We start from the raw sequence: 225,380 nt of genomic DNA on the forward strand, positions 1-225,380 counted from the left end.
GGACGCGTGGATCGAAGTCGGGGAACTGGTCGATGCGGTCCAGCACGTCGCCGACCAGCTTCTTGAGGAACAGACGGGGCGCGACGCCGACCTTGCCGCCGAGGGCGCCGCCGACCGCGCGGGCCAGATCGGCGACGTAGGCGTCGTCGGCCAGTTCCCTGACCCGGTCGGGGGCGTCGGCTCCGTCGGCGTACAGGTCGCGGATGGTGCCGCCGAGGCCGGTGAGGGATTCCAGGGTGAAGCCGGGCAGCCGGACCTGGACGGCGCGGGGGTTGTCGAAGCGCGGATCGGTGGTGAAGTCGGTGGCCAGGCGTTGGGCGAGCGGAGCGAGGCGCTGCACGCCCTGGCGCCCGTCGTAGAACGCGGGCGTCCCGGTGATCAGCAGGTAGAGGCCGGGGAAACGGCCTGAGTGGACCTCGTCGATGAGCTGGCGCAGGGCGTTGAGGGCCTTGTCGCGGGCGTCGGAGCGGACGCGTTGCAGCGTCTCGACCTCATCCAGCACCACCAGCAGGCCGGGGTGCCCGGAGTCGCGCAACACGGTCAACAACCCTTGGAGGAAGCCGAGCGCGCCGAAGTGGTCGAGGTCGCCGCGGACCCCGGCGGAACGGCGAGCTGCGGCGGCGACGTGCGGCTGGCCGCCGAGCCAGGCCAGCACGGCGGACGCGGTGGCCTCGTCACCGGTGGTGAGCGCGTTGCGGTAGCCGCGCAGCGCGGTCGCGAACGACGGGGCGTGCCGGGACACCTCCGCCAGTCGCGCGGTGAGTAGTTTGTCCACCTCGGCGGGAAGGTCGTCCTCGGACGCCCCGGCGGCGAGGGCGTCCTCCTCCAGCGCGTAGAACCACGCGTCCACGACCGGGCGCAGCGCGCTCGGCGGGAAGCTGGCGGTGGCCAGGCGTTCGGTGAGCCGCCGGTAGACGGTCTCCAGCCGGTGCAGTGGGGTCTCGGTCTCCGACACCTGGATCTCGGCGACCGCGAAGTTGCGGCGTTTGGCGCGCTCGCCGAGCCACCGGGTGAAGAACGTCTTGCCGGACCCGTACTCGCCGCGCACGGCCTTGAACACCGACCCGCCGGAGGCGACCGCGTCCAGCTCGGCGTCGAGGGCGGCCTCGAACCGGTCCAGCCCGGTCGCGAGCAGGTCAAGGCCGCTGTCGGGCACCGCGCCGCGCCGCAACGCGTCGATGACGGCGCGGCGGCGGGCGGCGCTGACCTGGGAGGAACGGATGGCGCTCACATGCATCAGTGTCCCATCCGCCCGGTCACAGCAGGCCGAACTGCTCGCGCAGCAACGTCACGTTCAGCCGCAGCGTGCGCCCGTCGGGCAGGGTTTCCAGGACCGGGACGCCCTCGTAGTTGAGGAGCTGTCCGAGGATGGCGGCGAAGCTGTTGGCCCGCAGGGTCGGATAGCTGACGCGCTGGGCGAGGGCGGTGACGGGCAGCGTGCCGGACTCCAGCAGCGCCAGCAGCGCGGCCTCGACCTTGTCCATGGGCGGCTTGCGGGCCAGCAGCCCCACCTGGCTCTGGAAGGTCTCCGACGAGAGCAGCACGGCGACGAGCGCGGCCTCGGCGGTCTGCGGCCGGGCGTCCTGCGAGACCTGCGGGGATTGCTGCGGCTGTGGTTCCAGGTCGAACAACGCTTCCGACGACGGGCTCTCCTTGACCGGCCGCGACGGTTTCCGAACCGTGGCCGGGACCGGCGTGTCCGTGGTGCGGGCGAGCGGCTGCGGCTCCTCCTCCAGACGCCACCAGGCGGGGCGCTGGTCGCCCAGTTCCCGCCAGCCCTTCGGTGGATGCTCGGCGTTGAACGGCAGGAACGCCAGCACCGGGATCGCGAACTCCGCCAGCGCCGCGCCGCCGTGATAACCCGCCTTCTGCGCCGTGTACCGGGCGTCCCGGTCCCACAGCGCCACGATCCGTCCGCCGGGCGCGTCGACGACCACACGCGGCCCCGACAGCTCGACCTCGGCGTCGGCGACAGGTCCACCCGGCAGCCGGTGTCGTGCTGACGCGACGTTCTCCCCAGCGGCCTTGACGCCGCGCCGGTCCACCACGTGTCCGTGGTCGCTGGTCAGCAGTACCGCCATGCTCCGGTTGGCGGCCTCCCGCAACAGCTCGCGGAGCTTGCCGACGTCGTCGAGCCGCCAGGTGGCGTCACCGAGCTTCTGCTCCTTGGCGAGCCGGTCATCGACGGTGTTCAGCACGACCGCGATGTGGGTGTCTCCGTCCTCCAGCGCGTCGGTCAATGCCTGTCCGAACGGTGAGCCGGGAGTCTCGCCGCGCAGGTCGTCCTTGTGGAAAACGGCGGCGGGCGCCCCGTTCCAGAACCGGTGCGCGGGGAACAGCCGCTTCTCGTCGGCCTGCGAGCCCTTCATCAGGGCAGCGGCCAGCAACGACGTGCGCGACACCGCGGTCAGGGTGGGTAGGGCTGCGGCCATGGCACGGCGGCGGGGCTGCGTGCTGGGGGAGCCGGGCACCGGGTCGTACTCGGCCCAGTCGCGGCGCAGCTCCTCGGCGAGTTCGGCGGCGATGGCCGCGCTCAGCCCGTCCAGCACCAGCAGCAGCACTCGCCGCCCGGTCTTGCCGGCCACGACCGGTTTGACGACGCGTGGCAGGAACGTCTCCACGGTCAGCATCGATCCGGGCTCGGTCCCCGCCGCCGTCCACCCGGCCAGGACCCGCGCGAACGAACGGTCGATCAGCCTGCGGCGCTCGCGGACCCGCCCGGCGATCGCGTCGTAGGCGCCGCGCAGGGCCGGGTCGGAGTCGCCGCCCGCCTCGATGTGGTCGAGGGCCTGGTCGACCCAGCCGGTCTCGGTGACGTGCCGGTCGATCGCGGCGGCGACGGTGGGAAGATCGGTGGCGGGCTCGGTGGCGAGCCAGCGGACCAGCCGCGCCGCCATCTCCACCCGCTTGATCCGGACACGGGCGTCGTGGTCGTCGCCCAGCTCGTGCTTCCGCAACGCCCGGAGCCGTTCCCGGATCGTCGCCAGGTCCCCCGTCGCCAGCGTCTCGCCCATGGCGGTGAAGCGTTCGGCCAGACCGGCGGGCAGCACCGCGCTGTGACGGGTCTGCTGCTCGACGCCGAACTGCCGGGCCAGCTCGCCGGCCCGGCCCAGCACCTTGTCGGTAACGCGCCGGGCTTCGCGCCCATGCTCGCCGTCGGGGTCGGTGCGGCCCACGGCCAGCAGCGCGGTCACGAACTCCTGGCAGTCCCGCCCGAACTTGCCGACGAACAGGTCCAGAGCTTCGCCGGTGACCGGCGGCGGGTCGCCCAGCCAGCGTTCGACCCGACCCCGCGCCTGATAGACCGCCATGTCGTCGGGGGAGTCCAGCCACAACGCCGCGCACAGCAACCCGAACGGGACCGCGTCGGCCCCGTGCTCGGCCTCCACGAGCGCGCACAGGACCCGTCCGGCAGCCCCCGCCCGCTCCTCCTCACCAAGGAAGTCGATCAGCCCTTCGCGTTCGGGGCCGCGCAGGCTCCGTAGCCGCTCCGGAGCACCCGAGACGAGTGTCCAACGCAGCAGCGCGTGCGTGTCGAGCCGGTCGTCGCCGGGCTCGGCCGTGGCGGATGTGGAGCGGTCGGTGTCGTAACGACCCAGCCGCAGCCGTCGCAGCGCCAACGACGACAACGCGGTGTCCCGCGACAGGACCTTCCCGGCGATCCTCGGCCAGCCGCCCGGCGGGGTCGCGTCGAGCAGCGCCTCGGCGGCCCAGCCCGCCGCACGCAGCCGCTGGTCGACCTGCTCGGCCCCGAACGCCTCGGCCACGACGCCCCAGCTGTCCACCGTCTTGATCCGCTTGCCGTGCACGCGGGCGAGGATCGCCGGGTCGAGCTCGCCCTCCTCCCGGTCGGTCAGCACCACCAGGAGCGGCGGATCGTCGGCGTTCGGGGCGAGGTGGTCGAGCACCAGCTCGTGGATCGCCAATGGGGACGGCGCGGCCACGACCCGGGCACGCTGTCCGGAGCCCCAGGGAAGTTCGGCCGGGCCGTCCCAGTCAGGAACCGAACGCAGCAGCACGACCCGCCGTTTCGGTGGTTCGGTCAGGTGCTTGCTGCGCGTCGTGAGGTACTGGGCGACGGTCGCGGCGGTCAGCCGCATCGCGCCGGTACCGGTGCTGGTGTCGGTGACGGTCATCGGTCCAGGACCCGCCAGGTGATCTCGATGGTGGCGTCAGGGGGGAGCTTCTCCAGCTCTTGGCCCAGCTCGGTCGCCGCGTTGGCTGCCTTAGTCTGACGCTTGCCCTGCTTGGGGGTGGGAGCCGGGCCGGTGCCGCTGTCTCCGCCGGACTGGCCGTCCGGAACGGGCGGGTGGACGGAGCCGCCCGTCAGGTCGATCCCGTCTGGGTTGTCGGGAGCGGGCTGAGGGGCGGGCGGAGTCGGGCTCGGGTCCGTCCGCTGGTTCTTTCTGATCAGTTCGGTGACCCCGCGCCGGGTCTCGTCCAGCGCCGCGATCAGGTCGGCGGTCCGCTGGTCGACGCGGGCGATGCCGCGCAGCGACTCCAGCAGCGCCGCACCCTCGGCCCCCTGCCCTTCGGCGAGGGCGATGACGTCCCAGGACGCGCCCGCGAGCGCCTGCGCGACGTCGTGAGCGCGCTTGATCGACGTTCCGTACCGGTCGGCGTTCATCTGGTCCAGGTCGAAACGCGCCAGCGCCTCGATGGTCCTCTTCGCCCCCGCGCCGCCGTCACCGGCGGACTCCAACGCCTTCAGCAACTCCACCGAGCGGCGCGCGATCTGGAGCCGTCCGGCCTCCTCGGTTTCATTCAAGCGGAGGAACGCGGCGTGCTGCTCCAACTGGCCGACCAGGTCCTCGGCCGCGCTCCGGTGGGACCGGGCGGCCTCGGTGATCTGCCGGGCGAACTGGTTCACCATCCGGCCGCGCCGCAGCGTCGGCGCGGGCTTGCCGAACAGCAGCTCGTACCGTTCCCTGGCGGTCTCCCAGTCCCGCTCGCTCGGCAACGGCTGGGTGCGTAGCGTGTCGCCGGGTTTGACCTGGTGCGGCTCGGGGGCGGGCGTCAGGGGAGTGCCGTGGCGCACCCAGATCCGGTCGTCCATCTCGGCGAACGACGCCACGATCAGGTCCGCCAGGAAGTCCGGCAGCCCACGCGGTTGCGGCCGGTCGATCCAGTCCCGCAGCCGGATGAGGCTGAGGCCGCCGGTGACGCCCTCGGTGCGGGCCATCAGCCGGAAGTGGTCGGCCCACTGGTGCGACAGCGTGAAGTACGCCTCCTTCTGCGTGCCGAGGCCCAGCGGCCCCACCAGCCGCGCCATGATCTTGCGGTCCTTGGCGGGGATCTCGGCCTGGTCCCGGGGCGACTCGGCCGCCGCGCGCACGTGCCCGAACACCGTCCTGGCCTCGGACGGCCTCACGGGCGCACCGGTGCGGTCGGGGTCCAGGTCGGGGTGCGCTGGGAACTGGAACTCCAGCAGTTGCCCCGCGACGTGCCGGATCGCGTCCCGCATCGACTGCCCGAACTCCACCTTCAGCGCGGGCAGGTCGGGCAGCGGCACGAGGTGCTGGTCGAAGCCGGTGTCGACGTGCGCGGGCTCCTTGGGCTTGAGCCCGTACGCCTGCTTGAACGCGTCCTTGACCTGCTTGAGCAGCGCTTCGCGCTGGCTCTCCAACAAGCCCTTGGCGCGCTCGCGCTTGTCGGCGTTCATCCCGGCGGCGTACTGGGTGGCGAACCGCTGCTCGTCGGCCAGGGCACGGTCGATGATGACGAGACGCTGGAAGTCCTCGTAGCGCTGCGCCGACAGGTGCGTGGGCAGCCACGCAACGGTGCGCGCGGGCTCGCCCTGCCGTTCCCGGAGACCCACCATCCGGTTGACGTCCTCGACGGGCCCGTAGTTGCCCTCGTCGAACGGCAGGTCCACCACGATCCGCCACCGTCCCTCGATCTGCGGGACCAGGTCGTGGTCGGGGAGCTCGTCCACCTCGGCCACGTTCCCGAAGACGACCTCGGCGGTGCGCTCGGTGCCCTTCCAGACGAAGTTCAGCTCGTCGCCGCCGAACCGCCCCTCGGTGTGGGTGACTCCCAGCTCCTCGATCAGCAGCCGGCGGGCCAGCGCGGCGCGGTTGCCGGGATTGTTGTTGACGCGGGCGTTCTCGATGATCGAGTCCACGTCCACGCCGGTCAGCTCCAGCCGAACGCCCGGGTTGGCGGCCGTGCCGGTCTTCTTGATCTCGGGGAACCGGGCCGCCCACTCGTCGATCTTGCCGGAGATGATCCCGACCTCGCTGCCGGGGATCGGCGCGACGACCGAGCCGTGGTTGAGCGCGGCCAGCCGCCGGATCGTCAGGTCGTTCAGCGCGGGGACGCTCGGCGCGAGCGCCGACAGCAGCAGCGTGCAGACCAGACGGTGGTCGCCGACGAACGACCTGCACCGTTCCCGCAGGCGCGGATCGGTGATCGAGGTGGGATCGTGCAGGTACCGCTGCACGTCGTCCTCGGTCAGCTCCTTGGAGTTCAGCAGGTAGGGGCGCAGCTTGGTGCGGTAGAGCTTGTCGGCGGCGGCGAACACCACCTTCATGTCGTCCACGAACGGCTTGTCGCCGCCCTTGGTGAGCACCGGGTACAGGTCGCCGAGCGCGATCAGCTCGCCCAGCCGCAGGTGGTCGCGGTTGTCGGCGAGCAGCTCGCCCATCAGCTTCAGGCCGGTACGGGACCGCTGGAGCGCCGAGGAGATGTGGACGAGGGTGTCCATGAACGCGGGGGAGAACGGGTAGCTGAGCCGGAACGACTCCTCGTCGGCCCCGGTGGTGCTCTTGTCGGAGCCCAGCAGCGTGTCCCAGACGTTGGGGCCGAGCCGCTTGGTCCGCTCGAACGCCTCGTCGACCAGCCGGGCCGCCTCGGCGTCCTTGGGCTTGAGCAGGCGGGCGTGGGCGATCTGCGGGAGGTTGCGGTCCTCCAGCGTGATCTTGTCGAAGCGGCCGGACGCCAGGTTCAGGGTGTCCTGGACGGCGGCCTCGGCCGCGCCTGCCGACGCGCCCTCGCCGACCAGCTCGCGCAGGTCGCGCTGGCGGGCGATGAACGACACCACCGGGATCGCGCGGCGCGCGTCCCCGCCCTCCACGAAGTTGGTGATCTTCCCGGCCTCGCGGGCCACGAGCTTCTGGTCGTGGATCATCGTGGCGAGCCACAGCACCAGCTCGTCCAGGAACAGGACCAGCCCGTCATAGCCGAGCGACTTGGCGTGCTCGGCGATGACCGACAGGCCCTTGTCGAGCGAGATGAACCCGTTCTCGTCCTCGGCCGCGTTCTGCGCGAACCCGGGCAGCAGGTGGGTGGAGGCGTCCTGGATCAGCTTGGCCCGCAACTCCCTGGGAGTGGTGGGGTTCACCAGGTTCAGCTTGTTGTGGTCTTCGTAAGCCTCTTCGGCGGCCAGGGCCCGGTCGAGCAGTTCGGACGTCCAGGGGAACGGCTCGCCCCACTCGTCGTCGTCGCTGCCGAGACCATTGATGACGGCCTCGTCGCCCATCTGCGCGCGCAGTCTGCGGATGTCGGCGAACAGCGCGTCACTGCGGTACACCTGCGGCGTCGGCGCGTCCGGGTGGAGCTGCCTGATGTACTCGACGTACCGGCCCAGCACCCGCTGCTCCAGCGACTTGGCGTCGAGCATGTGGTACGGCACCAGCAGGAACTTCTTGCCGTCGGTCTGCAACCACTCGTGCCGGGTCAGCACCGGGTCGAACTCGGGCCGCCCGGTCGCGGCCGGGTTGCCCGACAGCAGCGCGTACAGCACCGCCATGAAATGCGACTTACCGGAACCGAACGAGCCGTGCAGGTAGGCGGCCTTGGACGCGTGCCCGTCCACCGCCGACCTGATGAGGTCGAGGGCCTCGTTGAAGTTGTCCCGCAGTCGGTCGGTGACCACGTAGTGCTGGAGAGCGCGTTCGGCCCCCTCGGGCGTGGTCGCCTCGGCGAGGCGCAGCACGTAGTCCGAGGTGGAGATGCTCGCCTTGATGTCGATGACCTCGCGGAGCAGCGGCGGCTGCTGTGCCATCGGTCGTCCCCTGTCGTTGCGCTGTCCGGTGATTACTTGCTGGCGGCCTTCCGACCGCGCGCGGACGGCTTCGGCCGCCACTTGCGCAGGTCGTCGTCGGTCAGGCCGTGCTCGCCCTGGACCTGCTGCCGGTAGTTGCTGAAGAACGCGGCGGGTGAACCGCTGTAAAGCGGGTCGAACTCGTCATGCCACTGGTTCAGCCACGGCTGGAGCTCCAGGAGCCCAGCGAGGAATGGCGTGATCTCTTCAGTCGGCAGGGCCTGGTTGGTGAAGTAGGTCGCGAGCGCCTGCGCCTGCTCCCGGTGATCCCACCCGGCCCAGCCGAAGAGCTGCGGCTGCCCGGAGAGAGCCGTCGGGTAGGAAATGAAGCGTTCCTTGGGAACGTCGAGCTTGCCCCGAGCCCGCCAGTACGAGGGCTTGAGGAAGTCGGCCGAGGTGTACTTGGGCGGCGTCGGGATGGAGTCCCGGATTCGACGCTTGGCCATCTCGTCGGTCTCGGCGTCCTCCTGTCGCTGGAGGTCCCAGACGTGCTCCCAGTCGGCGCGCTTCCTGAGCCCGGAGGGTTTGTAACGGAGGGCCGGGAGGAACGGCACATGCTCGTCAGCCATCAGTTCGGCGACGACCTGGGGAAGCTCCTCGTGCGGCCGGTACAGCCTGGCCACGGAAACGAAGTCGTCGTCGCGGGAGAGCATGTCGATGAGCCGGGAGAGCGTGACGAGAACGGGCATGTCGTTCTCGTCGAACCAGTGCTCCCGCTTCTCGATGCGGTCAAGCAGCCAGGAACGCAAGGCTTTCTGCTGGAGGGAGTCCCACCCCTCGGTGGCCCAACGCCGCTTGTACTCAGGCCGCTCGATCATCCCGATGGCACGGGAGGACTCAATGGCGTCGATCCGCTTCTGCACGACCTGCTTGTAGGACTCAGACCAGTGCGAGGGAATCTCGGTGATGGGCGTGGACCCGTGCCGCTTGAACCACTCGTCGGAGGCTTCACCGTTAGCGACGCGACGCGCAAGCACGATCTCAAAGGCCCGCTCGCCAAGCGCCAGCTCGGGAACGTCCTCCTCAGGAGCACGCAGGTCCTCGGGGTGAAGCCCGTAGATGGAATAGACCTGCCAGTCCAGCTCTTCTTGGAGAGCGATCATTTGCTTTCGAAGGGAGATCCAGTTTGCCGCTGCCTCTCGAAGAGTCGTGGCTGTAGGAACAGTAGAAGCTGCGACTGCGGACGGGAGGATGTCAGAAAACTTCTGCGCGAGCTTATCCAGTGCTGCGGCCAGCGATGTAGGGAAAAATTTGGGAAGGGGGAAATTTTGGAGGTTTCCTCCGGTGAATTCGTATCGATCAGACCAGGGATGAGCGCTGACGCGTGCGCCTTCGCCACCCATAGGGTCGCCCCCCTTTGGATAGCTAACCATCTTGAGCCAGAAACAGGCCATGGAGCTGTTGAGGAGCCCAAGTAGCTGTACGTATTCTTCTTCGCCTACATCCTCGGGTAGTTTGATTACTGGTGCGGACTGCTTGAATACATTCCCCCCTCGATCGAGAGAAAATTGATTGTGTGTAGCTACAAAAGCAAACGTGATGGAAAGTGGGGTTTTGTATGCAGACGATGTGTACTGCATATAGTCCCACCAAGAAAGGCCCGCGTCTGCCATATTCCCTTTGAATGTTCGCCGTACTTCGAGGTTTCGTCGCAGCGGCCAGAGTTCGCGCTGGAGATCCTGAAATTTTATGCCTTCGACGTAAGGGAACCAGATATTATCCGCTGGGTTGGCGCTCCAGTCGCGAATGATTTCGCCCACGATCAGAGGGCGTAGTGCTTTCTTGTCGCAGAAGGTGCGATAGCTTTTTCGCCTGGGTCGTATGTATGCTTCGTCTGCCCCAGCTCGAATGGCTCGCCCTATCGGAGGGCTGATTTCATTGCTCATTTTTGCTGTGCTTTTTTCGCTGATTTTATCGAGCATTTCGATGCCACCGTCGGCAAGAACCCATGGCTGCTTGGCGAAATGTCGTTCGCGGCTGAGGTCCTCGCAAGAGACCCAGTTGCTTACTGAACCTGGGCGATCGATCTGATCGACGATGGCGCTCCAAACAAAGCCAACCTCATTGTTGGCGGGTGCGGCGGGTTCTCCCTGGATGCTCCGGATCGTCCGAATGGTCAAGGAGCGGGCGCTTTCTGAACGTCGAGTTCCAATTAGTATTACAGTCGGAGTCCCGTGTCCGGGTATGTAGGCGCCCGAGGTGTCAATAACTTCAGTAAGCTCGACTTTATGGGAGAAGTAATCTTCGACAAGCTTCGTGCCGAACTCGCGTTTCATGAAGGAATTGGACGTAATTTGCCCTGCCCTGCCATAATTTCCTTCATTGTCACCGTTCTTGGCCAACTCGAAGAAGCGCTGGGCGAACGGTACTGATAGTGCATACGTTCCTGCGCAGGCGTCGTAGAGCTCACGGTACAGCTCGTTAAGTTTTTTATCCTGCACCGTGATATAAGGAGGGTTCCCTACGACGGCGTGGTAGCGGCCTGGTTCCAGGATGCCAGGGAACTCGTGGATGTCCTCGGTGGCATAGGTGAATTCAGCGAGGGGGTCGCCGGTTTTATCTTCGATGAGGGTCAGTTCGAGTTGGCGGGCCTTGATGAGGGAGTCGCCGATGGCCAGGTTGATGGGCCACTCGTACTTGGACGCCTCGGCCAGGGTGCGGATGTTCGCGGCGGCCATCGCGGCGACCAGTAGGCGGAAGCGGGCGATGGCGATGGCGAACGGGTTGATGTCCACGCCGTGGACCGACTTGAGAGCCTCTCGGACCTGTTCGGCTCGGTCGCGGCCGAGAGGCTTGTCCTGCCAGCGGTGGAGGAGGCGGCGGAAGGCTCCCAGGACGAAGTGACCCGAGCCGCAGGTCGGGTCGATCATCTTGAAGTCTTCGTGACCGAACTCGCGGAGGGCCGGTTCCATGGTGCGGTCGAGGATGAACTCCTCGACGAACTCCGGCGTCTGGAGCAGTGCGTAGGTCGAGCGGGCCGCTTCGGAGAGATCCTGGTACAGGTCGCCGAGGAAACGGGTGTCCCAGCCTTCGGTGCCGTCCTCGTTCAGCGGGTCGGTGAAGTCGTGGACCAGGGAGCCTTCTTCGGTCCGGGTCTGCCAGAACGTGATGAGCGCGCCTGCGGCGTCGTGGCTGATCGGGATCTGGTACAGCGGGTTGTGGTCCCGGTTGAAGAGCAGCTTCCCGGCCTGGCCCGCGCCCAGTTCCGCGAAGGCGCGTTCGAGCCAGCCTCGGTAGGTCGGGTCGTCGTCCTCTTCGACGTACGCCTCGTAACGGGCGCGGGCCAGGCCGTGGCGCTCGGGATCGGGAGCGGCGAGGTAGGGCTCGGGGATGAGGCCGTTGTCCTCGGTGAAGCGGACGAAGACCGTACCGAGGACCCATGCCACGGCGACCTGCGTGATCCGTTCGTCCAGCCAGGAGTTCCACGTGGCCGCCGTCCGGCCGATCCTGCGGGCCTGGCCGTACTCGGCGCGAAGCCTTTCATTTATTTCGGGGAGTGCTTTGACCTGCTGTTTTAGGTCGCTGTCAAGGGCTAGGACCTGCTTCTTCAAGTCAGCGAGCAGAGCCTTGCGATCGATCACGCGAACCGTCCGATCACCTGTGGAATGGGGGGCTTCCACGTCATAGGTTAACGATTGGTGACGGATGCGGCAGTCGGCATCTGGGAACCTCAGCCAAATCGAGATGGAGGGCCTTCGGCCTGTTCCAGCTCGTTCCACAGCTCTTCGACCTTGCGGCGGGCCAGGTACAGAACCTCTTCCACAGTGCCCCTGAAGAAGCGCCCGTCGAGTGTTTCGCGAATGGTCTGCTCCACGATGCCGCTGCACACGTCGAGAGGGACCCAACGGGTTACCGGTTTGTCCATGATTGCCCCTGCTCATAGGTGATGAATGGCGCGCACTTGCTAATCGCTACCATCAAATCGTCGAGAGAATCGGACTCCAGTAGACGACCGCATTGGTTGGTGGGTACGTAGGCCCACCAGCGGTTCGTGGACCTCCCCCACCAGGCGTGGACGCCGGGGAAGCGTTCCTGGACGCGGGTGATGGCTGCCTCGCGTGCCCGTTCGAGGGGCGTGGCGATCGGGGGTGTGCGGTGGAGCGGCGCGGCCGGGACGCCCGGGGGGACGCTTCCCGGACGCGCCGCTCTCACCTCCCCCCAAGGGGCCGCAGACGGGGAAGCGGCCCCCTCCGGTGGGTGAGCGGGATCGTGTTGCGCCCGTTCTCTCACCGGAGCCCCCTGCGTGCGGCGGCCCGGCGCGCTTCCTTGATCAAGGTCTCGCGCAGCGTCGCGGCGTCCGAGCAGATGACCGTCGGGTCCACCCCGGCGTCCGGATCGTGGAGGCTCGCCACCCAGTCGCCGAATTGACCGTCCCACCGGATTGATCGCCAAATGCGATGCCCGGTGAATTCGCTTCTAAGAAGATCTAGCTGACGGTCCTCGGAGCGGCGACACGTGTCCATGATCGGCCTTCCATGTCTCTTGGTTCTCCGTACAAGCATGAACACGGTGGGTTACTTTCGCTACGTTCGCTCGCGAAATGCAACGAGGAGGAGTGCGCGATGAGTGCCCGAGACTCGCTCGACCCGTCCGAATCCCTGTGGGACCTCATCGCCGTTCAACTGCGAAGACATCGAGAGGAACGCAATCTCTCTGGGGCTGCGCTGGCGCGAATTCTCGATCTTGATAGATCAAGTGTTTCGCGCCTTGAATCCGGTGGGATGAGGCTTCAGCCGCGACACGCTAAGCTCCTCGACCAGGAGTGGAAGACCGACTGGCTGTTCACCTGCCTGGTCGGTTTCGCCCGGTCAGGCCATAACGCCGAATGGTTCAAGGCGAACCTTGAGGCTGAGGCGCGGGCCTCAGAGGTGCGGATCTGGGAGCTGGCCTGGATTCCAGGGTTGTTCCAGACCGAGGCGTACATGCGAGCCGTGTTCGAGTCAGCCGGATGGGAGAACGTCGACGAGCACATCGCGTACCGTACGAAGCGACAGGCGTTGCTGGGTCGCAAGCCTCGTCCCGCGATGCGTGTCATCCTCGACCAGGGGACTCTCGATCAACCGGTGGGCGGGCCGGAGGTCATGCGCGAGCAGTTGAGCGCGCTCCTGGAGCACGCGGAACATCCGAAGACCACCTTCCGGGTCGTTCCCCGGAGTGCGGGAGCGCACATCGGCCGGGACGGCTCGTTCAAGATCATGACCACCGGGAACAGCGAGGTGGTCTATACCGAGGCGACCGGAGGCGGGAGACTGGTAACGGACCCGGCAGAGGTACGTTTGTTCCGGCAGCGGTTCGATCGCATCAGCGATCACGCACTGCCCGTCGACGCCTCGACCGAGCTGATCAAGCGAATCATGGAGGCTTTCCATTGACTCCCGTTTGGCGCAAGTCCAGCCGCAGCGGAGGCACGTACGGAGGCCAAAGCGACTGTGTAGAAGTTGCGTGCCTCGTAGGAAACATCGGGGTGCGGGACTCCAAGAGTCCTGACGGGCCTCACCTGCTGCTCGGCCCCGATGGTTGGCGTTCGTTCGCTCGCCGTGTGAAGAGCGGTGAGCACGACCTCACCTGACGCCCCCGACGACGTCGCGCGAGCCCTCGGCCGGAGGTTGGCCGAGGGCTCGTGACGTTGGTGGGCTGGAGCCGCGACTGGTCAGGCCGCACGGTGCTGGTTCTCGACCCAGGAGTCCGGGATCCGAATCCACTCGCCCAGCGCTTCCTGATACGGGATGGCCTGGGTGGCGAGGCGGGGTTCGCGGAACGGGTCGTTCTGCGGGCACAGCAGCCACAGGCCCCGGCCGCCCAGGCGGGCCGTCTCCGCCAGGGACGTCAGCACGCCCATCGCCTGGTAGCGCGCGAAGACCGTGGCGTCGGTCAGCAGCAGTGGGCCGCCCGATGCCGTGCCCGCCGCAAGGCGTTCGCGAACGACCGGCTCCATGCGGCCCCACGCCGTGCGCACGTACTCGCTGAACTTCGCCGCCGCGCGGGTGCCCGGCTCGGCGATGTCGGCGCGCAGGATGGTCTCCCAGGTCGGCTTGCCGTTCGGTGGGATCAGGTCGTGCATGGTCGTCAGGAACAGGGCGGTCATCGACAGCGGTTCGGCGTCGAAGCGGGTCGCCAGTTCGATGACGGCGTTCTCGCTGCGGCCCGCACGGACCGTCAGGACGCGGAAACCGTCGCGGTGGGCCGAGGCATCCAAGCGCTCCTCCGCCTCTCCGGCGGCGGCCAGGTCCGGGTTCTCGGAGTAGCGGGTGGCGGCGCCCCGTCGGGTGGAGCGGCGGTCGGCTGACAGGCCGATGTAGTCGGAGACGTCGTCGCGTTTGGTCGGCAGGTACCGGTGGGTGCCGGTGTCCTCGCGCTTGGACAGGGTGAGGTCGAAGCCCGCCTCGCGCAGCGCCTTGGTCAGCGGTGCGCCGGTGGGCAGGCGGTCGCCGTCGTCGTTGAACTGGGGGAAACGCGTGAGGACGCGCTTGTGGACGTCCTCGGTGGGCAGGCCGGGCTGGTGCTTCTCGGCGAGTTCGGGGACCCATCGGACCAGGCCCGCCTGGGTCAGGCGCAGCGCCCGCACCAGCGGCAGGTCGCGGGGGTAGATCTCCAGCCGGGGAGTGGCGGCGGCGTTCTTGGCGGCGGCGACGGCGATCGCGACGAGACGGCGTTCGTCCCAGTCGATGGTGCCGGACGGGGGAGGGACCGCGCCGAGCTCGTTCAGCACGGTCGAGGCCGTAGGGAGGGCGTCGAGGCGGGCGAGCTTGTCGGCCTTCCTTCCCAGGCTCTGGGCGTAGTCGAGCAGGCCGGGGGCCGAGGGCGTGTCGGGGGCGTCGTCGTCGCCGACCTCCAGCGCCAGCAGGCCGCCGTTGGTGGCGTTGCCGTCGGCGTCGCGGTTGGGCTGGTGGGTGAAACGGCGGTTCTCCGGGTCGGCCTGTTCGGTTTCGACCACGACGCGCACGGCGGCCAGGCCGAGCGCGCCGCGCAGGGCGGGGTCGGGGTACCGGGTGCCCCGGCGCAGGACGAGCGCTTCGGCGATCTCGACGGCGGACGCGATCCGGCCGAGGTCGGCGAGCAGCTCCAGGACCTCTTCGCGCAGCGCCTTGACGGCGGGCAGCCTGCGCCAGCGCTTGCGCTGGTCGCCGAGGATCTTCGAGACGTGGCCCTGGGAGATGCCGAGGGGCTCGGCGACCTTCGTCTGCGTCGGCCACAGGGGGACGCCGGGCAGCGCGCCGCCGTCGTCGGGCAGCCGCAGCAGCAGCCGCGTGCTCTCGACCTCGTTGCGGTTGGAGTCGTCGGCCTTCAGCTTCGGCACGAACAGGGTGGCGAGGGCGTCGAGGCTGACGGTGCGCAGGGTCCGCGCCGCCAGGGCACCGGCGTGCTCGCCCGTTCCCGCCGAGTCGATCGCCGCCGCCTCGGGTTCGCGGAGGGTGTCCAGCTCCGTGGCGGCGGCCTTGCGGCCCTCGGGGGTGAGCGGCGACTTCGGGGCGCGGCCGAGGCGTTCGGCCCACTGGCGCTGGCGGCTCTGGATCTCACTGCGGGTCTTGGCACCCAAGCCGGGGGCGTTGACGAGGTTGCGCTGGCTGTAGTCCAGCAGCTCGCCGACCGTGGTGATGCCCAGGCCGTACAGGAACGACTCGGCGGCCGGGGTCAGGCCCGCCGCCGACAGGTGCGTGTCGCGGGTGGCGCGGGCGGCGAGTTTGTCGCGCTGCTGCTGGGCGCTCTCCGGCTCGGCGTCGGCGATGCCCGCGGCGGCCCCGGTGTCGGCTCCGCCGTCGGTTCCGGCGGGGTGGCGGCTGCCGTGCTTGCTGGGGTGGCCGGTGGAGGGGGCGGTCTCGGCCAGCTCCAGGAAGATTTTGCGCCAGGCGTCCCGCATCGGCTTGAGCTCGCGGAACCGCTTCGCGGCGTCCCGGTGCAGGGCCTTGCGGAAGAACGCGACCAGGGCGTCGCGGATCGCCGGGTCGAACGCGTCCGCCGCGATCGTGGGGTAGGGCCACTCGTCGGGATCGAGCTGGCGCGGCGAGACTTTGCCGTCGCCCCACTTGGGCAGCTCGCCCGAGGCCATCTGGTGCAGGGTGACGGCGACGGCGTACCGCTCGGCGTGCGCGTCGTACACCGAACGGGTCAGGCCGCCGATGAACGGGTCCAGGTAGCCCTCGGTGCCCGCCTCGGCCTGCTGCACGGGGAAGCCCGCCAGCGAGAAGTCGATGAGGACCAGCTCGCGGGTGCGGTTGGGACGGACGCGGATGGCGATGTTGTCGGGCTTGATGTCGCGGTGCCAGACGCCCTCGCCCTCCAGGAAGTCGACCGCGCCGAACAGGTAGTCGCCGTACGCTTCGAGCTGGTCGATCTGGAGGCGGCCCTGCTCGCGGAGCTGGCGGGCGACGGTCTCGTGGCGGTAGCGGGTGCCCTTGCCGGGCTGGTCGTCGGCGACGCGCTCGTCACCGACGTACTCCAGGGCCAGTGCGGTGCGGCCCCCGATGACCAGTGGTTCGGGCTCGACCAGGCGGATCATGCCGGAGTGGGCGCGCAGCCGCCGCATGATCTCCGCCTCGCGGGCCAGGATCGCGGCGCGGGCGTCCGACAGGGCGACCTTCAGCACCGCCAGGGAGCGGCCGTTCGGGTTCTGCTCGGCGGCCTTGCGGTCGCGGACCAGCAGGGCGCGGCTGGTGGAGCCGGTGCCCAGCCGCCGCCGCACCTCCCAGCGGCCCGCCAGCACGTCGCCGGGAACGGCGTCGAGGGGGTCCTTCTCCGGGGCGGGGGCCGGTTCGGGCTCGGGGACGGAGCTGGGAGTGGTCAGCCAGTCCTCGACGCATTCGAGCATGTCCAGGAATTCGTCCACCGTGGACAGGCGGCGGCCCGGGTCGTAGGCGGTGGCGGCCTGGACCAGCTCGTCGATGTCCTCCGACAGGCCGTCGACGATCGCGCTGGGACGCAGGCCCTGGCCCGCCTCCAGCCGGGCCAGCAGCTCGGCCTGGGAGGCGGCGGGCGGCTGCCCCGTGGCCAGCAGGTACGTCAGGACGCCCAGTCCGTACACGTCGAGGGCGACCGGGTCGGGGTTGACGGCGGTCAGCTCCGGGGCCAGGTAGGCGTCGGAGTCGTCGGACAGGTGGATCGCCGACAGGCTGGTCGGGGCGAACCGGGTCGAGCCCGCCGACCCGGCGCGCTGGGTCGCGATCTGCCAGTCGGAGATCTGGACGATCGGGGACAGCCAGCGGGCGTCCTCGTCGGCGGGGGTGTCGCCACGTCGGCGGGGCCGGGGGATCACGTGCACCGCGTTGGCGGCCAGGGCGCGGTGGTGAATGCGGCTGGCGTGGGCGGACCGGATCGTCTCGGCGAGCTGCCGGACCAGGGCCATCCGGCCGAGAACGTCGAGCCTGTCGCCGTAGCGGACCAGGTACTCGTCCAGCCGCAGGGTGTCGGGGTGGTAGTCGAAGATCAGGGCGGGGCCGGCGGAGTGGCCGGACGGGTCGTACTGCCGGAGCTGCACGACGCCGGGGTGGCGGAACCGTTGCAGGACCGCGGCCTCGCGGCGGGCGGCGTTCTCCACCGACTTGCGGATGGACGCGTCGGAGCCGCGCTCGCTCAGGTAGATGCGGACCCGCGCCATCTCGTGCAGCTCACTGTGGCGGGCCAGGTAGTCGGCCCACGTCGGGCCGGTCTCGAACGAGCGGCGTTCCAGCAGGTACGGCCCGACCTTGAACTCGGCGTCGCTGCGGCGGATACCGATCCGGTCCAGCGCCGCTTTGATCGCTCTGGCGCGGGGGCCGTCGATGCGGCGGCGGTCGTCGCGGGCGGGACGGTGGAGCATCCGCACCAGCTCGTCGGTGGTGTGGACACCGTGCTGGTCACCCACGGGCAGTTGCATCCGGAGGCCGGAGCTGGTGATGCAGACCTCGCCGCCGACCCAGACGCGTACGCCGTTCTGGGCGAGGAGACCGGCCAGCTCCTTGGCCTTCTGGTCGACCAGGTGAAGGGGGTTGCCGTGGGAGACGCGGCTACCACCGGGGGTGGTCTGCACCCAGGTTCCGCGTTCGGAGGTCAGGCGGCCGTGCCAGTGCTTCAGCTCGACCATGTGGACGCCGCCGGGTGTGATCACCAGCAGGTCCACCTGCCGCACGTGCCCGGTGGCGGCGGTGAAGGTGAAGTTGGCCCAGGCGTACCAGGGGTCGGCGTCCGGCAGCCGCTTGCGGATGGTCTCCAGACCGCGGCGTTCATGGTCGAACTCGGACTCCGTGACCGTCGTCCAGCGACCTTCGCGCATCCGCTCAACCCCGTGCTTCTTTTCGAGCCACACCGGCCTCGCGACCGGCTGCTGATGGACAGATGGTAATAGTGCGCACCGACGTGCACACCGGTTGAGAACGGGCCATCACGAGACCGGGCCGACGTTCAGGACACGGCGGATCACCGCGTCGTTCTCCTGGAACACCGCGTGGTCGGTGAGGCCGAGCGTGCGTTTGAGTTCGGGATCGAACTGCTGGCGGAGCGGTACCGAGCCGGGGGGCTCCGCCGCTTCGGCGACCGTCTCGGCGTCCATCGCGACCAGCTCCGCGCCGTACAGGTCGGCGACGGTGGCCGCGATCTGGAAGCCGTCGTGGTCGAGATCGCCCGCGTAGCGAAGGGTCACGCCCTGGTCGTGCGCCAGTTGGAGGAGGGCGTGGTCGACGGCGCGCAGATGGCCGCTGGTGCAGGCGAGCGCGACGTCGGCACCCCAGGACATGGCCGCCTCCAGCAAAGAAGGGTTCTCCACGACCGTCAGGATCTGTGGAGCCAGGGTCGGTGGTTCGCGGGTCAGATCCAGCAGGGTGAGCGCGACCGGGACCGGCGAGGCGCGGAGTCGCCGGTCGATGACGCCGTCGCCGGCGACCCTGACGCGGTGCAACAGGACGATGTTGGAGAGCCGGTCGGTCAGGATGCCGACCCCAGCCAGCAGGGCGGGGGCCTGGTGGGGGAACGTCGGGTCGGCGCGGCCGGTGAACTCGGTGACGGCGTCGACGAGCCGTGTCCTGTTGATGGTGCCCGGGTCGAAGTAGTGCGGGTCGCCGGCGCAGTCGTGGGCGAGTTTCGGCAGACTCACGGGAGGCGCGTAGGGGAGGCCGTCGGTCACCTGAGCCAGCGTGTCGATGAGGCGGCGGGCCTCGGGTTCGTCGGCTCCGATTCCGCTGGCTTTCAGGCGGGTGACCAGTCGTGGGAAGCGGGGGAGGGCGGCGGTGGCGTGGTCCCAGAGCGTGCGGCGTCGGTCGGTCTCGGCCTGCCGGACGGCGGCGCGGTTCTCTACGGGTTTACCGACTGCCCGTTCGGCGAGGGCGACGAGGTCCTGCGGGGCGGTACCGGTCCTCCTGAGCAGGGCACGAAGCGGCACCGTGGCGGCCGTCCCGTTGACCTTGACCGCCGGGCCGCGTCCGGTGGAGGCGTTCAGCAGCGCATTGAGCTGTGCCTTTGCGAACAGAGGTAGGTCGGGCACTCTCAGCGTGGCGAGCTGCTCCGGCGCGCCCCTCTCGCACAGCCGGTCGTGCAGGGCCCGCCAGAACGGCGCGAAGTCCGGGTCTTCCACGAGCGAGGCCAGATCGCCGGTCATGACGCGGGTTCCAGATCGTGGTCGATGGTGAGCAGCCGGGGTTCGCCATGCCCCTCCCACAGCCAGGGGACGGTGACGCGGTGACGGCCTTCCGCGACGACCTGGTGCACCATCGCCCGGCCCGCCTCCTCCTTGATCATGGGGGTGATGGACGGGGTGGTCGCCAGCACGTCGAAGTCCCAGGAGCGCAGCAGTGCCAGGACCTGCCGCAGGTTCGGCTCGTCGAAGGCGGCGTCGATCTCGTCGATCGACAGCAGCCGGGGACCCCGGTAGTCCGCGCCGGAGTACATCGACCAGGCGGCGGCCAGCAGCGGCAGCATGGTGGCGAGCCTGCGCTCGCCGGTGGACAGCGACTCCAGGGGGTTGGAGCGCGTGGTGATCTCCTTGAACGTCGCGTGCGAGGAGTCGCCGAACGAGGCGTGGGTCACGGAGATCTTCCAGTCGTGCCACTGCCGGTAGTCGAAGGCGTAGGCGACCCGCTCGACCCAGGGCTCTCCGGCCTTCTCGTCCATGCGCTGACGCAGGACGTCGTACATCTTCTCGAAGGTCTCCTCGGACGCGGTCCGGGTGACGAGATCGATCATCTGGACGGCGTGCTCGTCCTGCTCGCGGACGCCCCAGGCGACCTGGATGCCGACCTCGGCCACGCCGGTGCGCACGTCCTTCAGCGTCTTTCTGATCTGCCCTACCAGTTGGAGGGCGGCGTCCCGGCGGACCAGGATGTCCTTGCGGAGACGGGTGAACATCCCGGCGCGCATCGCGTGCTTCACATCGTCGCGCAGGTCGTCCTCAAGCTGGGCGATGCCCGCCTGTAGGGATTCCAGCGCGGCGGTCAGGTCCTCGCCGCGTGCGGAGTCGGGTTCGGCGACCAGGGCGCGTCGCCACGCGGCCTCCTCGACCGAGATGAGGACGACCTGCCGGTTGAAGCGGGCCAGCGCGGCGCTGGCGTCGCGGGCGCTCGTCTCCAGGGCCGCCAGGGATCGGTCGCGGAACTGGACGAGCTGGGTGCGGCGCTCGGCGTGCGCGGTCCGGTCGGCCAGCAGTTTTCGGGCCCAGGTGAGGCCCGCCGTCAGGTGGGCGGGACGGCCGGACGCGTCGGCCGGGATATCGTCGGGCATGACCGCCAGCCCCTCGTCGACCAGGCGGCCCAACGCGCGCAGGCAGCGGTCGCGTTCCTGCTCGGCGGCTTTGCGCCGGGGTTCGATGTTGTCGAGGGTGACTTGTGCGGTGTTGGCCCGAAGCTCTGCCTGGTGCTGCTCGCGCGTCAGGGCCGTGACTTGGAATGTGGCCTGGTCGAGCTGACCGGAGAGGTGGTCACGGGTCTCGCGTAGTTCTTCGTAGTCAGCGCCGTGCAGCTCGCGGAGCTTGCGGACCTCGGCGAGCGCGGTCGTCGCGGTGCGGCGGGCCTCGGCCGCCTTCTCGGCCTCCCGGACGGCGGTGGTCCGGGAGGCGGTGGCGGTGCCGTGGTCGCGGTGGGCGAGTTTCATCAGGTCGATGCAGCGGCGCGCGGCCGATGCGCCGTCGGTGACCAGCCGTTCGAGGGCGGTGACCGCTCGGGCGTGCTTGTCGAGCGCGTCGTGGGAGGTGGGCAGCAGTGAGCCGTCGGGCAGTGCCGCCGCGTCGTTGAGGACGCGCAGTGCCTTCTTGACCTGCTCGGTGGCCTTGCTGTGCTGTTCGGCGGCGGAGACGACGGCGGCATGGGCGCGGTCGAGTGCTTCTTCGGCGGCGTCCTCGGCCCGATGCGCGGAGATCAGCGCGACGAGCGCGGTTCGGGGGAACAGGGCATGTTCCTCATCCGTCTCCTCCTGGGCCCGGGCTGCTTCCTGGCGGGCGTTCTCGCTGGTCTCGGCGATTTCGCGGAGTTCGGTGGCGGCCTGCTCCGCTTCGGTGGCGGCGGCGTCGGCCGTCTCGGCCACCTGTTGCACATGGGTGAGGTTCTGCTGGAACCGGGCCAGGTGTGCCAAGCGTTCGGAGGCTCGCCGGTCGAGGCCCGCCATGACCTTCTGGAGATCGGCATCGGCTCGGGCAGTGCGTTGCTGGGCCTGTTGCTCGGTGGTGGCCAGTCGCCGTTCCATCTCCGCCAGGTGGCTGCGGGCGGAGATGAGCGTGCCCATGGGGGGAAGCCCGTCGCGTTCGGCGGCTGCGGCTTTGACGTCCTCCTCGCGCGTGTGGAGTTCTGCTTGGGCGGCGCTCAGGTCCCGTTCGCGTGCGGAGAGCCGTTCCTCCAGCAGTGCGACGCGTTGCTGGCGTGCGCGTTCACGGGCCGTACGGCCGATGAACGAAGCGCGGTAGCCGTCCGGACATGCGGCGGTGAGCACACCGGTTCGCACCGTGCCGTCGCCGAGCGCGGTGCCGGGCTGGTCGACGGGGATCGAAAACAGGAGCCGCAGGACCTCGTCGGTGGGCACGTCCGGATGGGGGTCGGGCTTGAGCACGGCGGCGAGCGTGCGGCCGCCGGGGAACGGGTCCGGGGTGACGACGACATCGCCCCGGACCGGTCGGCCATGCGGGCTGATCAGGGCGTCGAGGAGGCCGGACACCAGCAGTGCGCCCTCGATCCGATCGGCTTCCTCGGAAGCGAGGTGATCGGCGAAGTCGACCAGCGCCCACAGCGGTGTGCCGTCGCCGGGCTCCCGAGACCGCCAGGCGGGGGCGTCGGGGACGGGCGCCGCCTGCCGCGCCCGGTCCAGGTCGGCGCGCAGCCCGGTGATGTCCTCGGCGACGCGGTCGACGGCCTCGCGGGCGGCGGAGACGCGCTGGTGGAGGGTTCCGGCGGCGGACGCGTGGGCATCGTAGGCGGCCATCCGGACGGAGGCCGGCTCGACGGTGGTGTCGGCGGGGTCGGGGAGCGGGATGGCGCGGGCGTCCAGGTGGACCAGGGATGACCGCCAGTGGTAGGCGCTCGCCAACCAGTCGCGGGCGGCCCGACTCGCCTGCGCCTCGGCCTCGGACTTCCGTGCCTGGGCCGCGGACACCATGTCCCGAGCCCCGGTGATTTCTTGAGTGTGAGCGGATCTCGCCTGGGCGAGCGTCGTCGTGTCGGTCTCCGCTTCGGCGTCGGCCTCGTCCTGTGCGGTGTGGAGCTCCCGGGCCGCGGTGTCGATCTGTTCGAGGGAGCGGCGGTGGGCGGTGCGCGCGTTGTCGGCGGCCTGCTCTGCTGAGCGGGCCACGGCGTCGTCGGTGGCCGCCCGTTGCCGGTGACCGGGCAGGTCGATGCGGTCGCGCGTAGCGGCGACCTCGGTGGACAGCCACCTTTCCATCTGGCCGGTGGGATACCGGTCGTCTCCCTCAGGGGAGCAGAGCTCAGACGGGGGAGATTGGAGCCGGTGAAGGGAGCCCGCCCAGGCGGCGAGGGCGTCGAGGAACGCGGTCTCGGTCTGCCGGGTGGACTCGGCGGCGGCTTCGGCGGCGTTGTCCGCCTCGGTCTCGTCGTCTTCGGCCCTGCGGTGTGCCTGGGAGAGGGCGCGTTCGGTCGTCTGGGCTTCGCCGTGTTGCCGCAACGCTCCCTGGACGCGGCGGATCTGCTCGACGCGGGTCTCGACCCACGCCGACGGCGTGCCGGACAGCGTCTCCAGGTCGAGGGACGGTGGAGCGGCGTGCGGCGCGGCGTCGCAGAGGTCGCGGTAGGCGGCGAGCAGCCGGTCGGTGGCGGACTCGGCTCCCAGCCGCCCGCTCTGGCGGCGAAGGTCGTCGGTGAGTTTCCGTAGATGGCGCTGGCCCCGCTGCACGTCGGCCGCCGCGTCTGACGCCTGCTGCTCGGTCCCCTCGGCGGCCCGCGCCGCCTCTTGGGCTCTGCTCTCGGCCTCCTCGGCGGCGGTGTCCAGATTGGCGGCGAGCTCCTCGCGCAGCGGAAGCTCCGCTCCGGCGTGTTCGTTGAGCGCTCGGTCGGCGGCGGCGAACTCGCCCTCCAGCCGGGCCACCTCGCCGCGTGTCTCTGTCAGCCGTTCGTCGATCTCCTCAACGGTCTGCTCAGCGGCGGTCAGGGTCTCGTTCGCTTGGCGCGCGGCGCGGGTCTGGTCGTCGTAGGCGGTGTTGGCGGCGGCCAGCTCGGCCGCCTGGAGCTGGGCGATCGCGTTGCGGTAGCTGCGGTAGCGGCGCTCGACGGTGGCCAGCAGACCGGCCTCCGTGCGGGAGCGGTCGAGCTGCTTCTCCAGCTCGGAGATCCGTTCCAGCGTGTCGGCGACGACCTTGAGCTGGTCGGGTTCGAGCGCGGGCAGCGCGTCGGTGAGGACCTGGCGCATCCGCTCCGGAGAGATCGCCTCGGCGGTACGGACGCTGCGCAGGCTGCGGAGCACGCTGATGAGCGCGTCGAACTGGATCTCGTTCAGCGGATCGAACAGACGGGTCCGGACCGCGTGACGGAACTCGTGCTCGTCGCCGACGGACGGCAGCTCGGCGGCGGCCGGTGGGCGAAGCTTGCTGGAGGAGGTGAACAGCTCGCCCCGGTGGGCGGCGAGCTGCCCGGCCAGATCGTCGATGCGCACCGCCTCGTTCTCGCGTCTCAAAGCCAGGTCATGGCCGACACGGGCGGGCACGAGGAAGAAGGCCCGGTGCAGCTTGCCGTTGACGGCTCGCAGCCACATGCCCGTGGTGAGGTATTCGGTGCGCCCGGTGGTCTCGTCCCGCAGGCCGTACTCCAGCCACCACGCGCCGGTCCGATCCTCCTGTTCCCTGCGGTCGGTGTGCCTGCTGGCGAGGGTGCCGCTCGCCTTGCCGGACACCGACAGCGCCTTCTGCGAGGTCTCGGCGTCCAGCAGCACGGTGATCAGCATGGAGGCGGTGAGGGACTTGCCCGAGCCGTTGGGGCCGGCCAGCGCGAGCCAGCCGTCGGCGAACCACAGCGTCTCGTCCGCCCACGCCCAGGAGTTGACCGCTCCCGCCCGCGTGGGCTGCCAGCGTCCGGCGGAGCCGGGCTCGCCGAACGTCGCCGTCTCCGGCCACCGGAACGGTTTCTCCTCCTGCGTCACGGCGTGCTCCTCGGGTCCTCGTCGGTGAGCGGCAGCGTGTCCTGGGCCGCCGGGGTGGCCTCGGTCGAGGGTTTGGCGCCGGTGCCGGAGCGGACCTTGACCCGCCACAGGTGGATGCCGGGTGTGGGAAGCCACGCGTCCGCGTCACGGGGGTCGGGGCGCAGCAATCCGACGGCGACCAGCTCGGCGGCGGCGGCGCGGGCGAGCGCCGCCAGACGTCCGGTGTAGGCGGAGGCCCAGCGGGGACGGTCCTGCCTCGCCTGCTCCAGTACGTCGACCGCTTCGTCCATGCGGAGCGGGGACATGGGGTCGGAGCGCCGGGGGAATACGGCGAGGAGCGCCAGGGCCGCCTGGCGTTCGGTACGGCGTCCGTTGGGGAACGTGATGCCGCTGCCGTCGCCGCTGGGATCGGTCACCTCCCACCAGTCGCGACGGACCGTCGCGTTGTAGCCGAGGGAGGTCAGGAGATTGAGGGCACGGTCGCGTCCGGTGATGGTGTGGAGGTAGGGCGAGCCTTCCGTCAGGTCGTCCGTCGGATCAGTGGCCGGATCATCGGCGAGCCTGCGCAGCAGGCGCAGCCGGCGGTCCTCGATCGAGCGGGCGGTGTCGGGAACGGCCGATGGGGTGCGGTCGGGCAGCGTTCCCTGCGACAGCGCCGCGGCGTGCTGGTCGGGAGGCAACGACGCCAGATCGAGAAGCAGCGGTGACAGGGAGGAGAACTTGGCGGCCAGCCGTTCCCGGGAGGCGGTGACCACCAGGTCGGCGTCCTCGTCGTCCACCGCCTGGTCGAGGTCGGCGTCCACGGTGACCGTTCCCTCCGCCACCAGGAGTTTCAGCACGTCCACCAGGACCTGCCGGTTGCTCCGTGCGGTCTGCTTGCTGACGCCCTCGGCGGCGACGACCGGGAACTCCGGGAGCGTTCCGGCATCGGCCTCGGCGGCGCAGACCTGCGCGATGGCCTGGAGCAGGTCCCGAAGGCTCATGCGGGATCTGCGCCACAACTGTTCGCAGACCAGCGCGCAGCACACCAGGACCGTCCTTGGGGCGAGCGGACCGTCACCGCGCGTCCGCCGCAACCATGGGCCCCGGTCGGCGGGGGCGTCTGCCCTCCGCTTGTGCAGGCGGACCAGCTCGGCCGCTTCCAGCACCTCCAGCGTCCAACCGAGCTCCTCGTGGAAGAACGTGGCGAGAAGCTGGCGCTCTTTGAGCGCCGCCCGGTAAAGCTCGGGATCGATCTCGGCACGGAGACGACCGGTCGCGTTCAGGACACGGGCGGCGTCCCGCAGATCGGGGTCGAGGAGACGCTCGCTCATGCGATGCTCCGGGCGGTGTCCTCGGCCTGGCCTGACTCGGTGGAGACGACACGGATGCGCAGGTCGCGCGTGGTCAGTACGCCTTCGGCGAGGGCCGCCCGGGCGGTGCGGGGAGCGCCATGGCGGACCTCGACCAGCACGTCCGCGCCGTCGACCCGTCCGATGCCGACCCCGGTCGTCGGATCGATACGCGCCAGTGCGGTCTCGACGGCGCGGAACAAGGCTTCGGCGGCCTCGGCGTCCAAGCCGTCGAAGTGGCCGAGCGTGACCTCACCAGGGGTGATCAGCAACGCGGTCAGGCGGCGCCTGCGTTCGGCTTCGGCCCTGGCCTGGGCCAGCGCCGCATCGCGTTGGACGGTGGTGTCGGGGACGCGGCGGGGGCGACCGCTGGCGCGTCCCTGCCGTTCGTGCTCACGCAGCGTCACCTCGATCCGGTGACGGTCGGGCTTGGCCGCCGCCTCGGTGCCGTGCGCGACGTCCTCCTCGGCGAGCGGGACGACCGCGTGCCAGGCGGGCCAGTCCCCGAAGGCCGCGGCGTAGACGCGACGGGCGTCCTCGTCGTCGGCCTGCCGGTGCAGGCTCTGCGCCAGGGCATGGAAGTCGGCGCCCAGGTCGGAGCCGCGACGGCGGGCCGAGTAACGCCGGTCGATGGCGACCAGGAGTGTGTAGACGGCGCCGGAGGCGGAGGAGATCAACTGCTGGACGGTGCCGTCGGAAGTGAACCACGCCTCCAGATCAGACAGCCGCCGCACCCGCTCCTCGATCCAGTGCTGCTGGTCGCGGGCGTCGATGAGGCCGGCGTGTGCGACGGCGGTCTCGACGATGTGGCGGTGGCCCACCTTCCGCAGGTTCTCCAATTGGTGCTCGACCCGGGCCAGGCCGCGCTCGTACTCGCGCGGGAACTGGCGCAGCGCTTCGATGATGCGATCTCGATTCTCACCGAACAGGTTGTCGTCGGTGACGTCCGCCTGAACCAGCCGGGCGAGGGCGGTGTAGAAGTCAGCGGTCACGCGTTGCAGCTCGTCGATGCGCGTGCGGACGTCGTCGAGATTCATGGGCAGCAGGCCGTGGTCCTCCTCGGGCCCGAAGTGCGCGATGATCTCGCTGATCGTGGCGGCGACGCTGTCGAGCAGGCGGCTGGGGAGCTGGAGCGCCCGGCGGGCGTCGACCACGGCGGCGCGCACGGCCGCGACGACGTTGCGTCCCCTCTGAGTCAGCGCCCATGCCTCCTGACGGACGATCAGACCCTGGTAGTTACGGACGGGGGCGGTGTAGTCGCGGAACGGTTCGACGAGTCCGTCGTCCTTCAGTCTGTCCAACGCGTTCCGCAGCTCCTGCTCGGGCAGGGGGTCGTGGAACCCGACGTCGTGGAGCTGGGACGCGACCTCCTCGAGGTTGGCCATGGGGCCCCGGGTCGACAGTTCCTCGAGCGCGGCCAACAGGGCGGTGTAGCGCTCACGTGACAGATCGTCGGAAAGAGAGAAGACGGCCCAGTCCGATGGGTAGACCGACTGCCACCACAGTCTCGGCTGCTCCACGACGGCCTCCCCATGGCCTCGATGTCCGGCGCCGTTTCAAGGCGAGGCTGACATGAGTACCAAGAAAAGGCTTATGTAGGGACGCTTTCAACTGAAGTTGTCCATAATCAGTCAGTCGACAGTCATAAATTGTCTTTTTTGTCCCGAATTTATTTTCGATGTTTTCGTGGCTTGGGAGTTCCGGTGATGGTGTTGGCCGCTGTGTCCGAGGGTTGGGCGGCCGTTGGAGAGGCGTTCACTCGGCGTTCGGGATGGGGCGGGAGGGTTCGCGTGATCTCACGTCGTGTAAGGAGTCGCCATGTCCGTGTCCCGTCGCGGGGTGATGAAGGGTGGGGCTGCCGGGGCGGTGTCGATCGCGCTGGCCGGGAGCCTCGACACGATCTTCCAGACGTCCGCCGAGGCCGCCGGAGAGGCGTACGGGTACGGGCCGCTGGTGCCTGATCCCAAGGGCGTGCTCGACCTGCCCCGGGGGTTCTCCTACAAGGTCATCTCGGCGCAGGGGGACGCGCTGCCCGGCGGTGGGCAGGTGCCCGGCAAGCACGACGGGATGGCCACCTTTCCGGGGAGCCGGCCCGGGAACGTCCGGCTGGTCCGCAACCACGAGCAGACCAACAAGGGGATCAAGCCCGTCGCGCCGGAGGCGCTGGTCTACGACCCGGCCGCCTACGGGGGGACCACGACGGTCGAGCTGGGCCGTCACAACGAGGTCGTCGCCCAGACCGTGAGCATCGCCGGGACGTCCACCAACTGCGCGGGCGGGCGTACCCCCTGGGGGACCTGGCTCACCTGCGAGGAGACCGAGGGGTTCGCGGGGCAGACCAAGTCGCACGGGTGGGTGTTCGAGGTCGACCCGGTCGGGAGGCGGACCAGGCCGGTGCCGCTGACAGGGCTGGGCCGGTTCTCGCACGAGGCCGTGGCGGTGGACCCGCACACGCACACGGCGTACCTGACCGAGGACGCCAGCGGGCCGTTCGGGCTGTTCTACCGGTTCCGGCCGCGGGCGCACCGGGGGGACTACCACTGCTATCTGCAGGGCGGTCTGCTGGAGGCCATGCAGGTGCGGGGGCTGGAGGACCTGTCGCTGGTGGACGAGCCGGGCGCGCGGTTCCGGTGCCGGTGGGTGAAGGTGCCCGACCCGTCGGCGGCGACCGAGTCGACCCGCAGGCAGTTCGACACGATCACGCGCAGCCAGAAGCTGGAGGGCGCGTGGTGGGCGCGCGGCAAGGCGTACTTCGTCGCCTCCTTCGCGCGCACGGCGTCCGGGGCGGCCCGCGACCACGCCGGGCAGGTCTGGAAGTACGACCCGCGGACCGACACGATCGAGCTGGAGCTGATCTTCAAGGCGGGCGGCCGGTTCGACGGGCCCGACAACATCACCGTGTCGCCCTACGGCGGCGGGGTCATCCTCGCCGAGGACGGGGACGGCGAGCAGTACCTGGTCGGGGCGACGCGGAGGGGCGAGCCGTTCGCGTTCGCGCGCAACGCCTTCAACGACAGCGAGATGGCCGGGGTGACGTTCTCCCCGGACGGCCGGACCCTGTACGCCAACCGGCAGGAGCCGGGCGTCACGTTCGCGATCACCGGTCCGTGGGCGAGGCTGCGCGACTGACCCCGGCCCGGGGCCCGGAGGCCCGCCGTCCTCGCAGGAGCGGCGGGCCTCCGCCTTTTTCTCGGATATGCGCGGGGCGGGTGCGCTGGTGCGACGGCACGCTCCCGGTCGTGGCACGATCGAGGGAGGGAGGCACCGCGGGCTGGAGGCGCCGCGGTGGGGAGGTCCGATCGATCGGAGCATGATGGTTGTTGTGGCGCTCATCGTCGCCGCGCTGGCCGTGCTGGGCGCCGTCGTCGCCCTGGCGACGGGCCGGGGCGGGGAGCTGGCCGAGACGCATCCCGACAACCCCCCGCTGCCGATCCCGACGGCCCGCCCCATCACCGGGCCCGAGGTCGCGATGCTGAGCCTGCCGCGCGGGCTGTGGGGCTACCACGTGGGGTTCACCGACGAGGCCCTGCACCGGGTGGCCTACGCGCTGGCCGAACGCGACGCGCGGGTGGCGATGCTGGAGCAGCGGGTCGCCGAGTTGCGGCACCGGCTGGGCGAGGCCGGTGAGGAGGACGCCTGGACGGCTCCCGACGATCTTTACGGGCCCTCGTACGAGCCTTTGCGCGAGGACGGGGACGCACCCGGGGAGCCCGCCGGGGAGAACGGCCGCGCGGGGGCCGCCGATGCGCCGGCCGTCTCCAGGGACGCTCCGGCGGGCCGGGAGCGGGGCGACGGGTTCGAGACGGAGCCGTTCGAGGAGGACGACCCCGACCCCGAGCCGATCGCGCTGGTCAAGCGGCCCAAGGAGGAGGGGCGATGAGCACCGTCGCGGTGCACGCGGCCGTCACCGTGCGGGCCGCGCCGGAGCGGGTGTTCGCGGTGCTGACCGACTGGCCGCGGCACGCCGAGTGGATGCCGTTCACGTCGGCGCGCGGCGGGAGCGAGGTCGGCGCGCACCTGGAGGCGTGGACGGGGATCGGGCCCGTCGGGTTCCTCGACACCATGGTCATCACCGACTGGCGGCCGGGACGGCGCGTCGCGGTGCGGCACACCGGGAAGGTCGTGCGCGGCGAGGCGTGGTTCGAGGTCACGCCGGGGGCCGGGACCAACAGCCGGCTCGTGTGGGCCGAGAGGGTCGAGCTGCCGTTCGGGCCGGTGGGGCGGGCCGGATGGCTGGTCGCCGGGCCGGTCGTGCGGGCGTTCATGGGCCTGGGGCTGCGGCGGCTGGCACGGCTGGCGGAGCGTTCTGTCGTACCCGTGCGGTAGAACCGTGGGATGACCGCCGCCATCAAGGGTGAGGACGGGCTCCACCGGTGCCCGTGGGGACTGTCGGCCCCCGACTACGTGGCCTACCACGACGAGGAGTGGGGACGCCCGGTCCGCGACGACCAGGGGCTGTACGAACGGCTGTGCCTGGAGGCGTTCCAGTCCGGGCTGTCGTGGCTGACGATCCTGCGCAAGCGCGAGGGGTTCCGGGCGGCGTTCGCCGGGTTCGACCCCGAGAAGGTCGCGGGGTTCGGCGACGGCGACGTGGAGCGGCTGCTGCACGACGCGGCCATCGTCCGCAACCGCGCCAAGATCGAGGCCGCGATCGCCAACGCGCGGGCCGCGCTGGACCTGCCCGGCGGGCTGGCCGAGACGCTGTGGCGGTACGCCGACCCGGACGCGCCGGTGCCGGAGACGCTGGCGGACGTCCCCGCATCCACGCCCGGCTCGAAGGCGATGGCCAAGGAGCTGAAGCGGCACGGGTTCCGCTTCGTCGGGCCGACGACGGCGTACGCGCTGATGCAGGCGTGCGGCATGGTGGACGACCACCTCGCGGCCTGCCACCGGCGGGGCGCCTACCGCTGACGGGCGTCGCGCCCGGGTGCGCCCGCCGGTCACAGACGGCGGCGGGGTCGAACGCCGCGGCCGTGCCCCGTCCGGCGGGTCAGCCTGCGCGCCTTCGGGACCGGACGTCGCCGGGCGCTCCCGCGATGGCCGTGCGCCGGCGGGCGTGTTCCTGACCTTGCGGAACGCTCAGGCGACGACCGCGAGCAGGGTCGTGGCGGCCGCGGTGAGTTCCGCGTCGCCGCCCACCGTCGACCGCTGACGGGCCTGGTCCACGGTGATGCCCCTGGTCGCCAGCCGCCAGAAGGTGTCCTGGTCCATCGAGACGCGTGCGTCCGGCTCCCCCTGGGGCGGGGCCATCCGCCACCGTCCGTCCTGCCGGATCGCTGCCCACCGTCCGCCCGCCGGGCCGAGCACCTCCAGGTGGGTCGTGGTGCCCTCGGGCCGGTCGTGCGTCCGCAGGGCGTGCGGCAGGCCGCGCGCGAAGACGTCCAGCACCGGGGCCATGAGGTCGGGCTCGGTGGTGCCCGGAACGGAGACGGCGTCGCGCACCTGCTGCTGGTGGACCCAGAACTCGGTGTACTCGCGGCCGATGTCGAGCCAGGCGGGGCTGTCGACGTCGGTGGAGGCCCAGGAGACGTTCAGGTCGGCCGGGGCCTGGAGGTCCCGGGTCGCCCACAGGGCGTCGAGCCGCGGTCCCAGGTGCTCCAGGAGCTCGATCATCAGTTGCGGGCTGAGCTGCCGGGACGCCCGGACGAACTCCTCGTTGGTGCGCGCGAGGTAGGCGGGGAGCGTCTCGTCGTCGGCGAAGACCGCGCCGCCGTACCCGTCGCGGCTGCCCGACAGGCGCCGCATGTGGTCGTTGAGCACGTGGCCGACGACGTCGTGCACGTCCCAGCCGGGGCACACCGTCGGCCTGGCCCACTCGGCGGGGCCCAGGGCGGTGAGCAGGTCGAGCATGGCCCGCCGTTCGCGGGGGAACAGGGGGCGGACGTCGACGGCCGGACCGAAGATCATCATGACGTGACCCTACCGACGGCCGTCCCGCCGTCCCCAGGGGTTTTCCACGGCCCCCCCACGCTGCTCCGGCATGGATGTCGAGGTGCGGCGGGCGGTGCCGGACGATGCCGACGCGGTCGCGCGGGTGCATGTGACGGCGTGGCGGGAGGCGTACCGGGGCGTGTTCCCCGACGCGTACCTGGACGGGCTCGACCCGCGGGAACGCGCGGCGACGTGGTGGGGCGAGATGTCCGATCCCGCGAGGACGGTGCTGGTCGCGGTCGACGGGGCGCGGGTGGTCGGGTTCGCCTCCTTCGGGCCGCCGCGCGACGCCGACCCCGGTGGCGGGGACCGCGCCGAGCTCTACGCGATCTACCTGGAGCCGGGGCGCTGGGGCGGCGGGGGCGGCCGCGCGCTGATGCGGGAGGTGCTGGCCGGGCTCGCGCCGGGGACGCGCGGGCTCGTGCTCTGGGTGCTGGAGGGCAACGCGCGGGCGATCCGCTTCTACGAGCGGCACGGGTTCGTCCCGGACGGGGCGCGGGCGGTGGTCGAGCGCGGCGGGCGTTCGGCGGTCCAGGTGCGTTACGTGGCCTCGGTGGGCTGAGGATTTCGCTGCCGGAAACTACTTGCCATATTGGAAAGTAGTTGCCATGATTGCGGCATCGGTCGGCGATGCGGAGGATGTCATGGGTGAACGGAACGAACGGGACGCCGTGGCGGCCCTGGACAGGGCGCACGCGCTCGGCGCCGCCACGGACCGGCGCGGCCGGACGTGGCTGGTGCGGTTCCAGCTCGCCTACGGGGTGATGTCGCTGGTGGTGGTGCCGCTGGTCGGCCTGTTCCCGGGGCCGGTGGGGGCCGTGGGCAGCATGGCGTTCTGGGTGCCGTGCCTCACCCTGCTGCTCGTCTACGCGGCGCGCCAGCCCGTCTCCCACCGGGGCATGGCGAAGACCCACCTGTGGATGATGGCGGTCTGGACGGCGCTCTACCTGGGCGTGCTCGCACTGGGGATCACGGTGTTCCCCGGCGTGGCCGCCTGGTGGGCCGTGGGGGCCGTGGCGGTGGCGTCGCCCGCGTTCGTGGCGGCGTGGACGACGGCGAGGCGGCTCGCGTGACCGGGCACGGCCACCCCCGGCACGGGCTGGACGAGGTCGTCCACGCGCCCGTGCGGTTCTCGATCATGGCGGTGCTCGCGGCGGCGGAGAAGGCCGAGTTCGCCTACGTGCGCGACACCGTCGAGGTCAGCGACTCGGTGCTGTCCAAGCAGGCCGCGACGCTGGAGAAGGCGGGCTATGTGAAGGTCGTCAAGGGGTACGTCGGCAAGCGCCCCCGGACGTGGCTGTCGCTGACGGCGGAGGGGCGCGCGGCGTTCGACCGGCATGTGGCGGCCCTGCGCGCCATCGCCGACGCGGCCCCGGCCGACTGATCGGGAACGGGCGGCGTCCCGGGGTCGTTTCGCGCGGGAGGGAACGATCGCGGAAGGGGCGGGGCGATGACCGGACGGACGGTGCTGATCACCGGATCGACGGACGGGGTCGGACGGCGGGCGGCGGTGCGGCTCGGGGCCGCCGGGACGCGGGTGCTGCTGCACGGCCGGGACGCGGCGCGGGCCCGCGCGACGCGGGACGAGATCGTCGCGGCGGGCGGGCCGGAGCCGGAGGTCCTGCTGGCGGACCTGGCGTCGGTCGCCGGGGTGGACGGGCTCGCCGAGCGGGTGCGCGACCGGACCGACCGGCTGGACGTGCTGGTCAACAACGCCGGGGTCGGCTTCGGCGCGCCGGGGGCCGGGCGGCGGGTCGGCCCGGACGGGACCGAGCTGCGGTTCGCGGTCAACTACCTGGCCGGGTACCGGCTGACGCGGCTGCTGCTGCCGCTGCTCCTCCGGTCGGCCCCGGCGCGGATCGTGAACGTGGCCTCGGCCGGGCAGGAGGCGCTGGACCTCGACGACCTGCAACTGGAACGGTCCTACAGCGGCGTGTCGGCGTACCGGCGCAGCAAGCTCGCGCAGGTGATGTTCACGTTCGACCTGGCGGAGGAGCTGCGCGGCACGGGGGTGACGGTGAACGCCCTGCACCCGGCGTCGCTGATGGCGACCACGATGGTCCGGGAGAGCGGGCACGCGTCGCTCAGCACCGTGGAGGAGGGCACCGACGCCCTCCTGCGGCTGATCGACGATCCGGGGCTGGCGGACGTCACGGGCGCGTACTTCGACCGGACGCGGGCCGAACGCGCCCACCCGCAGGCGTACGACCCGGCGGTGCGGCGGCGGCTGCGGGAGGTCAGCGACCGCCTCGCGGGCCGCTGACCGGCCCTTTCGCGCGATCAATCAGCCGGGGTGGAGTCCGGGGGTAGACCTGGCCATACCCCGGGAACGGCGGCTGGGCCCAATGATCGGCGCGCCGTGGGCCGGTTCTCTGGTGGCGAGAGGAATCGCTGATCAGAGGCAGGTTGTTCATGGTCGTTCCACGGGTCGGGCCCGCCCCGGCGCTGTCGGTCCCCCCGGACGTCCCCCGGCGGTGGTGGGAGGGGCGGGCGGACGTCCTGCTGTACGCGGCGTTCGCCGCCTTCGCCGCCGGGACCGCCGTGGTCACGCATCTCCCGCCGCACCGCGTGTGGGGCTGGTGCGCCGCCGTCGCCTACGGGCTGGGCGCGGTGGCGGCGGCGTCGGGCCGCCCGCGGTGCGGACCGGTCGCCTGGGGCGTCACGGCGGGGGCCGCGCTCCTGCCGCTGGCGGTGCTGGCGGTGGGCGGGCTGGCGCAGCCCGAGGTCGGGGTCGTGCACCGGGCGGGCGCGCTGCTGCTGGAACGCGGCACCCCCTACCTGGACACCGGGGAGCTCGCCGCGTGGCGCGGCTACGAGGGCTACAACCCCTACCTGCCCGGCATGGCGCTGTTCGGGGTGCCGTGGGCGCTGGCCGGGATCGACGCGCGGCCGCTCTTCGGGGCGGTGCTCGCGGCGGCGCTGCTGTGGGGCGCGCGGCGCACGCCGCCGCTCCTGCTGGCCTCACCGCTGGTGGCGCTGCCGCTGGCGGTGGGCGGCGACGACCTTCCGGTGATCGGGCTGGTCTGCCTGGGGCTGGCCCTGGCGGCGCGGGACCGGCCGGGGGCGGCGGGCCTGGCGCTGGGGGTCGCGGCGACGCTCAAGGCGACCGCGCTGCCCGCGCTGGTGGTGTGCCTGGCCCTGGTCGTGGTGCGGCACCGCGCCGGGGCGGGCAGGTTCCTCGGGGGCGCGGGCGGCGTGGTCGCGGTGGGCGTGCTGCCCGTCGTGGCGGTCGACCCGCGGGGCTTCGTCGAGAACGTCGTGCGCTTCCCGCTGGGCCTGGCCGGGGTCGCCTCGCCCGCCGCCAGCCCGCTGCCGGGGCGGCTGCTGGCCGATCTGGGGGCGTACGGGCACGCGGCCGCGCTCGCGGCGCTGGGGGCGGCGGCCGCCGCGATGGCGCTGTCGCTGCTCGTCCGGCCGCCGGGGGACCTGCGGGCCGCCGCCGGGCGGCTCGCCCTCGGGCTGGCGCTGGCCACGGCCCTGATGCCCGCCACCCGCTGGGGCTACCTCGTCTACCCGGCCGTGCTGGTGGTGTGGGCGCGGGCCGCCGGACGGGACCGGCCGCGGGCCGTCGCGGACGCGGGGCGTCCCCGGGAGGAGGTGGCGGCGTGCGCTGCCTGATCGTCACCAACGACTTCCCGCCCCGGCGCGGCGGCATCGAGACCTTCGTGTACGAGATGGCCCGGCGCTTCCCCGCCGGTGAGGTCGTCGTCTACACCTCGCGGGAGGAGGGGGACGCGGCGTTCGACGCGGGGCTGGCGTTCCCGGTGGTGCGCGACCCGGCGCGGACGCTGCTGCCCACCCGGCGCGTCGTGCGGAACGTCCGCCGCCTCCTCGCCCGGTACGGCTGCGACCGGGTGTGGTTCGGGGCCGCCGCGCCGCTCGGGCTGATGGCCGGGCGGATCGGGGTCCCCTCGGTCGCCACCACCCACGGGCACGAGGTGTGGTGGGCGAGCGTCCCCGGCGCGCGGCAGGTGCTGCGGCGGATCGGGGAACGCGCCGACGTCGTCACCTACCTCACCGACGACACCCGGCGGCGCATGGCCCGCGCCTGGGGCCCCGGCGCCCGCCTGGAACGCCTCGTCCCCGGCGTCGACGCCGACCTGTTCCGCCCCGGGGACGGCTCCGGCGTGCGCGAGCACCTCGGCCTGGGCGACCGTCCCGTCATCCTCAGCGTCTCCCGCCTGGTGGCGCGCAAGGGCCAGGACCGGCTGGTCCGGGCCATGCCGCTGGTGCGCGCGGCCGTCCCGGACGCGACCCTGCTGATCGTGGGGGACGGGCCGCAGGAGTTCTGGCTGCGGGGCCTGGCCGGGAAGATCGCGCCCGGCGGCGTGGTGTTCGCGGGCGGGCGGCCGCACGCGGAGCTGCCGCCGTTCTACGCGGCGGCCGACGTGTTCGCGATGCCGTGCCGGGACCGGCGGCTGGGGCTGGAGACCGAGGGCCTCGGGATCGTGTTCCTGGAGGCGCAGGCGGCCGGGCTCCCGGTGCTGGCCGGGCGTTCCGGGGGCGCGCCGGAGGCCGTGCGGGACGGGGAGACCGGCTTCGTCGTGGACGACGACGTGCGCCGGATCGCCGACCGCCTGGTCACCCTGCTCACCGACCCCGGCGCGATGGGCGCGAAGGGCCGGGCGTGGGTCCGCGACGAGTGGAGCTGGGACCGTTCCCACGACCGGCTTCGCCACCTGCTCGGCACCTGCCCTACGGTCGCACCTTGACTTCCTCCTCCTGCCTAAAGTCGGGGGAGTCCAGCGGTCGCCCGCTGGGTTTCCTGCTTCATCGCCGACCGCCCCGCCCGGGAGGACTCCCGTTGAGGTCTTACACCGGCTCCACAGGCCGACACCGCCAGCCCGGCGGCCAGAATGTCGCGCGCCGCGTTCACATCGCGATCATGCGTGGTGCCACAGCCGCACGTCCACTCTCGGACGTTCAGCGGCAGCCTCTCGCGGAGCCTTCCGCAGGCCCCGCACAGCTTCGAGCTGGGGAACCAGCGGTCGATCACCACGAGTTCACGCCCGTACCAGGCGCACTTGTACTCCAGCATCGAGCGCAGGTCCGCCCAGGCCGCATCGGAGATGGCACGTGCGAGGCGGCCGTTCTTCAGCAGGTTGCGGACGGTGAGGTCCTCGATCACGACCGTTTGATTCTCACGGACGAGACGAGTGGTCAGCTTGTGCAGGAAATCCCGGCGCCGGTCGGTGGTCCGGGCGTGGATCCGGGACACCTTGCGGCGGGCCTTCTCCCGGTTCGCCGAACCCTTGGCCTTGCGCGACAGCTCCCGTTGGGCCTTGGCCAGGCGGGTGCGGTCGCGGCGTTCATGCCGAGGGTTGGTGATCTTCTCCCCGGTCGACAGGGTCACCAGGGCGGTGACCCCGGCGTCCAGGCCGACCGCCGTGCCGGTGGCGGGAGCCGGGGCGATGGTGTCCTGGACCAGCATCGAGACGAACCAGCGCCCGGCGCTGTCGCGGGACACCGTCACCGTCGACGGCTCGGTGCCCTGCGGCAGGGGGCGCGACCAGCGGATGTCCAACGGCTCCGCCATCTTCGCCAGAGTGAGCTTTCCGTCGCGCCAGGTGAAGGCGCTGCGAGTGTACTCGGCCGACGCGCGGGCCTTCTTCTTCGACTTGTAGCGCGGGTACTTGGCCCGCTTGGCGAAGAAGCTGGCGAACGCCGCCTGCAAGTGGCGCAGCGCCTGTTGGAGCAGAACCGAGGAGACCTCGTTGAGGAACGCCAGTTCCTCAGACTTCTTCCATTGCGTCAGCGCTGCGGACGACTGTGCGTAGGAGATTCGGCGCTGCTGGCCGTACCAGGCGCGCGTGCGCTCCTCCAGCGCCTTGTTGTAGACCAAGCGGACACAGCCGAACGTGCGCGACAGTTCGACTGCCTGCTCGTCTGTGGGGTAAAAGCGGTACTTGAACGCCCGCTTGACCTGCCGTGCCATGCCTCACATTCTGCCGGTTTCCTTGTGAGCAGGTGCTGGCTCGTGGTCGATAGACGTCGAATCGTCCTGACGGCGTTTCGGATTTTGCTGCTCTGCTTTGCGAAAGTCCGTTTCCTCCCCGGCATGAAAGCCGGGGCGCCTACGGAGAAATCCCGATGAACGGAGCGGCGACGGTCTGGCGGGCCATGGCGGGCAACCCCCTGCGGTTCGTGTTCTCGTCCTGGCCGTGGCGGTCGCTGGCCTACGTCGTCACCGGGCCGGTCGCCGCGGCCGTGTGGCTGGTGCTGGTCGAGGTGCTGCTCGCCGGCGGGGTCCTGCTGACGCCGCTGGTGATCGGGCTGGGGCTGCTGGCGGGCGTCCCGCTGTCGGCGGTCGGGTTCGCGGCGGTCGAGCGCCGCCGCCTGCGCCTGATGGACCGCCGCCCCGCCCCGTCCCCGCACCGCGACCCGCCGCGCCCGGGGCTGCGGCCGTGGATGTCGTGCCGGCTGCGGGAGGCGGCGACCTGGCGGGAGTTCGGGTACGCGCTGCTGGCGGTGGCGCTGGCGGCGGTGGACGTGGTGGTGCCGTTCGTGCTGGTCGTCGGCTCGACCGTCGCGGGCTCGTCCCCGTGGCTGATCGCCAAGGGCGACCAGATCCAGTTCGGGCCCGAGGCCACCGTCGACCAGCAGCGGGAGACGTGGCCGCTGATGCTCGGCGGGCTGCTCGGCCTCGTGCTCACCCTGTACGCGCTGGCGGCGCTGGCCGGGGCCCGCGCCGCGCTCGCCCGGACCCTGCTGGTGCGGCCGGTCGAGGAGGAGCTGGTCGAGGTGCGGGCCTCGCGGGCGCGGATGGCCGACGCGTTCGAGGCCGAGCGGCGGCGCATCGAGCGCGACCTGCACGACGGCGCGCAGCAGCGCCTCACCGGCCTGATCATGACGCTGGGCCTGGCCCGGCTGGACCGCTCCACCGAGCTGATCGACAAGGCGCGGGAGGAGGCCCGCGCCGCGCTGGAGGAGCTGCGCGACCTGGTGCGCGGCATCCACCCGTCGATCCTCACCGACCGGGGCCTGGCGGCGGCGGTGGAGGCGCTCGCCGAACGGTCGCCGGTCCCCGTCGAGGTCGACGTCGCCCTGCCGGAACGGCCCCCGGAGGGCATCGAGTCGGCCGCCTACTTCGTCGTCGCCGAGGCCCTCGCCAACGTCGCCAAGCACAGCCGGGCGCGGCACGCCAGGATCGTCATCCGCCCCGGCCTGTCCATCGAGGTCCACGACGACGGCCGGGGCGGCGCGCGCGTGGCCGACGGCACCGGCCTGCAGGGGCTCGCCGACCGCGTCGCCGTCCACGACGGGACCGTGCGGCTGTCCAGCCCGCCCGGCGGGCCTACCATCCTTCGGGTGGAGATCCCATGCGAGTCGTGATCGCCGAGGACTCGGCGCTGCTGCGCGAGGGCCTGCGGCAGATCCTGGAGCGGTTCGGCCACGAGGTCGTCGCCGTCGAGGACGCCGAGGCCCTGGTCGCGGCGGTCCGCGACCGGGTCGCCCGCGACCGCGGTCCCGACGCCGTGGTCACCGACGTGCGGATGCCGCCCGGCTTCCGCGACGAGGGGCTGCGCGCGGCGCTCGCGCTGCGCGGGGAGCGCCCCGGCCTGCCCGTCCTGGTGCTGTCGCAGTACGTCGAGCACTCCTACGCCGCCGACCTGCTGGAGACCGGCGGCGGAGTCGGCTACCTGCTCAAGGACCGGGTCGGGGAGGTCGCCGAGTTCGTGGACGCCCTGGAGCGGGTCGCCGGGGGCGGCACGGTCATCGACCCGGAGGTGGTGCGGGGGCTGCTGGCGCGGCGGCGGGACCGTTCGCCGCTGCACCGCCTCACCGCCCGCGAGCGCGAGGTCCTGGCGCTGATGGCCGAGGGCCGCTCCAACGGGGCCATCGCCCGCGCCCTGGTGGTCAGCGAGGCCGCCGTCGTCAAGCACGTCGGGTCGATCTTCACCAAGCTCGACCTGCACCAGACGCCCGACGACCACCGCCGCGTGCTGGCCGTCCTCACCCACCTGCGGGAGGCGCGGTGAGCGGCGCCGGGGCGGTCCGGCCGCAACCGCGCGCCGCGCCGTGACCGAACACCGGTAGGGGCCCGGGGGCTGTTCCGAAGCGGTCCCGACCAAGCGCGCGAGCGCCGTGGGCCAGGGCTTTTGGAATACGGCCTACCCTGTGAGGCCGGACCGGCAGGGGAGTCGGCGGAGGCGGGAGCGGTGAGCGAGGCGGAGATCGGCGGGCCGGGCCTGAGCGTGGGCGCGGCCGCGCGGCGCATCGGCGTCGCCGCCTCGACCCTGCGCACCTGGGAGCGCCGCTACGGCATCGCCCCGAGCCGCCACAGCGCGGGCGGCCACCGCCGCTACGACGAGCGGGACCTGGCCCGGCTGGTGCTGATGAACCGCCTCATCCAGGAGGGCGTGCCGCCCGAGGAGGCCGCCCGGGCGGCGCTGGCCGCCGGGCCCGGCGAGCTGCCCGCCCCCGCCGAGCCGTCCGGGCCCGTCCGGGGGAGCCGCGGCGGGCGGCTGGCGGTGCCGGGCGCGACGCCCGCCACCCGGGCGCTGGGGCGGGCCGCGATGGCGATGGACGCCGCCGAGATCCAGCGGATCGTCACCGGCGCGCTGCGCGAGCACGGCGTGGAGCGCGCCTGGCAGGAGCTGCTGGCCCCGGTGCTGATCGGCATCGGGGAACGGCACGCCGCCACCGGCGCGATCATCGAGGTCGAGCATCTGCTGTCGGGCTGCGTGCTGGGGGCGCTGGCCGGGGAGATCGCGCTCGCGCCGCCGCCGGTCACCCACCGTCCGGTGCTGCTGGCCTGCGCGCCCGAGGAGCAGCACTCGCTGCCGGTCCACGCGCTCGGGGCCGCGCTCGCCCGGGAGGGCGCGGCGGTGCGGGTGCTGGGCGCGCGGGTGCCCTACCCGTCGCTGGCCGAGGCGGTGCGCGGCCTCGGCCCGGCGGCGGTGTTCGTGTGGTCGTCGATGCCGGAGACCGGCGACGCCGCGCCGCTGGGCGACCTGCCGCGCACCCGCCCGGCGGCCCGCCTCCTGCTGGGCGGTCCCGGCTGGATCGGGGACCCGCCCGAGGGCGCGGTGCGCGTCCACAGCCTTCCCCGGGCGCTGGCCGAGATCCGCGCCGTCCTGGCGCTCTGACGCCCCTTCCTCGACCCCCTCACCGGACATCCGCCCGGAATCACAGCCGAAATTTGCCGGGAACGGGTTGTCCGCTGACCCGATTCTGGATATGAACAAGTTTTGAAGAAGTTTTCGCTTGGAGGGGCGCTCATGGAGCAAGCGACGACGGACCAGGGCTCGTCGGGTTGGAGGGGGCCCGGCGAGCCCGCCTACCTGGATCTGGCCGGACGGCTGGCGGCGGGCGACGAGACGGCGCTGGCGGGCTGCCACGCGGCGCTCGGCCCGGCGCTGCGCCGCTACCTGGGCGGACGGGTGCCCGCCGATTTGGTGGACGACGTGCTCCAGTCGGTGCTGATGGAGCTGTGGCGCTGCCGCGACCGGCTCGACCCCGCCCGCGGGCTGGAGGCGTGGGCGTTCACCATCGCCCGCCGCCGCGCGGTCGACCACCTGCGCGCCTGCCCGCCGCCGACCGTTCCGCTCGCCCACGCCGAACGCGCCTGCCACGGCGAGGACACCGCCGAACGCGTCGCCCGCGAGCAGGACGTCCGCCGCGCGCTGGCCGCCCTGCCCGCCCCGCAGCGCGAGGCGATCGGGCTGGCCTACTTCGGCGACCTGACGCAACGCGAGATCGCCGGCCGCCTGGGCGCGCCGCTCGGGACCGTCAAGGCCCGCACCGCCCGGGGCCTGCACCGGCTGAGCACCCTGCTCGACGCCTGAGACCAGCGAGATGAGGACCGTGACCGGACACCGCCGCACCAGGGACAAGCCCGCGCCGATCCCGCGTCCCGCCCAGGCCCGGCCGCGGGTCGCGGTGTCGGGCTGCCTGCTCGGCGAGCCCGTCCGCTACAACGGCGGCCACAGCCGCAACCGCTTCCTGGTGGACGTGCTGGACGCGTACGTGGACTGGGTGTCGGTGTGCCCGGAGATGGAGATCGGGCTCGGCGCACCCCGGCCGACGCTGCGGCTGGTCGAGCGCGACGGGGAGGTCCGGCTCACCACCAGGGACGGATCGGCCGACCACACCGACGCCATGGTCGCGCTGGCCGAGCGCCGCGCCGCCGAGCTCACCGGCCTGGACGGCTGGGTGCTCAAGTCGCGTTCGCCGAGCTGCGGCCCGCGCGGCGTCACCCGCTACAAGGGCGAGATGCCCGTCGACCGGCGCAGCCAGGGGATCTTCGCCGAGCGCCTGACACGGCTGCGGCCGACGCTGGCCGTCGAGGAGGACGGCCGCCTCAACGACGCGGTGCTGCGCGCCCACTTCGTCGAACGGATCTTCGCGCACGCCCGGCTGCGCGCCCTGCTGGACGGCGACTGGACGCCCCGCGACCTGGTCGCCTTCCACTCGGCGCACAAGCTCCAGTACCTGGCCCACGACCCGGACCGCTACCGCCACGCGGGACGGCTGGTCGCGCGGGCGGGCACCGGGGACCGCGACGGGCTGGCGGCCGAGTACGCCGCCCTGTTCGCCGAGGCGTTCGCGGTGCGGCCGGGCCGGGGCCGCCACGTCAACGCGCTGCTGCACCTCTACAGCCCGATGAGCCGCCGCCTGGACGACGCGCGCCGCCGCGACCTCACCGGCGTGATCGACTCCTACGGGCGCGGCGAGGTCCCGCTGGACGTCCCGATGACGCTGCTGCGCCACCACGCGCGCGGCGAGGACATCGCCTACCTGGACGCCCAGACCTACTTCGAGCCCTACCCGGCCGAGCTGGTCCCGCACCTGCGGTGACCGGTCACACCGGCTCCGGCTCGGGCTCCCCGTCGAGCGCGGACGGCGCGGCCGCGGCGGGCTCGGCGACGCGGCCCGTCCAGTCCAGGCACACGATCACCGCGTCGTCCGACAGCCGCGCCTCCGGGGTGTGGGCGAGCAGCTCCCGGACCAGGGTGCGGACGACCTCCGGCGGGTTCTGCATGCGGGTGCGGGCCAGCGCGCGCGGCAGGCTGAACGTGCCGTACGGCTCGCCGCTCGACGACAGCGAGTCGTGCATCCCGTCGCTGACGATCACCAGCCGGTCGTCCCGGAGCAGCGAGAACTCCTGCTCGACGTACTCGGTGTCGTTGAACATCCCCAGCGGGAGCTGCTGGTCCAGCGTGATCGGCGCGACCGCTCCGCCGCGCATCCGGTAGATCCGCGGCGACCCGGCGTCGATCGCGCGGACCTGGCCGCTCGCCAGGTCGAACCGCAGCAGCAACGTGCCGACGTGCTTGTTCCCGCCGTGCTGGGCGCAGATCGCCTCGTTGGCGAGCGCGGCCTGCTCGGGCAGGTCGGCGCCGGAACGGCGGGCGTTGCGCAGCGCCCCGATCGTCAGCTGGGTCAGCAGCGCCGCCTCGATGCCCTGCCCCATGCCGTTGGTGACGCTGACGACGAGGTGGTCGGAGGACGCCGACCAGTCGAAGTTGTCCCCCCACACCGTGTAGGCGGGCTCCAGCTGGCCCGCCAGCTCGAACTCGTCGGCCACGCAGGCGCGGCCGGGCAGCAGCTCCCACTGGATCTCGGCGGCCAGCGTCAGGCGGCTGCTCCGCCGCATGCGGCGGAACACGTCGGTGCGGGTGTCGGCGACCGCCAGCGCGCGCGCCAGGACCGTGGCGGCCGCCGTCAGCTCGCCGACCTCGTCCGGGCCCGGGGGCTGCTCGAACGTGACCGTCAGCACCCCCAGCCGGTCCCCGTAGATGCTGAGGGGCAGGTGCAGGTCGTGGCCGTCGGGACGCTCGTCGCGCACGGTCTGCTGCGACGCGAACGCCCGGCCGGGCAGGGTGTTCTCGATGGGGAACGGCTCGGCCTCCGGCGCGGCCGGGACCAGATGGGAGACCTGGTAGTCGACCAGGGAGACCGTGACGCCGCGGGCGTCGAAGGCGGTGATGAGGGCCGCGCGGGCGGCGTCGGCGACCGCATGCGGCCGGGCCTGCCACAACGCCAGGTCAAGGGTGGAGAGCCGGTCGGTCATCATGGGCGTCGCCTCGGAGGTCGGGCCGCCTGGGTCGGGCCGGGTGGCGGGCCGAGGCGAGCGTTGTGAAATCGAGTGTCTCGCGGAAGACGGAGATGTGTAACAGTGGGGCCATGGCCGCATCGCGACGAGTCCGCTCTCCCTCCGATGACCTTGAACGGTTGGCGGCCGTTCTGGACGGGCCGGCGGGAACGTTGGCGTCGGTGTGGTCGGGAGGCCATCTCAACGCGCCGGTTCCGGCCACCCAGCTGCGGGTTCTCTTCGTCGTGGAGCGCTACGGCAGTATCAACGTTACCGGGGTCGCCACCGAACTGGGGGCGCTGCTGTCGTCGGCCAGCAGGCTGTGCGGGCGGCTGGAGGCCACCGGGCTGCTGGAGCGCGTCCCCGGCCCCGACCGGCGCGCCATCACGCTGCGGCTCACCCCGCGCGGCGCCGATCTGCTGGCCGATCTCCGGCGCGTGCGCCGCGGAGCCCTGGCCGAGGTGCTGGCCGGGATGGACACCGACGACCGCGCCGCGCTGCGGCTGGGCCTGGAACGTTTCCACGAGGCCGTCGTGCGGCAGCGCGGGGAGGCACCCCTCGGGTTCTCCATGCCCGCCTGAGCGGCGATGACCCGCGCCGAGCGCCCTCACGCCGGGTCCGAGGCCAGGCGGAGGCCGTCGTCGCGCCCGTCGTCGTCGCGCCCCTCGCACCGCGCCGGGACCGCGCCGCACAGCAGCAGGCAGGTGTCGTCCTCCCGGACGCCGTCGCCCAGCATCTCCGCCAGCACCGCGTCGGCGACCTCCTCCAGCCCGCCGGTGGCGGCGGCGAACACCCGGCACAGCCGCCGCAGCCCCACCTTCAGGGTGCGCTCGCGGCGTTCGATCAGCCCGTCGGTGTACAGCAGCACGGTCGAGCCCGGCACCAGCTCGGCGGTCCGGGTCCGGTAGGCGAACGGGTCCACCGGCGCGCCCAGCAGCGGTTCGCTGCCGCGCAGGACCCGCACGCGCCCGTCGGGGCCGCGCAGCAGCGGCGGCGGGTGGCCCGCGTTGGCCCAGCGCAGCCGCCCGCCGGGGGCGACCTGCAACAGCAGCGCGGTGGCCAGGTCGTCGGGCTGGAACTGGACGAGCATCCGGTGCATCCGCGTCAGCACCTCGTCGGGGGCCGCGGCCTCCAGCGCGTAGGCGCGCAGCGCGGTCCGCAGCTGGCCCATCAGGGTGGCGGCGCGCAGCCCGTGCCCGGTGACGTCGCCGATCGCGGCGACCGCGTGCCCGTCGGACCGGTCGAACGCGTCGTACCAGTCGCCGCCGACGTTCAGCCCGGCCTCGGCGGGCAGGTAGCGGGCCGCGAACCGCAGCCGCCCCGCCGCCGGGAGATCGGTCAGCATCGCCTCCTGGAGGCGCTGCGCCACGCCGTGCTCGTACTCGTAGCGCATGGCGTTGTCGAGGGCGGCGGCGCTCACCCGCGTCAGCTCCCCGTAGACGGCCACGTCGTCGGCGGTGAACGGGGCCGCCACCGGGGCGTAGGCGGCCACGCCGAACACCCGGCCCCGCGAGATCAACGGGACCGCCAGCAGCTCGGTGTCGGCGGCGACGCCCGTCAGCTCCGGCACCTCCAGCGGCGGATGCGGGGTGGCGTGGTGCGCGCGGCCGGTCAGGTACGCCCGGCGCGCGGCCTCGGGGGGCCGCCGCGGCGGGGCGGGCACGCCGTCGGCGGCGAAGGGCACCAGGGGGCGGTCGCCGTCGTCCAGCCACACGTTCGGCCGGGCGACCTGCTGCGCCTCCAGCAGCGCGTGCAGCCGGCCGAGGATCTGGGCGTGGTCCAGCGACGCCGACAGGGTGGCCCCGGCGTGGGCCAGGAACGACAGGCGCGCGCGGGCGCTCTCGGCGGTGGCGCGGGCCTGCCGCTCGGCCTCCAGCAGGTGCGCCTGGACCTCGCCCGCCTGGCGGAGCCGTTCGGAGGCCTGGACCAGCTCGGCGTGCAGCTCCAGGGTGCCCCGGTCGGTGCGGTCGAGCTCCTGGTGGTACCAGTCCAGCCGGGAACGCTGCTCGGCGAGCAGGTCCAGCAGGCCGCGCGCGTCGGCGAGCGGCCCGTCCTCCCCGGGATCGGCCTCCGCCCCCTCGGGAGCGGCGGCCGTGCACACCGCCACGGGCGCGGCGTCGCCTGCCCCGTCGCGGACCTCGTCGTGGAACTCGGCGCGCAGCCGGCGGCCGGGGCCCCTACCGGTCAGGGTCACCAGGAGCGCCGCGGCGGGATGCCGTCCGGCCGCCTCCAGGACCGCCGGGACCAGGACCGCCTGCTCGGCGACCGGCACGCCGGCCCGCCGCGCCGCCGCCAGGACGGCCAGCGCCGCCCGCGCCGGCCGGTGCGCGCGGTCGGCGGGCCCCGGCGGGTCGAGCCGCAGCACCGGCCCGGCCTCGCTCACCAGGGTCTCCAGGGGGCGTGGGAGGCCACCACGGCGGTGGCGTCGTCGTGGGAGCGGCGGGCGTCGCGCCACAGCAGCGCGGCCAGCAGCGCCGGGTGGCGGTGCTGGGCCGCCGGGTAGCGGGCCAGGTCGTAGCGGCCGATGCCGTCGGTGGACATGACCAGGGGGTCCGGGCCGGACCACGGCGCCGGGTCCTGGCGCAGCGGCGGGACCCGGCGGCCCGCGCCCACCACGCCGGGCCGCGACAGGAGCGGGTGCGCGCCGAGCCACGCGCCGATGTTGCCGACTCCGGCGAACTCCACCATCTCGGAACGTTCCCGCGGGGCGATCCGCGCGACGGCGACGGCGGCGCCGCGGGTGGAGCGCAGCCGGGCGTCCAGCTCGGCCAGCCACTCCGCCGACGGCGTGCCGCGTTCGGCGGTCGCCGTCAGGGCGGGGGCGGCCGCCGCGGCCGCCGCCGGGCCGTGGCCCAGCCCGTCCACGAGCCCGATGACCAGGTCCTCGCCGGCGGGGGAGGGGCGGCGCGCCACGCACCAGCCGTCCCCGCTGACGGTCTCGGCGGGGTGCGGGACGAGCACGCCGCCGACCCGGACGGGCGGGATCGCGGCGGGCGGGCCGACCCGGACGAGCACGGCGGTGCCCCGGCCGGGCGGGCTGTAGACGTCGAAGTCGGCGGCGGCGCGGCGGCAGGTGCCCAGGCCCACGCCCAGCGACCCGGCGGTGGAGTGGCCGTCGGCCAGCGCGCCCGGGACGTCGGGGATGCCGGGGCCGTCGTCGACCGCGACCAGCTGCACCGACGCCGGGGACCGGGCGTCGGCGGGGGCCAGCACGTTGACCAGCAGGTGGCCGCCGCGGGCGTGCTTGATCAGGTTGGTGGCGAGTTCGGTGGCGGCCAGCTCGCACGCGGCGGTGTCGCGGTCGGACAGGCCGCCCTCGGCGGCCGCGCGCGTGGCGGCGCGGCGCACGGCGTGCAGGTGGCTGCGGTCCTCGACGGGCACGTGCCGGCCGGTCGTCATCATCGTCGCGGTCGTCGTCACGTCGGGTTCCGGCTCCAGGAGACGATCGTCACGGTCGTGCCCCGCCCGGGACGGCTGTCCACCCCGAACTCCTCCACCAGCCGGCGCGCCCCGCCCAGCCCCAGGCCCAGCCCGGTGCCGGTGGAGAAGCCGTCGGTCAGGGCCCGCGCGACGTCGGGGATGCCCGGCCCCTCGTCGGCGAACACCATGCGCACGCCGCGCCGCCCCGGCCGCGTCACGTCGCTGATCTCGACCCGGCCGCCGCCGCCGTGCACCAGGGTGTTGCGGGCCAGCTCGCTGGACGCGGTGATCACGCGGGTCTGCTCGGCCAGGCTCATCCCGGCGCGCACCGCCGCCTCGCGCGCCGCGCGCCGCACCCGGATCAGGTCGGCGTCGGACCCGATCGACAGCACCGTCGGCGCGCTCGCCGGCGCGCCGCCCACGGGTCCCCCTCCGCCGTCCCTCATCGCCTCGCCAGCATCTCCAGCGCGTGCGCCGGCGACCGCGCCGTCTCCACCCCGGGCAGGTCCAGCCCCATCTCCACCAGCGTGACCGCCACCGCGGGCCGCATCCCGGCCACCACGGTCCGCGCCGCCAGCATCCGCACCGCCAGGGTGATCTCGGTGAGCACCCGGGCCAGATAGGAGTCGATGACCTCCACGGCGGAGACGTCGATCACCACGCCGTCCGCGCCGGTCGCGGCGGCCCGGTCCAGCAGGTCCTCCTGGAGGGCCACGACCGTCGCGTCGGTCAGCTCGGTCTGGATGCTGGCCAGCAGGACGCCGTCCAGCTCCAGCACGGGAACCCGGTCCACCGCTCAGCCCCCCGCCGGTTCGCCGATGTGCCGCAGCGCCCACGCCAGCGCGTCGGCCAGCGTCGACCGGGTGCGGATCCCGCCCAGGTCGATGCCGAGCGCGGCGATGGTCTGGGCGATCTGCGGCCGGATGCCGCTCAGCACGCAGGTGGCGCCCATCAGCCGGACGGCGGTGGCCGTCCGCATCAGGTGCTGGGCGACCACGGTGTCCACCATCGGCACCCCGGTGATGTCGAGGATCGCGACCTCGGCGCGCTGCTCGACGATGCCCTCCAGCAGGGCCTCGGTCATCACCTGGCTGCGCGCGCTGTCCAGCGTGCCGATCAGCGGCACCGCCAGCACGCCGTCCCACAGCCTGAGCACCGGGGTGGCGATGTCGAGGATCTCCTGCCGCTGCCGGGCGATGATCCCGGCGTCCCGGTCCAGGACCGTCTCCATCGCCACCAGCCGCAGCGTGCCCACCAGCTCCATGGCGGCGACCACGGCGTCCCCGGCGTCCCCCGCGTCCCCGCCCTCGTGGGAGGCGTGGTCGCGCACCAGCGCCAGCAGCGCGTGCCGCAGCTCGGCGACCTCGGCGCCGAGCTGGACGGCGGTGGCGCCCGCCGCGCCCCGCTCGGCGAGCATCTCGGCGAGCTGCGGCCGCACCCGCCCGAACCCGGGGGCCGACGGGTCGGCGCAGCGGCCGGACCCGGCGACCTCCGCCAGGGCGTCCACGAGCCGGTGCGCCGCGCCGACCGCCGCGTCCCGGCCCGCCACGTACACGGCGCGGAACGGCGTCGCGTCGGCCCAGCGCTGCGCGAGCTGCTCGCGCCGGGAGCGCAGCGCCTCGGCGACCAGGGCCGCGCCGTCGTGCGGCCGGGCGCCGGAGCCGTTCGGCGCGGCCGCCCAGCGGGAGCCGTCTCCGGGGGAGACCGGCGTGTTCCAGGCACCGTCGTTCACCGCGCACCTTCCTGATAGTCGGGGTCCGCAGGCATCAACCCGTGCCCGCCGGGGACGAGAGCAGACAGTCGTGACCATCGAGACCGGACGTTAGGGACAGTCGGTGAACCAGCCCAGCGAACAGATCTCCCGGTCGGTCGACCATCAGGCCCTCGAACACGCGGGCAGGACGTTCATCGCCGTCTGGTGCCGCTCGCAGGACCGGGTGGCCGGCCACGTTCCGCCCACGCAGCTGCGGACGCTGGAGGTGATCGCGGCCCGGCCGCACCTCGGCATGCGCGACCTGGCCGCGCACCTGGGGATGATCCCCTCCTCGGCGAGCCGGTTGTGCGACCGCCTGGTGGCCGCCGGGCTGCTGGTCCGCGAGCCCAGCGACGTCGACCGGCGGCAGGTCGTGCTGCGGGCCACTCCGGAGGGCGAGGAACTGCTCCGCGACCTGGCGCGGCAGCGGCGGCGGGACCTGGAGGCGGTGCTGGACCGCATGCCTCCGGAGGACGGCGCCCGCCTGCTGGCGGGCCTGCTCTCCTTCGCCGAGCACGCCGAGCGCGCCGAGGACGACGGCTCCGGCTGACGGCGAATAGTTGTCATGGGGCAATAGTAGGGGGACGGGGCGTCCTCCGGGGGCCTTCCCGGCGAAGGCGGCCTGGCACCGACCGGGCCCGGAGCGGGAACGCGCAGGTGGCGGCGGTGAGAAGGGTCACCAGGCCGCCCCGGAAATCGATGCCGTATGACAATTGTCGCCGGGTCGCGGTCGTCGGGCGCGCCGGCGCCCCCGTCGCCGGGCCGGTGACGGGGGCCGGTGGGAGGGGTCCTCGCCGTCAGCGCGGGCGCAGGTTCTTCAGGGCCTCGTCGGTGGTGGAGCAGACCGTGATGTGCTCGCGCAGCCCCGCCAGGTCCAGCACCCGCGCGACGGTCGGCTGCAACGCGGCCAGGACCAGCCGGCCGTCCTTCGCGACGACGGACCGGCGGGCGTGCAGCACCGCGCGCAGCCCCATCGAGTCCATGAACCGCAGCCCGCCCAGGTCCAGGACCAGGTCCGGACGGTCGTGGCCCGCCGCCGCCCGCAGGACCGCCTCGGCGTCCTGGACCGTGTTGATGGTCAGCTCCCCGGCCAGTGACACCACCGTGGCCTGGCCGGCGGTGCGCGTCTCCGTCTCCAGCGTCGTCATGGACGTACGAGCCTCCTGCGATCAGGGTCATCCGGCGGCCTCGCCCCGTCCCCGCCCGGGTCGTCGCATGCGGACGGCGTCCCGGCGAGCTCGGACGGCGGGATGCGGTCGGTCGCGCGTTCAGCGGGAGAGGGGTGTTCCGGTCTGGAAGGCAGTGTAATGTCGCAGCGGCCGTTGCATGTCAGACGGCAAGTGATTGCGTAGCGCGTGTGTCGACGCCGCCGGAGTCGGGTTTCCCGTCGAGGCCCTGAAGTGGCCGGACCCGCGCGGTCTTCTGAGGAACAGGGTTGAACATGGGTGACGCTGGGGGGAAGAAGGCCGCGCCGATCACGCGCGGTGACCGGACGCGGAACGCGGACGGGGTGGGAGAGGCCGAGCTGCGGCGGTTGCTGGCCGGTTTGACGGCCGTCCGCGACGGTGATTTCGGCACCCGGCTGCCCGACGAGGCCGACGGCCTGCTCGGTGAGATCGCCGAGGTGTTCAACGGCATGGTGGACCAGCTCTCACTGTTCACCTCCGAGGTCACCCGCGTGGCGCGCGAGGTGGGCACCGAGGGCCGCCTCGGCGGCCAGGCCAAGGTGCCGGGCGTGTCGGGCACCTGGGAGGACCTGACCGACTCGGTGAACGCCATGGCGGGCAACCTCACCACCCAGGTCCGCGACATCGCCCAGGTCGCCACGGCCGTGGCCCAGGGCGACCTGTCACAGAAGATCGACGTTCCGGCGCGGGGCGAGATCCTGGAGCTGAAGAACACCGTCAACACGATGGTGGACCAGTTGTCGTCGTTCGCCGACGAGGTGACGCGGGTGGCCCGCGAGGTCGGCTCGGAGGGTCGTCTCGGCGGTCAGGCGGATGTGAAGGGCGTGTCGGGGACCTGGCGGGATCTGACCGACTCGGTGAACTTCATGGCCGGGAACCTGACCGACCAGGTCCGCAACATCGCCCAGGTCACCACGGCGGTGGCCAAGGGCGATCTGTCGCAGAAGATCACGGTTGACGCGCGTGGGGAGATCCTGGAGCTGAAGAACACCATCAACACGATGGTGGATCAGCTGTCGTCGTTCGCCGACGAGGTGACGCGGGTCGCGCGCGAGGTGGGCACCGAGGGTCGTCTCGGCGGTCAGGCGGATGTGAAGGGCGTGTCGGGGACCTGGCGGGATCTGACCGACTCGGTGAACTTCATGGCCGGGAACCTCACCGGCCAGGTCCGCTCCATCGCCCAGGTCGCGACCGCGGTGGCCAAGGGCGATCTGTCGCAGAAGATCACGGTTGACGCGCGTGGGGAGATCCTGGAGCTGAAGAACACCATCAACACGATGGTGGATCAGCTGTCGTCGTTCGCCGACGAGGTGACGCGGGTCGCGCGCGAGGTGGGCACCGAGGGTCGTCTCGGCGGTCAGGCGGACGTGAAGGGCGTGTCGGGGACGTGGAAGGCGCTCACCGAGTCGGTGAACGTCATGGCCGACAACCTGACCGCGCAGGTGCGCTCGATCGCCGAGGTGACCACGGCGGTCGCCAAGGGCGACCTGTCGCAGAAGATCCGGGTCGACGCCCGGGGCGAGATCCTGGAGCTGAAGGACACCATCAACACGATGGTGGACCAGCTTTCGGCGTTCGCCGACGAGGTCACCCGGGTCGCCCGCGAGGTGGGCACCGAGGGCAACCTGGGCGGCCAGGCCACCGTGCGCGGGGTCAGCGGCACCTGGAAGGACCTCACCGACAACGTCAACGTCATGGCCTCCAACCTCACCGGCCAGGTGCGCTCGATCGCCCAGGTCGCCACCGCCGTGGCGCGCGGCGACCTGTCCCAGAAGATCACCGTGGAGGCCAAGGGCGAGGTCGCCGCGCTCGCCCAGACCATCAACACGATGGTCGACACCCTCTCCGCCTTCGCCGACGAGGTGACCCGCGTGGCGCGGGAGGTGGGCACCGAGGGCAACCTGGGGGGCCAGGCCACCGTGCGGGGCGTGTCGGGGACCTGGAAGGACCTCACCGACAACGTCAACTCCATGGCCAACAACCTGACCAACCAGGTCCGCAACATCGCCCAGGTCACCACCGCCGTCGCGCAGGGCGACCTGACCAAGAAGATCGACGTGGACGCCCGGGGCGAGATCCTGGAGCTGAAGAACACGATCAACACGATGGTGGACCAGCTCTCGGCGTTCGCCGCCGAGGTGACGCGGGTGGCCCGCGAGGTCGGCTCGGAGGGGCGCCTCGGCGGCCAGGCCGAGGTCGAGGGCGTGTCGGGCACCTGGAAGCGGCTCACCGAGAACGTCAACGAGCTGGCGGGCAACCTGACCCGGCAGGTGCGCGCGATCGCCGAGGTGACCAGCGCGGTGACCACCGGGGACCTGACCCGGTCGATCACCGTGGACGCCTCGGGCGAGGTCGCCGAGCTCAAGGACAACATCAACCTGATGGTGCAGTCCCTGCGCGAGACCACCCGCGCCAACCAGGAACAGGACTGGCTCAAGACCAACCTGGCCCGCATCTCCGGCCTCATGCAGGGCCACCGCGACCTGTCGACCGTCGCCGCGCTCATCATGGACGAGCTCACCCCGCTGGTGTCGGCGCAGTTCGGCGCGTTCTACCTGGCCGAGCCCGAGGAGGAGGGCGAGTTCGAGCTGACGCTGATCGGCTCCTACGGCTACCCCGAGGACGACGACCCGGCGGCCCCGGTGCGGCCCGTCCGGTTCCGGCCCGGCCGGTCGCTGGTCGGGCAGGCCGCGCGCAACCGCCAGACCATCGTCGTCGAGGACGTCCCGCCCGGCTACGTCACCGTCTCCTCCGGGCTGGGCGCGGCGACCCCGGCCAGCCTGATCGACCTGCCGATCGTCGTCGAGGACCAGGTCCTCGGCGTGATCGAGCTGGCGTCGCTCAAGCCGTTCGGCCCGGTGCAGCGCGACTTCCTGGAGCAGCTCCGCGAGAGCATCGGCGTCAACGTCAACACCATCGTCGCCAACGCCCGCACCGACGAGCTGCTGGCCGAGTCGCAGCGCCTGGCCGCCGAGCTCCAGGCCCGCTCCGAGGAGCTCCAGATCCGGCAGGAGGAGCTCCAGCGCTCCAACGCCGAGCTGGAGGAGAAGGCCGCGCTGCTGGCCAGCCAGAACCGCGACATCGAGACCAAGAACCTGGAGATCGAGCAGGCCCGGCAGGAGCTGGAGGACCGCGCCCGGCAGCTGGCGCTGGCGTCCAAGTACAAGAGCGAGTTCCTGGCGAACATGAGCCACGAGCTGCGCACCCCGCTCAACTCCCTGCTCATCCTCGCCCAGCTCCTGGCGCAGAACCCGACCCGCAACCTCACCCCCAAGCAGGTCGAGTACGCGGGCATCATCCACTCCGCCGGGTCGGACCTGCTCCAGCTCATCAACGACATCCTCGACCTGTCCAAGGTCGAGGCGGGCAAGATGGACATCACGCCCGAGCAGGTGCCGCTGCGGGGCCTGCTGGAGTACGTCGAGGCGACGTTCCGGCCGCTGACCACGCAGAAGAGCCTGGACTTCCGGATCAGCTCCGCGCCGGGCCTGCCCGCCGAGGTCGTCACCGACGACGCGCGGCTCCGCCAGGTGCTGCGCAACCTGCTGTCCAACGCCGTGAAGTTCACCGAGGCCGGCGGCGTGGAGCTGCGCATCGAGCCCGCCGACCCGGGCGAGCTCCCGCCGCAGGTGGCGACGCACGGACCGGCGCTGGCGTTCCGGGTGACCGACACCGGCATCGGCATCGCCGAGCACCAGCTGGAGTCGATCTTCGGGGCGTTCCAGCAGGCCGACGGGACCACCAGCCGCAAGTACGGCGGCACCGGGCTGGGCCTGTCCATCAGCCGGGAGATCGCCTACCTGCTCGGCGGGTCCATCACCGCCGACAGCGCCCTCGGCCGGGGCAGCACGTTCACGCTGTACCTGCCCGTCGCCCGCCCCGACTTCCAGGACGCGCCGGCCGCCTCCTCCCCGCACCAGGTGGCGACCCCGCGGCGGCCCGAGCCGGCCGCCCTCCAGCCCGCCGAGCCGCCCCGGCCGCGCCGCCTGCTGGTGATCGAGGAACGGCAGGGCGGGCTGCTGTCGCTGGTCGCCGAGAGCGCCGCCGCCGACAGCCGCCACCTCGGCGACGCCCGCGACCCCGTGGAGATCACCACGGCCGTGGGCGCGGAGGAGGCCGCCGCGGCGCTGGCCGCCGAGCCGTTCCACTGCGTGGTGCTCCAGCTCGACATGGCCGACGGCGCGGGCCTGCGCATCCTGGAGGCGATGGACGGCGACCCGGCGCTGCGCGGCTTCCCGGTCCTGGCGCACAACAACCGCCGCCTGGACGCCGAACGGGAGCGCGCCCTGCGCGACCGCGCCGACGACCGCCCGCTGGAGCTGCTGAACAGCCTGGACGAGCTGCGCGAGCGCATCGCCCTGCACCTGTCGGCCGAGCAGCCCGGCGACGTGCTGCCGCTGGTGCGGCGGGAGGAACCCGAGGAGCGGGACCCGGTGCGGATCGACGCGTCCCTGGCCGGGCGGCTCGCGCTGATCGTGGACGACGACGCGCGCAACGTGTTCGCGCTGACCGGCATCCTGGAGATGCACGGGATGCGGGTGGCGCACGCCGACAACGGTCGCGAGGGCATCGAGGCGCTGAAGGCCCACCCCGACGTGGACGTGGTGCTGATGGACGTGATGATGCCGGAGATGGACGGTTACACCGCCACCGCCGCGATCCGCGCGATGCCCGAGTACGCCGACCTGCCGATCATCATGGTGACCGCCAAGGCGATGCCCGGCGACCAGGAGAAGTCCCTGGCCTCCGGCGCCAACGACTACGTCACCAAGCCGCTGGACGCCGGGGACCTGATCGCCTGCATCCAGCGCTGCCTCGACGGCGGTGCGGCCCGTGACGCCTGACCGCATGGCATCCGAGCCCGCGGCGCCCGCCGCCCCGGCGCCCGACCGTCCGACGACCACGGTCTCCGGCGTCAGCCGCCTGGCCGCGACCGTCGAGCGGCTGCGCCGCGAGGTGCGGCGGGCGCAGGCCGCCGCCGACGGCCGGGGCGTCATCGAGCTGGCCAAGGGCGTGCTGGTGGAACGGCTGCACTGCGGCCCCGCCGAGGCCGCCCGGCAACTGCACGAGCTGGCCGACGAGGCGGGCGTGACGCCGCTGGAGCTGGCCGCCGAGATCATCGACCAGGCGGCGCAGGACCGGATGGCCGAGGCGACCCGCGGGTTCCTCGACCAGGCGGTCCGCCGCGCCCAGGCCGAGCACGCCGCCGAGCAGGCCGCCGAGCAGGCCGCGCGGCTGCGGACCGCCGAGAGCGGCGCGCTGGCCGCGCCCGACGCCCAGGCCGTCGCCGAGTCGCTGCTGCGGCACGCCCTGGCCCCGCTGGGGGCCGCCGCCGTCGCGGTGTGGGCGGCCGACGGCGACGGCTCGCTGACCCTGGCGGGCTGGGCCGGGTTCACCGAGGAGGAGGCCACGCGGTGGCGGTACGTCCCGCCGGGCGTGGTGACCCCGGCCTGGCGGGCGCTGACCGAGCGGCGGCCGGTGTGGCTGGACTCCCTCGGCGGCAGCGGACCGCCGTCGATCGGGCTGCACGAGTGCGCCGGCGGCCGGGTGGCCGTCCCGGCGGGCACCGGCGGCCGCCTGATCGGCGTGCTGGAGGTCTGCTGGCCCGGCGCTCCCGAGGACCGTTCGCCGCGCGTGGAACGGCAACTGGAGGCGCTCGCCGAGCTGTGCGCCCACACCCTGGAGACCCGGCCCGCCGCCGGCCTGGCCTCCGCCGCCCTGCCGGCCACCGCCTACCGCGACCTGCCGGAACTGATCGACCTCGCCGACGGCCTGCACGACCCGGTCCTGGTGCTGCGCCCGCACATCGACGCCGGCGGCGCCCTGGCCGACTTCCGCATCCACCACGTCAACGGCCACTTCGCGGACCTGGCCGGACGGCCGCGCACCGCCGTCGTCGGCACGCTGCTGCTGGAGTGCTACCCGCTGGCGGCCGAGCAGGGCGGCCTCTTCGACAAGATCGAACGCGTCTACGCGACCGGCGAGCCGTTCCGCGCCGACCGGATGGTGCTGAACGCGCTGGTCGACGAGGTCCCGCTGTCGGCCACCGCCGCCGTCAGCATCAGCCGCCTGGGCGACAGCGTGCTGCTGACCTGGCGGATCGAGGACGAGGCCGCCCGCCTGGCCAACCTGCTCCAGCACGCCCAGCGCCTCGGGCGCGTCGGCGGGTTCGAGGAGAACCTCGTCACCGGCGAGACCCTCTGGAACGCCCAGCTCTTCCAGCTCCACGGGCTGCCCCCGACCGCGTCGCCGGTGCCCCTGGCCGAGCTGCCCGACCACGCCCACCCCGACGACGAGCCGGCCATCGGACGGTTCCTCCGCACGCTGCTGCACCACCACCGGCCGGCGTCGGCGGCGTTCCGGCTGCACCGCTCCGACGGCGTCGTCCGGCACCTGCGGATCGTCGCCGAACCCGTCCTGGACACCGCCGGGCACCTGCTCGCGGTGCGCGGCGCCTACCAGGACATCTCGGCCCAGCACTGGACCGAGGTGGCCCTGGCCGCCACCCGCGACCGGCTCGCCCACACCGAGCAGCAGGCGGTCGAACGCAACCGCCTCACCCTCCAGCTCCAACGCGCGATCATGCCCGCGACGCGCGGTCCGATCGACGCCGCCGGGCTGAGCGTGGCGGTGCGGTACCGGCCCGCCGAGGAGGAGTCGGCGGTCGGCGGCGACTGGTACGACGCGGTGGTGCTGCCGTCCGGGCGGGTCCTGCTCTGCGTGGGCGACGTCGCCGGGCACGGCATCGACGCGGCGACCGGCATGGTCGTGCTGCGCAACGCGCTGCGCGGCCTGGCCGCCACCGGCGCGGGCCCCGGCCAGATCCTGGGCTGGCTGAACCTGGTCGCCCACCACCTGACCGACTACGTCACCGCCACCGCCCTGTGCGGCCTGTACGACCCGGAGACCCGCGTGCTGCGCTGGGCCCGCGCGGGCCACCTGCCCCCGGTGCTGGTGCGCGCGGGGGAGTCGGCCACGCTGCCGCTGGTCGGCGGGCTGATGCTGGGCGCGCTGGACGAGGCCGAGTACGAGGAGGGCGAGTTCGTGCTGGAGCCCGACGACGTGCTGCTGATGTACACCGACGGCCTGGTCGAGCGCCGCGACGGCACCATGCAGGAGGCCCTGGAGCACCTGCTGGCCACGGCGAGGGGCCCGGCGGCGTCCCTGGAGACCCGCCTGGACCACCTCCTGACCCACAGCAACGCCGACACCGCCGACGACACCTGCATCGTCGGCGTCCACCTGCCCCCGGCCTGATCCCCGGTGGCGGGACTCAGCGGCCCTCGAACGTCGGCTTCTGCTTCTTCAGGAACGACTGGGTGGCGTTCTGGTGGTCGGCCGTGGCCGCCAGCTCGTCCTGGAGCTCCGCCTCCCGCTCCAGCGCCGAGGGCAGGTCACCGGTGGCGGCGTGGTCGAGGGCCCTCTTCACCGCCGCGTAGGCCAGGGTGGGGCCGTCGGCCAGCCGGCGGGCCAGCCCCGCCGCCTCGGCGGCCAGGCCCTCGGGTCCGACCACCTTGTGGATCATGCCGAGCCGCAGGGCGCGGTCGGCGGTGACCGTGCCGCCGAGCAGCAGCAGCTCGGTGGCCACCGCCCGGCCCACCAGGCGCTGCAACGTCCACGACAGGCCGCTGTCGGGGGCCAGCCCGATCCCGGTGAACGCCGTCGCGAACTTCGCGGTGTCGGCCGCCACCACCAGGTCGCAGGCCAGCGCCAGCGACATCCCGGCCCCGGCGGCGACGCCGTTGACGGCCGCGACCACCGGCTTGGGCATCTCCGTCAGCGCCCGCACGATCGGGTTGTAGTGGCGGTGGACGGTGTCGTCCAGGCCCTTCCCGGCGGCCAGGTTGTCGGCGTGCTCGCGCAGGTCCTGCCCGGCGCAGAACGCCCGGCCCGTGCCCGTCAGCAGCACCGCGCGCACCCCGGGGTCGCCCGCGGCGCGTTCCACGGCGGCCCGCAGCGCCTCCTTGGTCTCGACCGTCAGCGAGTTCATCGCGTCCGGCCGGTCAAGTGTGATTGTGGCCACACCATCGGTGGTGGCATAACGCACGGGGCCGTTCTGGGCGGCGTCGAACATCCTTGTCCTCGCAATCCTCGTGGGGCGCTCCCAGGTAACGATCGGTGAAGCGGGAGTCCGCGGGCAAGAGGCGTGACCGTGCGACATCGGGCAAAGAGAGGGCAAAGGGCCGTTGTCGCGTGCCTTTCGGCGCGGCTTCCACGGTGTTCGAGGGGTGCGGAATATGCGCGGACTTCCGATCTGCAGACTGATCGTTACCACTTCGCGCCCGGAAGACGAGATAATGGACCACTACTGATGACGCGGATGCGACAGGCGGCCACGCGGCCAACGGTGCCCGGAGGCCCCACGCGGCCCTAGGCAGGAAGGGGATGCACGCATGGCGGCGATGAAGCCGCGGACGGGAGACGGTCCGCTCGAAGTGACCAAGGAGGGGCGCGGGATCGTCATGCGGGTCCCTCTGGAAGGCGGCGGCCGCCTCGTGGTCGAACTCTCCGCCGACGAGGCGAAGGAGCTCGGTGAGGCCATCAAGGAGGTCGTGGGCTGAGACGGCGTTCCAAAGCCCTGGCCCGCGGCGCTCGCCTGGCGGCTCGCACCTCACCAGGTCTCGGTGAGGCCGGGGGCCGCTTTGGAACAGGCCCGCGCACTTGCGCGCCGAAGCACGACGGTGACGGTCCCGGCGACGCCGCCGGGGCCTTCGCCGTGCTCGGGACGGCACGCAGCACCATCCAGCATCGTCCGAGGTAGGGGGATCCGACCATGCCCATCGAGACCCGTGTCGAGCCCGTCGGCGGCCGGCTGTCGGAGCTGACGGCCGAACGGGACGCCGAGATCGCGGCGGTACCGGTCCGGTCCGGCCCGCAGGCCCCCGCGGCCGAGATCGCCGCGCTGCTGCCGTTCACGCTGGACGAGATCCTGGCGCTGCACCAGGCCAAGGGCGAGGCCGGAGAGATCGTCTCCACCCCGGTGCGGGTCGGGGACGGGGTCCGCGAGCTGCTGCTGTACGGCGTCGGCGACGCCACCCCCGCCGACCTGCGCCGGGCCGGGGCCGCGCTGGCCCGGCGGGGCAGGGGCAGGCGGACGCTGATCGCGGGGGTGCCGGGCGGCGACCTGGCGGCGTTCGTCGAGGGCGCGCTGCTGGCCTCCTACACGTTCCGGATCGGCGAGGCCCCGGCCAAGGGCCCGCTGGGGACCCTGGCCGTGCTCACCGAGGCCGGGCCCGACGCCTCCCGGGAGGCGATCGCCCGCGGCACCGCCCGCGCGCACGCCGCCGCGACCGCCCGCGACCTGGCCAACACCCCCTCCGGCGACAAGGACCCGTCCTGGCTGGCCGACCGCGCCGCCGAGATCGCCGAACGGTCCGGCCTGACGCTGCGGGTCCGCGACGAGAAGGCGCTGGCCGAGGGCGGCTTCGGCGGCCTGCTGGCCGTCGGCTCCGGCTCGGCCCGCCCGCCCCGGCTGATCGAGGTCGGCTACGCCCCCGAGGGCGCGGACCGGCACGTCGTGCTGGTCGGCAAGGGCATCACGTTCGACAGCGGCGGCCTGTCGCTGAAGCCGAACGAGAACATGAAGCTCATGAAGACCGACATGAGCGGCGGCGCCGTCGTCCTCGCCGTCATGGGGGCGCTGCGCGACCTGGGCGTGCGCGCCCGGGTCACCGGCCTGGTCGCGGCGGCCGAGAACATGCCGTCCGGGTCCTCGATGCGTCCCGGCGACGTGATCACCCACTACGGCGGGACCACCTCCGAGGTCCTCAACACCGACGCCGAGGGCCGCCTGGTGCTGGCCGACGCCCTCGCCTACGCCGACGCCGAGCTCGGCCCCGACGCGGTTGTGGACGTGGCGACGCTGACCGGCGCGGCCAAGCTCGCCCTCGGCGTGCGGCACGGCGCGCTGTTCGCCAACGACGACGCGCTCGCCGAGGCGCTCACCGCCGCCGGGACGGCCGCCGGGGAGCCGGTGTGGCGGCTGCCGCTGAGCGACGACCTGCGGCCCGCGATCGAGTCCGACGTGGCCGACCTCGCCAACGTGGGCAAGCCCGGCTTCGGCGGCGGCGCGATCACCGCCGCGCTGTTCCTGGAGGCGTTCGTCGGCGAGCGTCCCTGGGCGCACCTGGACATCGCCGGCCCGGGCCGCGCCACCGGCGACGACGCCGAGATCACCAAGGGCGCGACGGGCTTCGCCACCCGCCTGCTGCTGTCCTGGCTGACCGCCTGACCCCGTGACGGCGCGGGCTCACCGGTTGCGGCGGTCGATCACCGGGACCTCGCGGCGGCGCCGCGCCTCGCGGACGACCCGCGGGAGGGCCTCCCGGTCCACCGGCACGCACCACCGGGCCGCGGGCGCCGTGTGCGGGAGGTCGGTCAGCGTCAACGCGACGAGCTGCGGGCGTTCCGCCGTGCGGGCCAGCTCCGCCAGCTCGCCGGTCGGCAGGAACACCAGGTAGTCCTGCTCGCCCCGGCGGGTGCCGTGCACGCCCCGGCGCAGCGCCGCGATCGCCGTCACCTCCGCCCAGGGCAGCACCCGGTCGGCGCGGCGGGGGAGCGGCCAGCGCGCCGGGCGGCGCACCCCGCCGGCGGTCAGCTCCAGCACCGGGCGGCGGTTCAGCAGCGTCCCCAGCGACAGCAGCAGGCCCGCCCCGAACAGCACGATCCCGACCGCGCCCAGCACCCCGAACAGCGCGCTGCCGAGGCCCTGGCCCCGCGCGACCGCGCCGCCGACGAACCCGACCGACGCCACCACCAGGACCAGCATCGCCACGAACTGCCAGACCGCCCGCCACCCGGGGCGTTCGCGCACCAGGAACGGCTCGGCGGGCGTGTCGGTCGTACGGTCGGCGGACTCCATGACAGCGGACCCTACGGGAGGGTAACCCGCCCGGCCAGTCCGTACGCCCAGGGCCCGTTCCCAAGTGGGCCCCGGCCGCGCACGCCTAGGGCCTGTTTCAAAGTGGGCCTCAGCCGCGCACGCGAGCGCGTTACCTGACCTGCGGGCCCGACGCCGGAGGCGAGGGCCCGCGGGTCAGATCGCGAAGCGATGTCGCGCTCGCCAAGCCCTGGTGAGGTGCGAGCCGCCAGGCGAGCGCCGTGGGCCAGGGCTTTGAAACACGGCCTAGTCGCGTTTGACCGCGCACAGCAGGCCGTCGCCCACCGGCAGCAGCAGGGGGACCAGCCGTTCGTCCTCGCGGATCATCTGGTGCACCTCGCGGACCGCCTGCGTCTCGGGGTCGCGGCGGGCCTGGTCGGACCCCCGGCGGTGCCACAGCGCGTTGTCCAGCGCGACCACCCCGCCCGGCCGCAGCAGCCGCAGCGCCGCCGTCAGGTACTCGGGGTACTCGCGCCGGTCGGCGTCGCAGAAGACCATGTCGTAGGCCCCGTCGGTGAGCCGGGGCAGCACCTCCAGCGCCCGGCCGACGATCATGCGGGTGCGGGACGAGCCGAGCCCGGCCTCCCGGTAAGCCAGCTTCGCCAGCCGCTGGTTCTCGTGATCGACGTCCACGCTGGTCAGCACCGCGTCCTTGGCCATCCCCCGGAGCAGCCAGATCCCGGACACGCCGCAGCCGGAGCCGACCTCCACGACCGTGCGGGCGTTCAGCATGGTCGCGAGGAAGCGCAGCGCCGCGCCCCCGGCCGGGCCGATGGGCAGCGCGCCGGCCTCCTCCCCCCGCCGCCGGGCGTTGAGAAGTGGCTCGTCTTCGAGGTGGAATTCCTCCACGTAGGCCAGGGTGGCCTGAATGGCGTCGATGGCTGCCTCCTCGCGGGACCCCCGCCTGGCTCATGCTCGGTGAAGACCTTATCGCTGACCGGGAACCAACTGGAGTTTCAGCGCGTTCTAAGTGAACGATCGGCCGCTTCCGGCGTCCGGTCGCGACACCGCCCCAGCCCAGGCGCGACAGTGTTGGACATCCAGGAAGGAACAGCCCGACACCATGGGAGTGGCAGCACTTACCCTCAAGGGCGCTGTGGGGGTCGGCCCCAGGCAGGGGTTCGGTAACGCAGCGGCCGGACGAGCACGCGACAACGCACCCGAGGCTGAATGGGCGCCCCCGTCATGGGACGAGGTCGTCCGCGAGCACTCCGCGCGCGTGTACCGGCTCGCCTATCGCCTGACCGGCAACCAGCACGACGCCGAGGACCTCACGCAGGAGGTCTTCGTCCGGGTGTTCCGTTCGCTTTCGAACTACACGCCCGGAACGTTCGAAGGCTGGCTGCACCGCATCACCACGAACCTGTTCCTCGACGGGGCGCGCCGCAAGCAGCGCATCCGCTTCGAGGGGCTGGCCGACGACGCCGCCGAGCGGTTGCAGGGCCGCGAGCCCACGCCCGCGCAGGCGTTCGACGACCGCAACTTCGACGCCGACGTGCAGGCCGCGCTGGACGCCCTCGCCCCCGAGTACCGCGCGGCCGTGGTGCTGTGTGACATCGAGGGCCTGTCGTACGAGGAGATCTCGGCGACCCTGGGTGTCAAACTGGGGACCGTGCGCAGCCGCATCCACCGGGGGCGGGCGCAGCTGCGCGCCGCGCTGGAGCACCGGGCGCCGCGCCGGGCCGGCGCCATCGGACGTGACAGCGCGGCCGTGGACGCCTAGAAAGTACATCGGCGTTCCTCTGGATCGCCGGTGCGTGACGAACGGGACGAAGAGGGAGCCGCGTGAGCTGTCTGGGGGAGCGTCTGACCGCTCTGGTCGACGGTGAGCTGGGCCATGAGGAGCGCGAGCTCGCGCTCGCCCATCTCGCGTTCTGCGACCGGTGCAGGAAGGAGGCCGACGCGCTGCGGCGGCTGAAGTCCCGGCTGCGCGGACTGTCCGACCTCCCGGTGGCCGAGGGCGCCGACGACGCGCCCACCGGGGACTTCATGGCCAGGCTGATGGCGCTCGGCGAGCCCGGAGGGCCCGCCGCCCCCGCCGAACGCCCCGCGCCGCCCGCCCGTCCCGCCCGCCCGGTCCGCCCCCGCGCGAGCCGGCCCCACGACAACCGCCCCGCCGCCCGCGCCACCGCGCCCGCCGGACGCGCCGGCGCCGCCGCCCACGCCCTGTCCCCCGAACGCCGCCGCCGCGCCCTCGCCGTCGGCGCGGCCACCCTGGCCATCGGCCTCGGCGCCGTCTCCTACGCGGCCGGGGGACGCCCGGCCGGGCCGACCGTCAGCCCGGCGTTCGAGCAGTTCACCATCGAGCACGCCCTGGTCTCCGGGGACGCGCCGATGCCGGACCCGCTCACCGACACCACCAGCGTCCCGGTCGCGCCGGAGCCGTGAGACCGCCGATCCACGAGCTGCGCGGGGCCGCGCTCCCGGCCGCCGGAATGGCCGGGGCGCTGCTGCTGGCCGGCCTGCTGTCCGGGGACGCCTGCGCCGACAGCCGGGCCCGGCGCGGCGACCCCGAGGCGCTCCGGCTGCTGACCGCCGCCGTCGACGCCGCCCGGAACGTCGCCTACGAGGGCACCCGGACCCTCGCCACCTGGAGCCCCGACCAGGCCAGCACCGCGCAGGTGAAGGTCGTCCACACGCCGGGGGCGGGGACCTCGTTCACCGACGAGAAGGGCCCGCGCGGGCACCGGCCCGACACCGGGGCCGCCGACGCGGGCCTGACCGCCTCGGCGCTGGCGCTGCTGGCCCGCAACTACCGGCTGACCCGCGCCGCCGACGGAACGGTCTGCGGCCGCCGCGCCCGCGTCGTGGAGGCGCACCGGCCCGGCGGCGGCGTCGCCGGGCGCTTCTGGCTGGACGCCGACACCGGGCTGCTGCTGCGCCGCGAGCTGGTCGACGCGGCCGGCCGCCGGATCGCCGAGTCCGGCTTCATCGACCTGCGCGTCACCCGGCCCCCGGAGAACACGACGATGGCGCTGCGCTCCGGCCGCGCCCCCGCCACCGACGTCGGCACCGTCTCCGCCGCCCGTCCCTGGACCGACCACCTGGACGGCGGCGAGCTGGCCGCCCTGCGCGCGGCGGGCTGGCGGATCCCCGACACGCTGCCGGGGCGGCTGCGGCTGAACGACGCGCGGCGCTCCGACGGCCGGGACGTGCTGCACCTCACCTACACCGACGGGCTGGCGACGGTTTCGGTGTTCGTCCAGCGGGGAGTCCTGGACGATCGGCGGCTCGTCGGCTGGAAGCGGGGGCCCCGGGCGGTCTACAGCCGCGACGCCCTGCGCCAGTGGGCCCTGGCGTCCGACGGGGAGCACGTCTACACGGTCGTGACCGAGGCGCCCGAGAGCACCGCCGTCACGATCGCGCGGGCCCTGCCCCCGGACCGGTCGGCGGTGCGGTCCCGGCTGGCCCGCGGGGCCCGGCGGATCGCCTCCTGGGTGAACCCGTTCGACTGAGGAGCCCTTACGCTCATCACATGCCCCCGACGGCACGATGGGCGCCAAGACTTGAGGGAACCATGCTCGGTAGGAGAGATGGGGATGACGGAACAGAACCGCGGGCGGAACGCGGCGGAGCAGGACGACGCCGCTCCCGGGTTCGAGGCTGAGCCCGAGCGGTCGCCGACGGGTCCCCAGGCGACGCTGGTGGACCAGGAGGTGCCCGTGACCGGTGAGACCCCGGCCGACCCGGCGCCCGCCGGGGACGGACCCGCCGACGAACCGAGGACCGGGGGCGAGCGGCCGGAGGCCGACGGGCCCCGGGACGACCTTCCGGAGGACGACGTCCCGCGGGACGACGTCCCGGGCGACCGCCTGGTGGCGGGGTTCGCCCCGCCGGACGCCCCCGGCGAGCCGGTCCGGCTGGACAAGCCCGCCGAGGCCCCCGCCGTCGAGCACTGGACCCCCGCGCCGCAGCCCCCCGCCCCGCAGGCCCCCGGGCCGGGCGGGCCGGGCCCGGAGCGCCCGCAGCGGCCCGGATTCGTTCCACACCACCAGGACCCGCATGCCCCGCGGGGCGGCTGGCCGCACCAGCAGCCCCCGCCGCCCGGCGCCCCCCGCCCGATAGGCCCGCCGCCCGGCGCGCCGATGGGCCCGCCGCCGGGCGCCATGCCCCCCGGCATGAACCAGCAGCCCCCCGGCGCGGCGCAGCCTCCCGGCGGCTTCGGCCAGCCCCCGAACTGGGCGCCGGTGCCCCCGCCCCCCTCGGGGTCGCGGGGCGGCCCCGGCCTGGGGATGCTCGCCGTGATCGCGCTGATCGTCGCGCTGGTCGCGGGCGGTGTCGGCGCGGGCGTCGGGGTGACCGTCGCCGGGGACGACTCCGGCCCGGTCAACCTGGGCAGCCCCTCCAGCGGCGGCGGCGCGGTGAAGAACCGCCCGCCGGACTCGGTCGCGGGCGTCGCGCAGCGCGTGCTGCCCAGCGTCGTGATGATCCGGGTGAAGGGCGCGACCGGCGAGGGCGCGGGCACCGGCTTCATCGTCCAGGGCGGCTACATCGTCACCAACAACCACGTGGTGGCCCCGGCCGCGCAGGGCGGCGGCGAGATCGAGGTCGTCTTCAACGACAAGAAGACCCTGCCCGCCACGATCAAGGGCCGCGACCCCGGCTCCGACATCGCCGTGGTCAAGCCCGAGGGCAACCACTCGCTGCCCGCGCTGCCGCTGGGCGACTCCGACGAGCTGGCCGTCGGCGACCCGGTGATCGCGATCGGCTCCCCGCTGGGCCTGCAGGGCTCGGTGACCACGGGCATCGTCTCCTCCCTCAACCGCGCGGTCCCCACCCGCGGCGAGAGCGGCGGCGATGCCTCGGTCCTCAACGCCATCCAGACCGACGCCGCGATCAACCCCGGCAACTCCGGCGGCCCGCTGGTGGACGCCCGGGGCCGCGTGATCGGCATCAACACCGCCATCGCCACGCTGGGCGGCCAGGGCATGGACGGCGGCGAGACCCCCTCCGGCAGCATCGGCCTGGGCTTCGCCATCCCGATCAACCACGGCAAGCGCGTCGCCCAGGAGATCATCAACACCGGCCGGGCCCGCCGCGCCCAGATCGGCATCGGCATCAACACCACCTACCCGGGCCCCGGCGTGAAGATCTCCGACCGGGAGACCGGCGGCGTCCCGCCGATCGTCAAGGGCGGCCCGGCCGACAAGGCGGGCCTGAAGCCCGGCGACGTGATCACCAAGCTGGGCGACCGCCCGGTGGAGGACCCGGCCGACCTGTCGGCCCAGATCCGCAGCCGCGCCCCCGGCGACAAGCTGAAGGTCACCTACGTCCGCAACGGCAAGGAGACGACCGTCGAGGTCACGCTGGCCGCCGCCAACTGAAGGTTAAGAACCCGTTCATCGGAACGGGGGATACGCTAGGGGGGCCGCGCCCGGAAAGGGGCCGGCCCCCCGGCGCGTCATACGGAGGACAGGTTTTGTTTGACGTCGGAATCGGCGAGATGGCGGTGCTGGTCGTCCTGGCACTCGTCATCTTCGGCGAGCGGCTTCCCCAGGTGGCCCAGCAGGCGGGCCGCACCCTCCGCCAGATCCGCCAGATGGCCAACTCCGCCAAGGCCGACCTGCAGGAGGGCCTCGGCCCGGAGTTCAAGGATTTCGACGTCGCCGACCTGAACCCCAAGCGTTTCGTGCAGAAGCACCTGTTCGAGGACGACGACGACCAACGGGCGGCCGGCGTCAACGGTTCCGTCTTCGACGATGAGCCGGGCTATTCGGCCGTCGGCACCGACCTGGAATACGGCGAACGCCCCCCGTTCGACAACGAGGCCACCTGACCGACCTCGCGAAAAAGCCCCGCTCCGGTTTCGGGGCGGGGCTTTTCCCGTCGAATTCAGTGCTTCGCCGCGGTCTTCGTCAGAGCTTGTTGCGCGGGGTGATGCCCAGCGACATCCCGGACAGGCCGCGGGAGCGCCCGCCCAGCTTGTCGGCGATGCCGCGCAGTTCCTTGCCGGCCTCGGAGTCGGGGTCGGCCAGCACCAGCGGACGGCCCTCGTCGCCGCCCTCCCGCAGCCGGGGGTCGATCGGGACCTGGCCGAGCAGCGGGACGTTGGTGCCCAGCGTCCGGGTCAGCTCGTCCGCCACGGTCCGCCCGCCGCCCGAACCGAAGATCTCCTGGCGTTCGCCGCAGTGCGCGCAGGTCAGGTAGGACATGTTCTCGATCACACCGACGACCTGCTGGTGGGTCTGGGCGGCGATCGCCCCGGCGCGCTCGGCGACCTCGGCGGCGGCCTGCTGCGGGGTCGTCACCACCAGGATCTCCGCCGACGGCAGCAGCTGCGCGACCGAGATCGCGATGTCGCCGGTGCCGGGCGGCAGGTCCATCAGCAGGATGTCCAGGTCGCCCCAGTACACGTCGGCGAGGAACTGCTGGAGCGCGCGGTGCAGCATCGGGCCGCGCCACACCACCGGTTGGTTCCCGGCGGTGAACATGCCGACCGAGATCACCTTCACGTCGTGCGCGGTCGGCGGGAGGATCATGTCCTCGACCTTGGTCGGCGAGTGCTCGACGCCCAGCATCCGGGGCACCGAGTGGCCGTAGATGTCGGCGTCGACCACGCCCACCTTGCGGCCCTGCGCGGCCAGCGCGGCGGCCAGGTTGACCGTCACCGAGGACTTGCCGACGCCGCCCTTGCCGGAGGCGACCGCGTACACCTTGGTGAGCGAGTTGGGCCGGGCGAACGGGATCTCCCGGGCGGGCTCGCCGCCGCGCAGCTTCGTCTGCAGCGCCTTGCGCTGCTCGTCGCTCATCACGTCCAGCTCGACCTGGACGGAGGTGACGCCGTCGAGCCGGGAGACGGCCTCGCTGACGTTGCGGGTCAGGGTGTCCTTCATCGGACAGCCGGCCACGGTCAGGTAGATGCCGACGCGCACCGCGCCGTCCGGCGCGATGTCGACGCTCTTGACCATGTCGAGCTCGGTGATCGGCTTGCGGATCTCGGGGTCGTTCACCGTGGCGAGCGCCGCGGTCACCTGCTCGGTCGTCAACTGGGAGGCCATGCGTCCATGGTATGGACTGAACGCGGGTGCGCGCGCATGCGGGTCCCGGATACGGGGGGAGGGGTACCTCACAGGGGCCAGGGGACACCAGCCGGGCGGTGCATCGCGCCCGGTCGCCGCGCGCCGTACCATCGGGACGTGACAACGCCGTCCCACCCCGTCTCCGCCGCCGAACTGACGGTCTGGCGGACCATGTTGCGCGCCCAGGCGCAGATCTCGCGCCGCCTCCAGGCGGATCTGCTGGCCGACCACGACCTGGCGCTCGGGTCCTACGACGTGCTGATGCACCTCGGCGAGTCGCCCGACGGGCGGCTGCGGATGAACGACCTGGCCGACCGGGTGCTGCTGTCGCGCAGCGGCCTGACCCGCCTGGTCGACCGGCTGCAACGCGAGGGCCTGGTGGACCGCCAGTCGTGCACCAGCGACGCCCGCGGCCTGTACGCGGTGCTGACCCCGGCCGGGCGGGCGCGGCTGGCCGCGGCGACCCCCACCTACCAGCGCGGCGTGCGCGAGTACGTGCTGAGCCGCCTGGACGCCGACGACCTCCGCCAGTTCGGGACCATCCTGGAGAAGCTGGCCGACGAGCGCGAGCCCGCCCGGCTCTAGCGGGCCGTCCCTAGGACAGGCTCGGGGAGCGGTCCTTGTCGTCCAGCTCCTTCAGGACCTGCTGGAGCTCCGAACGCAGGAAGTCGCGCGTGGCGACCTCGCTGATCGCCAGGCGCAGGCCCGCGATCTCGCGGGTGAGGTACTCGGTGTCGGCCATCGCGCGCTCGTTGCGGGCCCGGTCCTGCTCGTACTGGACGCGGTCGCGGTCGTCCTGCCGGTTCTGCGCGAGCAGGATCAGCGGCGCGGCGTAGGACGCCTGGAGCGACAGCATCAGCGTCAGGAAGATGAACGGGTACGGGTCGAACCGCCACGACGCGGGCGCGAGGGCGTTCCATCCGATCCACAGCACCACGAACCCGGTCATGTAGACCAGGAAGCGGGCGGTGCCCAGGAAGCGGGCGATCCGCTCCGACAGCTGCCCGAACGACTCGGGGTCGTAGTGCGGGCGGGGCAGCAGGGTGCGGCGGACCTCGATGGGCTGGTCCAGACGCGGCGTCATCGGATCTCCTCGGCTCGGCGCAGGGCCTCTTCCTCAGGGTCGGCGCCCTCCTCGGCGGCGGCGTCCATCACGGTCTCGCGCCAGTCCTCGGGCAGCAGGTGGTCCAGGACGTCGTCGATGGTGACCGCGCCGAGCAGGTGCCCGTTCTCGTCGACGACGGCCCCGGCGACCAGGTTGTAGGTGGCCAGGAACGTCGCGACGGCCTCCAGCGACATGGTGGGCCGCAGCGGGTCCAGCTCGGTGTCCACGATGCCGCTGACCAGCGCGGGCGGGGGCTCGCGCAGCAGCCGCTGGAAGTGGACGGTGCCCAGGTAGCGGCCGGTGGGCGTGGCGGTCGGCGGGCGGCACACGTAGACCTGCGCGGCCAGCGCCGGGTTCAGGTCCGGGTTGCGGATGCGGGCCAGGGTCTCGGCGACGGTCGCGTCCGGCGGGACCACGACGGGATCGGTGGTCATCAGGCCGCCGGCGGTGTCGTCGGCGTAGGTCAGCAGCCGCCGCACCGGCGCGGCCTCCTGCGGCTCCATCAGCGTCAGCAGCCGCTCGCGCTGCTCGACGGGCAGCTCGCCGAGCAGGTCGGCGGCGTCGTCGGGGCCCATCGCCTCCAGGACGTCGGCGGCCCGGTCGGCCTCCAGCTTGGACAGGATCTCGATCTGGTCGTCCTCGGGCAGCTCCTCCAGGACGTCGGCGAGCCGCTCGTCGTCGAGCGCCACGGCGACCTCCGTGCGGCGCTTCTCCGGCAGCTCGTGGACGATCCCGGCCAGGTCGGCGGGTTTCATGTTCGCGAACGCCGCGATCACCCCGGCCGCGCCCTGCCCGTGCTCGACGGCCGAGAAGCCCTCCACCGCGTTCCAGTCCAGGACCACCAGCTCGCCCCGGCGGCGCAGCCCGTGCCGTCCGGCGCGCCCGCGCCGGACCGCGACCTTGGTGACGAGCCAGTCGCGGGTGCGGGTCGGCTCCATCGCGACGTCCACGACGGTCACCGGGTCGCCGGAGTCGCACAGTCGCACGGTGCGGTCCAGCAGCTCCCCGATCACCAGGGTCTCGGAGGCGCGCTGCTGGAAGCGGCGCACGTTGAGCCGCCCGTCGAACACGATCGCGTCGGCCTCGACCACCGTGACCCGGGTGATCGGCAGGAACACCGGGCGGCGCGGCGCCACCTCGACCACCAGGCCCAGCACGCGCGGCGGCAGCGACCCCAGGCGCAGCGCCACCACGACGTCGCGCACCCGTCCGACCTGGTCGCCGGCGGGATCGAACACGGCGATCCCGGCCAACCGGGCGGTGAACACACGTGTTGGAGGTCCGCTCATGGTGGGGACACTACCCGTGATCGTTATGGTCATCCGGAATCGGGTGCGTGTCACATTTCGGGAGCCGGACCCGTCCCAGGGGGCGACGGAACGGACCGAACCGAGGAGTGATCATGGCCCGGATCTCGCTGGACCCGCCCCGCACCCCGCTGTACCGGCTGTTCGCCTGGTTCAGCCGCAGGAAGTTCGGCAAGGAGCTCGACCCGGGGCGCGCGATGGGGCACCACCTGAAGGTGACGGCGGCCTACGGATTGTTCGAGTTGCAGGTGCTGCGCTGGAACGCGCTGCCGCACCGGCTCAAGGACCTGGCGGTGATGGCGTCGGCGGTGCGGATCGGCTGCTCGTGGTGCGTGGACTACGGCACCTGGGAGGCGGTCACGCACGACGTCCCGCTCGCCAAGATCGAGGCGGTGCCGCACTGGCGCGACAGCGACCTGTTCACCGAACAGGAGCGGCTGGTGATGGAGTACGCCGAGGCGATGACCATGGACCCGCCGCAGGTCACCGACGAGCTGACCGAGGCGCTGCGCGCGTTCCTGGACGAGCGGCAGATCGTGGAGCTCACCATGATCGTCGCGGTGGAGAACCTGCGCTCCCGCTTCAACGCCGCCGCCGGGCTCGTCGGGCAGGGGTTCAAGGAGAACTGCGAGATCCCGATGCGGCCGTGAGAGGTTCGGTGCCGTGAGCGACGTTGAACGGATCTTCGAGGAGCACCGGGGGCTGCTGTTCGCGGTGGCCTACCGGATGCTGGGCACGGCCGCCGACGCCGAGGACGTGGTGCAGGACGCGTGGCTGCGGTGGGCGGCCTCCGACCGGTCCGGCGTCGCCGACCCCAAGGGCTACCTGGTGCGGATCACCACCAACCTGGCGGTGGACCGGCTGCGCACGGCCCAGGGCAGGCGGGAGAGCTACGTGGGGCCGTGGCTGCCCGAGCCGATGCCGACCGCGCCGGACGCCTCCGAGCACGCCGAGCTCGCCGAGTCGGTGTCGATGGCGATGCTGGTGGTGCTGGAGACGCTGAGCCCGCTGGAACGCGCGGTGTTCGTGCTCAAGGAGGTCTTCGGGTTCCCCTACGCGGAGATCGCCGAGGCGCTGGGCCGTTCGGAGCCGTCGGTGCGGCAGCTCGGCACGCGGGCGCGCAAGCACGTGGAGGCGCGGCGGCCCCGGTTCCCCGCCGACCCGGCCACCAAGGAGGCCGCCGTCGACCGGTTCCTGGCCGCCGCGCTCGGCGGGGACATCAACGCGCTGCTGGAGGTGCTGGCCCCGGACGTGGCGCTGTGGACCGACGGCGGCGGCCGGGTCCGCGCGGCGCTGCGCGTCATCCACGGGGCCGACAAGGTCGCCCGCCTCCTGCTGAAGGTGGCCGTCCAGCCCTTCGCCGGGGTGGACCCGGGCGAGTGGCGGCTCCGCATGGTCCGGCTGAACGGGGAGCCCGGCGTCGTCATCGACGGTCCCGACGGGCCGCTGATGGCGATGACCGGCGCGCTGGACGGCGACGGCCGGGTCGCGGAGATCCACATGGTGGGCAACCCCGACAAGCTGCGGTCCGTGGCGGAGGGCCGCGGCCTCCCCCTGTGATCCGCCCGCCGAGGGGGCGGGGCTCAGCGGTCGGCGCGGCGCCGCTTGGCCCCGTACATCCTCGGCGGCGGGCCCGCCGTGGTCGCCGGGGTGGGGACGGTCGGCGCGGCGGCGTAGGACGCGTCGTAGGAGCCGGGGGACTCGGTGACCGCGCCGGTGGGGGTGAGGCGCAGGACGTAGGACTCCCGGGCCCAGCGTTCGAGCTGGCCGTCGTGGCCCCCGGCGTTCAGGCGCTCCTTGGCCAGCAGCGGGGCGACCTCGTCCCACAGCGCGGTGCCCGGCTCCACCGGCTCCACGGCCGCCTCGAACGTCAGCAGCCGCCCGCCCTTGTCCTTGCTGCGCAGGATCACCGGGACCGTCGTGGCCTCGGGGAGGCCGGGCAGCGGCTGCTCGCCCTCGCCGCCGGTCAGCACGTAGACGGACCCGTCGTGCCAGACGTGCCAGGCGGCGCGGGGCTGCGGCAGCCCGGGCAACGCCAGCCACAGCAGCCCCGACTTCCTGGCCGCCTCCTCGATCAGCGCCCCGTTCAGGTCACCCATGCATGCAGGGTCTCACGGCCGGGGCCCTCAGTCGCGCTCGACGGTGTCCTCCAGCACGACCCGGCCGATGATCTCGTAGCGGTCCGGGGCGCGGAACTTCAGGTACAGCGCCAGGCCCGCGCCCAGTACCGCCGTGCCGAGCACGATGTACGGGATGAGCTGGAAGAACAGCCCGGTGGAGGCGGCCCCGGCGGCGGTCCTCTGGTTCTGGAACAGCAGCACGATGACGTAGACCATCGCGATGCCGCCCACCAGCGGCGCCAGCAGCGTGCGCCACCAGCTCGCGGTCTCCGGGTGCCGCCCGCGCACGTGGAAGTAGCCGATCACCGCGAACGAGCACATCGCCTGCACGATGAGGATCGCCATCGTGCCCAGCACCGCCAGCAGCGTGTAGAGGTGGATGTAGGGGTCCTGGCCCGCCGCCCAGAACGCCACCACGATCGCGGTCGCGACCGCCGTCTGCACGAAGCCCGCGACGTGGGGCGACCCGTGCCTGGGGTGGGTGGCGCCCAGCGTGCGGCGGGTGCCGGGGACGACGTCCTCGCGGCCGATCGCGTACAGGTAGCGGGCCGCGCAGTTGTGGAACGCCATCCCGCACGCGTACGAGCCGGTCACCATCAGCACCTTGAACAGGTCCACCGCCCAGGAGCCGAGCAGCCGCTCGGTCGGCCCGAAGAAGATCTGGCCCGGGTCCTTGCCGGCGGCGACCGCCACGACCTCGTCCAGGCCGTTCCCGGCGACGACCATCCAGGACACGAACACGTAGAACAGCCCGATGCCGACCACCGCGACCAGCGTGGCGCGCGGGATGATCCGCTTGGGCTCGCGGGACTCCTCGCCGTACATCGCGGTCGACTCGAACCCGACCCACGACCAGAAGCACATGAACAGGCCGAGCCCGACCGATCCGGCGGCCAGGCCGTTGACGGAGAACGCGTTGGCCGGGTTGACCGGGGCCAGCGGGACGCCGTCGGGGCCGCCGCCGTTCAGCAGCACCGCCGCCGCCATCAGGCCCAGCATCAGGATCTCGGTGATCAGGAACAGGCCGAGGACCTTGGCGGTGAGGTTGACGTCGAAGTAGGTGAGCACGGCGTTCAGCGCGAGCATCGCCAGCGCCAGCAGGATCCAGGGGATCTCGACGCCGATCAGGTCGTTGACGGTGCCGTGCGCGAAGTAGGCGAACACGCCGACGATCGACGCCTCGAAGACCACGTAGGCGAGGGTGGCCAGCAGGCCCGCGACCATCCCGGCGACCTGGCCGAGACCGTGCGAGATGTAGCCGTAGAACGCCCCAGCGGCGGTGATGTGCTTGGCCATCGCCACGTAGCCGATGGAGAACACCGTCAGCACGACGGTGGCGACCAGGTACCCGGCGGGCGCGCCGGTGCCGCTGCCGAAGCCGACGGCGATCGGCACGTTGCCGACCATCGCGGTGATGGGGGCGGCGGTGGCGACCGCCATGAAGATGACGCCGACGAGGCCGACGGCGTCCCTGCGGAGGCGTTGGACCTGGGGAGGCGTCTCGGTGGAGCCGGGTTCCTTCTCGATGGTGCTCACGGGCAGTCCACCTTCCGGGGAATGAGCCGGGCGACCCGGGGGAAAAGGCCGCGTATTTCGCGGGGGGCGGGAGCGAGAGGCGTTGCGCGATCGTGGCAGCGCGGCGGGCGGACACTCAAGAGCGATCCTTTGCCGTTTCTTTACACGGTGTAATTTGGTTTCCCCGCCAAAGCCATTCGCTTTTCGGATGCGAATACCAATGCGGCGGAAAACCCCCGCCGGGGGCGGGCCGTTCCGGGCCCGGGACGGTGGATAGCATCCGGCCCATGCGATCGCGACGTACCACCCTTGCCGTGCCCGGCAGCAACCCCCGCTTCATCGAGAAGGCCCAGGGCCTCCCGGCCGACGAGATCTTCCTGGACCTGGAGGACGCGGTCGCGCCCGCCGCCAAGGAGGAGGCGCGAGGGCTCGTGGTCGCCGCGCTCAACGAGGGCGACTGGACCGGCAAGGTCCGCGTGGTGCGCGTCAACGACCTGGACACCCACTGGGCCTACCGCGACGTCATCGAGGTCGTGGAGGGCGCGGGCGCGAACCTCGACTGCGTCATGCTCCCCAAGGTCCAGGACCCCTCCCACGTCCAGTGGCTGGACCGGCTGCTCACCCAGATCGAGCGCGCCATGGGCTACGAGGCCGGCCGCATCGGCATCGAGGCGCAGATCGAGGACGCGCACGGCATGACCGCCATCGACGCGATCGCCGCCTCCTCGCCCCGCCTGGAGACGCTGGTGTTCGGGCCCGGCGACTTCATGGCGTCGATCAACATGCGGACCCTGGTGGTGGGGGAGCAGCCGCCCGGCTACACCGAGGGCGACGCCTACCACTACATCCTCATGCGCATCCTGCTGGCCGCCCGCGCCCACGGCCTCCAGGCGATCGACGGGCCGTACTTCAACGTCCGGGACGAGGCGGCGTTCCGGCGGGTCGCGCAGCGGTCGGCGGCGCTCGGCTTCGACGGCAAGTGGGTGCTGCACCCGTCGCAGGTCGAGGCGGGCAACGAGGTGTTCTCCCCGTCGCAGGAGGACTACGACCACGCCGAGCTGATCCTGGACGCCTACGAGTACTACACGACCGTCGAGCGGCGGGGCGCGGCGATGCTCGGCGACGAGATGATCGACGAGGCGTCGCGGAAGATGGCGCTGGTGATCGCCGCCAAGGGCCGGGCCGCCGGGCTGGAGCGCACCCGGACGTTCGACCCGCCCGCCTCGTGACGGTGCGGCGGTGTCCGGGCACGACACGTACCATTCGTTGCAGGTGCTGGAGCGGGACGGTAGGGGGTCCGTGTGACGGAACAGTCGGATTCGAGTAGCTGGACTCCGCCCGACTCCTCGTCATCCTCCTCCCCTTCTTCCTCCTCCTCGGACCCGTCCTCGGCGAGCGGCCGCGAGCCGGGCTGGGCGGGGGGCTACGGCAACGACCCCGGCCCCTACCAGGGCTCCTACGGCCAGCCCGCCTACGACCAGCCGCCGTACGGGCAGGCCCAGTACGGCCAACCCCAGTACGGGCAGGCCCCGTACGGGCCACCCCAGTACGGCCAACCCCAGTACGGGCCGCCTCAGTACGGGCCGCCTCAGTACGCGCAGCCCCCGTACGGGCCGCAGCCGGGGATGCCGGGGCCGCATCCGTACCACGGACCCCCGGCCGCGCGGGGGCCCTGGGTCGTGCCGGTGCGGCCGGGCGTGCCGTTCCACCAGATGGCGCGGACCGACGCGCACCGCTGGTGGCGCCCGCTGGTCGGGACGGTCGCCGTGCTGGGGGCCGCGTTCCTGGCGACCGCCGTGCTGATGATCCTCGGGATCATCGGCTACGTCGTGGTGAACGGCGAGCCGCCCGAGATGAAGAGCGACACCTCCCTGTTCGGGAACATCAACGCCGACCTGGGCTTCAACCTGGCCGCGCTGGCGCTGCTCATCCCGATCGTGTTCCTGGGCGCCTGGGGCGTCCAGCGCCGCCGCCCCGGAACGCTGTCGTCGGTGGTGGGGCGCCTGCGGTGGCGGTGGCTGCTGGCGTGCTGCGGGCTGGCGCTGGTGTTCCTGTTCGTGTCGTTCGGGGCCTCGGCGCTGGCCGGGATCTTCGGCGACGTCCCCGACGAGCCGGAGGGCCGCTGGGTCGGCTGGGCGGACTTCCTGCTCCCGGCGCTGATCGTCGTGGCGCTGGTGCCGTTCCAGGCGTCGGCCGAGGAGTACGTCTTCCGGGGCTGGATCCCGCAGGCGGTGGGCGCGTGCACGTTGCAGGACCGGCCCGGCGGGGGCGGCGTGCTGGGCCGGGCGCTGCGCACCCCGTGGCCGGGCATCCTGCTCGGCGCGGTGCTGTTCACGTCCCTGCACGGCTACACCGGCTGGGGCCTGCTGGACATCTTCATGTTCGGCGCGATCGCCGGATGGCTCACGGTGCGGACCGGCGGCCTGGAGGCGGCCATCGCGCTGCACGTGTTCAACAACCTGATGGCGTTCCTGCTCCCGGCGGCGTTCGGCCGCCTGACCCTGGAACAGGGCGCGGTGCCCTGGCAGTACGTGGTCGCCGACGTCGTGCCGATGCTGCTGTACGCGGCGGGCGCGTGGTGGCTGTCGCGCCGCCTGAGGGTGGAGACCGTCACACCCGGAGCCCCCGCGCCGCGCCCGGAGGAGCCCGCCGTGGCCGGGCGGCCGGCCGACCCCGGCCCCGCCCCCGCCTGATCTCACAGGGGGTCGGCGAAGTCCCAGCCGCGCGCCAGCAGCGCGTCGCACGCCGCCTCCGCCGCCGCCACGCGTTCCTCGTGCGGGCCGCCGACCACGACGTGCGGCATCCCGCGCCGTTCCAGCTCCTCGCGGAACCGGCCGTGCATCCACAGCCGGACCGGCTCGCCGTCGCGCCACCCGTCCTGCTCGAACGCCACCCCCTCCGGGTCGGTCAGCAGCCACAGGTGGTGCGGGGCGCGGGCGTGGAGGCGCTCGACGTCGGGTGAGGGGCCGCCGGTGTACCGCTCGTGCCACACCGTCGTCGCGAACGCGTCGGTGTCGCACACCAGCAGCGGCGACCCGGCGCGGGCGGCGGCGTCCTCCAGCGCGAGCTGCCGTTCGGCGATCACCGTGAACTCCGCCGAATCCCACGCCAGGTCGTCCAGCCACAGACCGGGGTCCCCGGCGGCGCGGCGGGCGGCGGCGAGCTTCTCCTCGCAGTAGGTGCGGCCGTACTCGGGGACCCAGCGCGTCGCGGCCCACACACCACCGCGCGCGGCGTAGCGGGCGGCCAGCGCGCGGGCCAGCGTCGTGGTGCCGGTGGACTCGGCCCCGACCACCACGACCCGGCGGGCCAGATGGGCGCGGACCGGCGGGGACAGCCACCGCCAGCAGGCCACCGGGTCCACCGGAACGTGCGCCGCCCCGAACCGCCGCGCCAGCTCCGGCCCGTACGCCTCGGAGCTGAACACCGCGTCCACGGGCGGGCCCCCGGCCAGCGCCAGCCCCTGCCGGAACGCCGCCACGTGCGCGTCCCACACGCCGTCGGAGCCGTAGTCGATCTCCACGTCGTCCACCACGGGGACGACCTCCACGTGCGGCTGCGGATGCGCCTCCCGCAGCCACGCGACGCGCAGCGCCAGCGGAACGCTCTCCACCGTCGACGCCGCCACCACGACGGTGACCCGGCGGCACGCGGCGGCGGCCGTGTCGATCAGATGGTGGTGACCGGCGTGCGGCGGATAGAACTTGCCGACCACCAGCCCGTGCCTGTGAGCGCCGTGCCCGTGGGTCACGCGGCCACCGCGACCGGCCCGCGCGCCGCCAGGTCCCGCCGCCACGCCAGCAGGCCGAACACGCACAGCGTCAGGAAGACGACGTACAACCCGCTGGTCAGGTGCAGGTCCTTGTGGAAGTACAGCGGGATGTAGACCAGGTCCGCGATGATCCACAACCACCACGACTCCAGCAGCTTGCGCGACTGCCCGTAGACGGCCATCAGCGACAACGCCGTGGTCAGCGCGTCCCAGAACGGCACGGTCGAGTCGGTGTGGACGTTCAGCAGCCAGGTCAGCGCCGCCGTCAGCGCCACGCCCGCCCCGGCCAGCAGCGCCCACTCGTTCCGGGTGGTGCGCCGCACCGGCAGCTCGTCCCGGCCGCGCCCGCCGTACCTCCAGCAGTACCAGCCGTACGCCTGGAGCCCCACGTAGACCACCTGGAGGCCCGCGTCGGCGTAGAGCCCGCCGTCCAGGAACACCAGGCCGAGCAGGACGACGTTGGCCGCGCCGACCGGCCAGTTCCAGATGTTCTGCCGGACCACCAGCCACACGTTGACGACCCCGGTGACGAACCCGACCAGCTCGGCCCAGCTCGTGGGCGTCCCGCCGAGACGGAACGCGGGCCGCAGCAGCGGCTCCAGCAGATCGTGCAAACCCATGATCCTGACGATAACGGCGGATCGGGAGCGGTCAGGCGGGCAGCAGGCCCCAGGTGGTGAGGGCGGTGACCAGGCCGGGGGCGGTGGGGAGGGAGCGGATCTCGGCCGGGGTGAACCAGGCGGCGTCGGCGGCGTCGTCGCCCGCGGCCAGGACGCCGCCGACCGCGGTGGCCTCGTAGTCGTGGATCTCGTAGACGACGCCGTTCGCGCCGGGGCGGTCGACGGTCCCGACCAGCGGGCCCACGGAGACCTCCAGGCCGGTCTCCTCGCGCATCTCGCGGACCACGGCGGCGGCGTCGGTCTCGCCGGGATCGACCCGGCCGCCCGGGACCGACCACAGCCCCGCCGAGGGGGCGTGCCCCCGCTTGATCAGCAACAGCCGTCCGGCCTCGTCCCGGACGATCCCACCCACGCATCGCACCCGCATGCGCCTATTTTGGCCGGACTTTCCGGACCGTCGACCGTGATGACCTTGACGAGCCGAATTCCGGCACGCACGCTAGGTAACCATGAGGGCGGAGCCCACCTGCCCACGCTGCACGGGTCGGTTGCGGCCCCCGAACGCGTGGTCGAGCGACTGGATCTGTGCCGTGCACGGCGCCGTGCTGCCCCGGCAACCCGCCAAACGCCCCGGGCCCGAGGGGCTGGCCGCCCTGCTGCACGACGTCCGCGTCCCGGTGTGGACCCCCTGGCCGTTGCCCCACGGCTGGCTGGTCACCGGCTTCGGGTCGGTCGGCGACGAGCGCACCGGCACCCGCGCCAGCGCGGTCGCGCTGTCGGGCCCCAACCTGGTGAGCGGGCCCGCCGACATGCTGCTGATCGCCGAGGAGCCCGGCATCGGGCTGGGCGCCTTCCACGCCGGGCTGCCCGGCCCCGACCCGGGCGCGGGCTTCGACACCGGCCCGCCGCACGTCAAGATCGAGATCTGCGGCCCCTCGGCGACGCCCGGCCACACGGTGCCGCTGTGGGCGGTGCCCGGCGAGGACCGCGCCGTGTTCGTCGGCGAGGCCCTCGGCAACTGGCTGTGGGCGGTGCTGTGGCCCGCCGGGGCCGGGGTGCTGATGGCCGCCCGGATGAGCCTGCTGGACCTGCGCGAGCCCGGCATGGAGGTGGACCTGCCCTACGGGGCCCCCAGCCCCCGCCTGGAGCAGTGATCCCCCTGGAGCGGTGACCCCGTCGGGTAGGACTGGGGCATGCGCATCGACCTGCACTGCCACAGCACCGTCTCGGACGGCCTGCGCACGCCCGCCGAGGTCGTCCGGCTGGCCGCCGACGCCGGGGTGGACGTGCTGGCCCTCACCGACCACGACACCACGGCCGGCTGGGACGCCGCCCGCGCCGCGCTTCCGGAGGGGATGGAGCTCGTCCCCGGCATGGAGCTGTCGTGCCGGTACGACGGCCACAGTCTGCACATGCTCGCCTACTGGTTCGACCCCGCCGACGCGGACCTGACCGCCGAGCTGGCCCGCGTCCGCGGCGGCCGGGTGGGCCGCGCGCGGGCGATGGTGGACCGGCTCCGGGAGCTCGGCGTCGAGATCACCTACGAGCAGGTCGGCCGGTACGCGCGCGGCGAGGCGGTCGGCCGCCCGCACATCGCCCGCGCCATGGTCGAGGCCGGGGTGATCGCGGAGGAGAAGGACGCGTTCACCGCCGAGTGGATCGCCGCCGGCGGGCGCGCCCACGCCCGGCGGTACGCGCTGGACCCGTTCCGCGCGGTCGAGCTGGTCCGCGCCGCCGGCGGCGTGACCGTCCTCGCCCATCCCCGGGCCGCCCGCGGCGGTCACGTGTTCCCGGACGGGCTGATCGAGGCGCTGGGCGCCGCCGGGCTGACCGGCGTCGAAGTCGATCACTACCTGCACGACGCCGCCGCCCGCGCCCGCCTGCGCGCCCTCGCCGGACGGCTCGGCCTGGTCCCCACCGGCTCCAGCGACTTCCACGGCCGCGACGGCGAGATCCCGGCCCGCGACACCACCGCCCCGGAGGCGTTCGAACGCCTCAGAGCCGCCACTCGCGAATCACGGTAGGGTGCGGGGCGTGGACGCGCGCATCGAACAGGTGGTGACGTCCGGGAAGGTAACCCTGGACGACACCGAGTACGACGTCGAGAACAACACCTACCTCATCGGCGACGACTCCGAGGTCATCGTGATCGACCCCGGCTTCGACGCCGAGGCCGTGCTCGACAAGGTCGGCGACCGTGAGGTCATGGCGGTGATCCTCACCGACGGCAACGACCACCATCTGGGCTCCGCCCTGGAGGTCTCGGCCGCCGGGGAGGAGGACGAGGAGTACTGGGCCCCGATCGCGCTGCACCGGGCCGACCGGCTGCTGTGGCGCGACTACTTCGGCCGCCTCGCCCGCGACGAGGACGACGAGGAGCAGGCCAAGGCGCTGCGCTCGCTGGAGCCGGACATCTGGCTGGAGGACGGCGGCGTGTTCGAGGTCGCCGGGGCCCAGCTGGAGGTCCAGCACACCCCGGGCCACACCCCGGGCAGCGTGAGCGTGCTCAGCGACCAGCTCGGCGTGCTGTTCTCCGGCGACACCCTGCACCGCGGCCGCCCCGGCTCGATCGGCGGCGTCTTCGAGGACCTGCGCAAGCAGCTCAACTCGATCGGCGCGCTGATCACGCCGCTGCCCCGCGACATGCGGGTGCTGCCCGGCCAGGGCGAGGAGACCACGGCCGGCGACGAGAACGCCCGCTGGGAGTCCTGGGGCGCGCTGGCCTCCGAGAACGACGAGTCCTGACCCGCCGCCGCGCACACGCGGAACGGGCGCGACGAGCGGAGGCGAGGCCGTGAGCGCCGAGCAGCTCGGCTTCGAGGGGATGCCGCGGCGGCTGTACACGTGCACGCCGTCGCGGCTGAACGCGTGGCTGGACTGCCCCCGCCGGTACCGGATGACCTATCTGGACCGGCCGATGCCGCCCAAGGGCCCGCCGTGGGCGCACAACAGCGTCGGGGCCAGCGTGCACAACGCGCTCGCCGGGTGGTGGAAGCTGCCGGTCGAGCAGCGCACCCCCGAGACGGCCGGACGGCTGCTGGTACGGGGCTGGCTCACCGACGGGTTCCGTGACGAGGAGCAGTCCGGCCGGCAGCGGGACCGCGCCCGCGCCATGGTCGAACGCTACGTCGCGGGCCTGGACCCCGAGGACGAGCCGGTCGGGGTGGAGCGCACCGTCGCCACCCGCACCGACCGGATCGCGGTGTCGGGCCGCGTCGACCGCCTCGACGACCGCGGCGCCGAGCTGGTCGTCGTCGACTACAAGACCGGGCGGCACGTGCTGACCGCCGACGACGCGCGCGGCTCCCTGGCGCTGGCGCTGTACGCCGTCGCCTCGTCGCGGATGCTGCGCCGCCCCTGCCACCGCGTCGAGCTGCACCACCTGCCGTCCGGCGAGGTCGCCGTCTGGGAGCACACCGACGCGTCGCTGGCGCGTCACCTGGGACGGGCCGAGCAGATCGCCGCCGAGGCGCAGGACGCCGACGAGGCGTACCGGGCGCTGCGGCCGGCCGAGCGGCCCCGGCCGGGGGAGGCGCTGGACCACGCCCCGTTCGACGAGGTGTTCCCGCCGAACCCGTCGGCGCTGTGCGCGTGGTGCGACTTCTCCCGCCACTGCCCCGAGGGGCAGCGGGCCGCGTCCCGCAAGGAGCCGTGGGCGGCGCTGCCCGCCGACTGACGGTCCGGCCCGCCAGACCCGGCATTCGCCGGGGCCACGACGGCCGCTCCACGCCGCCACTGTCCCGGCCGCCACCGGCCGCCCAACAATGGTGCGGTCACGTTCCGTCACCGGACGCGACCGACCTGCTCCGGGAGGCGGCGATGTCGCACACTGTCCTGTTCGCGATCGACGAGCCGCGCGACGCCGGATCGGTGTTCGCCGAGCACCTGCGCGGCGTGCACGGCGGCCTGGAGGGGGCGGGGCTGCGGGTGCGGTGGGCGCGCGACGGCCGGGACGCCCTGGCCGTGGTGCGCTCGGACGCCACGCTGGCGGCCGCGCTGGCGCAGTGGGACGCGCCGGAGGCCGAGCGGGTCCTGCGGGGCGTGGCCGACCGCCACCACGACCTGCCGGTGTTCCTGGTGATGGCCGACGGGGCCGCCCACGACCTGCCGCTGTGGGTGTACGAGGTGATCTGCGGGTTCGTGTTCCCGCTGGAGGACACCCCGGCGTTCATCGCCGGGCGCATCGCCCGCACCGCGCTGGACCACGCCGACCGGAGGATGCCGCCGTTCTTCTCGGCGCTGCGCGACTTCGAGGACCACCACCAGTACTCCTGGCACACCCCCGCGCACGCGGGCGGGGTGGCCTACCTCAAGACGCCGGTCGGGCGCGCGTTCTTCGACTACTACGGGGAACGCCTGCTGCGCACCGACCTGTCGATCTCGGTGGGGGAGCTGGGGTCGCCGCTGGAGCACACCGGGCCCATCGGCGACGCCGAGCGCAACGCCGCCCGCGTCTTCGGGGCCGAGCGCACCTACTTCGTGACCAACGGCAACTCCACCGCCAACCGCGTCGTCGGCCACCACGCCATCGCCCGCGACGAGCCCGCCCTGGTGGACCGCAACTGCCACAAGTCGGTGCAGCACGCGCTGACCATCAGCGGCGCCCGGCCGGTCTACCTGGTGCCCGAGCGCAACGGCCTGGGCCTGGCCGGGCCCATCCCGCCCGCCGCCCTGCGCGCCGGGGCGGTGCGGGCCCGCCTGGACGGCCATCCGCTGCTGGCCGGGACCGACCCGCACCCCTCCTACGCCGTCGTCACCAACTCCACCTACGACGGCCTGTGCTACGACGCCGTGCGGGTCGCCGAGCTGCTGAGCGACAGCACGCCCCGCGTGCACTTCGACGAGGCGTGGTTCGCCTACGCCCGCTTCCACCCCCTCTACCGCCGCCGCTACGGCATGGCCGTGGACGAGGGCACCCTGCCCGGCCCGCGGCGGCCCACGGTGTTCGCCACCCAGTCCACCCACAAGCTGCTGGCGGCGCTGTCCCAGTCGGCGATGCTGCACGTGCGCTCCTCGCCGCGCGCGCCGGTCGACCACGACCGGTTCAACGAGACCTACCTGATGCACGCCTGCACGTCCCCGCTCTACCCGATGATCGCCTCGCTGGACGTGGCGGCGGCGATGGTGGACGGGCCGGCGGGGCGCCATCTGACCGGCGAGGCGATCACCGAGGCGGTGCGGTTCCGGCAGACCATGGCGCGGCTGGGCCGCCGGATCGCCGCCGGGGAGGGGGAGTCCGGCTGGTTCTTCGGCGTCTGGCAGCCCCCGTCCGTCACCGACCCCGACTCCGGGGAGCGCGTGCCGTTCGACGAGGCCGACCCGGGCCTGCTGGCGGCCGACCCGCGCTGCTGGACCCTGGAGCCCGGCGCGGCCTGGCACGGGTTCGACGGCCTGGAGGACGGCTACTGCCTGCTCGACCCGGTCAAGGTGACGATCACCTGCCCCGGGATCGACGCGGCCGGGAACCCCGGCGACCGGGGCGTCCCGGCCCGGATCGTGGCCGCCCACCTGGAGCGGCGCGGCATCGTGGTGGAGAAGACCGGCGACTACACGCTGCTGGTGCTGTTCTCCATGGGCATCACCCGGGGCAAGTGGGGCACCCTGGTCGACGCCCTGATCGACTTCCGGAACGCCTACGACGCCGACCGGCCGCTGGCCGAGGCGGTCCCCGGGTTCGGCCCGCCCGGGGAGACCCTGCGCCGGTACTGCCTGCGGGTCCACCGGCGGCTCCGCGACTCCGGCGTCGCCGGACTGCTGGACCGGGTGTTCACCGACCCGCCCGCGCCCGTGCTCACCCCCGCCGACTGCTACCAGCGGCTCATCCGCCACGGCACCGAACGCGTCCCGCTGGACCGGCTGGCCGGACGCGTCGCCGCCGCCACCGTCGTGATCACCCCGCCCGGGATCCCGATGCTCATGCCCGGCGAGGCGACCGGCCCCGACGACGGCCCGCTGCTGACCTACCTGCGCGCCCTGCAGGAGTTCGACCGCGCCTTCCCCGAGCTGCCCGCCGACATCCACGGCGCGCACCGCGACGCCGAGGGACGCTACTGGATCGAGTGCGTCACCGAGTGACGGCGGGCGCCGCGGTGATCCGCAGGAAGGAGGCCGCCCGGCGCTGAATTCCTCCCGAAGTGGGATGCAGGGGGCATGCGGCCGTTGACAGGATGTGGCGATGATCCTCGTGGAGGAACTCGTCAAGCACTTCGGCGCGGTGCGCGCCGTGGACGGACTGTCGTTCGCCGCGCGGCCCGGTCAGGTCACCGGCTTCCTGGGGCCGAACGGCGCGGGCAAGACCACCACCCTGCGGATGCTGCTGGGGCTGGTGGAGCCCACCTCCGGGCGGGCGCTGATCGACGGGCGGCGGTACGCCGACCTGGGCAATCCCGTCGAGCGGGTCGGGGCGGCGCTGGAGGCGACCGGGTTCCACCCGGGCCGGACCGCCCGCGACCACCTGCGCGTGACGTGCCTGGCCGCCGGGCTGCCGACCGGCCGCGCCGACGAGGCGCTGGAGCTGGCGGGGCTGGCCGACGCCGCCGACCGCCGGGTGGTGGGGTTCTCGCTGGGGATGCGGCAGCGGCTGGCCCTCGCCGCCGCCGTGCTCGGGCAGCCGCCGGTGCTGATCCTGGACGAGCCCGCCAACGGACTGGACCCGGCGGGCATCCACTGGCTGCGCGGCTTCCTGCGGCACCTGGCCGGGCTGGGCTGCACGGTGCTGGTCTCCAGCCACGTGCTGGCCGAGGTGGAGCAGACCGCCGACCACGTGGTGATCGTCGCGCGCGGGAAGGTGGTGCGGGACGCTCCGCTGGCCGAGCTGGTCGGGGAGGACGGCGGCGGCCTGCTGGTGGGGACCGAGGGCCCGGACGACGCCGCCGGGCTGGCCGCCGCGCTGGAGCGCGCCGGGGCCACCGTGCGCGTCGAGGGCGAGCGGTTGCGGGTGAGCGGGGTGGCCGCCGCCGAGGTGGGGCGGGCGGCGCTGGCGGCCGGGGCGGTGCTGACGGAGCTGTCGGCGGGCCGCTCCGGACTGGAGAAGATCTTCCTGGAGCTGACCATGGCGGAGTTCGGCGGGACGGAACCGGCGGCGGGGGACCCGGCCGTCAGCGCGGAGGCGGCGTCGTGACCAGGCTGATCAGGGCGGAGCTGCTGAAGATCCGCTCGACCCGGATGTGGCTCGGGATGCTGGCGCTGTCGCTCGGCTTCGCGCTGCTGGGCCTCGGCTTCTACATCGCGCTGGCGGGCGCCGAGATGAACGGCGAGTCCGCGCTGCCGCCGGTCACCGATCCGGCCACGGTGCGCGGCATGTACGCCAGCGCCAGCGCCGGGACGCTGTTCATGATGATCCTCGGCATCATCGGGATCACCGGCGAGTACCGCTTCCAGACGATCACGCAGGCGTTCCTGGTGACGCCCCGCCGGTACCGGCTGCTGGCGGCCAAGCTGCTGTCGTACTTCCTGTTCGGGCTGGCGTTCGGCGTGGCGACGGTGCTGTTCACGGTGGCGGTCGCCTGGCCCGCGCTGGCGATCAAGGGCGGGTCCACCTCGCTGCTGGACCACGACATCCCGATGATCCTCGGCGGCACGGTCCTGGCGATGGGCCTGTACGCGCTGGTCGGGCTGGGGCTGGGCGCGCTGGTCCGCAACCAGGTCGCGGCGATCATCATCGCGGTGGGCTGGGTGCAGCTGGTCGAGGCGATCGTGACGGTGGCGCTGCCGGAGGTCGGGCAGTGGCTCCCGGCGGGCGCGGTCCGCGCGATCACCCGCACCACCGGCGGGTTCGGCGGCATGGGCGAGCTGGACACGCTGCCCGCCTGGGGCGGGATGCTGCTGTTGCTGGCCTACGGCCTGGCGTTCGCGGCGATCGCGGCGTTCACGACGACCCGCCGCGACATCACCTGAGGCGGCACCATCTGAGGCGGCACCATCTGAGGTGGCGTCTCCCGGGGCGGCGGGCCGGCGCGGACGTCAGGCGGGGGTCAGGGACCTGCGCTGGGACGGCCAGGTGCGGGGGTCGCGCAGGCCGATCAGCCCCTGGGACAGGTCGTAGCCCTCGGCGGCCAGGCGGCGCCGGGAGCGCTCCAGCATGTCGCGGGTCGGCTTCATGAACGCGAAGTCGTGCAGGCGTTCGGGAACGGCCGTCATCGCCAGCCGGAACGACCGCAGCGCGGCCGTCACGGCGGGCTGCGGCACCTCCGGCAGCACCCCGTACATCTTGCGCGCCCAGTCCGGCAGCGAGTAGTAGCACAGCGCGCCGAACGGGAGGTAGCCGGGCTTGCCGGGCGTGAGGAACCGCAGGTTCTCCGGCATGGTCGGCCACAGCAGGAACCGCACCGTCGCGGCGGCCTCCTCGGTGACACGCAGGGAGGACCGCATGTCGTTGATGTAGGTCTCCATCTCCGCGACGCTGCCGGGGACGTCCTCGGCGTGCAGGCCGACGTAGGTGGCGGTGTGGCGCTGCTCGTCGAGGTACTGGTCGGCCATCCTGTCGGTGAGGGGGAGACCGGAACGGCGTGCGACCTCCAGGTAGGAGTGGACCTCGGCGCAGTGGACCCAGAGCAGCAGCTCGGGCTGGTCGAGGCGTTCCCTCCTGCCCGTGTCGTGGTTGAGGATGCGCAGGCCGCGGTGGATGCCGCGGACCCTGGCCGCGAGCTCGGCGATCTCCTCGGGGCCGCCGAACGTCGCCATGCCGACGAAGTCGGCCGTGCGCTGGAGCCGCCCGAGGGGGTCCTCCTGGAAGTTGGAGTTCTGCCAGACGCCCCACATGGCCATGGGGTGGAGGGCCTGGAGCATGAGGCCGCGCACTCCGCCGACCCACATGGAACGGTCGATGTGCACGCGCCAGGTGACGCTCTCGGGGGGCTGGACCGTGGCCGCCATTCGCATCTCTCCAGAATCGGGTGAGACAAATCGAAGTAAGTGTGTCATTACCTGGTGGGGTGGCGGTACCCGGCCCCCTCTGTGAACGTCGTCACCGCGGGCGCCGTTGTTCCGGAGGAGAGGTGACCCCGGAGCGGGGTGGCGTCCGTACAGAGGATGGACGCAGGGTGCGCGGCGACGTCCGAGAGGTGTCGGCGCCGGTGAGAGAGGAAGTGGCACAGCATGCGCGGACGGTCCGGTGAGCTGGCGGAGGTCGCCGAGTCGGGTCTGGTCACGCGGCGCGGAACGTTCCGGGCGGTCGCCTTCCGGGACGAGCCCGGCGGCCCCGAGCATCTGGCGCTGGTGCGCGGGGACGTGCGGTCCGGGGAGGACGTGCTGGTGCGGGTGCACTCGGAGTGCCTGACCGGGGACGTGTTCGGCGCGCTGCGCTGCGAGTGCGGGGACCAGCTCGGCGGGGCCCTGGACGAGATCGCGCGGGCGGCCCGGGGCGTGCTGGTGTACCTGCGCGGCCACGAGGGGCGCGGCATCGGGCTCGTCGCGAAGGTCCGCACCCATGTGCTCCAGGACGAGCGGGGGCTCGACACGATCGACTCCGCCACCGCCCTCGGGCTGCCGGTGGACGTGCGGGACTACGGCCCGGCGGCGCGGGTGCTGCACCACCTGGGCGTCGGTTCGGTGCGCCTGATGTCCAACAACCCCGACAAGGTGGCGGCGCTGGAGGAGCACGGGATCCGCGTCGCGGCGCGCGTCCCGCTGCTGGCCCCCGCGCACGACGGCAACGTCCGCTACCTGACCGCCAAGCGGGACCGGATGGGGCACGACCTGCCGCAACTGGGGGCGGTGTCGAGGGCATGACGACGCGGGAGGCGACGGTGCGGGATGTGATGGTGCGGGATGTGATGGCGCGGGATGTGATGGCGCGGAGTCCGGTGGTGTGGGGTCCGGCGGCGTGGGGCGGGTGGGAGCTGGGGGCCGCCGCCGGGGCGCAGGCGGCGCTGTTCGGGCTGCTGTGGGCGGCGGCCGGGCTGGGCGCGGCGGCGTGGGCGGCCGGCGCCGGGTACGGCGCGGCGCTGCTGGCGCTGCTCGGGAACGCGGTGCGCCGTTCCGGGCGCGGCGCGCTCGGCCCCGCCGACCGGGTCACGCTGGGCCGGGCCGTGCTGGTCGGCGGCGTGACCGCGCTGGTCGTCCAGGGATGGGTGGGCGACGGCGCGGGCGGCGCCGGTCCGGCGGCGCTCGTCGGGATCGCCGCGGTGGCGCTGCTGCTGGACGGGGTGGACGGGGCCGTGGCGCGGCGGACCGGGACCTCCTCGGCGATGGGCGCGCGGTTCGACATGGAGGTCGACGCGTTCCTGATCCTCGTGCTGAGCGTCCAGGTGTCGCTGTCGCTGGGCGCCTGGGTCCTGCTGATCGGCGGGATGCGGTACGCGTTCGTCGTGGCGGGATGGGCGCTGCCGTGGCTGCGCGGGGGCCTGCCGCCGAGCACGGCGCGCAAGGCCGTCGCCGCGATGCAGGGCGTCGTGCTGGCGGCCGCGAGCGCGCGGGCGCTGCCCGAGCCGGTCGCCCACGGTCTGGTGCTGGGGGCGCTGGGGATGCTGGTGTGGTCGTTCGGACGCGACACGGTGTGGCTGTGGAACCACGGCCGGGCCGGGGAGACGGAGGTGGGGCATGGAACGGGCCGCGCTGGCCTTCTGGCTGAGAGAGCCTGGGACGGGGGAGATCCGGTCTGCCCGGCTGCCGGAGGCCCGGGACGGTGACGTCGTCGTCCGCACCCGGTACTCGGGCGTGAGCCGGGGGACCGAGACGCTGGTGTTCCGCGGCGGGGTCCCCGAGAGCCAGCGCGCGGTGATGCGGGCCCCGTTCCAGGAGGGCGACTTCCCCGGGCCGGTCAAGTACGGGTACCTCAACGTCGGCGTCGTCGAGCACGGCCCGCCCGACCTGGTGGGACGCGCCGTCTTCTGCCTCTACCCGCACCAGACGCGGTACGTGGTGCCCGCCGGGGCCGTCACGGTCGTCCCCGACGCGGTGCCGCCGGAGCGCGCGGTGCTCGCCGGGACGGTGGAGACCGCCGTGAACGCCCTGTGGGACGCCGCGCCCCGCGTCGGGGACCGGATCGCCGTCGTGGGCGGCGGGATGGTCGGCTGCGCCGTGGCGCGGCTGCTGGCCCGGATCCCCGGGGCGCGCGTGCAGCTCGTCGACCCCGTCGCCGCCCGCGCCGAAGTCGCCGCCGCCCTCGGGGTGGGGTACGCGCCGCCCGAGGCGGCGGACGGCGACTGCGACCTGGTCTTCCACACCAGCGCCACCGAGGCCGGGCTCGCCCGCTGCCTGGAGCTGCTCGCCCCCGAGGGCGAGGTGATCGAGATGAGCTGGTACGGGGACCGGCGGGTCGGCGTCCCGCTGGGGGAGTCCTTCCACTCGCGGCGGCTGGCCGTGCGCGCCAGCCAGGTCGGGACGGTCGCCCCCGCGCGGCGCGGCCGGGCCGCGGAGCGGATGGCGCTGGCGCTGGCGCTGCTGGCCGACCCGGCGTTCGACGCCCTGGTCACCGGGGAGAGCCGGTTCGCCGAACTGCCGGAGGTGATGCCCCGGCTGGCCGCCGGGGAGCCCGGCGTGCTGTGCCATCGGATCGTCTACGACCGGGAGGATTGAGATGTTCAGTGTCACCGTCCGCGACCACGTGATGGTCGCGCACAGTTTCCGGGGCGAGGTGTTCGGGCCCGCACAGAAGCTGCACGGGGCGACGTTCCTGGTGGACGCCACGTTCCGGCGCGCCGAGCTCGACGCCGACAACATCGTGGTCGACATCGGGCTGGCCACCCAGCGGCTGCGCGAGGCGCTGGCGGACCTGAACTACCGCAACCTCGACGAGCACCCGGAGTTCGCCGGGACCAACACCTCCACCGAGTTCCTGGCCAAGGTCGTCGCCGACCGGCTCGCCGAACGCGTCCACGCGGGCGATCTCGGCGAGGGCGCGCGCGGCCTGGACGGGATCGCGGTGACCCTGCACGAGTCCCACGTCGCGTGGGCGAGCTACGAGCGGCCGCTGTGACGGCGTTCGTGGCGGACGCGCCCGCGGTGCGGGGCCCGGTCACGGGCGAGGTGTGCTTCGTGCTGCCGGGCGACGTGGACGACGCCGCGCTGCCCAGCGGTGGCAACGTCTACGACCGGCGGATGTGCGACGAGCTGCCCGCGCGGGGCTGGCGGGTCCGCGAGATCGCCGTCCCGGGCGGCTGGCCGCGGCCGGACCGGGAGGCGCGGGAGGCGCTGGAGCGGGCGCTGGCCGCGCTGCCGGACGGGACGGCGGTGGTGCTGGACGGGCTGGTCGCGTGCGGGGTGCCGCAGATCGTGGTCCCGGCGGCGCGGCGGCTGCGGACGATGGTGCTGGTGCACCTGCCGCTCGGCGACGAGGTCGGCGCTCCCCCCGAGCTGGAGGCCGCCGAACGCGACACCCTGCGCTGGGCCGACGCGGTCGTGACCACCGGCGAGTGGGCGGCGGGCCGCCTGATACGGCGGCACCGGCTCGAACCCGCGCGGATCCACGTGGTGCCGCCGGGGACCGACCCCGCGCCGCTGGCGCTCGGCACCGACGGGGCCACGCAACTGCTGTGCGTGGGGTCGGTGACGCCGCGCAAGGGGCATGACCTGCTGATCGAGGCGCTGGCCGGGCTCGCCGGGCTGGACTGGGAGTGCGTGGTCGTCGGACCGCTCGGGCGCGACCCCGGATACGCGGGGCGGGTGCGCGAGCTGATCACCCGGCGGGGGCTGGACCGGCGCGTCCGGCTGGCGGGCGCGCTGGTCGGGGAGGCGCTGGCGAACGCCTACGACACCGCCGACCTGCTGGTCTTCCCGTCGCGGGCGGAGACCTACGGGATGGCGGCGGCCGAGGCGCTGGCGCGGGGCGTCCCGGTGGCGGCGGCGGAGGTGGGCGGCGTGCCCGAGGCGCTGGGGCGGGCCCCCGGCGGGGACGTCCCGGGGCTGCTGGTGCCGCCCGACAACGTCAGCGCGCTGGAGGACGCGCTGCGGCGCTGGCTCACCGACCGCGGGCTGCGGCTGCGGCTGCGTTCGGCGGCGCGGCTGCGCCGCGACGGGCTGCGCGACTGGACGGAGGCGGCGTCGCGGATGGCGGCGGCGCTGGAGCGATTGTGCGGGGAGGCCCGGTGAGCGCGGTCGCGGACTTCGCGCCCGAGTGGCTGGCGCTGCGGGAACCCGCCGACGCCGAGGCGCGCGCCGACGCGCTGCTGCCCCCGCTGCTGGACCGGCTCGCCGGGGTGGACCGGCCGGTCGTGCGCGACCTCGGCTGCGGCACCGGGTCGATGGTGCGGTGGCTGGCCGGGCGGCTGCCGGGGCCGGTGCGGTGGGTGCTGCACGACCGCGACCCCCGCCTGCTGGCGCTGGCCGCCGCCGACCTGGCCGCCGACCTCGGCGAGGTGGAGACGCGCGTGGGCGACCTGGCCGGGCTGGGCGCCGCCGAGCTGGAGGGCACCGCGCTGGTGGTCGCGTCGGCGCTGCTGGACCTGTTCACGTTCGAGGAGATGGACGCCCTGGCCGCCGCGTGCGTGGAGGCCGGCTGCCCGGCGCTGTTCGCGCTGTCGGTGACCGGGCGCGTGGAGCTGGATCCGGCCGACCCGCTGGACGGGGAGTACGAGGCGGCGTTCAACGCGCACCAGCGCCGGGACGGCCTGCTGGGGCCGGACGCCGTCGCGGCGGCGGAGGAGGCGTTCGCCCGGCGGGGCGCGCGGGTGCTGCGCGCGGCCAGCCCGTGGCGGCTCGACGGGCGTCCGGCGCTGACGGCCGAGTGGCTGCGCGGCTGGGTCGGCGCGGCCGTCGAGCAGCGCCCGGACCTCGCCGACCTCGGCTACCTGCGGCGGCGGCTCGACGCGTGCGCGGCCGGGGGGCTGCGCGCGGTCGTCCACCACGCCGACCTGCTCGCGCTGCCGGGGGAGGGCCGGTGAGGCTCGGGGCCTGGGCGCGCCTGGCGGTGGGGGCGGCGCTGGTGGCGGTGCCGATATGGAAGCTGGGGACCGGCGCGTTCCTGGACGGGCTGCGGGCGGTCGGCGCCGCGGAGGTCGCGGCGGCGCTCGGCGTCGGGCTGCTGACCACGGTGGCGAGCGCCTGGCGGTGGCGGCTGGTGGCGCGCGGCCTCGGCCTGCGGCTGCCGCTGCGCACGGCCGTCGCCGACTACTACGCGGCGCTGCTGCTGAACGCGGTCCTCCCGGCGGGCGTGCTCGGCGACGTGCGGCGCGCCGTCGGGCACGGCCGCGCCTCGGGCGACCTGGGGCGGGGCGTGCGGGCGGTGGTGCTCGAACGCGTCGCGGGCCAGGCCGTGCTGGTGGCGGTCGGGCTGCTGGTCCTGCTCGCGAGCGGCCCGGTGCCGCTCCCCGGCGCGAGCGTGAACGCCGCCTTCTTCGGCGGGGGAGCGGTGCTGGCCGCCGCCGGCGCGTTCCTGTGGGTCACGACGCTGCCGCGCGTCCAGCGGGCCTGCGCCACGCTGTGGCGGGACGTGCGCGGCGGGCTGCTCGCCCGCGGCGTCTGGCCGGGCGTGACGGGGCTGTCGGCGGTGGCGCTGGCCGGGTACGTGGCGCTGTTCCTGGTCGCGGCGCGCGCCGCGGGGGTGACGGCCCCGGCCGGCCGGCTGGTGCCGCTGGCGGTGCTGGCGCTGCTGGTGATGGCGCTGCCGGTGAACGTCGGCGGCTGGGGGCCGCGCGAGGCGGCGTCGGCGGCGGCGTTCGGCACCGCCGGGCTGGGCGCCGCCCAGGGCCTCACCGTCGCGGTGGTCTACGGGGTGCTGGCGCTGGTGGCGAGCCTGCCCGGCCTCGCCGTGCTGGTCGCCCGGCGGCTACCCGAGGACCGCCAGGTACTCCCCGAACGACGTGACCAGGCTCGCCAGCAGGTCCCGGCCCTTGGCGGCCGAGCCCAGTGACGGCCGCCCCACCACGCCCGAGTCGGTGTAGGGGGCCAGCCCCAGGGTGAGCAGGTGGGGGCGCTCGTCGGCGAGGTGGTCGGCGCTCTCGTAGCCGGGCCGCACCAGCTCGGGCTGGACGTGCAGCAGCACCGACGTCTCCAGCTCCCCGGCGTGCATGTCGCCGTCGGCCGGGGTCTCGATGCCCGCCGCGCGCCGGGCCGCCTCCCAGTCCCCGAGCCCCGGGAACAGCGCCATCGCGCCGTGCGACTCCTGGACGACGTTGCCGAGGACGTAGTTGCCGCCGTGGCCGTTGACCAGGACGAGCCGCTCGACGCCGGAGCGCCGCAGCGACCCGGCGACGTCCCGCACGACCGCGTGCAGGGTGCGCGCGGAGACGCTCACCGTCCCCGGCCAGGCCGCGTGCTCGTGCGAGCAGGAGATCGTCAACGGCGGCAGCGGCAGCACCGGGTACGCGTCGGCGATCTCCCGCGCGACCGCGCACGCGACCACGGTGTCGGTGATCAGCGGCAGGAACGGCCCGTGCTGCTCGAAGCTCCCGACCGGGAGGAGCGCGACCCGCGCGTTCCGGTCCCGCACGTCGGCCGTGGTCATGGTCGGCAGCAGCTGCATGCCCCCCAGTATCCGGCGTCCCGGCGCCCGGCGTCAGCAGGGACGGCCGCAGCGCTCGGTCTGGTTCCAGAAGTCGATCAGGGCGCTGGCGGTGGTCTCCGGGGCGTCCACGGCCGGGGAGTGGGCCGCGCCCGGGATGACGACCTTCGCGCTGTCCAGGCGCTCGGCCATCGCGGCCTGCTCGCGCGGGTCCCACACGTCGTCGTCCTCGCCGTACAGCACCAGCGTGCGCAGGCCCGTGTCACGGGCGTGCTTGGCCAGGTCGTCCACCCGGTCGTGGGCCGTCATCAGCTCGCGGGCCATCGTCATCAGGCCCACCGGGCAGTTGCCCAGGGTGCGGCGGCGCAGGAAGTCCAGGACCTCCGGGGACACGCCGCGCGCGACCGCGTCGGGACCGATGCTCAGCTCCCAGATCTGCTCCATCCCCAGCAGGGGGATGGAGTCCTTGAGCGCCCGCGCCTTGTCCGCCGCCTGGCCGGTGACCGCGCCCGGACCCGAGCTCATCAGCGTGTACGACGCGGGCGGCACCCGGTCGGACAGCACCGCCTCCCGCGTCACCAGCCCGCCGAACGAGTGCCCCACCAGGTGCGCGGGCTCCGGTCCCAGCGCCTCCAGCAGCGCCGACACGTCCGCGCCCAGCGCGGGCAGGGCGTAGGCGCCCGGGTCCTCGCCCGCGCCCGGCGTCTCGTGCTGGCCGCGCATGTCCACGGCCACCACCCGGCGCCCGGACGCGGCGAGCGTCTGGAGGATCGCGATGAAGTCCTCCTTGCTGCCGGTGTAGCCCGGGACCAGCAGGGCGGGAAGGCGTTCGGCCACACCCGACCCGGGCAGCGCCTCGAGCGCGGCGAAGGCGCCGCGCGAGGTCTCGACGAACGTCCGGCGGACGCCGGCGGGCAGGGTCAGGAACGGGGGCGTGCTCACGGGGTGCCACCATACTAAATATGCATCTGCGAACACCGGCGTCGCCGCTTCGGCGGTCGCCCGCCGGGGCGCGGTGGTAGCGTCGCGGACGTGCTGACGGCGATCTCCGCCCACCGCCGGGACGAGGCGGGCCTGACGGGCCTGCACGAGGCCGTCGACTCCGGAGCCGAGTACGTCGAGATCGACGTGCGCCGCACCGGCGACGGCGAGCTGGTCGTCCACCACGATCCCGCCGTGGCGGGCCTGCCCCTGAAACGGATCTCCCGGGACCGTCTCCAGCGGGCCGCCTCCCGGCCCGTCCCGCGTGTCGCGGACGCGCTACGGATCATCTCCGGGCGCGCCAGGGCCCATCTGGACCTCAAGGAGCGCGGCTGCGAGCACGAGGCGGTCGCGATGGCCCTGGCCGCGTTCGCGCCGGAGGACCTGGTGGTCACCACCCGCGACCCCGCCTCGGTCGCCCTGGTGAAGACGGCGTTCCCGCACGTCACCACGGCGCTGTCGGTGGGCCGGGGGCTCTGGGAGCGCGGCGCGTTCGGGGACTTCGCGCCGATCCGCGCGATCCGGGAGTCCGGGGCCGACATGGTCGCCCTCAACCACCGTCTCGCGCGGGTCGGCGTGCTCGCCCAGTGCGCCCGCGCCGGGTTCCCCGCGATGGTCTGGACGGTCAACGCCGAGCCGCTGATGCGGCGTTTCCTGGGCGACCCCCGGGTGGCCGTGCTGATCACCGACCACCCGGAGACCGCGCTGCGGCTGCGCTCGCCGTGAGGCCCCGTGGCGGGGGCCGTGGCGGGGCCGCGGCGGAGGTCAGCCCGACACGCTGGGGCGGCCGTTCTCCACGTGCCCCATCAGGCGGCGGCGGAACGCCCGGTCCTCCGCGACGGTGATCTCGACGTCGTACCAGCCGTCGTCGGTGCGCCATGACAGGGTGCGGCGCGCGCCCGCCCGCAGCGTCTCCCTGCGGACCCGCCTGCCGTAGGCCAGGGACCGCAGGGTGAAGCGCAGGTCGGTGTCGCCGTCGTTCTCCAGCACCACGACCAGGTCGCGGCCGCCCGGCTTGGGCGCGGAGGCGACGGTGGCGCGGTCGTCCCGCGTCCCGGCGAACTCGCGGCGGAACCCGTTCGGGCCGGTCAGCACCAGCCGGTAGGCGTCCCCGGCCAGGGCGATGTCGTCGTGGGCGGTCCGGCCGACGTCGTAGTGCCGGGGCGCGGGCAGCTCGCCCGCGTACGGGTAGAGCTGGAAGTGGACGCTGGCCGCGCCGCTGTTGGCCAGCGACAGCCGCAGCTTGCCGCCGCGCAGCCGGACGTGGGCCTCGGGCTGGTACGGCAGCGGGCGCGCCGGGCGGGCGCCGGGCTCCGGCACCGGCATCCTCTGGTTCGCGGGCGGCTGCGGCTTCCACCGGCCCGAGAACGGCGGCACCTCGCCGGGCCGCTCCACCCGCGGCGGGCGCCCGCTCCGCCGGAAGTCGAACGCCGAGGTCAGATCGCCCGCCACGGTCCGCCGCCACGCGCTGATCTCCGGCGCGGGCACGCCCAGCCACGTCTCCATGAACCGCGTGATCGACGAGTGGTCGAACACCTGCGAGCACACGAACCCGCCGACCGTCCACGGCGACACCACCGTCATCGGCACCCGGAAGCCCAGCCCGATCGGGTCGCCCTGGTGGAACTCGCCGGTCACGCGCGCGGGCGGCTGCGGCGGCGGGACGTGGTCGAACAGCCCGTCGTACTCGTCGTAGGTGATGAACAGCGCCGTGGTCGACCACACCTCCGGGTCCGAGGCGAGGGCGTCCAGCACGTCGTAGGTGACGCGGGCGCTCTGGATCGGCGACGAGGCGCTCGGGTGCTCGGAGTCGGCCGCCGACGGCACCAGGTACGACACCGCCGGGAGCCGCCCGGCCTCGATGTCGGCGCGCAGGTCGGCCACCAGCCCGCCGGGCCGCACGCGCCGCAGGCCCCGCTCGTACAGGCCGCGCTCGGCGGGGGTCAGCGTGGCGACGCCCTCCTCCAGCCGCCTGAGCATCCGCTCCCGCCCGGCGTCGTCGGCCTTGCCGAGCGCGCCGTAGAAGGAGTCCATGCTCTTGAAGTCGCCCTGGAGCGCCTTACGGGCGATCTGCTTGAACGCGACGAAGAACTCCAGGTTGTTGTCCTGGTAGTTGTCCCACTCCTGGTAGACCTTCCAGGAGACCCCCGCCTTCTCCAGCCGCTGCGGGTAGGTCGTCCACGTGTAGCCCGCGTGGGTGTCCTCGGCGTAGGCGGCGTTGTCGATGGCGCGCTTGACGCCGCCGGGCTCGTAGCCGGTGTGACCGGAGACAAGGTAGTTGCGGTTGGGGCTGGTGGAGCTCAGCACCGAGCAGTGGTAGGCGTCGCAGATGGTGAAGGTGTCGGCCAGCTCGTACTGGAGCGGCAGGTCCCGGCGTTCCAGGTAGGCCATGGTCGCGGGGGTCTTGGCCGGGATCCAGCCGTTGTTCCAGCCCTTGCCGCGCGCGGCCTGCCCGTCGGACCAGCCGTGCGGCAGCGACCCCATCCACTGCAGGTCCTTCTTGGCCAGCTCGGCCGCCTCGCGCAGCGGGAACGGCAGCACCGGCCCGTTCGGGCCCGGCTGCTCGAACACCGACCGGCCGTCCGGCAGCGTGATCGCGTTGCGGTCGCCGAAGCCCCGCACGCCGCGCAGGGCGCCGTAGTAGTGGTCGAAGCTGCGGTTCTCCTGCATCAGCAGGACCACGTGCTCGATCGCCCTGAGCCCGCCGGGCCGGACCGGCAGCGCCAGGGCGGCGTGGACCGAGGGCGGCAGCAGCGAGGCGGCGGCGGTCCCGGCGGCGACGGCGGTGCCGCCGGCCAGCACGGAACGGCGGCTGAGGTGGGGGTTCATGCGGCGGATCATGGCCGTTCGGGGTGACCGGGACCGATCCTGCGTTCGTCCGGCGGGTGACGTCCGCGCGACCGCCGCGCTCCGCGCCGACGACGGCTGCGAGACCACACCGGTGTGTGATCTCGCAGCGTGCGGGCGTCAGCCGCCCCGGGCGGCCTTGGCCTGCTCGGAGGCCGGCCGGTCACCGCGCGAACGGCGGCGGGCCGGGCCGCGCCGGCGCTCGGTGGCGACGGTCTCCACGACGCTCTCCCCGCCGGGCGGCGGGGGCGGCGGCTGGAACAGCACCTCGGGCACGCCCGCCGGGCTGATCTTCGCCGGGATCCGCGCCGGACCCCCGCGCTTCGGCTTCTCCGCCGCGACGTCGGCGCCGGCGTCCACCGGGGCCTCCACCTCGGCGTCGACGACGGCCTTGACGGCGGTCTTCCGCGCGCGCTTGGGCTTGGCCTCGGTCTCCTCCGCCTCGGCGGCGGGCTCGGCCACGACCGCCTCGGCGGCGGGCTCGGCCTCGACGATCTCGGCGGCCTTGCGCGTGCGGGTGCGCCTGGGCTTGGCCTCGACCTCGGCCTCCTCCGCCTCGACGACGGCCTCCGCCTCGACGACCTCGGCCGCCTTGCGGGTGCGCGTGCGCTTCGGCTTGGCCTCCGCCTCGGCGGTCACCTCGACCTCGACGATCTCGGCGGTCTTGCGCGTGCGGGTCCGCTTGGGCTTGGCCTCGGCCTCGTCCACCTCGGCGGCGGGCTCGACCACGACCGCCTCGGCGGTCTTGCGGGTGCGGGTGCGCTTCGGCTTGACCTCGGCGGTGGCCTCCGCCTCGGCGGTCACCTCGGTCTCCGTGGTCACCGTGACCTCGGCCTCGACGATCTCGGCGGCCCTGCGGGTGCGGGTGCGCCTGGGCTTGGCCTCCGCCTCGGCCGGGGCCTCGGCGGCGACCGCCGCGACCTCGGCGGTCTCGGCCTGCGCGGTCGCCTCGACCGGCCTGCCGTTCCGGGTGCGGGCCCGGGTGCGGCTGCGGCGCTGGCGGGGACGCTCCTCCTCGCGCTCGCGCTCGCGCTCGCGCTCGTGGTCGCGGTCACGGGTGCGGGAGCGGGTCTTGCCCGTCTCGCCGATGTCCTCCAGCTCCTCGGCGTCCAGCCCGGCGCGCTCGCCGCGCTGCTCCTTGGGCAGGCGGCCGGTGATGCCCTCGGGGATGTCGAGTTCCGCGTAGAGGTGCGGGGAGGTGGAGTAGGTCTCCTCCGGCTGGGCGAGGTCCTGCCCGAGCTGACCGTTGATCAGCTTCCAGCGGGGCAGGTCCGACCAGTCCACGAACGTGACGGAGGTGCCCTCGCGGCCCGCGCGGCCGGTGCGGCCGATGCGGTGGACGTAGGTGTCGGCGCTGTCGGGGCACTCGTAGTTGACCACGTGGGTGACGTCGTCGACGTCGAGGCCGCGCGCGGCGACGTCGGTGGCGACCAGCACGTCGATCTTGCCGTTGCGGAACGCGCGCAGCGCCCGCTCCCGCTGGCCCTGGCCGAGGTCGCCGTGGACGGCGGCGGCGGCGAAGCCGCGCTGCTCCAGGTCGGCGGCGACGCGGTCGCAGGCCCGCTTGGTCTGGCAGAACACCATGGACAGGCCCCGGCCCCGCGCCTGCAGGACGCGCGACAGCATCTCCGGCTTGTCCATCTGGTGGGCCTGGTAGACGAACTGCTTGACCTGCGGGGTCGTCTCGGACTCGGCGTGCGACTCGGCGCGCACGTTGGTCGGACGGGTCAGGTAGCGCCGCGACAGCGCGACGATCTCGCCGGGCATGGTCGCGGAGAACAGCATCGTCTGGCGTCGCACCGGGATGCGGTCGACGATCCGCTCGATGTCGGGCAGGAAGCCCAGGTCGAGCATGCGGTCGGCCTCGTCCAGGACCAGCACGGCGACCTCCGACAGGTCGAGGTGCTTCTGCTTGACGAGGTCCAGCAGGCGGCCGGGGGTGCCGACGACGACGTCGACGCCCTCGCGCAGCGCCGAGATCTGCGGCTCGTAGGCGCGCCCGCCGTACACGCTCAGTACGCGGGTGCCCAGCTTGCCGCCCGCCACCAGCAGGTCGTCGGTGACCTGCATGGCGAGTTCGCGGGTGGGGGCGAGCACGAGGGCCTGCGGCTTCTTGCCGCCGTGCCGGATGCGCTGGAGCAGCGCGATGCCGAACGCCAGCGTCTTGCCGGTCCCGGTGCGGGCCTGGCCGATGATGTCGTGGCCGCCCAGCGCGATGGGCAGGGCGAGCTCCTGGATGGGGAAGGCATCGACGATGCCCTCGGCTTTCAGGGCATCTGCTATCTCGGGTACGACCCCGAGTTCAGCGAAGGTAGACAGGGCTTTCAGCCTCCAAAGTGCGGGGTCCTCGCTCCCTGCGCGGCGCTGCGCAGTTTCCCGGCTCACATGCCGGGGGCGCGCCTGGCGTGCCGCGTCGGTTGCGGCGTCGCCGGTCGCGTCCGTTGGCCGCGCGCTCGCGCGAGAGGGACCAGCCGTCGATCAAAATTTCTTCGGCGACCGCAGTCAGGGGTTGAAAGCAGCCGCATGGAGTGGCTGCGTGCGGTCACACTCCGCGACGCAGTGTACCGACCTTGGAATGCCTGCACCAATAGTCGATCTCCTGTACCAACGATGACCCCCTTCGGGTTATTCCCCGCCGTCTCCGCAGGCCCCACCCGACAAGGGAATCCGCGATCTCCGGGACGGCCGCGGCCACAGTCGGCCAAGTCGCGAACGGGGCGTACGGGGCGCTCCGGCCACCCGGGGTGATCAACGGCACTGCCGGACATCCGCCACAATTGCTCGAACATCGGCGGACTGGGAGGACGGGACGAATGCGGGCGAGGTTCCAGGGTGCGTGGGCCGTTGCGGCCGCGGCCGTGCTGGCGGCGGGGCTGACCGGATGCTCCTCGGACGACGGCGGCAAGCAGGGCGGGGAGACCGGCCCGGGGCCGCGCGTGGTCGAGGAGAGCACCGTCCGCGCCGACAAGCAGGTCGAGCTCAAGGAGGCCGAGACCGTCAAGATCGGCGGTCTGGCGGACCGGAACGCCGAGCAGCAGGTCAACCAGGCGCTGCGCGCCCCGCTGGAGTGGGCGGTGAACTGGACGTCCTCCACCCTGGACGAGGAGCGCAAGAAGCAGTGCGCCGGCCGCAACAACGTCCTCCAGACCAAGGTCCTGCTCGGGCTGCGCGGTGAGATCGTCGCCGCGTCCAACTCCATCTCGCTGATCCCCTGCTACGAGGGCGAGGGGGCGCTGCCGACCGTCCCGGTGATCGTGGACGTGAAGAACGCCAAGGCGCTCACCGCCGCCGACGTGCTGACCGGCAAGACCCTGGAGAAGGAGGGGCTGAAGAAGCTCTGGGAGGCCCTCAGCGGGCCCAAGCAGGACTGGAAGGACTGCGACCTGGAGGACCTGCGGCGCCAGGACTTCTTCCCCGGCAAGCGCGACGGGGACCCGGTCGAGTCGCCCGCCCCCGCCGGGATCATGTTCCGGGCCGAGGGGATGCAGCTGATCTGGTCCACGACCGGGACCGACTGCAACAACTTCACCTTCACCGCGCCCTACGACAAGGTGAAGGACATGATCAACCCGGAGCTGTACCCGCGTCTGCTGGCCAGCGCCGGCGGCAAGTGACCCGAACGGGGCGAAGCCCCCGTATGCAGGGTACGGGGGCTTCGGCTCCGGCCGCTCGGGGCGGCTGGGGGCGGCGGTCGTCACCGTCGGGACGGCGGTGCCGGGTCAGTACGTGCCGCGGCCGGTGCGGCGCCAGCCGCGCCCGCCGCTGCCGCCCCGGGCCTGGAACGCCGTCAGCGCCGCCACGCCCAGCGCGGCGATGATCACCGCGAAGACGAGGGCGACCAGGGTTCCCGCCCCGAGCGCGTCGGCCACGACTCCACCGAGGAGCGCGCCGGCGATCCCGACCAGGACCGTCAGCAGGATGCCGATCGGGTTACGGCCGGGGACGATCAGCCGCGCCACGGCGCCGATCACGGCGCCGACGAGGATGAACCAGAGAATCGTCGCGAGCATTTCGGCCACCAATCCGTTCTCTGGACCGCGTCGCCGGGGACGCCGCGGTCCGTTCGGTCGGTGATGGATGTGCCCGCTCGACGGAAACTAAACAAAGTCCCGGTCAACCGGCTCCCAACCGATGGTGTCGGCCGGGCTCAGGTGTACTGGGTGCCGAACCCGACGGTGCGGTCGGCCTCCTCGCTGATCTCCAGGTAGCCGACGTGCGCGGCCGGGATCACCACCCGCCCGCCGCGCTGGTCCTCCAGCGTGAACACGCCGCGGTCCACGGCCAGGGCGTCGGCCAGCGCCCGCTGGACCTCCTCGGCGCTCTGCCGCGTCTCGACCACGAGTTCCTTGGGCACGAACTGGACGCCGATGCGAACCTGCACCTGATCTCCCTGTGGGTTCCGTCCGTCCCGCCACGGCCGGCGGGCCGTCTGTGCCTCCATGGTGACATGGAGATCACCGCGCCCGGCCGGACGTCGGCGGAACGGCGGGGCCGCCTCAGCCGCTGCGCGGGAAGCCGGAGATCCCGCGCCAGGCCAGCCGGGCGATGATCTTCTCGGCGGTGTCCTTGGGGATCGCGCGGCCCTGGGCCAGCCAGTAGCGGGCGCTGACCTCGGCCATGCCGACCAGGCCCATGCCCAGCAGGTGGGCCTCCTCACCGGGGGCGTCGGTGTCCTCGGCGATCACCTGGGCGATCATCTCGGCGCACTGCTGGTTGGCCCGCTCCACGCGGGCGCGGACCGGGGCCACGTTGCGCAGGTCGGACTCGAACACCAGCCGGTACGCCTCGCCGTCACCGGCCACGAAGTCGTAGAACGCCTGCATGCTGGCCTGCACGCGCAGCTTGTTGTCGGTGGTGGAGGCCAGCGCGTCGCGGACCTTCTTCACCAGGGCTTCGGCGTGCTCGTCGAGCAGCGCCAGGTACAGCTCCAGCTTGCCGGGGAAGTGCTGGTAGAGCACCGGCTTGCTGACGCCCGCGCGTTCGGCGATCTCGTCCATCGCCGCGGCGTGATAGCCCTGGGCGACGAAAACCTCCTGGGCAGCGCCGAGCAGCTGTCGGCGGCGCGCCAGTCGCGGCAGTCGCGTGCCACGAGGGCGGGCGTCCGGGGTCGCGGTCACCACACTCTCCGATCACCGATCAAGGCGGCGGACGGGGGGTACCGCCGCGAGTTCAATCTCATCATCCTACGCGTCGGTAACCTCGTGGGTCACCAACAACGGGCGACGCCGCCCGGCGCGTCGCCGGCCCGGCGCCTCGAAACGGCCCGGACGACGGGCGTCCGGGCCTTTCGAAAAAACCTATGTCAACCGTGGTTCAGCGATAGTCGTCCTCGTCGAGCTCGACCTCGCGGCCCTGTTCGGCCGCGTCGGCCTCGTCGGCGTCGAACGGCACCGTCCGGGGCCACTCGGCCCTCTCCTCGTCCTCGTCGTCCACCAGGGCGGCGCGCTGTTCGACCAGGTCGGCCTCCGGGGCGTCGTCGGGCAGGTCCTCGGTGTACTCGCTCATGCGCGTCCTCCCCTCACAGGCGCTCGGCCAGGGACCGCAGCGGGGCCTCGATCGACTCACCGTAGGTGGGGAACGCGTGCACCACGTCGGTGAGCAGCCCGATCGGGGTCTCCGCCCGGATGGCCAGCGCGATCTCGCTCATCCACTCCTCAGCGTAGAGGCCGACCGCCGCCGCTCCGATCAAGAGCCCTCGGTTGCGATCGGCGTACAGCTCGACACGGCCGCGTTCGTCGACCTCCACCGCGGCGCGGGCCGTCGCGGAGAGGTCGTACCCGGCGGTGAGCAGATCGATGCCGCGTTCCTCGGCGAGAACGGGGGACACCCCGACCGAGTACACCGTCGGGGTGGTGTAGACGACGCGGGGAACGGCCCGGTAGTCGGCCTCGCGGCGCTTGCCCAGCACGTTGGAGACCACCACGCGCGCCTGGTAGCGGGCCGCGTGCGCGGTGCGGGCGACGCCGGTGACGTCACCGGCCGCCCACACCCCGCCGGTGCCCGCCCCCGGCGCGACCACCTGGCAGGTCTCGTCGACGGGCAGCGGGTGGCCGGGCGGGACGGTGACGCCGAGGTTCTCCAGGCCGAGCCCGTCGGTGCGGGGACGGCGCCCGGCGGCGACCAGGATGCGGTCGGCGTCCAGGGCGCCGCCGTCGCTCAGCCACAGCCGCAGGCCGACGGTGCCGCGCTCGACGCGCGCCAGCTCCGCGCCGAGCCGCAGGTCCACGCCCATCCGGCGGAGCGCGTCGGCCAGGATCTCCCCGGTGAACGGGGCCTCGGCGGTCAGCAGCCGCCCCGACGACTCGATCACGGTCACCTGGGAGCCGAACGAGGCGTAGATCTGCGCCATCTCGCACCCGACCGGCCCGCCGCCCAGGATGACCAGGCGGCGCGGCAGGTCCGGCACCGTCAGGGCCTCGTCGCTGGTCCAGGTCGGGACCGACGCCAGCCCGTCCACGGCGGGCCGCAGCGGCGCGCTGCCGGTGGCGACGACCAGGTCGGTGAAGCGGTGCTCGGTCCCGTCCACGTCGATCACGCCGGGCGCGGTGACGCGGCCCCAGCCGCGCAGCACCGTGACCCCGCCCTCGGCCATCCGCGCCACGACCGGGTCGTCGTCGAGGTGGCCGGTGACCTCGTCGCGGCGCGCCACCGCCAGCTCCCAGGTCTCGCCGCGCCGCGCCGACAGCAGCAGGCTCTTGGACGGTACGCAGGCGAAGTACGGGGACTCGCCGCCGACCAGGCGGTTCTCCACGAGCGCGACACCGCGCCCGGCCTGGGCCAGCTCGCCGGCGGCCAGCTCCCCGGCGGTCCCCCCGCCCAGCACCACGACGTCATAGTGGTGGTTCCGCGTCAACTGTTCATCCCCTCCGCGCTGTGTCCCCGCGTCCCAATGGTGACGGAAAACGGTGCCGGAGAGTGGCGGTTCGGACACATACGGCAGGCACCCTGTCAGAAAAGGGAGTCAGGGCACCGCGTCAGGGGAGGGGCTGGCGCTCCTTCAGCAGCGGTTCCAGCAGGTCTCCGTGCTCGGCGACGCGGTCCAGGACGTCGGGCGCGGCGAACACCAGGTCCGAGGGGCGGCGGGCGTCCTCCAGCTCCTCCCAGGTGATGGGGGTGGAGACGCTGGGGCGCTCGGCGGCCCGCAGCGAGTAGGGCGCGACGGTGGTCTTGGCCGGGTTGTTCTGGCTCCAGTCGACGAACACGCGGTCGCGGCGGACCTGGCGTTCCATCTTGGCGACGACCAGGTCCTTGTGGTCGGTGGCCAGCTTGTAGGCGGCCTGCTTGGCGTACTCCTCGGCCCGGTCGGTCTCGGCGATCGGGACGTACAGGTGCAGGCCCTTCTTGCCGCTGGTCTTGGGATGGGCGGTCAGCCCGTCGGCGGCCAGCAGGTCGCGCAGCAGCAGCGCCACCTCGCACGCCTCCATGATCGACGCGGGGGCGCCGGGGTCCAGGTCGAACACCATCAGGTCGGGCTTGCGGCGTCCCCCGCGCGGCCCGACCGTCCACTGCGGGACGTGCAGTTCCAGCGCGGCCATCTGCGCGCACCACACCAGCGTCGGCAGGTCGTCCACCATGACGAAGTCCAGCGTGTCGCGGCCCCGGGAGCTGCCGGGCGTGGCGAGCGTGACGGTCCGGACCCAGTCGGGGGTGCCGGACGGCGCGTTCTTCTCCACGAACGACGTGCCGTGGATCCCGTCGGGGAACCGGATGCGCGTGGCGGGCCGGTCCTTCAGGTGCGGCAGCATCACCGGGGCGATCCGGGTGTAGTAGTCGACCACCTCGCCCTTGGTGAACTCGGGGTACAGGTCCTTGTCGAGGCTGGACAGGCTCAGCTCCCGTCCCTCGACCTTGACGGCCACTCGCTTAGAGCTCACGGGTCACCTCGTGGGGGTCCTTGTCGTCGCGCAGGCCGCGCCACACCGGGAACCGCAGCCGCCCGTCGCGGGTGCGGACGCCGTAGGCGACCTCCCCGACCAGCAGCGGCTCGACCCACTGGGCGTCGCGGGCGTGCTCGGGCGGGACGACCTCGTCGAACGGGTCGGTCGTCCGCCGCAGCGGCCACAGCGCCTCGTGCAGGTCGTCCAGCATCCGGTCGGTGAAGCCGGTGCCGACGTGCCCGGTGAAGCACAGCCTGCCCTTGTCGTCGTACTCGCCGAGCAGCAGGGAGCCGACCGTTCCCTGGCGGCGGCCCCGGCCCGGCCGCCACCCGCAGATGATCACCTCGCGGGTGGAGACGTTCTTGACCTTGCGCCAGAAGTCGACGCGCCGGCCGGGGCGGTAGGGGGAGTCCAGCCGCTTGGCCAGCAGGCCCTCCAGCCGTTGCTCGCGGGTGAACTCCAGCAGTTCGGTGACCTGCGCGGTGTCGCCCCCGTGCAGCGACGGCGGCACCTCGACGGGACCGGTGGCGGCCAGGTCGAGGTCGGCCAGCAGCGCGCGGCGGTCGGCGTAGGGGAGGTCGTAGAGGAGATGGCCGTCCAGGAACAGCAGGTCGAACACCACGTACCGGACGGGCACCTCGCGGATGAGGCGGGGGTCGGGGCGGTCCACGTGCATGCGGCGTTGCAGCCGGGCGAAGCTGGGGCGGCCCTCCTCGAACGCCACCACCTCCCCGTCCAGGACCACGTCGTGGTGGGGGAGCAGGTCGGCCAGCCCCGACAGCTCGGGGTAGCGTCCGGACAGGTCGCCGCCGCGCCCGCCGCGCCCGCTGGCGCGCACCCCGTCGGCGGAGACGTAGCTGATGACGCGGACCCCGTCCCACTTCAGTTCGAGGCCCCACTCGGCGGTGTTCTCGGGCAGGTCGCCGGTGACGGCGAGCATCGGCTCGATCGGCCACGGCATCGTCATAACCGCGTCCTACCCCTCGCGCGCTCCAAGAAAAAGGATCAAACGCGTCAGGTGGAGCAAATCGAACGTTTGGGCGACGCTAGGGACGGCGTCCGCGGGGTAGGGACCGCTACATGCGCAGCATTTGGAACGGCGCGATCTCGTTCGGCCTGGTGACCATCCCGATCAAGGTGTACGCGGCGACCGAGCAGCGGGACGTCACGTTCCACCAGGTGCACCGCGCCGACGGCGGACGCATCCGGTACCGGCGGGTCTGCTCGGTGGACGGCGAGGAGGTGCCCTACGGCGAGGTCGCCAAGGGCTACGAGCTGCCGGGCGGCGAGATGGTCGTGCTCACCGACGAGGACTTCGCCGACCTGCCGCTGCCGACCGGCCACCGGATCGAGGTGCTCCAGTTCGTGGAGCCCGAGGAGGTGGACCCGATCTACTTCGCCCGCTCCTACTACCTGGAGCCCGACGAGAGCGGCGACAAGCCGTACGTGCTGCTGCGCGACGCGGTGGAGCGGTCGGGCCTGGTCGGCGTGGCGAAGGTGGCGCTGCGGCAGCGCGAGTCCCTGGCGACCCTGCGGGTGCGCGACGGGGTCTTCGTGCTGGAGACGATGCTGTGGCCGGACGAGGTCCGCACGCCGGAGTTCCCGTTCCTGGAGGAGGAGATCGAGTTCCGCAAGCAGGAGCTGGCGATGGCGGGCTCGCTGGTCGACTCGATGCGCGGGGCGTTCGACCCCGCCGAGCACCACGACGCCTACCGGGAGGCGCTCCAGGCGGTGATCGACGCGAAGGCGGACGGCCACGACGTGGTCCCGCCGCCCGACGACGGGACCCGGCCCGCCGAGGACCTGCTCGACGCGCTGCGGGCCAGCGTGGAGGCGGCCAAGAAGCGGCGCGGCGAGACCCCGGACAAGCCCGCCCAGAAGCGTCGCCGACGCTCGGCCTGAGGAACGCCGACGGATCGCTCGGCGTGCGCCGCGTCACGCGACGAATGTGACAAAATCCCATGACCCGCGCGGAGGCGCTCCGATATAAAGACACGGCTGTCTATCAACGGAGCCCCCTCATGCTCAAGCGTGCCGTCCTCGGAACCGCCGCCCTCCTGCTCGCCGCCTCCGGCCTCGCCGCCTGCGGTCGTGCCGCCGCCGACGCCAAGCAGGGCGAATGCCTCGACGGGGGCGGCATGATGGCCGACCTCAACAAGATCAAGATCGTGGACTGCGCCTCGCCGGACGCCAAGTACCAGGTCTCGGCGGTCCTTCCGCCGAACCAGAAGGACAAGTGCCCGAAGGACGGCATGTTCACCTTCTCCTGGCAGGTGAACGACTCCACCATGTGCGTCAAGAGCGTCAAGCGCTGATCCGGCCCCGCCCGGCGCGCGTCACGGCAGGACGGCGCGCAGCACCGCCTCGAACTCCTCGGGCGTGGGCGGCTCGTCGGTGAGCAGCGCCTGCATGAGCAGCCCGTCGACCGCGCCGGCCAGCAGCCGCAGCCGCACCGGGTCGTCGGTGTAGCGGCGGCCGAGCTCGGTCACGGCCGCCAGCCAGTCGCTCGTCGGGCCGCGCAGCTCCGGGCGGCGCGCGGCCAGCAGGTACAGCTCGTACTCGGCGAGCAGGTGGTCGGGGTCGGCGACGACCGCGCACATCAGCTCGGCCAGGTCCCGCAGCCCCGCCGCCGAGCCGTCCGCCCGCGCCGCCAGCGCCCGCATCCGGGCGGCGTCCTGCTCCATGCAGCGGGTGAGCGCGGCGGTGAGCAGGTCGTCGATGCTCCGGAAGTGGTAGGCGGCGGCGGTCGGCGGCTGGCCCGCCTCGCGGGCCACCGCCCGGTGGCTGACCCCGGCCACCCCGTCGCGCGCGACGACCCGGACGGTCGCCTCGATCAGTTCCCGTCTGCTGCGTTCGCCCCTGACGCGGCGGCCGTCCCCGGTCGGGTCGCTCACCCCTGGCTCCTCGGCGTGTTCCGGTCCGTTCCAGGGGACCCTATCGCTGGTCAGACGGGGCAGTCGGTGGCCCGCGGCGCGGTCTGCGGGCCGGCGGGACGGCGGGTCAGCGTCCGCCGGGCCGCCAGGGCGAGCAGCAGGGCGGCGGCCCCCGCCCCGACGGCCACGGCGAAGCCGCCCCCGGGGCCGTACCGGTCCACCACGGCGCCCGACCCGGCCGCGCCCAGCGCCACCCCCGCGCTCAGCCCGGTGACGGCCCAGGTCATGCCCTCGGTGAGCGCGGCGGGCGGAACGCTCCGTTCGATCAGGCCCATCACCGTGATCATCGTCGGGGCGAAGAAGAGACCGGCGCAGAACACCGCGGCGGCGAGCGTCGCCACATCGCCCGCCAGCAGCAGCGGAAGCGTGGTCAGCGCCGTTCCGGCGGTGCCGAGCACCAGCAGCCGGGACGGCGGCGTCGCGAGCCGCAGCGCGCCGAACCCCAGTCCGGCCAGCGCGGAGCCGAGGGCGTAGGCGGCCAGCACGGCGCCCGCGCCCGCCGCGGATCCCCGCCTCTCGGCGAAGGCGACGCTCACCACGTCCACGGTCCCGACGATGACGCCCCCGGCGACCAGGACCAGGGCGAGGACGCGCACCGCCCCGACGCGGATGGCCGACCCGCCCGGCCCCCGCCCGGCGGGGACGACCGGCGGCTCGGTGCGCCGCTGCGGCACGAACGCCGCCACGCCCAGCGCCAGCAGCGCCGCGGCGGCCAGCGGACCGGCCTCCGGGAACAGCGCCGTGCACAGCGCGACCGACAGGGCGGGGCCGACGACGAAGGTGAGCTCGTCCAGCACCGACTCCAGCGAGAAGGCGGTGTGCAGCCGGGGCGACCCCCGGTACAGGTGCGTCCAGCGCGCCCGGGCCATGGCGGCCATGTTGGGCAGCGTCCCGGCCAGCGCGGCGCAGGCGAACAGCGTCCAGGCGGGCGCCCCGTGGCGGGCGCACAGCAGCAGCGCGGCCGTCGCCGCCACGCTCACCGCGGCGGCGGGCGGCAGCACCCGGCGCTGCCCCGCCCGGTCCACCAGCCGCGAGACCAGCGGGCCGAACACGGCCGTGGCGAGCGTGAACGTCGCCGAGACCGCCCCGGCGAGCCCGTAGGCGCCGCGCGTCTGCGCCAGCATCGTGATGATCCCGATCCCGGTCATGGCGATCGGCAGCCGCGCCACCAGGCCCGCGGCGGTGAAGGCCACCGCGCCCGGCGCGCGGAACAGGTCTCGGTACGGGTTGGCCATGGGCGGGCCTCCAGTCGTCCGTTCCGGAAAGAATTTGAACGACCGTAACATATTGAGCGAGCGTTAGAATTTCTCCGGTGCCGGACCGGTCACCGCAGGCGGGCGGCGAGCCGGCGCAGTCCGGCCCGGACGCGCCGCTCGCCGAGGTCCGGGAGCAGGGCGGCGACGTGCTCGGCCGCCAGCGCGGCGAGGAGGGCGTGCGCGGCGTGCTCGGGGTCGGGCGGCCCGTCCAGCAGGAGCGTCACGTGCCGGTGCCAGAACCGGTAGGCGCCGATCCGGTACCGGGCCCCGGGGGACGCGGTCTCCGACATCCGGACCAGGTCCAGGTGTTCCAGCAGGTAGTCGAGGTAGGCGTCGACGAACGCGGCGAGCCGGTCGGCGGCCGGGGCGCCGGGGCCGAGGGGCGGCGGGCCGGACAGGATCGCCTCCTGGAGCACCCGTTCCCGCGCGTCGAGCAGCGCCGAGGCCAGCCCCGCCTTGTCGCCGAACCGGCGGAACAGGGTGCCCTTGCCCACCCCGGCGGCGGCCGCGACCTGGTCCATGGAGACCGCCGCCACGCCGTGCTCGGCGAAGAGCCGGGCGGCGGCCTCCAGGACGGCGGCCCGGTTGCGGGCGGCGTCGGCGCGCTCCCGGGGTGGCGGGGTGCGGAGCAGCTCCAGCGGTGTTGCAGAAGCGGACTGCGGTCCGTTACTGTTCTCGGGCATAAGCGGACTATAGTCCGAATTCTGTGGAGGGAGTGACATGACCACGCTCATCACCCGCGACGAGCTCAAGGCGGCGATCGACGAGGGGACCGTCACCGTCGTCGACGCGCTGGGCGGCGAGTACCACGCCAAGCAGCACCTGCCCGGGGCCGTCGCCCTGGCCCCGGGCGAGGTCGACGCGCGGGCGGCGGAGGCGCTGCCGGACCGCGACGCCACGATCGTCACCTACTGCTCCAACCCGGCCTGCCCCAACAGCGGCCAGGTCGCCGACCGCCTCACCGCCCTCGGCTACGGCAACGTCCGCAAGTACCGGGAGGGCATCGAGGACTGGGTGGCCGCGGGCCTGCCCACCGAGTCCGCCTAGCGCGGGCGCCGGGCGGGGAGTCGGCACCGGAGCGCCGCCTCCCCGCATGCCGCGGGGTGGGGAAAACCTCAGCCGGAACGACGGTCGGCCGCATGGTCCGGGTCCCCGGCCCGCCCTAGCGTTCCAGCATGATCAGAAAACAGCGGAAACGGAACGTCGCACTGGTGTCGGGCGCGCTGGTGGCCGCCACGGCCGTGGTGCCGTGGGCCGTCCTGGGCACCGGCGACCGGACGGCGGACGGCCGACGTGTGGCGGCGACCGCCCCGCAGGACACCGCGCAGGCCAGGGCGGAGATCAAGGCGGCGCTGGAGGGCATGGTCCGGGACCGGGCCGCGACCGCGGCGATGATCAGGGTCGGCGGCGGGCGGAGCGGCTGGACGGCGGGCGCGGGCGTCGCCGACCTGGCCTCCCGGCGCCCGGCCGACCCCGCCGGGCACTTCCGGATCGGCAGCGTGACCAAGACGTTCGTGGCGACCGTGCTCCTGCAACTGCGCGACGAGGGCAGGCTGGGACTGGACGACCCCGTCGAACGCCACCTGCCCGGCGTCGTCCCCGGCGGCGCGCACGTCACGGTCCGGCAGATCCTCGACCACACCAGCGGCCTCCGGGACTACATGAGCGAACCCGGGTACTCCACCAACCGCTGGCGCGGCGAGGAACGGTTCCGCTCCTACTCGCCGGAGCAGCTCCTGAAGGTGGCGTTCGCCAAACCGCCGCACTTCGAGCCGGGCACGAGCTGGCGCTACTCCAACACCAACTACGTGGTCGCGGGCCTGCTGGTGGAGAAGCTGACCGGCCGGCCCTACGGCAGGGAGATCGAGCGCAGGATCCTGCGCCCGCTGCGGATGACGCAGACGGTCGTCCCCGGGAACCGGCCCGGCCTGCCCCGGCCGCACGCGCGCGGCTACGAGCCGCTGCCGACGGGCGAGATCGTGGACGCGACCCGGATGAACCCCTCGCTGGACTGGGCGGCGGGCGAGATGATCTCCACGACGCGCGACCTCGACCGGTTCCTCGACGGGCTGCTCACGCGCCGGCTCACCAGCGGGGACTCGCTGGCCGCCATGCGGGCGGCGCGCCGGACCGACGCGGGCTTCGCCTACGGGCTGGGACTGCAGAAGTACACGCTGCCCTGCGGGCGGGCGATCTGGGGGCACAGCGGCGAGCTGATCGGCTACCTGACGTTCGCGTTCCGCTCCGACGACGGCCGGCGGATGACCCTGTCGGTCAACCCCCACACCCGGAACCCCGGCCAGAACGAGGTGTACGGGATCGCCACGAAGGTCTTCTGCCCCTGACGACGGGGCGGAATCGAGTGGATCCGCGGCTACGGGCTGCGCCTGGTGACCGAGGGCCCCACCGGCCCCGGCAGGTGACGGTCACGACGCGCGGTGCGCGACCGATCCGCTCCGGGACGGCCCGGGAGGGGGGTCCGCCGGGAGCCGGACGACGAAGCGGGCGCCGCCCGGCGCGCCGCCGGCGAGGGTGAGGGAGCCGCCGTAGGTCTGGGCGATCTCGCGGGCGATGGACAGGCCGAGTCCGGTGCCGCCGGGATCGCGGGAACGGGAGTCCGGGCCGCGGGCGTAGCGTTCGAAGATCTTGTCCCGCAGGTCCTCGGGCACCCCGGCGCCGTCGTCGGCGACCTCCAGGACGGCGGTGCCGTCATCGGTCCGGACGGTGACCTCCACCGCCGTCCCGGCGTGCCGCAGGGCGTTGTTGACCAGGTTGCCCAGCAGGCGCGCCAGCCGGATCCGGTTGACGCGCACCGTCGCCCCGGGCTCCAGGCGGCAGGTGATCGGGACGCGGCCGTGCCGGTCTGACAGCTCCTGCCGGACCAGATCGGCCAGGTCCAGGCGCTCGACCGGGGCGGGCGCGCCGGAGGCCAGCCGGGACAGCTCCAGCAGGTCGGCGACGATCTCGTTCAGCCGTTCGGCCTGGCGCAGCGCCGCCTCCACGCCGGACCGGGCCTCGCCGTCGGGAAGGTCCTGGAGCGCCAGGTCGAGTTCGGCGATGACCGCGGCGATCGGCTGGCGCAGATCGTGGGAGGCGTCGGAGATGAACCGGCGCTGCCGGTCGTTGGCCTCGTCCAGCCGCTCCAGCGTGGCGTTCACGGTCTCGGCCAGCCGCTGGATCTCGCCGCCGCCGCTGTAGAGCACCGGGACGCGGCGGCCCGGATGGTCGGTGCTGAACCGCGCCATGTCCGCGCGGATGGCCTCCACCGGCCTCAGCGCCGTCCCGATGAGCCACCACACCCAGCGGCCGATCAGCGCGAGCGCCAGCACGTACAGGACGGCCATCGAGGCGAACACCGGCCAGTGGGACCTCAGGCCGGGCACCCGGGCGGCGGCGTACACCATCACGTCGGGACCGTAGGACGACTCGATGAGGTGCACGCCCCGGACGGTCACGCACGAGCCGAGGTCCGGCGGGCACCGGGTGTAGTCGTTCAGGATCAGGTCGGCGGGGCGCGTGACCAGCGGCGGCCTGCCCCGGGCGTCCCGGCTCGCGGCGAGCACCCGGCCCGAGGCGTCCACGACCTGGACCCACCGCACCCGGGGCCGGCGCACCGGGATCGGGTCGGGCAGCCGCCCGGCGTCCGCCTCGGCGGCCACCCGGCTGGCGGTCTCGGCGGTCTCCCGGTAGACCTGCTGGCGCACCAGCTGGGTGATCAGGATGGAGACCAGGGTCAGCGCCACGCCCAGCACCACCGCGGCGACCAGCAGCGTGAGCACGGTGGCCCGGCCGCGCACCGAGATCCACAGCCGGGCGTGCCAGCGGCGCAGGCGGCCCATGGTCCCCCTTCCCCCTGCGTGCGTGCCTGCCCGCTCCCTCGCCTGGCGATTGTCAAGGGGCGATCCACCACCGGCAAAATCACCGCGGCACCGCTCCGCGCGTCGGTGCGCGGGGGCCGGGCGGGACGCGTCCCGCCCGGCCCCCGCGTTCCGGCCGGATCCGGATCAGATCCTGCCGACGCCCGCGCCCGCGGTGACGGTGGCCTTCACCGCGCCGCCCGCCTCGGCGGTGTAGGGGTAGGGGACCGCCTTCACCGCGCCGGGGTTGCGCGTGACGGGCGTCCCGGAGTTGACGAGGTGGTTGCCCACGGCCCTGATGTTGCCGGGGTCGGACGAGCCCTCCTGGATCGAGGTGGGCTCCTCCACGTTCTCGAAGTAGTTGTTCTCGACGAGGACGCCCGCGTTCTCGGTGGACGCCGCGCCGTAGCCGCTGTTGTTGACGTAGTAGTTGTTGAACACGTGCACCGGGTTGGCGAAGCGCACCCGGGGGTGGCGCTGGGTGGTGCCGTCCAGCCAGTTGTGCACGTAGGTCACGCGCAGCTTGCCGGTGTCCTGGGAGGCGTTGCCGTCGGAGTGCCCGAGCAGCATCGACTTGTCCTGGTGGTGCAGGCGGTTCCACGACACCGTGACGAAGTCCGAGCCGCGCTTGATGTCGATCAGCCCGTCCCTGGCGTTCGACAGGTCGTTGTGGTCGATCCAGATGTTGGTGGAGCCGTCCTGGACGTTGATGGCGTCGTCGCCGGCCCCGGTGAAGGTCAGGTTGCGGATGACGACGTTGCGGACGGAGTCGAGGTCCAGCCCGCCGCCGGTGACGCGGCCGGAGGTGCCGACGCCGATGATGGTCTTGTTGGAGGCCACGTCCTGCATGCCCGACAGCGTGATCGTGCCGTTGACCCGGATGACGTAGGGACTGGCGGAGGTCGCGTACCTGACGAAGTCGGCCGCGTTGCCGACGGTCACCGTGGCGCCGCCCGCGCCTCCGGTGGTGCCGCCGTTCATGCTCGCGTAGCCGACGGGGGCGGACTCGGCGTTCGCCTGGACCATGGGAGCACGGATCTGCGCGGAGGCGCTCGGCAGGGCGGAGCCGGCCGCCGCGAGGGCGGCGAGGGCGAGCGTTCCGGCGGACAGAGAGGTCTTGATCACGGCGTTCTCCTTGTTTCCGCGCGTGGATCATGGGTGGGAGCGGCATGCCGTCGTGCGAGGAGGCCCGGAACCTCTTTGGAAAGCGCTTACCGAAACGCTAGACGGGATTCCCGGCGCGGCAAAGGGTTGTTTCAAGCAGTTTTCACGCGGCCGGGCGGCTCACGGCGTTCGTGGTCCATGTCGTAGGGCCACACCTGCGGGCGTCCTCGCCGGGCGCAACGCGCAGCCGCCACCGGTCGTCGGGCCAAGGTGTCCCCCGCCCGGCCGCCGGACCTAGCGGGCGAGCGGTTCGAGGGCGGGGCGCTTCGCCGTCACCGTGTCGCCGGAGGAGCGGCCCCGCAGGCGGCGGCCGACCCACGGGGCCAGGTACCCGCGCGCCCACCGCAGGTCGCGCAGCAGCTGCGCGCTGCGGCTCAGCTCGGGGAGCGGGCGCAGCCGCGGCTCGCGCCAGTCCTCGACGTCCGGGACCTTCAACGCCTCCAGCATCGCCAGCGCCACCCGCCGGTGCCCGGCCGGGGACATGTGGAGCCGGTCCTCGCCCCACATCCGCCAGTCGCGGAGGATGTCCATCGACCACTGGTCCACCACGTACGCGCCGTGGCGCGCGGCGATCTCCCGCAGGTGCCCGTTGAAGGCCATCACGCGGGAACGGGTGCGGCGGATGACCGCCGAGTCCGCCGGGTCCACGCCGGTGAACAGCACCACGTCGGCCCCGGTGGCGCGCACCTTCGCCACCGCCTCCTCCATGCGGGCCGCCAGCGCCTCCACGGTGACGCCGGGGCGCAGCAGGTCGTTGCCGCCGCCGGAGATCGACATCAGGTCGGGCTCCAGGGCGAGCGCGGCCGGAAGCTGGTCGTCGACGATCTGGTCGAGGAGCCTGCCGCGGATCGCCAGGTTGGCGTAGCCGAAGCCGGGGGCGCGCTCGGCGAGGAGCTCGGCGGCGCGGTCGGCCCATCCCCGGGGCGTGCCGTCGGGGTGGGTGTCACCGATGCCCTCGGTGAAGGAGTCTCCGATTGCCACATACCGCGTCCAAGCCATGTGTTCATGGTATTCAGGCTGGTCAGCAGTTTGTGACTTGGGGGTCAGTTGGGGACCGCGGCGGCACGGGCCCTCCGCACCGCGCCGCCGCGGAGTCTTCAGTCGCGCCGGACGGCCAGCACGCGGGCCAGCGCGGTCGCCGTGCGGTGCACCTCGGCGCAGGGCGCGATCCGCTCGCCCCAGCCGTAGAAGAACGACCAGGAGCGGTCGGTGTGGTCGAGCACGGCGATGACGGTCTCGTTCAGCCCGGTCAGCTCGGGGTTGGCGACGGTCGCCGACGGCCAGCGGTCGCCGAACGCGGCGATCTCGACGGCCCAGCCGCGCGCACGCAGCTCGTCGGTGAGCGATTCCAGGTGCCCGAGCGCCACCTCGGCCTCAGTGATCACCTGCGCGGACATGGGGTCCTCCAACGAGGGTGGGGTGGGAAAGACGTCCGCCGGGCGCGGCATCGTCGGCCGGTTCGGCCGTACGGCGCGGGTCCGGGGTACCGCCCCAGTGTTTCGGCGCGTGCTCCAGATCACAACCGGTTTGGAGGAGTTCGCAGGTCGGAGGGGGTGGGAAACGGCGAGGGCCCCGCGGGACGCGTCCCGCGGGGCCCTCGCCGTCCGGCGGATCAGTAGGAGGGCTGGCTCGGGTCGATCTGGTTGACCCAGGCCAGCACGCCGCCGCCGACGTGGACGGCGTCGGCGAACCCGGCGCTCTTCACCACGGCCAGGGCCTCGGCGGACCGCACGCCGGACTTGCAGTGCAGCACGATCTTCTTGTCCTGGGGCAGCCTCTCCAGCGCCGAGCCGTTGAGGAACTCGCCCTTGGGGATCAGCGTCGCGCCCGGGATCGAGACGATCTCGTACTCGTTGATCTCGCGGACGTCCACCAGGAAGATGTCGTCGCCCCGGTCCTGCATCGCCTTCAGGTCGTGCACGGAGATCGTGGAGTCCCGGACCGCCTCGGCGGCCTCGTCGGAGACCGCGCCGCAGAACGCGTCGTAGTCCTCCAGCAGCTCGGTCTGGGTCGGGTTCTTGCCGCACAGCGGGCACTCGGGGTCCTTGCGGACCTTGACCGACCGGTAGCTCATCTCCAGGGCGTCGTAGATCATCAGCCGGCCGACCAGCGGCTCCCCGATGCCGGTGATCAGCTTGATGGCCTCGTTCACCTGGATCGAGCCGATCGAGGCGCACAGCACGCCGAGCACGCCGCCCTCGGCGCACGAGGGCACCATGCCGGGCGGCGGGGGCTCGGGGTACAGGCAGCGGTAGCACGGCCCGTGCTCGGCCCAGAACACGCTGGCCTGGCCGTCGAACCGGTAGATCGACCCCCACACGTACGGCTTGCCGAGCAGCACCGCCGCGTCGTTGACCATGTAGCGGGTCGCGAAGTTGTCGGTGCCGTCGACGATCAGGTCGTACTGGGCGAAGATCTCCATCACGTTGTCGCGGTCGAGCGCGGTGTTGTGCACGACCACGTCGATCAACGGGTTGATCTCGCGCACGGTCGCGGCCGCCGACTCCGCCTTCGGCAGGCCCAGCGTGGCCTGCCGGTGGATGATCTGGCGCTGGAGGTTGGACTCGTCCACGACGTCGAAGTCGATGATGCCGAGGGTGCCCACACCGGCGGCGGCCAGGTACATCAGCGCCGGGGATCCGAGACCGCCCGCGCCCACGCACAGGACCTTGGCGTTCTTGAGGCGCTTCTGCCCGGCCATCCCGACGTCGGGGATGATCAGGTGCCGCGAGTAACGATTGACCTCGTCACGGGTGAGCTCCGCTGCGGGCTCGACCAGAGGTGGCAACGACACGGTGGGTGCTCCTGTGCTGACGCATCGGCGGGTACGGGGGCGGACGCCATCGTCCTTTCACGGCACAACCTTGCCATGCGCCTCCGCATTCCCCCAACGCGACCGCCCGCCGAACGCCCACGTCAGGCGGTGTGCGCGCATGAATCGCCGGGAACCGGGCATCGGGTGGCCGACCGAGGGAGGCGAGGGAGATGGGACTGCTGGACCGCTTCACGCGGGCGCGGGCCGGCCGCGGGGCCGCCCGCGGGGAACGCCGCCGCGTGCCGACGTTCTCGGAGATGCGGGCCCGGATGCGCACCGAGCGCGCCGAGGCGAAGCTGATGGAGACCGAGGCCCGCATCCACCGCGAGGCCGCCCGCATCCGCCATGACGTGCGCGCATCTCGTTGACGGCGGCCTGCATAGATCGGGATATGGCGGGCACGCCCAGGACTGTACGAACCTCGTACGAAGGAGGAGAGCATGAGCTTCCTCGACAAGATGAAGAACAAGCTCCAGATGGCCAAGGGCCGCGGCAAGGAGCAGGCCGGCCGGGACTCGCGCGACCCCTACATGGAGGCCGAGGGCCGCAAGGACCGCATGTCCGGCGGCGCCAAGCAGGTCGGCGAGCAGCTCAAGGACGCGGCCAAGGAAGCCCGGAGGACGATGAAGAAGTAGACCACAGCGTGTCCTCATGGTGACCCCGCGAAAAGGGCCCCTCTCCGGAGGGGCCCTTTTCGGTGTTCCGGACCGAACGGCCGGTGTCGGCCACGGCCGCGCCGCGCGGAAGGTGAGCACGCTCAAAGAATCGCGCCGCCCCGATCCGAGGTGGGATGAGGAGATCGTCCTCTCGCGAAAGGTGCCGCAGGTGGCGAACGTTCTGGAACAAGGCGGCGGACTCCGGTCGGCGGTGCGCACGCTCAACACCCGCTACCACAGGGCGGGGCTGGCCTTCTATCTGTTCATCGTCGTCGCGCACTGGGCCGAGCACGTTGCGCAGGCCGTCCAGATCTGGGTCCTCGGCTGGTCGCTGCCCGAGGCGCGCGGCGTGCTGGGGGTGCCGTTCCCGTGGCTGGTCACCTCGGAGTGGATGCACTACGGCTACGCGCTGATCATGCTGGTCGGGCTGGTCCTGCTGCTGCCCGGCTTCACCGGGCGGGCCCGCACCTGGTGGAAGATCTCCCTCGGCGTCCAGGTCTGGCACCACCTCGAACACCTGCTGCTGCTCCTGCAGGCGCTCTTCGGCGCCAACCTGGCGGGACGCGCCGCGCCGACCAGCATCATCCAGCTCCTGGTGCCGCGCGTGGAGCTGCACCTGTTCTACAACGCGCTCGTGTTCGCCCCCATGGTGGTGGCGATGTACCTGCACCGCAGGCCCAGCGCGGCCGAACGCGCCGCGATGAGGTGCGCGTGCGCCACCGTCCCCGAGCGCAGGCCCGTCGCCGAAGCGGCGTGATGACGCTCGACGGGGCGACGGCCGCGCGCGCGAAGGGCGTCTCGGCCTTCGGGATGCTGATGGCGGCGTTCGGGCTGCTGCTGGTGTACCTGGTGCTGCCCAACGCCGGGACCGTGCTGCGCGCGGCGCGGGCCGGGGAGGGAACGCCCGGCGTCTTCACCGCCCGCGAGCGGACCTGCATCCGCCATCCCGGGCACGAGGCGTGCACGCTGCGCGGGACGTTCCGGTCCGACGACGGGGCGGTGGTCCGCCCCGTCGTCGCCCTCCACGGCAGCGGCGACGGCCTGCGCGTGGGCGAGACGGCCCGGGCGCGCGACATCGGCCGTTCGAGCACGGTGTACCTGCCCGCCGGATCCCGAGAATGGATCATGAACCTGGCCCTGCTGTCCGTCGGCGGCCTGCTGGTCCTCGGCGGCGGCCTCCACCGCGTCCCCCGCCTCCTCCTGACCCGCCGCCGCTGAGACGCCTCCTCGGCTGCCTCGATCATTCAGGCGGCGTCCCACACGCCGGTGGGGGCGATCTCGGCCATAGCCAGCGAGGAACACAGCCGTGTGGCTCTCGGACCCGCTGATCCACCGGACACGGCCGGGGAGAAAAACGATCGCTTCGCCGATGCCGCCGTGAAACGGTTGTCACATGCCTCAACCGATCCTGCGCACCGAGCGTCTGCTGCTGGTGCCGCTGGCCGATCGGCACCTCGACCTGGAGGTTCACCTCGACTCCGACCCCGAGGTGCTGCGCTACCTCGACGCGAGGACGCCGACCAGGGACGAGGCGGTCGCAACGCATCGGCGGCGGATGGCCATGGCGGGCAAGGTGGACGGGCTGGGCTTCTGGATGGCGCACCTCTCCGCTGGAGGAGAGGAAGGCGAGTTCGTCGGGCTCATGATGCTGCCGCCCGCGCATGGTCCCGACCAGCCCGACGATCCCACCGTCTGCGATCTGGGGTACCGCCTCGTCCGCCGGCACTGGCGACAGGGCCTGGCCAGTGAAGCGTCCCGCGCCCTGCTGCGGCACGCCTTCGACACGGTCGGGCAGAGCCGTGTGATCGCGCAGACCATGGCCGCCAACGCCGGATCCAGAGGAGTGATGCGGGCCATCGGCATGCGGTACGTGCGCACGTACTACCCGCCGTTCGACGATCCGCTCCCGGACGCCCACCTCGGCGAGGTCGAGTACGAGATGACCCGCGCCATGTGGGAGCAGATGCGCTGAGACGGCGGCCCCCGACCCGCCCTGAAGGTTGTCCGGCAGGTCTTGCCCATGACGAGCGGCATGCCTGGACCTCCCGCAGAAGAACGAAGACCCATCGGACACGTCCTAGGAAGCCCCTTCGGCGACGATGCGGGCGACGAGATCGGCGACGCGGCCCAGGGGCGTCACTCCGTGGGCGGAGACGTAGAACCCGTCGGCCACGATCACACGGCACCGGGTGACCTCCGCGAACTGCCGCCGCTGCTCGGCGACTTTCAGCTGAGCGTCGCAGCCGCCGTGCACCCGCACGGCCCGGACCAGCGCCACCAGGGCGAGCCCCTCGACGACCTCGGGATCGATCACCGCGCCGCCCCGTTCAGGACGGCCCGGACGGCCTTGCCGCCGTTCGCCGCCGGACCCCATCCCAGGGAGACGCCGAGCGCCGTCAGCATCGCCAGACCGCGCCCGGACGTGCTGGTGAGATCGAACTCCCGGACGACGGGGAACGTCGGCGAGTCGTCCCACACCTCGATCACGGGACCGTCCTCCCCGAGGTAGGCCCAGACGCGCACCTCGGCGCTGTCGGTGTGCCGGATGACGTTGGTGACCAGCTCGGTGACGGCGAGCTCGGGAACGGTCGCCGCCACCCCCCCACGCCGCACACAGCTTCCCGAGCCAGACCCGAGCGTCCCGCAGACGTTCAGGATCGGCCGGAATCTTGAGCACGGCGCGCTCGCACATCTCGATCACCTCGAAATCCTGTGACTTACCGCACAGACTCCCGAACAGCGCGTAGCGTGACCAGGTGGAGCACCACCGCGCACCACAGACGCTCTTCGCTGGTTCAGCCGGTTCAAGTCCGCTTCCGCCCCCCCCGGAGAAGCGCATGGCAACGAGGCAACCGACGCCGCAGACCAAGGCGTTCGGCCAAGAGGTGTCCAGACTGCGCGAGGAGGCCGGGATCACCCGGTCGGAGCTGGCCTCCCGCGTTCCCATCAGCACGTCGTACGTGTCGCAGATCGAACGAGGGGTGACCCGGTGCCGCCGCGACATGGCCGAACGGCTCGACGCTGCCCTAGGGACCACGCCAGCCCTGGCGGAGGCGTGGAACCAGACGTTGAAGCGGGCCGCCTACCCCAAGTTCTTCCAGGACTACCCGGAGGCCGAGGCAACCGCGTCACTGCTGCGCGCATGGGTGGAGAACTTTGTGCTCGGCCTGTTCCAGACCGAGGCGTACATCCGGGCGCAAGGTGTCAGCGAGGATGTGTTTGACGGACGCCTGCGTCGCCAGCGCACCGTGCTGGAGCGAGAGAACCCTCCAACGATTGCGGTGGTGCTGTCTGAGACAGTTCTACTCCGGTCAGTCGGTGGGCCGCAGGTGATGAAAGCTCAATGTGAACGCCTGATGGAGGTGTCCGGCCTGCCCAACGTCATCCTTCAGGTGGCTCCGATCGCGTACTACCGCGGTGTGTCCGGGTCGTTCGTTCTCGCAACGCAGCAGGACGGACGGGACTTGCTGTACCTGGAAACCACTCCGGGGGGTGTCATCTCTAACGATCCTGCTGAGATTCTTCATGTGCAGAAGGTGTTTCCCACTCTTTCGGCTCGGGCCCTCGACCCGGAATCGAGCCGTAGGCACATCGAGAAGGTGATCAGCGAGCGATGGACATGAGGAACGCCACGTGGCGGAAGTCGTCCCGGTCGAACGACACGGGCGGTGAATGTGTGGAAGTGGCCGACCTCGGCGCGGCCGTCGGTGTGCGGGACAGCAAGGCTCCGGCCGCTGGTCACCTGTGCGTGGACCGGGCGTCCTTGCGCGTGCTGGTGTCGCGCATCAAGGCGTAGTCCCATGGCGGGTAGGACCCGTTCGAACGCTGTGTCTCCGGAAGGTGGTCAGCGAGCGATGGACATGAGGAACGCCACTTGGCGGAAGTCGAGCCACAGCGACGATCTGGGCGGCAACTGCGTCGAACTGGCGAATCTCGGCGACGCTGTCGGTGTGCGGGACAGCAAGGCTCCGGACGCCGGTCATCTGTCTGTGGATCGGGCGTCTCTACTCGCCCTGGTGTCGCGCATCAAGGCGTAGTCGTACGGCGGGAAGGCGCGGTGGCCGGGATGCCTCCATGCTCCCGGCCATCCGCGTACGCCGTCCCCCCGGAGCGGCGCCTCCGTGAAGGAGCAGGCCGTCACGCTACCGGTCCTGGGGGTGGCGGCAGGGGCGGTCGGTGACACTTCCGGGTACGTCCGGCTGTGTGGTGGATCGTGATGACCTGGTCGATACCGGTGACGGTCAGCGCCGATCGCACCTGTCCGGTGGGGTTGAGCAGCACCAGGCGGCCGCCGCCCCGGGTCATCCGCCGCCACCACGCCACCAGCAGCCCCAGCCCGGCCAGGCTGGCGAAGGTCAGGTGCGCCAGTTCCAGCGCCACCGATGCGCCCAGTACCCCTGCCACCGCACTGGACAGTTCGGCGTCCAGCAGACCGGTGGTGGCGTGGTCCAGCTCCCCGGCCAGGCCCACCACCAGCCATCCCTGCCGACGCTCCACCCGTACCGCCAGTCCTGGCGACTGGTTCCCCGCCACCCTGTCACCGCCTCCCGCCGCCGCCTTGTGCCGCGCACCTTGCCCACTTAACGCCCGATGGAACTAGGTCTCGTGACGCATTGGTGACCGAGCGCATTCCTGCCGCCGGACGCGACTTCTCGCGGCCGACCAACGCGCGCAGGTGGCCGCCGTGGCGGATCTCAAGGAGGGGACCGCGCCCAGGGACCTGCGGGCGATGGGCACCGACCCGTCGGCGCTCGCCCACGCCGCCCGGCAGGAGATCCACGGCGGCTGACCGGCACACGCCCCGCAGAGTCACGGTCGGGGCCGCGACTCTGCGGTGCGTCCAACACGGCCGGGGCGACACCTCCAGCGGGTCGTGGGCATGCCGCACGAACCCGTGCCGCCGGGCGCCTGGATGCGGAACGGTTGTCCTCGCGCGTTCCGACAGCGACCCTGTGGGAGTGGATGGAGTCTGGCGGAAGCCGTCTCGGTCGAGTGGCACCGGCGGCGAAAGCGTGGGGCGCGCATCAAGGCGTGGTCGTAGGGCGTGCAGGTCGTCGTGGCCACAGTCATGAGGGAACCCGGGCGGGTTCTGGTCGCTGGAGACTGGCACGGCAACACCGGTTGGGCGTGCAGTGTCATCCGGCGACTGCCCGAGTTGCTGCCCCGGGAGTCCCCCCGGATCGTGCTGCACTGTGGTGACTTCGGGATCTGGCCCGGTGCGGAGGGCGCGCGCTACCTGCGTGAGGTCGACCGCGCGCTCGCCGAGCACGACGCCGTGCTGTGGTTCGTCGACGGCAACCATGAGGACCACCCCCGGCTTGGGCGCGTGCCCCGCGTGGAGGGGCGGGGCCGGGTCGCCGAACGGGTCTGGCACCTGCCGCGCGGCCACCGCTGGAGGTGGCACGGCCGTACCTGGCTGGCGTTGGGCGGTGCGGTGTCGGTGGACCGGGCCCTGCGCCGGGAGGGCCTCGACTGGTGGCCCGGCGAGCAGATCACCGAACGGCAGGCCCTTCGGGTCGCCGCCGACGGTCCCGCCGACGTCATGCTCACCCACGACTGCCCGGCCCTGGTGGACCACGAGTTCGGCACGCCGCCCTCGTTCTGGGCCCGTGAGGACCTGGAGGCCGGCGATGTTCACCGGCGACGCCTCCAACGGGTCGTGGACGCCGTGCGGCCGGGTCACCTGATCCACGGCCACCTCCACCGCGCCTACCTGCGGACCGTGGACATGCCGCACGGGCCCGTGCGGGTCGCCGGGCTGGACTGCGACGGCCTGCCGGTGGGGAACTGGGCGGTGCTGGACGTGCCGACGATGGCCTGGCTCAAGATCCCGCTCGGGCCGAAGGGGCCCCACGAGGAGTGAGCGGACGCCCCCCGGGAGGACGGCACCATGCGGCGAAAGGGCGCAAATCCGATTAACCTTGGCGGTTGTGGCGTTCCTGCCCCCCGAACCCCGTCCCCCGGTCCCGCTCGCCGGTCCTCCCTACGGACCGCCCGCCGGGCCGGTGTCCGGCCCGCCCGCGCGCGGAACCGTCCTCGGCCTGCACTCCCGCCAGTGGATGGTCGTGGCGCTCGTGCTGGGCTGCTGCTACCTGGCGTTCAGCGCGGTCGGGATCGGCGGCGCGTGGGTGACGCTGAACCGCGAGCCGACCAACGCCGAGCTGCAGCGCGCCGCCAACGCCGAGGCCGCGCGCCGCTGGCAGGCCTGGCCCGCGGGACGGATCTTCCCCGAGCGGCTGGCGTACGAGGTGGACGGCGGGCGCAGCGAGTTCGCGTCGCGGCTGGGGATCTCCGGGGACTCCCGGTGCGAGAGCGGCGTGGACGTCGAGCTGGGGGCGGTGCTGCGCAGGCACGGGTGCCGGGCGGTGCTGCGGGCCACCTACGCCGACGCGTTGCAGGGCGTGGTGGTGACGGTCGGGGTGGCGGCGTTCCCCGATCCGTGGAAGGCGGACGCGGCGTTCCGGGAGATCCCGGCGTCGACGCGGTCCAAGGGCGGGCAGGGGGTGCGGCCCGCGCTGCGGGCGCTCGCGTTCCCCGGGACCGCGGCGGCGCGGTTCACCGACCTGGCGCGGCAGGACCGGACGTCGGACCGCGGCGGCCCGTACGTGGTGCTGACGGTGTCGGGCCAGGCCGACGGCCGCCCGGCGGCGGCGGTGCCGGAGGACCGGCCGGACGAGCCCTTCCTGCCGGCGCCGCAGCTGGCGCGGGCGGTCGCGAAGCCGCTGTCGGTGACGGCGCTGCCGGACTGTTCGAAACGTGAGTGGCGGTGCTGATGCGGGGCGCCTCGTTGGTGGGGGCGGTGGCGTTGGGCGCCGCCGCCGTGCTGGTGCCGGTGGGGTCCGCGGGCGCCGACGAGGTGCGGGACCGGCAGCGGCCGATGCTGCGGACGCTGGAGCTGGAGAACGCCTGGAAGACCACCAGGGGCGAGGGCGTGACCGTCGCCGTGGTGGACTCGGGGGTGGACGCGCGCCAGGCGGACCTGAAGGGCGTGGTCACCACCGGGCCGAACATGCTGTCGGCGATCGACGGCTCCGCGACGCCCACCCGGCAGCACGGCACGGGGATGGCGTCGCTGATCGCCGGGCGGGGGCACGGGCCCGGCGGCCGGAACGGCGTGATCGGTGTCGCGCCGGGGTCGCGGGTGCTGTCCATCCGGGCGATCGCCGAGCCCGAGGACGCCTCCTACCGGCTGTACCGGTCGTCCGGCCGCGCCGAGAACGCCGTGGCGCGCGGCATCCGGTACGCCGTGGACCACGGCGCGGACGTCATCAACCTGTCGCTCGGCAAGTACCGGGCGAACCCCGAGGAGCGCGAGGCGATCGCCTACGCCATCGGCAAGGGCGTGGTGGTCGTGGCCGCGGCGGGCAACGACGGCGACAACGAGCGCCGCCGCGACGACAAGGGGTTCACGCCGTTCTCCTATCCGGCCGGGTACCCGGGGGTCGTGGCGGTCGCGGCGACGCGGCCGTCGCACGGGCACGCGCCGTTCTCCAACCGCAACTACTCGGTGCTGGTGGCCGCGCCCGGCGACCGGGTGGTGACGGCGGGGCCGGGCGGGCAGTACTTCCTCGGCTCGGGGACCAGCCAGGCCAGCGCGGTCGTGGCGGGTGTGGCGGCGCTGATCCGGGCCAGGCACCGCAGGCTGCCGCCACCGCTGGTCGCGCAGGCGCTGATCGCCGGGTCGAGGTACGGGCCGAGCGGGGGCTACGACCCGGAGGTCGGGTTCGGCGAGGTGAACGCGGTGCGGGCGCTGGCCGCCGCCGACTCGCTGACCGCGCCGGGCCGGAGGGCCGCCGGGAAGGCCACCGGGCAGCGGTTCGGGACCGCCGCGCCCGAGCCGGTCGAGGTGATCGACCATCCGTTCTGGGTGCGGCCGGTGATCGGGGTCGTCGTGGTCGGCGGGGTCGCCGGGACGGCCGGGGCGGTGCTGGTCACGGTGCTGCTGGCGCGGCGCAACCCGCGCTCCCCGGAACCGCCGCGCCGGGAGACGCCCGTCGGGCCGCACCCCTGGTGACCCGCGGGTCGGCTACGCTCCGCAGCGTGCCGCGCGACGATCATCCTGCTTCCTCCCGGACCCGCACGGTCGTCGCCGCCGTGACCGCCGCGGGGTGCCTGGCGGTGCTGGGTGTCGCGGGGTGGCGGCTGACCGGGGAACTGGTCCGCGACCCGACGCCGGGGGAACGCGCCGCCGCGTCCGCCGCCGAGATCGCCGCCCGGTACCGGTCGTGGCCCGCGGGGCGGATCTTCCCCGAGCGGCTGCCGTACACGCTGGTCGGGGGCGCGGCCGAGACCGCGGCGCGGGTGGGGATCGATCCGGGGACCGGCTGCCCGGCGGCGGTGGATCCGCAGCTGAGCGGGACGTTGACGGTGCGGGGGTGCCGGGCGGCGCTGCGCGCCACGTACCTGGACCAGATGCAGGGGCTGGCGGCGACGGTCGGGGTCATGGCGTTCCCCGACGCGAACGCCGCCCGGGACGCCGCGCGGTGGTTCCCCGCCGGACGGCGCGGGCCGGGGCTGCGGGCGCTCCCGTTCCCGGGGTCGGTGGTGGCGCGGTTCGGGGACGCGGCGCGGCAGGCCTCGGCGGTCCGGCACGGCGGGCCGTACGTGGTGGCGGCGACGGTGGGGTACACCGACGGGCGCCCGGCGATCGGGGCGCGGCAGCAGCAGCGGGACCCGGCGGCGCTGGGGCCGCAACTGGCGGAGGGGGTCCTGCGGCGGCTCACCGCGCCGAAGGCCGTGCGCTGCGGTACGGCGGAGTGGGCGTGTTGAGGCGCTGGGGGATCCTGGCGGCGCTGGCGGTCGTGGTGCCGTTCGCGCCGCCCGCGCGCGCCGACACCGTGCGGGACGCGACGATGCCGGTGCTGGAGTCGCTGAACGTCCCGCGGGCGTGGACGCTCAGCCGGGGACGCGGGGTCACCGTGGCGGTGCTGGACTCCGGCGTCGACCCGACGCAGGCCGACCTGGTGGGCTCGGTGACGGTGGGACCCGACTACACGCGCGGCGCGAACCCGCCCGGTGTCGCGCCGAAACGGCTGCACGGCACGAACATGGCGTCCATCATCGCCGGTCACGGGCACGGGCCGGGCAACGCCGACGGGATGATGGGGGTGGCCCCGGAGGCGCGGCTGCTGGCGCTGCGGGTGATCCTGGACCGGGACGAGCCGGGGTTCGCGTCGTTCGGCGGGGACTCGCGGTACGAGGGCACGATCGCCCAGGGGATCCGGTACGCGGTGGACCACGGCGCCGACGTGATCAACCTGTCGCTCGGGCGGACCTACCCCACGCGCGCCGAACGCGAGGCCGTCGCCCACGCGATCCGGCGGGGCGTGGTGGTCGTGGCGGCGGCGGGCAACGGCGGCGCCGCGGGGAGGGCGCGGCGCGGCGGGCACGCGGTGTTCACGTACCCGGCGTCGTTCCCCGGGGTGATCTCGGTGGCGGCCGTGGACGCGCGGGGCGGGCACGCGGGGTTCTCGAACCGGAACTCGGCGGTGGTGGTGTCGGCCCCCGGCGTGCGGATCGTCGGGGCCGGACCGGGGGACCGGTACTGGGTGGGGGACGGGACGAGCCCGGCGACGGCGTTCGTGTCGGGGGTGGCGGCGCTGATCCGCTCCCGGCATCCCGGGCTGCCGCCCGCGCTGGTCACCCAGGCCGTCACGGCGAGCGCGCAGCGGCGCCCGCCCGGCGGCTACGACCTGGGCGTGGGCTTCGGCCGGGTGGACGCGTACGCGGCGCTGCGGGAGGCCGCCCGCCTGGCCGGGGCGCGCGCCGAGGGCCTCGGCCTGCCGGGGGAACGTCGCTTCACCGGCGAGGAGCCCGAGCCGGTCCGGGTCGTGCGCCGCGACCGGGGCCTGATCACCGCCTACGCCGTCGCCTGCCTGATCGCCGGGACGGGCCTGGCGACCGCCCTGACGATCCTGGCCAGGGCACGCCGATCCGGCAGGTGACCCCGACCGGACCGGCGCGGGCGGGGTTCCGCCGTCCCCCGGCCGAGACCCGGGGTCCGGAGGACGGCGGAGGCCGGGAGGGTCAGGACGCCGTTCCGGCCGGGCGGGTCGGCGCCTCCACCGGATGCGGCGCCCCGGCGTCGGCGACCACGACCGGGCGGCGGCGCAGGTGGTGGAAGACCAGGTTCAGCACGAGGGCGGTGACGCTGCCCGCGCTGATGCCCGAGTGCAGCACCACCACCGCCCAGTCGGGGAAGCGGTCGTAGAACGTCGGCACGCACACCGGGATCAGGCCGATGCCGAGGGACGCCGCGACGATGACGGTGTTGGCGTTGTCGGCGAAGTCGACCTGCGTCAGGGTGCGGACGCCGCCCGCCGCGACCGTCCCGAACATCACGATCGCCGCGCCGCCCAGCACCGGGGCCGGGATCGCCGCGACCACCGCGCCCGCCACCGGGAACAGGCCCAGCACGACCAGGATGCCGCCCGAGCACGCCACCACCCAGCGGCTCTTGACGCCGGTCAGCCCGACCAGGCCGACGTTCTGCGCGAACGCCGTCTGCGGGAACGCGTTGCACACCCCGGCCAGCGCGGTCGAGGCGGCGTCGGCGCGCAGGCCGTCGGTGAGGCGGCGGGAGTCGACGGGACGTTCGGTGATCTCGGCGACGGCCAGGATGTCGCCGGTCGTCTCGGTCATCGCGACCAGCATCACCACGACCATCGCCACGATCGCCGCCAGCTCGAACGTCGGCGCCCCGAAGTGCAGTGGGGCGGCCGCCCCGGACCATCCGGCGTCGGCCACCCCCGAGAAGTCCGCCCGGCCCAGCGGGACCGCGACCAGCGTCCCGGCCACGATGCCGAGCAGCACGCTCGCGCGGCACAGGAAGCCGCTGGAGATCCGTTGCAGCGCCAGCACCGCGACGGTGACGCCGCCCGCCAGCGCGATGTCGACCGGGTCGCCGAAGCCGGGGGAGCCCGCGCCGCCCGCGGCCCACCGCACCGCGACCGGCATCAGCGACACCCCGATCAGCAGGATGATCGTCCCGGTGACGACCGGTGGGAAGAACCGCAGCAGCCGTCCGAACAGCGGCGCGACCGCCACCGCCGCCAGCCCCGCGACGATCACCGCGCCGTAGACGGCGGGCAGGCCGCCCCCGGCGGTGGCGATGGCGACCATCGGGGAGGCCGCCGCGAACGTCACCCCCTGCATCAGCGGCAGCCGCACCCCGAACCGCCACACGCCCACGCACTGGACCAGCGTGGCGATCCCGGAGACCAGCAGTCCGGCGTTGATGAGCAGCGCCATGTCGCGGGGCGGCAGGCGGACGGCCTGCCCGAGGATCAGCGGGACGGCGATCGCCCCGGCGTACATGGCGACGACGTGCTGCAGGCCGAAGGCGAGGAGCTGCCGCGTCGGCGGGACCTCGTCGACGGGATGGCGGGGTGGGCGGGGAACGGGTGTGCGGGCCGTGCGGGCCATGCGGCCACCTCCATGCCGTTGCCGGTTTGGAGTATGGAAACCCGCCGTCCGTGCGTTCGTCAGCGGAGGAAGCTCCGGAAACGAGCGCATGACCGGGGCGTAACTCCGTACTTCCGTACAAGAAGTTCGTTTCGTACCGTGGGGCCGTGGTCATCAACGATCTGCTCCAGGACCCCGAACTGGGGCTGCGCCCGCTCGCCTGGGCGGAACGGCTGGACCGGCGGCTCTCCGGCGTGTTCGTCACCGACCTGCCCGATCCCACGCCCTATCTGACCGGCGGCGAACTGGTGCTGACCGGTCTGATGTGGAGGCGCGGCCCCTACGACTCCGACCCGTTCGTGTCCGGGCTGGCCGGGCGCGGCGTGACCGCGCTGGCCGCCGGGGAGGCCGTCGTCCCGGTGCCGGACGACCTGGTGGAGGCGTGCGAGCGGCACGAGCTGCCGCTGGTCGCGGTGCCCCGCCACACCCCGCTGTCGGCGCTCATGCAGATCGTGCTGCGCCGGCTCGACCTGGAGCGGAACGGCGCCGCCCCGCCGCTCGGCACGCACCGGGGACTGCTGGGACGGCTGCCGGAGGACGTGCGGCGGACGTTCCGCCACCAGGTCCTCGGGCAGATCGCCGAGTACGACCGGCGCTCCCACAGCGACCTGCTGGGGACACTCCAGGTGTTCCTGGAGTGCTCGGGGTCGTGGACGGTGTGCGCGCGGCGGCTGCACATGCACGTCAACACGCTGCGGTACCGCATCAACCGGATCGAGGAGCTGACCGGACGGGACCTGTCGTCGCTGGAGGACCGGGTGGACCTGCTGCTGGCGCTGCGGTCCTGAGCGAGAATCGGCGGCGTGGAACCAGAGGAGATGGGACCCGAGGAGTACGTCGAGGCCGTCCTGGACGCGGTCGAGGGCATCCCGCCCGGCCGCGTCCTGTCCTACGGCGACGTGGCGGAGCTGGTCGGCGCGGGCGGGCCGCGCCAGGTGGGCCGGGTGATGTCGCTGCACGGCGGCGCCGTCCCGTGGTGGCGGGTGATCCGCGCCGACGGGAGCCCCCCGCCCGGCCACGAGATCCGGGCGCTGGAGGAGTACCGCGTGGAGGGGACCCCGCTGCGCCCGGACGGCCGCCGCGTGGACATGCGCCGCGCCCGCTGGGACGGCCGCTGACCCGCGACGCCGGAGACGCGTGTCACCCGGGTGTCACGCGGCGCGCACGGGCGCGGGACATCCCGTCCTCACCGCGAGGGCCCCGTGAGGACCGCCGGACTGCTGGACGGCGTGCGCCCGTCGGCTGAACCCGCACGTCAACACGTTGCGTTACCGGACGCGACGGGATGGACGCGTTCCTCGCCCTCCGCGCCTGATCCTTACTTCCCGTAGGATTCGCAGGTCACCGGCGTCTCTTATGCGACATGCGAGAGATGTGGTCCGAGCAGCCCCGATGATCTGCTGAAATCGTCTCTTGTGCCGCCAGCCTCGTATCGTCTCGTCCGTCGCGCCGGTGCCGCGCGCGTGGACGCGCCGCGGCTCGACGAGCAGCAGCAGCGCGTCGTCGACCACCGGGGCGGGCCGCTGCTGGTGCTGGCGGGACCCGGCACCGGGAAGACGACCACGGTCGTCGAGGCCGTCGTCGACCGCATCGAGAACCGGGGGATCGACCCCGAACGCGTGCTGGTCCTGACGTTCAGCCGCAAGGCCGCCGAGGAGCTGCGGCACCGGATCACCGGGCGGCTGCGGCGGACCACGCGGTCGCCGCTGGCGATGACGTTCCACAGCTACGCCTACGCGCTGCTGCGGCGGGACTCCGTCCTGAACGGGGACCTCCCGCCCCGGCTGCTGTCGGCCCCCGAACAGCTGCTGGAGGTGCGGCGGCTGCTGGACGGCGAGCGGATCGACGGGTCCCACGGCTGGCCCCACCGGCTGCACGAGGCGATGGGCACGCGCGGGTTCGCCGAGGAGGTGCGCGACTTCGCGATGCGCGCCGCCGAACGCGGCTACGAGCCCGACGACCTGGTGTCGCTCGGGCGGATCAGGGGGCGCGACGACTGGGCCGCGGTCGGCGGCTTCATGCAGCGCTACATCGACCGGTTCGCGCTGGACCCGATGCCCACCTACGACTACGGCGAGCTCATCCGGGTCGCGGCCCTGCTGCTGGCCGAGCAGGACGAGACGCGGACCCTGGAGCGCGACGCCTACGACGTCGTCTTCGTCGACGAGTACCAGGACACCGACCCCGCGCAGGAGGAGGTGCTGCGGCAGCTCGCGGGGGACGGGCGCGAGCTGGTCGTGGTGGGCGACCCCGACCAGTCGATCTACGGGTTCCGGGGCGCCGACGTGCGGGGCATCATGGAGTTCCCGGCCCGGTTCCGGACCCTGGACGGCGACCCCGCGCCGATCGTGGCGCTGCGGACCTGCCGCCGGATGGGACCGGAGATCCTCACCGCGTCGCGGCGGGTCGCGCGGCGGCTGCCCGCCGGGACCGCCGTGTCGGCCGAGCACCGGGCGCTGGAGCCGCTGCCCGAGGCCGAGGAGGGCGAGGTCCGCACGATCCTGGCCGACTCCGAGAGCCAGCAGGCCGCGCTGGTCGCCGACGAGCTGCGGCGGGCGCACCTGCTGGACGGGGTGCCCTGGTCGCGGATGGCGGTGCTGGTGCGCAGCTCGGTGCAGCAGGTGCCGCCGCTGCGGCGCGCCCTGGCGCAGGCCGGGGTGCCCCTGGTGGTCGCCGGCGACGAGGTCCCGCTGATGGGCGAGCCCGCCGTGCGGCCCGTCCTGCTGCTGCTGCGGGCCGCGCTGAAGAAGGACCACCTGGACGCCGAGATCGCCGACGAGCTGCTGACCGGCCCGCTCGGCGGCGCCGACGCCCTCGGGATGCGGCGGCTCAAGCGGGCGCTGCGCGACCTGGAGACCCTGTCGGGCGGGGACCGGCCGCTCAACGAGCTGCTGATCTCGGCCCTCCAGGACCCGCGGGAGCTCGCGCTCGTCCACGAGAAGGTCCGCGCCCCGGCCGAACGGATCGCGCGGCTCATCGAGGTCGCCCGGGAGCAGGCGTCGCTCGGCGGGACCGCCGAGGACGTGCTGTGGGCCGTGTGGCAGGAGAGCGGCCTCGGCGACACGCTGCTGGAGCAGAGCGTCCGGGGCGGGACGCGCGGGGCCTCCGCCGACCGGGACCTCGACGCCGTCGTCGCGCTGTTCGACCACGCGGCCCGGTTCGTCGACCGGCTGCCGCAGGCCGGGCCCGAGCTGTTCGTGGACGACATCGCGGCCCAGGAGATCGCCGCCACGACCCTGGCCGAGCACGCCCCCGAGGGCGAGGCCGTGAAGATCCTCACCGCGCACCGGTCCAAGGGCCTGGAGTGGGACGTGGTGATCGTCGCGGGCGTGCAGGAGGGCGTCTGGCCCGACCTGCGGCTGCGCGGCTCGCTGCTGGGCGTCGAGGAGCTGATCGAGCACCACGCCGGCAACGACCTGCCCGGCGACGAGGGCGAGGGCGCGGCCGGCTGGTCGATGGCCGCCAAGATGCTCGACGAGGAACGCCGCCTGTTCTACGTCGCCATCACCCGCGCCCGCAAGCGCCTGATCATCACCGCGGTCGGCGGCGACGACACCGAGGAACGCCCCTCCCGCTTCCTCAACGAGCTGCTGCCCGGCGCGCTGGAGCAGTCCCAGCTCGACGAGAAGACCCGGTGGCTGTCGCTGTCGTCGCTGGTGGCGGACCTGCGTTCGGTGGTGACCGACCCGGCGCGCCCCGAGCCGCTGCGGCGCGCCGCCGCCGGGCACCTGGCGCGGCTCGCGCGGGCGGGCGTGCGCGGGGCCCGCCCCGAGAACTGGTACGCCATCACCGCCCTGTCCGACACCGGCCCCGTCATCGGGGAGGACGATCAGATCACCATCTCGCCGTCGCAGGTCGAGACGTTCACCACCTGCGGGCTGCGCTGGCTGCTGACCTCGGCGGTCGGCGCGCAGGAGGGCGGGCCCAACGAGTTCTCCACCATGGGCAAGGTCGTCCACGCCGTCGCCGAGCTGGCCGGGGCCACCGACGACCTGAACGACGTGGACGTGGGGCGGCGGCTGGACGAGATCTGGTCGGAGCTGGACTTCCGGTCCTCCTGGTACTCCGACAAGCAGCGCGAGCAGGCGTCGCGGATGGTCGACAAGTTCCTGTCCTGGCACCGCGCCAACCCCAACGAGATCGTCGCGCTGGAGGAGCCGTTCCGGGTCGACCTCGGCCGCATCGTGATCAAGGGGCGGATCGACCGGGCCGAGCGCGACGCCGAGGGCCGCGCCGTCATCATCGACATCAAGACGTCGAACACGCCGGTCCCCAAGGACGACCTGGCGCGCAACCCGCAGCTCGGCGTCTACCAGCTCGCCGTCATGATGGGCGCGTTCGAGCGGCACGGCCTGGTCGAGCCCGGCGGCGCCAAGCTCATCCAGGTCGGCAAGGCCGCGTTCGCCGCCAAGGTGCGCGAGCAGGAGCAGCCGCCGCCGACCGGCGACCCCGACCCCGAGTGGCCGCGGAAGCTGGTCGAGATCGTCGCGGCGGGCATGGCGTCGGAGGTGTTCCAGGCCCGCGTCAACGACAAGTGTCGGTCCTGCCCCGTACGGTCCTGCTGTCCGGTCCAGGAGGAAGGGGGGCAGGTCGGTCCATGATCACACCAGCCGGGCTGGCGCGGCTGCTGGAGATCCCCGAACCGACCGACGAGCAGGCCCGGGTGATCGAGGCCCCGCTGGCGCCGATGGCGGTGATCGCGGGGGCCGGTTCGGGCAAGTCCGAGACCATGGCGGCGCGCGTGGTGTGGCTGGTCGCCAACGGGTTCGTGCGGCCCGAACGCGTCCTCGGCCTCACCTTCACCCGCAAGGCCGCCGCCGAGCTCGGGGCGCGGGTCCGCAAGCGCCTGGACACGCTGCGCGAGAAGCTGCCGCCCGACGAGGTGGAGCGGCTCGGCGGCGAGCAGATCTTCGACGGCGAGCCGACCGTGTCCACCTACCACTCCTACGCCGCCCGGCTGTTCGGCGACCACGCGCTGCGCGAGGCGCTGGAGCCGACCATGCGGCTGATCTCCCCGGCGGTCGCCTGGCAGATCTGCTCGCGGACCGTGGACGCCTACGACGGGCCCATGGACCATGTGGACTGGTCGCCCGACACCGTCACCAAGGCCGTGATGGAGCTGGCCGGGGACCTGGCCGAGCACCTGCGCCAGCCCACCGACCTGTACAAGGTCGGCGGGTGGCTGGAGGAGCGCTTCGCCGCCCTGCCCAAACCCCTCAAGGCGCAGCGCGACGTGCTGGCCAAGCAGGCGGTCCGCGAGCAGCTCCTGCCGCTGATCGAGGCGTTCCGGCAGGCCAAGGCCGACCGCGAGGTCGTCGACCACGGCGACCAGATGGCCCACGCGGCGCGGATCGCGTTCAAGCACCCCGAGGTCGGGATGATCGAACGGTCCCGCTACTCGGTGGTGCTGCTGGACGAGTACCAGGACACCAGCCAGGCGCAGCTGGTGCTGCTGCGGTCGCTGTTCGGCGGCGGGCACCCGGTCACCGCGGTCGGCGACCCCTGCCAGTCCATCTACGGGTGGCGCGGCGCGAGCGCGGGCGGGCTGCTGCGGTTCGCCCACGACTTCCCGTTGCAGACCCCGGTCCTGAACCGCCCGCCGAGCCCCGCCCCCGTCCGGCAGCTCTCGCGCAGCTTCCGCAACGGCGAGCACGTGCTGCGCGCCGCCGCCCGCGTCCAGGAGGAGCTGCGCCAGGAGACCCCGCAGGTGCCGGTGCTGACGCCGGGCGCGGGCCGCGAGGGGCGCGGCCGGGTGGAGTGCGCGCTGTTCGAGCACGTCGAGCAGGAGGCCGAAATGATCGCCGCGCGGGTCGCGCGGCTCATGGCGGGCGACCCGGAGATCGCGCCGGACGGCGGGCCGCAGGGCGAGCCGCTGAAGTACTCCGACATCGCCGTGCTGGCCCGCAAGCGGTCGCAGTTCCCGCTGATCCGGCGGGCGCTGGAGGCCCGCGGCATCCCCGTCGAGGTCGTCGGGCTGGGCGGGCTGCTGACCGTGCCGGAGGTGCAGGACGTCGTCGCGACGCTGCGGGTCATGCACGACCCGACCGCCGGGGCGTCGCTGGCGCGGCTGCTGACCGGGCCCCGCTGGCGCCTCGGCCCCCGCGACCTGGTCGCGCTCGGCCGCCGGGCGCGCCGCCTGGCCGAGGAGACCTCCCGCGACGTCACCCGCCCCGGCGACGCCGCCGACCCCGAGGGCGAGGACGCCCCGGCGCAGGGCAAGGACCCGCTCCGCGAGCTGGTCTCCGAACTGAACCGCGAGACCGGCAGCCTCGTGGACGCCCTGGACGACCTCGGCGACCCGGGCGCGTACTCGCCCGAGGGCTACGGCCGGCTGCGGCGGCTGCGCGACGAGCTGCGGTCCCTGCGCACCCAGGTCGGGCTGTCGCTGCCCGACCTGGTCAACGAGGTCGAGCGCGCCCTCGGCCTCGACATCGAGGTCGCCGCCCGCTCCGGCCTCGACCCCGTCACCGCGCGGGCCGACCTGGACGCGTTCATCGACGCCGCCGCGCAGTTCGCCGGGGACGCCGAGGACGCGACGCTGGGGGCGTTCCTGGCGTACCTGAAGGCCGCCGAGACCGAGGAGTTCGGGCTGGCGGCGGGCCGGGTCGGGGAGACCGACAGCGTCAAGCTGCTCACCGTGCACGCCTCCAAGGGCCTGGAGTGGCCGGTGGTGATCGTGCCGGGGCTGTCCTACCGGCCCAGGAAGGACGGGGGCCCCGCCACCGGGTCGATCTTCCCCTCGCCGCCGCAGAACACCACCCGCTGGACCGACAACGCCCGCGTGCTGCCCTGGCCGCTGCGCGGCGACCGCCGCGACCTGCCCGAGCTGCGCGGCCTGGACACCGACGACCTGGTGGCGTTCAACGAGGCCGCCGCCGCCCGCGACCTGATGGAGGAGCGCCGCCTGGCGTACGTGGCGGTCACCCGGTCGGCGAGCCTGCTGATCTGCACCGGCTACTGGTGGGGGCAGTCGGGGCGCCCCCTCGGGCCCTCGCCCTTCCTGGAGGAGGTCCGCGAGGTGTGCCTGGCCGGGGCCGGGTCGGTGGCGGTGTGGACCGAGCCGCCCGCCGAGGACGCCGCCAACCCGCTGCTGGCCGAGGACGAGGAGGCCGCCTGGCCGGTCCAGCCCGGCGACCGGGGGCGCTCCGACGCGACCGCGCGGGCCCGCTACGAGGCGACCGTCGAGGCCGCCCGCATGGTCGAGGACGCCATGCAGGGACGCAACGTCCGCTGGGTCGGCACCGACGGCCTCACCGCCGCCGACAAGGGCCGCATGCAGGCGTGGGCGCGCGACGTGGAACTGCTGCTCGCCGAGCGCGACCGGGGCCGCGGCGGCGACGGCCTGCTGGTCGAGCTGCCCCCCAACCTCACCGTCTCCTCGCTGGTCACCCTGGCCCGCGACCCGCAGGCGCTGGCCCGCCAGATCCGGCGGCCGATGCCGCGCCCGCCCGCGCCGTTCGCGCGCCGGGGCACCGCGTTCCACACCTGGCTGGAGAGCCGCTGGGGCCAGCAGCGCCTGGTGGACGAGGAGGAGCTGCCCGGCGCCGCCGACGAGGACGCCGCCGACGAGGTCCACCTGGCCATGCTCCAGGAGCGGTTCGAGGCGTCCGAGTGGGGGTCGCGCGAGCCGGTCGACATCGAGGTGCCGTTCGAGACGATGATCGGCGACCGGCTGGTGCGGGGCCGCATGGACGCGGTGTTCCAGCACGAGGACGGCCGCTACGAGGTCGTGGACTGGAAGACCGGCGCGCCGCCCGGCGAGGAGGAGATGCGGCACGTGGCGGTGCAGCTGGCCGCCTACCGGCTGGCGTGGGCGGACCTGAGGGGCGTGCCGCTGGACCGGGTGGGGGCGGCGTTCCACTACGTGCGCGCCAACCACACCGTCCGGCCCGTGGACCTGCTCGACGCCGCGGGCCTGGCGAGACTGCTGGAGAAGATCCCCGCCATCTGACGCGGGAGTGACGGTCGTCACTCCCCACTGTTCACCTCCCCCGGATTCGGGGATGATCCCGGCAACACCCTGGAGGAGGCGGCGTGACGGTGATGCGTGAAGTCGACGGCCAGCAGGCGGCGCGGGAGCTCCCCACCGGGGTGGCCGACCTGGGCCGGCTGGTCCGGTTCATGGACGCGGAGCTGGACCTGGAGGACGTCGTCCTGGAGGTCGGCGCCGGGACCGGACCGGTCGCGCGGGCCGTCGCGCGCCGCGTCCGCCACGCCACCGCCCTCGACCCGGCGCCCGCGGCCCTCGCCGAGGGCAAGCGGGCGGCCGACCGGGACGGCATCACCAACGTGACGTTCATGCGCGGGGACGCCGCCGCGCTGCCCTGGCTGGACCGGACGTTCACGCTGGTCGTCGTCTGGAACGCGCTGCACCGTGCCGCCGACCCGGCGGCGGTGGTGCGGGAGGCGGCGCGGGTGTGCCGCCCCGGCGCGGCGCTGGTCGTCGCCGACCCGGTACGGCCCGCCGGGCCCGACGGCGACCCCGACCGGATCGAACGGCTGCGCGACCCCGCGCACGGCGCCCTCCTCACCGAGGAGCGCCTCACCGCGCTGGTCACCGGGGCCGGGGCCGAGGTGAAGCGCGCCGACCCGTTCGACGAGCGGGTGCCGCTGGCGTCCTGGTCGGCGCGGACCGGCGCCGACGCCACCGCGCGCGTCCGCGAGGAGGTGCTCGCGGAACTCGCGGGCGGACCCGCCACGGGGCTGCGCCCCCATATGATCGACGGCGAACCGCACGTCACCCGCACGAACCTCTGGCTGCTGGCGATTGCCGGGTGAAACGGATGCGTTTTTCGTCCAAACGTTCGACGGCCTTCGTTCGTGTGTTCTATGTTGTCGAACATGGGTTCTAGCACCGTGGATCGTGAGCCGGCCGCCCTGGCCATGCGCATCGGGATCGTGGCGGCCGAGGCGGCGCTGGCGACCTTCGCCCGCAACCTCGACCTCGACGACCTGGAGAGCGGCCTGGACTTCGAGGGCGCGATCGGGCCGGCCGAGTGGCCGCTGTTCTCCCTGGTGATCGACACCCTGGCCGAGGCCGCGCCCGGCGACACCCGCTCCCTGGACGAGCGCCGCGCCGACGCCCTCAACGACCTGGCCCGCATCTGCATGGCCGCCCGCAACGAGGACCGCCCCGTCCGCGTCGCCTGACGCCCCACCTCCACGCAGCGAGCCAGGCGAGGAACGCGCCCAGGCTCGTCCCCCGGAAACCCCGGCTCGCCGGGCGGCGCGTCAGCTCCGGAGCGCCTTCCGCCGGACCTTGCCGGTGCTGGTGCGGGGCAGCTCGTCGACGAAGTGGACGTCGCGGGGCACCTTGTACCGGGCCAGGTTGCGCTTCACATACGCCCTGACGTCGTCCTCGGTCAGCCGGTGGCCCTCCTTGAGGACCACGTGGGCCGCCAGGCGCTGGCCGAACCGCTCGTCCTCCACGCCCGTGACCGTGACCTCCGCGATCGCCTCGTGCTCGCCGAGCAGGTCCTCGACCTCGCCGGGGAACACGTTCTCCCCGCCCGACACGATCATGTCGTCGGCGCGGCCGTCGACGAACAGCCGGCCCTGCTCGTCGAAGTGCCCGAGGTCGCCGGTGCCGGTCAGGCCGTCGCGGACCTTCTTGGACCCGCCGCCGGTGTAGCCCGCGAACTTCAGCCCGCCGCCGGTGTAGATCTCCCCGGTCTCGCCGGGCGGCAGCTCGTCGCCGTCCTCGTCCAGGATCCTGATGGTGAGGCGGAACGACGGCCTGCCGACCGTTCCGGGGGCCGCGCGCAGGTCCTCGGGCGTGGAGATCGTCGCCCAGCCCGTCTCGGTCGCGCCGTAGACGTTGTGGAGGACGTCGCCGAACTCGTCCATGAACCTCTCCGACAGGTGCGGGTGCAGCGCCGACCCGCCGCAGACCACCACGCGCAGCGCCGAGGGGCGCGGCCCGTCCGGCACGTCCAGCATCCGCTGGAGCATCACCGGAACGGCGATCAGCGTCTCGGCCCGGTGCTCCTCGATCGCCTTCAGGGCCCCGGCCGGGTCGAAGCGGCGCGCCAGCACCAGCGGCATGCCGAGGCCGATCCCGACCGCGAGGTAGGCGAACCCCAGCACGTGGAACAGCGGCGGCGCGATGACGACCGGCGCCCCGGACCGCACCGGCACCCGCATCAGGTGGCTGACCGCCGCCGGGAGCAGCGCGCCGAGCCCGATGTCGTGCTGCGCGCCCTTGGGCGTCCCGGTCGTGCCGGACGTCATGATGATGGTCCGCCCCGCGCGCGCCGGCCTCCGCGGCTCCGGCGTGACGCCCTCGACCAGCTCGTCGGCGGACGGGTGCTTGCCCTCGTCCCGGTCCCGCCACATGTGGACGCGCTGCCCGCCGAACGACGCGTCGTCCACCACCTCGTCGAACTCCTGGTCGTGCAGGAGCAGCCCGACGTTCTCGCGCCCGGCGACCTCGCCGAGCTGCGCGCCGGAGAAGTCGGTGTTCAGCAGGACGACGTCGTGGCCGAGGCGGGAGGCGGCGAGCACGGCCTCCACGAACCCCCGGTGGTTGCGGCACAGCACCCCGACGCGCCCGCCGTCGCCGACGCGTCCGGCCAGCACCGTGGCCAGGGCGGCGGCGCGCCGCTCCAGCTCGGCGTAGGTGAGGTGCCCCTTCTCGTCGTACAGCGCGATCCGGTCGGGGAACCGCAGCGCCGCCATCGCCCCGACCGTCGCCGGGACCGGCCCGAACCGCAGGTACTGGAGCGGCAGCCGCGCCAGCCGGTCCGGCCGCACCGGGCGCAGCACCCCGACGTCGAGAACCGCGCGGGTCGCCCGCGCCCCTTGACTCGCCAACGTTCGGACCCGGTCGAGCAGCACTGGACCTTCTCCTTGCCGTGGGGGAGGGCCGCGGGTGACGGCCACGGGGGAGTCAGGGCCATACCCGGCTTTCAGTTAGATATGTAGTCGAATACCTCTCCCGGCGACACCCCGAGACGGGTATGTGACCCGAACCACACCGTTCGCCGCCTCCGGGCGACGCGGGCGGTCACCGGGCCGACGGGGCGCGGAGGTAGTTGGGGCCCATCGGGCCGTAGTGCTTGTTGATGTCGGCGCAGCCGAGGCGGGACCGGTCGACCAGGGTCCCGGCGGTCACCATCGCCTTGGCGGGCAGCGCGGGCGCGTCCAGGGTGCGGGCGCGCAGCAGGCGGTCGCCGGGGCCCAGCAGCGCGTCGAGCCGTTCGGCGATCATCCCCAGGCCGGTGCGCAGCGGCAGCAGGCCCTGCTCGGCCAGCGCGAACGCCGGGGCCGCCGCGCACAGGTGCAGCGTGATCGTGACGAACACGCGGGCCAGCGCCTCGGGGTCGTCGGTGGTCATGCGCGGATCGTGGAAGCGGCCCGGCTCGCTGTCGCGGCCGAACACGCCCATGAACCGCAGGTTGTCCACCATCATCCCGTCGTTGTCCTTCAGCAGCAGCCGCAGCCGCCCGTCGCCGAGGACCAGGGACAGGTTCTGCTGGTGGGCCTCCAGCGCGATGCCGTAGCGGAACAGCTTGACGTTCCACGTCAGCAGCGCGTCCAGGTAGGCCCCGAACAGCCACGGCACGTTCCACTGCGCGATGACCGGTCCGCCCTCGGGCGACTCGGCGGTCAGCGCCGCCACCGGGATGATGTGCGCGCGGGCCGTCTCCGGCGGGAACCGCCGCACCAGGTAGCCCAGGTACGGCGACCCGGCGTGCCCCCAGGTCTGCTCGTCGGCCAGCAGGATCGGCAGGTTCGGCTCGCGGAGCAGGACGCGGCGCAGGATGCGTTCGGCGCGGGCCCCGTCCGGCAGGCTCTCCGGAACGATCGTGCGGCGGTTCCGTACCCCCAGGGTGCTGGTCGGCAGCGGCACCTTCAGATGCGTCAGCGGGTCGGTGGTGACCGTCCGCATCGACAGGGTGGGCATGACCTGGAGATACGGCCGCGACCCGAGCCGCGCGTCCCGGTCGTCGCGCAGGAACGGCACCGTCAGCGGATGGACCGGCAGCAGGTCGTGCGTGGTGTTGAGGCTCGCCGACATGCCGACGTCGGCGGGCTCGGGCCACCAGTTGGGGCGCTCGCCCGCCCGCGTCACCCGCGATTTCGGCACCGCCGCCCAGCGCAGCGTCACCGCCGGGTCGAACTCCGGCGCGTACTTGCGCAGGTCCGACGGGGACAGCCCGAACCGCGTCCGGCCCGTCGGGTACACCGGGTGGTCCTGGAACGCCGCCAGCGTCTCGTAGAACGTGCCCGGCCCCCGCCGCAGCCCGTCCGGCACGTCCGCCAGGCGCCCCAGCAGGTCGGGCAGGGCCTCCTGGTGCATCCGCAGGGTGACCAGGGACTCGCGGCACTCGCGTTCGAACGCCGACAGGTCGTCGCGCGGATGCCCGACCCGCCGCGCGATCAGCAGGACCTCCTCCAGCCGCAGCCCCTGGTCGGGGTCCACGGCCAGCTCCGACAGGAACCCCGGGTGCATCCCGCCGACCGGCGCCTCGTCCGGCCCGCGCAGCCGGATGCGGACGCAGCCCGGCGGCGTCAGGACGCGGTGGACGTGGTCGACGTACTTGCTCAGGCCCCCGTAGTCCTCGCGCAGCAGGGAGTCCAGGATGCGCGCGGCCAGCCGGGACTCGGCTCGGCGCGCGTTCACGCGACGCCTCCCACGTACCTCCAGGACGCCTCCGGGCACCGTCTTCCCTCGTCACTCCGGTCGCTTCGCCCGCGTCGTTCCTCAGCCCGGACGGCCCCGCGCCCCTCCGGCCCGCTCGCGGCGCCTCCCGCGTGCCCGCGGGGGGCCTCCGGGCACCGGCCTTCCCGTTCCCCGGGCCCGTTCATGCGATCTTCCAGGTGTGCGCGGCGCGGAACGCGGCGACGGCGGCCTCCACCGCCGCGCGGGACGGGCCGGTCGCGCGGACCGTGCCGAGCCGGTCCCGGTCGGCGCGGCCGGTGCCGACCCGGTCGCCGACCACGCGCCGCGGCCGGTAGGAGATCCGCACGCCGCTGGTCTCCTGCTCGGTGCGGTCCGGCGCGGCGACCAGCACGCCGCTGCGCTCGGTCAGCACCGCGTCGGCGACCGCGTGCCGGTCGGTGCGCGGCGGCGGGGCCGGCAGCCGCTCGCCCAGATGGACCCGCACGACCTGCTCGAACAGCGGGACGCCGAGCAGGTCGGCCAGCAGGAGCCCGTCGCGGTCGCCGATCAGCCGGTGGGCGATCCGGACGATCCGGGCGCGGCCCTCGTGGACGACGAACTCGGTGTGGCACGCGCCCAGCCCGACGCCCAGCGCCTCCAGCTGCGCCAGCACCTGGTCGGCGCCCTCCGGCGGCGGCGTCCAGTCCAGGCGTTCGACGACGAAGCGCGGCGGGGCGACCCGGGCGTGGAACGCGCCGAGCACCCGCAGCTCGCGGCCGTCGCCCAGAGTCTCCAGCGTGTAGGTCTCGCCGGGCAGGTGTTCCTCGACGACCAGCGCGCCGCCGCGCCGCGAGTTCAGTTCCTCGCGGCGCGCCGCCAGCTCCCCGGCGTCGCGGACCCGGAACGCGTCCCCGCCACCCTCGCGGGGCCGCAGGACCAGCGGGTAGGGCGCGTCCGGCGGGACCCGCCAGGCGTCGGCGCAGAAGACCGGGTCCAGGCCCGCCAGATGGCGGCGCAGCAGCGCCCGGTTCCGGGTGCGGGTCGCCGCGCGCCAGTCCTTGGCGGGCAGGCCGAGATAGGCGGCGGCCAGCGCCACCGGGGCCTGGAGCCGGTCGCTGTCGGTGAGGACCGCCGCGGGCCGGGACCCGGCCGCGGCGATGATCTCGCGGTAGTCGGTGACGTCGCAGGCGACCACGCGGCCGTCCCACACCTTGGCGTGCTCGGCGGGCCGGTCGGTGAGCAGCACCGTCTCCAGGCCCCGCTCCCGGCCGAGCACGGCGGCGGCGGGAAGGAGTCCGTGGGTGACCGAGTCGGTGGTTCTGCCGGCGACGATGTAGAGCGAGGCGGCCACGGCCACCCTTTCCAGTCGGCTTGGTGAAGGTAGGGCTTGCCTGACTCGCGAAGTCACCCTAGTGATCCGGGTGCGCTCCGCGCGCTAGAACGATGGCACCGCGTGCCCCCCGCTGACGGCGGTTTTGTCGAGTCGTGGTGTGCGCATCGCAAGGCCGCCCCGGAATTGGCCGGTTCGCCGCGCGTGGACGAGGATGACCCCATGGATCTGGAGGAACGCTGGGTGGAGCTGGCCGGAGCGCCGACCCGGCACATCGGGACCGAGCTGGACGCCCGGTACGGGGAGCCGCACCGTCGCTACCACACGCGCGACCATCTGGCCGCCGTCCTGGACCTGGTGGACGAGCTGGCCGGATGGGCCGACGACGCCGACGCGGTCCGGCTGGCGGCCTGGTTCCACGACGCGGTCTACGATCCCGAACGCGCCGACAACGAGGAGCGCAGCGCCCGCCTGGCGGGCCGGATGCTCGCCGACACCGACCTGTCGGAGGGCACGGTCGCCGAGGTGGTGCGGCTGGTGGAGCTGACCGCCACGCACGCCCCGGACGCCGGCGACCGCAACGGGCAGGTGCTGTGCGACGCGGACCTGGCGATCCTGGGCTCCGACCCGGAGCGGTACGCCGCCTACGCCGCCGCCGTGCGGGAGGAGTACGCGTTCGTCCCCGACGAGTTCTTCCGGGCGGGCCGCGCCGAGGTCCTGAACGGCCTGCTCGCGCTGCCCGCGCTGTTCCACACGCCGACGGCGCGGGAGCGCTTCGAGGAGCGCGCCCGCCACAACCTCGGGACCGAGCTGATGCTCCTCAACGCCTGACCGCGCCGCGCCGCCCGGCCGCCTTGCGGCGGCGCAGCCCCGCCTTCGTCAGCCTGAGCAGCAGCTCCTGGCAGCCCACCTCGTGCGCGCCGAGCGCGACGGCCTTCGCGTAGAGCTCCGCGGGGACGTCGTAGTGGTCGCGGTCGAACGCGCGCGGCGGCAGCCCCACGCGTTCGGCGAACGCGTGCAGCTCCGCGAACGACTCGTCGCTCACCATGTGCGACCACACGCGGCCCCGTGCGGGCCACAGTGGCGGGTCTATCAGGATCAACGCCCCTCCCGGGCTGTCGCGGTCCATCCCCTAAGGTGCCAGATGAACGCCATGCAAAGGAGCATGTCAATGGACGTATCCGCCTACATCCAGGCGAACCGGGAGCAGTTCTTCGCCGACCTCAAGGAGTGGCTGGCGATCCCGTCGATCTCCGGTAACCCCGCGCACCACGCGGACGTCGGGCGCTCGGCCGAGTGGCTGGCCGCCCACCTGCGGGGGCTCGGCTGGCCGACCGTCGAGGTCTGGCCGACCGGGACGCCGGACGGTCCCGGGCTGCCCGCCGTGTTCGCCGAGTGGCCCGCCGAGGACCCGGACGCGCCGTCGGTCGTCGTCTACGGGCACCACGACGTGCAGCCGGTCGAGCCGCTGGAGGAGTGGGACACCGACCCGTTCACCCCCACCGAGAGGGGCGACAGCCTCTACGCGCGCGGCGCCTCCGACGACAAGGGGCAGGTGTTCTTCCACACCCTCGGGGTGCGGGCGGGCATGGCGGCGGCGGGATCGGGAGCCCCGCCGGTGACGATCAAGCTGCTGGTGGAGGGCGAGGAGGAGTCCGGCTCGGTCCACTTCGCCGACCTGCTGCGGGAGCGCCGCGACCGGCTCGCCTGCGACGCGATCGTGATCAGCGACACCACCATGTGGTCGGCCGACGTCCCGTCGATGTGCACCGGCATGCGCGGCCTGACCGAGGCCGAGGTGTCGCTGTACGGGCCGTCCACCGACCTGCACTCGGGGTCGTTCGGCGGCGCGGTGCCGAACCCGCTGCACGCCATGGCCGAGCTGCTGGCGCGCCTGCACGACGAGCGGGGCCGCGTCACGCTGCCGGGCTTCTACGACGACGTGGTGCCGCTGACCGACGAGGAGCGGGAGCTGTTCGCCCGGCTGCCGTTCGACGAGGCGGCCTGGCTGCGGACCGCCGGGGACAGCCGCGCCGCCTACGGCGAGGCCGGGTACTCCACCCTGGAGCGGGTCTGGGCGCGGCCGACCGCCGAGGTCAACGGCATGTGGGGCGGGCACACCGGCCCCGGCGGCAAGACGATCGTGCCGCGCGAGGCGCACGCGAAGCTGTCGTTCCGGCTGGTGGCGGGGCAGGAGCCGGTGAAGGTGCAGGAGGCGTTCCGGCAGTGGGTCGCCGCCCACACCCCCGAGGGGATCCGGGCCGAGGTCCGCGTCCCCGGCGGCGGCGTGCGGCCGTGCTTCTCGCCGATCGACTCGGCCGGGGTGAAGGCCGCGCGGCGCGCGATGGAGCGGGCGTTCGGCAAGGAGATCCTGTTCACCCGCGAGGGCGGCAGCGGTCCCGAGGCGGACCTGGCCGACATCCTGGAGGCCCCGCTGATCTTCGTGGCGGTCGGCCTCGACGAGGACCGCATCCACGCCCCGAACGAGAAGGTGGAGATGCCGCTGCTGCTCAAGGCCGCGGAGGCCGCCGCCCACCTGTGGGACGAGCTCGCCACCGCCCTTCGCTGACGAGCGCCCCACCGAGGAGAGCACCGAGGAGAACCGTGTCCGAAACCCCTCTCGAATGGCTGGCCCTGGCGCGCGGCACCCACGACCGGGTCGCCGACCGCCGCCGCGACGACGCCTGGGTGGCGCGCCGCTGGGCGGACCAGCGTTCCCGGGTGCTGGTCGTCGAGGGGGGACGGGTGCCGGTGGCGTTCGACCCGACGCCGCGCCTGGCGTTCGTCCCTCCCGCGCGGGCGCCCGAGGGCGAGCGTTACCTGCTGGGCGTGGACGAACGCGGCGTCGCCCACTTCGCGGTGGCCGCGCCGCCGCCGGCCGTCGAGGGCGCCGAGCCCGCCGACCTGCGCCGGGTCGGCGCGCTGCTCGACGACCTCGACTCGGGGCTGATGGCGCACGCGGTCGCGTTGCGGAACTGGCACGACACCCACCGCTTCTGCCCCCGGTGCGGCGCGCCGACGGAGATCGCGTCGGCCGGGCACGTGCGGGTGTGCACGCGCGACGACAGCCAGCACTTCCCGCGCGTCGACCCCGCCGTGATCATGCTGGTGCGGGACGACGACGACCGCGTCCTGCTGGCGCGGGGCCCGCAGTGGCCCGAGGACCGGCGGTCGATCCTGGCCGGGTTCGTCGAGCCGGGGGAGTCGCTGGAGCAGGCCGTGGAGCGCGAGGTGTTCGAGGAGGTCGGCGTCCGCGTCCACGACATCCGGTACGTGGGCAGCCAGCCGTGGCCGCTGCCGCAGAGCCTGATGGTCGGGTACTTCGCGCGGGCCGCGTCCGGGCAGGAGCTGCGGCCCGACCCCGAGGAGATCCGCGACGCCGCCTGGTACTCGCGCGACGAGCTGCGGGAGGCGGTGGAGCGCGGGGACCTGGTGTCGCCCGGCCCGCTGTCGATCGCCGCCCAGATGATCACGCGCTGGTACGGCGGCCCGCTGCCGCGGCAGGCGGAGTTCCGGTGAGAACGCGACGAGGGCCCGCGCGCGGCGGGCCCTCGTCGCGGTCGCGGGGTCAGACGCCGAGCAGGCGCTTGACCTCCTTGGCGCTGGGGTTGGTCAGCACGACCTGCCCGGCGTCCGGGGTCTCGACGATCACGGTCGGCACGGTCTGGTTGCCGCCGTTGACGCTCATCACGTAGGTCGCGGCGGCGGGGTCGCGCTCGATGTCGACCTCGTTCATCTGGATGCCGTCGCGCGCCAGCTGGCTCTTGAGCCGGCGGCAGAAACCGCACCAGGTGGTGGTGTACATCGTCAGCCGGCCGGTGTGGCCGGGCGCCTGGCCGGTGGTCGGCGTCGCCATCGGTGCGTCGTCTCCCTCATACGGATACGGGGTAAGCAGCGAACAGGAGAACACTCGGGGCTCCGTCCGCATTCCGAGGTTATCCACAACCTGGAGTGGATGGCCGATTCGGTCGGCCGGGACTGCCAGGATGGGGGGATGGACGCTGAGGGGGTGCTGGCGGGGCTCGATCCGGAACAGCGGGCCGTCGCCGAGGCGGTGCGGGGCCCGGTCTGCGTGCTGGCCGGGGCCGGGACGGGCAAGACGCGCGCGATCACGCACCGGATCGCCTACGCGACGCTGACCGGGATCGTCGCGCCGCAGCAGGTGCTGGCCGTGACGTTCACCACCCGCGCCGCCGGGGAGCTGCGCGGGCGGCTGCGGCAGCTCGGCGCGCCCGGGGTGCAGGCGCGGACGTTCCACGCCGCCGCGCTGCGCCAGCTCTCCTACTTCTGGCCGAAGGTGGTCGGCGGCGACCCCCCGAAGATCATCGAGTCGAAGCTGCCGGTGGTGGCGGACGCGGCCCGCTCGGTCGGGCTGTCGCTCGGCCGCACCGAGCTGCGCGACGTCGCGAGCGAGATCGAGTGGGCGAAGGTCACCCAGCGCCGCCCCGAGGACTACGCCGCCGCGGTGAAGACCACCGGCCGCAAGCCGCCCGCCGACGTGACCGACATCGCCCACGTCTACGCGGTCTACGAGCAGCTCCGCCGCGAACGCAACCTGCTCGACTTCGAGGGGATGCTGGAGCTGACGGTCGCGGTCCTGCTGGAGCACCCCGAGGTGGCGCGGCAGGTCCACGACCAGTACCGGTACTTCGTGGTCGACGAGTTCCAGGACGTCAACCCGCTCCAGCGGCTGCTGCTGGACACCTGGCTGGGCGGCCGCAAGGAGCTGTGCGTCGTCGGCGACCCCAACCAGACCATCTACTCGTTCACCGGGGCGACCCCGTCCTACCTGCTGGACTTCCCGCAGGCGTTCCCGGACGCCAAGGTGATCAAGCTGGTGCGGGACTACCGCTCGACGCCGCAGGTGGTGCGCCTGGCCAACACCGTCATCGGGCTGGGGCGGGGCCCGGGGACAGGCGGCGAGACGGCCCGCCGCCACCGGCTCGAACTCACCGCCCAGCGCGAGGACGGCCCCGAGCCGGTCTACAACGAGTACGACGACGAGGTGGCCGAGGCCGACGACGTGGCCCGCCGCTGCCGCAAGCTGATCGACGAGGGCGTCCCGGCCCGCGAGATCGCGGTCCTGTTCCGCATCAACGCCCAGTCCGAGACCTACGAGCAGGCCCTGTCCGCCGCCGGGGTCCCCTACGTCCTGCGCGGCGCCGAGCGCTTCTTCGAGCGCCCCGAGGTCCGCGAGGCGGTGATCCGCCTCCGCGCCGCGACCCGGGGCACCGACGCCGAGACCGAGGGCATGGGCCTGATCCAGAAGGTCCGCCACGTCCTGCTGGGCGCGGGCTTCACCAACGACCCGCCCGAGGGCGCGGGCGCCGCCCGCGCCCGCTGGGAGTCGCTGGCCGCCCTGGCCCAGCTCGCCGAGGACATGGCCGCGGACAACCCGGCCGCCGACCTCCCCGACTTCGTCACCGAGCTGGAGGAACGCGCCGCCGCCCAGCACGCCCCGCCCCTGGAGGGCGTGACCCTGGCCTCCCTGCACGCCGCCAAGGGCCTGGAGTGGGACGCGGTGTTCCTCGTCGGCCTGGTCGAGGGCACCCTTCCGATCATCTACGCCGAGACGCCCGACCAGGCCGAGGAGGAGCGCCGCCTGTTCTACGTGGGCATCACCCGCGCCCGCGAGCACCTGGGCCTGTCCTGGGCGCTCGCGCGCTCCCCGGGCGGGCCGCGCTTCCGCCGCCCCTCCCGCTTCCTGGAGGGCGTGACGACCAAGGTCACCACCCACACCCCGGCCCGCGCCGACCGCACCAAGCGTCGCACCGCCAAGAGCGGCCCCCAGCCCTGCCGGGTCTGCGGCCGCCCCCTCACCGCCCCGGTGGAACGCAAGCTGGGCCGCTGCGAGGACTGCCCCGCCGCGTTCAACGAGGACCTCCTGCTCCGCCTGAAGGAGTGGCGCACCGAGACGGCCGCCGACCAGAAGATCCCGGCCTACGTGGTCTTCACCGACGCGACCCTCCAGGCCATCGCCGAACGCGACCCCGCCACCCTGGAGGAGCTGGCCCAGATCCCCGGCGTCGGCAAGGTCAAGCTCGACAAGTACGGCGAGGCGGTGCTGTCCCTCTGCGGCGGGGGGTGAGACACCGGCCACACCCCGCGATTTGGGAGACTGATCGGCGTGAAGGAGTCACTGAAAGCACTGCTGGACATCCTCGACCTGGAACAGATCGAGAACGACATCTTCCGGGGCCGCAGCCCCGAGGACCGCCAACAGCGGGTCTTCGGCGGCCAGGTCGCGGGCCAGGCCCTCGTCGCCGCGGGCCGCACCGTCCCGGTGGACCGCTCCGTCCACTCGCTCCACGCCTACTTCATCCGCCCCGGCGACCCGTCGGTCCCGATCGTCTACACGGTCGACCGCGTCCGCGACGGCCGCTCCTTCACCACCCGCCGCGTCCTGGCGATCCAGCACGGCAAGGCCATCTTCAGCCTGTCGGCGTCGTTCCAGATCACCGAGGACGGCCCGGCCCACCACGCCCCGATGCCCGAGGCCCCGGCCCCGGAGACCCTGCCCCCGGCCCTGGACCGCCTGACCCCGCTGTTCGGCGAGCGCTTCGCCACCGAGTTCGTCAACCGCCGCCCCTTCGACGTCCGCCACGCGACCCCCCTGACCTGGGAGGCGGCCAAGGACCCGAAGCTGACGACCCCCGAGTCCAAGGTCTGGCTGAAGGTCGACGGCGAACTCCCCGACGACCCCCTGCTGCACGTCTGCCTGATGACGTACGCCTCGGACATGACCCTGCTGGACACCGTCCTCCTGAACCACGGCCTGGCCTGGGGCGACAACCGGACGATGGGCGCCAGCCTGGACCACGCGATGTGGTTCCACAAGCCGTTCCGGGCAGACGAGTGGCTCCTGTACTACCAGGACACCCCCTTCGCCGGAGGAGCCCGAGGCCTGGCCAGAGGCCAGGTCTTCACCCAGGACGGCGACCTGGTCGTCTCGGTCATGCAGGAGGGCCTGATCCGAGTCACCGACTCCTGACCGCCCCGAACGCGGCCCCAGGACCACCTGGGGCCGCGTTCGCGTTCAGGGCGTTGATCACAAGAGTGGTCGCCATGGCGGGCTCGGCGCTGCCCGACCGCCGTCTCGGTGGCTCCCACTCCAGGGCACCGGTGGTCGCCGCGGACCAGCGCCTCCGGGCCAGGCACGAGCCGACCCGCGGCAACGGCCTGGCCCACGCGCAGCCCGCAGGAGGACCCTCCCCGCTCGTGTTCGTCCGTGACATGCGGTCCCGGCCTCCGGCGGGGCGGCTGACCTGCGCTCCTTCCACTTTCCAACCGGATTCCAACCGCCCTCCGCGACCCTTGTGACCACTCGGTCGGGGCGGCGGGCGCGGCGACCGCGAGGGGGCCGGTCGCCCGGCCAAGCTCACCACGCCTCGTCGACCAGGGGACGGGCCCTACGCGGTCGGCGTCGGTCCGAAGCGCTGGGACGCGACCGGACGCGGACATCGGCCGGAACACATCGGAAAGGGACACCATGCGCATCAAGAGGTCGGTTCAGCGGTCACTTCTCGTCGGCGCGCTCGCGGGCGGCGCGATGGCGGTGCCTGCTGCCGCCGAGGCGTACACCTGCAAGTGGACGTATGTGAAGACCATCGGCAAGGGCACGGGCGCCGCCGCCAACATCTACGCCAAGGACTGCAAGAACGGCCACTACGTGAAGGGGAAGATCTACGACACCAAGGCGGACGGGCGCAACGCCGTGGTCACCATCGGCTACAACGCCTGGGGGACGTGGAACGGCAAGGGCGACACCGCCGACTACTCCTACAAGGTCAGCACCTCCAAGAAGTCGATCAAGATCCACGTCAAGGCGTGCAAGTACGAAGCCGGTTGGGGGCCGCTCTGCAGCACCAAGGAGAACCGGATCGTTTACTTCAACTAGCGAGAGCCGCGCGGAGGTGATGGAGGAGCGGGACCCCGCTCCTCCATCACGCTTCTCGCCCCCGGGCGCGGCAGGACACGAGCGCCGCCGGTGAGGCGCCGTTCCCCGAGCCGCCTCTTCCTTCGGACCGCTGCCGGTCGGCGGGGAACCGGTGTGAGTCAGAGCGAGGCCGTGAACAGGAAGTTCATGGGCAAGCCCCCCGGGGGAGGGGCGGCCAGGGCCACCGGGCGCGCCGCGTCCCTCGGGCAGGCCCGCGTTCAGCCGGATGCGCTGGGACGGGATGCGCCGGAACGACCGGCGTTCGGCAACCGGCACGCCGTGCCGACGATCGCCATACGAGAACCCACATGAACCCCCAGGAAGCGGCGGCGGACCCTTCACGCGCCGTTCCGCACCTGAATCCAGGCATGCCGAAACAGGCGGCGGAGAATGTTCGGGCAAGGGGAATGAGTGAAGTGGCGCCCGGCCGTTCCGGAGGTCGTCGCCGGGCCTCCTCCGGAACAAGGGCCTTCTAAGTCGCTCGCCTTCGGGCATCGCCTTCGGGCACTCAAGCGATCGTTGAGGGACATTTTCCGACCCTTTCCCCGTCATGGTCGGCATGGCCGTTCCCGCGGTGTCTCCCTGCGGCACGGTGCGCCCCGTTTCCCCGTACGTGTCCGGACGACCGTTGTGGCCACCGGTTTCACGCGAGTCGCAGACCATGCCAGTGAAAGCTGGCAAGGAAATGCATTTTATATCGCTTTTGTGGCCGGATTCGAGCGCATCGTGAACGGGAACGGATTCGGCAACACCATCGGAGCGGGGATTCTCCGCAGTTCGTGAAAGCCATTACCCATTCCCCGCTGACGCGTTGCAGCCCTCACCTCGGTGACCCCTTTTCTCCGGTGGACCTCGAACGCCGATGGCCGGTTTCCCCGCCGGCCGTTCCGGAAGGCCCGCCTTGCCCCGTCGCGCCGCCCCCGCCGTATGGCCGGGGGTCCTCGTCCCGCTCCTGCTGCTCCTCGTCCTGTTCCCGGCCGGTGCGCCCGCGCGCGCCGACGAGGCCAGGGTCGTCGCGGAGAAGACGGTCGCGCCCCGCACCGTCGACCTGACGATCCGGTCGCCCGCCATGGACGGCCGGAAGAACGTCCGCCTCCTGCTCCCCGAGGGCTGGTCGCGCACCGCCGACCGCACCTGGCCGACGTTCTGGCTGCTGCACGGCGGCGTCGACGACTACACCGCCTGGACGCGCGACACCGACGTCGCGCGGCTCACCGCGGGCTCCGGCGTCATCGTCGTCATGCCCGAGGGCGGCCGCTGCGGCAACTACTCCGACTGGTGGAACCACGGCGACGGCGGCCCGCCCCGCTGGGAGACGTTCCACCTGACCGAACTCCGGCGGATCCTCGAACGCTCCTACCGCGCCGGAACGGCCCGCGTGGTCGCGGGCAACTCCATGGGCGGGCTGGGCGCCATGCTGTACTCCGCCCGGCACCCCGGCACGTTCCGCGCCGCGGCGGCGTTCAGCGGCTACCTGCACACCCGGTACGGCCACACGCCCGGCGACGACTCGATCGGCTGGGGGCCGTCCCTCTCCTGCCCGGGCACCGACTGGCGGCGCGTCTGGGGCGACCCCGACGACCAGGCCGCGATCTGGCACGCCCACAACCCCTACGACCTGGCCGGGCGGCTGGCGGGCACGCGGCTGTTCGTGGCCAGCGGCAACGGCAGGCCCGGCTCCCTCGGAGGGCTGCCGTTCACCGACCCGGTGGAGGCCGCCGCGAACGACCACGCCCGCGCGTTCGTCGGCCGCCTGCGCGATCTCGGCATCCCGGTGACCACCGACCTCCACGACGGGCAGCACAGCTGGCCGTACTGGCAGCGCGACCTGCACGCGGCCTATCCGATGCTGATGGACGCCCTCGGCCGGTGATCCGTCCGGGATTTCGGACACCCCTGAGCGGCCGACCGGAAACCGGGAGCCCCGCGGTGTCATGCGGGTCGTTGTCAGCCCGCTGCCAAAACCGGGCCGGGCGAAGGGGACGCCGTCCCGGAGGGTGCGAGCACCCCTGAGCAACGCAACCGGGTCAACCCCTCACCCATGGACACCATCGGCCATCCGCGCCCCTCCACAACCGGTCGTCACCGCCCCTACCGTCGCAGGACACGGCTCCCAGGAAGGGCGACGTCGATGAACGATTCCCCGTCCCGTGTCTCCCCCGCCCCCTCCGACCCCGCCGCCGGTTCCGGCCCCGCGCCGGACCCGGTCCCGCTGGACCGGCGCGCCCTGCTGGGCGCGGCCGGGCTGCTGGCCGCCGTCCCGCTGCTCCCGGCCCCGCCCGCCGCGGCCGCCCCCGACCCCGCCGCCGACGCGCGCGCCGTGCGGCGGGCCCTGGACGCGGTGACCGCCGACACCATGGGCGGGCTGGCGGTGTTCGTGGCGCCCGGCCCCGACCCCTACTCGCGCGCCCAGGGCACCCCGCGCCGCGAACCCGGCGCGATCGAGGCGAAGGTCCCGGCGTTCCTGGTGGACGCGCTGGACCGGTTCCTGCCCTTTCCCGACCAGATCGCCGTCCCGCTGGTCCGGGCCCTGGCGCAGGGCGCCGGACCGCTGCGGCTGCCGGGCGCGGCGGGCGGCGACGCCCCCGGCGCGGCGGTGGGACGCGTGGACGCCGGGCTGCGCCGCCTGCTCGACAACGACGCCACCATCCCGCTGTCGGGCGTGGTGGCGTTGCTGCTGAACGTCCAGGCGGTGCGGGTGCACCCGGCGTCGGTGGCCGGGCCGTTCACCGCGCCGTTCGCGCGGCTGCCCTACGCCCGCAAGGCGCGGGTGTTCCACCTGCTGGAGGGGCCCGACCCGGCGCTGGTGGGCACGCTGGACCGGCGGCTGCCCGAGCCGCTGCGCGGGTCGGTGTCGGGACTGCTGCGGTTCCTGGCCGGGACGCTGCTGGAGGTGACCGCGCTGGGTGCCTACAGCGAGTGGGCGGTCTTCGACCCCGCCACCCGGCGGCTCACCGGCCGCCCGGTCGGCTGGCAGGTGTCGGGCTACACCCCCTCGATCGACGGATGGGACGAGTACCGGGGCTACTACCAGGGACGACGGAAGGTGACCGGCTGATGCGCGACGTCATCGTGGTGGGCGCGGGCGGCGGCGGCCCGGTGGTGGCCAAGGAGCTGGCGGCGCGCGGCCTGGACGTGCTGCTGCTGGAGGGCGGCCCCCACCACACCGACCCGCGGGCGTCCTGGACGCACTACGAGAACGACGCCAACAACCCGCTGACCGGCTTCCTGCGGTTCGGCCCGGCCGACCGGCGCAAGCCCGCCTGGCTGCGCGAGGAGCCGCAGAACTCCTTCATCCTCCAGGTGGCGGGCGTCGGCGGCACCACCCAGCACTACTACGGCAACTCCCCGCGCGCCTACCGGGGCGCGTTCGCCGGGTACGAGGGGCCCGACCGCGACGCCTACGACACCGCGCACGCCTTCCCGTTCCCCTACGCCGAGCTGGTGCCCTACTACGAGTGGGTGGAGGCGACGCTGCCGGTGCAGACCGCCGCGATGGGCACCAAGGAGACGGTGTTCTTCCGCGGCGCCGAGAAACTGGGCATCCCCGTGCAGACCACCAAGGACACCCTGCGCGCCTCCTACCGGCCGCAGGAGAACGCCATCCTGCAGCCCGGCGGCACCGCCGGGCGCACCACCGACCCCGCGCGCCTGGTGTACCCGCGGGCGACCGGCTGCACCTACTGCGGGTTCTGCCTCCAGGGCTGCATGGAACCGGTCCGCGCGCCGCGCAACCAGTTCGCCAAGCGCTCCACCGACAACAGCTACGTGCCCATGGCGCTGACCGCCTCGGCGTGGGCGCGCGGCGGACGCGACGTGACGCTGGTACCCGACGCGTTCGTGGTCAGGGTGCACACCCGGCGGCGCGGCGGCCGCACCGAGGCCGCCGGCGTCACCTGGCGGGTCGGCGCGACCGGCGAACGCCACCGCGAGGAGGCCCGCGTGGTGGTGCTGGCGGGCGGCGCCACCGAGACGCCCCGGCTGTGGCTCAACAGCGACCTGCCCGATCCCAACGGCTGGGTGGGGCGCGGCTACACCGACCACTTCCTGGACGGGGTGACCGGGCTGTTCGACGAGGAGACCGGCTCCTCCAAGGGCCCCAGCTCGGCGGCGCGCTGCGACTTCCCCGGCCGCGGCGCGCTGGAGCAGCTGGGGCTGGGACCGGCGAACCAGGCGTTCGCCATGGCGCTGTCGGGCAGCGGCATCCGCGGCCAGTACGGCAACGGGCGCGGCATGACCGGCCCGTGGGACGGCCGCGCCGGGCGGGTGCTGGGGCCGGAGCTGAAGGAGGCGCTGCTGCACGGCGTCAACCGGCTGGTGAACATCCTGGTGCTGACCGACGACGACGTCGAGCGCGACAACCGGGTGCTGCTGTCGGCGTTCCCGGCCGACGAGCACGGCGCGGCCCCCAAGGTCGCCCTGGACGGACACGCGCGCAGCCGCCGCACCAGCGCCAACCGCGAGTTCCTGGCCCGCAGGGCCGCCGAGCTGCTGCGCGAGGCCGGGGCGCGCCGCGTCTACCGCTTCGACTGGGCGCCGCTGCTGCTGCACGTCCACTCCTCCATGCGCATGGGCCTGTCGGAGCGCGACTCGGTGCTGACCTCCGACGCCGAGAGCCGCTGGGTGCGGCGCCTGTACGTCGCCGACAACTCGGCGCTGGCCAACGCCCTGGGCGGCCCCAACCCGACCCTCACCACCCAGGCCCTGGCCACCCGCACCGCCGAGAGGATCTTCACGCGGCACTTCGGCGGCCGTCCCTGGGTGCGCGCCGAGGCGCCGGTGCCCTCCACCGACCCGCGGATCTCGGCCGCGCTGTGACCTCACGCCGGCAGCCCCCCGCGGCCGGACCCGGGAACGCGCCCGGCCGCGGGGCTCCCGGTCAGCGCGACACGGACGCGAGGTGCGGGCGCGCCGTGTCCCCGACGGCGGCCAGCAGCTCCGCGCGGGTGGGGCCCGGCTCGGAGTAGCGGGGCAGGCCCGCGGCCAGGCCCATGATCTTCTCGACGAGGCCGGGCGCGGCCAGGGCCTCCTGCGCGGACGTCAGCATCGAGCCGACGTCGGCGGCGGCGCGCAGGACGTCGGGGTCCCGCAGCTTGGCCACGTCCACGGCCTTGGTGACCAGCCAGTTCTCGTCGCCGTCCGGGCGCGGTTCCCCGGCGATGTCGGCGCGGATCTCGGCCAGGCGGTTGCGGTCCCAGTCGACGACCTGCCGGTAGACCGGCGTCAGGGCGGTCTCGGTGACCTCGTCGAAGCGCCGCACCAGCTCCTCGGGCTCCCCGGCGCCGCGCAGCACGTCGCGCAGCGCCATCGCGTGCAGCAGGCCCATCGAGACGCCCTGGCCGAGCGCGGGGTTGGTGCACGCCCACGCGTCGCCGACCGCGACCAGCCCGGTCGCCACCGGGCGCCCGTCCACGACGAACCGGCGGTACCGGTCCTGGAGGCTGGCCATCGCCCGCACCCCGCCCAGCGGCTCGCCGCGCGTCCACGGCTCCAGGTGCGGGAACAGCCGCACGGCCCGGTCCCACACGGCGGGGTCGTGCAGGGCGCGCAGCCGCCGGTCGCCGTCGGAGACCACGAACGTCACCGAGACGGTGCCCGCGTCACCGGGCAGCTTGATCGTCGAGAGGCCGTCGTAGTGGTCCAGCAGCCATCCGTGGAACGGCGGGACCCGCCCGTCGGGCGTCCGGAAGTGGCGGCAGTAGTAGACGAACCCGGCCTCCTCCCTCTCCTCGGCGGGCGGGCGCGCGCCGAGGTCGCGCAGCATCGCCGGGACCGCCGAGCCGCGTCCCGAGACGTCCACGACCAGGTCGGCGCCGAACACCCGGCCGTCGGCGGCGCGCACCCCGGTGACGTGCGGGACGTCCCCGCCGGTGGCCGTCAGGCCCACGACCCGCACCCCGTGGTGGACGGTCACCCCGGCGGTGCGCGCGGCGACGCGGGCGACGGCGGCCTCGATCACCGGGCGGCGCGCGGCCAGGGTGAGGAACCGCTCGTCGCCGGGCCGGTGGGCGTTGACGCCGCCGGGCCAGGCGCCGATCCCGAGCAGGTTCACCTCCCGCGCGCCGAGCGCCCGCAGCTCGGCGACGACCCCGGGCAGCTCCCGCTGCGCCTCCTGCCGCCAGCGCGGCAGCAGCAGGTGCGGCAGCCGGAACTGGTTGACGCCCGGCCGGACCCAGTCCCGCCATGCGGCCGCGCCGTCCGCCGGGACGGACGCGGCGTCGCGTTCCAGGACGGTCACCCGGTGCCCGTCCCCGGCCAGCAGCATCGCCGCCGACAGTCCCGTGACGCCGGCCCCCAGAATGACGATCGAGGACATCGTGATCTCCCCCCGTGTGGGTGGTGTTTCCGTTGGACGCCCTCACCGTCGCGGGGACGGATGACCGGTTCCCAGACCGTTCGCCGCCCGCTTTCTGTCCACCGCCGTCCGCCGCGCCCCTGACCGCGCCGGGCGCGGTCACGTCCCGTGGATCTCCCGGTGCCACAGGTCCTCGCCGACGCGCTCGACGCCCGACGCCAGGTGGCGCCGGTAGGTCGTGAACGGCAGCCCGAGGCGCTCGGCGGCGGCCTCCTGGGTCGGGGCGCCCGCCAGGTAGGTCGCCTTCAGCGCCCGGTGGAACTTCACCGCGCGCGGGTCGCGCCCCACCCGTTCGACGGCCTCCTCCAGGATCCGCCGCAGCGCCTTCGCCGGGTCCCCGCCGGAGGCCCCGGCGACCAGGCGGGTGCCCGCCAGCGGGTTGGCGGCCAGCTCGGCGGGGCGCGACAGGTGCCGCAGGCCCCGGCGGACGGCGTCGGCGAACTCCTCGCGCGTCAGCACCGTCAGGCCCGCCGCGGGCGGGCCGGGCGCGTCCACCGGGTCGCCCAGCAGCAGCCGGTCCAGGCGCTCCAGCCACGCGTCGGCCGGGACCGCCCGCCAGTCGTGGGCGAACAGCGCGTACTCGGCGCCGCCCACCCGGGCGTGCCCGCCCACGTCGTGGAAGTCGAAGGCGGCCAGGTAGTCGCGCATCGGGGTGTCGTGGCGCATCGCCATGAACGACCACGCCATGCGGTCGGCGCGCAGGCAGTACCCGATCGCCCGCCACTGGACCAGGTCCGACACCGGCGACAGGGCGCTCTCCTCGGCCCGCACCCACGTCCGCCCGACGGCCAGGTGCTCGCCGGGCCGCAACGGGCCGAGCGCGCGGGCGTTCTCCCACGCCGTCGCGGTGACCGGGTCGGCCGCCGCCTCCTCCGCCGAGGGCCGCGACAGCCGCAGCCAGGAGCAGAACCCCACCAGCTCGCCGGTCCGCGTCCGCCGGTAGAGCCGGAACGCCTCGGGCTGGCGGGCCGTCCAGAACGCCACGGCCGCCGCCGACGCGGCGTTCTCCACCTCGGCGGCCATCCGCACCAGCGCCGGGACGTCGGCGGGCCGGAACAGGTCCTCGTACACCTCGCCGTCGCCGCGCCAGCTGATCTGCTCGGCGGTGCCGCCGACGCTCCGGTGCAGGTGGAACAGCGACCCGACCGCCTCCAGCACGTCGGGGTCGGCGGCGGTGCGGATGCGTTCGGCCAGGTACGCGCCGATCCCGCGGTGCATGTCGGCGTAGCCGCGCGGGTCGCGCCAGCGCAGGTCGGCCTCCAGCACCTCCCGCACCACGTCGTGCGGGAACAGGCCCCGCCGGCTGGACTCCACGAACGGCAGGCGCCGCAGCCAGGTGAACAGCGCGGCGGCGTCGTCGGGCAGCACGTGCCGCAGCAGGTCCTCGGTCGTCACGTAGGTGTGCGCGCACACCTCCAGCGCGTGCCGGTGCGCGGGGCTGGGGACCTCGCCGACGAGCTGGTCCAGCAGCGTGGCGATGACGTCCTGGGCGGGCGTCCACCGCGCGCTGGCCTCGCTGTCCTTGCCCGCCACCGCCGCGCCCAGCGACAGCGCCAGCGGATGGCCCCCGGCGAACGCCAGCAGCGGCCCGCGCAGCCCCTCGGCGACGCCGCGCGCGTCCAGGAACGCCTCGGCGTCCCGCGCGTCCAGGTCGCGCAGCGGCAGCGGCCGCAGCGTCTGCGCCCATCCCGGATCGACGGTCCACATGACGTCCGGCGGGGTCCGCCCGGCCACCACGACCAGCGCGCCGTCGGGCAGCCGCGGCAGGAACCGCTCCCGGAGCCACCCCTCCAGGCCCTGCACGCGTTCGAAGGCGTCCACCAGCAGCACCCCGTCGCCGCCCCCGGTGAGCAGCGGCGCGGTGGCGGCCTCGAACGCGGCGGGCGTCGGGTCCAGGGTGCGGCCGTCCAGCGGGGTGACCGGCCGCCCCGCGGCGGCGGCCTCCTGCGCGAAGCGTTGCAGCAGCGTCGACTTGCCGACCCCGCCCGGCCCGTGCACCCACAGCACGCCGCCGCTCCGCAGCGCCGTGCCGAAGGCGGCCAGCTCCTCGCCCCGCCCGACGAAGGCCCGTTCCCGCGCCGCCTGGAGCCGGTGCCCCAGCGTCGCGAAGCCCCGGTCGTCCCCCGCTGCCATCCCCAGCTCCCCTCCCGGCCGCCGTTCCGCCCCGATCGTCCCCGGCGCCCCGAAGCGTGCCCCGCCCCGCGAGCGCGGGTCAAACGGCGGGACCGGGGCCGTGACACGCGACCGTGTCCCGTGGAGTTCCTGACGCGCGCGCGGCGCGGACCTACGCTGGGGGCAGGCGTCGTAGCGAAGGAGCGCAGCGGTGACGGCTGAGGCCATCGACCAGTACACCGACGATCCGAACGACCCCGAACGCATCCTCGCCCGGCTGCCCGAGCGCGAACGCGCCCGTTTCCTGGAGGAGTACCGCGCCACCGCCGAGGCCGCCGCGAACGAGGTGTGGCGCTACCGCCAGCTCCGCCGGTTCCTGCACGAGTGGAGCCTGCGGGCGGTCGCCTACAGCGCCCCCGACTTCTACGACCGGCGCGAGGCCGCCCGCCGCGGCGAGGGCGACTACATCACCCTGGACGAACTGGTCGCCCGGCGGGAACCGTGAACGAGTACCACGTCATCCTCGGCGAGCAGGCGCAGCAGGAGGCGCTGGGCCTGCCGCCGGCGGCGTTCAAGGAGCTCACCGACCGGCTGACCACCCTGTCCCACGCCCCGTGGTCCAACACCCGCCCCGACGAGAGCGGGCACGACCCGGCGATGCGGTGGGCCCTGTTCGGCGACTGGGGCATGATCCACTGCTACGTCGACGACCGGATGCGCGTCGTGCGCGTCCACCGCGTCACCTGGGCGGGCTGAACGCGTCCGTCACCCGGGGCGGGCGAGGACCCGGTGCCAGTGGTCGGCCGCCTGGAGCATGTCCTGGTGCAGGAAGTGGAAGAACCGGCCCATCGTGTCGAGGCGGGCCCCGGCGCGGGTGTCCGGGTCCAGGAGGGCCGTCCCCTGCCGGGCGAGGTCCGCCCACATCGCCGTCGACCGGATGCTGGCCTGGCACGTCTGGTACCAGATGTGGTCGTCGACGAGGTAGCGGTCGCGGCGGTCGTGGCGTTCGCGGCGGATCAGGCCGAGCCGCTCCAGCCAGTTGACGGCCTTGGAGACGGAGGCGGGGCTGACCCGCAGGCGGGCCGCCAGTTCCGCGGCGGTCAGGCCGTCGTCGCCGGTGAGCAGGCAGACCAGGACGCGGGCGGGCATGGGGGGCAGGCCCGTCCGGACCGCCATCTCCACGAAGCGTTCCTCGAAGTCGTGGAGCTCCGCCGGGGGCGGGGTGCGGCCCGGCCGCGACGGCCGCTTCGGGCGGCGGCGGGCCCGCCAGGCCGTCGCCCGCTGGGCGTGGTGGGCCCGGTAGTGGCGGGGGCCGCCGTTGCGGGCGACCTCGCGGCTGATCGTGGAGCGGGGGCGGCCCAGGCGGCGGGCGATCTCGGCGTAGGGGAGCCCCGCCGTCAGGCCCTCGGCGATGCGCCGGCGTTCCTCGTAGGTCAGTCGGGAGCCCGGCGTCGGCTCCGCCGGTGCGTTCAGCTTCAAGGTCGTTGCACCACTCTCACGGCTGTCGCCTGCGGATACGTTTTTCCGGCGTTGCCGGTACGCGAAATCCATTCTTAACGTCGCCCTCGTCGTGGACGAGACGAGGAGGGGACGCCATGGTCGCGTCGTTGCCGACCGAGAGGCGGGCCGGAAGGCCGTTCGACCCGCCCGTGGGGCTGGCCGAGCTGCGGGAGCGGCGGCCGCTGAGCCGGCTGGGCTATCCCGACGGGCATGAGGGCTGGCTGGTGACCGGCCACGCGCTGGTGCGCGAGGTGCTGGCCGACCGGCGGTTCAGCGCCCGGGCGGAGCTCCAGCACCTGCCGGTGCCCGGCATGCCGGAGCCGCGGCCCGCCGAGCCCGGCATGTTCGGGAGCATGGACCCGCCGGAGCACACACGGTACCGGCGGCTGCTCGCGGGGCGGTTCACCGTCCGGCGGATGCGGCTGCTCACCGAACGGATCGAGGAGGCCACCGCCGAACGCCTCGCCGCCATGGAACGCCAGGGGCCGCCGGTGGACCTGGTCGGGGCGCTGGCGCAGCCCGTCCCCGCGCGGTTGATCTGCGAGCTGCTCGGGGTGCCCTACGGCGACCGGGACCGGTTCCAGCGGCACACGCTGGACCTGTTCCGGCTGGGCGCGTCGCCGGAGGAGGCGGCCGCCGCCTACACGACGGTCCACGAGTACGTGCGGGGGCCGGTGGCGGCCAAGCGCGCCGCGCCCACCGACGATCTGCTGAGCGACCTGCTCGGGAGCGACCTGACCGACGAGGAGCTCGTCAACATCGGCTTCCTGCTGCTGGGCGCCGGGCTCGACACCACGGCCAACATGCTGGCGCTCGGGGCGTTCGCGCTGCTGGAGCACCCCGGGCAGGCGGCCGCGCTGCGGGACGGGGACGGGGACCTCGCCGACGGCGCCGTCGAGGAGCTGCTGCGCTACCTGAGCATCATCCCGTTCACGGTGCGCACGGCGCTGGAGGACGTCGAGCTGCACGGCGAGAGGATCCGCGCCGGGGAGACGGTCACCGTCTCGATCCCCGCGGCCAACCGCGACCCCGCGCGTTTCGCCGACCCCGACCTGCTCGACCTGACCCGTGCGCCCGGCGGGCACGTGGCGTTCGGGCACGGCGTCCACCAGTGCCTCGGGCAGCAGCTCGCCCGGGTGGAGCTGGGGGTGGCGCTGCCCGCGCTGTTCCGCCGGTTCCCCACGCTGCGCCTGGCGGCGCCCGCCGGGCGGGTCCCGCTGCGGACCGACATGATCATCTACGGGGTGCACCGGCTGCCGGTCGCCTGGGGGGACTGATGAAGGTCGGCGTGGACACCGGGGCCTGCGTCGGCTCGGGGCAGTGCGCGTTCCTCGCGCCCGAGGTGTTCGACCAGCGCGAGGAGGACGGCGTCGTCGAGCTGCTGCGGGAGGAGCCGCCGGAGGACCGGCGTCAGGCGGTCCTCCGGGCCGCGCGGTCGTGCCCCACCCACGCGATCCGCGTGACGGGGCCCTAGCCGGCGGGCTCGTCGCGCCAGCCGCGTGTGAAGATCTTCGCCGCCTTGGCCCCGACGGCCTCGTCCAGGTCGATGTCCAGGACGGCGGCGGTCACGTAGGCGGTGATGACGACGTCGGCCAGCTCGTCGCGGACCTCGTCGAACGAGCCGGTGCGGCGGGCGTTGCCCGACCAGCGGCGGTAGGCGCCGACGAACTCGCCGACCTCCTCGGCCAGCGCCATCACCTGGCGGTCGCGCTCGTTGTCGGGGGGAAAGTGGGCGCGGAGGCGTTCGGCGATCACGGCGCCGAGGGCGGACGGTTCGGTGGGGAGCGGGTCGGACGGCATGGTCGCCCATTCTGCCGACCGGCGGCGAGAACCCGATCGGCGGGATCGGGAGAGGAGCGGGTGACCCGTCCCCCCACAGAGAGGCGAACGATGTCCCCAGCAGAGGGAACGGCATGAACGCGGCGGCGGTGCGGGTGGAGGAGGCCGACGCCGCCGACGCCCGCCTGATCGAGGCCTCGGTGACCGACCCGGAGCGGTTCTCCGGGGTCTTCGAACGGCACCACGCCGAGATCCACCGGTATGTGGCCCGGCGGGTCGGCGTGCAGGCGGCCGACGACGTGGTGGCCGAGACGTTCCTGGCCGCGTTCCGGCGGCGGCGGAGCTACGACCCGGGGTGGCCGGACGCGCGGCCCTGGCTGTACGGGATCGCCACGACGCTCGTCGCGCGGCACCGGCGGACCGAGGTGCGCTACCTGCGGGCGGTGGCGCGGACCGGGGTGGACCCGCTGCCCGAGCCCCTGGCCGAACGGGTCGTCAGCCGGGTCGCCGCCCAGGGCGAGGAACGCGCGCTCGCCCGCGGGCTGGCCGGGCTCAACCGGGGAGACCGGGACGTGCTGCTGCTCATCGCCTGGGCCGACCTCACCTACGAGGAGACCTCGCGGGCCCTGGGCATCCCGGTCGGCACCGTGCGGTCCCGGCTCAGCCGGGCCCGCCGCAGGCTCCGTGCGACGTTGGAGGAGGACGGACGTGGATGAGATGAGGACGCTGGCCGGGTTCCGCGACGGGGTGCCCGCGATGGAGCCCGACGCCGTCCGGGACGCGCGGCGGCGGCTGCACGAGGAGTTCCGCGCGCCGGAACGCCGGGCGCGCGCCGTCTGGGCGCGGCGCGGCGCGGCCGTGGCGGGGCTGACGGCGGCGCTGGTCGCCGGGGTCGTCGCCGTGCCGGACGGCCGCGAGGACGGGACCGGGCGGATCGTCGCGCCGCCCGGCATGCCCGTCGCCGACGCCGAGGTCGCGCGGACCGCGCAACGGGCGCGGACGGTCGCCGAGGCCACGCCGAACGTGGTGATCGCCCCCAAGACCTGGACGTACGTCCGGGAGGTGGTCGCCGAGAGCGACGGCAGGCCGATCGGGAGGCGGCCCCGGATGACCAAGGCCGAGAACTGGTACACGGCCGACGGCACGCGGCGGGCGGACGTGGGGAAGGACGGAAGGGTCCGCGAGCACCGGCCCCGCGCCGACGTTCCCCTTCCCGACCCGCTCGGCCCGTGGGCGTTGCCCAAGCCCGCGTTCCTGATCGGCGCGCCGGGCGACCCGGCGGGGATGCGCGACCGGGTCTACGCCGAGGTGGACCGGATGGTCGCCATGGCCGGGCGGGGCGAGGCGCGGTCGGTCACCGGGATCGATCTGCGGGGGAGGCGGGACCGGGTCGCGTTCGAACTGATCGCCCAGGTGCTGCGGCAGTACCACGTGGCGCCGCGCCAGCAGGCCGCGCTGTACGGGGTGCTGGCCTACCTGGAGGGCGTGCGGGTCGTCCCCGAGTCGGTGGACGCGCTGGGCCGGCGGGGGCGCGCCTTCGGCGTGGTGGACGGGCAGGGCATCCGGCAGGAGATCATTTTCGACCCGGCCTCGTACCGGTATCTGGGCGGACGGCACATCTTCGTCCGGGACCAGGGGGCGATGAGGGCGGGAGCGGTCATCGGCTGGAACGCCAAGGTGGACTCCGGCGTCGTGCCCCGGCCGGGCGTGCGCCCCTGATCCGGCCGTAGTACCCCTCTCGGGTACGACGCGGCGACGGCGGCGGGGGTTCGGCCGGAGTTGCGTGAAATCTTCCACAAAATCGCAGGTCAAAAAATCGCTTGCCGATCTTGCATGGTCCGCCGTACGCTCGATGCGAGCATTCAGACGGCGGCGCTGTCGGGATCATGAACCCGATGCAGCCTGCCCCAAGAGCCAGAGAGGTGGTGTCCGGTCCGGTGATCAACATGATGACGAAATCGTGGTCGTCGCTGACCGCCGCCTGCCCTGGCACCGCCTTGGGGCAGGGCTTCGCCGTGGCCTCCGCCGGGATCGCGTTCCCCGGCGGCATGCCCGCGCATCTCGGCGGCGGTGTGCCCGCGCGCCTTGGCGGCGGCATGCGGCGGATCGACCGGGTCCGGAACGAGGGCGTTGACGTCCTCGGACTGCGCCTGCGCGGTCTGCGCGACGAACAGCGATTCCAGGACCAGCAGGGGACGAGTGTCTTCGCCTACCAGAGCGAAGGTACCGCCGTCCCGGCCACGGCCGACGAGTACGTCCCGTCCATCAAGGGCGGCGTGTCGGGTCCGTACCCCTGGAGGCAACCGGTCTAGAAGAGCACCGGCAAGCCCCAGGGCCGCGGATCCAGCACACGGATCCGCGGCCCTTCTTATTTGTCCGGACGACCCACGACACACCCGTTGAGACCCAACGAGAGGAACAAGGGTGACTGAGATGCAGGGGGCTCTCGCGATGAGCGAGGAGGACCTCACCCTTCCCTGCCGGACCGACCCGGAGCTCTTCTTCGCCGAGGCGCCCGCCGACGTCGAACTCGCCAAGGCCCTGTGCCTGGAGTGCCCGGTGCGCACGCAGTGCCTCGCCGGCGCGCTGGAGCGCAAGGAGCCCTGGGGCGTCTGGGGCGGGGAGCTGTTCGTCCGCGGCGTGATCGTCGCGCGCAAGCGGCCCCGCGGCCGTCCGCGCAAGCACCCGCTGCCGGACGAAGTGACCGTCTGAGGTCCCGACCGACGATGCCCGCCGTTTCGACCCTCGACCGTGCCGACCAGGTGAGCACGGTCCCCACCGTGGGGCCGTGCCCCTGGTCCGCCAGGGAGACCACGATGACGTTGCTCAGCCAGGACCTGTCCCGGGAGCGAATACCCGACGCGGTACTGGCCGCGAGGGTACGGGCGATGCGGCGGGCCCGCCGTGACGCCCGCACCCGCGCGGCCCGCGTCTCCCGGGTGCTGCTCGCCCCGGTCGCGGTCCCCGAGCCGCGCTACGACGAGCGCCACTGATCCACCCCGCCGGCCCGCGGCGCGCTGCCCACGCCGCGGGCCGGCACCCCGCGGGCCGACATCCCGCGGGCCGACATTCCGCAGACCCGCCGCCCAACGGTCGCAGGCGCGCGTTCGTTCTTTCTTGGATGGTTTGACGGACGCCGCGCCTCCCCGCGGGCGGTCCCGGGCGCGTCCACCGGACTCCCCTCCGGCCGGACGCGCCGACGGAACGGGGCCCGCGCACCCCCGAGGTGCGCGGGCCCCGTCGCGTCGTCGCGGAGATCAGCTCCCGACCAGCTCCGCGTCGGACTCGTCGGCGAAGCCGGGCACCCACCGCAGGGACTCGGCCCGCGCCGGGATCTCGCACTCCAGCTGGCACAGCACGCCGGTGCCCGCCGACAGCACCCGGTGCACGATCACGTACTCCGGCGGCAGGTTGAGCTGCCGGACCACGTTGGTGGGGCGCAGGTCGGTGACCCGGGCGGCCATGTCGCGCAGCCACTCGCGGGAGAACCGGAAGGTGTCCTCGACGAACGGCTCGGTGATCGGCGCCAGGAACGCCTGGAGCTCCTCGGCCTCGACCCGCACGCCCTCGCGGATGAAGTCCTCGTCGCGCAGCGCCTTCTCGATCGTGTCGATGCCCTCCAGCGTGCCGATGCGCAGCAGGCGGCCCATGCGGTACTGGAAGTCCGGCGTGATGCGGTCGACCGCGCCGAAGTCGAGCACGCCGAGACGGCCGTCCTCCAGCAGGCGGAAGTTGCCCGGGTGCGGGTCGCCGTGCAGCAGGCCCGACCGCTTCGGCCCCGACAGCAGGAACCGGCAGTACAGCAGGGCGGCACGGTTGCGGGTCTCCGCGTCCCCCTCGGTGATGATCTTCGACAGCGGGATGCCGTCGATCCACTCGGTGACCAGCACGTTCCCCGCCTGGGCGACGACCTCGGGGATGTAGAAGTCGGGGTCGTCGGCCGGGTACGCCTCGCGGACGCGCCGCTGGGACTCGGCCTCGATGGTGTAGTCGAGCTCCTCGACCACGCGCTCCTTCAGCTCGGCCAGCATCGACTTGACGTCGAGGCCGGGCATCAGGACGCCGAACAGCTTGCCGATCCGGGCGAGCTGGTTGAAGTCGCTGATCAGCGCCTTGCCCGCGCCCGGGTACTGGACCTTGACGGCGACCTGGCGGCCGTCCTTCCACACGGCCCGGTGGACCTGCCCGATCGACGCGGCGGCGGCCGGCCGGTCGTCGAACTCCGCGAAGTCGTCCCGCCAGTCCTCGCCCAGCCCCTCGGCCAGCACCTTGTGCACGGCGGTGGCGGGCAGCGGAGGGGCCGCCTCCTGGAGCCTGGTCAGGGTGGCGCGGTAGGGCCCGGCGATCTCCGGCGGCAGCGCCGCCTCGAAGATCGAGAGCATCTGGCCGAGCTTCATCGCGCCGCCCTTGAGCTCGCCGAGCACCTTGAACAGCTGCTCGGCGGTGCGCTGCTGGATCTCCAGCGCGACCATCTCGGCGGGCTTGCCCAACGTTCGTTTCCCGACGCCCAGTGCGGTTCGCCCGGCGAAACCGAGCGGGAGGGACGCCAGCTTTGCGGACCGCGTCACCGCGCGGCGGGGGAGATCGCTCACGTCGACCATTGTCGGGGATGGGGATCGTTCCCGCCACAACGATCCCGGCCCGGCGGTGCGCCCAACCTGGCCAAACAACCCACCACCTGCGCCAAGAGGGTAAGTGTGCGCTTTCTCACCCTCGGTGCCGGCGGCCGTGGGGGCGCACGGTACGGTGCCGCCCATGTCCGAAGCGCGAAGTGACGTCCTGCTGGTGGACCGCCGTCCCGACGGCGTGGCCGTCCTGACCCTCAACGACCCCGACCGCCGCAACGCGATGTCGGACGCCATGACCGAGGCGTGGACGGCGGCGCTCGCCGGCCTGCGCGCCGACGCCGGACTGCGCTGCGTGGTGGTGACCGGCGCGGGCAGCGCGTTCACCTCCGGCGGCGACCTGTCGTGGCTGGCGGAGAAGAACGCCGTGGCCGTGCCCGCGCTGCGCGACCGGATGCTGGCGTTCTACCGCGCCTGGCTGGCGATCCGCGACCTGGAGGTGCCGACGATCGCGGCCGTGAACGGCCATGCCGTCGGCGCCGGTCTCGCCCTCGCGCTGGCCTGCGACCTGCGGTACGCGGCCGACGACGCCAAGCTGCTGGTGCCGTTCACCGCCCTCGGCCTGCACCCGGGCATGGCGACCACCTGGCTGCTGCCCGAGGTCGCCGGACTGCCGCTGGCCCGCGAACTGCTGTTCACCGGCCGCGCCGTCACCGGGACCGAGGCCGAACGCCACGGCCTGGTCAACCGGGCCGTACCGCGCGACCGGGTCCTCGCCGAGGCTCTGTCGGTCGCCGGGACGATCGCCACACGGGCCCCGATCGCGACCCGCCTCACCAAGGTCGCGCTCGCGAACGGCGGCCACCCCGACATGGAGACGGCCCTGCGCTGGGAGTCCCTCGCCCAGCCGGTGACCATGGCCTCCAGGGACATGCTGGTGGGGATCCGGGCACAGCAGGAGAAGCGCCCCCCGGAATTCACCGGCGAGTGACCCCTGGACAGGCGCCCTGCTCCGGACGCGCGTGTGGGTGATCACCCGGGGCCGGTGAGCCCCGGGCCCGGTTCGTGCGGGCGGGCGGGTGACCGTTCGCGGCCGCGGGGGATGCCCCGGTCCGGACGTGCGCTTGCGCATGTGAGCGTGGCCGCGCTCGGACGCCCGTAGGGGCGCTTGCCAGCGGTCGGGTGAAGGCCCCTGATCAGGCGGGTGTCATCGGGTGCGGCTGTGGTGGTAGGGAAGGCCGCCCTCGATCGGGATCGGGCCGGGGGGCTCGGGGGCGGCCTGGGCGCGGTTCCTCCGCCTGGCCCAGCGGGCGGCCGCCGCCGACAGCACCACCGGTGCGGCCACCTCGATGATCCGCATCACCGCCGTGGCGGGCAGTCCCGTCCGCCGGGCGATCCGGCCCGCCGGACCGCGCAGCGCGCGGGACGCCATCCGGCCCGCCGCCGCCCCGGCCAGGCCGCCGCCCAGCGTGGCCGCCCGTGGACGCCGCCCGGCCTCGTTGTCCGACCTCTTCTTGCGGTTCAGCACTGTTCCCTCCGTGGCTCTGCTGTCACTATGAGTACCCATGTGACTACGGAGAGAAGCGCCAGGCTCGTTCATGCCGGGACGGACCGGGGCGACCACATACGGTGAACTTTGTGGGAATCCTTGAGATTTTGCCGAAAACATCGGCGTTGACCTGGGCGGATGGCAATCGCCCTCTGTGGAGTCCGCAAATTTTTAGGTACGGTTTCAGTCGTGCCCCCCAACGTAGAGGTCCGCCGCAGCACCCGACGTCGGCGGACGGTGTCCGCCTACCGGGACGGGGACAAGGTCGTGGTCATGCTCCCGTCACGCCTCAGTAAGGCCGAGGAGGAGCAGTGGATCGCGACCCTCCTCGAACGCCTGGAGGAGCGGGAGCGCCGCCGCCGCCCCAGCGACGCCGACCTGGAGCTGCGGGCCCATGAGCTGTCCCGCCGCTACCTGGGCGGGAACGCCGTCCCCGCCAGCGTCCGGTGGGTGGACAACCAGCGCACCCGGTGGGGATCCTGCACCCCCGACGACGCCACCATCCGGCTGTCGACGCGGCTGCGCGGGATGCCCGGCTGGGTCGTGGACTACGTGCTGGTCCACGAGCTGGCCCACCTGCTGGTCCCCGGGCACGGCCCCGACTTCTGGGACCTGGTCGGCAACTACCCCAAGGCCGAACGCGCCCGCGGCTACCTGGAAGGCGTCGCCGCCGCCGCGAACCTGCCGCTGGAGGACGCCGCCGACGACCTGCGCCACGAGGCCGCCGGGTGACCCTGCCCGATCCGGCCGGGCCCGCCCGGCGTTTCGCGGCCGTGGTGGCGTCCGCCCCCGAGCAGGCCCCGCCCGGGATCGACGCGGGGGAGTTCGCGCTGGCCCTGCTGGAGGACACCTACGAGGTCGTCGCGGGACTGGAGGCGGTGCACCCGGCGCTGGTGCTGGGCCCGGCGGCCCCGCCGGACGCCGAGACGATCACCTGGCCGGGCACGCCGGTGGTCCACGCGTCCACGCCGGCCGGCGCGTTCGCCGCCCTGCACGCCCTCGGCGCGACCGCGGCGGCGCTGGTGGCCCCCGACGCGCCCGACCTGCCCCCGCTGATGATCGGCAAGCTGTTCCGGGCCCTGGGGAGCGCCCCGGCGGCGGCCTGCCAGGCGACGAACGCGGGACGTTCCGGCCGCACCGGCCCCGACGCGGGCACCGGCCTGGTCGCGCTGGCCGCCCGCCTGCCCCTCGACGGCTGGCTCGCGACGGCCCTCGACCGGGTCACCCTGGACACCCCCGACGCCCTGGCCCGCCTGCGCGCGGCGGCCCCGCGCCCCGGCCTGGTCCCGCAGGGCCCCGGCTGGCACCGGCTGCGCGCCCCGGAGGACGTGCGCCTGCTGGACCCCGGCCTGGAGGGCTGGGAGACGACCCGCGCCCTGCTGGCGGGGCGCCCCCTGCGCTGAGACCCGGGTCAGCGGGAGGTCGCGGCGGCCACCAGGTTCCGGACCGCCTCGTCGGTCGGCTCCGGGAGCGCGTCGGCCGGGAACCAGCGCAGGTCGTCCGACTCGTCGCTGATCCGGTGGACGGCGCCCGGCGGGGCCACCGCCACGTACTGGACGTCCAGGTGCCAGGACCCCCCGGGGTGGCAGTGCACCCGGTGGCGGTCGAGCCTGGCCGGTTCCGGCCGCAACGTCAGGTCCGCGACGCCCGACTCCTCGGTGGCCTCGCGCAGCGCGGCGGCGGCCAGCGACGCGTCGCCCGGCTCGCAGTGCCCGCCCAGCTGCAACCACGCCTTGATCTTGCGGTGCAGGGTGAGCAGGACCCGCGTGCCGGTGGCGTCCAGCACCAGGGCGCTGGCCGTGATGTGACCGGGGGCGCACGCGCGGTAGACGCCGTCCGGATGCGCGGCCAGATGCGCCAGGAACTCGCGGCGGAGCGCGTCCTGGGCGGCGTCGGGCGCGTCCCAGGCCGTCAGGACCCGCACGGCGTCGGCGTGCAGGGTCCCGGCGGCGGTGAGGCCGGCGGTCACGTGCGGCCGACGCGCGGGTAGCGGGAGCTGGCCCGCTGGCGGCGGCGGCGCTCCTGGTCCTGCGGGCGCTGCCAGCACAGGTCGGACCGCTGGGTCCGGCGGCGTGCCGCGACGAGCGCCGACGCGCGGTCCAGCAGACAGTTGTTCACATGCGGGCGAACGCGACGAAACCTCACGAGCGTTTCTCCGGCCCCTCGTCTCCCTCGCCGTCCTGCGGCTTGTCGTTCGGCCTGTCGTTCGGCTCGTCCTCGCGCGCCTTGTCGGTGAACGCCGAGATGTCCAGGTCGGACAGCCCCTCGATCTCCTCGCGGCCGTGCACGAACCCGTCCGGGTCGTCCAGGTCCTCGGCGGTCGGCAGCAGGTCCGGGTGCTCCCAGACCGCGTCGCGGCCCTCCGTGCCGCGCACCGACGACAGCGTCCGCCACAGCGTGGCGGCCTCGCGCAGCCGGCGCGGGCGCAGCTCCAGGCCGACCAGCGTCGCGAACGTCCGCTCGGCGGGCCCGCCGGTGGCGCGGCGCCGCCGCACCGCCTCGGCCAGCTTCACCGAGTTCGGCAGCCGGTCCGCGGCGACCTCGTTGACGACGGTGTCCACCCAGCCCTCGACCAGCGCGAGGGCGGTCTCCAGCCGGGCCAGCGCCGCCCTCTGCTGCGGCGTCTCCTCCGGCTGCAACGACAGCTCGCCGCCCAGCGCCTCCTGGATGGCCTCGGGGTTGGACAGGTCCAGGCCCGCGACGGCCTGCTCGATGCCCGACAGGTCCACGGTGATCCCGCGCGCGTAGTCCTCGACCGCGCCGAGGATGTGCGAGCGCAGCCACGGCACGTGCGCGAACAGCCGCTGGTGGGCGGCCTCCCGCAGCGCCAGGTACAGCCGGACCTCGTCCTCGGACACCTCCAGGCCCTTGCCGAACGCCTCCACGCCCGACGGCAGCAGCGCGCCCACCCCGTCCGGCGCCAGCGGCAGCCCCACGTCGGTGGAGCAGGTGACCTCCTGGGCCAGCGCGCCGATCGCCTGCCCGGCCTGGCCGGCGACCATCGCCCCGGCCATCTGCCGGACCATGCCGATCAGCGGCCCGGCCATCGCCTGCATCTCGGCGGGGATCTCCCCGCCGCCCAGCGCGCCGCCCATCGAGTCGACCATGCGGGCGGCGATCGGGTCGCAGACCTTGGTCCAGACCGGCAGCGTCTGCTCGATCCACTCCGACCGCGACCACGCCTGCGGCTTGGTGATCCCGGCCGGCAGCGTCGTGCCCTCGTCCAGCCACAGGTCGGCCAGCCGCAGCGCCTCGGCGACCTGCCGGCGCTCCACGTCCACGATCGAGGGGTCGCCGGAGGAGGACACGGTGTGGCGGGCGATGTTCTTGGCCATGTCCCAGTTCACCGGGCCGTCGCCGGGCCCGCCGGGGGCCTGCGCCTGGCCGATCATGTCGGCGAACCGGTGCAGCATGTCGGCGAACTGCCGCATGTCGCCGCCCATGGCGGAGAACGGGTCGCCACCCTGGAACGGGTCCCGGGACTTGTCGTCGTCATCCCCGGGACGGTTGAAGCCGAACGGAGTGTCACTCATCGGTTTGCCCCCGGGATGCATGATGGGCTCATATCCGCAACGTTAGCCGGTCCCGGCGAGGTCGCGTACACAAGGAAGGGGGCACCTCCGTGGCAACGGGCAAGGTTCGCCCTCGGCGTAGCAAGGGTCCGGTCGTCGCCGTCACGGGGGCGGCCGCCGGAGCGGGGCGGCTGCTGGCCGCCCGGCTCGCCGAGCGCGAGGACATCCGCAAGGTCGTGGCCATCGACGGTCACCGCGGCGACGTGCCGGGGGTCACCTGGCGTGTCGTGGACATCCGCGACCCGCTGCTGTCGAACCGGCTGTCGGACGTGGACGTGATCGTCCACCTCGACCTGGAGCGGTCGCCGGAGCTGGACCCCAGGGAGCGCCGCACCCACAACGTGCGGGGCGCGCAGACCGTCGTGACGGCCGCGGCGGCGGCCCGGGTGCGGCGTGTGGTCCTGGTCACCAGCGCGATGGTCTACGGCGCCGCGCCCGACAACGAGGTCCCGCTGCCCGAGGACGCGCCGCTGCGCGCCGAGGCCAACGAGTCGATCGCCGGGGACTACCTGGAGATCGAGGAGCTGGCCGCCAGCGCCGCCACCGTCCACCCGGGTCTCGACGTCACGGTGGTGCGCCCGGCCGCGCTGGTCGGCCCCGGCATCGACACCGTGGTCACCCGGCACTTCGAGGCCCCGCGGCTGCTGTCGGTGAAGGGCTCCACGCCCGGCTGGCAGTTCTGCCACGTCGAGGACCTGGCGTCGGCGCTGGAGCTGGTCGTCGCCGAGGAGCTGACCGGGCCGATCGGCGTGGGCTGCGACGGCTGGCTGGGGACCGAGGAGGTCACCGAGATCAGCGGCAAGCGGGGCTTCGAGCTCCCGGCGGCGCTGACGTTCGGGATGGCGCAGCGCCTGCACCGGCTCGGCATGACGCCCGCCCCGGCCACCGACCTGCACTACGTCGCCTACCCGTGGGTCGTGGACTGCGCGCGGCTGCGGGAGGCGGGCTGGAAACCGCTGTACGACAACGCCACGGCGCTGCGGGTGCTGCTGGAGGAGAGCTCCGGGCGGCACGCGGTCGTCGGGCGGCGCGTCGGCGGCAAGGAGGCCACGATGGCGACCGCGGCGGGCGCGACCGTCGCCGCGATCGGCGCGGCGGCGGCGATCCGGCGGGCCCGGCGGCGCCGCCGCTGAACGGCCGCCGCGGGACGGGAACGGCCGCGCACCCCGCCGGGGTGCGCGGCCGTCCGCGTCCGGGTGGTCAGCTGGCCGAGGCCGTGGGCGAGGGGGTCGCGTTCGGCGAGGCCGTCGGCGACGGCGAGGGGGACCGCGCCGGCTGCTGGGCGGCGGCCTGCTGGGCGTCGCTCAGCGCCTTGCGCGCCTCCTCGATCCGCTTCCACGCCTGGTCCATCCCGGCGAAGTCGCCCTTGCCCTTGGCGTCGCGGAAGTCGGCGAGCGCCTTGTCCAGCGCGGCGATGGCGTCGCGGACCTGCGGGGTGAGCGCCCCGCCCTGCTGACCCTGCCCCTGGTCCCGGCCCCGGTCGCCGCCGGGGGCGGGGGCGGGCACCGACGCCGCGCCGCCGAACAGCTGCTTCATCGCCTCGTCCAGCGTCTGCCCGGAGGCGATCCGGTCGCCGAACCGCACCAGCACCCGGCCCAGGATCGGGAACGGCTGCTGCTCGGCCCCGCCCCCGGCCTTGGCGTACATCGGCTCGACGTACAGCAGGCCCCCGGCGAACGGGATCGTCAGCAGGTTGCCCGCCACCGTCTGGGTGTTGCCGAGGCGCAGCTTGTTCAGCTCCTCCTTGACCCGCGAGTCGGTCTCGAACGAGTTCTGCACCTGCCCGGGGCCCTGCGGCTGGGCGTTGCGCGGCGTCTGGAGGACCTGGATCTTGCCGTAGTCCGGGCCCGGCGTGGAGTTCACCGCCATGAACGCCGCCAGGTTCGGGTTGCCGCGCGGGTTGAACACCGTGGTCAGCGCGAACGACCGTTCGCTCCACCCCGGCATCTGGAGGCTCTGGTAGTACGGCGGCTGCCGCTTGCCCTTGACGCTGGGGTCCTCGGGCACCTCCCAGAAGCCCTCGCCGTTGTAGAACGCCGTCGGGTCGGTGACGTGGTACTGCGCCAGGATGTTGCGCTGCACCTTGAACAGGTCCTGCGGGTAGCGGAAGTGCTCCTTCAGCCCCGGCACCTTGTCGATCTCGCCCTTGGGCAGCACGGTGCCCTTGAAGACCTTCATCCAGGTCTTGGCGACCGGGTCCTGCTCGTCCCACTGGTACAGCTTCACGCTGCCGTCGTAGGCGTCCACGGTCGCCTTGACGGAGTTGCGCATGTAGTTGATGCGGTCGTTGGTCTGCCGCGCCACCGCCGACCGGGTGTCGGTGATGGTGTCGCGGGTGGCGTCGCCCAGGCTCCGCTGCTCGGAGTAGGGGTAGCTGGACGAGGTGGTGTAGCCGTCGAGGACCCACAGGATGCGGCCGTTCACCACCGCCGGGTACGGGTCGCCGTCCAGCGTCAGCCACGGGGCGGCGCGCTGCACCATCTCGCGCGGCGTCCGGTTGTACAGGATCTTCGCGCCGGGCTTGATCGCGCCGGACAGCAGCAGGTTCTTCTCCTGGAACTTGGTCGCGAACAGCAGCTTGTTCAGGAAGGAGTCGACCGCCACGCCGCCGGTGCCCTGGTAGGTGGTGTTCTTCTGCCCGGCCGGGCTGTTGTCGGGGTAGTCCAGCTCCTGCTGCCCCTGCCCGCCGACCACCGAGTACATCGGGGACCGCTCGCCGAAGTAGATCTGCGGCCGGTCCACCCGGATCGTGCCGGCCGGATCGACCGGCATGTCCTTGGTGACCCAGTCGGGGGTGCCGCCGTTGCCGAACTTGTCGCCGTAGGCCGACACGAACCCGTAGCCGTGGGTGTAGACCATGCGGTCCTTCACCCAGGAACGCTGCCCCGACGGCGCGCCCGACAGCTCGCGCAGCGCCACGACCGTGTCGACCGTCCGGTCGCCGATCTTGTAGCGGTCGACGTCCAGCGGGTCGGGGAACCGGTAGAACGGCCGGACCTGCTGGAGCTGCTGGAACGTCTCGCCGACCACGGCCGGGTCCAGCAGCCGGACGCCCTGCGCCAGCTTCCCGCTCTCCTGGCGCAGCTTCCCGGCGTCGCTCTCGACCTTCGCGCCGTAGTCCACGGCGATCTCGGCCTTGTCGACGCCGTAGGCGCGCCGGGTGAACTCGATGTTCCGCTGGATGTACTGCCGTTCCTTGGCCAGCTCGTCCGGCTTCACCTGGAACTGCTGGATCAGCAGCGGGTACACGCCGCCGACCAGGATCGCCGACAGCACCAGCAGCGTGAAGCCGACGCCGGGCAGCATCATGCCGCGCCGCACGATGTTGCCGACGAACATCACCGCGCAGATCACCGCGATGACCGCGAGGATCGTCTTGGCGGGCAGCAGGGCGTTGACGTCGGTGTAGGAGGCGCCGGTGGTCACGCCGCGTTCGGAGTGGACCAGGCCGTAGCGGTCGAACCAGTAGGCGAACGCCTTCAGCGCCACGAACAGCCCCACCAGCACCGACAGGTGCGCCCGCGCGGGCGGCGACATCTTGTCGCCGGGCCCCTGGAGCCGCAGCCCGCCGTACAGGTAGTGGACGATCACCGCCGCGACGATCGACAGGATCACCGTCGCGAACACCACGCCCAGCACCAGCCGCAGGAACGGGTAGGTGAAGACGTAGAACGACACGTCCTTGCCGAACTGGGGGTCCTTCACGCCGAACGGCGTGCGGTTGAGGAACGCCAGCCACACCGGCCACTGGCCCGCCACCGACGAGCCGGTCAGCAGCGCCAGCAGGCCCAGGCCGCCGACCGCGATGAGCTTGCGGCGCGGGTCGATGATGGCCCGGTAGCGCTCCAGTCCCTGCTGTTCCAGCGACATCGGCCGGTGGGAGGGTCGCAGCCGGTAGGCGACGACGACGTTGGCGCCGACGACCAGGGCCATCAGCGCGCCGCCGCCGACGAACAACACGACACGGGCCCACAGCCCGGTGGTGTAGACAGAGGAGAAACCGACGGATCGGTACCAGAGCAGGTCGGTCCAGATCGCCGTGAACACCATGAAGGCGATCAGCAGCACCGCCACGGTGACGAGGACCGGCAGCACCAGCCTGCTCCGGCCGGTCCCGAGCCGGCGCCCGAATCCGGGAGTCCGGAAGGTCAAGAGGCCCCTCCGTTCAGGGTCGCGCCGCACCGGATCCGCGCCGGTGCCGTGTAAGCAACTTACCGAGCCGGGCGGGTTTTTCCGCATGTCCCCGCCCCGAATATGGGAAAGATGGCCCCGTGAGTCTTCTCGAAGAAGTCGTGCTGGATCTGGAACGTCATGCCGCCCAGGAGGGCTGGGACGCGCCGCCGAGGCTGTATGCCCTGGTCAGCAGCTCCGAGCTGCGTGCGGCGGAGCCGGAGCTGGCCGAGCAGCTGGGCCTGCCCGACGACGGTGACTCCCTGGCCGCCCTGGAGCAGGAGGATCTGGACGGGAACCGGACCGTCGAGGACTTCCTCGCCACGATCGCCTGGCCGGACGCCGTCGCCGGGTGCGCGCTGGTCGTGGAGCGGGTCGTGCTGCCGCCGGAGGTCGAGGAGGAGATCCCCGAGGACGAGGGCGAGGCCGCCAGGTGGGCGGCCGAGCACCCGAAGCGCGAGGACGTGCGGATGATCGTGGGGGTGCTGCGCGACGGGTCGCGGTACTCGGCGCTGCGGCTGCGCCGCCACGACGCCGAGGACGAGGTGCTGGCCGGCCCCGAGCTCGTCCCGGCCCTCGCCGAGGCCCTGGCCGCCACCCTGGAGCCCGACGAGCCCGGGCAGACGGGCTGAAAGGCCGCCGGGGGCGCACCGTGCCGCGTCCGGCCGGGTAGCCTGCGGGCTGTGAGCGACGTCATCAGGCTGATCGGGATCCGCGACACCCCCCTGTCGGTGGACGAGGTCTTCAACGCCGTCGGCGACCCGGCCGCCGGCGGCACCACCGTCTTCGTGGGCACCGTCCGCGACCACGACCACGCCCAGGCCGTGAGGGCCCTGTCCTACAGCGCCCACCCCACCGTGGAGCGCGAGCTGCGGCGCGTGATGGAGAAGGTCGCCGCCGACTTCCCGGTGCGGGCCCTGGCCGCCGTGCACCGGGTCGGCGACCTGGAGATCGGCGACCTGGCGGTGGTGGTCGCGGCGTCCTGCCCGCACCGGGGCGAGGCGTTCGAGGCGTGCCGCCGCCTGATCGACGACCTGAAGGCGCAGGTGCCCATCTGGAAGCACCAGACCTTCGCCGACGGCGGCGAGGAGTGGGTCGGAGCCTGCTGAGGGTTCCGGTCCGCATAGAGTTCCTGGCATGTCACGTCGCGCCGCCACCCTCACCGTCGCCAGCGTGCTCGTTCTGGTACTGGGCATGGTGGGTGCGCTGTTGCCCGTCCCCTACGTCGCGCTGATGCCCGGCCCCACGAGCGACACCCTGGGCACCGACGACAAGGGCGTCCCGCTCGTGAGGATCGACGGGCAGCGGACGTACCCGACCGACGGGCACCTGAACTTCACCACCGTCACCTACCGGGGCGGACCGGGCGGGCGGATCGACCTGCTCACGGCGTTGCGCGGGTGGGTCGAGGGCGACGTGGCGATCGTCCCGGAGGAGACGGTCTTCCCCAAGGGCGAGAGCCAGCAGAAGGTCGACGAGGAGAACACCCGCCAGATGCGGGACTCCCAGGAGAGCGCCGAGGCCGCCGCCCTCAACGAACTCAAGATCCCCATCCGGAACCAGGTCCAGGTGGACTCGGTCCAGAAGGGCAAGCCCGCCGAGGGCAGGCTGAAGCCCGGCGACGAGATCGTCTCGGTGGACGGCGCCCCCGCCACGTCGGTCTCCGACGTCACCGGCCGGGTGACCCGCCGCAAGCCGGGCGACCCGGTGACCATCGGCTACCGGCGCGACGGCAAGGACGGGAAGGTGACGCTGACCACCGTCCCGGCGCCCACCGACGCCAAGCGGCCGGTCGTCGGCATCGTGCTCGCCGACCGCTTCAAGTTCCCCTTCAAGATCGACATCAGCGTCGGCGACGTCGGCGGCCCCAGCGCGGGCCTGATGTTCGCGCTGGCGATCTACGACAAGCTCACCCCGGAGAACCTGACCGGCGGCAAGTTCATCGCGGGCACCGGCACCATCACCCCCAAGGGCGAGGTCGGCCCGATCGGCGGCATCCAGCAGAAGATGATCGCGGCCCGCCGCGCCGGGGCCGCGGTCTTCCTGACCCCCGCCGGCAACTGCAAGGACGCCCTGGCCGCCCGCCCCGACGGCCTCCGCCTGGTCCGCGCCGACACCCTGAAGAGCGCGATCGAGTCCATCAACGTCCTCAACGGCGCCAAGGGCACGATCCCGAGCTGCGAGAACCGCTGACCAAACCGATTCGACACCTCCCACCGGATGCCATACAGTTAAGACATCGCCGCGAGGGAGACCCCGCAGGGCGACGGCGCGGGGTGGAGCAGTTCGGTAGCTCGCTGGGCTCATAACCCAGAGGTCGCAGGTTCAAATCCTGCCCCCGCTACCAAGACGAAAAGGGCCCGGAGAAATCCGGGCCCTTTCGCTTTTTCAGGAATTCCGCTCAACCCGTAGATAAGGGAGCAGTCTCCGCAGCGCGACAGCCGCGTGCCAGGACGCGAGCCGATGGTGGTCGTCGTTCTTGTCGGCCCCCGCCAGGTCGGAGATCCCGCGGACGACCGCCCAGCCGTGCGACCGCCCGGTCCCGGCCGAGCGTTCGTGGCAGATCTGGCCGAGCCCGCCGGCCTCCATGTCGATCGCGAGGATCTTGTCGTTGAACCCGGCCAGATAGGCGAGGGTCTCGGCGGCCGAGTCGGCGATCACCGCCTCCCCGGACCCGATCGGGCCGTGCAGCATCCGCATGGTCCGGGTGGTGCCCGCCGGGTCCGCGACCGGGAACTCCGCGGGGTGGTGGTCGCTGAAGAACGCGTTGACCGCGTGCCCGACCCCCGCGGGCGACTCGCGTTCCTCCCCGCGGTGCCGGACCCCGTCGGGTGTGTACTTGCGCAGGTCGTAGTAGACGACGCGGGTGGCGACCACGACGTCGCCCTCGTGGACGTCGCGGTGGATGCCGCCGCCGATGCCGGTCAGGACCACCACCTCCGGGTCGTGGTGGCGCCGCAGGTTCTCGTAGGCCGCGATGGCGGAACGCTGCCCCTGGGCGAGGGCGCGGATCGCGGCGACCGACGTCGGGCCGTCCGGCCCGGACACCTGCCCGGTGTAGAAGCGCAGGCCGTCGGCCGGTTCCTCGTTCAGGCCGAGAGCCAGCCGTACCGCCTGCGTCTCGACGTCGAGGATCGTGATGACACCGACCTGGACGCGTTCGCGGCTCCGGCCCCCGTCGGTGCTCCGCTCGGCGTGGGGCGCGGTGATGTTGACGACGGGACGGTGGCCGACGGCGGAGGAGTTGACGTTGGTCGTGCCGCCGTGCGTGACGATTCCGCTGACGTGCGGTTCGCGGGTCATGCGTGGGCTCCCTGGACGGTGGCGTCATGGCCGCCGTGCGGAACGGCGGTTCCGAGGTTGACCTGGGCGCTGTCGCCGACCGCCGAGTTGGTGATGTCGACGCGGCCGCCCATGTTGAGCACGTTGGCGCTGATGATGGTCTCGGCGCGCCTCTCGAACGCGGAGGTGTCGACGCCGCGCGACCGGAGGAAGTCCTTGACCGCCGTCAGCAGCCGCAACTCGATGATCTTCATCTGGTCGAGGATCACCGGCTTGTCGAAGTCGGCCGACCGCCAGTCGGCGGCGACCTCCTCCCGCACGCACACCTCGGGGCTGCGTCCCCAGCCGCCGCCTCCCCGGCGGACGCGCAGGCTCCGGGCGAGCACCCACGGCGCGACGACCAGCCGCCACGAGTCCAGCACTTCGAGGGGGAGCCGCCGCAACGCCGCCAGGCCCGCCAGCGCGGGGGCGCGGTGGGGGACGGGCCGTCCGTGGAGCCGGTAGCGGGACGGCGTCCGGGTGAGCGCGCAGGCGGCGAAGTCCAGGCTGAGCGACCGCCCCTTCACCGTGACCCGGAGGAAGACCGTGGTCACGAGTTCTCCCGAGGAGGTCGTGCGGATCTCCAGGAAGTACTGGGCGGGACCGTACGGCTCGTTGATGATCCGGCGCAGGGTCTCGGGGGCGCAGCGTTCCGTCAGGGCCTTGCGGACGTCCGGCGCGTCGCCCTCGGCGAAGTAGATCCGGTTGGCGACCTGGTACCCCGGCATGCGGGTCAGGTCGGAGGGCCTGCCGATCGCCTTCATCCTGGACCGCAGGTGCTCCACCAGTTCGTGGGCCTGGAACGGGGGCGTGACGAACTCGCGGCCCCCGTCGACGGGGAGCACCGGGTGGCCGGCGCCGTTCGCCAGGGCCGTGCCGCGCCGGTCCCGCAGCAACTGGACGGTCAGCGGGGGTAGCCAGCGGTGCACGAGCTCGCCGCTTCCGACGAAGAAGTTCGGATCGTCGTCCGGTTCGAGCCGGAGCAGGGGGACGCCGTCGTCCTTCTTCGGCTCGGGCCTGCGGTAGACGGCCACGGGATGGCGTTGCTGCCGGTCGATCACCTCCTGGCGGCGGCTGAGCCGTGGCGGCCCCAGCGGACCAGGGTGCCGGGTGCTGTTCAACGCCCGCTGCCAGGCCGCCGTGAGCATCGCCGTGACCACCGCGATCAGCGTGAGGAGGACCGCGGACCAGGCGAGCACCCACAGGAGGGGGACGCCCGCGCTCCACGCCGACACCGCGGGGGTGACCATCATCACCCCGCAGCAGGCGGTCCCGAGCTTGAGCCGGCGGGTCCGTTCCTTCAGCCGGTTGGCGTCGTCGAGCTCACCCCGCGTCTTGTACCGGTGGAACCACTCGGCACGGGCGGTCCGCAGGCGGATCCTGAGGACCTCCGGGGTGAGCCGGAGGAGAGGCCGGGCCAGCCCCCACAGGCCGAGCGCGCACACGACGGTCAGCGCGGTCGGCAGGCTGGACCAGGCGGCGATGAGCAGCAGCGCCACGGTGCACCCGTGCCGGGTCGTCTCCAGCACCCAGCAGCGCCAGGCGTGGTCGACGACGGGAACGAGGTCGAAGCCGTAGGAGGGGGCGACCCGGTGGACGGTGTCGTGGCGGATCCGCCGGAGGACGAGGTCACGGAACTCGCGGTCCAGGTAGACGCCCGCGCACAGGTGGCGGGTCGTCTCGTCGCCGCGCTCGCTGCGCTCGGCGGGGGGTTTGGTGAGGGAGACCGGTGGTGCGTGCGACATGCGACCCCCACAGGGTCCGATTTCAGGTCGATGTGACCTTAAAAAGGGATCGGGTTAAAGTCAATACGACCTTTAAGGGGTGCGGGTGTCCGAGAACTCTGGTGGGCGGCGGCCGGCGGATCCGGCCGCCGTCACGGTGGACCTGGTGATCTTCACGATCCGGGGGGACGAGCTACGCGTGCTGCTGGTCGAGCGGGGCAACGCGCCGTACCGGGGGCGGCTCGCGCTGCCGGGCGGATACGTGCGGCCGGGGGAGGGCCTCGACGAGGCCGCCCGGCGGGAACTGGCCGAGGAGACCGGGCTGGACGGGCGGCTGCACCTGGAGCAGTTGCGCGCCTACGGTGATCCCGATCGGGACCCGCGCGGGCGGGTGGTCACGGTGGCCTATCTCGCGTTCGGGCCCGACCTGCCCGTGCCGGTGGCGGGGAGCGACGCCCGCGCGGCGCGGTGGGAGGCGGTGGAACCGCTGGTGTCGGGGACGACGCCGCTGGCGTTCGACCACGCCGACATCCTGCGTGACGCGCTGGAACGGGCACGGGCGCGCCTGGAGTACACGACCGTGGCGGCGGCGTTCTGCGCGGAGCCGTTCACCGTCGCCGACCTGCGGAAGGTGTACGAGGTCGTCTGGGGCGCCCCGCTGGACCCCAGTAACTTCCGCCGGAAGGTGACCCGCGCCGAGGGGTTCCTCGAACCGACGGGCGGACGGCGGGTGCCCGAGGCCGGACGGCCCGCCGCGCTGTACCGGCGGGGACCGGCGAAGGCGCTGTCACCACCGCTGTTGCGTTCCGGGGACCAGGTCAGCCGCTGAGCCCGACCGCGGGGAGGGAGATCCAGCCTCGGGTGAACGGGGAGGAGATCCGTTGCGCCGTTGCCAGGTCCACGGTGATCTTCGGGTGGGCTCCCAGCAGCTCCTCCAGGGCGATGCGGGCCTGGAGTTTGGCCAGGTGGGAGCCGATGCAGAAGTGCGGGCCCGTGCCGAAGCCCAGATGGCGGGGGATCTGCCGGGTGATGTCGAGGGTGTCGGCGGACGGGCCGAACTCGCGATCGTCGCGGTTGGCCGCGCCGTAGAGCATCATCACCTTCGCGCCCTCGGGGATCCGCACGCCGTGCAGCTCCACCGGACGGGTCGTGGTGCGGGCCAGCGCCTGGACCGAGCCCTCCAGGCGCAGGAACTCCAGGAGGGCGCCGGGGATCAGGGCCGGGTCGGCGGCCAGGGCCGCCTGCTGGCCGGGGTGGGCGTGCAGCAGGGCCAGCGCGTGGGAGACCAGGTTGCCCGTGGTGTCGTTGCCGCCGGCGACCATCACGAAGCAGAAACCGAGGACGTCCCAGTCGGTGAGGCGGTCGCCGTCCAGCTCGGCGGTGGTGAGGGCGCTGATCAGGTCGTCGGACGGGCGCGTGCGGCGGGCCCTGATCACCTCGGAGAAGTAGGCGAACATCTCCGCCACCGCCCCCGCCGCGCCGCCCGAGGCCAGCGCGGCGGTGTCGAAGCCGTCGTCCTGGAACGTCGTCAGCGCCGCCACCCACGGGTCGAAGCGGGCGCGGTCCGCCTCCGGGACGCCGAGCAGGTGCGCCAGGGTGAACGTGGGGAGCGGCGAGGCGAGGTCGCGGTGCAGGTCCACCGGCTCCCCGGCCGCCGCCCGGCGTTCCATCCCGGCGACGCGCGCGCGGACGTGGTCGCGGACCAGATCCTCCAGGGCGGCCACCCGGCGCGGGGTGAAGGCGGAGCTGACCAGGCGGCGCAGCGCGGTGTGCCGGGGCGGGTCCAGCATCACGATCGTGGGGGCCAGGCCCAGCGCGCCGATCTCGTCGGGGTGGAAGGTCAGGCCCTGGGCCGAGGAGAACGTCCCGGTGTCCCGCACCGCGTTCCAGACGTCCTCGAACCGCGACAGCGCCCAGAACGGCGGGTCGTCGTGGCGGTGCACCGGGTCCTCGTCGCGCAGCAGCCGGTAGGCGGGGTAGGGATCAGCCTGGAACGCGGGGTCGAACGGGTCGTACACGCGGCCTCCGTCCTCGGTTTGCCTAAGGTTCCCCGTACCCATAGAGTTAAGACATCGCCGCGAGGGAAACCCCGCAGGGCGACGGCGCGGGGTGGAGCAGTTCGGTAGCTCGCTGGGCTCATAACCCAGAGGTCGCAGGTTCAAATCCTGCCCCCGCTACCAAGACGAAAAGGGCCCGGAGAAATCCGGGCCCTTTTCGCTTTCCCGGTGGAAAGACCCCGGGGCGGGCGGTTCGGGGGACGTGGATACCCTGGGCGAATGCGGAAGAGTGCGGCGGCGGCCCTGGACGTGTGCGGGGTGCTCGTGTTCGTGGCGATCGGACGGGCCTCGCACCAGGAGGCCGCGAGCCTGGCGGGGTTCGCCACCACGGCCTGGCCGTTTCTGGTCGCGCTCGCGGTCGGCTGGCTGGTGACGCGGGCCTGGCGGGGCCGGGCCGAGGCGCTCGTGCCGGTCGGCGCCGGCGTGTGGGCGTCCACGGTCGCGCTCGGGATGGCGCTGCGGGTGGTGTCCGGGCAGGGGACGGCGACCGCGTTCATCGTCGTGACGTGCCTGTTCCTGGCGCTGACGCTGCTCGGCTGGCGCGCGGTGGCCCTGCTGGTCGCCCGCCGCCGGACGCCCGCCGCGCGCTAGGCGCGGAGGGCCTTCATCATCAGGGGCCAGGAGCGGTGCAGCTCGTACTGCCAGTAGGCCCAGCTGTGCGTCCCCTTCGCGTACAGGTGCGTGGTGACGGGGATGCGCAGCTTCCTGAGGCGGTTCAGGAACGGCACGGTCGTGTAGTGGCAGAACTCCTCGGCCGGGTCGACGGCCTGCGCGTCCGGCCGGTCGAGCGGGCCCTTGAGCCCCTTCCTCGCGACCGACACGTACAGCCGGGTGCCGCGTAGCCGGGAGGCCTGGGTGACGGGGTCGTGCGCGGCCCACACGTTCCGCTGGAAGATCGGGTGCCCCCACATCGCGTTCTTGTCCACGAACGGCCCCAGCCCCGACAGCCCGGTCATCAGCACCTCCGGAACGCCCGGCGACAGCGTCGAGCAGAACCCGCTGTAGGAGGCCGCGAACCGGAACATCCCGGGGTGGCGCGCGGCGTAGATCAGCGCGCCGTATCCGCCGGAGGACTGCCCGATGACCGCGCGGCGCCCGCCCGCCCGGTACCGGGCCTCCAGCAGCCCGCGCAGCTCGGTGAGGTGGAACGTCTCCCACGCGGGGGAGCCGCCCCGCCCGTAGTTCCACCAGTCGGTGTAGCCGCCCGCGTAGCCGCCCTCCGGCATCACGACGATGACCTGGTGGCGGGCGGCGAGCCGTTCGATGTCGGTGCGGCGGTACCAGGCGTCGTAGCGGTCGTTGCCGCCGTGCAGCGCCCACACCGCCGGCCAGGTCCGCCGCGCCTTCCGCGACCACCCCCTGGGCAGCAGCAGCCGGACCTTGACGTTGCGGCGCATGGCCCTGGACGCGACGGTGAGGTCGAGGGTGCGGGCGTTGATCCTCTTCTCGGCGACGACCCGCGCGCCCGCGGCGTCCGCGGTGCCGGTGAGCAGGCCGCCGCCGAGGGCGGCGCCGGTGGACAGGATCGCGGTCCGGCAGAACGTGCGGCGGGTCTCCATGCGGGCCTCGTTCCGGGAGCGGGTGGGGTGGCGTGAAGGTAACAACGGAGTGAACCGGTCGGTAACCCATGGAGGTGCGAAATTCCAGCGCCCCGGTTGTCACGTACGTCACAAGGGCCCATCCGGAAAGCGCTGGTTGACGGAAACGTCGCCGCGCTGGTGAAGTTACTCCTCAGTCACGTGCGTGACGGTGAGCACCTCGAAGGGGACTCGGATGGCATCTGCGCTGCGGGACTGGCTGGACAAGCCGAACTCCGGACGCGGCGTCCACTTGGCGACCGACGACGGCGGCTGGGAGTACCGCGACTACGCGAGCCTCGCGTCCGCCGCGCGCCGCACCGGCGCTGCGCTGATCGAGGCCGGCGTGCGCCCCGGGGACGTGGTGTGCGTGGTGCTGCCCACCGACTTCACCTGCGTCGAGACCTACTTCGCCGTGTGGGCGGCGGGCGGCACCGTCTGCCTGATCACCCCGCCGCTGTTCCAGGACGGCGACGACTACGTCGCGCACGTCGCGGCGATCCTGCGGCAGGCCCGGCCCCGGCTCACCATCGCCTCCGCCGACCTCGCCGACCTGGCCGGACGCGCGATGGCCGAGGCCGGGATCGACGGCGGACCGTGGCGGCCGCGCCAGGCCGACCGCGAGTGCGAGATCCAGGAGGCCGGGGAGCTGGCGCTGCTCCAGTTCACCTCCGGCTCCTCCGGCGCGCCGCGCGGCGTCATGGTCACCTGGGCGAACCTGGAGGCCAACACCGAGCTCATCGCGCGCTGCGCGGGCTACGACGACGAGGACGAGGTCGCCTCCTGGCTGCCGCTGTACCACGACATGGGGCTGATCGGCACGTTCCTCACCCCGATCACGCGGCAGGGCAGGCTGCGGCTGATGCGGCCCGACCACTTCATCCGCGACCCCGCGCGCTGGATCCGCTGCTTCGCCGAGGCCCGCCACACGGCCGCGCCGCCGTTCGCCTACGCCTACGTCGCGCGCCGCGTGAAGCCCGAGCAGCTGGAGGGCCTGGACCTGTCGGGGTGGAAGACCGCGCTGGTCGGGGCCGAGCCGATCGACCCGCACTCGCTGGAGGTCTTCGCGGAGCTGCTGGAGCCGCTGGGGTTCCGGCGGTCGGCGTTCAAGCCCGCCTACGGGATGGCCGAGACGACGCTGCTGGTCACGGTGGACCACCTGCCGCGCGACCCGCTGGCCGTGCGGCCCGACAACGAGGCGCTGGCGTTCGGCGAGCCGGTGGTGATCCTGGAGCAGCACACCCTGGGCGCGGAGTCGCGGGGCGCGAAGGCGGGCTGGGTCGTCGGGTGCGGGACGCCCGAGGACGACGCCCCCGTCACCATCGTCGACGACGAGGGCCGCGAGCTCCCGCCGGGACGGCTCGGCGAGATCGTGGTCGGCGGGGAGTCGGCGTGCCCCGGCTACTACGCCGGGGCCGAGGGGAAGTCCACGCGCTTCAAGGGCGGCCGGGTCCACACCGGCGACGCCGGGTTCCTCTTCGCCGGGCAGCTGTTCGTGCTCGGGCGGATGGGCGACAGCATCAAGGTCCGGGGGCGTTCGGTGTACGTCGAGGACCTGGAGTCGAAGATCGCCGAGGTGACGCGGCTCGGCAAGGGCCGGATCACGGTGACCGCCGTTCCCGGGGCCGGGACGAAGGGGCTGGTGCTGTTCGCCGAGACGCGGGACGACGGGTGGGCGGACGACGTGCGCGAGACGCTGCGGCGGCGCCTCGGCGAGGACGTCGAGCTGACCATCGTCGTCGGGTCGGGGCTGATCCAGCGGACGTCCAGCGGCAAGCCGCGGCGGCGCTACATGTGGGAGCAGTTCCAGGCGGGCCGCATGCCGGACGCGCGGGTCGTGTCAGGCCCCTGAGCTCGGTAAGTCAGCAGTGGCGTCAGCCACACGGGGGCGGGTTTGTCAGTGATCGCATTGATAAAAGCCCCGATACTGGACACGATGTCGTTGACTCTGTGAGAGGTCGACGATGCCCCCTGTTGCCAGAACACTTCTCCGGTTCGGCTCCCGGCTGGGAGCCACCGCCCAGAACGCGCTGGAGGTCGCCCGCTTCGGCGGTCTGGACACCGCCGACGAGGACGCCTCGCCGTGCGAGGTGGTGACCGAGCAGCGGATCTACCGGCTGCGGCACTACTTCCCCGGCGCGGCCGGGGACGGCGACAAGCGCCCGGTCATGCTGCTGGTCCCGCCGCTGATGATCAGCTCGGAGGTGTACGACATCTCCTCGCGGGTCAGCGCGGTCGCCGAGCTGCACCGGCGCGGCGTCGATCCGTGGGTGGTGGACTTCGGCGCGCCCGAACGCGAGCCGGGCGGGCTGGAGCGGACCGTCACCGACCACGTCCTGGCGGTCAGCGACGCCATCGACCGCGTCCGCGAGGCCACCGGGCGGGACGTGCACCTGGCGGGCTACTCGCAGGGCGGCATGTTCGTCTACCAGGCCGCCGCCTACCGGCGCAGCAGGGGCATCGAGTCGCTGGTGACGTTCGGCAGCCCGGCCGACACCAGCGTGGGGCTGCCGTTCGGGCTGCCGAGCTGGCTGGCGGCCGAGGGCGCCGAGCGCATCCCCGACGCGCTGCTGCGCAGCCTGGACATCCCCGGCTGGGTGACGCGGACCGGGTTCCAGCTCCTCAGCCCGGTCAAGTCGGTCCGCAGCCGGATCGACTTCCTGATGCAGCTGCACGACCGGGAACGCCTGGCCCCGCGCGAGCGCCAGCGCCGCTTCCTGGAACGCGAGGGCTGGGTCGCCTGGCCGGGGCCCGCGCTGGCGGAGTTCATCCGGCAGTTCATCCAGCACAACCGGATGCTGACCGGCGGGTTCGTCATCGGGGACCGGCTGGTGACGCTGGCCGACATCACCTGCCCGGTGCTGACGTTCGTCGGGGAGGTCGACGAGATCGCGCCGCCGCCGATGGTGCGCGGCATCCGCCGGGCCGCGCCGCGCGCCCAGATCCACGAGGTGTCGCTGCGGGCCGGGCACTTCGGGCTGGTCGTCGGGTCGGTGGCGATGGCGCAGACCTGGCCGGTCGTCGCCGACTGGGCCCGGTGGCGGGCCGGGGCGGCGGACCTGCCCGAGCCGGTCACGACGGTCACCGGCGACGAGGAGGCCGCGGCCCCGGCGCTGCCCGGCGGGGCCGCCGGGTACGGGCTGCAACTGGTCGCGGGCATCGGCGGCAACGCGGTGCGGTCGGCGGCGACCACGGCGGTGCGGGCGGTGCGCGGCTCCCGGCAGCTGTTCGGCGAGGCCGCGCAGAACCTGCCCCGGCTGGCCCGCCTGGAACGCATCCAGTCCGACACCCGCATCTCCCTCGGCCTGCTGCTGGACGAGCAGGCCCGCCGCGTCCCGCAGGACGTGTTCTTCCTCTACCACGGCCGCGCCCACACCCACGACGCCGCCAGGCGCCGCGTCGACGCGGTGGTCCGCGGGCTGATCCACATCGGGGTGCGGCAGGGCGACGCGGTCGGCGTCCTGATGAGCACGCGCCCGTCGGCGCTGGCGCTGGTGGCGGCGCTCAGCCGGATCGGCGCGGTCGCGGTGCTGCTGCGCCCCGACGGCGACCCCGAACGCGAGGCCGCCCTGTCCGGCGTCACCCGCGTGATCGCCGACCCCGAGCACGCCGAACGCGCCGCGCGCCTGCCGCGGGTGCGCGGATACGTGCTGGGCGGGGGCGGCGGCCCGGACCGCGACCTCGCCCTGCCGCTCGCGAAGCTGGGGCTGGAGGACATGGAGCGCATCGACCCCGAGGCCGTCGCCCTCCCCGGCTGGTACCGGCCGAACCCGGGGCGCGCCGGGGACGTGGCGTACGTGCTGTTCACCGGGGACGGCGAGCACCTGAAGGCCAGCCGGGTCACCAACCGGCGGTGGGCGCTGTCGGCGTTCGGCACCGCCTCGTCGGCGTCGCTGTCCCCGGCCGACACCGTCTTCTCCATCACCCCGCTCCAGCACCCGTCGGCGATCCTGATGAGCCTCGGCGGGGCCGTGGTGAGCGGCGCGCGGCTGGCGCTGGCCAGCGCCTACGACCCCGAGACGTTCTGGGACGAGGCCCGCCGGTACGGCGCGACCGTCGCCTCCTACACCTGGTCGCTGCTCAACGACCTGGTCAACGCGCCCCCGCACCCCGGCGAGCGGCACCACCCGGTGCGGCTGTTCATCGGGTCGGGCATGCCGCGCGGCCTGTGGCGGCGGGTCGAGGAACGGTTCGCGCCCGCGCGGGTGCTGGAGTTCTACGCCTCCACGACCGGCGAGGCGATCCTCGTGAACCTGTCGGGCAAGAAGCCCGGCTCGCTGGGCCGCCCGCTGCCGGGCAGCGCCGAGGTGCGCCTGGCCCGCTACGACCTGGAGAACGGGCGGCTGGCCCAGGGACCCGACGGGTTCGCCGTCGAGTGCGATCCCGAGGAGATCGGGATGCTGCTGTCGCGGGTGCGCCCGGCCGCGATCGCCGCCGCGCCGCGCCCGGTGCGCGGGGTGTTCGCGCCCGGGGACGCCTGGACGATCACCGGTGACCTGTTCCGGCGCGACGCCGACGGCGACTTCTGGCTGGTCGGCCGGGAGGCGGAGCTGATCCGCGCCGCCGAGGGGATCGTCCCGCCGGGCCCGATCCGCGACGCGCTGGGCGACCTGCCCTACATCGACGCGGTCGCGGTCTACGGCGTCGATGTCAACGGCACCGAGCTGGCCGCCGCCGCCGTGAGCCTGTGCGGCGACGAGCGGCTGAAGCCCCTCGACCTGTCGGAGGCGCTGCTGCGGGTGGAGCCGGAGCTGCGCCCGGCGGTGGTGCGGGTGGTGGACCGGATCCCCCTGACCGTCGGCCACCGCCTGGACACGCGGCCGCTGCGCGCCGAGGGCATCCCCGGGGCGGACGGCCGCACGTACTTCCGCGACCGGACCGGGGCGTACCGTCCGTTGACGGAGACGGCCCGCCGCCGCCTGCTGAAGACGGCCCCGCCGAGAACGGCGTCCCGCTGACGGCCTGGACGGTGTTCCCGGCCCTGGCCCACGGCGCCCGTCCGGGGTGTTCGCGCAGCTGTGAAACGGGCTCCTAGTACCCGGGGCCGAACGCGCGCAGGAACGTCTCCACGGCGGCGTCCGCGAGGGCGTCCAGGATCGCCCGGTGCTGGGGCCGGTCGGGCTGGCGACGTTCGCGAGCCTGTTCGCGCTGCCGCTGGCGGGACGCCTGTCGGACCGGATGGGATCGCGGGCGCTCACGCAGATCGGGTCGCGGACCGGCGAGGCGGGGGCGGCGCTGGTGGCGCTCGCGCTGGGGCTGGGCTGCGTCGGCGCGCCGACGATGGGGGCGCTGTACCGGACGCCGCCCCCGGCGGGGGTCCCGCAGGGCGGCTCGGTGCTGTACATGCTCGACCAGCTCGGCGCGTCGGTGGGGACCGCCATGGTCGCGTGGTTCGCCTGCGGCGCGGTCGCGGCGGTCCTGGCGGTGAGTTTCCTGTTGCCCGGCCGTCCGCGGGAGGCGCCGGGCTCGTTGGTCCCTCAGGAAGCCGAAGTGGAGGCGGGAACGCGATGACGACGTGGACGGCGGCCTACCGGTCGGCCATGGTGAGCCCCTTCGAGTCGATGACGCTGGTGCACGGGCCGCGCGGGTTCGCCGACCAGACGGTGCGGCAGGTCGTGCGGGTGCGGGGCGAGGGCGAACGGCTCCGCGTGCGGTTCAGCAACCTCTACGGCGCGCGCCCCCTGGTCGTCGGGCGGGTGGTCGCCGGCGGCGCGGCGGTGACGTTCGGGGGCGGGGCCCGCGTGACGGTGGGCGTGGGGGAGGAGGCGGTGAGCGATCCGTTCGCCTTCCCGCTGAAGGGCGAGGCGGACCTGACGGTGAGCGCCTACCTCCCGGAGGAGACCGGGCCCGCGACCTACCACCCGTTCGCGTTGCGGACCACGTGGATCGCGCCCGGGGACGGGGACGCCCCGGGCGGGGAGGAGAGCGAGTCGGGGTTCTTCCTCAGCGGCGTCGACGTGGCGGCGGAGGCGGGGCGGCCGGTGGTGGCCGCGTTCGGGGACTCGCTGACCGACGGGGTCGGCACGACGCCGGGAGCGGACCGGCGGTACCCGGACGTGCTGGCCCGGCTGGTGCCCGCGGCGTCGGTGGTCAACCTGGGCATCGCCGGGAACCGCCTGGTCAGCGACGAGTTCGGGGAACGCGGTGTGGCCCGTTTCGCGCGGGAGGTCCCGGCGGTCCCCGGCGTCACGCACGCGGTCGTGCAGGTGGGTCTCAACGACATCGGCATGCCCGTGGTGTTCGACGTGCCGCCGGTGACGTTCGACGAGCTCACCGCCGGTTACCGCGCCATCGCCGGGACCGCCGCGCGGCACGGGATCACGGCCGTCGTGGCGACCGTGACGCCGTTCGGCGGCGCGCAGCCGCCGGGGGTGGACCTCGCCGCGGAGGAGGCGCTGCGGCGGCGGCTCAACGCCTGGCTGCGCGCGAACGAGGCGGGCTTCGCGGCGGTCGCCGACCTGGACGCGGCGCTGCGCGACCCCGCCGACCCGTCGGCGCTGCGGCCGGACCACGACAGCGGCGACCACCTGCACCCCGACGACGCCGGGGCCGAGGCAATGGCGGAGACGGTGGCGCGGGCGCTCGGCATCTAGCGGCGGATGTGGACGTGGGTCCCGTTCGGGACGAGCCGGGCCAGCCGGTCGGCCGTGTGGAGCGGGACCCGTACGCAGCCGTGGGAGGCCGGGCGGCGGGGAACGTTCATCGACCCGTGCATCGCGAAGCCGCCGTGGAAGTACAGCGGCCGGTACATGTAGCCCAGCCGGGCGCGGTGCCAGCCCTTCACGCGGCGGAAGACGCGGAAGTCGCCGGTCGGGGTGCGCGCGACGCCGCAGGCGCCCCTCTCGCAGTAGTGGCGGCCGGTGCCCGAGGAGACGTGGCTGATCAGGACCGGGCGGCCCCGCCGGTAGACGGTGAGCAACTGGCGGCGCAGGCTGATCTCGACCCGGCGGCGCGGGCCGCGTTCGAGGCGGCGGGGCTGGCGGGGACGCTCCAGCGCGCGCCGGACCGGGGCGTCCACGATCCCGTCGGGCCTCATCCGGTGGACCTTCTGGAACGCCCACACCGCCGCCTCGGTCTCCTTCCCGTAGCGGCCGTTGCGGTCACCGGGGTCGTAGCGCAGGGCGTGCAGGCGTTTCTGGAGTTTCAGGACGGCGGCCCCGGAGTCGCCCGGGCGGACGGTCGCGGGCGCGGGGCCGGGAGCGAACGGTCCCAGGGTCAGCACGCCCGTGAGGACGATGGCGACGATCATGAGCGGAGGCTAGGGCCGGGCGGCGGCGGCACCCGGGGGACGACACGGACATCCGGTCGCCCTTTACCCAAATGACCGGGCAGTCATTATCTGGCCGCCGCCTCTGGACTTCCGGGTGTCGGGTGCGTTACAACAAAGCTACAGATTTCGCCCTTTTGTTCCACCCCCCCTGGCGGTGCGCGTCGCGCGTTCCGGACGTTCGGAGGGCCCATGGCCAGCATCCTCGCCCGTCCCCCCGAGGGCAGCGGTCTCAAGCCGGTGATCGGCGAGCCCGGACCCCCCTACATCGGCAACACGCTGCGGACGATGCGGCGGCCGTTCCAGGTGGCGCGGGAACGCTACGCCCAGTTCGGCCCGGTGACGTGGAGCTGGCTGCTCGGGCAGCGGACCGTCACCGTGCAGGGGCCCGAGGCGGCCGAGCAGGTGCTGGTCAACCGGGACAAGGCGTTCGCCAACGGGCCCGCCTGGAGCTACTTCATCGGCCCGTTCTTCCACCGCGGCATCATGCTGCTGGACTTCGACGAGCACCTGCACCACCGGCGGATCATGCAGCAGGCGTTCACCCGGCCGCGGCTGCACGCCTACATGGACATGATGGCCCCGAGCATCGGCGAGAGCCTGGACGCCTGGCGGCCCGGCCCCGGCTTCAAGGTCTACGACCACGTCAAGCAGCTGACGCTGGACCTGGCGACCGACGTGTTCATGGGGGTGTCGCTGGACCGGGCGGAGGCCGACCGGATCAACGGCGCGTTCATCGACGCGGTGCGGGCCGGGACCGCGTACGTGCGGTTCCCGGTCCCGGGGCTGCGGTGGCACCGGGGCGTGCGGGCCCGGAAGGTGCTGGAGGGGTTCTTCCGCGCGCACCTGCCCGCCAAGCGGCGCGACGGGGGCGACGACCTGTTCGCGGCGCTGTGCCAGGCCGAGACCGACGACGGGCACCGCTTCACCGACGACGACGTCGTCAACCACATGATCTTCGCGTTGATGGCGGCGCACGACACCACCACCATCACGCTCACCACCATGGCCTACCACCTGGCCCGGCACCCCGAGTGGCAGGAGCGGCTGCGCGAGGAGTCCCGCGCGCTCGGCAGGCCGGTCCTGGAGTTCGCCGACCTGGACGCCATGACCGGCATCGACATGGTGATGAAGGAGGCGACGCGGCTGGTCGCGCCGGTGCCCGCGCTGCCGCGCCGGACCGTCAAGGACACCGCGATCCTCGGCCACCACGTCCCGGCCGGGGTCACCGTCGTCGTGCCGACGCTGACCAACCACCACATGCCCGAGTGGTGGCCCGACCCCGAACGCTTCGACCCCGAACGGTTCTCGCCCGAACGCCGCGAGGACAAGGTCCACCGGTACGCCTGGGAGCCGTTCGGCGGCGGCGCGCACAAGTGCATCGGGCTGCACTTCGCCGGTATGCAGGTCAAGAGCATCCTGCACCAGTGGCTGCTGCGGTACCGGTGGAGCGTGCCCGCCGGTTACGAGTGGCCGCTGGACACCACCTCCCTGCCCTCACCGAAGGACGGCCTGCCCGTCCGCCTCGAACGACTGGAGACCACCGGATGAGCAAGGTCATCGCGATCACCGGCGCCGCCCGCGGCATCGGCCTGGCCACCGCCCGCGCCCTGCGGGACCGGGGCGCGACCGTCGTCATCGGCGACATCGACGAGACGGCGGCCAAGGAGGCGGGAGCGGCGCTGGGCGTGACCGCGCTGACGGTGGACGTCACCGACCGCGCGTCGTTCACGGCGTTCCTGGACCGGGCCGAGGAGGCGCACGGACCGCTGTACGCGCTGGTCAACAACGCGGGCATCATGCCGATCGGCCCGGTGACCGGCGAGTCCGACGCCGACGCGCGCCGCTGCATCGACATCAACGTCCACGGCGTCATGCTCGGCACCAAGCTCGCCATCGAGCGCATGCGCCCGCGCGGCCGGGGCCACGTCATCAACATCGCCTCGGTCGCGGGGCTGCTGCCGACACCGGGCCTCGCCCTCTACAACGCCAGCAAGGCCGCGGTGGTGGCGTTCACCGAGTCCACGCGGCTGGAGATGCTGGGCACGGGCGTCCACGTCAGCCAGGTGCTGCCGTCGTTCACCAACACCGAGCTGATCGCGGGCACCCGCAGCCCGAAGGGGCAGAAGAACATCGAGCCGGAGGACGTGGCCGCCGCCGTGGTCGCGCTGATCGGCCGTCCGCGCGCCGAGGCGGTCGTCCCGGAGCGGTACGGCCGCCAGGTGCGTCTGGGCGCGCTGTTCCCGGAGAGGGTCCGCGAGTTCGTGATGCGGCGCTACGAACTCGACAGGGTCTTCCTGGAGTACGACGCCCAGACGCGCAAGGTCTACGACGACCGCATCCGCGGCTAGCGGGCGGCGAGGAACGCGGCGTTCTCGGGGTTGTCGGCGGGGTCGTTCGAACGGATCCCCGTGCCGACGCCGAGCAGCGTCGCGGTGCCGGGGACGTGCGCGATGCCCTCCACCTGGACGCGCGTCCCGGGCAGGGAGGGCAGCCCCGCGTTCTTCCAGCGGCCCGCCCGCAGGTTGACGAGCGTGTCGGCCTGCTGTCCCGGGCCGCCGGTCAGCCACAGGCCGCCGCGCCCGTCCGGCACCGGGCGGGAGAGCGCGAAGCGGTAGGCGGGCGTGGCGACCCGGCTCCAGCGGCTGCCGTTCCAGCGCCACACGAGCGGCGTGTACTCGTCGTCGCCGTCGGGGTCGGGACGGCTCACGCTGCCGCCGACCGCCCACGCCTCCTTGGCCGACACCTGCCGGACGCCGTTGACCACCGACGTGCCGAGCCCGGTGCGGGGGATCCCGGCGGACTTCCACGCCCGTCCGTCCCAGCGCCACACCTGCGCCCGGGAACGGTCGTCCACCCCGGCGGCCCAGCCGTGCTTGGCGGAGGTGAGGTGCAGGGCGCTGAGGTGGCGGGCGCCGGGGACGGAGACGGCGCGCCAGGTGCGGCCGTTCCAGCGCAGCAGGCCGCCGGCGGTGGCCACCCACACGTCCTTCGGCGACACCGCGTCCACGGCGTCGACGCCGCCGCCGCCGACGGAGCCGGCGGCCCGCCAGGAGCGGCCGTTCCAGTGGTAGGCGGTGACGTTCCGCGCGGCCGAGCCGTCCTCCCCGAACGCCCACACGTCCCGGTCGGAGGTGGCGTCGACGCGGTGCAGGCCGACGCCTCCGGTGGCGGGGACCTTGGCGGGGGCCCACTTGGCGCCGTTCCAGCGGTACACCAGCGGGGCCATGCCTCCGGTCTTGGGGTCCGACGCCTCACCGACCGCCCAGGCGCTCTTCTTCCCGACGGCGGCGAGGTCGTTCATGGAGTCGTACACCGGCAGGCGGCCGACCGAGGTGACCTTCCATTTCTGCACCGGCGCCGGCGCGGCCGCGGCGACCCCCGCCGTGAGCGGGACGGGTAGCAGGGCCGCCACGACGACGACCGTTCCTCGTGTTCTGACGCGCATGTGTCCTCCCCGTGTTGATCTTTTCTCTAAGACGTCGCGGGGGGGACACCGGTTGTCAACGCGGACGACTCTCGCGCACGAAAGCGCGGCGCGCCTGCGGAAGGTAGCGGACCGCCTCCGGCAGCAGCGGCCACGCCCGGCCCAGCCCGCGGACGGCCGCCGCGAACCGCCGGTAGCGGCGCTCGTCGGCCTCGCTCCACGGCAGCTCCAGCAGCTCGCGCTGGCGCGGCGGCATCCCGCCGACGGTGAGCAGGCGCGCGACGGCGTTCAGCGGCGGGGAGACCCTCCTCCAGACCGCCTTCGGGACCCGCGGCGGCGCGGGCAGTCCCTTGGTCACGTAGCCGACGCCGTACCGGGCCGTCCGGTGCGGGACGACGACCTCCTCCAGCATCCGCTTCCAGTACGCCTGGAACGCCTCCCAGTCCTCCGGCATCGCCCGGTCGCTGACCCCGTACATCCGGAACCAGGTCCTGGACTCCTCGTAGATCCGCCGCTTCTCCGCCTCCGACAGCGGGCGCACGAACGTCTCGATCCCGTACAGCATGTGGTCCAGGAACGTCGCGTGCGCCCAGTAGTAGGTCTCCGGGTCCAGCGCGTGGTAGCGGGAGCCGTCGGGCAGCGTGCCCTTGATGCCGTGGTGGTAGTCGCGGACCTTCCGGCCGGTGGCCGCCGCGTCCGCGCCGCCGTAGACGGTGTCGAGGATCGGCCCGGCCGAACGGCGCAGCCGCGCGAACGTCTCCTTGAAGAACACCGAGTGGTCCAGCACGCCCTGGCCGAGCGCCGGGAGCATGTTCTGCAGCACGGCGGCGCGCGGGCCGACCAGCAGCATCCGGGTGTCGCCGAAGTATCGCCAGGTCAGGGAGGTCGGGCCGAGGGGGGCCGGATCGGCCTTGCTCGTCATGTGCACCGCCGGGGACGCGAGGGAAGAACAAAGTAACGGATATTGTAGCTTTGCGCCTCCAGGACGTTCCAGGGCGGCGGACACCCCGGTTAGGGTGCGGATATGACCACGGACGCGACCCCGCTGGCCGGACTGCTGGCCAGCGCCCCCGACCTCGACGACCTGGACGCCCGCATCCTGGACGCGGCGCTGGCCGAGTTCGAGACCTACGGGCTGCGCCGGGTCAGCGTCGAGGACGTCGCCCGGCGGGCGGGCGTCGCGCGCACCACCATCTACCGCCGCTTCACCAACAAGGAGCAGCTCCTCCAGGCGGTCATCCTGCGCGAGGTGCGGCGCTTCCTGACCGCGATCGCCGAGGCCACCGAGGACCTGCCCACCCCCGAGGACGCCGTCGTGGAGGGGTTCGTCGCCGGGCTGCGGGGGGCGCGCACGCACCCGCTGATGACGCGGGTGCTCCAGAGCGAGCCGGAGGCGTTCCTGCCGCAGCTCACCATGAACGGCGGCGCGGTGATGCTGGCCGCCCGCGACATCCTCGCCGACCAGCTGCGCCGCTTCGGGAACGCCGACGACGCCGACACCGTGGCGGAGGTGCTGCTGCGGCTGGCGGTGTCGTTCCTGCTGCTGCCGGGCGGCGGCCTGCCGCTGGAGGACGAGGCGTCCATCCGCGCGTTCGCCCGCGACCACCTGACCCGGATGCTGATCCCGAAAAAATGAATGGAGCGGCGGGGCCGGAGCCCCCTACCGTCGAAGGCAGCGGAGTGGGGGAGCTCGGAACCCCGCCGGCCTCATAAGCCGGAGATCGCAGGTTCGAATCCTGCCTCCGCCATCGTCCGGAACGCCCGGACCGCCCGACCGGCGGTCCGGGCGTTCGCGCGTGCGGGAGGGGGCGGACGCCGGCGGTGGCGGGCCCTGGATGGGGGCCGGGCGGTCCCGTACCCTCAGGTTGTCGAATCTTGTTCTAGAACCGGAGGGGCGCATATGGAGGCGGCGGTCGTTCAGACGGCGTACGGGAAGGTCCGGGGGAAGACCGACCGCGGGGTCGCCGCCTACCTGGGGATCCCCTACGCCGCGCCGCCGTTCGGGGCCGACCGCTTCCGGCCGCCGCGGCCGCCCGAGCCCTGGGACGGCGTGCGCGACGCGACCGAGTACGGGCCGACCGCGCCGAAGCCGCCCTACCCCCGGCCGATGGACCGGCTCATCCCCGATCCCGACCGGCCCGGCGAGGACTGCCTCAACCTGAACGTGTGGACGCCCGGCCCCGGCGCGTCCGGCCTGCCCGTCATGGTGTGGATCCACGGCGGGGCCTTCCGCAACGGCTCCGGATCCGTCCCGGTCTACAACGGCGCGAACTTCGCCCGCGACGGCGTCGTGTGCGTGACCATCAACTACCGGCTCGGCGTCGAGGGCTTCGCGCACCTGCCCGGCGCGCCCGACAACCGGGGCCTGCGCGACCAGATCGCCGCGCTGGAGTGGGTGCGCGACAACATCGCGGCGTTCGGCGGCGACCCCGGCAACGTCACGATCTTCGGCGAGTCGGCGGGCGGGATGAGCGTGACCACGCTGCTGTCGCTCGGCCTGGCCGAGGAGGGGTTGTTCCGCCGGGTCATCGCGCAGAGCGGCGCGGGCGCGGTCCACCAGACCCCCGAGGACGCGATGCTGGTCACCCGGGAGGTCGCGGCCCGGCTCGGCGTCGCGCCGACCGCCGAGGCGTTCGCCGCCCTCGACCCCGCGACGATCATCCCGGTGCAGGCCGCCGTCGCCGCCGAGGTCGCCGCGCTGCCCGACCCCGGACGGTGGGGCGTGACGACCGCCGCGTGCTCGATGGCGATGGTGCCGGTGCTGGACGACCTGTTCACCCGGCCCGCGCAGCGGGCGATCGCGGACGGGGCGGGGGCGGGCGCCGACCTGCTGATCGGGTACACGGCCGAGGAGTTCCGACTGTTCCTGATGCCGACCGGGCTCGCCGGGCTGCTCACCTTCGACCTGGTCGGGCCGATCGCGGCCGGGATGGGCGTCCCCGCCGGGGTGCTGGAGACCTACCGGGAACGCCATGCCGACCTCACCGCCGGGGAACTGCTGGCCCTGCTGGTCACCGACCACATGTTCCGCGTCCCCGCCCACCGCGCCGCCGCCGCGCACGCCGGGAACACCTGGATGTACGAGTTCGCCTGGCGTTCCCCCAACCACGACCTCGGCGCCTGCCACGCCCTGGAGCTCGGCTTCACCTTCGACAACCTCGGCTCCCCGGACACCGCCGAGCTGGCCGGGCCGAACCCGCCGCGGGAACTCGCCGGCGCCATGCACGGCGCGTGGGTGGCGTTCGCCCGCGACGGCGACCCCGGCTGGGAGCGCTACGACACGGCGACCCGGACCGTTCAGGTGTTCGACGGCGAGAAGAACCCCCTGGTCGACGATCCGCGCGGCGAGGACCGCGCGCTGTGGGAGGTCCCGGTCTAGCGGTCCGCCAGCTGGTCCACCACGTACTCGGCGATGGCCAGGGACGAGGTGGCCGCCGGGGACGGCGCGTTGCGGACCGTCACGACCGGGCCCAGCCGGCCGATCCGGAAGTCGTCGACCAGCGTGCCGTCCGGGTCGACCGCCTGGGCCCGCACCCCCGCCGGCGCGGGCACCAGGTCGGCCGTGCGCAGCTCCGGGACGAACGACCGCGCCTCGGCCGCGAACGCCGCCTTCACCGCCGACCCGTACATCTCCCTCACCCCGGTCCGCCAGTGCCGGCGCGCCAGGGCGCGGAAGCCGGGCTGCCGCAGGATGTCCCACACGTCGCGCGGCCGCACGTCACGCCGCCGGTAGCCCTCGCGCGCCAGCGCCGGCACCGCGTTCGGGCCCACGTCCACGCCGCCGTCCACCCGCCGCGTGAAGTGCACGCCGAGGAAGGGGTAGCGCGGGTCGGGCACCGGATAGATCAGCCCCCGCACCAGATGGGAACGTTCCGCCCGCAGCCGCCAGTACTCGCCCCGGAACGGCACGATCGCGGGCGCGGGCGCGTCCCCGGCCAGCCGCGCCACCCGGTCCGACTGCAACCCCGCGCACACCACCAGCCGGTCGAACACCAGTTCCTCGCGCGGCGAGGCGGCCACCACGCGCTCCCCGGCCCGCCGCAGCGCCGTCACCTCGAAGCCCAGCCGCACCTCGCCCCCGGCCGCCCGCACGTCCTCGGCGTAGGAGGCGGCGACCGCCGGGAAGTCCACGATCGCCGTGGTGGGGGAGTGCAGCGCCGCCACGCCCTCGGCGTGCGGCTCGATCTCCGCCAGCTCCGCGCCGCGCAGCCGCCGCAGGCCGGGGACGCCGTTGGCGGTGGCGCGGCGTTCGATCTCCAGCAGCGGTTCGAGCTCGGCGAGGCTCCGCGCGACCACGACCTTGCCGCACTCCACGTAGGGCAGGCCCCGGTCCTGGCAGTACTCCTTCAGCAGCCCGATCCCGCGGCGGCACAGCCGCGCCTTCAGCGAACCGGGCGTGTAGTACAGGCCCGCGTGGGCGACGCCGCTGTTGTGACCGGTCTGGTGCGCGGCGATCCGGTCCTCCTTGTCGAGGACGGTGATCCGCGCGTCCGGCCGCCGTTCGGCCAGCCGCCGCGCCACCGCGAGCCCGACGATCCCCGCTCCGACGACCCCGATCCGCTCCTGCGCCACGGCCGAACCCTAGCGGCCCCCGCCGGGGCCGGGCCGCCCCGGGGTCAGTGGCCGCTGCCGAGGCGCTTGCGTCCCTGGGCGCGCACCCGCCTGCGCTGCGACGGGTCCAGTGCCAGGTAGGCGGCGACCGGCAGGCCCACGACCCCGAGGATGATCAGCGCGGTGATCCACCACGGGAAGATCCACAGTGTCAGCAGCCCGACGGCGACACCACCGATGACGATCTTGGTCTGGGTCGACATCTCCACCTCCGAGAACGGAGCCGCCCAACCGGACAACGAGCCGACGTCGTCCGCCGTTCCACGATATGTCGCGAGTTGGCGATCGGCCAGAGGCGGGGCTCAGACCCGCAGGGACAGCGGTCCCCCGCCGAGGGCCCGCAGGGCCTCGGCGTGCAGGCGGCCGTTGGTGCACAGCACGCTGCCGCCGTCGGGGCTCGGCACCCCCGACAGGTCGGTGAACATGCCGCCCGCCTCCTCCACGACGACCTGGCAGGCGGCCAGTTCCCACAGCGACGCCGACGGCTCGGCGGAGATGTCCACCGCGCCCTCGGCGACCAGCATGTGCGACCAGAAGTCCCCGAACGACCGCGTCCGCCACACCGACCGCGTCAGGTTCACGAAGTGGTCCAGGCGGTCGTGGCGCTCCCATCCGGCGGGGTCGGAGGAGGACAGGGACGCGTCCGCCAGCTTGGCGACCTGGGAGACCCGGATGCGCTGGGCGCGGTTGATGTTGCGGCCGGTCCACGCGCCGCCGTCACGGGCCGCCCACCAGCGGCGGTTCAGCGCGGGGGCCGACACGACGCCGACGACGACCTCGTCGTGCTCCAGCAGCGCCACCATCGTCGCCCACACCGGGACGCCGCGCACGAAGTTCTCCGGGCAGTCGATCGGGTCGACGATCCAGACGCGCTGCCCGTACCCGGTGCGGCCGTACTCCTCGCCGAGCACCCCGTCGCGGGGCCGGGCCCGGCTCAGGGTGCCGCGCACCTGCTCCTCCACGCTGCGGTCGGTCTCGGCGGCCGGCGACAGGTCGGGGCGGCCCAGCGCCGGCGCGTCGAGCGCGCGGAAGGCCCGGGTCGTGATGTCGTCCGCTCCGTCGGCGAGGATGTGCGCCAGACGCAGATCATCGGAATAGCCCGCCACGGCCGCCACGGTACCGTGATCACGCCTTTCGCCGACAGCGTTACCGGGAGCGGACGCTTTCCGTGACCGCGCCCGGTGCGTTGCGCCGGTCCCGGCGGCGCGGCGGTGACACCATGGGGGGCATGGCGCACGACCTTCCCGGGTGGGTGGCCGAGCTGACCGACCCCCGCCGGGCGCAGACGCTCGACGAGCTCGCCGACCGGCTCGTCCCGCTGGCCGAGCACTCCATCGACGTGTCCCGCCGGTTGCAGTCGCTGCTCAGCGACCTCAACGACCCGTTCCGGCGGGAGGCCCTGTACGGGCGGGTGGAGCGGCTCAAGGCACGGGCCCGCGAGGCCCTCGACGAGATCACCGCGGAGATCACCGCGTCCGGCAACGAACGCATCGAACGCATCTGGTCGGCCTGGAGCGAGTCCGGCGAGACCCGGGTCACCGGCGCCGAGCTGCGCCGCCGCCTGGAGGCCGAGGTGGTGCCGGAGCTCGGCCGCCGCCAGCGCGAGGTCGCCGACCGGGTCGCCGCGCGCACGTCGGCGGCGCTGGAGTGGGCCACCGCGACGCTGCTGACCCGCGTGGAGGAGCTGGCCAAGGCCGTCACCGACCTGATCCACGACGTGCTGCCGCTGGCCCGCGAGGGGCTGGAGCTGGCGAGCCGGATCTCGGCGCTGTCGCTGCGGGCGCGGCAGTCGGGGCGCGGGCCGATCCCGGAGGACCTCCAGCGGGAGGGCGCCGAGGTCGCGCGGACGTTCGACGAGGCCGTGGCCCGCCTGGAGCTGGAGTGGGCGACGCTGGGAGCGCGCTCGGCGAGCGTGCGGGCGGCGCTGCGGGGCGCGGAGGAGTCGGCGTTCAGCCACGTCACCCACGAGATGACCCGCTGCGTGGAGGAGCTGGCCCCCGAGCACGTCAAGGCCCTGAAGGACGCCGAGGCCCACGCCCGGGCCCTCCTGGAGGACCTGACCAGCAACTAGAGGGCCTGGGGGAAGCGCAGCAGGCGGTTCGGGTCGTAGGTGGCGCGGATCCTGGCCAGGCGGTCGAGGTTCGCGCCGTAGTAGGCGCGCCGCCAGTCGGCCAGCTCCGGGTCGATGTAGTTGACGTAGGCGCCCGCGCCGGGCAGGCGGCGGCCGACCGCGTCGTGGGTGCCGCGCAGCCAGTCCCGGTCGCCGGTGTCGGCGAGGTACTGGACGCAGAACAGCGCCTCGCGGTGGGGGAACGCGGTGTCGCCCGGCCGCGTCCGCCGCATCGCGCCGCCGAACGCGTCCATCAGCACCGAACGGCCCGGCCGGCCCCCTCCGGAGAAGCGGTCCACCAGCGCGTCGATCGCGTCGGGCGGCAGCGGCCGGTGGGCGACGTGGGACTTGGCGGTGTACTCGGTGCGCGGGTAGTTCCCCTCGGGCCGCTGCCCGGGCAGGTCGCCGCGGGTGTGGCACTGGCCGACCGACCGGCCCGAGCATCCCGCGGTCAGCTTCATCGCGGCCAGGTAGGACAGACGCCGCGTGGTGACGTCGGGCGATCCGCCGACCTTCCCGGTGAAGCGGTCGAGTTCGGCGTCGGGGTCGTCCAGCGCGAACCCGGTGATCGACAGGGACGCCGGGTCGGCCTCGATCTGCAGGCTCGACCAGATCCCCTCGGGCGCGGCCGGGGCCCACTCCTGCCAGCCGCGCACCGCGTCGGCGGCCCGCGACCACGGCCACCGCACCGTGAACTCGGTGAGGTCCTCGGCCCCGTGCGTGCGGAACGCGAACGAGGTCGCGACGCCGAAGTTCCCGCCGCCCCCGCCCCGGCACGCCCAGAACAGGTCGGGTTCGCGCCGCGCGTCGCACTCGCGGACGCGCCCGTCGGGCGTGACGATCCGCACCGACTCCAGGACGTCGCAGGTCAGCCCGTAGGCGCGGGTCAACGGGCCGATGCCGCCGCCGAGCGTCAGGCCGCCGATCCCGACGGTCGGGCACGTTCCGGCGGGGACCAGCGCCTTCGCGGCGGCGAGCCGGTCGTACAGGTCGATGAGGCGGGTGCCGGTGCCGACGACGGCCCGGCCGCGCTCGACCTCGACCCGGTCCAGCGGGGAGACGTCCACGACCAGGCCGGTGCCGGTGGACCAACCGGCGTAGTTGTGGCCGCCGGACCGCACCGCGACCGGCAGGCCCTGACGGGCGGCGAACGTCAGGCACTCGGCGACGTCCTGCTCGTTCCCGCAGTAGGCGATCCCGGCGGGCCGGATCCGGTCGAACCGGGGGATGTGGAGCCGCCGCGCCGCGTCGTAGCCGGCCTCGCCGGGCCGGATCAGCCTCCCCTCCAGTCCTTCGGCGAGGGCGTTCCAGTCGGCGGGGCCGGTCCGGGAGGGGGACGCCGCCGGGGGGGCCGTCCGGGCGGGCGGGGCGGTCGTGGGGGGACGGTCGGAGCAGGCGGCGGCCAGCGTCCCGGCCGCCGCGACGAGGAACCCGCGTCGGTTCATCCCGTCATCCTCACCGGGATCGCCGGAAAGATTCGGGGGATCGCCGGATCACGGCTGCCGGAACGACCGCAGGAACTCCTCGAACAGCGGTCTCGTCGACGACCAGGAGTCCCGCTTGGCGGCGAGGATGGCCATCCACGTCGCGCCCTGGTAGGTGAAGATCCGGACCTGGGCGCGCCCCGGCTTGCCGCTCTTGGTGAAGGTGAACTCCAGTTCGGCGGCCCTCCCCTCCTGGTAGGAGAGGGTGCGGAACTGCTGCTCGTCGTAGTCCGGCCACTCCGTCGAGTCCCTCTTGAAGCTCTCCGACAGGTTCCGCAGCTGGACGGAGTTGTCGGTGGAGCCGGGCAGGACGCGTTGCACGACGATGCCGCGCGTGCTCTCCTTCGACGGATCCGTGAAGGTCACGTCGTTGTCCTGGCCGGACTCCGCGGTCCAGCCCTTGGGGATGCGGGCGACGAAGCTCGACCCCCGGTACGTCTGGTAGCCGCCGGGGGTGTCACCGGTCGACGCGGAGGACGGTCCCGTCCCCTGGCCGCTCGATGGTGTGCCCCTCGGGCCCGGGTCGTCGGCCGTGAACGCCAGCACCGTCACGACCGCGATGACCACCGCGAGCGCGAGCACCCCGGCGGGCACCAGCAACGGCCACCGGTTCGGGCGGGAGGGCGCCGGCACGCCTTCGGTGGGCGGCGGCGGGAGGGGCGGCAGCGTCGCGTCGCGGCCGCTCGGCAGGCCGGTGCCCATCGGCGACGACCACGCGGGGGCCGAGGGGGTCGCGGCGATCGGGCGGAGGAGGCGTTCGGCCTCGTCGGGGTGGAGGCGCCGGGCCGGGTCCTTGCGGAGCAGGCCCTCCAGGACCGGGCGCAGCGGGCCCGCGTTGCGCACCGGGTCGGGGTCGTCGGACAGCAGCGCCGCCATCACGCCCCACACGTCGCCGCGCTGGAACGGCGAACGCCCCTCCACCGCCGCGTACAGCGTCGCGCCCAGCGACCACAGGTCCGAGGCGGGCGTGGCCTTCTGGTGCCGGGCCTGCTCGGGGGCCAGGTAGGCGGGGGAGCCGACGATCGCACCGGTCGCCGTCAGCGTCTCGTCGCCGGTCGCCGTCGCGATCCCGAAGTCGGTGAGCACCGCGCCCTGCGGCGGCAGCAGCACGTTGCCGGGCTTGACGTCGCGGTGCACGATCCCGGCGGCGTGCGCGGCGCGCAGCGCGGCCAGCAGGTCCAGGCCGATCGCGGCGACCCGGGCGGGCGGCAGCGGCCCCTCGCGTTGGATCACCTTGTCCAGCGCGGGCGCGCGGACCAGCCGCATCACGATCCAGGGGCGGCCGTCCTCCTCCACCACGTCGTGCACGGTGACGATGCCGGGGTGGTCCAGCCGCGCCGCCGCCCGCGCCTCCCGGAACGTGCGGGCGTACACGCGCTCCACCTGCTCGGGGGAGAGTCCGGTGGGGAGGACGACCTCCTTGACGGCGACCTCCCGGGCCAGCGTGCGGTCGCGGGCGCGCCACACCGCGCCCATGCCCCCGCGCCCCAGCGCCTCGACCAGTTCGTACCGGTCTGCTATCACCTGCGGCATGAAAGGGACGATATCGACATGATCGCCCCTTGGGGGCGGTTATCCGGGGCGGTCAGTCCGCTTCGCCCTCGCGGCTGCGCAGCAGGCGGCGCAGCGAGTCCAGACGGCCCTGGCTGGCGTGGCCGTCGGCGACCCAGGAGTCCAGGCCGCACTCGGACTGCAGGTGGTCGCAGTGCGGCGGGCAGCGTTCGGCGGCGCCCTCGGCCAGGTCCTCGAACGCGTTGATGACGTTCTCCGGCCTGACGTGCGCCAGCCCGAAGCTCCGCACGCCCGGGGTGTCGATGATCCAGCCCTCGCCGTCCGGCAGTTCCAGCGCCAGCGCCGAGGAGGAGGTGTGGCGGCCCCGGCCGGTGACGGCGTTGACATGGCTGACGGCGCGTTCGGCGTCCGGGACCAGCGCGTTGACCAGGGTGGACTTGCCGACGCCGGAGTGCCCGACCAGCACGGTGATCTGGCCGCGCAGCAGGTCGCGCAGCCCGGCCAGGTCGCCGCCGCGCTGGGTGACGAAGGCGGGCACGCCGAGCGACGCGTACTCGGCGAGCAGCGCGTCGGGGTCGGCCAGGTCGGCCTTGGTGAGCACCAGCAGCGGGTGCATGCCCGCGTCGTAGGCGGCCACCAGTTGCCGGTCGATCAGGCGGGGGCGCGGCTCGGGGTCGGCGAGGGCGGTGACGATGGCGAGCTGGTCGGCGTTGGCGACGATGATCCGCTCGAACGGGTCGGTGTCGTCGGCGGTGCGCCGCAGCGTCGAGCCGCGGGGCTCGACCCGGACGATCCGGGCGAGGGTGTCGGGCCGTCCGGACACGTCGCCGACCAGCGCGACGCGGTCGCCGACGACCACGCCCTTGCGGCCCAGCTCGCGGGCGCGCATCGCGGTGACGGTGCGGTCCTCGACCAGGCAGCGGTACCGCCCCCGGTCGACCGCCACCACGAACCCCTCGACGGCGTCCTCGTGCGCGGGGCGGATCCGGGTGCGGGGCCGCGAGCCCCGCCGCGACGGCCGGACCCGGACGTCGTCCTCGTCGTAGTCGCGTGCTCGCCGGGCCACTTACCCGGTCCCTCGAACAGGCAGCATGATGATCAAGCACCCTCCAGCATGGCGGTCCACAGCTCGGTGAAGTTCGGGAGTGTCTTGCCCACGGTGGCGACGTTCTCCACCTCGACGCCGGGAACGGCCAGCCCCAGCAGCGCGGCGGCCATCACCATCCGGTGGTCGTCGTAGGTGCGGAACACCCCGCCGCGCAGCGGGCGGGGGCGGATCTCCAGGCCGTCGGGCAGTTCGCGGACGTCGCCGCCGAGACCGTTGATCTCGGTGACGAGCGCGGCGAGCCGGTCGGTCTCGTGGCCGCGCAGGTGCGCGATGCCGGTGAGGCGGGACGGCCCGTCGGCGAGCGCCGCCAGCGCCGCCAGCACCGGGGTCAGCTCGCCCACCTCGTGCAGGTCGGCGTCCAGGCCGGAGAACGCGCCGGTGCCCCGCACGGTCAGCCCGTCCGGGCCGAGCGCCACCTCCGCGCCCATCGCCGCCAGCAGGCCGCGCAGCGCGTCGCCGGGCTGGGTGGTGCTCGCCGGCCAGTCCGGGACGGTCACCCGCCCGCCGGTCACCAGCGCCGCGCCGAGGAACTGCGCCGCGTTCGACAGGTCGGGCTCGATCACCCACTCGCGGCCGCGCAGCGGGCCGGGGGCGACGCGCCAGACGTTCCGCTCGGTCTCGACGATCGCGCCCGCCTCGCGCAGCATCGCCACCGTCATCGCTAGGTGCGGGGCGGAGGGCACCGGCGGGCCCTCGTGCCGGACCTCCACGCCCTTGGCGAACCGGGGCGCGGCCAGCAGCAGGCCGGAGACCAGCTGCGAGGAGCCGGAGGCGTCGATGGTGACGGTGCCGCCCTCGACGCCGCCGGCGCCGTGGACGGTGAACGGCAGCGCGTCCCGGCCCCCGTCGTCGATCTCCACGCCGAGCGCGCGCAGCGCCCGGATGATCGGGCCCATGGGCCGTTCGCGGGCGCGCGGGTCGCCGTCCACGTGGACCTCGCCGGAGGCCAGCGCCGCGACCGGCGGCAGGAACCGCATGACGGTCCCGGCCAGGCCGACGTCCACGCGGGCGGGGCCGGCCAGCTCGCCGGGCAGCACCTGCCAGTCACCGGCGTCCTCGCCGACCCCGACGCCGAGCGAGCGCAGCGCCCCGGCCATCAGCTCGCTGTCGCGGCTGCGCAGCGGGCGGGTCACGGTGCCGGGCGCGTCGGCGAGGGCCGCCAGGATCAGCGCCCGGTTCGTCATGGACTTGGAGCCGGGCAGCGGCACGGTCGCGTCGACCGGCGCGGACGCGACCGGGGCAGGCCAGTGTTCCTGCGGCGTGGCTGAGGGCATGCCCCAAGGCTATCGGCCGGTCGCCCGCCACCGCCCGCCCCTCACCGGGTGAGGGAGCGGCCGCCCGCCCACACCGCCAGGGTCGCCACGGCGCCGAGGGCCGCGCCGGTCCACAGCGCCCCGGCGGTGCCCGCGCCGTCCACGACCAGGCCACCGGCCAGCGCGCCGACCGCGATCGCCAGGTTGAACAGGGCGGTGTTCAGCGCGGTCGCCGCCTCGGCCGCCTCCGGGGCCGCCCGGAAGATCCAGGTCTGCACGCCGACCGGCACCGCGCCGAACGCCAGCCCCCACACCAGCAGCAGCGCGACCCCGCCCACCGGGGTCTGCCCCGCGACGGTGAACAGCGCCAGCGCGGCCGTCAGCAGCACGCCCGTGCCCAGGAGCACGCGGCGCGGGTCGCGGGCCGCCGCCGAGCCCGCCAGGAACGTCCCCGCGATCCCGGCGGCGCCGAAGCCGAGCTGCGCCGGGCCGATCAGCCGCTCGTCCAGCCCGGACATCTGCTGGAGGATCGGGCTGACGAACGTGAACGCCGCCCAGTGCCCGCCCACCAGCAGGAACGTCGCCGTCACCGCCATCCGCACGGCCGGGACGCGCAGCTGCGCGGCGAGGGTGCGCGGCCGGATCGGATCGGTCGCGGGCAGCTGGGGCAGCAGCGCGTACAGGGCGGCGGCGACGAACGCGCCGAGCCCGGCGACCACGAGGAACGCGATCCGCCAGTCGGTGAGCCCGCCGACGAGGGTGGCGGCGGGCGCGCCGAGGACGTTGGCGGCGGTGGCCCCGCCGAACGCCAGCGCCGTCGCCCGGGGGATGTGCTGCTCGGGCACCAGCCGCACGGCGACGCTCGCGGCCAGCGCCCAGAACCCGCCGATCGCGATCCCCACGAAGAACCGGGCGGTCAGCAGCACGGCGAAGTTCGGCGCGAGGCCGGAGGCGAGCGTCGCCACCAGCATGACCGCGAGCAGGACGAGCAGCACGAGCCGGCGGTCCGTCCGGCGGATCAGCACCGGCAGCACGACCGCCGAGACGGAGGCGAGCAGGCCCGGCAGGGTCACGGTGAGCCCGGCCAGTCCCGGCGAGACGCCGAGCCCGCCGCCGATGGAGGTGAGCAGCCCGACGGGCAGGGACTCGACGGTGACCATGGCGAACGTGGCGGCGGCGATGGCGATGACCGCGAGCCGGCTCCGCAACGGGACGGCCGGGCGCGGCGTCTCCATGGCCGGGACGGCGGTGTCGGCGTGCATGGGGATCACCTCTAAATCTCAACGTTAAAATGTTCAACGTTGAGCAGAGTAGGCTTCGGATACCTTTACGTCAAACAGTTCAACGTCGAGGAGTCGCGATGACGGGCCAGGCCGAGGACCATCTGGACCGCGTGCTGGCGCAGTGGGCGTCCGCGCGCCCCGATCTCGACGCCGCGCCGATGGGCGTGGTCGGCCGCGTCTCCCGGGCCTCCCACGTGCTCGGCCGGGAGATGCGCGCGGTCTTCGCCCGGCACGGCCTCCAGCCGTGGGAGTTCGACATCCTCGCCACGCTGCTGCGCGCCGGCCCCCCCCACCGGCTGACGGCGGGCGCGCTGAGCGAGGCGTCGCTGGTCACCTCCGGTGCGATCACCAACCGGATCGACCGGCTGACCGACCGCGGCCTGGTCACCCGCGAGACCGCCCCCGGCAACCGCCGCAGCGTCCTGATCACCCTCACCGGCGAGGGCCGCCGTGTGATCGACGCGGCCGTCGCCGACCATGTCGCGGGCCAGGACCGCCTGCTGTCCGCGCTCGCCCCCGCCGAGCGCGAGGAACTGGCGTCCCTGCTCCGCAAGCTCCTGCTGTCCAACGGCGACACGCTCTGACGGGACCGCCGGGAACCGACGAGAGGGGACGCCCGTGACCTCCGGACACCGGTGGTGGATCGACCCGCGCGAGTACGCCCGGCACGAGGAGCGCCGGGGCCGCCGCTTCGCGTTCGAGAGCCTGACGCCGTCCCGCACCGCGCTGGTCGTGATCGACATGGTGCCGTTCTTCGTCACGGCCAACCCCCACGGCCGCGCCATCGTCCCGAACATCGCCCGCCTGGCGGCCGCCCTGCGCCCGGCGGGCGGCACCGTCGCCTGGGTACTGCCCGCCCCCGGCGAGCGCCTGCCCGCCCGCGAGGAGTTCTTCGGCCCGCGCGTCTACGAGATCCACCGCGCCTGCGGCGGCGAGGGCCCGCCGGCCGACCGCCTCTGGCCGGGCCTCACCCCGCACCCGGCCGACATCCTGGCCGAGAAGACCGCCCCCAGCGCGTTCTTCCCCGGCCGCGGCCCGCTGCCGGGCCTGCTCGACGCGCGCGGGATCGACACCGTCCTGATCACCGGCACCATCACCAACGTGTGCTGCGAGTCCTCCGCCCGCGACGCCGCCACCCTCGGCTACCGCACCGTCATGGTCGCCGACGCCAACGCCGCCCGCACCGACGCCGAGCACAACGCGACCCTCCACACCTTCTACCGCTCCTTCGGCGACGTCCGCCCGACCGACGACCTGCTGGCCCTGCTCCACCCCGCCGGCCGGTGACCGCCGCCGACCGGCCCTACGGCGCGGACCCGGCGCGGCGGACGAGCGCGGCGACGCGGTCGGCGATCGTGGGCCACAGCTCGCGGGGCAGGTCGTGGCCCATCCCCTCGACGACGAGCAGCTCGGCGCCCGGGATCGCGGCGGCGGTGGCCCGCCCCCGTCGACGCCGATCAACGCGTCGTCCGCGCCGTGGACGACCAGGGCGGGAACGGTCAGCGACCGCAGCCGCCCGGTGCGGTCGCCCGCGGTGGAGACCGCGGCGAACCGCCGCGCCGGCCAGGTGCGCGCCGCCGAGCCCGAGCGCGTCGAGCAGCCCCACGGTGTCGGCCGCCATGTCCGCCAGCGTGTAGGGCGCCGGCGGCGGGCCCCCGGACATCGCCGCCCGGAGGCCGGGGGCCGGGACGTCGCGCAGGTGCGTCGACCGCCCGACGTCGCGGTCGTCGAACCGGACGACGTGCAGGCCGCGTTCGACGAGGGCGGCGCAGAACCCGTCGGGCCACGCGACCATCTGCACGCCCGACCCCACGATCAGCAGAACGGGCGGACCGGCCGGGCCGCCGAGCCGTTCGTAGGCGATCTCGATGCCCGCCGGTCCGACGTTCCGGGCGATCCCCTCCGCCCAGGGAACGGACGGATGCATGCCCGCTCTCCGTCCCGGGAACGGCGGCGGAGGGGCGTTCTAGGACGGGGCCCACAGGCCGGTGGCGGTGCCGTCGGCGAGGTGCCGTTCGTAGGTGACGACCTTGGTGTGGATGACGTCCAGGCAGGCCGTCAGCTCGGCGATCCTGGCGCGGACGTCGCGTTCGTGGCCGCGCAGCAGGGCCAGCCGCTCGGGCTCGTTGCCGGGGCCGGAACGCACCAGGTCGGCGAACCGCCGGATCGTGGCCAGCGGCATCCCCGAGTCGCGCAGCCGGTTGCACAGCAGGAGCCACTCGACGTCGGAACGGTCGTAGGCGCGGCGGCCCCCGGCGGTGCGGGGGATCGGGCGGAGCATGAGGCCCTCGCGCTCGAAGAAGCGCAGGGCGTGGACGCTCAGCCCGGTCGCCTCGGCGACCCGGCCGATGGGGAGAGGGGCGGACACGGTGTCCCTTCCGGTTTGACCTTGAGTGAACTCTAACTTCTAGCGTTCGGGGCATGTGGAGCGAACAGCGGAGGATCGGCAGCGGTTTCGGGGCGCACAGCACCGCGCGGGAGGTGCTCGCCGGGATCGACCTGACGGGACGGACGGCACTGGTCACCGGCGGGTACTCGGGCCTGGGACTGGAGATCACGCGGGCGCTGAGCGGGGCCGGGGCGCGCGTCCTGGTGCCCGCCCGGCGGACCGGGGCGGCGCGGGAGGCGCTGCGGGGCGTCGACCGGGTCGAGGTGGACGAGCTGGAGCTGGCGGACCTGGGGAGCGTGCGGCGGTTCGGCGAGCGGGTGGCCGGGTCCGGGCGGGCCGTCGACCTGGTCATCGCCAACGCCGGGATCATGGCCTGCCCCGAGACCCGCGTGGGGCCGGGCTGGGAGGCGCACCTCGCGGTCAACCACCTCGGGCACTTCGCCCTGGTCAACCGGCTGCGCCCGGCGCTCGCGCCCGGGGCGCGGGTGGTCGCGGTGGCCTCGTCGGGGCACTTCCTGTCCGGGATGCGGTGGGACGACGTCCACTTCCGGAACGGCTACGACCGGTGGCCGGCCTACGCCCAGTCCAAGACCGCCAACGCGCTGTTCGCCGTCCACCTGGACGCGCTCGGCGAGCGGTCCGGGGTGCGGGCGTTCGCGGTGCACCCGGGCAGCATCCTCACGCCGTTGCAGCGGCACGTCCCGCGCGAGGACCAGATCGCCCAGGGGTGGATGAACGAGGACGGCGAGCCCGCGCCCGGCTTCAAGACGCCCGCCCAGGGGGCGGCCACGGCGGTGTGGGCCGCGACGTCGCCGCTGCTGGCGGGGCGGGGCGGGCTGTACTGCCAGGACTGCGACGTCGCCGAGCCCGCGACCTCCGACGACATGCTCGTCGGAGGGGTCAGGCCCTGGGCCGTGGACGCCGGGGACGCGGCGCGGCTGTGGGCGCTGTCGAGCGGGATGACCGGGGTGGACGCGTTCTCCTGAGGCGCGTGGGAACGCCCGGCGCGGAGCCGCTCCGCGCCGGGCGCCGTCCGGGGTCAGACGGGGATGGTCAGCAGCGTTCCGCCGCCCTCGATCCGCACCTCGAAGCGGGACAGCTCCTGCCGGGAGATCGCGGTTCCGCCATGGGTGACCAGCGGGTTCGGGCTGCCGGGCACGCCGTAGCCCTGGTCGGGCACCCGCCAGCCGGTGACGACCGCCCGCTCGCCGGTGCGGGAGACCGCCTCCAGCCGGCAACGCAGGGGCCCGCGTACGCCCCGCAGCTCCAGGCCCACGTGGGTGCCCCAGCCCTTGCTCTCCAGACCCACCACGCCGCTCACGCCGCGCTCGGTGTTCTGCCCGGAGCGCCGCTCGCCCCAGACGACCAGCGCCTGCGCCGGGCCGTGCGAGTGCCCGCCGCCCGCGACCGGCGGGGCGTCGTCGGTGGCCGAGGCGCCGATGACGGTCCCGGTGGCCAGCAGCGCCGCAGCGGCGACCGCGCCGATCGCGTAGGTGCCGCGGCGGGCCCGGCGGTCCCGCTCCCGGCTGCGGCGCATCAGGTCGATGACCTGGGCGGACGGCTCGGACGGCTCGGGCGCGTCCCCGCCGTCCTGCTCGGCGTCCGGGACCGGGCCCATGTCGGTGAGCAGCGACGCCAGCCCCGACATCTCCGCCAGCTCGGCGCGGCACCGTTCGCACCCGCGCAGATGCGCCTCGAAGGCCCGCCGGTCCTCGTCCTCCAGAAGGCCCAGCGCGTACGCGCCGACATCCGTGTGATCAACCGGCGGGGTCATGCCGTCACCCCTCTCTCCTCCAGCGCGACGCGCAACGCGCGCATGGCGTAGTAAACACGCGACTTGACCGTTCCCACCGGGATCCCGAGGGACTCGGCGGCCTCGTTCACCGTGCGGTCGCGCAGCACCGTCTCGGTCAACGCCTGCCGGTGCGCGGGTGACAGCGCGTCCAGCGCCTCCACCACGACCACCTTGCGCAGCAGGGCGTCCATCGCGTCCGCCACGGGGAGGTTCTCCAGGGGGCCTTCGCCCACCTCGGGCGGCCGGACGTCCCGGGCCCGGCAGTGGTCGATCACGATGCGGCGGGCGACGGTGGCCAGCCAGGGCATCAGCGAGGCCGTCCCGCGGTCCAGGCGGTCGGCGTTGCGCCAGGCGCGGATCATCGTCTCCTGCACGACGTCCTCGGCCCACTGCCGGTCGCCCCGCGTCAGGCGCAGCGCGAACGCGGTCAGGGGCCGCTGGTACTCGGCGTACAGGGCCGCGATGGCGCGTTGGTCCGCGGTGTCGTCGCGGTCGGGCGCGGGCCGGGGGCGGCGGAGCGGACTCCGCCGCCCGGTGGCCGCGCGGCCGGACGTTCCGGGCATTGCCATGGCCGGGCGTCTCCGTCGGGTCGAGGGTCCCTGGGGAACGGGCGGTCAGAGGGCAGTACGGACCCGGAACGGCGGGCGGTTCAACGCCTTTGAGCCGTTCTTAAGGTTGCCTTCGGGAAGCGGCGCCTCACCGCCGGACGAGCTTGGCCACCGGGTTGCCGCCGCGTCCGCGCCGCCCCTTCCGCACGGCCTTGGCGGCCTTGGCCGCCTTCGCGGCGGCCTGGCCGCCCTGCCGGGCCGACCGCGTCTGCCGGGCCGCCTCGCGGCGCGCGTTGCGCAGCTCGGCCGCCGTCTCCTTGCGCAGCGCCTTGCCCTCGGCCGCCGCCTGGACGCGGGCGTCGTGCAGCTGCCGCCGCAGCTCGGCGGCGCGCGGCGACTTGCGCGGCTCGGCGGCCACCATCATCAGCGCGCCGAACAGCCCGGCGTTCTTCAGCAGGTGGGAACGCTCGCTGGCGCGGCGCTCGGGGTCGTCCTCGGTCCAGTAGCGGTGCTCGGTCGCGAGGGTCGGGACGACCTGCACCGCCATCAGCAACGCCGTCAGCCGCCGGAACTTCCCGGTCAGCAGCAGCGCCCCGGTGCCGAGGCTGAGCGCCCCCTGCACCCGGACCAGCGTCTCGGGATCCTTGGTGGGCAGCCAGTCCATCCGGTCGGCGATCGGCTTGACGGTGGGCGCGACCTGCTCGGCGCGCGTGCGAGGGTCACGCAGCGTCTCCAGGCCGGTGATGATGTACGGGGCCGCCACGAACGGGCGGGCCATGGTCGTGATGGGTCGCATGCCGACTCCATGCCCATCGCGCCGCCGGTCAAGCACGCCGCCCGCCCCGCGCGGCGTCCGGAAATGGTCGAGTGTCGGTGGGGCGGGGCAGTATGGAGGGCATGTGCGGTCGATACGCCACAGCCCGGTCCCGCCAGGAGCTGCTGGAGCAGTTCGCGGTCCAGCTCGACGAGACCGGCGACGAGCTGCGCGCCGATTACAACGTCGCGCCCACCAAACAGGTCCCGGCCGTCCTGACGCGGCCGCCCAGGGAGGCCGACGAGGAGGCCGCCGAGCCGCTGCGGCAGCTTCGGGAGCTGCGCTGGGGCCTGGTGCCGTCGTGGGCCAAGGACCCCGCCATCGGCAACCGGATGATCAACGCGCGGGTGGAGACGGTGCACGAGAAGCCGTCGTACAGGCGGGCGTTCGCCAAGCGCCGCTGCCTGCTGCCCGCCGACGGCTACTACGAGTGGTACGTCCTCGAAGAGGAGAAGGACAAGAAGCGCCCCGCCAAGCAGCCGTTCTTCATCCACCCCAAGGACGGCGGCCTGATGGCGATGGCCGGGCTCTACGAGCTGTGGAGGTCCCCGGAGGACGAGTGGCTGTGGACCTGCACCGTCATCACCACCAACGCCCCCGACGACCTGGGCCGCATCCACGACCGCATGCCGATGGTCGTCGAGCCCGACCGGTGGGACGCCTGGCTGGACCCGGCGCTGACCGACGTCGAGGAGGTGCGGGGCCTGCTGGTGCCGGCGATGGCCGGGACGATGGAGGCCTACCCGGTGTCGAAGGCGGTCAACAACGTCAGAAACAACGGCGCGGAACTGATGAAACCCCTTCCAGATGGGGATAGTTCAGGCAACCACTCCGACACCTTGTTCTGACCGCTGCCCCCGAAACCCGGTCAGGGCGAGGACCCCCCGCACCCGGGGCCGACCGGGAGGAGTCCCGAGTGGACACCGCCATCGCCCGTTCCCGCCTGGAGACGATGCTCGCCGAGGCCGACCGTTCGATCAGGGTCCTTCGGGGCGAGCACCCCGAGCGCGAGCTGTCCGCCTCCGACGCGGGGGCGGACCTGTACGACAGCGACCGGGTCCAGGCCGCGCTCGACTCCCTGGGCCGCCACCGCGCGGGGGTGCTGGCGGCGCTGGAGCGGATCGAGGAGGGCACCTACGGCCAGTGCCAGGGCTGCGGTGAACAGGTCCCCGAGGGCCGGCTGGAGGCCCGCCCCGACGCGGCCCGCTGCGTCACCTGCCAGTCCAAGCACGACCGGGCCATGCGCTGACGCCGTCCCGCCCGGCCGGTGACATGGGCCGGCCCGTCTGCGATCATGCCGCCTATGTTGAACGACGCGCTGGTGGCGGCGGTCTCCTTCCTGGCGGGCTGCGGCGTCACCGCGCTCTGGCTCGGCCGGCGTCGCGGGTCCCCCGCCACCGGCGCCCCCGGGGAGCTCCCCGCCCCACTCCAGGAATCGATCACGGCGTTCGGGGAGGAGCTGCGCGGGCTGACCGTCACCCCGGAGGAGACCGAGGCGAACCCCCGCGTACTGGAGGACTACCGCCTCGCCCTGTCCGCCTACGACCGCGCCGCCGCCGCGGGGAGCGAACGGGCCGCGCTGGCGGCGCTGCGGGACGGCCGCGCGGCGCTGATCAGGCTGGCCGCCCGGCGGGCCGGCCGCCCGGTGCCGATCGACGCGCTCCCGCCGCTGGACGCCGGCCGCGACGCCCCGGAGCCCCCCGCCGTGCCGGAGAACGCGACCGGAGAGCGTTTCCTGATCGTCGGCGGCGGCGAGGGCGCCGTCGAGGAGCTCATCGACCGCCCCGAGCCCGACCGCCCGGCCATCGTCGAGGTGACCTCCACGAACGGGGGCAGGCTGGCCGTCACCCCCGTCGTCCGCACCGAGGACGAGACCGAGACCGGGGTCGACCTGCTGCGGAGCTACCGGGAGTCCAGCCAGGACCGCGTCCTGCTGTGGCCGGGACCGACCCATCTGCGGGTCGAGAGCTCCTCTGAGGAACAGCGCTGGTCGGTGCGCATCAGACCGATGTCCGCCGCGCCGTCGCTCGGCGCGGAGTGGCGCGGGAGGGGCGGCAGGGAGGTGCTGTTCTACGACGGCGGCCCCGCGCTGCTCACCGCGCAGGCCAGATCGAGAGGTTTCTGGAGAATCTGGTTCATGTGCGGGTGCCTTCAGGACCGGGACTGCCGTTGCCGTGGGCCCCGCTGGCCCGCCGGGACGCCGGGGGAGTCCGGACGCGTCTGGAGCTCGGAGGACGGGCAGCGCAAGTTGAGGCTGCCACGGCCCGGTTACCTGGTCCTGGATGGGGACGAGGACGACCACGAGTGGTACCTGTCGGTCGAACCCGTCCCCGAGGCCCCGCCCCCACCGCGCAAAGCGAGCCGGCCCAGGCGCCGACCGTCCTCGAACCCGTCGTGAAGACCGGGACATGCCCGGGTTTCGCACGGCCCAACGGAAACCTTGACGCTCCCGTGGCCGGGACCTGGTGCAGAGGAAGCCTCAGCCGCACGCGAGCGCGCCATCCGACCCGTGGGTCCGGAGCCGGAGGCCAGGGCTTGGAGATCAGGTGCGGCGGCGGGCGCTGGCCAGGAGGTGCACTCCCAGGGACTCATCGCCCGGCGGGGCCGTCAGTTCCGTCCGGACCAGGCGTTCCATCGCCTCGGGGGAGCGCTTGAGCACGTGCTCCACCGTCGACGGCGACAGCGCCGTGCGCGGGCGGATCCACTCCACCTCCAGGCCCGCCTCCGTCAGCAGCTCGCGGAGCTGGTCGGACCAGAAGCAGCGGGTGATCGCGCCGTCCGGCCAGGGCACCAGGACCACCTCGGCGGCCGGGACGTCCGACAGGTGCGCCCAGCAGTTCTGCTCGGCCAGCAGCGCCATGCCCAGGGTCAGGGAGTCCACCGACAGCAGGACCCGGCCGCCCGGGCGCAGGACCCGGGCGATCTCCGCGATCGTCTCCTCGGTCGCCAGGTGGCGGGACAGCGCCCGGTGCTCGGCCACCACCGCGTCCACGCACGCGTCCCCCAGGTAGGGCAGCGTCCCCGAGTCGGCGATCACCCGGCGGGTCACGCCGGGCGGCAGGTGGGCGTGGCCGTTCGACACCGCGCCGCCCTGGCGCGGGCGGGGCAGGCGGCCGTCACGGTGGGTGGTGCGGTGCGCGCCGTTCGGCGGGCGCCCGCCCTCGGGATGATGGTCCCGCGGGCCGGTCAGCAGCGGGTCCATGACCTCCAGCACCTGGTGGCCCGCCGCGGCGGCCTGGGCGGCGGTGCGGCCGTCGCCGTTGGACAGGTCGACGATCAGCGCCGGGCGCCTGGGCAGCCAGCGGGCCAACTGGGCGGCCGCCACCGACCAGTAGAACGACCAGTACAGCGGCAGCGTCTGCTCGTCGCCGGACGCGCCGCGAAGGCTGGCGATGGTGGGCTCGGGCGGTCGCGCCGGCACCGGTAGCAACGGTTTGCTCCTGTTCTTGGCGTGTATGGGTCTTCTTTCCCCGGTCCGGGCTCGACATCACCCTCCGTATACCTGCGGATGGGTGACCTTCTCCTCGCCGTTCCATTGTCGCGGGGAGCGGCGCCCGTCACTTCCCGCAACACAGAACGATCGGCGGAATCGAATCGTCCCCGCCGGTGTTGCACCCGATCACAACAGCCGTGTCATGGAGGTGCAGCCGAATGACCACCGCCCTCGCCGAACGCGCACGGGGCGCCGCGCCCGCCCCCGGAGGCGTGTTCTCCCCGCGCGGGCCGATATCGTCTGTGATGTACGACGCTCACGGGAGCGTCACCACAGCTGAGGGGGTGGGTCAGGTACCGGGGACCACGGAGACCGTGGAGCAGCGCCAGGAACGCTTCCAGCGCGATGTGCTCCCGTTCTTGGACCAGTTGTACTCGGCCGCGCTGCGCATGACGCGCAACCCGGCGGACGCCGAGGATCTCGTGCAGGAGACCTTCGCCAAGGCGTTCGGGTCCTTCCACCAGTTCAAGGAGGGCACGAACCTCAAGGCGTGGCTGTACCGGATCCTGACCAACACGTTCATCAACTCCTACCGCAAGAAGCAGCGGCAGCCGCAGCAGGCGGCGACCGAGGAGATCGAGGACTGGCAGCTCGCGCGCGCCGAGTCGCACACCTCCAGCGGCCTGAAGTCCGCCGAGGCCGAGGCGCTGGAGCACCTGCCCGACTCCGACGTCAAGCGCGCGCTCGCCGACCTGCCCGAGGAGTTCCGGATCGCGGTGTACCTCGCCGACGTCGAGGGCTTCGCCTACAAGGAGATCGCCGAGATCATGGGCACGCCCATCGGCACGGTGATGTCCCGGCTGCACCGGGGCCGTCGCCAGCTTCGCGGCATGCTGGAGGACTACGCTCGGGAACGCGGCCTGACCGGGGCCAGGGAGGGCTCGGCATGAAACGCGCGACCTCCGGCCCGGCGAGCGAGAAGGGTGAGTGAGCCATGAGCTGTGGCGAACCCCACGAGACCCCGTGCAGCGAGGTGCTGGCCCGGGTCTACACCTACCTGGACGGTGAGCTCGACCAGGGCGGGTGCAGCGAGGTCAAGGAACACCTCGACGAGTGCGGCCCCTGCCTGCGCGAGTACGGCCTCGAGGAGGCCGTCAAGAAGCTGGTGGGCAAGTCGTGCGGCTGCGAGCCCGCGCCGGACGAGCTGCGCGCCAAGGTCATGGGCCGCATCGAGCAGATCTGCGGCGAGCTGAAGACCGACGAGCACGCCTGAGACGCGGCGGCCGGGTCCCGGGTTCGGTCCGGGGCCGGCCGCGACGCCGCGGCACGGGAGCGGTCCCGCCCCCGTTATCGTGCAGGGATGCGCGTTCTCGTCACCGGCGCCGCCGGTTTCATCGGATCCCATCTGGTCGACCGACTGCTGGCCGACGGCCATGAGGTCGCCGGGGTCGACGACCTGTCGACCGGGTCCAACGTGCGCGACGACATCGACCTGTGGCGCCTGGACGTGGCCGACCCCGCGCTGGCCGCGCGGGTGGAGGCGTTCGGGCCCGAGGTGGTCTGTCATCTGGCCGCGCAGGTCAGCGTGCGGGTGAGCGTCGGCGACCCGCTCGCCGACGCCCGCACCAACGTCGTCGGCACCGCCAACGTCCTGGAGAGCGCGCGGCGCGCCGGGGCCCGCAAGGTCGTCTTCGCGTCGAGCTGCGCGGTCTACGGGGTGCCCGACGCGCTGCCGGTGCCGTCCGGCGCCGCGCTGCGGCCCGCCTCGCCCTACGCCGCCTCCAAGGTGTCCGGCGAGGTCTACCTCCAGACCTACCGGGCGCTGCACGGGCTGGACTACACGGCGCTGACGCTGGCCAACGTGTACGGACCCCGGCAGACGCCGGAGGGCGAGGCCGGGGTGGTGTCGATCTTCACCGACGCGCTGCTGGCGGGGAGGCCGACCCGGGTGTTCGGCGACGGCGGGCAGACCCGCGACTACGTGTACGTGCTGGACGTGGTGGACGCGTTCGCCCGCGCCGCCGGGGAGGGCGGGGGAGGGCGGCGGCTCAACGTCGGCACCGGCCTCCAGACCACCGACCGCGCGCTGCACTCCCTGGTCGCGGAGGCGGCCGGGGCGCCCGACGAGCCCGCGTTCGCCCCGCCCCGGCTCGGCGACCTGCCCGCCATGGCGATCGATCCGGCCGCCACCCGCGACGCGCTCGGCTGGGAGCCCCGCACCGCGCTGCGCGACGGGCTCGCCGCGACGGTCGCCTGGGCGCGGGAACGCTGATGCATGTGCATTTCGGTCGTGCAAAAGGCCCGTGCGGATACGTTCGGTGGGTCATCGCGGAGAATTGATCACTCGCGGTGACGATTAGTTCACGCTTTGCTCACGATTCCCGGCATGCCTGTGTGACCTGGGCCTCTCGCGTTAGGCTTGGGCCGGAAATCAGCGATGGGAACAGGCGCGCGCCCGCCGAACCGGCGCGGCGTGCGCCCATCCGGGGAGCCCGGACCAGGTCGGCCCGGAACCCGCGGGCCGCCGCCCGGGGAGCCGGCGACGGGGGGAGGCAAGAGGTCATGCTGAACGACCGTGTGAAGACGGGCGGGGGACAACCGAACGCCGCTCGCAAGGGCGTGTCCTGGGTTTAGGCGCCGCACGGCGCGACCGGAAAGTCGACTCCCGAGGGGGCGGCAATGCGTGGACTACCTCTGGCTGCCTGGGCGTACGTCTGCGGGGTGGTCGCCTTGGCGACCGGCCTCATCGTCACGTCCTCCTACCAGGGGCTGGACTGGCACGCGCTGGTCGTGCTGGCCGTACTGTTCCTGATCTGCGACTCCGCGCCGGCCCAGCTCAACGTGGAGCGGGCGCGGGTGTCGATGGGCTTCGCCGCCAGCCTCGCCTCGGTGGTGCTGCTCGGCCCGCAGGGCGCGGCGCTGCTCGGCGTCGTCGCGGTGATCACCGGGCAGCGGTTCTTCGCCCCGGTCAAACGGCTGTTCAACGGCGCCCAGTTCGCCCTCAGCGGCTACGCCTCGGGCATGGTGTTCGTCGCGCTGGGGGGCGCGGCGTCCGGCACCGGCCGGCATCCGCACTGGGTGGAGCACGTGATCGGGCCGTTCCTGGGCGCGCTGGTCACGTTCGTGCTGGTCAACCTGACCCTCACGGCCGTCATCCTGCTGCTGGCCAAGCAGGCCGCCCCGCGCGAGCTGCTGCGCGAGAGCGGGCAGCTCGCGGTCGGCTGCCTCGGCTACGGCATGTTCGGGCTGCTGATCGCCGGACTGTGGGACCGGCTGGGGCCGTTCGCCGCCGTGCTGGTGCTGCTGCCGCTGTTCATCGCGCGCTGGGCGATGGAGCAGACGCACGCCCAGCAGCAGGCCCACCAGGCGACCCTGGCCACGCTGTGCCAGGCCGTGGAGACCAAGGACTACTACACGCGCGGCCACTCCGAACGCGTGTCGCGCGGCTCCGTCATGATCGCCCAGGAGATCGGGATGCGGCCCGACCGGGTCGAGGCGATCCGCTACGCCGGGATGCTGCACGACGTCGGCAAGCTCGGCGTCCCCACCAAGGTGCTGCAGAAGGACGGGCCCCTCACCGAGGAGGAGTTCGCCGCCATCCAGCTCCACCCGATGCGCGGGCTGGAGATCGTCCGGGAGATCGGCTTCCTGGACGAGGCGCTCGCCGGGATCATGCACCACCACGAGAAGATGAACGGCCGCGGCTACCCGATGGGGCTGGCCGGGGACGAGATCCCCGAGTTCGCGCGGGTGATCTCGGTGGCCGACGCGTTCGACTCGATGACCTCCACCCGCTCCTACCGGCCCGCCCGCAGCATCGAGGAGGCGGTGGCCGAGCTGAGGCGCGGGATCGGCGACCACTTCGACCCGGTGATGGTCGAGGCGTTCCTGCGGGCCCTGCAGCGCGAGGGCTGGGAGCCGCCGCGCCCGCCGGTCCTGCCCGACGACGACGTGGTGGAGACCACCCGCCAGGACCACGACGACCCCAGCGCCCCCATCCGGGTCGCCGGGGACGGCGTGCGCAGCTGAGAAGGGGACCGCTCCCGGATGAACGCCCCCACAGGCAACGCCGCCGCCCGGCTCGGCGCCCCCCTGCACTCCCGCCGCCGGCCCGCCTGGCAGCGCCTGGACTCCGGCCAGCTCATGCTGATCGCCGTCGCGGGCCTCGGCGTGCTCGGCGCGGTCACCCAGGTCGCCGCGGTCGGCCTGGCGCAGGCGCGGGTCGCGGTCGCGTTCGGCGTGCTGATCGCGCTCGGCGAGCTGTTCCGCATGGTCATGCCCGGCAACCGGGAGGTCGCCCCCGTCGCCACGGCGGGCGCAGTCGGCTACGCGCTGCTGGTCGGCGTCGGGCCGGGCGGCGGCGGGCAGGTCGTCGGGCCGCTGGGCGTGGTGCCCGCCGAGCACTCCTGGCTCCAGGTCGTCGCGGTCACCGCCGCCGGGATGCTGGTCGGGTCGCTGCCGCACGTCGCCGTCGGCCGCAGCCCCCGGCTGGACGCCACCGCCCGGCGGCTGATCACCGTGGGGATCGTCGCGGTGTCCTTCCGGCCGCTGGTCTCGCTCGACCTGGGCTGGCCGGTGCTGCTGGCCGCGATGGGCGTGGTGGTCGTCGCCTCCTGCTGCGCCGACGTCGTGATCGCCGCGATGATCCGGGCGGAGGCGGTGCGGGCCCGGTTCGGGATCGCGCTGCGCGACGAGATCCACGCCAAGGCGCCGCTGTGCGCGGCGACCAGCGCGACCGCCATGCTGATCGCGGTCGCCACGACGTTCCTCGGCACGGCCGCGCTGCTGGTGTTCACCGCGCCGATCCTGGTGACGCAGTTCGCGTTCCGCCGGTACGCGGGCATCCGCGCCACCTACCTGCAGACGGTGCGGGCGCTGTCGCGGGTGACCGAGGTCGGCGGCTACGTCGAGACCGGGCACTCGCGCCGGGTGTCGCGGCTGGCCGTGGCGATGGGCCGCGAGCTGGGCATGGCCGAGGGCCCGCTGCTGGAGCTGGAGTACGCGGCGCTGATGCACGACATCGGGCAGCTGTCGCTGGGCGACCCCATCCCCGGCGGCGCGACCGTGCTGGCCTCGCCCGCCGAGCAGCGCCGCATCGCCGAGCTGGGCGCCGAGGTGATCAGGCAGACCGGGGTGCTGGACCGCGTCGCCCACATCGTGCGGCTGTCGTCCCACCCCTACCGCAGCGCCGCGCCCGGCGACGGGTCGGGGGTGCGGCCGGTGCCGCCACCGCTGGCCAGCCGGATCATCAAGGTCGCCAACGCCTACGACGACCTGGTCGGCGACTCGGCCGACCGGGACCGGGGCGCGGCGGTGCTGGAGCGGCTGCGCCTGGACTCGGCCTCCGAGTACGACCCGACCGTGGTCGAGGCGCTGAACCGCGTGGTCGACCGGCGGCCCCGGTACTGAGGCACAGTTGCCGATCGCATGGTGTGGACACCGGCAAACTGGACACGGACAGACCGTGAGCCGGTGATCGGCGACCGGGCGGCCGGATCGGGACGGCGCCGGGTCGATGGACGGAGAGGAGAACTCCCAGGTGTTCGAGTCGGTCCTGGTGGCCAATCGGGGCGAGATCGCGTCCCGGATCATCCGCAGCGTCCGGGCGATGGGCCTGAAGGCCATCGCCGTGTACTCGGAGGCCGACGCGCGACTGCCGTTCGTCGCCGAGGCGGACGAGGCGATCCTGATCGGTCCCGCCGAGCCCGGCCGCAGCTATCTCGACATCCCCGCGATCATGGAGGCGGCCGACCGCACCAACGCGCAGGCGATCCACCCCGGCTACGGCTTCCTGGCCGAGAACGCCGAGTTCGCGCGCCGGGTGCTGCACGCCGGGATCGGCTGGATCGGGCCGGACCCCCTGGCGATCGCCCGCATGGGCGACAAGATCAACGCCCGGAACCTGATGAAGGAGGCGGGCCTGCCGGTCACCCCCGGGGTGTGGGAGCCGGTGCCCGACGAGGACACCGCCGTCGAGGAGGCCGCGCGCGTCGGCTACCCGGTGATGGTGAAGGCCGCCACCGGGGGCGGCGGGATCGGGCTGGCCCCCGCCCGCGACGAGGCGGGCGTGCGCGCCGCCTACCGCACCGCGCGCGGCCGCGCCGAACGGTTCTTCGCCACCCCCGACGTCCTGCTGGAACGGTTCGTCGAGAACGCCCGGCACGTCGAGGTGCAGATCTTCGGGCTCGCCGACGGCACGGTCGTGGCGCTCGGCGACCGCGAGTGCTCGGTGCAGCGCCGCCACCAGAAGGTCGTGGAGGAGACCCCCTCGCCCGGGCTGGCCGAGCTGCGCGCCCGGATGCTGGGCGCGGCGGTGGTGGCGGGCGAGACGATCGGCTACCGGGGCGCGGGGACGGTGGAGTTCCTGGTCGACCCGGCCACCGGGGAGTTCTTCTTC

210 protein-coding genes and 3 tRNA genes (2 of these 213 running past the window's edge) are annotated in these 225,380 nt (G+C 73.6%); 123 read left to right on the forward strand and 90 right to left on the reverse strand.

From position 1 onward, the window contains the following. From brxD to HNR61_RS47230, 5 genes are all read right to left on the reverse strand, one after another. Positions 1–1,222, reverse strand: the 5' portion of a protein-coding gene (gene brxD, locus HNR61_RS01565) for a BREX system ATP-binding protein BrxD (protein WP_376770247.1). It extends 83 nt beyond the left edge of the window; the window shows 1,222 of its 1,305 coding nt (coding positions 1–1,222); the start codon lies at positions 1,220–1,222; the stop codon falls past the left edge of the window. Between the two features lie 34 nt (positions 1,223–1,256). Further along, positions 1,257–4,136 carry a BREX-2 system phosphatase PglZ gene (pglZ, locus tag HNR61_RS01570; RefSeq protein WP_182841319.1) on the reverse strand — a complete coding sequence of 960 codons (2,880 nt, stop codon included), beginning with the start codon at positions 4,134–4,136 and terminating at the stop codon, positions 1,257–1,259. After that, on the reverse strand, positions 4,133–8,005 hold the full coding sequence (gene pglY, locus HNR61_RS01575; RefSeq protein ID WP_182841320.1) for a BREX-2 system ATPase PglY: 3,873 nt from the start codon (positions 8,003–8,005) through the stop codon (positions 4,133–4,135). The genes pglZ and pglY overlap by 4 nt, the downstream gene beginning before the upstream one ends. A 32-nt stretch (positions 8,006–8,037) precedes the next feature. Next, positions 8,038–11,625 carry a BREX-2 system adenine-specific DNA-methyltransferase PglX gene (gene pglX, locus HNR61_RS01580; protein ID WP_182841321.1) on the reverse strand — a complete coding sequence of 1,196 codons (3,588 nt, stop codon included), beginning with the start codon at positions 11,623–11,625 and terminating at the stop codon, positions 8,038–8,040. An 89-nt stretch (positions 11,626–11,714) separates the two neighbouring features. Further along, positions 11,715–11,909 carry a hypothetical protein gene (locus HNR61_RS47230; protein WP_182841322.1) on the reverse strand — a complete coding sequence of 65 codons (195 nt, stop codon included), beginning with the start codon at positions 11,907–11,909 and terminating at the stop codon, positions 11,715–11,717. A gap of 697 nt (positions 11,910–12,606) precedes the next feature. Between HNR61_RS47230 and HNR61_RS46605 the strand changes: the two genes are divergently transcribed. Together HNR61_RS46605 and HNR61_RS46610 are read left to right on the forward strand one after the other, a co-directional pair. Next, positions 12,607–13,416 (forward strand): helix-turn-helix domain-containing protein, encoded by an 810-nt coding sequence (locus HNR61_RS46605; protein WP_220508849.1) that lies wholly within the window; start codon positions 12,607–12,609, stop codon positions 13,414–13,416. Next, complete coding sequence (locus HNR61_RS46610; protein ID WP_220508850.1) at positions 13,413–13,613, forward strand: DUF397 domain-containing protein; 201 nt, start codon at positions 13,413–13,415, stop codon at positions 13,611–13,613. The genes HNR61_RS46605 and HNR61_RS46610 overlap by 4 nt, the downstream gene beginning before the upstream one ends. Positions 13,614–13,694: 81 nt before the next feature. On the opposite strand, the gene pglW is transcribed toward HNR61_RS46610, so the two are convergent. From pglW to HNR61_RS01615, 5 genes are all read right to left on the reverse strand, one after another. Continuing rightward, complete coding sequence (pglW, locus tag HNR61_RS01595) at positions 13,695–18,290, reverse strand: BREX system serine/threonine kinase PglW (RefSeq protein ID WP_182841323.1); 4,596 nt, start codon at positions 18,288–18,290, stop codon at positions 13,695–13,697. 108 nt (positions 18,291–18,398) lie between these two features. Next, positions 18,399–19,607 (reverse strand): TIGR02679 domain-containing protein, encoded by a 1,209-nt coding sequence (locus HNR61_RS01600; protein WP_182841324.1) that lies wholly within the window; start codon positions 19,605–19,607, stop codon positions 18,399–18,401. Continuing rightward, positions 19,604–24,574, reverse strand: a complete 4,971-nt coding sequence (locus HNR61_RS49805) for an SbcC/MukB-like Walker B domain-containing protein (RefSeq protein ID WP_182841325.1) — start codon at positions 24,572–24,574, stop codon at positions 19,604–19,606. The genes HNR61_RS01600 and HNR61_RS49805 overlap by 4 nt, the downstream gene beginning before the upstream one ends. Beyond that, complete coding sequence (locus HNR61_RS01610) at positions 24,571–25,887, reverse strand: DUF2398 family protein (RefSeq protein ID WP_182841326.1); 1,317 nt, start codon at positions 25,885–25,887, stop codon at positions 24,571–24,573. Before HNR61_RS01610 ends, HNR61_RS49805 begins: the two co-directional genes overlap by 4 nt. After that, positions 25,884–27,425: a DUF2397 family protein gene (locus tag HNR61_RS01615; protein WP_182841327.1), complete on the reverse strand. Its 1,542-nt coding sequence runs from the start codon at positions 27,423–27,425 to the stop codon at positions 25,884–25,886. The genes HNR61_RS01610 and HNR61_RS01615 overlap by 4 nt, the downstream gene beginning before the upstream one ends. A gap of 298 nt (positions 27,426–27,723) precedes the next feature. Here HNR61_RS01615 and HNR61_RS01620 point away from each other — a divergent pair, with 298 nt between their 5' ends. The 4 genes from HNR61_RS01620 to HNR61_RS01635 all read left to right on the forward strand — a co-directional run bounded on the left by HNR61_RS01620 (position 27,724) and on the right by HNR61_RS01635 (position 30,816). Then, positions 27,724–29,034, forward strand: coding sequence for an alkaline phosphatase PhoX (locus HNR61_RS01620; protein ID WP_182841328.1), 1,311 nt, complete (start codon positions 27,724–27,726; stop codon positions 29,032–29,034). 181 nt (positions 29,035–29,215) lie between these two features. Next, on the forward strand, positions 29,216–29,785 hold the full coding sequence (locus HNR61_RS01625) for a hypothetical protein (protein WP_182841329.1): 570 nt from the start codon (positions 29,216–29,218) through the stop codon (positions 29,783–29,785). After that, positions 29,782–30,231, forward strand: coding sequence for an SRPBCC family protein (locus HNR61_RS01630; RefSeq protein WP_182841330.1), 450 nt, complete (start codon positions 29,782–29,784; stop codon positions 30,229–30,231). The genes HNR61_RS01625 and HNR61_RS01630 overlap by 4 nt, the downstream gene beginning before the upstream one ends. Before the next feature lie 9 nt (positions 30,232–30,240). After that, complete coding sequence (locus HNR61_RS01635; protein ID WP_182841331.1) at positions 30,241–30,816, forward strand: DNA-3-methyladenine glycosylase I; 576 nt, start codon at positions 30,241–30,243, stop codon at positions 30,814–30,816. 168 nt (positions 30,817–30,984) lie between these two features. Here HNR61_RS01635 and HNR61_RS01640 read toward each other — a convergent pair whose 3' ends face one another. Continuing rightward, a complete protein-coding gene (locus HNR61_RS01640) occupies positions 30,985–31,815 on the reverse strand; it encodes a maleylpyruvate isomerase family mycothiol-dependent enzyme (protein WP_182841332.1) in 831 nt (276 codons plus the stop codon). 70 nt (positions 31,816–31,885) lie between these two features. Here HNR61_RS01640 and HNR61_RS01645 point away from each other — a divergent pair, with 70 nt between their 5' ends. From HNR61_RS01645 to HNR61_RS01670, 6 genes are all read left to right on the forward strand, one after another. Next, complete coding sequence (locus HNR61_RS01645; RefSeq protein ID WP_182841333.1) at positions 31,886–32,398, forward strand: GNAT family N-acetyltransferase; 513 nt, start codon at positions 31,886–31,888, stop codon at positions 32,396–32,398. A gap of 82 nt (positions 32,399–32,480) precedes the next feature. Continuing rightward, entirely contained in the window at positions 32,481–32,909 is a 429-nt protein-coding gene (locus HNR61_RS01650; protein WP_182841334.1) for a hypothetical protein, read from the forward strand. Further along, positions 32,906–33,220 (forward strand): winged helix-turn-helix domain-containing protein, encoded by a 315-nt coding sequence (locus HNR61_RS01655; protein WP_312897713.1) that lies wholly within the window; start codon positions 32,906–32,908, stop codon positions 33,218–33,220. The genes HNR61_RS01650 and HNR61_RS01655 overlap by 4 nt, the downstream gene beginning before the upstream one ends. 66 nt (positions 33,221–33,286) lie before the next feature. Continuing rightward, positions 33,287–34,099 carry an SDR family NAD(P)-dependent oxidoreductase gene (locus tag HNR61_RS01660; protein ID WP_182841335.1) on the forward strand — a complete coding sequence of 271 codons (813 nt, stop codon included), beginning with the start codon at positions 33,287–33,289 and terminating at the stop codon, positions 34,097–34,099. Between the two features lie 149 nt (positions 34,100–34,248). Continuing rightward, positions 34,249–35,454, forward strand: coding sequence for a glycosyltransferase 87 family protein (locus tag HNR61_RS01665; RefSeq protein WP_182841336.1), 1,206 nt, complete (start codon positions 34,249–34,251; stop codon positions 35,452–35,454). Then, entirely contained in the window at positions 35,442–36,548 is a 1,107-nt protein-coding gene (locus HNR61_RS01670) for a glycosyltransferase family 4 protein (protein WP_312897714.1), read from the forward strand. The genes HNR61_RS01665 and HNR61_RS01670 overlap by 13 nt, the downstream gene beginning before the upstream one ends. Before the next feature lie 14 nt (positions 36,549–36,562). Here HNR61_RS01670 and HNR61_RS01675 read toward each other — a convergent pair whose 3' ends face one another. Continuing rightward, the gene (locus HNR61_RS01675) at positions 36,563–37,771 is read right to left on the reverse strand and encodes an RNA-guided endonuclease InsQ/TnpB family protein (RefSeq protein ID WP_182841337.1); all 1,209 of its coding nucleotides are present in this window, start codon (positions 37,769–37,771) and stop codon (positions 36,563–36,565) included. 155 nt (positions 37,772–37,926) lie between these two features. Here HNR61_RS01675 and HNR61_RS01680 point away from each other — a divergent pair, with 155 nt between their 5' ends. The 5 genes from HNR61_RS01680 to HNR61_RS01700 all read left to right on the forward strand — a co-directional run bounded on the left by HNR61_RS01680 (position 37,927) and on the right by HNR61_RS01700 (position 42,636). Continuing rightward, positions 37,927–39,168: a sensor histidine kinase gene (locus tag HNR61_RS01680; RefSeq protein ID WP_220508852.1), complete on the forward strand. Its 1,242-nt coding sequence runs from the start codon at positions 37,927–37,929 to the stop codon at positions 39,166–39,168. Further along, positions 39,156–39,815 carry a response regulator transcription factor gene (locus HNR61_RS01685; RefSeq protein WP_182841338.1) on the forward strand — a complete coding sequence of 220 codons (660 nt, stop codon included), beginning with the start codon at positions 39,156–39,158 and terminating at the stop codon, positions 39,813–39,815. The genes HNR61_RS01680 and HNR61_RS01685 overlap by 13 nt, the downstream gene beginning before the upstream one ends. A 180-nt stretch (positions 39,816–39,995) precedes the next feature. After that, a complete protein-coding gene (locus HNR61_RS01690; RefSeq protein ID WP_312897715.1) occupies positions 39,996–40,925 on the forward strand; it encodes a MerR family transcriptional regulator in 930 nt (309 codons plus the stop codon). Positions 40,926–41,057: 132 nt separating this feature from the next. Next, on the forward strand, positions 41,058–41,624 hold the full coding sequence (locus HNR61_RS01695) for an RNA polymerase sigma factor (protein WP_182841339.1): 567 nt from the start codon (positions 41,058–41,060) through the stop codon (positions 41,622–41,624). A 19-nt stretch (positions 41,625–41,643) separates the two neighbouring features. Then, positions 41,644–42,636, forward strand: a complete 993-nt coding sequence (locus tag HNR61_RS01700) for a YbgA family protein (RefSeq protein WP_312897716.1) — start codon at positions 41,644–41,646, stop codon at positions 42,634–42,636. A 4-nt stretch (positions 42,637–42,640) separates the two neighbouring features. Here the strand turns inward: HNR61_RS01700 and HNR61_RS01705 are convergent, their stop codons facing one another. After that, positions 42,641–43,855, reverse strand: coding sequence for a PP2C family protein-serine/threonine phosphatase (locus tag HNR61_RS01705; protein ID WP_246441916.1), 1,215 nt, complete (start codon positions 43,853–43,855; stop codon positions 42,641–42,643). A gap of 158 nt (positions 43,856–44,013) precedes the next feature. Between HNR61_RS01705 and HNR61_RS01710 the strand changes: the two genes are divergently transcribed. Next, positions 44,014–44,454 carry a MarR family winged helix-turn-helix transcriptional regulator gene (locus tag HNR61_RS01710; protein WP_246441918.1) on the forward strand — a complete coding sequence of 147 codons (441 nt, stop codon included), beginning with the start codon at positions 44,014–44,016 and terminating at the stop codon, positions 44,452–44,454. A 26-nt stretch (positions 44,455–44,480) separates the two neighbouring features. Here HNR61_RS01710 and HNR61_RS49810 read toward each other — a convergent pair whose 3' ends face one another. Genes HNR61_RS49810 through HNR61_RS01735 form a run of 5 tightly spaced genes read right to left on the reverse strand, consistent with a single transcriptional unit; the run spans position 44,481 to position 49,025 of the window. Next, positions 44,481–46,256, reverse strand: a complete 1,776-nt coding sequence (locus HNR61_RS49810; RefSeq protein ID WP_182841342.1) for a PP2C family protein-serine/threonine phosphatase — start codon at positions 46,254–46,256, stop codon at positions 44,481–44,483. Beyond that, positions 46,253–47,293 carry an anti-sigma regulatory factor gene (locus HNR61_RS01720; RefSeq protein WP_182841343.1) on the reverse strand — a complete coding sequence of 347 codons (1,041 nt, stop codon included), beginning with the start codon at positions 47,291–47,293 and terminating at the stop codon, positions 46,253–46,255. Before HNR61_RS01720 ends, HNR61_RS49810 begins: the two co-directional genes overlap by 4 nt. Then, on the reverse strand, positions 47,290–47,715 hold the full coding sequence (locus HNR61_RS01725) for an ATP-binding protein (protein WP_312897717.1): 426 nt from the start codon (positions 47,713–47,715) through the stop codon (positions 47,290–47,292). The genes HNR61_RS01720 and HNR61_RS01725 overlap by 4 nt, the downstream gene beginning before the upstream one ends. 20 nt (positions 47,716–47,735) lie before the next feature. Continuing rightward, positions 47,736–48,086, reverse strand: a complete 351-nt coding sequence (locus tag HNR61_RS01730) for an STAS domain-containing protein (RefSeq protein WP_182841345.1) — start codon at positions 48,084–48,086, stop codon at positions 47,736–47,738. Between the two features lie 3 nt (positions 48,087–48,089). Further along, a complete protein-coding gene (locus tag HNR61_RS01735) occupies positions 48,090–49,025 on the reverse strand; it encodes an STAS domain-containing protein (protein ID WP_312897718.1) in 936 nt (311 codons plus the stop codon). A gap of 103 nt (positions 49,026–49,128) precedes the next feature. Between HNR61_RS01735 and HNR61_RS47245 the strand changes: the two genes are divergently transcribed. Further along, positions 49,129–49,596: a MarR family winged helix-turn-helix transcriptional regulator gene (locus HNR61_RS47245; protein ID WP_182841347.1), complete on the forward strand. Its 468-nt coding sequence runs from the start codon at positions 49,129–49,131 to the stop codon at positions 49,594–49,596. 247 nt (positions 49,597–49,843) lie between these two features. On the opposite strand, the gene HNR61_RS01745 is transcribed toward HNR61_RS47245, so the two are convergent. Continuing rightward, on the reverse strand, positions 49,844–50,194 hold the full coding sequence (locus HNR61_RS01745) for an STAS domain-containing protein (protein ID WP_182841348.1): 351 nt from the start codon (positions 50,192–50,194) through the stop codon (positions 49,844–49,846). 293 nt (positions 50,195–50,487) lie between these two features. On the opposite strand from HNR61_RS01745, the gene HNR61_RS01750 reads away from it, so the two are divergent. Continuing rightward, positions 50,488–55,077 (forward strand): HAMP domain-containing protein, encoded by a 4,590-nt coding sequence (locus HNR61_RS01750; RefSeq protein WP_182841349.1) that lies wholly within the window; start codon positions 50,488–50,490, stop codon positions 55,075–55,077. A gap of 4 nt (positions 55,078–55,081) precedes the next feature. Then, positions 55,082–57,490, forward strand: a complete 2,409-nt coding sequence (locus HNR61_RS01755) for a SpoIIE family protein phosphatase (RefSeq protein WP_182841350.1) — start codon at positions 55,082–55,084, stop codon at positions 57,488–57,490. A gap of 16 nt (positions 57,491–57,506) precedes the next feature. On the opposite strand, the gene HNR61_RS01760 is transcribed toward HNR61_RS01755, so the two are convergent. Then, positions 57,507–58,307 carry an enoyl-CoA hydratase-related protein gene (locus tag HNR61_RS01760; protein ID WP_182841351.1) on the reverse strand — a complete coding sequence of 267 codons (801 nt, stop codon included), beginning with the start codon at positions 58,305–58,307 and terminating at the stop codon, positions 57,507–57,509. Between the two features lie 319 nt (positions 58,308–58,626). Between HNR61_RS01760 and HNR61_RS01765 the strand changes: the two genes are divergently transcribed. Then, the gene (locus tag HNR61_RS01765) at positions 58,627–58,794 is read left to right on the forward strand and encodes a DUF3117 domain-containing protein (protein ID WP_084000917.1); all 168 of its coding nucleotides are present in this window, start codon (positions 58,627–58,629) and stop codon (positions 58,792–58,794) included. 212 nt (positions 58,795–59,006) lie between these two features. Further along, entirely contained in the window at positions 59,007–60,464 is a 1,458-nt protein-coding gene (locus tag HNR61_RS01770; protein ID WP_182841352.1) for a leucyl aminopeptidase, read from the forward strand. A gap of 18 nt (positions 60,465–60,482) precedes the next feature. Here the strand turns inward: HNR61_RS01770 and HNR61_RS01775 are convergent, their stop codons facing one another. After that, positions 60,483–61,094, reverse strand: a complete 612-nt coding sequence (locus tag HNR61_RS01775) for a hypothetical protein (protein ID WP_182841353.1) — start codon at positions 61,092–61,094, stop codon at positions 60,483–60,485. Positions 61,095–61,358: 264 nt separating this feature from the next. Further along, positions 61,359–61,961, reverse strand: coding sequence for an O-methyltransferase (locus tag HNR61_RS01780; protein WP_182841354.1), 603 nt, complete (start codon positions 61,959–61,961; stop codon positions 61,359–61,361). Between the two features lie 214 nt (positions 61,962–62,175). Between HNR61_RS01780 and sigE the strand changes: the two genes are divergently transcribed. The 5 genes from sigE (at position 62,176) to HNR61_RS01805 (ending at position 66,888) form a co-directional block, all read left to right on the forward strand. Beyond that, positions 62,176–62,835: an RNA polymerase sigma factor SigE gene (sigE, locus tag HNR61_RS01785; RefSeq protein ID WP_220508853.1), complete on the forward strand. Its 660-nt coding sequence runs from the start codon at positions 62,176–62,178 to the stop codon at positions 62,833–62,835. Between the two features lie 62 nt (positions 62,836–62,897). Next, complete coding sequence (locus HNR61_RS47250) at positions 62,898–63,500, forward strand: anti-sigma factor family protein (protein ID WP_182841355.1); 603 nt, start codon at positions 62,898–62,900, stop codon at positions 63,498–63,500. Beyond that, entirely contained in the window at positions 63,497–64,567 is a 1,071-nt protein-coding gene (locus tag HNR61_RS01795; protein WP_312897719.1) for a MucB/RseB C-terminal domain-containing protein, read from the forward strand. The genes HNR61_RS47250 and HNR61_RS01795 overlap by 4 nt, the downstream gene beginning before the upstream one ends. A gap of 84 nt (positions 64,568–64,651) precedes the next feature. Next, complete coding sequence (locus HNR61_RS01800) at positions 64,652–66,436, forward strand: S1C family serine protease (RefSeq protein ID WP_182841356.1); 1,785 nt, start codon at positions 64,652–64,654, stop codon at positions 66,434–66,436. A gap of 95 nt (positions 66,437–66,531) precedes the next feature. Continuing rightward, on the forward strand, positions 66,532–66,888 hold the full coding sequence (locus tag HNR61_RS01805) for a sec-independent translocase (RefSeq protein WP_182841357.1): 357 nt from the start codon (positions 66,532–66,534) through the stop codon (positions 66,886–66,888). Between the two features lie 79 nt (positions 66,889–66,967). Here the strand turns inward: HNR61_RS01805 and HNR61_RS01810 are convergent, their stop codons facing one another. Then, positions 66,968–68,110, reverse strand: coding sequence for an Mrp/NBP35 family ATP-binding protein (locus tag HNR61_RS01810; protein ID WP_182841358.1), 1,143 nt, complete (start codon positions 68,108–68,110; stop codon positions 66,968–66,970). 138 nt (positions 68,111–68,248) lie between these two features. Between HNR61_RS01810 and HNR61_RS01815 the strand changes: the two genes are divergently transcribed. Further along, entirely contained in the window at positions 68,249–68,716 is a 468-nt protein-coding gene (locus tag HNR61_RS01815; RefSeq protein ID WP_312897720.1) for a MarR family winged helix-turn-helix transcriptional regulator, read from the forward strand. Positions 68,717–68,726: 10 nt separating this feature from the next. Here HNR61_RS01815 and HNR61_RS01820 read toward each other — a convergent pair whose 3' ends face one another. Then, positions 68,727–69,215, reverse strand: a complete 489-nt coding sequence (locus HNR61_RS01820) for a DUF1003 domain-containing protein (protein ID WP_182841360.1) — start codon at positions 69,213–69,215, stop codon at positions 68,727–68,729. Continuing rightward, positions 69,212–70,525, reverse strand: a complete 1,314-nt coding sequence (locus HNR61_RS01825; protein WP_182841361.1) for a magnesium transporter MgtE N-terminal domain-containing protein — start codon at positions 70,523–70,525, stop codon at positions 69,212–69,214. Before HNR61_RS01825 ends, HNR61_RS01820 begins: the two co-directional genes overlap by 4 nt. 113 nt (positions 70,526–70,638) lie before the next feature. Between HNR61_RS01825 and HNR61_RS01830 the strand changes: the two genes are divergently transcribed. Together HNR61_RS01830 and HNR61_RS01835 are read left to right on the forward strand one after the other, a co-directional pair. Beyond that, positions 70,639–71,193 (forward strand): carboxymuconolactone decarboxylase family protein, encoded by a 555-nt coding sequence (locus tag HNR61_RS01830; protein ID WP_182841362.1) that lies wholly within the window; start codon positions 70,639–70,641, stop codon positions 71,191–71,193. Between the two features lie 13 nt (positions 71,194–71,206). Beyond that, positions 71,207–72,103, forward strand: a complete 897-nt coding sequence (locus tag HNR61_RS01835; RefSeq protein ID WP_182841363.1) for an RNA polymerase sigma-70 factor — start codon at positions 71,207–71,209, stop codon at positions 72,101–72,103. A gap of 23 nt (positions 72,104–72,126) precedes the next feature. Here HNR61_RS01835 and HNR61_RS01840 read toward each other — a convergent pair whose 3' ends face one another. Together HNR61_RS01840 and HNR61_RS01845 are read right to left on the reverse strand one after the other, a co-directional pair. After that, positions 72,127–72,642 carry a hypothetical protein gene (locus HNR61_RS01840; RefSeq protein ID WP_182841364.1) on the reverse strand — a complete coding sequence of 172 codons (516 nt, stop codon included), beginning with the start codon at positions 72,640–72,642 and terminating at the stop codon, positions 72,127–72,129. Between the two features lie 27 nt (positions 72,643–72,669). Further along, complete coding sequence (locus tag HNR61_RS01845) at positions 72,670–74,199, reverse strand: APC family permease (protein ID WP_220508855.1); 1,530 nt, start codon at positions 74,197–74,199, stop codon at positions 72,670–72,672. 266 nt (positions 74,200–74,465) lie between these two features. On the opposite strand from HNR61_RS01845, the gene HNR61_RS01850 reads away from it, so the two are divergent. Both HNR61_RS01850 and HNR61_RS49815 read left to right on the forward strand, forming a co-directional pair. Next, a complete protein-coding gene (locus HNR61_RS01850) occupies positions 74,466–75,407 on the forward strand; it encodes an HpcH/HpaI aldolase/citrate lyase family protein (RefSeq protein WP_182841365.1) in 942 nt (313 codons plus the stop codon). A 72-nt stretch (positions 75,408–75,479) separates the two neighbouring features. After that, positions 75,480–76,871 carry a CPBP family glutamic-type intramembrane protease gene (locus tag HNR61_RS49815; protein WP_182841366.1) on the forward strand — a complete coding sequence of 464 codons (1,392 nt, stop codon included), beginning with the start codon at positions 75,480–75,482 and terminating at the stop codon, positions 76,869–76,871. Positions 76,872–76,873: 2 nt separating this feature from the next. On the opposite strand, the gene HNR61_RS01860 is transcribed toward HNR61_RS49815, so the two are convergent. Genes HNR61_RS01860 through HNR61_RS01870 form a run of 3 tightly spaced genes read right to left on the reverse strand, consistent with a single transcriptional unit; the run spans position 76,874 to position 78,997 of the window. Further along, positions 76,874–77,929 carry an AAA family ATPase gene (locus tag HNR61_RS01860; RefSeq protein ID WP_182841367.1) on the reverse strand — a complete coding sequence of 352 codons (1,056 nt, stop codon included), beginning with the start codon at positions 77,927–77,929 and terminating at the stop codon, positions 76,874–76,876. After that, positions 77,926–78,570: a nicotinamide riboside transporter PnuC gene (gene pnuC / locus HNR61_RS01865; RefSeq protein ID WP_182841368.1), complete on the reverse strand. Its 645-nt coding sequence runs from the start codon at positions 78,568–78,570 to the stop codon at positions 77,926–77,928. Before pnuC ends, HNR61_RS01860 begins: the two co-directional genes overlap by 4 nt. Positions 78,571–78,601: 31 nt before the next feature. Further along, on the reverse strand, positions 78,602–78,997 hold the full coding sequence (locus HNR61_RS01870; protein ID WP_182841369.1) for an NUDIX hydrolase: 396 nt from the start codon (positions 78,995–78,997) through the stop codon (positions 78,602–78,604). An 82-nt stretch (positions 78,998–79,079) separates the two neighbouring features. On the opposite strand from HNR61_RS01870, the gene HNR61_RS01875 reads away from it, so the two are divergent. The 7 genes from HNR61_RS01875 (at position 79,080) to HNR61_RS01905 (ending at position 86,466) form a co-directional block, all read left to right on the forward strand. Continuing rightward, positions 79,080–79,724 (forward strand): DUF6758 family protein, encoded by a 645-nt coding sequence (locus HNR61_RS01875; RefSeq protein ID WP_182841370.1) that lies wholly within the window; start codon positions 79,080–79,082, stop codon positions 79,722–79,724. Positions 79,725–79,763: 39 nt separating this feature from the next. Beyond that, positions 79,764–80,594, forward strand: coding sequence for a PHP domain-containing protein (locus HNR61_RS01880; protein ID WP_182841371.1), 831 nt, complete (start codon positions 79,764–79,766; stop codon positions 80,592–80,594). A 10-nt stretch (positions 80,595–80,604) separates the two neighbouring features. After that, positions 80,605–81,315, forward strand: coding sequence for an MBL fold metallo-hydrolase (locus tag HNR61_RS01885; protein WP_182841372.1), 711 nt, complete (start codon positions 80,605–80,607; stop codon positions 81,313–81,315). Positions 81,316–81,364: 49 nt separating this feature from the next. Then, positions 81,365–82,246 (forward strand): RecB family exonuclease, encoded by an 882-nt coding sequence (locus HNR61_RS01890; RefSeq protein WP_312897721.1) that lies wholly within the window; start codon positions 81,365–81,367, stop codon positions 82,244–82,246. A 143-nt stretch (positions 82,247–82,389) separates the two neighbouring features. Continuing rightward, positions 82,390–84,645, forward strand: a complete 2,256-nt coding sequence (locus tag HNR61_RS01895) for an Orn/Lys/Arg family decarboxylase (protein ID WP_182841373.1) — start codon at positions 82,390–82,392, stop codon at positions 84,643–84,645. Between the two features lie 100 nt (positions 84,646–84,745). Further along, positions 84,746–85,690, forward strand: a complete 945-nt coding sequence (locus HNR61_RS01900; RefSeq protein WP_182841374.1) for an ATP-binding cassette domain-containing protein — start codon at positions 84,746–84,748, stop codon at positions 85,688–85,690. Then, positions 85,687–86,466: an ABC transporter permease gene (locus HNR61_RS01905; RefSeq protein WP_182841375.1), complete on the forward strand. Its 780-nt coding sequence runs from the start codon at positions 85,687–85,689 to the stop codon at positions 86,464–86,466. The genes HNR61_RS01900 and HNR61_RS01905 overlap by 4 nt, the downstream gene beginning before the upstream one ends. Before the next feature lie 66 nt (positions 86,467–86,532). Here HNR61_RS01905 and HNR61_RS01910 read toward each other — a convergent pair whose 3' ends face one another. Beyond that, positions 86,533–87,444, reverse strand: a complete 912-nt coding sequence (locus HNR61_RS01910; protein ID WP_182841376.1) for an oxygenase MpaB family protein — start codon at positions 87,442–87,444, stop codon at positions 86,533–86,535. A 222-nt stretch (positions 87,445–87,666) separates the two neighbouring features. Here HNR61_RS01910 and ribA point away from each other — a divergent pair, with 222 nt between their 5' ends. The 7 genes from ribA to HNR61_RS01945 are packed head-to-tail and all read left to right on the forward strand — an operon-like array spanning position 87,667 to position 93,358. Beyond that, positions 87,667–88,299: a GTP cyclohydrolase II gene (gene ribA / locus HNR61_RS01915; protein ID WP_182841377.1), complete on the forward strand. Its 633-nt coding sequence runs from the start codon at positions 87,667–87,669 to the stop codon at positions 88,297–88,299. Beyond that, complete coding sequence (locus HNR61_RS01920) at positions 88,296–89,198, forward strand: CDP-alcohol phosphatidyltransferase family protein (RefSeq protein ID WP_312897722.1); 903 nt, start codon at positions 88,296–88,298, stop codon at positions 89,196–89,198. The genes ribA and HNR61_RS01920 overlap by 4 nt, the downstream gene beginning before the upstream one ends. Continuing rightward, a complete protein-coding gene (locus tag HNR61_RS01925; protein ID WP_182841378.1) occupies positions 89,110–90,087 on the forward strand; it encodes a zinc-dependent alcohol dehydrogenase in 978 nt (325 codons plus the stop codon). The genes HNR61_RS01920 and HNR61_RS01925 overlap by 89 nt, the downstream gene beginning before the upstream one ends. Position 90,088: 1 nt before the next feature. Continuing rightward, positions 90,089–90,487, forward strand: a complete 399-nt coding sequence (locus tag HNR61_RS01930) for a 6-pyruvoyl trahydropterin synthase family protein (protein WP_182841379.1) — start codon at positions 90,089–90,091, stop codon at positions 90,485–90,487. Beyond that, positions 90,484–91,599: a glycosyltransferase family 4 protein gene (locus HNR61_RS01935; protein WP_312897723.1), complete on the forward strand. Its 1,116-nt coding sequence runs from the start codon at positions 90,484–90,486 to the stop codon at positions 91,597–91,599. The genes HNR61_RS01930 and HNR61_RS01935 overlap by 4 nt, the downstream gene beginning before the upstream one ends. Beyond that, a complete protein-coding gene (locus HNR61_RS01940) occupies positions 91,596–92,390 on the forward strand; it encodes a methyltransferase domain-containing protein (RefSeq protein ID WP_312897724.1) in 795 nt (264 codons plus the stop codon). The genes HNR61_RS01935 and HNR61_RS01940 overlap by 4 nt, the downstream gene beginning before the upstream one ends. Then, positions 92,387–93,358: a lysylphosphatidylglycerol synthase transmembrane domain-containing protein gene (locus HNR61_RS01945; RefSeq protein ID WP_312897725.1), complete on the forward strand. Its 972-nt coding sequence runs from the start codon at positions 92,387–92,389 to the stop codon at positions 93,356–93,358. The genes HNR61_RS01940 and HNR61_RS01945 overlap by 4 nt, the downstream gene beginning before the upstream one ends. Here HNR61_RS01945 and HNR61_RS01950 read toward each other — a convergent pair. Further along, positions 93,275–93,970 carry a creatininase family protein gene (locus HNR61_RS01950; RefSeq protein WP_067812596.1) on the reverse strand — a complete coding sequence of 232 codons (696 nt, stop codon included), beginning with the start codon at positions 93,968–93,970 and terminating at the stop codon, positions 93,275–93,277. The two genes, HNR61_RS01945 and HNR61_RS01950, sit on opposite strands and share 84 nt — an antisense overlap. Before the next feature lie 33 nt (positions 93,971–94,003). After that, positions 94,004–94,891, reverse strand: coding sequence for an alpha/beta fold hydrolase (locus tag HNR61_RS01955; protein ID WP_182841380.1), 888 nt, complete (start codon positions 94,889–94,891; stop codon positions 94,004–94,006). A 90-nt stretch (positions 94,892–94,981) separates the two neighbouring features. Here HNR61_RS01955 and HNR61_RS01960 point away from each other — a divergent pair, with 90 nt between their 5' ends. Next, positions 94,982–95,656, forward strand: coding sequence for a glycerophosphodiester phosphodiesterase (locus tag HNR61_RS01960; RefSeq protein WP_182841381.1), 675 nt, complete (start codon positions 94,982–94,984; stop codon positions 95,654–95,656). Positions 95,657–95,695: 39 nt separating this feature from the next. Here HNR61_RS01960 and HNR61_RS01965 read toward each other — a convergent pair whose 3' ends face one another. Continuing rightward, positions 95,696–97,759 (reverse strand): phosphocholine-specific phospholipase C, encoded by a 2,064-nt coding sequence (locus HNR61_RS01965; protein WP_182841382.1) that lies wholly within the window; start codon positions 97,757–97,759, stop codon positions 95,696–95,698. Positions 97,760–97,897: 138 nt separating this feature from the next. After that, the gene (locus HNR61_RS47260; RefSeq protein WP_376770244.1) at positions 97,898–100,162 is read right to left on the reverse strand and encodes a DEAD/DEAH box helicase; all 2,265 of its coding nucleotides are present in this window, start codon (positions 100,160–100,162) and stop codon (positions 97,898–97,900) included. Between the two features lie 428 nt (positions 100,163–100,590). Here HNR61_RS47260 and HNR61_RS01975 point away from each other — a divergent pair, with 428 nt between their 5' ends. Then, on the forward strand, positions 100,591–101,391 hold the full coding sequence (locus HNR61_RS01975; RefSeq protein WP_182841383.1) for a hypothetical protein: 801 nt from the start codon (positions 100,591–100,593) through the stop codon (positions 101,389–101,391). A 105-nt stretch (positions 101,392–101,496) separates the two neighbouring features. Here HNR61_RS01975 and HNR61_RS01980 read toward each other — a convergent pair whose 3' ends face one another. The 7 genes from HNR61_RS01980 to ligD (HNR61_RS02010) all read right to left on the reverse strand — a co-directional run bounded on the left by HNR61_RS01980 (position 101,497) and on the right by ligD (HNR61_RS02010) (position 106,621). Continuing rightward, positions 101,497–101,787, reverse strand: a complete 291-nt coding sequence (locus HNR61_RS01980; protein ID WP_067812599.1) for a GlsB/YeaQ/YmgE family stress response membrane protein — start codon at positions 101,785–101,787, stop codon at positions 101,497–101,499. A 137-nt stretch (positions 101,788–101,924) separates the two neighbouring features. Then, positions 101,925–102,158, reverse strand: a complete 234-nt coding sequence (locus tag HNR61_RS01985; RefSeq protein WP_182841384.1) for a DUF3107 domain-containing protein — start codon at positions 102,156–102,158, stop codon at positions 101,925–101,927. 115 nt (positions 102,159–102,273) lie between these two features. Continuing rightward, positions 102,274–102,894 (reverse strand): TetR/AcrR family transcriptional regulator, encoded by a 621-nt coding sequence (locus HNR61_RS01990; protein ID WP_067812674.1) that lies wholly within the window; start codon positions 102,892–102,894, stop codon positions 102,274–102,276. A gap of 196 nt (positions 102,895–103,090) precedes the next feature. Continuing rightward, complete coding sequence (locus tag HNR61_RS01995) at positions 103,091–103,282, reverse strand: Rv3202a family protein (protein ID WP_067812601.1); 192 nt, start codon at positions 103,280–103,282, stop codon at positions 103,091–103,093. A 13-nt stretch (positions 103,283–103,295) separates the two neighbouring features. Then, a complete protein-coding gene (locus HNR61_RS02000; protein ID WP_220508857.1) occupies positions 103,296–104,630 on the reverse strand; it encodes a dihydrolipoyl dehydrogenase family protein in 1,335 nt (444 codons plus the stop codon). A gap of 121 nt (positions 104,631–104,751) precedes the next feature. Continuing rightward, positions 104,752–105,651, reverse strand: coding sequence for a non-homologous end-joining DNA ligase (ligD, locus tag HNR61_RS02005; RefSeq protein ID WP_182841385.1), 900 nt, complete (start codon positions 105,649–105,651; stop codon positions 104,752–104,754). Continuing rightward, on the reverse strand, positions 105,641–106,621 hold the full coding sequence (ligD, locus tag HNR61_RS02010; protein ID WP_182841386.1) for a non-homologous end-joining DNA ligase: 981 nt from the start codon (positions 106,619–106,621) through the stop codon (positions 105,641–105,643). Before ligD (HNR61_RS02010) ends, ligD (HNR61_RS02005) begins: the two co-directional genes overlap by 11 nt. Before the next feature lie 113 nt (positions 106,622–106,734). Between ligD (HNR61_RS02010) and ku the strand changes: the two genes are divergently transcribed. Both ku and HNR61_RS02020 read left to right on the forward strand, forming a co-directional pair. After that, positions 106,735–107,556 carry a non-homologous end joining protein Ku gene (gene ku, locus HNR61_RS02015; protein WP_067812605.1) on the forward strand — a complete coding sequence of 274 codons (822 nt, stop codon included), beginning with the start codon at positions 106,735–106,737 and terminating at the stop codon, positions 107,554–107,556. Positions 107,557–107,675: 119 nt separating this feature from the next. After that, on the forward strand, positions 107,676–107,969 hold the full coding sequence (locus HNR61_RS02020) for an LppU/SCO3897 family protein (protein WP_067812606.1): 294 nt from the start codon (positions 107,676–107,678) through the stop codon (positions 107,967–107,969). A 21-nt stretch (positions 107,970–107,990) separates the two neighbouring features. Here HNR61_RS02020 and HNR61_RS02025 read toward each other — a convergent pair whose 3' ends face one another. From HNR61_RS02025 to HNR61_RS02035, 3 genes are all read right to left on the reverse strand, one after another. Next, positions 107,991–108,548, reverse strand: a complete 558-nt coding sequence (locus HNR61_RS02025; protein WP_182841387.1) for a TetR/AcrR family transcriptional regulator — start codon at positions 108,546–108,548, stop codon at positions 107,991–107,993. Positions 108,549–108,598: 50 nt separating this feature from the next. After that, on the reverse strand, positions 108,599–109,822 hold the full coding sequence (locus HNR61_RS02030; RefSeq protein WP_182841388.1) for an MFS transporter: 1,224 nt from the start codon (positions 109,820–109,822) through the stop codon (positions 108,599–108,601). 89 nt (positions 109,823–109,911) lie between these two features. Next, a complete protein-coding gene (locus HNR61_RS02035; protein WP_182841389.1) occupies positions 109,912–110,526 on the reverse strand; it encodes a TetR/AcrR family transcriptional regulator in 615 nt (204 codons plus the stop codon). 37 nt (positions 110,527–110,563) lie between these two features. On the opposite strand from HNR61_RS02035, the gene HNR61_RS02040 reads away from it, so the two are divergent. Both HNR61_RS02040 and HNR61_RS02045 read left to right on the forward strand, forming a co-directional pair. Further along, positions 110,564–110,890 carry a rhodanese-like domain-containing protein gene (locus HNR61_RS02040; protein ID WP_182841390.1) on the forward strand — a complete coding sequence of 109 codons (327 nt, stop codon included), beginning with the start codon at positions 110,564–110,566 and terminating at the stop codon, positions 110,888–110,890. 128 nt (positions 110,891–111,018) lie between these two features. Continuing rightward, complete coding sequence (locus tag HNR61_RS02045) at positions 111,019–112,188, forward strand: serine hydrolase domain-containing protein (protein WP_246441920.1); 1,170 nt, start codon at positions 111,019–111,021, stop codon at positions 112,186–112,188. A gap of 81 nt (positions 112,189–112,269) precedes the next feature. Here the strand turns inward: HNR61_RS02045 and HNR61_RS02050 are convergent, their stop codons facing one another. The 5 genes from HNR61_RS02050 to moeZ all read right to left on the reverse strand — a co-directional run bounded on the left by HNR61_RS02050 (position 112,270) and on the right by moeZ (position 117,658). Then, entirely contained in the window at positions 112,270–113,682 is a 1,413-nt protein-coding gene (locus HNR61_RS02050) for a sensor histidine kinase (protein WP_182841391.1), read from the reverse strand. A 165-nt stretch (positions 113,683–113,847) separates the two neighbouring features. After that, complete coding sequence (locus tag HNR61_RS02055; RefSeq protein ID WP_312897726.1) at positions 113,848–114,825, reverse strand: pectate lyase family protein; 978 nt, start codon at positions 114,823–114,825, stop codon at positions 113,848–113,850. Between the two features lie 273 nt (positions 114,826–115,098). After that, positions 115,099–115,863 (reverse strand): SGNH/GDSL hydrolase family protein, encoded by a 765-nt coding sequence (locus HNR61_RS02060; RefSeq protein ID WP_182841392.1) that lies wholly within the window; start codon positions 115,861–115,863, stop codon positions 115,099–115,101. 98 nt (positions 115,864–115,961) lie between these two features. Then, positions 115,962–116,261 (reverse strand): hypothetical protein, encoded by a 300-nt coding sequence (locus HNR61_RS02065; protein ID WP_182841393.1) that lies wholly within the window; start codon positions 116,259–116,261, stop codon positions 115,962–115,964. Between the two features lie 215 nt (positions 116,262–116,476). Next, complete coding sequence (gene moeZ / locus HNR61_RS02070; RefSeq protein ID WP_182841394.1) at positions 116,477–117,658, reverse strand: adenylyltransferase/sulfurtransferase MoeZ; 1,182 nt, start codon at positions 117,656–117,658, stop codon at positions 116,477–116,479. Positions 117,659–117,849: 191 nt separating this feature from the next. On the opposite strand from moeZ, the gene HNR61_RS02075 reads away from it, so the two are divergent. The 5 genes from HNR61_RS02075 to HNR61_RS02095 all read left to right on the forward strand — a co-directional run bounded on the left by HNR61_RS02075 (position 117,850) and on the right by HNR61_RS02095 (position 120,307). Further along, positions 117,850–118,047: a hypothetical protein gene (locus tag HNR61_RS02075; protein WP_182841395.1), complete on the forward strand. Its 198-nt coding sequence runs from the start codon at positions 117,850–117,852 to the stop codon at positions 118,045–118,047. Positions 118,048–118,119: 72 nt separating this feature from the next. Then, positions 118,120–118,314 (forward strand): CsbD family protein, encoded by a 195-nt coding sequence (locus HNR61_RS02080; protein ID WP_067812616.1) that lies wholly within the window; start codon positions 118,120–118,122, stop codon positions 118,312–118,314. Between the two features lie 190 nt (positions 118,315–118,504). Continuing rightward, on the forward strand, positions 118,505–119,092 hold the full coding sequence (locus HNR61_RS02085; RefSeq protein WP_182841396.1) for a hypothetical protein: 588 nt from the start codon (positions 118,505–118,507) through the stop codon (positions 119,090–119,092). Next, positions 119,092–119,553 (forward strand): hypothetical protein, encoded by a 462-nt coding sequence (locus HNR61_RS02090; RefSeq protein WP_182841397.1) that lies wholly within the window; start codon positions 119,092–119,094, stop codon positions 119,551–119,553. Before HNR61_RS02085 ends, HNR61_RS02090 begins: the two co-directional genes overlap by 1 nt. Before the next feature lie 175 nt (positions 119,554–119,728). Next, positions 119,729–120,307: a GNAT family N-acetyltransferase gene (locus HNR61_RS02095; protein ID WP_182841398.1), complete on the forward strand. Its 579-nt coding sequence runs from the start codon at positions 119,729–119,731 to the stop codon at positions 120,305–120,307. Between the two features lie 105 nt (positions 120,308–120,412). On the opposite strand, the gene HNR61_RS02100 is transcribed toward HNR61_RS02095, so the two are convergent. Further along, entirely contained in the window at positions 120,413–120,649 is a 237-nt protein-coding gene (locus tag HNR61_RS02100) for a hypothetical protein (protein ID WP_182841399.1), read from the reverse strand. After that, complete coding sequence (locus HNR61_RS02105) at positions 120,646–120,948, reverse strand: ATP-binding protein (protein WP_182841400.1); 303 nt, start codon at positions 120,946–120,948, stop codon at positions 120,646–120,648. The genes HNR61_RS02100 and HNR61_RS02105 overlap by 4 nt, the downstream gene beginning before the upstream one ends. A gap of 224 nt (positions 120,949–121,172) precedes the next feature. Between HNR61_RS02105 and HNR61_RS02110 the strand changes: the two genes are divergently transcribed. Genes HNR61_RS02110 through HNR61_RS02120 form a run of 3 tightly spaced genes read left to right on the forward strand, consistent with a single transcriptional unit; the run spans position 121,173 to position 122,372 of the window. Further along, entirely contained in the window at positions 121,173–121,958 is a 786-nt protein-coding gene (locus tag HNR61_RS02110; RefSeq protein WP_182841401.1) for a helix-turn-helix domain-containing protein, read from the forward strand. Beyond that, entirely contained in the window at positions 121,955–122,131 is a 177-nt protein-coding gene (locus tag HNR61_RS02115; RefSeq protein ID WP_182842231.1) for a DUF397 domain-containing protein, read from the forward strand. The genes HNR61_RS02110 and HNR61_RS02115 overlap by 4 nt, the downstream gene beginning before the upstream one ends. Positions 122,132–122,189: 58 nt before the next feature. Continuing rightward, positions 122,190–122,372: a DUF397 domain-containing protein gene (locus HNR61_RS02120; protein ID WP_220508858.1), complete on the forward strand. Its 183-nt coding sequence runs from the start codon at positions 122,190–122,192 to the stop codon at positions 122,370–122,372. A gap of 100 nt (positions 122,373–122,472) precedes the next feature. On the opposite strand, the gene HNR61_RS02125 is transcribed toward HNR61_RS02120, so the two are convergent. After that, positions 122,473–122,832, reverse strand: coding sequence for an STAS domain-containing protein (locus tag HNR61_RS02125; RefSeq protein ID WP_182841402.1), 360 nt, complete (start codon positions 122,830–122,832; stop codon positions 122,473–122,475). Between the two features lie 571 nt (positions 122,833–123,403). On the opposite strand from HNR61_RS02125, the gene HNR61_RS02130 reads away from it, so the two are divergent. From HNR61_RS02130 to HNR61_RS02150, 5 genes are all read left to right on the forward strand, one after another. After that, positions 123,404–124,198: a metallophosphoesterase family protein gene (locus tag HNR61_RS02130; RefSeq protein ID WP_182841403.1), complete on the forward strand. Its 795-nt coding sequence runs from the start codon at positions 123,404–123,406 to the stop codon at positions 124,196–124,198. A 67-nt stretch (positions 124,199–124,265) separates the two neighbouring features. Then, complete coding sequence (locus HNR61_RS02135) at positions 124,266–125,108, forward strand: hypothetical protein (RefSeq protein WP_182841404.1); 843 nt, start codon at positions 124,266–124,268, stop codon at positions 125,106–125,108. After that, positions 125,096–126,349, forward strand: a complete 1,254-nt coding sequence (locus HNR61_RS02140; protein WP_312897727.1) for a S8 family serine peptidase — start codon at positions 125,096–125,098, stop codon at positions 126,347–126,349. The genes HNR61_RS02135 and HNR61_RS02140 overlap by 13 nt, the downstream gene beginning before the upstream one ends. A gap of 26 nt (positions 126,350–126,375) precedes the next feature. After that, a complete protein-coding gene (locus HNR61_RS02145) occupies positions 126,376–127,104 on the forward strand; it encodes a hypothetical protein (RefSeq protein ID WP_182841405.1) in 729 nt (242 codons plus the stop codon). Beyond that, a complete protein-coding gene (locus tag HNR61_RS02150) occupies positions 127,098–128,279 on the forward strand; it encodes a S8 family serine peptidase (protein WP_312897728.1) in 1,182 nt (393 codons plus the stop codon). The genes HNR61_RS02145 and HNR61_RS02150 overlap by 7 nt, the downstream gene beginning before the upstream one ends. 82 nt (positions 128,280–128,361) lie before the next feature. Here HNR61_RS02150 and HNR61_RS02155 read toward each other — a convergent pair whose 3' ends face one another. After that, a complete protein-coding gene (locus HNR61_RS02155) occupies positions 128,362–129,759 on the reverse strand; it encodes a nucleobase:cation symporter-2 family protein (RefSeq protein ID WP_182841406.1) in 1,398 nt (465 codons plus the stop codon). 146 nt (positions 129,760–129,905) lie between these two features. Here HNR61_RS02155 and HNR61_RS02160 point away from each other — a divergent pair, with 146 nt between their 5' ends. The 6 genes from HNR61_RS02160 to HNR61_RS02185 all read left to right on the forward strand — a co-directional run bounded on the left by HNR61_RS02160 (position 129,906) and on the right by HNR61_RS02185 (position 138,948). Next, positions 129,906–130,586, forward strand: a complete 681-nt coding sequence (locus HNR61_RS02160; RefSeq protein WP_182841407.1) for a PucR family transcriptional regulator — start codon at positions 129,906–129,908, stop codon at positions 130,584–130,586. 30 nt (positions 130,587–130,616) lie between these two features. Further along, positions 130,617–130,916: an MGMT family protein gene (locus HNR61_RS02165; protein WP_067812627.1), complete on the forward strand. Its 300-nt coding sequence runs from the start codon at positions 130,617–130,619 to the stop codon at positions 130,914–130,916. Positions 130,917–131,261: 345 nt separating this feature from the next. Beyond that, positions 131,262–134,399 carry an ATP-dependent helicase gene (locus HNR61_RS02170; protein WP_312897729.1) on the forward strand — a complete coding sequence of 1,046 codons (3,138 nt, stop codon included), beginning with the start codon at positions 131,262–131,264 and terminating at the stop codon, positions 134,397–134,399. Beyond that, positions 134,396–137,749 carry an ATP-dependent helicase gene (locus HNR61_RS02175; RefSeq protein ID WP_182841409.1) on the forward strand — a complete coding sequence of 1,118 codons (3,354 nt, stop codon included), beginning with the start codon at positions 134,396–134,398 and terminating at the stop codon, positions 137,747–137,749. The genes HNR61_RS02170 and HNR61_RS02175 overlap by 4 nt, the downstream gene beginning before the upstream one ends. 92 nt (positions 137,750–137,841) lie before the next feature. Further along, complete coding sequence (locus HNR61_RS02180) at positions 137,842–138,576, forward strand: class I SAM-dependent methyltransferase (RefSeq protein ID WP_182842235.1); 735 nt, start codon at positions 137,842–137,844, stop codon at positions 138,574–138,576. Between the two features lie 63 nt (positions 138,577–138,639). After that, a complete protein-coding gene (locus HNR61_RS02185) occupies positions 138,640–138,948 on the forward strand; it encodes a hypothetical protein (protein ID WP_067812630.1) in 309 nt (102 codons plus the stop codon). Positions 138,949–139,029: 81 nt separating this feature from the next. Here the strand turns inward: HNR61_RS02185 and HNR61_RS02190 are convergent, their stop codons facing one another. From HNR61_RS02190 to HNR61_RS02200, 3 genes are all read right to left on the reverse strand, one after another. Continuing rightward, the gene (locus tag HNR61_RS02190; protein WP_312897730.1) at positions 139,030–140,634 is read right to left on the reverse strand and encodes an AMP-binding protein; all 1,605 of its coding nucleotides are present in this window, start codon (positions 140,632–140,634) and stop codon (positions 139,030–139,032) included. Positions 140,635–140,803: 169 nt separating this feature from the next. Then, complete coding sequence (locus HNR61_RS02195; RefSeq protein ID WP_182841410.1) at positions 140,804–142,423, reverse strand: IucA/IucC family protein; 1,620 nt, start codon at positions 142,421–142,423, stop codon at positions 140,804–140,806. Positions 142,424–142,604: 181 nt separating this feature from the next. Continuing rightward, positions 142,605–143,753: an ATP-grasp domain-containing protein gene (locus tag HNR61_RS02200; protein WP_182841411.1), complete on the reverse strand. Its 1,149-nt coding sequence runs from the start codon at positions 143,751–143,753 to the stop codon at positions 142,605–142,607. A 201-nt stretch (positions 143,754–143,954) separates the two neighbouring features. On the opposite strand from HNR61_RS02200, the gene HNR61_RS02205 reads away from it, so the two are divergent. Further along, a complete protein-coding gene (locus HNR61_RS02205) occupies positions 143,955–144,563 on the forward strand; it encodes an HD domain-containing protein (RefSeq protein WP_182841412.1) in 609 nt (202 codons plus the stop codon). Here the strand turns inward: HNR61_RS02205 and HNR61_RS02210 are convergent. After that, on the reverse strand, positions 144,553–144,861 hold the full coding sequence (locus HNR61_RS02210; RefSeq protein WP_182841413.1) for a DUF4031 domain-containing protein: 309 nt from the start codon (positions 144,859–144,861) through the stop codon (positions 144,553–144,555). The two genes, HNR61_RS02205 and HNR61_RS02210, sit on opposite strands and share 11 nt — an antisense overlap. 42 nt (positions 144,862–144,903) lie before the next feature. Here HNR61_RS02210 and HNR61_RS02215 point away from each other — a divergent pair, with 42 nt between their 5' ends. Beyond that, positions 144,904–146,301, forward strand: a complete 1,398-nt coding sequence (locus HNR61_RS02215) for a dipeptidase (RefSeq protein ID WP_182841414.1) — start codon at positions 144,904–144,906, stop codon at positions 146,299–146,301. Between the two features lie 35 nt (positions 146,302–146,336). Then, positions 146,337–147,251, forward strand: a complete 915-nt coding sequence (gene nudC / locus HNR61_RS02220) for an NAD(+) diphosphatase (RefSeq protein ID WP_182841415.1) — start codon at positions 146,337–146,339, stop codon at positions 147,249–147,251. A 49-nt stretch (positions 147,252–147,300) separates the two neighbouring features. Here nudC and HNR61_RS02225 read toward each other — a convergent pair whose 3' ends face one another. Further along, positions 147,301–147,588: a glutaredoxin domain-containing protein gene (locus HNR61_RS02225; protein ID WP_067812636.1), complete on the reverse strand. Its 288-nt coding sequence runs from the start codon at positions 147,586–147,588 to the stop codon at positions 147,301–147,303. Between the two features lie 138 nt (positions 147,589–147,726). On the opposite strand from HNR61_RS02225, the gene HNR61_RS02230 reads away from it, so the two are divergent. From HNR61_RS02230 to HNR61_RS02255, 6 genes are all read left to right on the forward strand, one after another. Continuing rightward, the gene (locus HNR61_RS02230) at positions 147,727–149,820 is read left to right on the forward strand and encodes an ATP-dependent DNA helicase UvrD2 (RefSeq protein ID WP_182841416.1); all 2,094 of its coding nucleotides are present in this window, start codon (positions 147,727–147,729) and stop codon (positions 149,818–149,820) included. Between the two features lie 39 nt (positions 149,821–149,859). Then, positions 149,860–150,723, forward strand: a complete 864-nt coding sequence (gene tesB, locus HNR61_RS02235) for an acyl-CoA thioesterase II (RefSeq protein ID WP_182841417.1) — start codon at positions 149,860–149,862, stop codon at positions 150,721–150,723. A gap of 498 nt (positions 150,724–151,221) precedes the next feature. Continuing rightward, complete coding sequence (locus HNR61_RS02240) at positions 151,222–151,629, forward strand: hypothetical protein (RefSeq protein ID WP_182841418.1); 408 nt, start codon at positions 151,222–151,224, stop codon at positions 151,627–151,629. A 940-nt stretch (positions 151,630–152,569) separates the two neighbouring features. Beyond that, the gene (locus HNR61_RS02245; RefSeq protein WP_246441922.1) at positions 152,570–153,541 is read left to right on the forward strand and encodes an alpha/beta hydrolase; all 972 of its coding nucleotides are present in this window, start codon (positions 152,570–152,572) and stop codon (positions 153,539–153,541) included. A 258-nt stretch (positions 153,542–153,799) separates the two neighbouring features. Continuing rightward, entirely contained in the window at positions 153,800–154,726 is a 927-nt protein-coding gene (locus HNR61_RS02250; RefSeq protein WP_182841420.1) for a hypothetical protein, read from the forward strand. Continuing rightward, positions 154,726–156,486: a GMC family oxidoreductase N-terminal domain-containing protein gene (locus HNR61_RS02255; protein ID WP_182841421.1), complete on the forward strand. Its 1,761-nt coding sequence runs from the start codon at positions 154,726–154,728 to the stop codon at positions 156,484–156,486. Before HNR61_RS02250 ends, HNR61_RS02255 begins: the two co-directional genes overlap by 1 nt. Positions 156,487–156,547: 61 nt before the next feature. Here the strand turns inward: HNR61_RS02255 and HNR61_RS02260 are convergent, their stop codons facing one another. After that, on the reverse strand, positions 156,548–157,984 hold the full coding sequence (locus HNR61_RS02260) for an NAD(P)/FAD-dependent oxidoreductase (RefSeq protein ID WP_182841422.1): 1,437 nt from the start codon (positions 157,982–157,984) through the stop codon (positions 156,548–156,550). A gap of 138 nt (positions 157,985–158,122) precedes the next feature. Further along, complete coding sequence (locus HNR61_RS02265; protein ID WP_182841423.1) at positions 158,123–160,156, reverse strand: ATP-binding protein; 2,034 nt, start codon at positions 160,154–160,156, stop codon at positions 158,123–158,125. Between the two features lie 190 nt (positions 160,157–160,346). Here HNR61_RS02265 and HNR61_RS02270 point away from each other — a divergent pair, with 190 nt between their 5' ends. Together HNR61_RS02270 and HNR61_RS02275 are read left to right on the forward strand one after the other, a co-directional pair. Continuing rightward, positions 160,347–160,640, forward strand: a complete 294-nt coding sequence (locus HNR61_RS02270) for a DUF6247 family protein (protein WP_220508859.1) — start codon at positions 160,347–160,349, stop codon at positions 160,638–160,640. Beyond that, a complete protein-coding gene (locus HNR61_RS02275) occupies positions 160,637–160,891 on the forward strand; it encodes a hypothetical protein (protein ID WP_067831119.1) in 255 nt (84 codons plus the stop codon). Before HNR61_RS02270 ends, HNR61_RS02275 begins: the two co-directional genes overlap by 4 nt. A gap of 9 nt (positions 160,892–160,900) precedes the next feature. Here HNR61_RS02275 and HNR61_RS02280 read toward each other — a convergent pair whose 3' ends face one another. Further along, the gene (locus tag HNR61_RS02280) at positions 160,901–161,614 is read right to left on the reverse strand and encodes a GbsR/MarR family transcriptional regulator (RefSeq protein ID WP_246441924.1); all 714 of its coding nucleotides are present in this window, start codon (positions 161,612–161,614) and stop codon (positions 160,901–160,903) included. A gap of 116 nt (positions 161,615–161,730) precedes the next feature. Here HNR61_RS02280 and HNR61_RS02285 point away from each other — a divergent pair, with 116 nt between their 5' ends. Together HNR61_RS02285 and HNR61_RS02290 are read left to right on the forward strand one after the other, a co-directional pair. Beyond that, on the forward strand, positions 161,731–162,912 hold the full coding sequence (locus HNR61_RS02285; protein WP_182841425.1) for a cytochrome P450: 1,182 nt from the start codon (positions 161,731–161,733) through the stop codon (positions 162,910–162,912). Continuing rightward, the gene (locus HNR61_RS02290; protein ID WP_182841426.1) at positions 162,912–163,109 is read left to right on the forward strand and encodes a ferredoxin; all 198 of its coding nucleotides are present in this window, start codon (positions 162,912–162,914) and stop codon (positions 163,107–163,109) included. The genes HNR61_RS02285 and HNR61_RS02290 overlap by 1 nt, the downstream gene beginning before the upstream one ends. Here HNR61_RS02290 and HNR61_RS02295 read toward each other — a convergent pair. Continuing rightward, positions 163,106–163,435 (reverse strand): MazG nucleotide pyrophosphohydrolase domain-containing protein, encoded by a 330-nt coding sequence (locus HNR61_RS02295; protein ID WP_182841427.1) that lies wholly within the window; start codon positions 163,433–163,435, stop codon positions 163,106–163,108. The genes HNR61_RS02290 and HNR61_RS02295 overlap by 4 nt on opposite strands. Before the next feature lie 113 nt (positions 163,436–163,548). On the opposite strand from HNR61_RS02295, the gene HNR61_RS02300 reads away from it, so the two are divergent. From HNR61_RS02300 to HNR61_RS02320, 5 genes are all read left to right on the forward strand, one after another. Then, positions 163,549–164,130, forward strand: coding sequence for an RNA polymerase sigma factor (locus tag HNR61_RS02300; RefSeq protein ID WP_182841428.1), 582 nt, complete (start codon positions 163,549–163,551; stop codon positions 164,128–164,130). Between the two features lies 1 nt (position 164,131). After that, positions 164,132–165,133 (forward strand): CU044_5270 family protein, encoded by a 1,002-nt coding sequence (locus tag HNR61_RS02305; RefSeq protein ID WP_246442123.1) that lies wholly within the window; start codon positions 164,132–164,134, stop codon positions 165,131–165,133. 218 nt (positions 165,134–165,351) lie between these two features. After that, positions 165,352–165,726: a hypothetical protein gene (locus HNR61_RS02310; protein ID WP_182841430.1), complete on the forward strand. Its 375-nt coding sequence runs from the start codon at positions 165,352–165,354 to the stop codon at positions 165,724–165,726. Positions 165,727–165,847: 121 nt separating this feature from the next. Then, positions 165,848–166,126, forward strand: a complete 279-nt coding sequence (locus tag HNR61_RS02315) for a WhiB family transcriptional regulator (RefSeq protein ID WP_067831112.1) — start codon at positions 165,848–165,850, stop codon at positions 166,124–166,126. Positions 166,127–166,230: 104 nt separating this feature from the next. After that, positions 166,231–166,407 carry a hypothetical protein gene (locus tag HNR61_RS02320; RefSeq protein ID WP_182841431.1) on the forward strand — a complete coding sequence of 59 codons (177 nt, stop codon included), beginning with the start codon at positions 166,231–166,233 and terminating at the stop codon, positions 166,405–166,407. Between the two features lie 264 nt (positions 166,408–166,671). Here the strand turns inward: HNR61_RS02320 and HNR61_RS02325 are convergent, their stop codons facing one another. Continuing rightward, positions 166,672–168,006 (reverse strand): ABC1 kinase family protein, encoded by a 1,335-nt coding sequence (locus HNR61_RS02325; RefSeq protein ID WP_182841432.1) that lies wholly within the window; start codon positions 168,004–168,006, stop codon positions 166,672–166,674. A 163-nt stretch (positions 168,007–168,169) separates the two neighbouring features. Here HNR61_RS02325 and HNR61_RS02330 point away from each other — a divergent pair, with 163 nt between their 5' ends. Continuing rightward, positions 168,170–168,970 carry an enoyl-CoA hydratase/isomerase family protein gene (locus tag HNR61_RS02330; protein WP_182841433.1) on the forward strand — a complete coding sequence of 267 codons (801 nt, stop codon included), beginning with the start codon at positions 168,170–168,172 and terminating at the stop codon, positions 168,968–168,970. A 216-nt stretch (positions 168,971–169,186) separates the two neighbouring features. Here HNR61_RS02330 and HNR61_RS02335 read toward each other — a convergent pair whose 3' ends face one another. After that, positions 169,187–169,507 (reverse strand): hypothetical protein, encoded by a 321-nt coding sequence (locus HNR61_RS02335; RefSeq protein WP_182841434.1) that lies wholly within the window; start codon positions 169,505–169,507, stop codon positions 169,187–169,189. A gap of 258 nt (positions 169,508–169,765) precedes the next feature. On the opposite strand from HNR61_RS02335, the gene HNR61_RS02340 reads away from it, so the two are divergent. Next, the gene (locus tag HNR61_RS02340; protein ID WP_312897795.1) at positions 169,766–170,260 is read left to right on the forward strand and encodes a M48 metallopeptidase family protein; all 495 of its coding nucleotides are present in this window, start codon (positions 169,766–169,768) and stop codon (positions 170,258–170,260) included. Next, positions 170,257–170,931, forward strand: coding sequence for a hypothetical protein (locus HNR61_RS02345; RefSeq protein ID WP_220508861.1), 675 nt, complete (start codon positions 170,257–170,259; stop codon positions 170,929–170,931). Before HNR61_RS02340 ends, HNR61_RS02345 begins: the two co-directional genes overlap by 4 nt. 8 nt (positions 170,932–170,939) lie before the next feature. Here HNR61_RS02345 and HNR61_RS02350 read toward each other — a convergent pair whose 3' ends face one another. Genes HNR61_RS02350 through HNR61_RS02360 form a run of 3 tightly spaced genes read right to left on the reverse strand, consistent with a single transcriptional unit; the run spans position 170,940 to position 173,061 of the window. Next, entirely contained in the window at positions 170,940–171,497 is a 558-nt protein-coding gene (locus tag HNR61_RS02350) for an NUDIX hydrolase (protein WP_312897731.1), read from the reverse strand. Continuing rightward, positions 171,494–171,646 (reverse strand): hypothetical protein, encoded by a 153-nt coding sequence (locus HNR61_RS02355; protein ID WP_157420524.1) that lies wholly within the window; start codon positions 171,644–171,646, stop codon positions 171,494–171,496. The genes HNR61_RS02350 and HNR61_RS02355 overlap by 4 nt, the downstream gene beginning before the upstream one ends. Before the next feature lie 23 nt (positions 171,647–171,669). Next, positions 171,670–173,061 (reverse strand): zinc-dependent metalloprotease, encoded by a 1,392-nt coding sequence (locus tag HNR61_RS02360; RefSeq protein ID WP_182841436.1) that lies wholly within the window; start codon positions 173,059–173,061, stop codon positions 171,670–171,672. A gap of 89 nt (positions 173,062–173,150) precedes the next feature. Here HNR61_RS02360 and HNR61_RS02365 point away from each other — a divergent pair, with 89 nt between their 5' ends. Further along, positions 173,151–174,233 carry an NAD-dependent epimerase/dehydratase family protein gene (locus HNR61_RS02365; protein WP_182841437.1) on the forward strand — a complete coding sequence of 361 codons (1,083 nt, stop codon included), beginning with the start codon at positions 173,151–173,153 and terminating at the stop codon, positions 174,231–174,233. A 67-nt stretch (positions 174,234–174,300) separates the two neighbouring features. Here the strand turns inward: HNR61_RS02365 and HNR61_RS02370 are convergent, their stop codons facing one another. Further along, on the reverse strand, positions 174,301–177,252 hold the full coding sequence (locus HNR61_RS02370; RefSeq protein ID WP_182841438.1) for a UPF0182 family membrane protein: 2,952 nt from the start codon (positions 177,250–177,252) through the stop codon (positions 174,301–174,303). 119 nt (positions 177,253–177,371) lie between these two features. Between HNR61_RS02370 and HNR61_RS02375 the strand changes: the two genes are divergently transcribed. From HNR61_RS02375 to HNR61_RS02390, 4 genes are all read left to right on the forward strand, one after another. After that, positions 177,372–177,902 carry a PPA1309 family protein gene (locus tag HNR61_RS02375; protein WP_067831529.1) on the forward strand — a complete coding sequence of 177 codons (531 nt, stop codon included), beginning with the start codon at positions 177,372–177,374 and terminating at the stop codon, positions 177,900–177,902. 51 nt (positions 177,903–177,953) lie between these two features. Continuing rightward, positions 177,954–178,379 (forward strand): molybdenum cofactor biosynthesis protein MoaE, encoded by a 426-nt coding sequence (locus tag HNR61_RS02380; protein WP_312897732.1) that lies wholly within the window; start codon positions 177,954–177,956, stop codon positions 178,377–178,379. Between the two features lie 28 nt (positions 178,380–178,407). Continuing rightward, positions 178,408–179,463, forward strand: a complete 1,056-nt coding sequence (locus HNR61_RS02385) for a YlbL family protein (protein ID WP_182841439.1) — start codon at positions 178,408–178,410, stop codon at positions 179,461–179,463. 77 nt (positions 179,464–179,540) lie between these two features. Further along, positions 179,541–179,617: transfer RNA gene (locus HNR61_RS02390), tRNA-Met, on the forward strand. Positions 179,618–179,658: 41 nt separating this feature from the next. Here the strand turns inward: HNR61_RS02390 and HNR61_RS02395 are convergent. Continuing rightward, positions 179,659–180,573: a 5'-methylthioadenosine/S-adenosylhomocysteine nucleosidase family protein gene (locus HNR61_RS02395; protein WP_182841440.1), complete on the reverse strand. Its 915-nt coding sequence runs from the start codon at positions 180,571–180,573 to the stop codon at positions 179,659–179,661. Next, positions 180,570–182,336 carry an AbeC-like domain-containing protein gene (locus HNR61_RS02400; protein ID WP_182841441.1) on the reverse strand — a complete coding sequence of 589 codons (1,767 nt, stop codon included), beginning with the start codon at positions 182,334–182,336 and terminating at the stop codon, positions 180,570–180,572. Before HNR61_RS02400 ends, HNR61_RS02395 begins: the two co-directional genes overlap by 4 nt. Before the next feature lie 85 nt (positions 182,337–182,421). Between HNR61_RS02400 and HNR61_RS02405 the strand changes: the two genes are divergently transcribed. After that, entirely contained in the window at positions 182,422–183,144 is a 723-nt protein-coding gene (locus HNR61_RS02405) for an NUDIX hydrolase (RefSeq protein WP_182841442.1), read from the forward strand. On the opposite strand, the gene HNR61_RS02410 is transcribed toward HNR61_RS02405, so the two are convergent. Continuing rightward, positions 183,134–184,333 (reverse strand): cytochrome P450, encoded by a 1,200-nt coding sequence (locus HNR61_RS02410; RefSeq protein WP_312897733.1) that lies wholly within the window; start codon positions 184,331–184,333, stop codon positions 183,134–183,136. The two genes, HNR61_RS02405 and HNR61_RS02410, sit on opposite strands and share 11 nt — an antisense overlap. Positions 184,334–184,418: 85 nt before the next feature. On the opposite strand from HNR61_RS02410, the gene HNR61_RS02415 reads away from it, so the two are divergent. Further along, positions 184,419–184,495 (forward strand) — tRNA-Met (locus HNR61_RS02415). Between the two features lie 96 nt (positions 184,496–184,591). Further along, positions 184,592–184,963, forward strand: a complete 372-nt coding sequence (locus HNR61_RS02420; RefSeq protein WP_182841444.1) for a DUF3054 domain-containing protein — start codon at positions 184,592–184,594, stop codon at positions 184,961–184,963. Here the strand turns inward: HNR61_RS02420 and HNR61_RS02425 are convergent. Continuing rightward, entirely contained in the window at positions 184,960–185,931 is a 972-nt protein-coding gene (locus tag HNR61_RS02425; protein WP_182841445.1) for an alpha/beta hydrolase, read from the reverse strand. The genes HNR61_RS02420 and HNR61_RS02425 overlap by 4 nt on opposite strands. Positions 185,932–186,145: 214 nt before the next feature. On the opposite strand from HNR61_RS02425, the gene HNR61_RS02430 reads away from it, so the two are divergent. The 4 genes from HNR61_RS02430 to HNR61_RS02445 all read left to right on the forward strand — a co-directional run bounded on the left by HNR61_RS02430 (position 186,146) and on the right by HNR61_RS02445 (position 192,542). After that, positions 186,146–187,801 carry an AMP-binding protein gene (locus tag HNR61_RS02430; RefSeq protein WP_182841446.1) on the forward strand — a complete coding sequence of 552 codons (1,656 nt, stop codon included), beginning with the start codon at positions 186,146–186,148 and terminating at the stop codon, positions 187,799–187,801. 112 nt (positions 187,802–187,913) lie between these two features. After that, positions 187,914–190,907: an alpha/beta fold hydrolase gene (locus tag HNR61_RS02435; protein WP_182841447.1), complete on the forward strand. Its 2,994-nt coding sequence runs from the start codon at positions 187,914–187,916 to the stop codon at positions 190,905–190,907. A 145-nt stretch (positions 190,908–191,052) separates the two neighbouring features. After that, complete coding sequence (locus HNR61_RS02440; RefSeq protein WP_182841448.1) at positions 191,053–191,460, forward strand: hypothetical protein; 408 nt, start codon at positions 191,053–191,055, stop codon at positions 191,458–191,460. Then, positions 191,457–192,542, forward strand: coding sequence for a GDSL-type esterase/lipase family protein (locus tag HNR61_RS02445; RefSeq protein WP_182841449.1), 1,086 nt, complete (start codon positions 191,457–191,459; stop codon positions 192,540–192,542). The genes HNR61_RS02440 and HNR61_RS02445 overlap by 4 nt, the downstream gene beginning before the upstream one ends. Here HNR61_RS02445 and HNR61_RS02450 read toward each other — a convergent pair. Beyond that, on the reverse strand, positions 192,539–193,198 hold the full coding sequence (locus HNR61_RS02450) for a L,D-transpeptidase family protein (RefSeq protein WP_182841450.1): 660 nt from the start codon (positions 193,196–193,198) through the stop codon (positions 192,539–192,541). The genes HNR61_RS02445 and HNR61_RS02450 overlap by 4 nt on opposite strands. 210 nt (positions 193,199–193,408) lie before the next feature. Here HNR61_RS02450 and HNR61_RS02455 point away from each other — a divergent pair, with 210 nt between their 5' ends. Beyond that, positions 193,409–194,767, forward strand: coding sequence for a cytochrome P450 (locus tag HNR61_RS02455; RefSeq protein ID WP_182841451.1), 1,359 nt, complete (start codon positions 193,409–193,411; stop codon positions 194,765–194,767). Further along, complete coding sequence (locus tag HNR61_RS02460; RefSeq protein WP_182841452.1) at positions 194,764–195,567, forward strand: SDR family oxidoreductase; 804 nt, start codon at positions 194,764–194,766, stop codon at positions 195,565–195,567. The genes HNR61_RS02455 and HNR61_RS02460 overlap by 4 nt, the downstream gene beginning before the upstream one ends. Here the strand turns inward: HNR61_RS02460 and HNR61_RS02465 are convergent. Together HNR61_RS02465 and HNR61_RS02470 are read right to left on the reverse strand one after the other, a co-directional pair. Beyond that, on the reverse strand, positions 195,564–196,664 hold the full coding sequence (locus HNR61_RS02465) for a beta propeller repeat protein (RefSeq protein ID WP_182841453.1): 1,101 nt from the start codon (positions 196,662–196,664) through the stop codon (positions 195,564–195,566). The two genes, HNR61_RS02460 and HNR61_RS02465, sit on opposite strands and share 4 nt — an antisense overlap. Positions 196,665–196,719: 55 nt before the next feature. Further along, on the reverse strand, positions 196,720–197,565 hold the full coding sequence (locus HNR61_RS02470) for an oxygenase MpaB family protein (RefSeq protein ID WP_182841454.1): 846 nt from the start codon (positions 197,563–197,565) through the stop codon (positions 196,720–196,722). A gap of 102 nt (positions 197,566–197,667) precedes the next feature. Here HNR61_RS02470 and HNR61_RS02475 point away from each other — a divergent pair, with 102 nt between their 5' ends. The 3 genes from HNR61_RS02475 (at position 197,668) to HNR61_RS02485 (ending at position 200,022) form a co-directional block, all read left to right on the forward strand. Beyond that, complete coding sequence (locus HNR61_RS02475) at positions 197,668–198,279, forward strand: TetR/AcrR family transcriptional regulator (RefSeq protein ID WP_182841455.1); 612 nt, start codon at positions 197,668–197,670, stop codon at positions 198,277–198,279. A gap of 38 nt (positions 198,280–198,317) precedes the next feature. Next, a tRNA-Met gene (locus tag HNR61_RS02480) sits at positions 198,318–198,391 on the forward strand. A gap of 152 nt (positions 198,392–198,543) precedes the next feature. Then, positions 198,544–200,022 (forward strand): carboxylesterase/lipase family protein, encoded by a 1,479-nt coding sequence (locus HNR61_RS02485; protein WP_182841456.1) that lies wholly within the window; start codon positions 198,544–198,546, stop codon positions 200,020–200,022. On the opposite strand, the gene lhgD is transcribed toward HNR61_RS02485, so the two are convergent. From lhgD to HNR61_RS02500, 3 genes are all read right to left on the reverse strand, one after another. Then, a complete protein-coding gene (gene lhgD / locus HNR61_RS02490) occupies positions 200,019–201,215 on the reverse strand; it encodes an L-2-hydroxyglutarate dehydrogenase (RefSeq protein WP_182841457.1) in 1,197 nt (398 codons plus the stop codon). The two genes, HNR61_RS02485 and lhgD, sit on opposite strands and share 4 nt — an antisense overlap. Positions 201,216–201,259: 44 nt before the next feature. Next, positions 201,260–201,457 carry a tail-anchor membrane protein gene (locus HNR61_RS02495; protein WP_182841458.1) on the reverse strand — a complete coding sequence of 66 codons (198 nt, stop codon included), beginning with the start codon at positions 201,455–201,457 and terminating at the stop codon, positions 201,260–201,262. Between the two features lie 99 nt (positions 201,458–201,556). Next, the gene (locus HNR61_RS02500; protein ID WP_182841459.1) at positions 201,557–202,360 is read right to left on the reverse strand and encodes an inositol monophosphatase family protein; all 804 of its coding nucleotides are present in this window, start codon (positions 202,358–202,360) and stop codon (positions 201,557–201,559) included. Between the two features lie 122 nt (positions 202,361–202,482). Between HNR61_RS02500 and HNR61_RS02505 the strand changes: the two genes are divergently transcribed. Then, a complete protein-coding gene (locus tag HNR61_RS02505) occupies positions 202,483–203,325 on the forward strand; it encodes a hypothetical protein (protein WP_182841460.1) in 843 nt (280 codons plus the stop codon). Here HNR61_RS02505 and HNR61_RS02510 read toward each other — a convergent pair. From HNR61_RS02510 to HNR61_RS02530, 5 genes are read right to left on the reverse strand one after another with little or no spacing between them, the layout of a single operon-like run. Then, positions 203,322–204,809, reverse strand: coding sequence for an FAD-binding oxidoreductase (locus tag HNR61_RS02510; RefSeq protein WP_182841461.1), 1,488 nt, complete (start codon positions 204,807–204,809; stop codon positions 203,322–203,324). The genes HNR61_RS02505 and HNR61_RS02510 overlap by 4 nt on opposite strands. A 48-nt stretch (positions 204,810–204,857) precedes the next feature. Next, positions 204,858–206,381, reverse strand: coding sequence for a serine/threonine-protein kinase (locus HNR61_RS02515; protein ID WP_182841462.1), 1,524 nt, complete (start codon positions 206,379–206,381; stop codon positions 204,858–204,860). Between the two features lie 52 nt (positions 206,382–206,433). Continuing rightward, positions 206,434–207,426, reverse strand: coding sequence for a ribosome small subunit-dependent GTPase A (rsgA, locus tag HNR61_RS02520; RefSeq protein WP_182841463.1), 993 nt, complete (start codon positions 207,424–207,426; stop codon positions 206,434–206,436). Between the two features lie 32 nt (positions 207,427–207,458). Beyond that, positions 207,459–208,742, reverse strand: a complete 1,284-nt coding sequence (aroA, locus tag HNR61_RS02525) for a 3-phosphoshikimate 1-carboxyvinyltransferase (RefSeq protein ID WP_182841464.1) — start codon at positions 208,740–208,742, stop codon at positions 207,459–207,461. Positions 208,743–208,783: 41 nt separating this feature from the next. Beyond that, positions 208,784–209,983, reverse strand: coding sequence for an MFS transporter (locus tag HNR61_RS02530; RefSeq protein WP_182841465.1), 1,200 nt, complete (start codon positions 209,981–209,983; stop codon positions 208,784–208,786). A gap of 98 nt (positions 209,984–210,081) precedes the next feature. On the opposite strand from HNR61_RS02530, the gene HNR61_RS02535 reads away from it, so the two are divergent. Next, complete coding sequence (locus HNR61_RS02535) at positions 210,082–210,588, forward strand: MarR family winged helix-turn-helix transcriptional regulator (protein ID WP_182841466.1); 507 nt, start codon at positions 210,082–210,084, stop codon at positions 210,586–210,588. Positions 210,589–210,622: 34 nt separating this feature from the next. Continuing rightward, the gene (locus tag HNR61_RS02540; RefSeq protein ID WP_220508862.1) at positions 210,623–211,291 is read left to right on the forward strand and encodes a cysteine hydrolase family protein; all 669 of its coding nucleotides are present in this window, start codon (positions 210,623–210,625) and stop codon (positions 211,289–211,291) included. Between the two features lie 16 nt (positions 211,292–211,307). Here the strand turns inward: HNR61_RS02540 and HNR61_RS02545 are convergent, their stop codons facing one another. Then, positions 211,308–211,931 carry an alpha/beta fold hydrolase gene (locus HNR61_RS02545; protein ID WP_182841468.1) on the reverse strand — a complete coding sequence of 208 codons (624 nt, stop codon included), beginning with the start codon at positions 211,929–211,931 and terminating at the stop codon, positions 211,308–211,310. Between the two features lie 39 nt (positions 211,932–211,970). Then, positions 211,971–212,372 (reverse strand): MerR family transcriptional regulator, encoded by a 402-nt coding sequence (locus HNR61_RS02550; protein WP_182841469.1) that lies wholly within the window; start codon positions 212,370–212,372, stop codon positions 211,971–211,973. 53 nt (positions 212,373–212,425) lie between these two features. On the opposite strand from HNR61_RS02550, the gene HNR61_RS02555 reads away from it, so the two are divergent. Further along, the gene (locus HNR61_RS02555) at positions 212,426–213,379 is read left to right on the forward strand and encodes an SDR family NAD(P)-dependent oxidoreductase (RefSeq protein ID WP_182841470.1); all 954 of its coding nucleotides are present in this window, start codon (positions 212,426–212,428) and stop codon (positions 213,377–213,379) included. A 53-nt stretch (positions 213,380–213,432) separates the two neighbouring features. Here HNR61_RS02555 and HNR61_RS02560 read toward each other — a convergent pair whose 3' ends face one another. The 3 genes from HNR61_RS02560 to HNR61_RS02570 all read right to left on the reverse strand — a co-directional run bounded on the left by HNR61_RS02560 (position 213,433) and on the right by HNR61_RS02570 (position 215,532). Further along, entirely contained in the window at positions 213,433–214,167 is a 735-nt protein-coding gene (locus HNR61_RS02560; protein WP_182841471.1) for an anti-sigma factor family protein, read from the reverse strand. Continuing rightward, entirely contained in the window at positions 214,164–214,757 is a 594-nt protein-coding gene (locus HNR61_RS02565; protein WP_246441926.1) for a sigma-70 family RNA polymerase sigma factor, read from the reverse strand. The genes HNR61_RS02560 and HNR61_RS02565 overlap by 4 nt, the downstream gene beginning before the upstream one ends. A gap of 127 nt (positions 214,758–214,884) precedes the next feature. Further along, positions 214,885–215,532, reverse strand: coding sequence for a DoxX family protein (locus HNR61_RS02570; protein WP_182841472.1), 648 nt, complete (start codon positions 215,530–215,532; stop codon positions 214,885–214,887). A 101-nt stretch (positions 215,533–215,633) separates the two neighbouring features. Here HNR61_RS02570 and HNR61_RS02575 point away from each other — a divergent pair, with 101 nt between their 5' ends. The 3 genes from HNR61_RS02575 to HNR61_RS02585 all read left to right on the forward strand — a co-directional run bounded on the left by HNR61_RS02575 (position 215,634) and on the right by HNR61_RS02585 (position 217,948). Beyond that, positions 215,634–216,398, forward strand: coding sequence for an SOS response-associated peptidase (locus tag HNR61_RS02575; protein WP_182841473.1), 765 nt, complete (start codon positions 215,634–215,636; stop codon positions 216,396–216,398). A gap of 68 nt (positions 216,399–216,466) precedes the next feature. Beyond that, positions 216,467–216,799 (forward strand): TraR/DksA family transcriptional regulator, encoded by a 333-nt coding sequence (locus HNR61_RS02580; protein WP_312897734.1) that lies wholly within the window; start codon positions 216,467–216,469, stop codon positions 216,797–216,799. A 54-nt stretch (positions 216,800–216,853) separates the two neighbouring features. Continuing rightward, positions 216,854–217,948 (forward strand): hypothetical protein, encoded by a 1,095-nt coding sequence (locus HNR61_RS02585; protein ID WP_182841474.1) that lies wholly within the window; start codon positions 216,854–216,856, stop codon positions 217,946–217,948. Positions 217,949–218,092: 144 nt separating this feature from the next. On the opposite strand, the gene HNR61_RS02590 is transcribed toward HNR61_RS02585, so the two are convergent. Continuing rightward, positions 218,093–218,971 (reverse strand): methyltransferase domain-containing protein, encoded by an 879-nt coding sequence (locus HNR61_RS02590; protein WP_083999833.1) that lies wholly within the window; start codon positions 218,969–218,971, stop codon positions 218,093–218,095. 356 nt (positions 218,972–219,327) lie between these two features. Between HNR61_RS02590 and HNR61_RS02595 the strand changes: the two genes are divergently transcribed. The 6 genes from HNR61_RS02595 to HNR61_RS02620 form a co-directional block, all read left to right on the forward strand. Beyond that, a complete protein-coding gene (locus HNR61_RS02595; protein ID WP_067819425.1) occupies positions 219,328–219,933 on the forward strand; it encodes a sigma-70 family RNA polymerase sigma factor in 606 nt (201 codons plus the stop codon). A 44-nt stretch (positions 219,934–219,977) separates the two neighbouring features. Beyond that, positions 219,978–220,256, forward strand: a complete 279-nt coding sequence (gene rsrA / locus HNR61_RS02600; RefSeq protein ID WP_067819422.1) for a mycothiol system anti-sigma-R factor — start codon at positions 219,978–219,980, stop codon at positions 220,254–220,256. Positions 220,257–220,343: 87 nt separating this feature from the next. Then, positions 220,344–221,255, forward strand: coding sequence for an NAD-dependent epimerase/dehydratase family protein (locus tag HNR61_RS02605; RefSeq protein WP_182841476.1), 912 nt, complete (start codon positions 220,344–220,346; stop codon positions 221,253–221,255). Between the two features lie 407 nt (positions 221,256–221,662). Further along, positions 221,663–223,012 carry an HD-GYP domain-containing protein gene (locus HNR61_RS02610; protein ID WP_067819417.1) on the forward strand — a complete coding sequence of 450 codons (1,350 nt, stop codon included), beginning with the start codon at positions 221,663–221,665 and terminating at the stop codon, positions 223,010–223,012. Positions 223,013–223,030: 18 nt separating this feature from the next. Next, positions 223,031–224,392: an HD-GYP domain-containing protein gene (locus HNR61_RS02615; RefSeq protein ID WP_182841477.1), complete on the forward strand. Its 1,362-nt coding sequence runs from the start codon at positions 223,031–223,033 to the stop codon at positions 224,390–224,392. A gap of 106 nt (positions 224,393–224,498) precedes the next feature. Then, a protein-coding gene (locus HNR61_RS02620) for an acetyl-CoA carboxylase biotin carboxylase subunit (protein WP_220508864.1) crosses the window boundary here: on the forward strand, positions 224,499–225,380 show its 5' portion. 474 nt of this gene lie beyond the right edge of the window; only the first 882 of its 1,356 coding nucleotides appear in the window; its start codon is at positions 224,499–224,501; its stop codon lies beyond the right edge, outside the window.

It is taken from the genome of Actinomadura kijaniata, from assembly GCF_014138665.1.
In the GTDB taxonomy this organism is placed as follows: domain Bacteria; phylum Actinomycetota; class Actinomycetes; order Streptosporangiales; family Streptosporangiaceae; genus Spirillospora; species Spirillospora kijaniata.

Excerpts from the sequence above, each read along its gene's own strand:
- pglZ (WP_182841319.1), bottom strand. The coding sequence starts at position 4,136 with ATGACCGTCACCGACACCAGCACCGGTACCGGCGCGATGCGGCTGACC.
- pglY (WP_182841320.1), bottom strand. The coding sequence starts at position 8,005 with ATGGCACAGCAGCCGCCGCTGCTCCGCGAGGTCATCGACATCAAGGCG.
- HNR61_RS47230 (WP_182841322.1), bottom strand. The coding sequence starts at position 11,909 with ATGGACAAACCGGTAACCCGTTGGGTCCCTCTCGACGTGTGCAGCGGC.
- HNR61_RS46605 (WP_220508849.1), top strand. The coding sequence starts at position 12,607 with ATGAGTGCCCGAGACTCGCTCGACCCGTCCGAATCCCTGTGGGACCTC.
- pglW (WP_182841323.1), bottom strand. The coding sequence starts at position 18,290 with ATGCGCGAAGGTCGCTGGACGACGGTCACGGAGTCCGAGTTCGACCAT.
- HNR61_RS01600 (WP_182841324.1), bottom strand. The coding sequence starts at position 19,607 with ATGACCGGCGATCTGGCCTCGCTCGTGGAAGACCCGGACTTCGCGCCG.
- HNR61_RS01610 (WP_182841326.1), bottom strand. The coding sequence starts at position 25,887 with ATGAGCGAGCGTCTCCTCGACCCCGATCTGCGGGACGCCGCCCGTGTC.
- HNR61_RS01620 (WP_182841328.1), top strand. The coding sequence starts at position 27,724 with ATGTCCGTGTCCCGTCGCGGGGTGATGAAGGGTGGGGCTGCCGGGGCG.
- HNR61_RS01625 (WP_182841329.1), top strand. The coding sequence starts at position 29,216 with ATGATGGTTGTTGTGGCGCTCATCGTCGCCGCGCTGGCCGTGCTGGGC.
- HNR61_RS01630 (WP_182841330.1), top strand. The coding sequence starts at position 29,782 with ATGAGCACCGTCGCGGTGCACGCGGCCGTCACCGTGCGGGCCGCGCCG.
- HNR61_RS01635 (WP_182841331.1), top strand. The coding sequence starts at position 30,241 with ATGACCGCCGCCATCAAGGGTGAGGACGGGCTCCACCGGTGCCCGTGG.
- HNR61_RS01640 (WP_182841332.1), bottom strand. The coding sequence starts at position 31,815 with ATGATGATCTTCGGTCCGGCCGTCGACGTCCGCCCCCTGTTCCCCCGC.
- HNR61_RS01645 (WP_182841333.1), top strand. The coding sequence starts at position 31,886 with ATGGATGTCGAGGTGCGGCGGGCGGTGCCGGACGATGCCGACGCGGTC.
- HNR61_RS01650 (WP_182841334.1), top strand. The coding sequence starts at position 32,481 with ATGGGTGAACGGAACGAACGGGACGCCGTGGCGGCCCTGGACAGGGCG.
- HNR61_RS01660 (WP_182841335.1), top strand. The coding sequence starts at position 33,287 with ATGACCGGACGGACGGTGCTGATCACCGGATCGACGGACGGGGTCGGA.
- HNR61_RS01665 (WP_182841336.1), top strand. The coding sequence starts at position 34,249 with ATGGTCGTTCCACGGGTCGGGCCCGCCCCGGCGCTGTCGGTCCCCCCG.
- HNR61_RS01675 (WP_182841337.1), bottom strand. The coding sequence starts at position 37,771 with ATGGCACGGCAGGTCAAGCGGGCGTTCAAGTACCGCTTTTACCCCACA.
- HNR61_RS01680 (WP_220508852.1), top strand. The coding sequence starts at position 37,927 with ATGAACGGAGCGGCGACGGTCTGGCGGGCCATGGCGGGCAACCCCCTG.
- HNR61_RS01685 (WP_182841338.1), top strand. The coding sequence starts at position 39,156 with ATGCGAGTCGTGATCGCCGAGGACTCGGCGCTGCTGCGCGAGGGCCTG.
- HNR61_RS01695 (WP_182841339.1), top strand. The coding sequence starts at position 41,058 with ATGGAGCAAGCGACGACGGACCAGGGCTCGTCGGGTTGGAGGGGGCCC.
- HNR61_RS01705 (WP_246441916.1), bottom strand. The coding sequence starts at position 43,855 with ATGATGACCGACCGGCTCTCCACCCTTGACCTGGCGTTGTGGCAGGCC.
- HNR61_RS01745 (WP_182841348.1), bottom strand. The coding sequence starts at position 50,194 with ATGACGACGCTGGAGACGGAGACGCGCACCGCCGGCCAGGCCACGGTG.
- HNR61_RS01750 (WP_182841349.1), top strand. The coding sequence starts at position 50,488 with ATGGGTGACGCTGGGGGGAAGAAGGCCGCGCCGATCACGCGCGGTGAC.
- HNR61_RS01755 (WP_182841350.1), top strand. The coding sequence starts at position 55,082 with ATGGCATCCGAGCCCGCGGCGCCCGCCGCCCCGGCGCCCGACCGTCCG.
- HNR61_RS01760 (WP_182841351.1), bottom strand. The coding sequence starts at position 58,307 with ATGTTCGACGCCGCCCAGAACGGCCCCGTGCGTTATGCCACCACCGAT.
- HNR61_RS01765 (WP_084000917.1), top strand. The coding sequence starts at position 58,627 with ATGGCGGCGATGAAGCCGCGGACGGGAGACGGTCCGCTCGAAGTGACC.
- HNR61_RS01770 (WP_182841352.1), top strand. The coding sequence starts at position 59,007 with ATGCCCATCGAGACCCGTGTCGAGCCCGTCGGCGGCCGGCTGTCGGAG.
- HNR61_RS01775 (WP_182841353.1), bottom strand. The coding sequence starts at position 61,094 with ATGGAGTCCGCCGACCGTACGACCGACACGCCCGCCGAGCCGTTCCTG.
- sigE (WP_220508853.1), top strand. The coding sequence starts at position 62,176 with ATGGGAGTGGCAGCACTTACCCTCAAGGGCGCTGTGGGGGTCGGCCCC.
- HNR61_RS01800 (WP_182841356.1), top strand. The coding sequence starts at position 64,652 with ATGACGGAACAGAACCGCGGGCGGAACGCGGCGGAGCAGGACGACGCC.
- HNR61_RS01810 (WP_182841358.1), bottom strand. The coding sequence starts at position 68,110 with ATGGCCTCCCAGTTGACGACCGAGCAGGTGACCGCGGCGCTCGCCACG.
- HNR61_RS01820 (WP_182841360.1), bottom strand. The coding sequence starts at position 69,215 with ATGACGCCGCGTCTGGACCAGCCCATCGAGGTCCGCCGCACCCTGCTG.
- HNR61_RS01825 (WP_182841361.1), bottom strand. The coding sequence starts at position 70,525 with ATGAGCGGACCTCCAACACGTGTGTTCACCGCCCGGTTGGCCGGGATC.
- HNR61_RS01830 (WP_182841362.1), top strand. The coding sequence starts at position 70,639 with ATGGCCCGGATCTCGCTGGACCCGCCCCGCACCCCGCTGTACCGGCTG.
- HNR61_RS01840 (WP_182841364.1), bottom strand. The coding sequence starts at position 72,642 with ATGGGTGACCTGAACGGGGCGCTGATCGAGGAGGCGGCCAGGAAGTCG.
- HNR61_RS01850 (WP_182841365.1), top strand. The coding sequence starts at position 74,466 with ATGCGATCGCGACGTACCACCCTTGCCGTGCCCGGCAGCAACCCCCGC.
- pnuC (WP_182841368.1), bottom strand. The coding sequence starts at position 78,570 with ATGGGTTTGCACGATCTGCTGGAGCCGCTGCTGCGGCCCGCGTTCCGT.
- HNR61_RS01870 (WP_182841369.1), bottom strand. The coding sequence starts at position 78,997 with ATGCGGGTGCGATGCGTGGGTGGGATCGTCCGGGACGAGGCCGGACGG.
- HNR61_RS01875 (WP_182841370.1), top strand. The coding sequence starts at position 79,080 with ATGAGGGCGGAGCCCACCTGCCCACGCTGCACGGGTCGGTTGCGGCCC.
- HNR61_RS01880 (WP_182841371.1), top strand. The coding sequence starts at position 79,764 with ATGCGCATCGACCTGCACTGCCACAGCACCGTCTCGGACGGCCTGCGC.
- HNR61_RS01895 (WP_182841373.1), top strand. The coding sequence starts at position 82,390 with ATGTCGCACACTGTCCTGTTCGCGATCGACGAGCCGCGCGACGCCGGA.
- HNR61_RS01900 (WP_182841374.1), top strand. The coding sequence starts at position 84,746 with ATGATCCTCGTGGAGGAACTCGTCAAGCACTTCGGCGCGGTGCGCGCC.
- HNR61_RS01910 (WP_182841376.1), bottom strand. The coding sequence starts at position 87,444 with ATGGCGGCCACGGTCCAGCCCCCCGAGAGCGTCACCTGGCGCGTGCAC.
- ribA (WP_182841377.1), top strand. The coding sequence starts at position 87,667 with ATGCGCGGACGGTCCGGTGAGCTGGCGGAGGTCGCCGAGTCGGGTCTG.
- HNR61_RS01920 (WP_312897722.1), top strand. The coding sequence starts at position 88,296 with ATGACGACGCGGGAGGCGACGGTGCGGGATGTGATGGTGCGGGATGTG.
- HNR61_RS01925 (WP_182841378.1), top strand. The coding sequence starts at position 89,110 with ATGGAACGGGCCGCGCTGGCCTTCTGGCTGAGAGAGCCTGGGACGGGG.
- HNR61_RS01930 (WP_182841379.1), top strand. The coding sequence starts at position 90,089 with ATGTTCAGTGTCACCGTCCGCGACCACGTGATGGTCGCGCACAGTTTC.
- HNR61_RS01950 (WP_067812596.1), bottom strand. The coding sequence starts at position 93,970 with ATGCAGCTGCTGCCGACCATGACCACGGCCGACGTGCGGGACCGGAAC.
- HNR61_RS01965 (WP_182841382.1), bottom strand. The coding sequence starts at position 97,759 with ATGAACCCCCACCTCAGCCGCCGTTCCGTGCTGGCCGGCGGCACCGCC.
- HNR61_RS01975 (WP_182841383.1), top strand. The coding sequence starts at position 100,591 with ATGCGGGCGAGGTTCCAGGGTGCGTGGGCCGTTGCGGCCGCGGCCGTG.
- HNR61_RS01980 (WP_067812599.1), bottom strand. The coding sequence starts at position 101,787 with ATGCTCGCGACGATTCTCTGGTTCATCCTCGTCGGCGCCGTGATCGGC.
- HNR61_RS01995 (WP_067812601.1), bottom strand. The coding sequence starts at position 103,282 with ATGAGCGAGTACACCGAGGACCTGCCCGACGACGCCCCGGAGGCCGAC.
- ligD (WP_182841386.1), bottom strand. The coding sequence starts at position 106,621 with ATGACGATGCCGTGGCCGATCGAGCCGATGCTCGCCGTCACCGGCGAC.
- ku (WP_067812605.1), top strand. The coding sequence starts at position 106,735 with ATGCGCAGCATTTGGAACGGCGCGATCTCGTTCGGCCTGGTGACCATC.
- HNR61_RS02020 (WP_067812606.1), top strand. The coding sequence starts at position 107,676 with ATGCTCAAGCGTGCCGTCCTCGGAACCGCCGCCCTCCTGCTCGCCGCC.
- HNR61_RS02030 (WP_182841388.1), bottom strand. The coding sequence starts at position 109,822 with ATGGCCAACCCGTACCGAGACCTGTTCCGCGCGCCGGGCGCGGTGGCC.
- HNR61_RS02035 (WP_182841389.1), bottom strand. The coding sequence starts at position 110,526 with ATGCCCGAGAACAGTAACGGACCGCAGTCCGCTTCTGCAACACCGCTG.
- HNR61_RS02040 (WP_182841390.1), top strand. The coding sequence starts at position 110,564 with ATGACCACGCTCATCACCCGCGACGAGCTCAAGGCGGCGATCGACGAG.
- HNR61_RS02045 (WP_246441920.1), top strand. The coding sequence starts at position 111,019 with ATGATCAGAAAACAGCGGAAACGGAACGTCGCACTGGTGTCGGGCGCG.
- HNR61_RS02050 (WP_182841391.1), bottom strand. The coding sequence starts at position 113,682 with ATGGGCCGCCTGCGCCGCTGGCACGCCCGGCTGTGGATCTCGGTGCGC.
- HNR61_RS02060 (WP_182841392.1), bottom strand. The coding sequence starts at position 115,863 with ATGGCTTGGACGCGGTATGTGGCAATCGGAGACTCCTTCACCGAGGGC.
- HNR61_RS02065 (WP_182841393.1), bottom strand. The coding sequence starts at position 116,261 with ATGTCCGCGCAGGTGATCACTGAGGCCGAGGTGGCGCTCGGGCACCTG.
- HNR61_RS02075 (WP_182841395.1), top strand. The coding sequence starts at position 117,850 with ATGGGACTGCTGGACCGCTTCACGCGGGCGCGGGCCGGCCGCGGGGCC.
- HNR61_RS02080 (WP_067812616.1), top strand. The coding sequence starts at position 118,120 with ATGAGCTTCCTCGACAAGATGAAGAACAAGCTCCAGATGGCCAAGGGC.
- HNR61_RS02090 (WP_182841397.1), top strand. The coding sequence starts at position 119,092 with ATGACGCTCGACGGGGCGACGGCCGCGCGCGCGAAGGGCGTCTCGGCC.
- HNR61_RS02095 (WP_182841398.1), top strand. The coding sequence starts at position 119,729 with ATGCCTCAACCGATCCTGCGCACCGAGCGTCTGCTGCTGGTGCCGCTG.
- HNR61_RS02110 (WP_182841401.1), top strand. The coding sequence starts at position 121,173 with ATGGCAACGAGGCAACCGACGCCGCAGACCAAGGCGTTCGGCCAAGAG.
- HNR61_RS02115 (WP_182842231.1), top strand. The coding sequence starts at position 121,955 with ATGAGGAACGCCACGTGGCGGAAGTCGTCCCGGTCGAACGACACGGGC.
- HNR61_RS02120 (WP_220508858.1), top strand. The coding sequence starts at position 122,190 with ATGGACATGAGGAACGCCACTTGGCGGAAGTCGAGCCACAGCGACGAT.
- HNR61_RS02130 (WP_182841403.1), top strand. The coding sequence starts at position 123,404 with ATGAGGGAACCCGGGCGGGTTCTGGTCGCTGGAGACTGGCACGGCAAC.
- HNR61_RS02155 (WP_182841406.1), bottom strand. The coding sequence starts at position 129,759 with ATGGCCCGCACGGCCCGCACACCCGTTCCCCGCCCACCCCGCCATCCC.
- HNR61_RS02165 (WP_067812627.1), top strand. The coding sequence starts at position 130,617 with ATGGGACCCGAGGAGTACGTCGAGGCCGTCCTGGACGCGGTCGAGGGC.
- HNR61_RS02175 (WP_182841409.1), top strand. The coding sequence starts at position 134,396 with ATGATCACACCAGCCGGGCTGGCGCGGCTGCTGGAGATCCCCGAACCG.
- HNR61_RS02180 (WP_182842235.1), top strand. The coding sequence starts at position 137,842 with ATGCGTGAAGTCGACGGCCAGCAGGCGGCGCGGGAGCTCCCCACCGGG.
- HNR61_RS02185 (WP_067812630.1), top strand. The coding sequence starts at position 138,640 with ATGGGTTCTAGCACCGTGGATCGTGAGCCGGCCGCCCTGGCCATGCGC.
- HNR61_RS02205 (WP_182841412.1), top strand. The coding sequence starts at position 143,955 with ATGGATCTGGAGGAACGCTGGGTGGAGCTGGCCGGAGCGCCGACCCGG.
- HNR61_RS02210 (WP_182841413.1), bottom strand. The coding sequence starts at position 144,861 with ATGGACCGCGACAGCCCGGGAGGGGCGTTGATCCTGATAGACCCGCCA.
- HNR61_RS02215 (WP_182841414.1), top strand. The coding sequence starts at position 144,904 with ATGGACGTATCCGCCTACATCCAGGCGAACCGGGAGCAGTTCTTCGCC.
- HNR61_RS02225 (WP_067812636.1), bottom strand. The coding sequence starts at position 147,588 with ATGGCGACGCCGACCACCGGCCAGGCGCCCGGCCACACCGGCCGGCTG.
- HNR61_RS02230 (WP_182841416.1), top strand. The coding sequence starts at position 147,727 with ATGGACGCTGAGGGGGTGCTGGCGGGGCTCGATCCGGAACAGCGGGCC.
- HNR61_RS02240 (WP_182841418.1), top strand. The coding sequence starts at position 151,222 with ATGCGCATCAAGAGGTCGGTTCAGCGGTCACTTCTCGTCGGCGCGCTC.
- HNR61_RS02250 (WP_182841420.1), top strand. The coding sequence starts at position 153,800 with ATGAACGATTCCCCGTCCCGTGTCTCCCCCGCCCCCTCCGACCCCGCC.
- HNR61_RS02255 (WP_182841421.1), top strand. The coding sequence starts at position 154,726 with ATGCGCGACGTCATCGTGGTGGGCGCGGGCGGCGGCGGCCCGGTGGTG.
- HNR61_RS02260 (WP_182841422.1), bottom strand. The coding sequence starts at position 157,984 with ATGTCCTCGATCGTCATTCTGGGGGCCGGCGTCACGGGACTGTCGGCG.
- HNR61_RS02265 (WP_182841423.1), bottom strand. The coding sequence starts at position 160,156 with ATGGCAGCGGGGGACGACCGGGGCTTCGCGACGCTGGGGCACCGGCTC.
- HNR61_RS02285 (WP_182841425.1), top strand. The coding sequence starts at position 161,731 with ATGGTCGCGTCGTTGCCGACCGAGAGGCGGGCCGGAAGGCCGTTCGAC.
- HNR61_RS02290 (WP_182841426.1), top strand. The coding sequence starts at position 162,912 with ATGAAGGTCGGCGTGGACACCGGGGCCTGCGTCGGCTCGGGGCAGTGC.
- HNR61_RS02295 (WP_182841427.1), bottom strand. The coding sequence starts at position 163,435 with ATGCCGTCCGACCCGCTCCCCACCGAACCGTCCGCCCTCGGCGCCGTG.
- HNR61_RS02300 (WP_182841428.1), top strand. The coding sequence starts at position 163,549 with ATGAACGCGGCGGCGGTGCGGGTGGAGGAGGCCGACGCCGCCGACGCC.
- HNR61_RS02305 (WP_246442123.1), top strand. The coding sequence starts at position 164,132 with ATGAGGACGCTGGCCGGGTTCCGCGACGGGGTGCCCGCGATGGAGCCC.
- HNR61_RS02315 (WP_067831112.1), top strand. The coding sequence starts at position 165,848 with ATGCAGGGGGCTCTCGCGATGAGCGAGGAGGACCTCACCCTTCCCTGC.
- HNR61_RS02320 (WP_182841431.1), top strand. The coding sequence starts at position 166,231 with ATGACGTTGCTCAGCCAGGACCTGTCCCGGGAGCGAATACCCGACGCG.
- HNR61_RS02330 (WP_182841433.1), top strand. The coding sequence starts at position 168,170 with ATGTCCGAAGCGCGAAGTGACGTCCTGCTGGTGGACCGCCGTCCCGAC.
- HNR61_RS02360 (WP_182841436.1), bottom strand. The coding sequence starts at position 173,061 with ATGAGTGACACTCCGTTCGGCTTCAACCGTCCCGGGGATGACGACGAC.
- HNR61_RS02385 (WP_182841439.1), top strand. The coding sequence starts at position 178,408 with ATGTCACGTCGCGCCGCCACCCTCACCGTCGCCAGCGTGCTCGTTCTG.
- HNR61_RS02395 (WP_182841440.1), bottom strand. The coding sequence starts at position 180,573 with ATGACCCGCGAACCGCACGTCAGCGGAATCGTCACGCACGGCGGCACG.
- HNR61_RS02400 (WP_182841441.1), bottom strand. The coding sequence starts at position 182,336 with ATGTCGCACGCACCACCGGTCTCCCTCACCAAACCCCCCGCCGAGCGC.
- HNR61_RS02420 (WP_182841444.1), top strand. The coding sequence starts at position 184,592 with ATGCGGAAGAGTGCGGCGGCGGCCCTGGACGTGTGCGGGGTGCTCGTG.
- HNR61_RS02425 (WP_182841445.1), bottom strand. The coding sequence starts at position 185,931 with ATGGAGACCCGCCGCACGTTCTGCCGGACCGCGATCCTGTCCACCGGC.
- HNR61_RS02430 (WP_182841446.1), top strand. The coding sequence starts at position 186,146 with ATGGCATCTGCGCTGCGGGACTGGCTGGACAAGCCGAACTCCGGACGC.
- HNR61_RS02435 (WP_182841447.1), top strand. The coding sequence starts at position 187,914 with ATGCCCCCTGTTGCCAGAACACTTCTCCGGTTCGGCTCCCGGCTGGGA.
- HNR61_RS02445 (WP_182841449.1), top strand. The coding sequence starts at position 191,457 with ATGACGACGTGGACGGCGGCCTACCGGTCGGCCATGGTGAGCCCCTTC.
- HNR61_RS02450 (WP_182841450.1), bottom strand. The coding sequence starts at position 193,198 with ATGATCGTCGCCATCGTCCTCACGGGCGTGCTGACCCTGGGACCGTTC.
- HNR61_RS02455 (WP_182841451.1), top strand. The coding sequence starts at position 193,409 with ATGGCCAGCATCCTCGCCCGTCCCCCCGAGGGCAGCGGTCTCAAGCCG.
- HNR61_RS02460 (WP_182841452.1), top strand. The coding sequence starts at position 194,764 with ATGAGCAAGGTCATCGCGATCACCGGCGCCGCCCGCGGCATCGGCCTG.
- HNR61_RS02465 (WP_182841453.1), bottom strand. The coding sequence starts at position 196,664 with ATGCGCGTCAGAACACGAGGAACGGTCGTCGTCGTGGCGGCCCTGCTA.
- HNR61_RS02470 (WP_182841454.1), bottom strand. The coding sequence starts at position 197,565 with ATGACGAGCAAGGCCGATCCGGCCCCCCTCGGCCCGACCTCCCTGACC.
- HNR61_RS02475 (WP_182841455.1), top strand. The coding sequence starts at position 197,668 with ATGACCACGGACGCGACCCCGCTGGCCGGACTGCTGGCCAGCGCCCCC.
- HNR61_RS02485 (WP_182841456.1), top strand. The coding sequence starts at position 198,544 with ATGGAGGCGGCGGTCGTTCAGACGGCGTACGGGAAGGTCCGGGGGAAG.
- HNR61_RS02495 (WP_182841458.1), bottom strand. The coding sequence starts at position 201,457 with ATGTCGACCCAGACCAAGATCGTCATCGGTGGTGTCGCCGTCGGGCTG.
- HNR61_RS02505 (WP_182841460.1), top strand. The coding sequence starts at position 202,483 with ATGGCGCACGACCTTCCCGGGTGGGTGGCCGAGCTGACCGACCCCCGC.
- HNR61_RS02510 (WP_182841461.1), bottom strand. The coding sequence starts at position 204,809 with ATGAACCGACGCGGGTTCCTCGTCGCGGCGGCCGGGACGCTGGCCGCC.
- HNR61_RS02515 (WP_182841462.1), bottom strand. The coding sequence starts at position 206,381 with ATGCCGCAGGTGATAGCAGACCGGTACGAACTGGTCGAGGCGCTGGGG.
- aroA (WP_182841464.1), bottom strand. The coding sequence starts at position 208,742 with ATGCCCTCAGCCACGCCGCAGGAACACTGGCCTGCCCCGGTCGCGTCC.
- HNR61_RS02530 (WP_182841465.1), bottom strand. The coding sequence starts at position 209,983 with ATGCACGCCGACACCGCCGTCCCGGCCATGGAGACGCCGCGCCCGGCC.
- HNR61_RS02535 (WP_182841466.1), top strand. The coding sequence starts at position 210,082 with ATGACGGGCCAGGCCGAGGACCATCTGGACCGCGTGCTGGCGCAGTGG.
- HNR61_RS02545 (WP_182841468.1), bottom strand. The coding sequence starts at position 211,931 with ATGCATCCGTCCGTTCCCTGGGCGGAGGGGATCGCCCGGAACGTCGGA.
- HNR61_RS02555 (WP_182841470.1), top strand. The coding sequence starts at position 212,426 with ATGTGGAGCGAACAGCGGAGGATCGGCAGCGGTTTCGGGGCGCACAGC.
- HNR61_RS02560 (WP_182841471.1), bottom strand. The coding sequence starts at position 214,167 with ATGACCCCGCCGGTTGATCACACGGATGTCGGCGCGTACGCGCTGGGC.
- HNR61_RS02565 (WP_246441926.1), bottom strand. The coding sequence starts at position 214,757 with ATGGCAATGCCCGGAACGTCCGGCCGCGCGGCCACCGGGCGGCGGAGT.
- HNR61_RS02570 (WP_182841472.1), bottom strand. The coding sequence starts at position 215,532 with ATGCGACCCATCACGACCATGGCCCGCCCGTTCGTGGCGGCCCCGTAC.
- HNR61_RS02575 (WP_182841473.1), top strand. The coding sequence starts at position 215,634 with ATGTGCGGTCGATACGCCACAGCCCGGTCCCGCCAGGAGCTGCTGGAG.
- HNR61_RS02585 (WP_182841474.1), top strand. The coding sequence starts at position 216,854 with ATGTTGAACGACGCGCTGGTGGCGGCGGTCTCCTTCCTGGCGGGCTGC.
- rsrA (WP_067819422.1), top strand. The coding sequence starts at position 219,978 with ATGAGCTGTGGCGAACCCCACGAGACCCCGTGCAGCGAGGTGCTGGCC.
- HNR61_RS02605 (WP_182841476.1), top strand. The coding sequence starts at position 220,344 with ATGCGCGTTCTCGTCACCGGCGCCGCCGGTTTCATCGGATCCCATCTG.
- HNR61_RS02610 (WP_067819417.1), top strand. The coding sequence starts at position 221,663 with ATGCGTGGACTACCTCTGGCTGCCTGGGCGTACGTCTGCGGGGTGGTC.
- HNR61_RS02615 (WP_182841477.1), top strand. The coding sequence starts at position 223,031 with ATGAACGCCCCCACAGGCAACGCCGCCGCCCGGCTCGGCGCCCCCCTG.